This is a genomic window from Aquabacterium sp. G14 (assembly GCF_037482285.1).
In the GTDB taxonomy this organism is placed as follows: domain Bacteria; phylum Pseudomonadota; class Gammaproteobacteria; order Burkholderiales; family Burkholderiaceae_C; genus Aquabacterium.
Genome location: NZ_JBBEYB010000003.1, coordinates 113,273 through 306,062 on the forward strand (window position 1 = coordinate 113,273; position 192,790 = coordinate 306,062).

The following is a 192,790-nucleotide window of genomic DNA, read 5'->3' on the forward strand; positions in this document are numbered from 1 at the left end:
GGCCAATGGGGCACTGGGGGGAGGGCAGGCGCCTGTCAAGCCCGTGGGGAACCTGAACCTGGGGCCGGGGCAGCGCATCGTGACCGTGGAGGTGGGCGAGGGCGAGTCTCGTACCTGGCTGGTACTGGGTGTGACCTCTCAGCAGATCCATACCTTGCACACGATGGCCCCGTTGGCCCCACCTGCGGACGGTGGGGCCAGCCAGCCTACGGTGCCAGCTTTTGCGCAACTCCTGCGCGGCAAGATGGCCAAGCCTCAGGAGCCCCAATGATGCGGGTGCATGTTCAATACCGTTTGCCGCGCCTGGTATGGTCGGTCTGGCTGAAGGGCGCTCTGGCACTGATTTTGGCCGGCGCGGGGGCCGCGGCCTGGGCTCAGGCGGCTGCGGCACCCACGGGGGCCGGGTTGCCTTTGATGGTGGGGCAGGGCGGGGGCAACAGCTACTCCGTGCCGATTCAGACGCTGCTGTTCTTCACGGCACTGAGCTTTTTGCCGGCGCTGTTGCTGATGATGACCGGCTTCACCCGCATCGTGATCGTCTTGAGTCTGATGCGCCAGGCGTTGGGCACGGCCTCATCTCCGCCCAATCAGGTCATCATCGGACTGTCCCTGTTCTTGACGATGTTCGTGATGGGGCCGACGCTCGACAAGGTCTACAAGGAGGCATACGAGCCTTTTGCGGCCAATCAGATCTCCTTCAACGAGGCGCTGGAGCGTGGCCAGGGACCGATGCGGGCCTTCATGCTCAAGCAGACCCGTCAGTCGGATCTGGGCCTGTTCACGCGTCTGGCGAAGCTGGAAGGGCAGGTCACGCCCGAGACGGTGCCATTGCGTGTGCTGGTGCCAGCGTTTGTGACGAGCGAATTGAAGTCTGCTTTCCAGATTGGCTTCCTGATTTTCATTCCCTTCCTGGTGATCGACATGATCGTGGCCAGTGTGCTGATGAGCCTGGGGATGATGATGCTGTCGCCGGTGATGGTGGCCCTGCCGTTCAAGCTGATGCTGTTCGTGCTGGCCGACGGGTGGAATCTGCTGCTGGGCTCTCTGGCGGCGAGTTTCGTGCAGTAGCGGTCACGGAGTTTCACGATGGAATCGCAACAGGTATTGACGATTGCCCGCGACGGCTTGCTGACCCTTTTGATCGTGTGTGGACCGATCACTCTGGTGGTGCTGGCGGTGGGCCTGGTGGTGTCGATCTTTCAGGCCGCCACACAGATTCATGAAGCGACCTTGTCGTTCGTGCCCAAGCTGTTGGCCGCGTTTGCCACGCTGGGGTTGGCCGGTCCGTGGATGATGTCTACGTTGGTGGACTACATCCGCAGCGTGCTGGAATCGATCCCGACTGTGGTGGGCTGAGTGGTCAGTTTCACCGAAGCGCAGGTGCTGGCCTGGATCACGCCCTGGTTGTGGGCGTTTTTCCGGGTGGCAGGTATTTTCACGACGGCGCCCGTGTTGTCGCAGCGCTCGGTGCCACGGCGGGTGCGCCTGTCCCTGGCCATTTTGATCGTGATTTGCGCGCAGCCCAGCTTGCCCCCCATGCCGGACATTGCGATCAATTCACCGCAGGCGGTGATGGTGATCGTGCAGCAGGTGTTGATCGGGTTGACCATGGGGTTTGCTGCGCGGGTGGTGTTTGCCGCCATCGAGTTTGCCGGTGAGCTGATCGGTTTGCAGATGGGCTTGAGCTTTGCGAGCTTTTTTGACCCGATGATGGGCGGTCAGGTCAACGGGGTGAGCCGCTTTTTCGGCACCACGGCTTTGTGGTTGTTCGTTGTGATGAACGGGCATCTGTTGCTCACGGGAGCCGTTTTGCAGAGCTTTCATGCGTTTCCCGTCTCGCCTGAGCCTTTGGCTTTCCTTCAGCAGGTCAAGCCTCAGGTATGGGGCGCAGAGATTTTCAAGCTGGGCCTGTGGGTGGCGTTGCCGGTGGTCTCGATGTTGCTGCTGGTCAACATGGTTCTGGGACTGATTGCCCGGGTCGCACCACAGATGAACGTCTTTTCGATCGGTTTCCCGGTGACCTTGTCGGTCGGGTTCACAGGTTTGTGGTTGACCTTGCCGATGATGGAGGTTCCGTTGAGCATGGCGCTGGAGCGCATGATGGCCTACTTCATGTGAGCGACGCAGGGAAGGTGGGGCGCATGGAAGCGTCCTGCCGAAAGCAGGTGCGGTTCGTTCGTAGAATTGCGCCATGTCTTCGAAGCCTGCCGCCAAATCTTCCAGCCAGCCCAATGCCGAGTACGGCGAGGGCTCCATCCGCGTTCTCAAGGGCCTGGAGCCCGTCAAACAGCGTCCGGGCATGTACACCCGGACCGACAACCCCCTGCACATCATCCAGGAGGTGATCGACAACGCGGCCGACGAGGCGCTGGCGGGGTTTGGCAAGCGCATTGCCGTGACGCAGCACACCGATGGCTCGGTCAGCGTGGAAGACGATGGGCGGGGCATTCCCTTTGGCCTGCATCCCGAAGAGGGCGTCAGCGTGGTCGAGATCGTGTTCACGCGCCTGCACGCGGGGGGGAAGTTCGACAAGGGCTCCGGCGGGGCGTACAGCTTCTCGGGTGGCTTGCACGGCGTGGGCGTGAGCGTGACCAATGCGCTGTCCACCCGCTTGCAGGTGACGGTGTGCCGTGACAGGCAGGTGGCCACACTGGCTTTCAGTGGTGGCGACGTGATCGAGCCGGTGACGGTGCGACCGGCGGCGTCGGGCGACCGCAAGAACGGCACGACCGTGCGCGCCTGGCCCGATGCGAAGTATTTCGAGAGCGCCGAGTTGCCCAAGGGTGAGCTGGTGCACATGCTGCGCAGCAAGGCGGTGCTGATGCCTGGGGTGACCATCACCCTGACGAACGAGAAGACGGGCGAGGTACAGACTTGGCTGTACAAGGGCGGCCTGCGCGACTACCTGACCCAGACGTTGTCGACGGACCCCTTGATTCCGCTGTTCGAGGGCGAGCAGTACGCCAGTGGCAGTGAGACGGAGAACTTTGCAGAGGGCGAAGGTGCCGCCTGGTGCGTGGCCTTCACCGAAGAAGGCTCGCCGATGCGCGAGAGCTACGTCAACCTGATCCCGACGGTGGCGGGTGGCACGCACGAGTCCGGGTTGAAGGACGGGCTGTTCCAGGCGGTCAAGGGCTTCATCGAGATGCATTCGCTGATGCCCAAGGGCGTGAAGCTGATGCCCGATGACGTGTTTTCGCGCGCCAGCTTTGTGTTGAGCGCGAAGGTGTTGGACCCGCAGTTCCAGGGCCAGACCAAGGAGCGTTTGAACAGCCGTGATGCCTTGCGACTGGTGAGCACCTATGTGAAGCCAAGCCTGGAGTTGTGGCTGAACCAGCACGTGGAGTACGGCAAGAAACTGGCTGAACTGGTGATCAAGCAGGCGCAGGCGCGCCAGCGTGCGGGCCAAAAGGTCGAAAAGAAGAAGGGCTCGGGCGTGGCGGTGCTGCCGGGCAAGCTGACCGATTGTGAGAGCCGCGACATCAGCCTCAACGAGGTCTTCCTGGTGGAAGGGGACTCGGCCGGGGGCAGTGCCAAGATGGGGCGCGACAAGGAAACGCAGGCTGTGCTGCCGCTGCGCGGCAAGGTGCTCAATGCCTGGGAGGTGGAGCGCGACCTGCTGTTCAAGAACAACGAAATCCACGACATCTCGGTGGCGATCGGGGTGGATCCGCACGGGCCGAACGATGAGCCCGACCTGAGCGGGTTGCGCTACGGCAAGGTCTGCATCCTGTCAGATGCGGACGTGGACGGCTCGCACATCCAGGTGCTGTTGCTGACGCTGTTCTTCCGCCACTTCCCGAAGTTGATCGAAACGGGACACATTTACATTGCCCGCCCGCCCTTGTATCGGGTGGATGCGCCGGCGCGGGGCAAGAAGCCCGCGGCCAAGCTGTATGCGCTGGATGAGGGTGAGTTGACGGCCATATTGGACAAGCTGCGCAAGGAAGGTTGCCGCGAGGGCAGCTGGACCATCAGCCGCTTCAAGGGTCTGGGTGAGATGAACGCCGAGCAGCTGTGGGACACCACGCTGAACCCGGAAACCCGCCGCTTGCTGCCGGTGGCCTATGGCGAGCCGGGCTTTGAAGCCACGGAGGGCTCGTTCACCAAGCTGATGGGCAAGGGCGAAGCCGCCTCACGCCGTGAGTTGATGGAGTTGCACGGCAACGAGGTGGAAATCGACGTGTGACGTCGCCTTTGGGGTATCGCAGCCAAGCTGGTGCGACGCGCCCAAGTTGACTGCGACCGCCTGCGCCAGGTGGTTCGTGCGGGTGTCAAGCCGTGTCACGTGGGGGGCTGATCCGTCAACCAGGCTCGGGCGAGACGCTGAGCCCAGTCCGGTTGTGTCGCGTCGGTCTGCAATGTGTAGCCGGCTTCTTCGGGGCGCAGTGCGGTGTCGCGTTGCAGCTGTTTCGCCAGCACGCCCGCGTCGGCATCCGACGCGTCTTGGGCGGCCTGTTGCCGGGCTTGGAGGCGGTTCTCCAGTGTGGTGCGGGGTGCTTCGCAGTGCAGGATGGCGAAGGGGACGGACTGCTTGATCGCCACACGTAGGAAGCGCTCGCGCTCGCTCGAATCCAGAAAGGTCGCATCAACGATGATGGGCCAGCCGGCTTTCAGGCATAACTCCGCCAAGAAGAGCAGGTGTGCGTAGGTGGCCTGGGTGCGATCGCGGTTGTAGAGCGGGTTGGCGTCAAGGTCGCCCGAGCCTGAGGGGGTGGCACCAGCAGGCTGGGCTGCCGGCTGTGCGGCACCAAACAACCGCTTTCGCTCGATGTCCGAGCGCACACGGATGGCGCCAGCCTGTTCCAGCAGGCCTTGCGACACAAAGGTCTTGCCCGAGCCCGAGACGCCGTGGGTGATGAGCAGGCGTGGCGCCGTCGGGGCGATGAGGCGGTGAGCCAGCGCCAGATAGTCCGGGCCGGCCGGAACCTGTCCCTTGCCCGCCTTGATGCGGGCGACGAGGGCGCGCACCAAGGCCCGGTAGACGAGGTAATGGCGCAGCACGGGAAGGCCAGCATGGTCACCGCTCGCGTCCAGATAGGCATTGAGGAAGCGGAAGGCGAGGTCGGTGCGTTGGTACGCCATCAGGTCCATGACCAGGAAGGCGACGTCGCTGAGTGGGTCGCTCCAGCGCAGGCCGGGGTCGAACTCGATGCAGTCAAAGCCGGTGAGGGTGCCATCCAAGAGAACGACGTTGGCGAGGTGCAGGTCGCCATGGCCTTCGACGATGCGGCCCTGTGCTTGGCGCTGGGCCCACAGTGGGCGCAGCAGGGGGGCTTGGGTGTCGAACCAAGCCGCGAAGGGGGCGCTGAGGGCCTCACCACCGATGTCGGCCAGGTTGCGCAGCACGTCGCGGGTGGTTTGTTCGACCAACTGCGGGCTGCCGTAGGGGCTGGACGTTGGCGCGACCTCGGCGCTGCGGTGAAATCCAGCCAGATGCCGGGCGAAGTCGTCGAGCTGTGTGGGCTGAACCTGTCCTGAAGCCAGCAATTCCCCGAGCAGCGCGCCTTTGGGGAACTGGCGCATGTGCACGGCGTACTCGATGGCCGGTCCGGTGCCCCCCAGCACAGGCGAGTCAGGCGTCCCGGTGATGGGGGTGACGTCCAGGTAGAGCGATGGGGCCATGCGGCGGTTGAGGCGCAGCTCCTCTTCGCACAACTGGTGGCGGCGTGCCAGGGTGCTGGCGTCCAGAAACGGCAGGCGCAGGGGCTTTTTGAGTTTCCAGGCGTCCTGACCGTCGAGCAGCACCCAGGAGATGTGGGTTTCGATGAGGCGGGCCCCGCGTTGCCGACGCAAGTGCGCCACCAGGGTGGTGGCTGACGCGAGGCAGGTGGGGGAGGTGGTCATAACGTGTCTCGTCGCTCTCTGATGCTGTGGGCTTGCGCCTGAATGGCGTGGACCGTCTCGGTGTCCATCTTGTTCAGATTCTTGTACACCATGGCCAGACGTGGGTTGCCTTGCAGCCGGTCGGCGTGGCGCAGGTGAAAGTCCCAGTACAGGGCGTTGAACGGGCAGGCCTGAGGCCCCAGCCGCTCCTTGTGCTGGTAGTGGCACCCTTTGCAGTGGTCACCCATGCGCTGAATGTAGCTGGCGCTGGACACATAGGGTTTGGTCGCCAGCAGCCCGCCGTCGGCAAACTGGCTCATGCCCAGGGTGTTGGGCAGCTCCACCCACTCGAAAGCGTCGATGTAGACGCCCAGGTACCACTGGTGCACCGCCTGGGGGGACAAGCCGGCGAGCAGGGCGAAGTTGCCGATGACCATGAGGCGCTGGATGTGGTGTGCGTAGGCGTGCGTCAGGGACTGACCGATGGCGTGCGCCACGCAGGCCATGCGGGTGTCGCCCGTCCAGAACCATACCGGTAGCGGCAGGGTGTGACCCAGGGCGTTGTGGTCAACGTAGCCTGGCATGTGGGCCCAGTAGACGCCGCGCACGTACTCGCGCCAGCCCAGAATCTGGCGGATGAAGCCTTCGACGGCGGCCAGGGGGGCATACCCATCGGCCCAGGCTTGCTCGGCGCGCCCGACCACCTCCCGCGGGTTCAGCATCTTGGTGTTCAGCGCGAAGGACAGCAGCGAGTGGAAGACGCGCCAGCCGTGCTGGGTGAGCGCATCCTGGTAGTCGCCAAAGTGGGGCAGGGCGTGGGCGATGAAGGCGTCGAGGTGTTGCAGGGCTTCCTGGCGGTTCAGGGGCCAGGCGAGCTGATCCGCCTGAGGGTCGCCAAAGGAACGCACGCCCGCGTCGCAAAAGCTTTGCCAGAGCGCGCGGTGGTCGTGTGGGGTGCGCCAGTCTGCTGGCAAAGAGGGAGCGCCCTTCCAGGCTTTGCGGTTGTCAGGGTCGAAGTTCCACTGGCCGCCAGTGGGGCGCTTGGGATTGTCCGCGTCCAGCAGGACGTGATGCTGGAGGCGCATCTGGCGGTAGAAGTGCTCCATCAGCCACTGCTTGCGGCCAGCGAAGAGGGCGGCGGCTTCACCGCGCTCGGTGTAGAAGTGCTCGCTGCTGATGCTGTGGCTGGGGATGCCCAGCCGCTGGGGTGCCTCCTGGGACCACGTTTGCAGTTGCTCGTCCAGTCGCCATTCGTCTGGTTCCTGATATTCGACCCCGGTGGCGCCGTAATGTGCCACCAGCGCGTCCAGGTTGCCGGTGAGGGACTGACGGTTCGATGGATCGTCCAGGGCGATGTAGCGCACCCGATGGCCATCGGTCTTGAGCTGCCGGGCGAAGTCGCGCATGCCTGCGACGATGGCGAGGATCTTCTGGGCATGGTGCAGGACGTAGGCCATCTCGGGATGGATTTCCATCAGCACATAGACCACGTCGGGACGCACCTCGGCGAACCAGCTGTGGCAGGGGTTGAGTTGGTCGCCCAGGATCAGTCGCAGCGTGGTCATGCCAAAAAGTGTATCGGCCGGCTTGAAGCCGTCTTCAGATTCGCCTCAGCTGAGATTGATGCAATGCCGAGTCTTGGTCATTTTGCGTGGATCTGATGAAACAGGTGTATTCGCCCTCGAAGTGGGGCCGCTGGCACAGCTATGTGTCTCTGCTGGCGTTGTTTGTGGTGCTGGGGGCGGTGCTGAGGGCCCTGCTGTGGCTCAAAACAGGGGGGCAGGCACCCTGGACACCCGCGCTGGCGGCGCGAGTGTTTGGCGTGGGCCTGGTCTATGACCTGGTGGCCGGGGCCAGCTTGCTGATGCCTTTGATGCTGTTTCTGGCGGTGGTGCCGTCAAAGTGGCTGGCACGACGTGGTTTCCGCATCTGGCTGGCGCTGGGCATGGTCGTCTGGGTGGCGCTCATGCTGTTCATCGGCATCTCGGAGTGGATCTTCTGGGATGAGTTCGGCTCTCGCTTCAACTTCATCGCAGTGGACTATCTGCTTTACACCCATGAGGTGATTGGCAACATCCGCGAGTCCTACCCTGTGGGGGTGATCCTGTCGGCGCTGGCCTTGGTGGCCACGGCCCTGGTTTGGCAGGGGCGCCGGGCGCTGGTGCCACGGCCGGATCATGACGTGTCGCGCTGGGCCCGCTGGGGGCTGCCGGTGGCGGTGGTGGGGGCTGTGAGCATGGCCCATGCGGTGGTTGATGGCCACTGGAAGGAACAGTCGAGCAACCGTTATGTGAATGCCTTGAGCGGCGATGGCGTCTATGAGTTCTTCTCCGCCCTGCGTCACAACGAGTTGGACTACGAGCATTTCTACCAAAGTCTGCCCCCGCCGGAGGCCATGGCCCGTCTGCGCAAGCAGCTGCCCACGCCCCACGCGCGCCTGGCGTCCAACGACCCGATGGACCTGACCCGCATCGTGGACGACGGGCAGCCTGAAAAGCACCTGAACGTGGTGCTGATCTCGGTGGAGAGCCTGTCGGCGGACTATCTGGCGCATTTCGGCAATCAACGTGGGTTGACGCCTCGTCTGGACGCCTTGGCCGAACAGGGCCTCCTGTTCACCCGCCTGTACGCCACAGGCACGCGCACGGTGCGAGGGTTGGAGGCTTTGTCTCTGTCTCTGCCGCCCACACCGGGCCAGTCGATCGTGAAGCGGCCAGGCAATGCGGACCTGTTCTCGCTGGGCAGCGTGTTCGCGTCCAAGGGCTATGACACCCGCTATGTGTACGGCGGCTATGGTTACTTTGACAACATGAATGCGTTTTTCAGTGCCAACCACTACCAGGTGGTGGACCGCATGGCGATCCCGGCTGAGCGCATTCACCATGAAAACATCTGGGGCGTGGCCGATGAGGACCTGTTCACCCAGGCGCTGCAGGAGGCCGATGCCTCTCATGCACGGGGCAAGCCCTCGTTCATGCATGTGATGACCACGTCCAACCACCGGCCTTACACCTATCCGGAGGGGCGCATCGACATCCCGTCGCATCAGAGCCGCGAAGGCGGGGTGAAGTACACGGACTGGGCCATCGGCAATTTCCTGGACCGTGCCGCTCAAAAGCCCTGGTTCAAGGACACGGTGTTTGTCATCGTCGCCGACCACTGCGCATCCAGTGCAGGCAAGACCGACCTGCCGGTCGAGCGTTATCACATCCCGGCCCTCATCTATGCACCCGGGCACATCGCGCCGGCCAAAGTGGACCGCCTGGCCAGCCAGATCGACATCGCGCCGACCCTGCTGGGCCTGCTGCACTTCAAGTACGAGAGCCGCTTCCTGGGCTATGACCTGTTTGACCTGGAGCCGGGCCGTGAGCGTGCCTTCATCAGCACCTATCAGGACCTGGGCTACCTGACCGACCATGCGCTGGTGCGACTGGATTCGCGGGGCGGTGTGCAAACCACCCAGGTTGCCGATGGCGAGGACCGAGGCCGTGCTGCACCGATGACCTCGTCGCAGGTGGCAGATGCCATCAGTTGGTACCAGGGCGCCGCCTGGGCTTACCATCACGAAGGTCTGTCACTGAAGGGTTTGCGCTCTCCAAGCTATGCGGGTCTTGCTGGTCGAAGATGATGTGTTGTTGGGCGATGGCCTGCAGCAAGGCTTGATCCAGCAGGGCTATGCTGTGGACTGGCTGCAGCGGGGGGACGAAGCCGAGGCGGCTTTGCTCGCCCACCGCTATGACTGTGCGGTGCTGGACTGGCAACTGCCTGGTTTGACGGGTGTCGAGCTGCTGCAACGGCTGCGCGCACGGCGGGATACGACTCCGGTGCTCTTGCTGACCGCCCGTGATGCCCTGACCGATCGGATTGCCGGCCTCGATGTCGGTGCCGATGATTACCTGGTCAAGCCCGTGGCTCTGGACGAGCTGGGGGCCCGCATTCGGGCGCGTGTACGGCGGGCCCTGGGGCAAGCCAGCCCCGTGTTCACCTGTGGCGCGTTGGTGCTGGACCCGGCCCGACGGGTGGTGACCTTGCGCGGTGAGCCGGTGGACCTGTCGTCCCGGGAGTTCAACGTGCTGGCCAAACTGATCAGCCAGCCCGGGCGACCCTACTCTCAGGCACAGCTGATCGAGTCCTTGTATGCCTGGGACGATGACGTCTCCAGCAATGCGATCGAGGTCTACATCTACCAACTGCGACGCAAGCTCGGCTCAGACTGGATCAAGACCATGCGTGGCGTGGGCTACATGCTCAACCCGGTGGGAGAAGCCTGATGCGTTCCTTGCGTGATCGGCTCACGCGACTGTTGCTCGCTGTCTTGATCCCAATCTGGCTGGTCATGGCCTTCACCTCCTATGTGTCGGTGTTGCACGAAGTCGACGAGATCGACGCCCGGCAGCTCGATGAGGTGGCTCAACCCTACTTGCGCATGTCGGTGCCCGGCTTGCAGAAGGCGCTGGAATTGGCGGTCAGCCGCGACCAGGACGATGACGAACCTCCTTTGTCGGTACTGCGCTGGGGCAGTCAGGGGGACCTGTTGTATCGCAGTCCGATGGCGCCGGCCTTGTCGTTTGCCTCCCGCCCGAGTCACGACGACGAAGACGAGGGCGAGGTGGACAGCCTGCGCCCCGTTCAATTGCAAGACACCACCTGGCGGGTGCTGTGGCACCACGATCATGTTCATGGCGAGTGGACGGCGGTGCTGCGTGCCATGACCGAGCGCGACGAGCTGGCCCGCGGCATGGCACTGGGCTTGATCTTGCCGTCTCTGGTGACGGCGCTGGCGCTGGTGTTGGTGGTGAGTTGGGCGGTACGCCGTGGCTTGAGGCCCTTGAAGGAGGTGGGGCGGCAGGTCTCGCAGCGCCAGGACCAGGACCTGTCCCCCATCGAGACCGGCGAGGTGCCCCGCGAGGTGACCCCGCTGCTCAATGAAATCAATGCCTTGCTGGCCCGTCTGGACCGGGCCTTGTCCCTGGAGCGACAGTTCACGGCCGATGCCTCGCACGAGCTGCGCACGCCGCTGGCGGCGGCGATGGCGCAAATCGAGGTGGCCCAGGGTGCTGTGGACGACACCCAGCGAGACACCGCGCTGAAGCAGGCCCGTGCGGGACTGACGCGCGCCAACACGCTGACCGAGCAGTTGCTTGCGCTGGCGCGGCTGGATCACCACCTGGATGGCCGACTGGACCGCGCGACACGTGCGGCCTGGCCGGGCTGGCAGCGTGAGCTGGATGTGGCGGAGTTGGTCCGTCAGGAAATGGCCGATCTGGCTCTGATGTCCGTCAAGGCCAATGTGGCCTTGTCGCTGGATGCGCCAGAGCAGCCTTGCCGGGTGGGCGCTCAACCGCAATGGCTGAGTCTGGCCGTGCGCAACGTGCTGGGCAACGCACTGAAGTTCACGCCCCCTGGCGGGCAGGTTCGCGTCACGGTCAGCGAGACGGCCAACGAGGTCTGCGTGGTCGTCCAGGACACGGGCCCTGGCGTGCCGGACGAGATGCTGCCGCAATTGGGGCGGCGATTTGCCCGGGGCGATCACACCCGTTCGGGCTCAGGCTTGGGCCTGTCTATCGCATCGCGCGTGGCCGAGTTGCATGGGGGAACCTTGCGCTTTGCGTCGGCTCAGGGCCTGACGGTGACGCTGACCCTGCCGAAGTGAGCGGCGTACGGCTGTGGCGACAGCGGTCTGAGCAGTCCCACACCTGCGCCCATTTCTTGCGCCAAGCGAAGGGCCGCTGGCAGCAGGCACACACCTTGGTCGGCAGGTCGGCTTTTTTGCGCATGCGCATTCAGAACTCCAGCGTCAGTTGAGTGGTTTCGGCGGGCGCTGTGCTGCGTGATGCACCTCCCAGGTTGCCGCTGCGCCCTGCGGGGCGTTTGCGGGAACCGTGCCGCGCCACGATGGCGGCCTTGCCCGCTTTCACCTCCGGCTTTGCGCGCAGGCTGTGTAGCCGTGTCTTGGCCGTTCGCGTGGCCTGCTCCAGGTCTACCAGCGGGACAGGGATGTCCACGCCCACCTGCAGCCCGCAACGCGCCTGCACGTCAGCAGGCATGCGCCAGGGTTCGAACAGCCAGGTCTGGGGCACCTTGCGCATGTAAGGCAGCCAGCGCCGCACAAAGTGCCCGTGCGGGTCGTGGTCGTGGGCCTGTTTGATCGGGTTGTAGACCCGTGTGGTGTTGATGCCCGTGGTGCCCGATTGCATCTGCATCTGGCTCCAGTGGATGCCGGGCTCGTAGTCCAGAAACTGGCGCGCCAGCCACAAGCCCACCGGGCGCCAGTGCAGCCACAGCGGATAGGCCGCTACCGACACCAGCATGGCCCGCATGCGGAAGTTCAGCCAGCCGGTGTGGCGCAGCATGGTCACGCAGGCGTCCACCAGCGGCCAGCCGGTGCGGGCCTGCACCAGCGCCTGAAAGTGCGCCTCGTTCCAGTCGTGCTCGCGCAGGCCGTCGTAGCCGCGGTGCAGATTGCGCCACTCCAGCTCAGGCTCGGATTCCAGCTTCTGGACGAAGTGGCAATGCCAGTACAGGCGGCTCACGAAGGCTTGCAGTCCGGCCCGCTGGCGGCTGGCGCTGTCTGGCAAGGTGTGGATTTGATGGCGGGTGGTCTGCACGACTTCGCGCATGCTCAGGCAGCCGTAGGCCAGGTACGGCGACAGACGCGAGCAGGCGCTCGGGGCCGACAGCGGCGAGGAGATGCCGCCGCGGTACTGCCCACAGCGGTCGGTCAGGAAGTCTTGCAGCACGGCCAGCCCCTCATGGCGCCCCCCTGGCTGGCGTCGGGGGGGCATCTCATCGGACAAGCCCAGAGCCTGGGCGGTGGGTGGCGCTGGCTCGGTCCAGGGCAGAGGCATGTCCTGCAGGGTTGGCGCGGGCAGCAGGCCGGCGGCCATGTGGGCTTCCCAATGACCTTGCCAGGTGTTGCGGCTCTTCAGGCGCCTGACCACGCCAAACTGGGGCCACTCCTGCCACTGCACGTGGTGGGCGCGGCACCACTGTGCCACGGCCTTGTCGCGCTGGTAGCTAGGGTCGTTGCCGGTTTCCTCGTGGGCACAAACCCGTGCGAAGGGCGCCAGGGCATGCAGGCGCTCCAGCACGTCCACGACTTCACCGGTGACGACATTGAGCCGTGCACCCAGCAGGCGCAGCTCACGCGCCAGGTCTCGCAGGCTTTCCTCGATGAAGGCGTGGTGCTGCGCGGCGGCATCAGGCTGCGCCCACAGGCTGGGTTCGAACACATACAGGCACAGCACCGGCCCACGCTGCGCAGCCTCGCTCAAGGCCCGGTGATCCACCGCCCTGAGGTCTCGCTTGAACCACACCACGCTGTACGTCATGGCGCCGAGGATAGGCAAGGCCACGCGGTGCAGGTTGCACGGTACGGGCTTGAATCGATGCAAAGGCGTGACAAGCAGGGGCGCACCTGCGTCGGGCGGCGCAACAGCTGCGGCGAAGACGCCGGGGGGATGCGGCAAAATCAGGGGGATTGACCGGGCGGCACTGTGCGCCCATCCAGCCCCTACACTTGGTTCCACCTCGTGGAACCTGCCAAAGCGACGATGTCCCAGCAAACGATCGACTTCAACCCACCCCGTGACGACGATGGCAGCCCATCGCTGACCCTGGCCCATTACGCCGAGCGTGCCTACCTGGAATACGCGCTGAGCGTGGTCAAGGGCCGCGCCTTGCCCGATGTGTGCGACGGCCAAAAGCCCGTACAGCGTCGCATCCTGTACGCGATGGAGCGCATGGGACTGGGCTTCAGTGGGGCCAACGGGGCCAAGCCGGTCAAGAGCGCCCGGGTGGTGGGCGATGTGCTGGGCCGCTATCACCCGCACGGTGACACGGCCGCCTACGACGCCATGGTGCGCATGGCGCAAGACTTTGCGCTGCGCTACCCGCTGGTCGATGGCCAGGGCAACTTCGGCTCACGCGATGGCGACGGCGCCGCCGCGATGCGTTACACGGAAGCCCGTCTCACGCCGATTTCCCGCCTGCTGCTCGACGAAATCGACATGGGCACGGTGGACTTCGTGCCCAACTACGACGGCTCGACCGAAGAGCCGCGCCAGTTGCCCGCACGTCTGCCCTTCGTGCTGCTCAACGGTGCCAGCGGCATCGCCGTGGGCTTGGCCACCGAAATCCCCAGCCACAACCTGCGCGAGGTGGCCTCGGCCGCCGTGGCCCTGATCAAGAACGAGCATCTGCCCGACTCCGAGCTGTTCGACATCGTTCAAGGCCCTGACTTCCCCGGTGGTGGCCAGATCATCTCCAGTCCGCAAGACATCCAGGATGCCTACCGCAGTGGCCGGGGTAGCCTGAAGGTGCGCGCCCGCTGGAAGATCGAAGACCTGGCGCGTGGCCAGTGGCAGCTGGTGGTGACCGAACTGCCACACGGCACCAGCTCGCAAAAGGTGCTCGAAGAGATTGAAGAGCTGACCAACCCCAAGATCAAGTCCGGCAAGAAGGCGCTCACCGCCGAGCAGAACCTGCTCAAGGCCACAGTGCTGTCGGTGCTGGACGCCGTGCGCGACGAATCGAGCAAGGACGCCCCTGTGCGCCTGGTGTTCGAGCCCAAGACCCGCACCGTGGCGCAGCAGGAGCTGATCACCATCTTGCTGGCCCACACCAGCCTGGAAAGCTCGGCCCCGATCAACATGACCATGATCGGCGCAGACGGCAAGCCCACGCAAAAGAGCCTGCGTCAGATCCTGAGCGAGTGGATCGGCTTCCGCATGGACACCGTCACCCGTCGCACCCAGCACCGCCTGGGCAAGGTGATGGACCGCATCCACATCCTCGAAGGCCGTCAACTCGTCTTGCTGAACATCGACGAGGTGATCGCCATCATCCGCAACAGCGACGAGCCCAAGGCCGCGCTGATCGAGCGTTTCAAGCTCTCCGACCGGCAGGCCGAGGACATCCTGGAAATCCGTCTGCGTCAATTGGCGCGGCTGGAAGCCATCAAGATCGAGCAGGAGCTTTCTGAGTTGCGGGCCGAGCAGGCCAAGCTGGAGGATATTCTCAACAATCCCGGCGTGCTCAAGCGCACCGTGGTCAAGGAGATCGAGGCCGACGCCAAGCAGTACGGCGACGAGCGCCGCACCTTGATCCAGGCCGAGAAGCGCGCCGTGGCCGAGGTCAAGGTGCTCGATGAGCCGGTGACCGTGGTCATCAGTGAAAAGGGTTGGGTGCGTGCGCGCACGGGCCATGGCCACGACCCAGCCGGCTTCGCCTTCAAGGCAGGTGACGGCCTGTATGGCACCTTCGAGTGCCGCACGGTGGACCCGCTCATCGTCATCGGCAACAACGGGCGCGTGTACAGCGTGCCGGTGAGTGCCTTGCCGGGTGCGCGTGGCGATGGCCAGCCCATTACGACCATGATCGAGCTGGAGTCCGGTACCCAGCCGCTGCACTACCTGGCGGGCCAGGTGGACCAGACCGTGCTGCTGGCCAACAGTGGTGGTTTTGGTTTGCTGGCCAAGCTAGGTGACCTGGTGACGCGTCAGAAGGGTGGCAAGGGCTTCCAGACCTTGGACGAGGGCGACAAGGTGCTGCCGCCGGTACTGGTGCAGCCAGCGCACACCCAGGTGGCGTGTCTGAGCGAAGATGGCCGCATGCTGGTGTTCGGCTTGGACGAACTGAAGCTGCAGTCCAACGGTGGCCGGGGCCTGACATTGATGGACGTGGACGCCCAGAAGGCGCCGCTGATTTCAGTGGCGTCGTGCCACAACGGCGCGCGCGTGATCGGCACCACCCGTGGGGCCAAACCCAAGGAAGAGGATGTGCGCAACTCGGCCTATGTCGCGCACGTGGGCAAGCGTGCCCGCAAGGGCAAGGCCGTGGACGCCTTCCAGAAGGTGTTCAAGGTGCAGGCGCTGGCCTGACGGCGTTCACACCCGCACCACGGTGACCGAGCAATCGGCCTCGGCCACCACCTGCGCGCTCACGCTGCCCAGGTAACGCCGCAGCGCCGAGTTGCCGCGCGCACCCATCACGATGTGGTCGACCTGGTTTTTGGCGGCAAAGTCGACGATGGCGGCTGCCGTGTCAGGCGCCTCCAGCACATGGAAGGTCAGGCGCTGTTCGTCCAGCCCCAGTTGCTGCTGCAGCGGGCGGGCCCAGTGCTTGATGTGCACCAGCTGCTGCACATGCAGGCTATTGCCCTCGGCATCCGTGAGAGTGTCCATCGCGATGCGATTGGTCTTCATCACGCTGACGCAGGCCAGACGGGCGCGGGTTTCGGTCTGCATGATGCGGCGCACCGTGCCCAGCAGCTTCTTGTCAAGTTCGGGTGTGCTGTTCTTGACCCCGATGGCCACCATGATGATGGGGCAGCGCTCCACGTGCTGACTCGCGGTGGCGTCGGGCTTGGGCTCGGCACCCACGGCCTTGAACCAGCGCTTGAAGGTGTCCAGACGGCTCTGCGTGGCCATTTTCTGGGCACGTGCCGTGAGGGCAATCTGCTCGGGATGCTGAAGGTCCAGTGCCAACTGCGCCGCGCTTTGGTAGCGCTCGTTCGGGTCCACCTCCAGGCAGCGCAAGATCACCTCTTGCAGCCATGGCGGCGTATCGGCGCGGTGCACACGCGGCGGAATCGGGTCGGTGTACAGGCGCTTGCGCAGGCCCGCCACGGTGGTCGGCTGGCCAAAGGGGCGCTCGCCCGTGGTCAGGTGGTAGAGCATGACCCCCAGTGCGAACAGGTCGCTGCGGGGGTCGTTGCGGACGAACTGCACCTGCTCGGGGGAGATGTAGGGCCCGGTGCCCATGGGCAGCTCGAACTCTTCTTCCAGCAAGTCGGGCAGGTGGTCGTGGCGCGACAGGCCGAAGTCCACGAAGACGGCCTCGCCAGAAGGGCGGAACAGGATGTTGCTGGGCTTGACGTCCAGGTGCACCACATGCTGCTTGTGCAACGCGTGCAGGGCCAAAGCCACCTTCTGGCCGATGTCGGCCACGTCGTCGATGGGCAGCGGGGCCTCGTCCAGTCGCGGGCGCAGCGAGTGCCCCGGGATGTGCTCCATCACGATGTAGGGGCGGCGCGTAAAGTCACCCTTGGCCACAAAGCGCGGCACATGCGGGCCCTGCAGCATGGGCATCACCATCTGCTCGACTTCGAAGCCGACGATGGTGGCCGGATCTTCCCCGCCTTTGATGCGGGGGATCTTCATGATCAAGGGCAGGTCACTGGGGCCGTCCACCCGCTCCACGTCCCACAGCGTGGCCATGCCACCCTGGTGCAGGCGCTCTTTGAGACGGTAGTTGTCGACGAGCGCGCCAGGCTCCAGGCCGCCACCGTTGGCTTCATCGACCATGGATCAACCTTTGGGCGTAGCTGACGGGCAACCCGGCATCGACGATGCGCTGGGCGGCCGTGTCATGGTCGTAGGGCACGCGGAAAAACGTGAGGGTGGCGCTGCCGGTGTCGAAGGTGGCGTAGCACGCTGCGGGATTCCCGTCACGGGGTTGGCCCACGGACCCGGGGATCGCCAGCCAGCGCCGCGCGGGCGACAGGCTGATCGGCACCCCATCAACGGGGATGAACTCGCCAGACTTGCCCAGGTTGGACAGGTGATACAGGCACTGCTGGTGGACATGACCACAAAACACAAAAGGCTGCTGGCTCGCCATCAGGCTACGCGAAGCTTCGGAGCGCCCCTGCAGGTATTCCCAGTGAGCTGGGTTGTGGGCGTTGGCATGGGCCATCAGACAAGGGCCCACCTCGGCGGTCAGGGGCAGGGCGGTGAGCCACTCCCTCTGCATCTGGCTAAGCTGAGCGAAGGTCCACTCCAGCGATGGCGCCACGTGTGAAGACATCTTGCTGGTGGTTTCGGCGCTGAGCGCATCGTCGTGATTACCGCGCACGAGGACCGCGCCCTCGGCTTCGCGTGCCTGGGCAAATTCCACCACCCAGACCGGGTCGGCGCCGTAGTCGACGTAATCGCCGAGCATGACCAACTGGTCAAAACCTTGCTCTTGCGCGTGCTGCCAGACCGCCTCGACGGCCTGTCGGTTGGCGTGGAGATCGGACAGCAGGGCGATTTTCATGGGGAGCTCTCAGACAAGGCGCCCACAGTCTAGCGAGGTCTCGCCTTGTCGTCTGCCCGTATCTGCCCGGGGGCGTGTGCTTCAGGCTCAGAGTTTGAAGACCTGTACCGAGTCGGAAACGACCTTGGCCCGGTCGGCCAGAGAGCTGGAGGCCGCCGCGATCTGCTCCACCGCAGCGGCATTTTGCTGCGTGATGTTGTCGAGGTTGGTGATCGCGTTGTTGATCTGGGAAATGTCCTGCAACTGCGCGGTCACGCCCTGGCTGATGGTGTCCACCAGGTGAACCACCTCCGATACCGAGCTCAACGCCTCCTTCATGGTGCCTTGAACGGAGTCAGAGAGCTCGCTGCCTGCCTTGACCTTCTCGCTGGAGTCGGTGATCAGCTGTTTGACCTCACGTGCCGCGGTGGCCGTGCGTTGGGCCAGAGCCCGAACCTCGGACGCCACCACCGCAAAGCCACGGCCTTGCTCTCCAGCACGTGCGGCCTCTACCGCTGCGTTGAGCGCGAGGATGTTGGTCTGAAAGGCAATGGAGTCGATCACCTGGATGATGTCGTGGATGCGCTTGGACGAATCCTCGATCAGGTGCATGGTGCGGGTCAGATCATCGATCGCGAGGCCGCTGCGCTCCGTGATCTGTGTGGTCTGGCGAGCCAGTTCGGCGGCTTGTTCGGCTGTCGCGGCATTTTGACGCGCCATGCTGGTGATCTGCTCCATCGACGCGGCGGTTTCTTGCAGGTCGGCTGCCTGGGACTCCGTGCGTGTGGACAGGTCGTGATTGCCCGTGGCGATTTCCTGGGCGGCCACATTCATTTGCTCGACTTCGGTGCGTGCGTCTTGCACCGTGGTCGCCAGGTTGACTTTGAGCTGATTGAGTGCGCGCGCGAGGCGTCCCATGCCGCCACCGCGTCGGCTGGTGATGTGCACCGTCAAATCGGCTGCGGCCAGGGTGTTCGCTGCGCTCAACAATTCCCGCAGCGGCTGCGTGGCGACTTGGGCGAACAGGATCTTGGCCGCGACCAAACTGATCAGCCATGAGCCGGCCAGGGCGGCCCAGCCGCCCGTTCCCAGTGTGCCGCCGCCAGCGGACGATCCCACGGCCAGCGCGATGGTGACCAACACCATGACGCCGAGCGTGAGGCGGTCCGCCATGTCCAGCTGGAAGGCCCGTGCCAAGCGACCTCCCAGCGAGTTCTTCACGACCAATCCTTGGTGCAGCGTGTGGACCAGTCTGCCTGAGTTGGCCTCGGCTCGCATCAGCGCGTACAGCCGGGTGGCGGCTTCGACGTGCTCTCTGGAGGGCTGGGTTCGCACCGACATATAGCCCGTGGGCTGGCCATTTTCGAGCAGTGGCGTGACGTTGGCTTGCACCCAGTAGTAGCGGCCATCTGCACGGCGGTTCTTGACCAACGCTGACCAGGGTTGACCGCTTTTGATGGTGGCCCACATGTCGCGGTAGGCTTCCGCTGGCATGTCAGGGTGACGGATGATGTTGTGGGGCTGTCCCAGCAACTGCTCGCGCGAGTAGCCACTGACCGGGATGAAGGCAGGGTTGCAATAAACAATGTGCCCTTTGAGATCGGTGGTGGACACCAGCGATTCGCCATCGGGGAATGGATACTCTTCGTCCAGGACGGGCAGGTTCAAGCGCATGTCAGGCTCCGATACGCGGCTTCAAGCCCCATCATCGGGGAATGTTAAATTTCTGACATTGTCTCGTTTACCCGCATCTTCGCAAGGTGTGTCCATCATGTGGATATGATGAATTTGAAAAAATTGATCAAAAGTTTGGGGAATAATGTGCGTTGCTGCTGCGCACGTGTTCACTTCATCCAGCGCGGCGCGAATCGGGCATGATGTCCGGCAGTTGCAGAGCTTTCACATGCTGACTCCCGAACAAGAAGCGACGGTACGTGCCATCCGCAAGCTGGTGGACTTCTGGCAGATCACGGCCGACGAACTCGACATGGGGCCGCAAGCGCCACGAGCGCCTGCACCGCCGCCCCCTGCGCCGAAAGGCCCCAAGTACCGTCACCCCTTGACCCTGCAAACCTGGGATGGGGAGGGCATGCAGCCGCAATGGCTGAAGGAAGCCCTCACCCGAGAGGGCTACACCGTGGAAGAGCTGCGCGTCTCGCCTGACGCACTCGCATAGTAAAATCCGCGGCTGGTCTCTCCCAGTCGTCTAATGGATAAGACAGCCCCCTCCTAAGGGGCAAATCTTGGTTCGATTCCAGGCTGGGGGACCACTTCAGGCCGTGAGCATGCCTTTGGTTTCGATGAAGCCAATGACATCGCGCAGACCGGCTTGGGTTTTGAGGTTGGTCATCACGAACGGGCGCGTCGGGCGCATGCGCTTCGTGTCGGCTTCCATGATGTCCAGATTGGCCCCCACATAGGGCGCCAGATCCGTTTTATTGATGACGAACAGGTCGCTCTTGGTGATGCCGGGGCCGCCTTTGCGCGGGATTTTCTCGCCTGCCGCCACGTCGATCACGTAAATGGTCAGATCGCTCAGCTCGGGGCTGAAGGTCGCCGCCAGGTTGTCGCCGCCCGACTCGATGAAGACGATGTCGGCGTTCGGGTACTTGGCCAGCATGCGGTCCACGGCCTCCAGGTTGATGGAGGCGTCTTCACGGATGGCGGTGTGCGGGCAGCCGCCGGTTTCCACCCCCATGATGCGGTCCGGGTCGAGCGCACCCGCCACGGTCAGCAGGCGCTGGTCTTCCTTGGTGTAGATGTCGTTGGTGATGACGACCAGGTCGTACTGCTCGCGCATGGTCTTGCACAGCATTTCGAGCAGGGTGGTTTTGCCGGACCCCACGGGGCCGCCCACGCCCACGCGCAGCGGAGGCAGTTTCTTGGTGCGGCCAGGGATGTGATGGAAGTTGCTCATGATCGGAACAGGCGTGAGTATTGGTGTTCGTGCTGGGCACTGAGGATGGCCAGCATGGGGGTGAAGGCCTGGCGTTGGCTGTCAGGCAGAGCCAGGGCGTGCGCGATGGCATCGGGGATGGCATCGATGAGGATTTGCAGGATGCGCTGACCGGCGCTTTGGCCCAGGGGCACGGCCTTGATGGCGGCCTGCACCATGTTCTCGGCCCAGCCGAAGGCAAAGCTGAGCAGCGCTTCCTGTTGCGCGGCGGCCAGGGTGTCGCTAGTGGCCTGGGCGGGCAGGCATTGCGCCACAGCCAGGGCGAAGGCGATGGGCCAGTTGGGCGCGGGGGGGAGGGCGGCGCATTGGGCCAGTCGTGTGTCAGCGGGGTGAGCCACGGCGTCGCCCGAACGGTTGCGCAGCCACTCCACCAGGGAACGGCCCATTTGCTCGGTTTGCTGGCGCAGCTCGCTGGTTTCACGCGTGAGGGTGACCCAGGTGTTCAGCTCGGTGATGCGAGTCAGGTCCTGGCGCTGCCAGGCGCTTACGGCTCGGGCCACGACGTGGAGATCAGCGCGGGCCAGGCTGAGGCGCAGTTGATGCAGCAGCCAGTGGGCGGCCTCGCCCTCGGTGGTGACGCGGCCGGTGTCGATGGCCGACTCCAGCCCCTCGGAGTAGCTGAAGCCGCCGACCGGGAGGGCGGGCGATGCCAGCCACATCAATTGCAGGCGGGCGGCAGGGGGCAGCGGGGTGGGGCGGGTGAGAACGCGGGGCATGGGGCAGCGAGGGTTGACCTGATGAGATCAAGCAAGCCCCGTGCCGGTGTGCTTCGTTTTGGTGCGTCGGATGTTGGACGCACCGTGAGCTGGTGATGATCGCGGTGAGCGCTGTGGCCGCTCAGTGATCGTGACCGCAGCCTGGGCCGTGCACGTGCGGCACCGGGGCGGCCTTGATGGCGATGCCGACGGGCTTGCCGCGGGAGGTGGGCGTGGCGGGCGTGGCGGCCGCTGGGGTGCCGTGGTCATGACCGCAGCCTGGGCCGTGGACGTGGCCGGGCTCGCCATGTTCATGGGCGTGTCCGTGAGCGTGGTCATGCCCATGCTCGTGGCTGTGAGCATGGTCGTCATGCTCGTGACCATGACCATGACCGTGTCCCCCGGCGGCATAGGCGCCGCCCTCGGGCTCGAACGCAGCCTGGGTCTCGCGCACGGTCAGGTGCATGGCGCGCAGCATGTCGGCCAGCACATGGTCGGGCTCGATCTTGAGGTGGTCGGCTTGCAGCTCGATCTGAACGTGGCGGTTGCCCAGGTGGTAGGCCGCGCGCGTCAGGTCAAAGGGCGAACCATGCTCGCTGCACGGGGTGATGATAAGCACGTTCTGGGGCGCGGCTTCCACGCGGATCATGCTGCCGTCTTCGGCCACCAGCACATCGCCACCGCGCACCACGCTGCCGCGCGGCAGGAACACCCCGAGGGTGCGGCCCTGGCTGTCCACGGCATCGAAGCGGCTTTTCTGGCGCACGTCCCAGTCCAGTTGCACCGCAGCGGCGCGTTTGAGCAGGACAGGGGCCAGGCCTTGGCCCTGGGGGAGGAGCTTGTTGACGGTCAGCATCGGGGTTCGCTTTGCACTTCAGAGGCGTGAAGCACAAAGTGTAGCGACACCGACCTGCCCTCAGGGGTTGGAGGGGCTCAATTGAAAGAAGGACACCGAGGCCAGCAGGCGATCGGCCTGCGACTTCAGGCCTTCCGCCGCCTGGGTGCTCTGTGCCATCAGCACCATGTTGTGCTGGGTGGCCTCGTCCAGGCGGTGGACCGTCTCGCGCACCGAGCCAATGCCTTGGGCATGAACGACTTTGCTGCGTCGGTTGTTTGTCAATCCGATGTAGCTAATTTGGTGTCGATAAATTCATTTCGAGCGAGTGGAATTTGATTGAATCGATGGCGTAGGCCGCCGTCATCTCGCCTCTCCATTGACGCATAGCATAGGCTTTTGGGTGGCGGTCAAAAGAATTCGTTAATTAATTCACGATCACCTAAATTTGTTGTCGAGCCAAGGCTTGGGCGGTTATGTTGTTCTAAATGATGTTAAGGCCTGGTGCAAATGGATACATCTGCGCCTTGATTGACACAAAAGTGAAATCTTTTTGTAACACTCGGGTCACGGACGCGATGGATGATGAAGATCAAATTGTGCCGGCTATTCGATTTGCTTGTCGTAAGTCGAATGAAGGTAAAACACCGTTGTAGCCATGAATATCCGTCAACGCATCCTGTTGCTCATCACTGTCAGTTTTGTTTCCCTAATTTTCACGGGGGGCTATGCGGTATTTCAAAGTAAAAGCAGCAGCAAAGAAGTTAATTTTGTTACGGAAGGCGTGGTGCCCAGTTCACTCAAATCCGTCGAGTTGATGGGGCAACTCAAGGATGTGCAGATCGCCACGCTGGCGATGGTTGCGGCTCCTGATAAAGCCGCGATCGAGCAAGCCCACGAAGAAGTTAAAAAGAAAAAGGCTAATCTTCAGAATGCATTGCGGGAGCAGATGGAGTCTGCGGAAAACGATATTCAGCGTGGTCTGGTCAAGCAAGCAGAAGAGAGTTTGCTGAATTACTTCGGCTCCATCGACGATACCGCCAACTTCATGTTGCAGGGTCAAAAAGCGTTGGCCGAGGCAACAATGGCTGCAACGGTTGATCAATATCTTCGCGAGCAGATTGGGGTGATCGAGACAGTGCAGGTTGAGAAGCGTCGCAGCAAAGATGAGGCGATTGCTACGGTCAACAGCAACCTGGTAGCCACCACTGGAACCCTGTCGGTTGTCACCGTCATCGCCATCATCGGCTTGGGCGTGATGGGCATGTTGCTTTATCGCCAGGTGATTCACCCTATCGGTGACATGGAAGAGAAGATGACCGAGATCGCTTCCAGTCAGGATTTTACCCATCGCGTGCCAGTGACACGGATGGACGAAATTGGCCGTTCAGTGGTGGCGTTCAATGCCATGATCGAGAAAATCCAGGAAAGCAGTGAAGAGATTCGTCAGAAGACAGCGGACATTCACGCGATGCTGCATTACATCCCTCAAGGCATCATGACCTTGGAGAGGGGGGGCATCATTCACCCGGAATACTCCGACCACTTAAAGAGCGTTTTGGAGACTGAGGAAATTGCAGGTCTCGACGTCATGCATGTGGTTTTCAACGGCACTGGCATGGGCGTTGATGAGTTGAACCAAATGGAAACCGGGATCAGCGCCTGCATCGGCGAAGATGAAATGAATTTCGAGTTCAATTCGCATTTGCTGCCTCACGAAATCAGCAAGGCCATGCCTGATGGCCGCGTCAAAGTGTTGGACTTGAACTGGTCACCGATTACGGATGAAAACGGAACGATTCTGCGCCTTTTGTTGTGCTTGCGTGACGTGACCGAGCTGCGTGCATTGGCCCGCGCGGCCGATGCGCAGAAGAAAGAGCTGGCGATCATTGGTGAAATCTTGGCCGTGCGTCAGGAAAAATTCCAAGAATTTATCAGCAGCGCCCAAAACTTTGTTGCTGAAAATCGTAGCTTGCTGAGAGATGCCGCGGACAGCAGTACGCAAGACCGCCAAGAAGCGATCGGTGTGCTGTTCCGTAACATGCACACCATCAAGGGAAATGCGCGTACCTATGGCTTGCTGCACCTCACCAATATCGTGCATGAAGCCGAGGAAACGTACGACGCCGTCCGTCAAGGCACGTTGGAGTGGGACCAGCACAGACTCGTCGCTGAGCTGGACAGCACATCACGTGCCATTGATGAATATTCTCATATCAATGAAGTCAAGCTTGGACGCAAGGGCCCAGGCCGCCGAGGCAGTGTGGATGCATTCCTGATGGTTCCCAAAGACAAGGTGCAGTCGTTGATCCAGAACTTGGAGGAGGTCAAGCTTGACGATGCGCCCAGCATGGTCAATGCATTGCAGCAGACACGCGATGTCTTGAACCGGTTGGGAACCGAGCCGATCCACAGCATTTTGAGCGGCGTGATCGACTCGCTGCCATCGCTGGCGGCAGAGCTTGGTAAGCCCACGCCTCAAATTGCGATTGAAGACCACGGCGTTCTGGTGCGTACACAACTGTCAGACATGCTGCGTAACGTGTTCATGCACCTGTACCGAAATTCGCTTGACCATGGCCTGGAAAGCCCCCAAGAGCGACTGCAGGCGGGGAAATCCGAAGCAGGGGCAATCAAAGTCACCCTGCAGTTGGATGCCGAACATTTGGTCTTGCGCATGAAGGACGACGGCCGCGGCCTTGACCTACAGCGCATCCAAGCCAAGGCCGTTGAAAAGAACCTGATCCGTGAAGATGACGCGCCCGCCCCTCAAGAGATCGCCCAAATGATCTTTGCTTCCGGCTTTTCCACAGCCAATGCTGTGACCGAGGTTTCTGGGCGTGGCGTTGGCATGGATGCCGTCAAGGGATTTGTGGAGGCTGAAGGGGGGCACATCGAACTGGAATTGATGCCCACGGATTTGCAAACGACTTGTTGCCCGTTTGAAACCGTCATCACGCTGCCTGCGAAGTTCGCCGTCCAAGTCCACGCCTGACCGCTGGAGCAACGAATGTCGGAAATGCTCTTGCCTTTCATCGCGGGTGGAATGTTGGTCGGTGTCGTTTGCGGTTGGTTCAACCTGCGCCTGAAGCGGCAGTTGGCCAATGCCCTGGCTGCGTCGGTTGCAGAGACTCGAGGTGCTCAACTGCAATCCACCGTGCATGCCCTGGAGGCTGAGTTGGACAAACTCCGGGAAGCATTGATGCGGGCACAGAATGACTTGCATCTGGAGCGCGCGTCACTCGCGCAAATCCATCAAGATGCGGTCAAGGACATCCTGGGGCAGGCGCACGGCATGAAAAGTGATGCCCGCGCGCACAGCTCCCGGCTTGCTCAATCCATATCTGAGTTACTGGGTGTGAGCAAGACGTTTGAGCGTTGGCATGAAGACATGAACATGCTGCTCAAGCACAACCAGGGTATGCACGCCAAGAACGAAGATTTTGGACGCATCGTGCAACAGATGATCATCGTCACGCTGAACGCCTCCATCGAGGCCGCTCGTGCCGGTCAATTAGGTCGTGGCTTCGCCGTTGTGGCAGAAGAAATGCGCACCCTGGCGGGACGCGCTGAAGCGTTGTCGAAAGAGTACCGGCGCAGTTTGTATGAAAACGATCTGATCACGACCGCTACCTTTCAGGACATGCAAGCCGGCGGAAAGATGATCATCGGCGCGGTTACAGGGCTGGATTTGACAAACAGAAAGATCCTTGTCGCGTTGAATCAGCTGGGGGAGTCATGATCAGCGAGCGCGCAAAGGCCTCCTTGGACAGCATGGTGATGCAGGGGATACGCAGCGCCCTGGTGAGCCCCGCAGACGCCATCGTCAGCTTGGAAACAGTTGAGACACTTGAACCGATCACGGAACAAGAAGTTGTGATGCTTTCGGTGGTGTCTTACCATTTTCGCGTCGTGATGATGGTTTATTTCACGCGAGACGAGCGCACTCGTTTGCATTTCTCGAGGCTCACCAAGAACGATGGCTCGCCCCTTGATGATCAAGGGATTTACGACGCTTTGTATGAATCGGCCAATATGTGCTGTGGAACATTCAATCGTGAATTGGGGCGCGTTTTTGAACACGTTGGCATGTCCACCCCAAACATGATAGACAGTCGATGTGCAGAACATCTTGCTATTCTGGATTATGGCTATCTTAAGCATTACGCTTTGGTGTTGGATTCAGGAATTTCTTTTCGGCTGAGTCTGTGTGTCACCGAGTATCACGATCTTGACTTTGAACTGGAGTCCACCGCACAAGCGGAGAGTACCGGTGAGCTCGAATTCTTTTGAACGGACCTAAAGGGAAAACATGAGTGACGAGAAATCTCTGATCAGCAAGGTACTTGTCTTGGAGAACAACAAGGAATACAGAGAGAAGATCCGTGCATTCTGTGATGCACATCATCTTCAGGCCTTGAGGGTTCAGGAAGATAACCTGATGTCCGTTTTGCGCTCAAATGTTGACCTGGGCGCCATCATGATTTCTGAAGTGCTCGGAGAAAACCCACAAGCTGGCATCAATCTGGCGAAGCAGATACATTATCTTCGGCCGGAACTCCCCATCTTCCTGCGTCGTACGGTCGAAAATAGTGATCGCGTTCTATCCGATGCCGAGAAGGGGATCATTTCGGCCAGTTACACGATTGAGACCATCGATCGGCTGAAGGATGTCATTGAAACCAGCATTTTCAGCCTGGTTTACCCAAGCAAGTTGGTCCGCGGAATTGTGGAAATCACGCAGTCTTCTTTGCAAAGCCAGTTCAAAGGGCTGGACGTCACCATTGACACTCCCTACATCGTCCGGGATCGATTGATCTTCGGTGAGATTTTCACCTTGATCCCGGTTGAAAGTGAATGGTGCCGCGGTTACATGACGCTGCAGGCGGAAGAGGCTCCGCTTCTGACGCTGGTCAAACGTAATAAAACTCACATTACTCCGGTGGAGGGTGATGATTTTCGAAACCTCAACGGTATCTTGGGTGAAATTACAAATCTGATCTGGGGTGCGTTCAAGAATCGTTACACATCGTTCAAGCCGTTGAGCGCACACCTTTCACAGGTGCCCATTGTGATCAACCACATGCACCGCTACATTTCGTTCGGTTCTGTTAATCCACAACTGTGTTTTAAATGTGTTCTGACCGATGCCGCATCGCCAGAAGCGCCCCCGTTTGTCATTTACCAGCGATTCGTGTTCAATTTGAGCTGGTCACCCGAAGATTTCCACGAAAATGAACAGTCATTTGACAGCTTGGTGAACTCAGGCGAACTCGAACTCTTCTAAATATTTGAAAGGATTAAAGCATGGCACAGATTCTTGTCGTTGATGACTCGAGCACTGTTCGTAATGAAGTCGGAGACTTTCTGAAAAAAAACGGATTTGATGTGGCTTATGGTGTTGACGGTCGTGATGGACTGACAAAGTTGAAGGCTGATCCCACCATCAAGTTGATCGTTTGTGACGTCAACATGCCGAACATGGATGGCTTGACGATGGCAGAGAAAGTGCGTGCTGAGCTTGGTAATAGTGCTGTCAACATCGTCATGCTGACCACTGAAAACTCTCCCACCATGAAAGAGCGTGGCAAGGCTGCCGGGATCAAAGGTTGGATCGTGAAGCCCTTCAACGGTAACGCTGTTTTAGCATCCTTCAAGAAACTGGTCGGCGTATAAGTTTTGCCGCGTTTCAAGTTTGAGTACGCTGCGTCCGTTAAAAAAGCGACAACGAAATTCAGCCTGGGTGTGTGATGCCGTCCGCACCGACGAGCCACCATGGAGGTTTTGTACTTCCTGGGTGGCTTTCATATTTTTACCTGATTAAAAGCGTGCCTCTCCTTGTGAGCTGGTCGTTTTTTTCCTTGATGGGCTCGGCTCGCATGACATCGACGACGAGTCGGGCAACCAGCCCAAGCAGATCGAAGCGGTGGGTGATCCTGTGGGCAAAGCCGGCAAGGTAGTGCCTGCCGTATTTGCGGAACTTCAGGGTGTGGGAGCCTCCGGACCGCGTGGTCTTGAGGTTGCCGAGCACGGCGTTGACCCATTTGAAGCTTGGCATGCCATATGGCTTGAGTCCGCCCACCACCATGGGCAGGTGAGTGCGCACTGCATCGGTGACCGCCAGGAAGCAGACCCAACAAACGGTTGGCACGATGGTGCTTGGTACCAAGTTGGCCTTGGCCCACTTGCTTATCATGTTCGCCTAGCCGAGACCGATCTTCCGACCTCTACGTCCAGCACCGAGGTAGGCGCCGTCGGGTTGAACGGTGCCGTCGAGCTGATGGATGGCATCTTGTGAGGCCATTGCCCGATTGATCTGGTGAGCCTCGCTGAAGGAGGTTTCTAGTCGTGAATTGTCAGGCGCAAGCCATGAACGTTGGCTATTTTCAAAACAGGAAGTAGCGCTGCGCCAGTGGCAGGCTGACGGCAGGTTCGCAAGTCAGCAGCTTGCCGTCGGCGCGCACTTGGTAGGTCTGGGCGTCGATCTCCATCTTGGGCATGTAGCTGTTGTGCACCATGTCCGTTTTCTTGACGCTGCGGCAACCCTTGACGGCCACGATCTGCTTGGACAGCCCGTATTGCTGCGGCATGCCGTCGGCGATGGCGGCCTGGCTCATGAAGGTGAGCGAGGTGCGTGCGACCGCACCGCCAAACGCGCCGAACATCGGGCGGTAATGCACCGGCTGCGGTGTGGGGATGGATGCGTTCGGGTCGCCCATGGCCGCCGCAGCAATGAAGCCGCCCTTCATGATGATGCTGGGCTTGACGCCGAAGAATGCGGGGCGCCAGATCACCAGGTCGGCCCATTTGCCTTCTTCGATGCTGCCCACCTCGTGCGCCACACCGTGGGCCAGCGCCGGGTTGATGGTGTACTTGGCGACGTAGCGCTTGATGCGGGCGTTGTCGTGGCGGTCGGTGTCGCCGGGTAGCTTGCCGCGTTGCGCCTTCATCTTGTGGGCGGTCTGCCAGGTGCGCAAGATGACCTCGCCGACGCGGCCCATGGCCTGCGAGTCGGACGAGAACATGCTGATGGCGCCCAGGTCGTGCAGGATGTCTTCGGCGGCGATGGTTTCGCGGCGGATGCGGCTTTCGGCAAAGGCCAAGTCTTCGGCGATCGACGCGTCCAGGTGGTGACACACCATGAGCATGTCGAGGTGCTCGTCGATGGTGTTTATGGTGAAGGGGCGCGTCGGGTTGGTCGACGACGGCAGCACATTGAGCTCGCCCACTACCTTCATGATGTCGGGCGCGTGGCCGCCGCCCGCACCTTCGGTGTGGAAGCTGTGGATGGTGCGGCCCTTGAAGGCGGCCACGGTGTCTTCCACAAAGCCCGATTCGTTGAGCGTGTCGGAGTGAATCGCGACCTGGATGTCGGTTTCTTCAGCCACGCTCAGGCAGGTGTCGATGGCCGCCGGTGTGGTGCCCCAGTCTTCGTGCAGCTTCAAACCGATCACGCCAGCGTTGACCTGCTGCCGAATCGCTTCGGGTTGGCTGGCGTTGCCCTTGCCCAAAAAGCCCAGGTTCATCGGGAAGGCTTCGGCGGCCTTGAGCATCATCGCGATGTTGTCGGGGCCGGGCGTGCAGGTCGTGGCAAAGGTGCCGGTGGCTGGGCCGGTGCCGCCACCGATCATGGTGGTCACCCCGCTGCTCAAGGCTTCCTCGATCTGCTGCGGGCAGATGAAGTGGATGTGTGTGTCGATGCCGCCAGCCGTGACGATCATGCCCTCGGCCGCGACGATCTCGGTACCTGGGCCGATGACGATGTCCACGCCCGGTTGCACGTCAGGGTTGCCGGCCTTGCCGATCTTGACGATGCGGCCGGCCTTGATGCCGATGTCGGCCTTGACGATGCCCCAGTGGTCGAGGATGAGGGCGTTGGTCAGCACGCAGTCGGCGGCCTCCATGGCGCCAGGGCCGTTGCAGACCTGGCTTTGGCCCATGCCGTCGCGGATGGTCTTGCCACCCCCGAACTTCACTTCTTCGCCGTAGCCGCCTGCCCGCAGGGTGTAGTCCTGCTCGACTTCGAGGATCAGGTTGGTGTCGGCCAGGCGCAGGCGGTCACCCACGGTGGGGCCGAACATTTCCGCGTAGGCGCGGCGCTGGATGCTTGCCATCTTGGCGTGTCCTTCTTGAAATTCCGGTGATGCGGGAGGGGCAGGCTGGGCGTCAGAGCGGGCCCTGGGTCAGGCCACGGAAGCCATAGACCACGCGTGCACCGGCGTAGTCCACCAACTCGACCGTGCGTTGCTGGCCGGGCTCGAAGCGTACGGCGGTACCCGAGGCGATGTTCAGGCGCATGCCCTGAGCCGCAGCGCGGTCAAAGCGCAGCGCGCCGTTGGTTTCGGCGAAGTGGTAGTGCGAGCCGACCTGGATGGGGCGGTCGCCTGCGTTTTCCACCACCAGCGTCAGAGTGCGGCGGCCGGGGTTGATGGGCAGGTCGGGACCGTCGATCAGCAACTCGCCTGGCGTGACGCGGTCCGACATCATTTGCGGCCCTTGAACCAGATCACGCCGGCCACCAGGGCGGCCACGGCGATGAAGCCCAGCACGTCGGTGCTGTGCCAGTGGGAGATGCCGGGCAGGCCGTGGCCTTCGTGGGCGTGAGCAGCGCCCGTGCTCAGCAGGGCGGCCAGGGTGGTGATCAGGGTGTTGTGCTTCATGTTGGTGCCTGGAATGGGGTCATGCAATAGGTTGGTGCACGGTCACCAATTTGGTGCCGTCCGGAAAGGTGGCTTCGATCTGGATGTCGGGGATCATGTCGGCTACGCCGTCCATGACATCGTCGCGGCTCAACACGGTCTTGCCCTCGCTCATGAGGGCGGCGACGCTCTTGCCGTCGCGGGCGCCTTCCATGATGGCCGCCGAGATCAGGGCCACGGCTTCGGGGTAGTTCAGCTTGAGGCCGCGGGCCTTGCGCCGCTCGGCCAGCAGGGCGGCGGTGAAGATCAGCAGCTTGTCTTTTTCGCGTGGCGTCAGTTCCATGGTGTCGTGTCAGGGCCAAGGCTCAAGGCCAGTCAAAGGGGCCGCGTACCGGCGGCATCGAAATTGCGGTGTCAGGGTACGGATTGAACCCACATCATGCAAGACCCAGACCTGCCCCACACCATTGACCCCGCCAGCGAAGCTTTGCAGCGCGTGGTGAAGGTGCGTCGGGACTACAACAGCTGGGTGGCGTCCGAAACCCTGGAGGACTACGCGCTGCGCTTCACGCCGCGCTCGGCCCGGCGCTGGAGCGAGGCACGGGTGGCCAACACGGCCTTCGGGGTGGCATCCTTTCTGGTGCTGGAGGCGGTGGGGGCCACACTGTTGGTGGACCATGGCTTCATCAACGCGTTCTGGGCCATTTTGGCCACCGGCCTCATCATCTTGCTGGTGGGCTGGCCCATCAGCGTGTACGCCGCGCGACATGGGCTGGACATGGACTTGCTCACGCGCGGGGCCGGCTTTGGCTACATCGGCTCCACCATCACCTCGCTGATCTACGCGTCCTTCACCTTTATCTTCTTTGCGCTGGAGGCGGCCGTGATGGCCTACGCCCTGGAGCTGGCGTTCGACATTCCGCCGGCCTGGGGCTATCTGATTTGTGCGCTGGTGGTGGTGCCCTTGGTGACCCATGGGGTGACGATCATCAGCCGCTTGCAGCTGATCACCCAGCCGATCTGGCTGGTGATGCTGGTGCTGCCTTTCATCGTGGTGTTCCGCGAGCACCCGAACATCTTGCAGGATCTGGCTGCCTACCCTGGGGCGACGGGCGCGTATGGCGAGTTCAATGTGTTGGCCTTTGGTTCGGCGCTGACGGTGGGCATTGCCCTGATCACGCAGATGGGCGAACAGGCCGACTACCTGCGCTTCATGCCCGAAAAGCGCCCCGAGCGCGCCGGCCGCTGGTGGGCCGCGGTGTTTGTGGGCGGGCCGGGTTGGGTCATTTTGGGTGTGTTGAAGATGCTGGGCGGGGCGCTGCTGGCCTGGTTGGCGATGAGCTACGCGATTCCGGTGGCGCGCGCGGTGGACCCGAATCAGATGTACCTGGTGGCGTGGGAGAAGATCTTCTCCTCGCCCTCGTGGGCGATCGGGGCTGTGGCGGTGTTCGTGGTGATCTCGCAGATCAAGATCAACGTCACCAACGCCTATGCGGGTTCGCTGGCGTGGTCCAACTTCTTTGCGCGTCTCACGCACAGCCACCCCGGGCGGGTGGTGTGGGTGGTGTTCAACGCGCTCATCGCCCTGCTGCTGATGGAGCTGAACCTGTTTCAGGCGCTGGGCAAGGTGCTGGGCCTGTACTCCAACATCGCCATTGCCTGGATGATGGCCGTGGTGGCCGACCTGGTGGTGAACAAGCCGATGGGCTGGTCACCCAAGGGCATCGAGTTCAAGCGCGCCTATCTGTATGACATCAATCCGGTGGGCGTGGGGGCGATGGGCCTGGCCTCGCTGGTGTCGGTGATGGCCTATGTGGGATGGCTGGGGGGGCTGGCTCAGGCCTTCTCGGCCGTGCTGGCGATGGTCGTGGCCTTCACGACCTCGCCGCTCATCGCCTGGGCCACGCAGGGGCGCTATTACCTGGCGCGTCAGCCGGAGGCGGCGACGGCCCCTGAGGGGGCGGTTTCCTGCGCGACGGCCTCTGGTGCGCCAATGTGCCCGGCACCGCAAGCCGACACCGAGGCCGGCCAGCCTTTGAGCCGCGTCATCCGCCTCAAGGCCTTGCACCGATGCACCGTGTGCGAACGCGAATACGAGGCCGACGACGTGGCCCATTGTCCCGCCTACCAGGGCTTCATCTGTTCGCTGTGCTGCTCGCTGGACGCGCGCTGTCAGGACCTGTGCAAGCCGGCCTCGGCCCGATGGGCCGAGCAGTGGCGCAACATTGGTCGCGCCGTGGTGCCTGCCTTCGTCTGGCGCCGGGTGGACACCGAGCTGGGCCAGTTCCTCTTGATCATGCTGGTGCTCACCCCGTTGCTGGCCGGTGTCTTTGGCCTCGTCTACCAGCAACAGGTGCGCGACATGGTGGCGCTGGACCTGGGCTCACCCGCGGCCACCGCCGCCATGCTGGAGTCGGCCTTCGTCAAGGTGTTTGCCGCCCTGCTGCTGATCGTGGGCGTGGTCGGCTGGTGGCTCGTGCTCACACACAAGAGCCGGCAGGTGGCGCAGGAAGAATCGAACCGTCAGACTCATCTGCTGGTGCGCGAAATCGAACTGCACCGCATCACCGACGACAAGCTGCAGCAGGCCAAGCAGACGGCCGATCAGGCCAACCAGGCCAAGAGCCGCTACATCTCCACCATCAGCCACGAGCTGCGCACGCCGCTCAACGGCATCCTGGGCTACGCCCAGTTGCTCGACGAAGACCACCACCTGCCCGAGCATGTGAAGCACGCGGTGGGCGTCATCAAGCGGGGAGGGGATCACCTCCTGTCGCTCATCGAGGGCACGCTGGACATTGCCCGCATCGAAAGCGGCAAGCTCTCGCTCGACGTCAAGCCCGTGCGGCTGGACGAGTTGCTGCAGCAGATCACCGGCCTGATCGAGCACGAGGCCCGCGCCAAGCATCTGCGCTTCGTGGCCGACATTGAACGCAATCTGCCCGAGGCCGTGCGCGCCGACGAGCGCCGCGTGCGCCAGATCCTGCTCAATGTGCTGGGCAATGCCGTCAAGTTCACCACCGTGGGGCAGGTGACCTTCAAGGTGCGCTACGCCCGCGAAATCGCGCTGATCGAGATCACCGACACGGGCCCTGGCATCGCCCAAAGCGAGTTGGACAAGGTGTTTGAGCCCTTTGCGCGGGGTTCGTCGGCGGCCGGTAACGCGGCCAGTGGCACCGGCCTGGGCCTGACCATCAGCAAGATGCTGACCGACCTGATGGGCGGCGAAATGCAGGTCAGCAGCCAGGAGGGCGTGGGCACCACCTTCCGCATCCGCCTGTTCCTGCCCCAGGTGCGTGCCTCGGACGTGGCGCAGCGCGTGATGCAGGGACAGCGCACCGGCTATGCCGGCGAGCGCCGCCGCATCTGGGTGGTGGACAACGAAGAGGCCGACCGTGGCCTGCTGGTGCGCATCCTGAGCCCCTTGGGCTTTGAGGTAACGCCGCTGGCTTCCGGGCTGGATTGCCTGGCGCACCTGCGACAAACGCCGCCTTCACTGCAGCCCCACGCTTTGTTCATGGACTTGGCCATGCCCGGTCTGGACGGCTGGGGCACCTTGCGCGCCATCCGCACCGAAGGCCTCAGCACCGCGCCGGCCGCCATCGTGTCGGCCAACGCCTTTGACAAGGCCCTGGACAACGACGTTGGCATCACACCCGATGACTTCATCGTCAAGCCCGTGCGCGTGGCCGAGTTGCTGGACTGGCTGGGGAGGCAACTGCAACTGGACTGGATCATGGCCGAGCGCCCCGCCGAAGTCACCAGCTTGTCGCCGCCTGCCGATGCGGCCACCGCTTACCCATCAGAGGCCGCCTTGCGCCGGCTGGAGGATCAGATCCATGCCGGCTACGTGCGGGGCGTCCACAAGGCCCTGGACCAGATTGCTGCGGATGAGCCCCACTGTGAGCCCTTCGTGCAACGCATGCGCACCCTGGCGCGCCAGTTCCACCTGGATGCGATGGCCACGCTGATCGAAGAGGCGCTGGCCCAGGCTCAGCCGCCGAGCTCGTCTTCACCCACGTCAGACAGCCCGGCCCCAACGGCCGTGGCCGCTCTTTGAACCCGATGAACGATCACCCCATGTTCGACCGACTTGACCGCAGCCGCACCGACGTCGTGCTCATCGTGGACGATGTGCCGGACAACCTGTCCCTGTTGCACGATGCCCTCGACGACGGGGGCTATACCGTGCTGGTCGCCACTCACGGCGAGGCGGCCCTGCAGCGTGCCAGCCAGGCGGTCCCCGACATCATCTTGCTGGACGCCGTCATGCCTGGCATGGACGGCTTCGAGGTGGCGCGGCGCCTCAAGGCGCAGCCCGACACCAGCCATATCCCCATTGTCTTCATGACAGGCTTGGCCGAAACCGAGCACGTCGTGGCGGCGTTTCAGGTCGGCGGCGTGGATTACGTGGTCAAGCCCATCCGCCCGCGCGAGGTGCTGGCTCGCATCGAGACACACATGCAGGCGGCGCGGCAGTCGCGCCAGGCCCGCAATGCGCTCGACGCTTTCGGCCACGCCTCGCTCACCGTGCACTTGCGCGAAGGCAAGGTGCTGTGGCAAACCCCTTTGGCGCGCAAGCTGTTGCAGCGCTACTTTGACACCCCTGAGGCGGTGGCCCCGCCTGAGTTGCTGGACTGGTTGCGGCTGGCGGTGTCGCGCCAGCAGGATCAGACCGGGCAGGGCGATGCGCCTGCCCAAGCGCCCAGTTGGACGGTGAACCAGGGGCACAGCTGTTTGCGCTTCACCCTGCACCAACCCACGGGTGACGACGAATGGTTGCTGGTCATGCAGGAAAGCTCGGATCAGGCCGCCATGGAGGCCCTGAGTCAGACGTTCAAGCTCACCGCCCGTGAGGGTGAGGTGCTGTACTGGGTCGTCAAGGGCAAGACCAACCGCGACATTGGCGACATCCTGGGCAGCAGCCCGGCCACCGTCAAAAAGCAGCTGGAGAGCGTGTTCGCCAAGATGGGGGTTGAGACCCGCACAGCGGCGGCGGGACTGGCCTTGAGCCGGGTGGCGCAGCTCAAGGCGCGTTGATTGCTCGAAGATCCTTGAGCAAGGCCCGCTGCAGTCGGGTTGAGCAGGCCGCCAAGGTGGCTTGATGCACTGAGGGCAGGGCGGCCCAACGGGCATCGAACTCCTGGCAGCAGCGCACGAAGCTCTCGCGTTGCCCCGCCAGCACAATGTCATTGCCCCCCTCGTCCGACTCAAACGACAGCGTGGTGCCGTCGAACACCCGCCCCACGCGCTTCATGATGTCGCGTGTTTGTTCCGTGTCGGCCTGCACATTGGCCACCATCACCCCCTGGGGAGCCAAAGCGGCCTTCACGCGTCGGTAAAAGCCGGGTGAACACAGTGCATCCGGGATGCCCTCGCCGGTGAAGCCGTCGACGAGGATGACGTCGAATTGATGTGTGGGCTTGGCCAGAAATGCTGCCCCATCGGCACACACGATGCGTGAGCGCTCGTCATCCGGCGGGATGCAGAAGTCCTGCCGCAACTCAATGACGTTGGCGTTGATTTCCACCGTGGTCAGGTCGGTCTCAGGCAAGTGCTTGTGGATGTACTTGTGCAGCGCACCGCCGCCCAGTCCGATCATCAAAACCGACCGTGGCGCGGGGTTCAACACGAGAAAACCCATCATCGCGCGGGTGTAGTCCAGCACCAACTCATCGGGGTCTGACAGGCTCATGCAGCTCTGAATCAGGGACGACTCGAAACTCAGGGAAAGGGTCTGGCTGTTCTGGTGTAGCCGCGCTTGCTCGCTCATGGCGACAGTGTCGCATGGGGGCATTTGACGTCACAACAGAGCCCTCAAAAGCCGCCCATACGCCACTCGTACGCCACTCGTACGCCACATGGCGTATTCCTCGGTGCGACCTCGGTGGGCACACTGAATTCACTCTGATTCGTTCAACCCACCGTCTCCAAGGAGCGCTTCCCATGAACATCTCTCGTCGCAGTGCCACCGCCTCCCTGACCGCCGTCGCCCTGGGTGTGGCCGGCCTGGCTTTCAGCTCCATGGCCCAGGCCGCCGACACCATCAAGGTCGGCGTGCTGCACTCGCTGTCGGGCACCATGGCCATCTCCGAAACCGTGCTGAAGGACACCGTCCTGATGGCCATCGACGAGATCAACGCCAAGGGCGGCCTGCTGGGCAAGAAGCTCGAACCCGTGGTGGTGGACCCCGCTTCCAACTGGCCCCTGTTTGCTGAAAAGGCCAAGCAGCTGCTGACCCAAGACAAGGTCGCCGTGACCTTTGGCTGCTGGACCTCGGTGTCGCGCAAGTCGGTGCTGCCTGTTTACAAGGAAAACAACGGCCTGCTGTTCTACCCAGTGCAGTACGAGGGTGAAGAGCTGGAGAAGAACGTGTTCTACACCGGCGCTGCGCCCAACCAGCAGGCCATTCCCGCTGTGGAATACCTGATGAGCAAGGACGGCGGCTCGGCCAAGCGCTTCGTGCTGTTGGGCACCGACTACGTGTACCCCCGCACCACGAACAAGATCCTGCGCGCCTTCCTGAAGTCCAAGGGCGTCGCCGATGCCGACATCATGGAGGAGTACACCCCCTTCGGTCATGCCGACTACCAGACCATCATCGCCAAGATCAAGAAATTCTCGTCTGAAGGCAAGAAGACGGCCGTGGTCTCCACCATCAACGGTGACTCCAACGTGCCTTTCTACAAGGAACTGGGTAACCAAGGCCTGAAAGCCAAGGATGTGCCAGTGGTCGCCTTCTCGGTGGGTGAAGAAGAGCTGCGCGGCGTGGACACCAAGCCCCTGGTCGGCCACCTGGCTGCCTGGAACTACTTCATGTCGATCAAGAACCCGACCAATGCAGACTTCATCAAGAAGTGGTCGGCTTACGCCAAGGCCAAGAACATCGCTGGTCATAAAGACAAGCCCCTGACCAATGACCCGATGGAAGCCACCTACATCGGCATCAACATGTGGGCTCAGGCTGTGAAGAAGGCCGGCACCACCGATGTGAACAAGGTCATCAAGGCCATGGCTGGTCAGACCTTCCCGGCGCCGGGTGGCTTCATGTCCAAGATGGACGAGAAGAACCACCACCTGCACAAGCCCGTGTTCATCGGCGAAGTGAAGGCCGACGGCCAATTCAAGGTGGTCTGGAAGACCCCGAGCCCGGTCAAGGCTCAACCTTGGAGCCCCTACATCCCGGGCAACGACAAGAAGAAGGACGAGCCGGAAGCCAAGTAAGCACCGGCTTGATCCACGGGCGCCCGCCCTCGTCATGGCGGGCTGATTTTGGAGCAGAGCGGTTGGCCCCGTTCGGGTAGCCCGACGGGGCCATTTTTTCACCGCACACACACGAAAAGAGCAGGACATGCCTGTGAACACAAGATCCTGGCTGACAACCTTGGGCCTGGCGTTGAGCCTGAGCCTGGGCGCCTGGGCACCCGCCTCTCACGCCCTGACCCCGCAAGACGCTCACGCGCTGGCCGCGGGCGACAACGATGCGCGCATCGACACGCTCAAGAAGCTGGCCGCCACGAACGATCCGGCGCTGACGCCCTTCCTCAAAGCGATGCTGGACGACGCGGTCAAGGTGACCGCCGACCGCGCTTACATCATTCAGGACGATGGGCAGGCGGTGGATGCCGTCACCGGCCAGGCTGCGACCTTGCCCGATGACGCAGAGGACGTGGTCAACAACAACCGCATGAGCAGCGAGATCGAAGCCGTGCTGGCTGCTGCCAACCTGGCGTCCCCTGACCGCGACCTGCGCGCAGAAGCCATCGAGGCACTGGCCAATGCTGCCGACGAGTCTCGGCTGCCCCTCATCGACCAGGCCCTGGCCGCTGAAACCGACAAGGCGCTGCGCAAACAACTCCAGATGGCCCGTACCAGGGCCTTGCTGACCGCCAGCACCCCGGCACGTCGCATGGAAGCCGCCGAAGCCTTGGCTGCCGACGCCAGCCCCGAGTCCCGCGGCCTGCTCATGGAGCGGATCAACAGCGGCGAAGAAGCCGACCCTCAAGTGCAAGCGGCGCTACAGGCTGCGCTGAGCCAGGTCACCAGCAAGCTGGAGTGGGGGGAGCACGCCGGCGTGGTCTTCACCGGCATCAGCCTGGGCTCCATTCTCCTGCTGGCCGCGTTGGGCTTGGCCATCACCTACGGCCTGATGGGCGTGATCAACATGGCCCACGGCGAGCTGATGATGATCGGCGCCTACGCCACCTTCGTCGTCCAGAACCTGTTTCGCCAGTACCTGCCTGAGCTGTTCGACTGGTATCTCTTGCTGGCCGTACCCGCGTCCTTCCTGGCCGCCGCCCTGATGGGTGCCATCCTGGAGCGCAGCGTGTTCCGCTTCCTTTACGGCCGCCCGCTGGAGACCCTGCTGGCCTCCTGGGGCATCAGCCTGGTCTTGATGCAGTTGGTGCGCACCGTGTTCGGCGCCCAGAACGTGCAGGTCGAGAACCCCAACTGGATGTCCGGCGGCTTCGACGTGCTCAGCAACCTGACCTTGCCCTACAACCGGCTGGCCATCATCGTGTTCGCCGCGTTGGTGCTGGTGGGCATGACCCTGCTGATCGCCAAGACGCGCATGGGCCTGTTCGTGCGCAGCGTTACCCAGAACCGTCCGATGGCTTCGTGCATGGGGGTGAACACCGCACGGGTGGACACCCTGGCGTTCTCGCTGGGCGCCGGCATCGCGGGCCTGGCCGGTTGTGCGCTCTCGCAGATCGGCAACGTGGGGCCGGACCTGGGCCAGAGCTACATCGTTGACTCCTTCATGGTCGTGGTGCTGGGTGGGGTGGGGCAGATTGCCGGCACCGTGTACGCCGCGCTCGGCCTGGGCATGGTCAACAAGTTCCTCGAAGGCTGGACGGGTGCTGTGCTCGCCAAGATCCTGGTGCTGGTCATCGTGGTGATCTTCATCCAGAAGCGCCCCCAAGGCCTGTTCGCCATCAAGGGCAGAGAGGCATGACCCACCCCCTACACGCTTCGCGTGCCCCCTCAAGGGGGCGCTGCCGACGGCCCGGCGAAGCCGGTTCCGTGGCAGCCAGCTTGGCCCGAGTCCATGCGCGCGAAAGTTTGTTCACGACGTACGAACGATGACAACTATGACCAGTTCTGCTTTCTTCCAACCCAAAGGTGGGTTGATGCTGGGCACCAAGGGTTGGGCGGCCGTCATGGCGGCCGTGCTCGCGGTGTTGATCCTGGCACCCGTGCTCAACCTTCTGGTGCCAGTCGACTCGGCCTTCCACCTGTCCGACTACGCCTTGTCCCTCATCGGCAAGATCATGTGCTACGCCATCTGCGCGCTGGCCATGGACCTGATCTGGGGCTACACCGGCATCCTGTCACTGGGACACGGCCTGTTCTTCGCACTGGGTGGCTATGCCATGGGCATGTACCTGATGCGCCAGATCGGCCGTGACGGCAGCTACGGCGCCGACATCCCCGACTTCATGGTCTTCCTCGACTGGAAGGAAGTGCCCTGGCACTGGACCCTGAGCGAGTCCTTCATTGGTCAGATGGCCCTGGTGGTCCTGGTGCCTGGCCTCATCGCCTTCGTGTTCGGCTACTTTGCCTTCCGCTCGCGCATCAAGGGGGTGTACTTCTCCATCATCACCCAGGCGATGACCTATGCGGCCATGCTGCTCTTCTTCCGCAACGAAACGGGCTTTGGCGGCAACAACGGCTTCACCGACTTCAAGCGCATCCTGAACATCCCCATCGCCCAGCCGTCCACCCGCATGGTGCTGTTCGTGCTCACCGGTCTCACGCTCATCGGCTTCTTCCTGATGGCGCGCTGGTTGGTTCACACTAAGTTCGGCCGTGTGCTGCAGGCCATCCGTGATGCTGAAAACCGCGTCATGTTCTGCGGCTACAACCCGCTGGCCTACAAGCTCGGCATCTGGACGCTGTCGGCCGTGATGTGCGGCATCGCCGGTGCCCTGTACGTGCCCCAGGTCGGCATCATCAACCCCAGCGAAATGTCGGCCGCGGCTGGCATCGAGATGGCCATCTGGACGGCCGTGGGCGGTCGCGCCACCCTGATCGGCCCGATCATCGGTGCCTTCTTCGTCAACGGTGCCAAGAGCTGGTTCACCGTGGCCTTCCCCGAGTTCTGGCTGTATTTCCTCGGCGCCCTGTTCATCGCCGTGACCCTGTTCCTACCCGATGGCATCGTCGGTGGCGTCAAGAAGTTGCTCAACAAGAAGACCGAGGTGAAGGCATGACACCCGAACTCATGGAAGAAGGCGTTGAAAAGCTGGCCCGCGTGAAGTCCCAGGCGGGGCAGGGGGGGGAGTCGGGCGGACGAGAAGCCGCCTATGGTCGCGTCGTCCAGCCCGGCCAGCTCGACCTCGCCCACGGCTCCATCCTTTATCTGGACGACATCGAGGTCAGCTTCGACGGCTTCAAGGCCCTCAACAAGCTGTGTCTGGACATCTCGGTGGGCGAGATGCGCTGCATCATCGGCCCCAACGGCGCCGGCAAGACCACGATGATGGACGTGATCACCGGCAAGACCCGACCCGACAGCGGCACGGCTTTTTTTGGCTCCACCATCGACCTGCTGAGCTTGCGCGAAAGCGAAATCGCCCAGCGCGGCATCGGCCGCAAGTTCCAAAAGCCCACGGTGTTCGAATACCTCACCGTGTTCGAGAACCTGGAGCTGGCCCTCAAGGCCGACCGTCGCGCCCGCGCCTCGGTGTTCTTCAAGCTCAGCGGCGCCCAGCTCGACCGCATCGGCGCCATGCTGGAACTCATCCACCTCAAGGACCACGCCCAGCGAACCGCGGGTCTGCTGTCCCACGGCCAAAAGCAATGGCTGGAGATCGGCATGTTGCTGATGCAAGACCCCAAGCTGCTCTTGCTGGACGAACCCGTGGCCGGCATGACCGACGAAGAAACCGAGCGCACCGCCGAGCTCTTCCTGTCGCTGGAAGGGGCGCATTCGCTGGTGGTGGTCGAGCACGACATGAAGTTCATCCACGAACTCACCACCCAGGGCGCCAGCGCGGCCAAGAAGAAGGTCACCGTGCTGCACGAAGGCTCGGTGCTGGCCGAAGGCACGCTGGCCGAAGTGCAGGCCAACGACAAGGTCGTCGAAGTCTATCTGGGGCGCTGAACACGGCATTCGTGCAGCGACCCACGCGAAGGAACAGTCAGCATGTTGAAGGTAGAAAGCGTCAATCAGTACTACGGGGGCTCGCACATCCTGCGCGGCCTGGATTTCGAGGCCAAGCTCGGCGAGGTCACCGTGGTGCTCGGCCGCAATGGCGTGGGCAAGACCACGCTGCTCAAGAGCCTGATGGGCCTGGTGCCCATCAAGTCGGGCGACATCCTGCTCGATGGTCGCTCCATCAATGGCACCAAGCCTTATGAACGGGTGCGCCTGGGCGTGGGCTATGTGCCCCAAGGCCGGGAGATTTTCGGACGGCTTACCGTGGCCGAGAACCTGCAAATGGGCCTGGCCAGCAAGCCGGGCGGCACGCCGCTGCCCGAGCAGCTGTTCGAGCTCTTTCCGGTGCTCAAACAGATGCTGCACCGTCGGGGCGGCGACCTCTCCGGGGGGCAGCAACAGCAACTCGCCATTGCCCGCGCCCTGGCCGCTGGCCCCAAGCTGTTGATCCTCGACGAGCCCACCGAAGGCATCCAGCCCAGCATCATCAAGGACATCGGCCGCGCCATCCGCAAGCTGGCCGACGAGGGGCTCAACGGCCAGAAGATGGCCGTCGTGCTGGTCGAGCAGTTTTACGATTTCGCCGAGGAACTGGCCGACCAGTACCTCGTCATGGAGCGCGGCGAGATCATCCGGCAGGGACGTGGCGAGAACATGGCCACCGATGGCGTGCGCCAACTCATGTCGATTTGAGCGCAGACAAATCAGACCCCCGGCAAGGGCATGGGGCCAGAGGTTAGACTCTGGCCTCTTTTTCATTCGCCTCACTCAGAAAGGACACGCCATGGCTGTCGTCACCACCACCTCCGGTCTGCAATACGAAGACGTTACCGTCGGTAGCGGCGCTGAAGCCAAGGCCGGCAACTACGTGTCCGTGCACTACACCGGCTGGCTCTACCAGAACGGCGTCAAGGGTGCCAAGTTCGACTCCAGCAAGGACCGCAACGACCCCTTCGCCTTCCCGCTGGGCGCTGGCCACGTCATCCGCGGCTGGGACGAAGGCGTGCAAGGCATGAAGGTCGGTGGCACCCGCATCCTGGTGATCCCCGCCGAGCTGGGCTACGGTGCCCGCGGTGCTGGCGGCGTCATCCCCCCCAACGCCACCCTGATGTTTGAAGTCGAACTGCTGGGCGTCTGATCCACCATGTTTGCCCCCAGCCAGGAACAGGTTCGTCGTTTCTTCTGTGAGGCCTGGGCCAAGCACCTGGCTGGCCAGCCGCTCACCCCGTTGGAGGCGCAAGCCACCGACTGGATGATCGAGCACCCTGAATACCATCAGGATCTGTCTGACGTGGACGCGGCCATCGCCGCCGTCTACACCGTGGAGGAGGGGCGCACCAACCCCTTCCTGCACCTGTCCATGCACCTGTCCATCACCGAGCAGGTCAGCATCGACCAGCCGCGTGGCGTCAAAGCCGCCATCGAGCGGCTGGCACAGCGACTCAACTCCCTGCACGAAGCCCACCACGTCGCCATGGAAGCCCTGGGCGAAATGGTCTGGGAAGCGCAGCGCTCTGGCCGCCCGTTTGACGGCCAAGGCTACATCGACCGCCTGATGATGCGCGCCACCCGCTGAGTCGGGTTATTGCTAGGATCGACTTCTGGGGACACCGGAAAAGCGGGACTTTTCACACGGCCCGACCCTGTGGTCAGGGGGGGCGTTTCGCCCCCTTTTGACGCGAACTCGCCCTAAAGTGACACGTGTTGAACACTCTTTTCACGAGTCGCCCTATGTCGATCCTTGCTGTCTCTGCCGGTATCGTCACCGCCGTTCGGGGTGAAGCCTATGTCCGGTCTCCCCAGGGCGATCTGATTGCCGTGAAAGTGGGCGATAAGCTTCCCGATGGTCAGCCCATCCTGGGCCCCAACGGAGAGGTTCTGGAAGTGGCCGCGGCGCCCACGGCACGCGCCCAGACCGAGATCGATGACGCGATCGCCAACCTTGACACGCCTCAGGGCGAAGAGGAAGCCCCTGCTGCGGGCTTGACGGGAGGCGAGGGTGGCTCGCTCGGCTTGGGTCTGCGAGTGGACCGCGTCAGCGAAGCGGTCTCTCCCCAATCCTTCGGCTTCGGTACGCCCGACGCGCCGGCGCCTTCAGCGCCTCTGCCTGGCGCCTTCACCGACCAACGCTCGCTCACCAACCCTGAGCCCGAGACACCGCAGCCCCCCGAGCCGCCCGTCAGCCTGCCGTTCCTCACGGTGTTCGGGCAAGATGCCGTCGAAGGCCAAGCGGTCGAGTTCACCGTGGGCCTGACGCAGGCCCCTGTCGGCCCGGTCACCGTTCGGCTCGACCTGTTGCCAGGCACCGATGCGGCCGATGCCGCACAGCCGGGCATCGACACTGCCACGGCACTTGAATACTTCAACACCGCAACCCAGCAATGGACAGCTGTCAGTGGTGATTTGAGCTTTGCGCCTGGGCAGACCGCGATCCGTGTTCGAGTCGCCACTTTGGATGATCAGGATGTTGAAGGCGTGGAGTTCATCCAGCTGCGTGCCACGGTCACCAGCGGTGAAACGGTCAACAGCGTGAACTGGAGTGACACGGCCATCACCGACAACGACAAGCCTTTCCTGATCGTTTACGGCCAAGACACCACCGAGGGCGGTTACGCAGGTTTCACGGTCAACCTGACCCAGCCTTCGCCCCAGCCCGTGACGGTGCGCCTGGCTTTGATGGCCGGCTCCGACCCAATGGACGCGGCTGAGCCCGGTGTGGACACAACGGGCCCGCTTCAATACTTCAACACCAGCAGCCAGGCGTGGGAGACCGTGACCGGTGATCTGACGCTGGCCGCTGGGCAAACCCAGATCCAGGTCCGCGTGGCCACAGTGGATGATGCCGAGGTCGAAGGCCTGGAGTTTCTCCAGTTGCAAGCCACCGTCATCAGTGGTGAGACCGCCAATACCGAGTCGCGCAACGACACGGCCATCACCGACAACGACAAGCCTTTCCTGGTTGTTTATGGCCAGGACACCACTGAGGGTGAGCATGCCGGCTTCACGGTCAACCTGACCCAGCCCTCGTCCGAGCCCGTCACGGTGCGCCTGGCCTTGCTGGCCGGCTCCGATCCGGTCGACGCGGCCGAGCCTGGCGTGGACTCGACGGGTCCGCTCGAGTACTTCAACACCATCAGCCAAGCGTGGGAAACCGTGACCGGCGACCTGACGTTGGCACCGGGACAGACCCAGATCCAGGTGCGCGTGGCCACAGTGGACGATGCCGAGATTGAGGGTCTGGAGTTTCTCCAGTTGCAGGCCACCGTCATCAGCGGTGACACCGCCAATGCCGAGTCTCGCAACGACACCGCCATCACGGACAACGACAAGCCCTACATGGTTGTCTTCAGCGAGGATGCCATCGAGGGTCAACACGCTCACTACTCCGTCAATCTCACCTCGGTCACGGGCGAAGTGGTGTCGGTGTCCTTGGCATTGCAGGCGGGCGGCACCCCGTTGCTCGATGCGGCGCTGCCGGGTGTCGATTCGGCCAACCAATTGGAGTACTTTGACACGTCGGCCCAGCAATGGCTTGCCGTGACCGGCCCGTTGAGTTTTCAGCCGGGAGACACCCGCATCGATGTGCGCGTGCCCACCCTGGACGATGCCGAGGTCGAGCCGGTCGAGTTTCTACGCCTGCAGGCCACGGTCGTCGAGGGCAATGTGATCAATCCGGTCACCTGGAATGACGTCGCCATCACCGACAACGAGGGGCGGACCGTCGTCGGCACCTCGGACGCCGATGAGGTGTTGGGCCAGGCTGGCGCGGATGTTCTGCAAGGCCGGGCAGGTGACGATCTGCTTTACGGTGGCCAGGGCGATGACCGTCTGAGGGGCGACGAGGGCGGTGATGTGTTTGCCTGGCGTTTGAGCGATGTGGTGACAGGCCGTGCCACGGTCGATCGCATCGAGGATTTCGACCTCGCGCCCCATGGCAATGGTGGTGATGTGCTGGACTTGCGTGACCTTCTGCAGGGTGAGTACAGCGATGGCGGCGTGGGCAATCTGGGCCAGTATCTGCACTTTGATACGAGCGGCTCGGACACACGCATCCAGATCAGCGTGGCCGGTGACCTGACCGATGGGCAGGGCACGATCACCCAGGAAATCGTGCTGCAAGGGGTCAACCTGCGCACAGCCTTCGGTCTGGAAACAGGCGCAGGAGACGGTGCCATCATCGCGCGGATGCTGGCTGACCAGAAGCTCTGGGTGGATGCGGCCTGACCACGCCGAGCAGCCTTGAGTATGACAAAGCCCGCCATTTGGCGGGCTTTGTTCATGGGCGCCGGCGGTGGTGGTGGGCCTTGCCTCAGCGCAGACGAGGTTGCGGCACCGTTTTCAGGTCGCCTGGCAGGCTGGCGATGTGTTGGGCCAACAACTTCAACTCCTTGGCGTTGAAGGCTTGCACCTGCGCGGCCATGATCGGGCTGCTTCGTCCGATGTTGGGGTTGTTGGCTGTGTGGTACGCCTTCAGGGCCACGAACAGGTAATCCGCATGCTGGCCCCCCAGCTTTGGGTAGCTTGGATCGATGGGTTTGCTCAGGTTCTCGCCATGACAGGCCATGCAGTTGCCCTTGGTCAGCAAAGCTTGCACCTCGGAGCTGGCCGTGCCGCCTTTGGCTGGCGTGGGTGGCAGGTCCTGACCATGAGAAGCATAGTAAGCCGCCAGGTCAGCAATGTCCTGATCGCTCAGGGAGGTGGCCACGGCCTTCATCGTCGGGTGCTTGCGGTCACCTTTGCGATACCCCATCAAGGCGGCCGCCAGGTAGGCTTCTGATTGCCCCGAGATCTTGGGCACCTTGTGCACCTCGGGGAAACTGGACTGATAGCCAGGGATGCCATGGCATCCCACACACATGGCGACTTTGCTGCGTGCAGCATTCACATCGCCTGCCTTCACGTTCTGCGCGCAAGCGCCGAACGCCAGCAATGCCGCGGAGGTCAAGACGCCAAAAGAACGGAGCAGGTGAGGCAGTGTGTTCATGGTGGGCAGTGGAAAATGGCTGCTGAGTGAAACACGGTCGTTCAGCCCATTATTGGGGCTCAGCCTATACTCGAACACAGTAGCAACCCTGTTGAGTCAGCGCATGAAATTCCAAGGTACCGATCAATACGTCGCCACCGATGACTTGAAACTGGCCGTGAACGCCGCCCTCAAGTTGCAGCGGCCCTTGCTGGTCAAGGGCGAGCCAGGCACCGGCAAAACGATGTTGGCCGAGCAGGTTTCCGAAGCACTGGGTATGCCCTTGCTGCAATGGCACATCAAGTCCACCACCAAGGCCCAGCAAGGCCTGTACGAGTACGACGCCGTCAGCCGCCTGCGAGACAGCCAGTTGGGCGACGAGAAAGTGCGAGACATCCACAACTACATCGTCAAAGGCACCCTGTGGCAGGCCTTTGAGGCCGATCAGCAAGTTGCCTTGCTCATCGACGAAATCGACAAGGCCGACATCGAGTTCCCCAACGATCTTTTGCGTGAGCTCGATCGCATGGAGTTCTACTGCTACGAGACCCGTCAGCTGATCCAGGCCAAGCATCGCCCCCTGGTCATCATCACCTCGAACAACGAGAAGGACCTGCCCGACGCCTTCCTGCGTCGCTGCTTCTTCCACTACATCCGCTTCCCCGATGCGTCCACGATGAAGCAGATCGTCGAGGTGCACTTCCCCCACATCAAGCAAGACCTGCTGCAAGCGGCCATGCGTCATTTCTACGAGGTGCGCAACCTGCCGGGCCTCAAGAAGAAGCCCAGCACCTCGGAGCTGATCGACTGGCTCAAGCTGCTGGTGGCCGAGGACATCCCGCTGGAAGTGCTGCAAAACAAGGACGAAAAGGTCAGCGTGCCGCCGCTGGTGGGCGCCTTGCTCAAAAACGAGCAAGACCTCAGCCTGTTCGAGAAGCTGGTCCACATGGCCCGCCACAACCGCTGAACAAGCGGTCGCGCCTCAATGTGGCGCGGCTGCCTCGTTCGGCGTCGGGGCCGACACCACCATGTTGCGGCCCCCTTCCTTGGCTTGGTAAAGGGCCGCATCGGCCCGGCGCAACAGTGATTGCAGCGTCTCTTGCGGGTTGTCCGCGCACACCAGCCCCATGCTGATCGTGACCGGCACGTTCACGGTCCCCCAGGCAATCGGGCGCTCGCAGACACTCTCCCGAAGACGCTCGGCAGCCTGCAAGGCGCCTTCGTGTTCGGTGTGCGGCAGCAGCACGCAGAACTCCTCGCCGCCGTAGCGCGCCACGTGGTCCACCTCCCGTGCCTCGGCCTGCAGGCGGCGCGCAACTTCCATCAGAACCTGATCGCCTGCCGGGTGACCGAGTTGGTCGTTCACATGCTTGAAGTGGTCGATGTCGATCAGCAGGATGGAAAAAGGCTGGTTGAAACGCTCCAGACGTTGCGTTTCACGCGCCAGCATGGCTTCAATGGCGCGGCGGTTGAGCAAGCCCGTCAGGCCGTCATGCAGCGAGAGGTGCTCAAGTCGCCCCACCAGTCGCATGACCACGATGTATCCCAACACGAAGCTGGTGAGGATCGACAGCGTGACGCTCACGAAACTCAGCACGAACTGCCGTGTCTCGAGCGGGCTGTCCAGCCATGGCCACGGCCAGTTGGGGCCCAGCTGGCTCAGGCCTGTCACGATCGCACACAAGGCGATGACACAGAACATGAGGGACGCTGCCCAGGCCGTGCCTCGGTTGAACTCCCGCTTCAGTGGGTGGTAGACCTCGCGAACGCTCAGCAGCATGGCAACGGCCACCACACCGGCACTCACGGCCACCCCTGCAGCTTGCCAGCTGAGCGGCACGCACACCAGAATGTTGAATCCCATCAAGGCCATGCTCAGCGCCAGATGGCGTGCTTCGGTGCGAGGCAGTTTGAGGAACACCTGCAAACCTTGCCTCATCCAGATGGCAGCCAGCGCGGCGAGCGAGCAGGCTGTGAGGATGCGCAACTCTGCGGGGCCGCTGCCAGGGAGCAGGATCAGGCACAGGCCCACACCATTGCCCAGGCTGGCGATCAGCCAGTAGCGCGCAGCGCGGCTCGACAGTCCCATCCAGGTGCCGCCCATCCACCACATGCCCGTGGTGAGCGTGTGACTCAGCAGAACGAAGGCCAGCAGCAGGTGGCGAGTTTCCATGTCGGGTGCGGTTTCAGGGCTTCACAGAGGCCCCAGGCTTTCGTTTGGATGGATCCGGGGTGAAAATAGCGCAGAGACTTTCTGGAAAGCCCATGCTGATTGATTTCTTCTTCGCTCTGCGTCAAGCCAAGTTGCCGGTCACGATACCGGAGTACCTGAGCTTGCTGGAAGCGATCAAGGGCGAGGTGATTGGCCCCTCGGTGGATGAGTTTTACCACCTGGCGCGCATGACCCTGGTGAAGAACGAAGCCCATTTTGACAAATTTGATCGCACGTTTGCCACGTACTTTCAGGGGGCGACCCAGGCCATCGACCTGACGCGGGAGTTGCCGCTGGAGTGGCTGCGCAAAAAGTTCGAGCGCGAACTGAGCCCGGAAGACCGCGCCAAGATCGAGGCCATGGGCTGGGACAAGCTCATGGACCGTCTCAAGGAGCTGCTGGAGGAGCAGAAGGAGCGTCACGAGGGCGGCAACAAGTGGATCGGGACGGGCGGCACTTCGCCGTTCGGGGCCTATGGCTACAACCCCGAAGGCATCCGCATCGGACAGGACCGTTCGCGCCACCGCAGCGCGGTCAAGGTGTGGGACAAGCGCGAGTTCCGCGATTACGACGACACGATCGAGCTCGACACCCGCAACATCAAGGTGGCCCTGCGCCGTCTGCGCAAGTTCGCCCGCCAAGGGGCGGCTGAGGAACTGGATCTGGATCACACCATCCAGGCCACGGCGGCCAATGCCGGCATGCTGGACATCAAGATGGTGCCCGAGCGTCACAACACCGTGAAGGTGCTGCTGCTGATGGACGTGGGCGGCTCGATGGACGACCACATCCACCGGGTGGAGGAGCTGTTCTCGGCCGCCAAGTCCGAGTTCAAGCACCTGGAGTTCTATTACTTCCACAACTGTGTCTATGACTTCATGTGGAAGAACAACCACCGCCGTTTCACCGAGAAGATCCCGACCTGGGACATCATCCGCAAGTACAACAAGGACTACAAGCTCATCTTCGTGGGCGATGCCACGATGAGCCCCTATGAGATCCTGCAGCCCGGCGGCAGTGTGGAATACAACAACGAGGAACCGGGCGCCGAGTGGATCGGGCGGCTGACGAACGCCTTTCCCAACCATGTCTGGATCAACCCGGAGCCGCCTGGGGTGTGGAACTACCGCCAGAGCGTGTCGATCATGCATCAGTTGATGGGGGGGCGCATGTTCCCCATGAGCCTGCAGGGCCTGGAAAGTGCCATGCGTTTGCTGAGCAAATGAGGCTGGCCACGGTGCGTGTGCGCAATTGGTGGCCTGGTTTGGCGCTTGCCTGGGGCCTCTTGCCCGCCGGGGCCTGGGCTCAAACCGCCGCCCCGATGGTGTCGACCTCGCCCGAGGCTCCCGCCAGCCTCGGGGCAGAGGGAGACGAAGCTGTGCCATTGCGTACAGAGTCTGCGGTGCCTGAGACTCAAACGGGTGCCGCAGCAACCGCGCGTCGCCGCGCGTCTGCGCTGGTCTGGCAGTTGAAGGTCGATGCACCTGCGCCGCTGGACGAACTGCTCACCGAGTACCTGGAGTTGGCGCGCTTTCAACGCGAACGGGCCGACAACGACAAGTTACGCATCAGCCGTAATGAGTTGCGGCGTCTGGTCATCTCCGCACCGGATGAGGCGCGCGGCCTGCTGGAGGCCGAGGGCTATTTCGGTGCGCAGATCAGCACCCGTGTGGACGATGAGGTGGAGGGCAAGCCCGTGGTGGTCACCCTCAAGGTCGACCCTGGCCAGCGCACGCGCATCAGCAAGGTGCAGATGATTTATGAAGGCGCGTTCGATGTCGCGTTGAGCGACGGCGATGCCCGGGCGCAGGCCTTGGCCGACGGTCTGATGCGTGACTGGGGGCTGCCGGTGGGCGAGGTGTTTCGTCAGGGCCTGTGGTCATCGGCGAAGAATGCGGCCTTGGCCCAGTTGCGGGCCAAGGGTTATCCCACTGCCTCGTGGAGCGGGACCTCGGTGACGGTGGATGCGACCGAGCGCACCGCCAAGATTTTTCTGGTGGCCGACTCGGGGCCAGCCTTTGCGTTTGGGGACATCCGGGTGGAGGGCTTGACGCGCCAGCCCGCTTCGGCGGTGCTGGACCTGGCGCCGTTCAAAAAGGGTGACCCCTACGAAGAAAAGCTGGTGCTGGACTGGCAGGAGCGCATCCAGAAGCTCAACCTGTTCGAGAACATTTTTGTGGCCACCGATTTCGACCCCACGCAGGCCGATGCCACGCCGGTGGTCGTGCAGTTGCGCGAGTTGCCATTGCAGGCTGCCACGGTCGGGGTGGGTGTGAGCAGTGACACCGGGCCACGCGTGTCCGGCGAACACTTGCACCGGAATCTGTGGGGGCTGGGGTGGCAGGCCAAGACGGCGTTGCAGATTGGCAAGCGCGAGTCGCGTGGTCAGGTGGACCTGACGTCTCATCCGCTGCCGGGTCGCGTGAGGGGTTTGCTCTCGGGGCAGGCTTCGCGCTTGCTGGACAGCGATGATGCCCAGACGACGAGCCAGCGCGTGCGCGTGGGACGCTTGCAGGAGGGGGATGTGCGCGAGCGTACCCAGTACCTGGAGTATCAGCACGCACGCGTGTCCTCGGCGAACGATGTGGTGGTGTCGAATGCCTCGGCGTTGAGTGGCACGGCGCAGTGGATCTGGCGCCATGTCGATAACCAGTTGCTGCCGACGCAGGGGTATACCGGCCTTGCCGAGTTGACGTTGGGCCAGACCTACTCGGCACTGGACAGCACGGGCACATTCACACGCGCCTACGGCCGCATCACGGCCTATCGTCCTCTGCCACTGAATTGGCATCTGACCGCCCGGGCCGAGGCCGGACAGGTGTCGGCAGGCGAGGATGTCAGCGTGCCTGACACCTTGCTGTTCCGTGCGGGGGGCGACGATTCCGTGCGCGGTTATGCCTACAGGTCTCTGGGTGTGAAGCGCGAGGGGGTGACCATCGGTGGTCGGGCCATGGCGACCGCCAGTGTGGAGCTTGCGCACCCGATTTTGCAGAGCATGCCCAGTCTGTTGGGGGCGGTGTTCGTGGACGCGGGGGATGCTGCAGAGCGCATGGGGGATCTGCGGCCGAAGGTGGGCTATGGCGTCGGGGTGCGGTGGCGCAGTCCGGTGGGCATGTTGCGCCTGGATCTGGCGCGTGGCTCGGACACAGGCCAGTGGCGCATGCACTTCAGTGTGGGGGTCAGTCTGTGAGCGAACGCCTCCCCGACGACGCAGCGTCTGTGACCACCGGTGCGCAGGCTGTGATGTCCCCAGACGCATCGCCGGAGACGGGGGGCTCTCAGCGCGGTGCTGGGTGGCGTCGCTTGCGTTGGCTGGCGGGTGCATTCGCATGGCTGATGGGGGCGTTGTGCCTCGTCGCTGCTGCGGTGTGGGGGGGGCTCCATACCGAGTGGGCAACTCAGCGGCTGCTGGGCGCCTTGACGGGGGTGGGCGTGCGCGTCGCTGCAGCGCAAGGGGCATTGCTGGGTGATTTCCGGGCCGAACGGGTGGAGGTGGATCTGCCGCGCGGTGGTGCCTTGATTCTGGATGAGCCAGCTTGGCAGGGCCTGACCTTGCTGCCCGACATGGAGGTCGCGTGGTGGCTGGGCGTGCGTGCACAAGGCTTGCAAGCACGTCGTGTGCGATTGGATTGGGTGGCGGGGCCGAGCTCGCCCGAGCCTTTGGCTGCCCCGCGCGATCTGAGTCTGCCGGTTTCGGTGCACCTTGATCGCGTCCAGGTGGGTGAGTTTGTCAGCAATCTGGTGGGGGATCTGCCTTTCAAGGGGTTGGATGCGACCCTGGCTTTGCATGATGGTCTGCTGCCGACACGTCACAGTCTCCGATTGCGCCACCTGAGCTGGGGAGATTGGCAAGTGCAAGGCCAAGCCAGTGTGGCGGTGCGTGGTCGGATGAAGGTGGACGCAGCCTTGCAGGCCGTGGGGGCCGTTTCCGCTGACTTGCGCGCGCAAGCCAAGCTTCGAGTGAGCGGCGCGCTCACGGACATGGGGGTGACCGCACAGGCCCACTTGCAGCGTGGCAAGCAGCCCGCCCAGTCTCTGAGCGCTGATGCACAGGTGCAGGCGTTTGCGCCTTGGCCTGTGTCGCGCCTGAAAGCGCGCTTTGAGGGCCTCAATCTGGCCGATCTTCAGCCGAATTTGCCTCGCACCGCGTTGCACGGTGCCGTGGACATGGCACCTCAGCGCAAGGGACATGCCGATTTGCACGGTCGTGTGGACTTGCAAAACCGCTTGAGCGGTGCCTGGGATCAGGGGCGCTTGCCGGTGAGGTCCTGGCAAGGAACATGGCAGCTGGCAAGGGCCAAGGAGGCCCGGTCTGTGGATGCCGTACTGGCTTCGGTGCAACTCGACTGGCAGTTGGCATTGCCTCGTGTGCGAAGTGGTGACACCGCGCAGGTGACCCTGAAAGGTGGGTGGGGGCAGGGTCATCGTCTTCGTCTGAGCGTGGCGCAGCTGGAGCCCCAGGCCCTGCACGGACAGGCGCCGGCATTGCGTTTGCAGGGCGAGATCAGCGTATCGCCTGAGGCCAAGTCAGCCGGGCAGAAGACGGGCTGGCGTGACACGGCCGCCACCCTGTTGGCGCGCATTCAGGGTGAGTATGGTGCAGCCTATGCCCAACCCGAACGTGCGCGCACCATGGCGGCGGGGCAACGTCCGGTCGAGGCGAGCTTGGAGGCCCGTTATGCGCCTGGCGTGGTGAGTGTGTCGCGTCTGTTGCTGGCATCGGCTGGCGCAAGTGCAGAGTTGCGTGATGCACGGTGGCAGTGGCCGATCGCCCCCGATGCGACAACAACGCCACCACCGGCGGTGGCTTGGCGGACCAAGGGGCGGTTGGAGGTGCGGGATTTCGATCCACAGCTGTGGTTGCCTTGGCCCGCGGAGGTGAGTGGGCGTAACGCGCTGTCGGCACAAGCCAGCTTCGAGCTCGATGCGACTTGGCGAGGTCAATTGGATGCCCAGTTGGCACCCAGTTGGCTGGCGGGCGTCCCCCTCAGGGGGGCGGTGCAGTGGCAGTCGCCCAGTCAAAAACAGGTCATGGGCCTGAATGTGAACCTGGACGCGGCTGGCAACCTGGCGCAGTTCCGCGCGCAGCTACCGTGGCAGGCCGATGCGGCGGGCCGTCCTCAGCTCGGGGCCAGCGCGCAGTGGCAAGCGCAGGTCAATGCCAGTGCGCTGCAGGCCCTGCAACCTCTGGTGGCATTGGCAGGCGCGCGTCAGATCACGGGTGATGTGAGCTTGAGCGCGCAGGGGCAAGGTCTGTGGCCGAGGTTGAGCAGTGCAGGACAGGCGAGGGTGACGGGCTTGCGCTGGCTACCCAAGGATGGTGAGGGCGTTTCCGTGACTTCGGCGCAGGCGCAATGGGGCGTGGATGCGCGCAAGCCTGCATCGGCAGTGATAGCCCAGCTCGATGTGCAGCAAGTGCGCACAGCGAATTTGGAGCTGAGCCATGCCAGTGTCCGCGTGGGCGGGTCGGTGCAGGCCCACGAGGCGCGTGTGAACGCCAGCTTGACGCGGCAAACACCCAGGATCACCTCCCAGTCGGGTGGCGAGGTGGAGTCGGCCAAGGCGCCAGCCGAGCGATTGACCGCTGATCTGACCCTGCAAGGGGGCTTGCGCTGGAGCGATTCGGCTCACGATTGGCAGGGCCGCATTCAAGACTTGGTGGTGCGGGTGGGTGACGCACCAGGTCGCGAGGCCTTGCGTTTGCAACCGACGCCTGTGCGGTGGCAACAGCGCGACCGGAGCGAGAGCGTGACGCTGGGCGCCACCCAGTTGAATGTGATGGGGGCCGTGTTGCATTTGCGTGAGGCAGGCTGGAGCTGGGCTGACCGTCAGCGCGACCCGGTGGGCGTGGCCAAGTTGGATCTGAGTTTGGAGGCATTCAATCTGCCGGAGTTGCTCACACGCTGGCAGCCCAAAGCTGGGTGGGGCGGGGATCTGATTTTGGAAGGCGGGTTGAAGCTGACCCACCAACGCAGTGCGCCTTGGTCGGTGGATGCCACGGTGCAACGCAAGTCGGGCGACATCAGCCTGTTCGAGCCCACGATCGAGGGCAACAGTGCCCAGCGACTGGGGATCCGTGATGCGCGCGTGACCTTGCAGGCCCGTCAGGGTACTTGGACCTTGACCCAGGCCTTCGAAGGTCGCGCCTTGGGCAAGCTGACAGGGCGGCAGGTGGTGCAAGCTGCTGATCCCATGGTGGGGCCGCAAGGCACCGATGCCCTGCAAGGCGATCTGGATCTGAGCATCGGCAACCTGCGTCCTTGGGGGACCTGGATACCTGCGGGTTGGCGCATCAGTGGTCAGGTGCAGGCCAAGGCCGCCTTGGCAGGCACCTTGGGTGCGCCACGCTACAGCGGTCAGGTGCAGGGAGAAAACCTGGGCGCCGGGCAAGCGCTGATGGGTGTCAACCTCAGCGATGGCAAGCTGCGCATGTCCCTCATGGGGGACTTGATGGTGTTGGAGCACTTCGAGGCCCGAGGCGGCTCGGCCGGTGGCCTCCTCACGGCGCAGGGGCAGGCGACGTTCGGTGATGTGGTTCAGGCCCGTGTGAGCCTGACGGCCGATCGCTTCCCCTTGTTGCAGCGTGTGGACCGTCGCGTGGTGCTCAGCGGTGTGGTCAACGGGGCGCTGGGCACCGAGACCATGGAAGCAGACGGACGAGTGAGGGTCGACGAGGGGCTGATCGACATCAGCAAGTCATCGGCCCCTACTGTGGGCGATGACGTGATGGTGGTGAACCGTCCGGCACATGCTCGGCCGATGAGCGAGACCAATGGCAATGGGGCAACGGGGCCCCGTCAGCGTGAGCCTCAACGCAAATTAATGGCCAATCTGGATGTGGATCTGGGCAAGAGCCTGCGCATCAAGGGCATGGGTCTGGATGCCTTGTTGACAGGTGTGGTGAAGGTGACCACGCCGTCGAACCGCCCCACCCTGAATGGCACCATTCGCGTTGAAAACGGCACGTACGCGGCGTATGGCCAGAAACTGGTGGTGGAGCGGGGCACTGTGGCTTTCACGGGCCCGATCGAAAATCCGCGCCTGGACATTCTGGCCATGCGTGCTCAGTCTCCCACTGCGGCCAGCAGCGACGTGAAAGTGGGCGTGGCCATCACCGGGACCGCACAAGACCCTCGCATACGCTTGTATTCAGAGCCGGCCATGTCGGAGACCGAGAAGCTGTCGTGGCTGGTGCTGGGGCGTGCGCCGACAGGGTTGGGCGGTGCCGACATCGGCTTGTTACAGACGGCCGCGGTGGCCCTGTTGTCCGGGGAAGGGTCCTCGCCTTCCGACAACCTGATCGGGATGTTGGGGCTGGATGAGTTCTCTGTGCGGCAGACCGACGGCGCTGTGCGTGAAACCGTCGTGAACGTTGGCAAACAGGTGTCGCGATATTGGTATGTGGGTTACGAGCGCAACCTCAACGCTACAGGGGGCAACTGGCAATTGATCTACACCCTGGCGCGTCGCTTCACCTTGCGACTGCAGGCTGGGGTCGACAACGCGGCCGATCTGATCTGGTCTTGGCGCTGGGATTGAGCGCCCGGGCCGTGCCCGTCACACCAGCGTGTTGCCTCAGTGATCGGCGCTGTGGGTGATCTTCTTGTGAATCTGTCGGGTGCCCCACCAGACGCCCAGCAACACCAACGGGATCAGGGCGCCGGCCAGCATTTCCGGATTCAACGGCAGACCGGCAGCTTTGCCCGCCTTGCCCACGTACAGGATGAGGCTCACTACATAGTAGGCGATGGCTGCAATCGACAAGCCTTCCACCGTGGATTGCAGGCGCAGTTGCAGGTCCTGTCCCTTGGTGAGTTTTTCCAGCAGCATCTGGTTTTGCGTTTCGGTGGCGATGTCCACACGCGTGCGCAAGAGCGCGCTGGCGCGCTCCACCCGCTGCGACAGCGCGCTGAGACGCTGTGAGGTGGCCTGAACTGTGGCGATGGCCGGCGACAGCCGTCGCAGCATGAACTCGCCCACCGTTTGCGTGCCGGGGATCGGGGTCTCACGCAGTTGCTCAATGCGCTGTTCGACCAGGCTGTGATAGGCCATGGTGGCAGAGAAGCGATACATGTGTGTGGCAGTGGCCCGCTCAATGCGCGCGGCCAGACCAATCAGGGTGCCGAGCAACTCCTGGTCGGATGTGTCGGCGTTTTCCATGCGCGCCATGATCTCGGCCAACTGGGCTTCGGACTGGGTGAGCATCGGGCCCAGGTCCTTGGCCACAGGTAGACCACGTAGGGCCATGAGGCGATAGGTTTCCAGCTCCAGCAGCCGCTGGGAGATGCGCCCCACGCGCAACTCGGACGTGTCAGGTGGGGAGATGACCAGCAGGCGCTCGAAGCCACTGGGACGCAGGCGGAAGTCGGTCATCACGCAGGAGCGGCGGATGCCAAGCAGCGAAGCCATGGTTTCGCGCCCTTCGATCCAGGGCTCGCCCACACGCTTCATGCCGTCCAGATCGTCGACGTCACCATTGATCATGGCCATCATGATGGCCGCCACCGTGCGGCCCGGAATGGCCGCCAGCCACGCCGGGTCCATCACCAGGGCTCGGATCAGCTCGTCATCATTGCCGTGGACGAGGGCGTCCTCTGGCAGGGCTTGCACGATGGAGTAGCGCGTGAACTCCGTGTGTCGCTCCCATTTGAGCGTGTGATTGGCAAAACGCAGGCGTTGAAAGTTGCCGGAGAGATGGTCCAGCGTGAGGTCTTGCTGCCCAGGGAGTTGGCGCAGGTGTTGCCACTCCATCTCACGGGTGATGCCCTCGTTGAGCACGGCGACGTACACCACCAGGGCCGGCAGGCGGATGCGGGCCGGAGGTCGGGCGTGGACCTCGTTGTGCAGCACGCAGCGTTGGCTGTCGTCTTCGGGCAGGACACGCAAGGTGGTCATGGAGGATGGAGCGGAAGACGCAGCAGAAGGCATGGTGGACGGGTGGCAGCGAGGGCAACAGATTGGAATTGTCTGCGAATCCGCCAACGGGCCGAGGGGGCGGCCACCCTGTGATTGCAGGGCCACCACCCTACGGGGTGGTGCAGGCGTCCAGGCCTGCACCTGTTGGGGCGAGCTTGGTCAGTCCAGCGCCACCTGCAGCTTCAACCACCAGGTCCGACCGGGCTCGTTGATGCGGGTGGTGGTGTCGTAGCCGCTCACGTTGGCGCCTCCCCGGCTGATGGCCTCGGCGTAGGTCTTGTCGAACAGGTTGTCGACGCCGGCGCTGAGCTTGACGGCTTTGCTCCAGGCGTAGCCGCCGTGCAGCGAGGCCACGCCAAAGCCACCAGTGCGGCCCAGGTCCTGCCCAACGATGTTGCCCTCATTGACGGCGTAGCGGTGTTGCGAGGCCACCAGGCGCAGCAGGCTGCCAGCCGACCAGGCACCCCGCTGCCAGTTCAGGCCCAGGCGGGCTTCCAGCGGTGGGATCTGACCCAGGGCGCGGTCATCGGTGCGGTTGTGGCCGTTGACATAGGCCAGGCTTCCCAGCGCGGTCCACTGCGGTGTGAGCTTGTAGTGCGCGCCGATCTCGCCACCCCAGGTGCGCGCGTCAACGTTGCGTGCCACGGTGGTGCTCCGCATCCCCTTGACGACGTTCGACTGGATCAGGATGTAATCCTGAACCTGGCTGACGTAGGCCGAGACAAAGGTGTCCCAGGGGCCTTGCTGGTGGGTCACGCCCACGTCAATCTGGGTGGTTTTTTCCGGGTTGATGCGGTCGAAAGCACTGATGCTGCTCAGCGACTCCTTGCTGAACAATTCCCAGTAGTCGGGCGCGCGCTCGGTGTAGCCCAGGCCGACGTAGCTTTGGGTGTGTTCGCCCAGATCATGCTCATAGCGCACGAAGCCGCTGTGCAGGGTCTTGTCACGTGTCTGGTTGGCCGTGGGGTTGGCGCCCAGGTTCATCATGCCGCTGCTGAGGGTGGTGCGGCGGTCACGCGCTTCCCACTGGTCCTGGCGCAGGCCACCCACCACACGCTGTTCGTTGCTCAGCACGTGGGTGACTTCTCCGAACAGGCCCAGGTTGTGGAAGCGGGCGTCCTCTACCCGTGTTTGATTGGCGTAGGAGTTCACCAGATCCCCGCCCATGCCACTCTTGCGCAGGGTGTGGATGTTGGTTTGCTGGTCCACGCCCAGCACGATCTTGTGGACATCGTCAGGGCGCAGGGTCACGGCAATGCGCCCCCCCGTGGTCTCACGATCCGGATTGGACGACATGGGGTTGGGCATCATCATGGAGGGCACAAATGTCCTCAACGTGTAGTTGTCCATCACGTGGTCCACATAGTTGTAGTACAGCTGTGCTTCCACCGCGTTGAGCAGACCGGACATATGGGTCTTCTCGAACTTGATCCCCACATTGCTGCGGTCAAACTTGCTGCCGTCCATGCTGCGGTCGGCGTAGGCTGCTTTGGCCCGGCTTTCAATGGCCGACAGTTCAAGGCGGGTGTGCTCGTCCGGAGTCCATCCCACCGACGCGCTCAGGCTGCGGCGACGGTAAGCCGAGTTGACCCGGGTGCCGTCACCATCTTCGTAGTCGCCGGAGGCGGCTTCCGTGGCTTGCACTTGCACATAGCCCAAGGGCGTGCCAGCCTTGGCATCGACATAGGTGTCGTAGCGATTGAAGCTGGCGCCGGTGACGGCAGCTTTGAACTCGACGCCGGGTTGACGGAAGTAGGTGGGCTTGCGCTCGAACAGCACCGTGCCTGCCGAGGCGCCAGGGCCGTGCTCAACCGACTGTGGGCCCTTGATCAGGCTGACCTTGTCAAAGGTGTCGGGGAAAACGTAGGCTGTGGGGGGGTCCATGCGCATGCCACAGCCGCCCAGGATGTGCTCGCCGTCGATGAGGATGTTGAGCCGCGAGGCCGCCATGCCGCGGAACAAGGGGTCGCCATCGGTGCCGCCTTTGCGGATCACGCTCATGCCGGGAATGGTCTTGAGCAGGCTGGCGCCATCGTTGGCGGGCAGAGGCTGCTGCGGGTCACGCGGGTTGAACTGGGTCACCAGCGGGGTCTGCATGGTGGGGGCCGTGATCACCACAGGGGGCAGCACGGCCAACTGTGCGTCAGGCGCGGTGGTGTCGGGCGTGGATGAGCCGGGCAGATCGGCCTGAGCGAGTGCTTGGAGAGGGAATGCGGCAGCGAGGGACAGCGCCAGGACGGTCGGGCGGAATGAGGTCGACATGAAAGGTCTTTCTTCGCGTGCAAACGACGTCCACGCGAGCCAGCCTCAGGCCGACTCGCGCGGGTAACAAAGTCAAAAGCAAATCAAGCGAAGAAAGGTGGGGCGCGGGTGCGCGCGTGCCGCAAGTCGGGGGCACGGGGCAGGATGCCGGCTGAGCTGCTCGGCGGGGTGTCGTGCTGAGGGCGCAGAAGCGCGACAGCCAACGTGGGGGAGGGGGCCAGGGCGGGACCGCTGGCTGCCAGGCAGAAGGGGCAGTGCTGCGCGGCCGAACCCGTGCCGGTGGCAGGGTCCTGGGTGCCACGGGTGCCCCCGGTGGAGGAGCAGATGTCGAGCAGGCTGGGGGCTCCTGCCAGTCGCTGCACCATGTGCCAATTGCTGACACCCCCAGCCAGCAACTGCGCGCACAATGCCAGCAAGCCCAACCAGGCGGTCAGGCGCGTGCGGTGGCGCAGCGTGTGGATCAGGGGTGACATGCGTGCATTCTAGGCAGAGGTGGCTGGGCGCCGAACTGATGTGTGTCAAAAATCCGCCTGTGGTATCTTTGCTTGTATACCCTACACCGTATGAGGTCTGTGATGTCACCACCTTCAATCACTCTGTGCCGCCGAGCTTGGCTGGTATGTGCCATGTCCGTGTTGGCAGCCTGTTCGCAGGCCGCTGATCCGGCCGATGCGGTGAGCGTCGCTCAGGCACGCGATGCACATCAGAGCGGGGCGGCGGTGCTCATTGACATTCGCGAGCCACATGAGCACGCGCAGGGCGTGGCGGCGGGGGCGCGTTTGTTGCCGATGAGTCAACTGGCACAGCGCTTGACCGAGGTGCCGACCGATCCGTCCAAGCCCGTGTACCTGATCTGCGCCACGCAGAATCGCTCGCGTGCCTCCCTGCAGGCCCTGCGCGAGCGGGGTGGCTATGGTCATGTGCGCTTTGTGAGTGGTGGCATGACCGGCTGGGTGCGACAAGGTTTCCCGACGGTGTCGCCTGCGGGCAAGATGTGAGCGAGGTTCAGCGCATGTCCACAGGTGAGTTCTGGAATCAAAAGTTTGCGGATGCGGCCTACAAGTACGGTCAGCAGCCGAATGTGTTTCTCGCCGCGCAGGCTGGCTTGATCCCAGCGGGCGCGCAGGTGCTGGTGCCGGGCGATGGCGAAGGCCGTAATGGTGTTTGGCTGGCTCAGCAGGGACACCATGTCACCTCGGTCGATGCCTCGAGCGTGGGTTTGGACAAGACCCGGGCCCTGGCCGCCGAGCGCGGCGTGCAGGTGACCACCGTGCTGGCCGATCTGGCCGAGTGGGCGCCCCAGCCGGATTCGGTGGACGCGGTGGCGGTGGTGTACCTGCACCTGCCGTCCAGCTTGCGCACCAAGGTGATGGCCGACCTGGCCCGTGCCTTGAGACCCGGCGGTGTGCTGATCCTGGAGGCCTTTCACCCGAACCAGTTGGGCTTGACCAGCGGTGGGCCGAAGGATGTGGACATGCTCTACACCCTGCAAGGGCTGCGTTCGGATCTGGCAGACGCCGGTCTCAAGGGTGAGGAACTGGTGGCGTCGGAGGGGCCGGTCACGCTGGACGAAGGCCCGTTTCACCAGGGGCCGGCGCAAGTCACGCGCTGGGTGTGGCGGCGGCAGGCCTGAGCACGGGGGCGGTGATGCCCCCGCGAGGCTCACTTCAGTTGAGCGCCTGTGGCATCGAACACCTGAACGGTGATAGGGATGCCTTGACCCACGCTCTGGGTCACGGTGCAGAATGCTTCGAACTGGCTCAAGACGCGATCCAGATGTTCCAACTGGGCGGCCGGTACACCCAGGTGCAGTGCGGCGGTCATGTTCAGTACGCGCATGCGCCCATCGGCGTTGCGCCCCACTTCGGCGGTCACTTCGGTGCGAATGGGTTCGGGCGCCTGCTTGAACTTGCGCAAGGCAAACAACAGCGAGTCTGACAGGCAGTTGCCCACCGCGGCCGACAGCATCTGCACGGGCGAAGGGCCGGTGCCGCCGCCCAGTGGCGCGGGTTCGTCGCTGATGAGGGCGGGCATGTTGCCCTCGAACTCGATGCGGAACTGGTAGTCCTGCTGCTGGGTCAGGGTGACGTGGTGAACGCCTTGGGCCATGGTGGAACCTCGTTCAGGAAAGATTCAGAAAACGTTGACAGGCAGCTTCAGGTAGTGGCGGCCGTCGGACTCGGCTGGCGGCAAGTGTCCCGCGCGGATGTTGACCTGCACCGAGGACAGGATCAGGTTGGGCATGGCCAGGGTGGCATCACGAGCCTGGCGCATGGCCACGAATTCGGTCTCGGAGATGCCGTCGCGCACGTGGATGTTGCCTTGGCGCTGATCCGCCACGGTGCACATGGCTTGCGACTCGCGGGTGGCGGGCGGGTAGTCATGGCACATGAACAGTCGGGTCTGGGGCGGCAAGGCCAGGATGCGGCGCACCGACTGGTAGAGCTGGTGCGCGTCGCCGCCGGGAAAGTCGCAGCGCGCGGAGCCGACGTCGGGCATGAACATCGTGTCGCCTACGAAGACCGCATCGCCCACCACAAAGGCCATGTCGGCCGGTGTGTGGCCAGGCACATGCCAGGCGGTGGCGGTCAGATCGCCGATGGTGAAGGTATCGCCATCGGCGAACAGGTGGTCGAACTGTGAGCCGTCGGTCGCAAACTCTGGCTCCAGGTGGAACAAGGTTTTGAACACGCTTTGCACGCGCTGGATGGCGCAGCCAATGGCCACCTTGCCACCCACCTGTGCCTTGACGTACGGTGCGGCAGAGAGGTGATCGGCGTGCGCGTGCGTCTCCAGCACCCAGTCCACCGTCAGGTTCTGGGCGCGCACAAAGGCGATGACTTCATCAGCCCGGGTGTGCGCCGTGCGGCCGCTGCGGGCATCGAAGTCCAGCACCGGGTCCACGATGGCCGCGTGCCCGCCGGCACGGTCGTACACCACATGGGTGTAGGTGCTGGTGGCCGGGTCCAGAAAGGATCGAACTTGGGGGAGCAGGGCGGTCATGGCACAAGGTTCTTGCAAAGCGGATGCTTCACTTTATTGACAAACAATATATCTGTCAACATAATGAAAATCATGAAAGTGTCCACGCCTGAAACACCAGTGGCCCAGCCCGTGAGCTTGCCGCCACCCGATCTCGTCGCGCTGCAAGCGTCGGCAGAGAAGGCGTGCGCCTTGCTCAAAGTGATGGCGCACACCGACCGGCTGGTGCTCTTGTGCCGTCTGGCGCAGGGCGAGTTCTGCGTCAGTGCGCTCGAGGCCGATCTGGGCATCCGTCAGCCGACCTTGTCGCAGCAACTGGGCGTATTGCGACAGGAAGGCCTGGTGGACACGCGTCGCGAGGGCAAACACATCTACTACCGGCTGGTCAGCGCCGATGCGGCGGCTGTCATGCAGGTCTTGCACAGTCGGGTGTGTGGTGCGGCGATGCCCGGTGGCACGTGCTGATGTCTCGCGGTTGCTCTTGCTCGATTCTTTTGTTGACCTTCCAACCCAATTTGCGGAGAAAGCCATGACCTTGAGTGTTCAAACCAGCCAACTGTGTCCCGAGTTCACGGTGTGTGGTCAGATTTCGGTGGCCGATGTCGCCGTGTTTGCGCGTCAGGGTTACCGCAGCATCATCAACAACCGTCCGGACGGTGAGGGCGGCCCGAGCCAGCCCACCAGTGCCCAGATCGAAGCGGCGGCCAAGGCCGCTGGCATGTCGTATGTGCACTTTCCCGTGGCATCGATGATGATCACGCCAGAGCAAGTCAACCGCTATCAGGCTCTGTGCGCGGATTTGCCGCATCCCATCGTGGCTTTCTGTGCCGCAGGTGGTCGTGCCAACGCCTTGTTCCAGGCTGTCGGTTGCCGCGTCGGACGCCCTGCGTGAGCCTCTCTCATCCCAGCGCAGACCCCAAAGGCGCACCGCTGAACAGCGGGGCTCCTTGGTCCATGCCGCCCCCGTGGGTGCGTGGATGGCAGCGCGCGTGGTTGGGGCAGGACCTGACGGCCGGCTTGGTGGTGGCCGTGATGCTGGTGCCACAGAGCCTGGCCTACGCCATGCTGGCTGGCTTGCCGCCGCATGTGGGCCTGATGGCCAGCTTGCTGCCCTTGTTGGGTTATGCGGTGTTCGGCAGCAGCACGAGCATGTCGGTGGGACCGGCGGCCATCACGTCCTTGATGATGGTGCAGGCGCTCACGCCTCTGGCAGTGCCGGGTTCCGAGGTGTACGTGGCCTTGGCCGCCGCGTTGGGCCTGGGTTCCGGCCTGCTGATGTTGTTGATGGGGCGCTTGCGCATGGGCTTCCTGTCTCAGTTGCTGGGAAGACCGGTGGTGCAAGGCTTCACCGTCGCGTCGGCCTTGTTGATCATGGCTGGGCAGGTGGCGCCCATCCTAGGGTGGTCGTCCCTGGGTCAGACGGTGCCTGATCTGGTGGCGGGTGTGCGCCAGCACCTCGTGGACAGCAGTGGCGCCTGGCGCTGGGATGTGCAGACGGGCAGCGTGCTGATCGGCCTGGGTGCCATGGCCTTGCTGTGGTTGGGGCCGCGGGTGATGGCGCGCATGATGCGGATGGCTGGGATGCGGGATTCGGCCAGCCAGGTGGTGTCCCGACTGTGGCCGCTGGTGGTGTTGGTATTGGCCAGCTTCGCGGCGGCGTGGGTGAATCGGCATACCGAGTGGCACGTGGCCCAGGTGGGGGCGGTGAACGTTGAACTCGGTGGGGCGGTGCGGGCGCTGTCGTCCTTGAGCGAGGTGCCTGTCACGGGTTTGGCCAACCTGGTCATGCCCATCTTGTTGATCAGTTTGGTGAGCTTTGTCAGCAGCATGTCGGTGGCGCAAACGTTTGCGCTCAAGCACACCGAGCGCATCGACGCTGACCGCGAGTTGCTCGGCCTGGGCTTGGCCAATGTGGGCAGCGGTCTGGTGGGTGGCATGGCTGTGGCTGGCGGGCTGTCACGCTCGGTGGTGAACGAGGCCGCAGGGGCTCGCAGCCCTTTGGCGGGTGTGTTCACGGCGCTGTTGCTGGGCGCCTTGATGCTGATGTTCCTGCCCTGGCTGGCCTGGTTGCCCAAGGCGGCACTGGCCGCCGTCATCATCATGGCCGTGTCAGGCCTGGTGCAGTGGCAGGGCCTGCGCGACGCCTGGCGCTACGACCGGGTTGAGGCCTGGGCGTTTTTGAGCACGGCGGCCGGGGTGATGTTGTTGGGCTTCGAGTCGGGCATCTTGTTGGGCATTGCCTGGTCCCTGGGCGCCATGATCTGGCGCCACAGCCAGCCGCACATGGCCGAAGTGGGGCGCCTGCCAGGTACCGAGCATTTCCGCAACGTGCAGCGTTACGACGTGGAGCGCCTGCCGGGTGTGATGGTGGTGCGCGTGGACGAAAGCCTGGACTTCACCAACATCCAGCACGTGGAGATGGGGCTGAGCGACATGCTCAGCCGCCGTCCCCAGGTGCACAGTCTGGTGCTGCTGTTGTCGGCGGTGAACCGGATCGACCACTCGGCGCTCCAGTCGCTGATCGAATTTGATGACGCGCAGACGGCGCAAGGGCGATCGCTTTACCTTGCCGAGGTGAAGGGGCCGGTGATGGACCGTCTGCATCGTGTGTCGCTTGACAAGCGGTTTGCAGGGCGTATCTTCTTGAGTGCACAGCACGCTTGGGATGCACTGCAAACCAGACAGTGAGTTTTCAACCCAGGAGAATGAGCATGAAAGCAAACGTTGGTGGTATCGACCGTGTGGCCCGCATTGCGGCGGGTGTGGTGCTGATCGGCTTGGCCGCAACCGGCACGGTGGGTGTCTGGGGCTGGATCGGCGTGGTGCCCCTGGCCACAGGCTTGAGTGGCTGGTGCCCGGCCTACCTGCCCTTCGGTCTGTCGACCTGCAAGATGAAGAAGTGATGCAAGGCCTGCGGGCCTGGCAACACGCACACACGGGCCCATGTGGCCCGTTTTTCATGTCGTGCCCAGTCTTGCCCAGGTCAGCGAGCGGTACCTGGCTTGACCTGGGCCTGCAAGGCCTTGAGCTTGCGGTACAGAGAGCGCTCGCTGATGCCCAGGCTGGCGGCCAGTTCGGCCCGGCTGCCGCGGTGCGCCTGGGCTGCGTCCCACAGGGCGGCATCCGCGAGGGCCTGACGCTGGGACTTTGAGACGGCTTCCAGGGGCTGCGTTGCCCCAGGCAACTGAGGGTCCGTGGTCGTGGTGGTGGCAGCCCATGCATCGGCCGCCAGAGCGTGCTCGATGTGAGCCCGTTCGATCACCTCGCCATCGCAGAACAGCGCTGCCCGCTCCATCACATTGCGCAACTCGCGGATGTTGCCGCTGAAGGGGTGATCCATCAGCCGCTGCTGGCCCGAGGCGGAGATGCTCAGATGCCGTGAAGGCGCCACGCGTGCCAGCAAGGTCTCGGCCAAGAGGGGGATGTCTTCGCGTCGTTCGCGCAAGGGCGGCAGCCTGATCGGGAAGGTGCTCAGGCGGTGATAGAGGTCTTCACGGAACTGCTGCTGGGCGATCATTTCCCGCAAAGGGCGATGCGTGGCCGCGATCACCCGCACATCGGTGTGGCGCAGCTCACTGCTGCCCACGTGACGGAAGGTGCCGGTTTCGAGCAGGCGCAGCAGCTTGACCTGCATGCTCAGTGGGATGTCGCCCACCTCGTCCAGAAACAGGGTGCCGCCGTTGGCCGATTCGGCCAGGCCCACGCGGGCCGAGGTGGCGCCGGTGAACGCACCTTTCTCATGGCCGAAGAGTTCGCTCTCAAACAGCGTTTCGGTCAGGCTGGCACATTCCACCACCACAAACGGGGCGCTGGCCCGCGGGCTGGCGTCATGGATGGCCTGCGCCACCAGTTCCTTGCCGGTGCCAGACTCGCCCAGCAACAGCACGCTAGACGTGGTGGGGGCCACCCGCATCGCCATCTCCAGGGTGGCCCGGAAAGCAGGGGAGCGCCCCACCATGCCCTGTTGGCGTGTGTTCTGATGCCCCAGACTCAAGGGCTCCATCTTCTCGATGAAGTAAACCGCTTGTCCCTGCGGATTCTTCAGCGGCACCAGTTCGATGTTGACGTAGGCCTCCCCGCAGGGGGTGTGGTGCAGGTGGAGGATGCGCTCGCGTTGGCCGGAATGCAGGGCACGGGTGCGGGGGCAGCTCTCACCTGCCTGGTCACACGGCACATTGAAGTGATGTGAGACCTCGTAGCAGGTGCGCCCCTTGACGTCCTGGTTCTGGGCGTACTCGCGCATATAAGCCGTGTTGGCGGCCACGATCCGATAGTCCAGGTCGAACACGATGTGGGGTTCGGGCAGGCCATCCAGGTAGGACACCAGCGCTGGGAGATCGTCGGCCATGGGGAATTCCAGACAGTGAAATCACCGCCAATGTGGCAGTGTGGCGGCCATTTTGGCGGTTTTGGCAGTGATTTGTCGAGCACTTTGGCAGGCTGAGCGACCCGGTGTCGGGCTAAGTCCTTGATCCATCTTCAGTTTTTCGACGACGAGAAAGTGGCACGAAATCTGTATACGTGTCGGGGTATGACACCTTCTGATCGTCGCCTTTTGCGCCATCTCATCACAGCGGTGGTGATCAAGATCGTGGTGCTGACCGGGCTGTGGTGGATGTTCATCCGCGACGCGCGCGTTCCGGTGGACACCGACCGCATCGGACAGCACCTGGGCGGTGTCACCTCTTCTCAAGGAGCCTCCAAGTGATATCCGAACAACTGGTTGACCTGTCTCGGCTGCAGTTTGCCGCCACAGCGATGTACCACTTCCTGTTCGTGCCGTTGACCCTCGGCATGGTCTGGTTGCTGGTCATCATGGAAAGTGTGTACGTGATGACCGGCAAGGTCATCTGGAAGGACATGACCCGCTTCTGGGGCAAGCTCTTCGGCATCAATTTCGCCCTGGGCGTGACCACCGGCATCACGCTGGAGTTCCAGTTCGGTACCAACTGGGCGTACTACTCGCACTACGTGGGAGACATCTTTGGCGCTCCGCTGGCCATTGAAGGCTTGATGGCCTTCTTCCTGGAGTCCACCTTCATCGGCCTGTTCTTCTTCGGCTGGGACCGCCTGAGCAAGACGCAGCACTTGCTGGTGACCACGCTGATGGCCATCGGCACCAACCTGTCGGCCTTGTGGATTCTGATCGCCAATGGCTGGATGCAGAACCCCGTGGGGGCCGAGTTCAGCTATGAAACGATGCGGATGGAGATGGTCGATTTCTGGGCTGTGATCTTCAATCCCGATGCACAGGCCAAGTTCGTTCACACCGTTTCGGCGGGGTATGTGACCGGCGCCATGTTCGTGCTGTCCATCTCGTCGTGGTACCTGCTCAAGGGGCGTGACGTGGAGTTTGCCAAGCGGTCCTTCCGCGTCGCTTCGGCGTTTGGGCTGGCCTCGGTGCTGAGCGTGATCGTGTTGGGCGACGAGTCAGGCTACACCGTGGGTGAGGCACAACAGACCAAGATGGCCGCGCTCGAAGCCATGTGGGAAACCGAGCCGGCCCCCGCTGGCCTCAAGTTGATCGCCGGCATCAACGAAGCCGAGCAGAAGAACGACTGGGAGGTCGAGATTCCCTACGTCATGGGTCTGATTGGCACCCGCTCGCTGAACAAGGAGATTCCGGGCATCCACGAGATCAAGGCCAAGAACCGCGATCGGGTGATTCGGGGCATCGAGGCGGTCAAGGCGCTGGAAGCCCTTCGCAAGGACCGCAACGATGAGGGGGCCAAGCAGGTCTTCGAGCAATACAAGGCCGACCTGGGCTTCGGCCTGCTGCTCAAGAAGTACACGACCGACATGGGTGAGGTCAGCACCGAGATGATCGACAAGGCGGTGGACAGCACCGTGCCCCGTGTCACGCCCATGTTCTGGTCGTTCCGCGTGATGGTGGGCCTGGGCTTCGCCATGCTGGCCCTGTTCGCCTTGACCTTCTGGACCTCGTTGAAGGGCATCTTCACGCAGCGACCCTGGCTGCTGCGTACGGCGCTGTGGATGCTGCCCGCGCCGTGGATTGCCTGTGAGGTGGGCTGGTTCGTGGCCGAGTACGGGCGCCAACCCTGGACGATTTACGGCGTGCTGCCCACGCACCTGAGCGTGTCCACCCTGAGTGTGGAGAGCCTCTATGGCTCGCTGGCCGGCTTCATCGGTTTCTACACCGTGCTGCTCATCGTCGAGATGTACCTGATGGTCAAGTTCGCTCGCATGGGCCCGGGCAGCCTGGGCACAGGCCGTTACGACCGCGAAGCTGAACATCACACCGCTCACGCCTGAGCACATTCGGAGTCACACCATGTTGGATTACCCAACCCTCAAGATCATCTGGTGGCTGTTGGTGGGCGTGTTGCTCATCGGTTTTGCCATCATGGACGGCCATGACATGGGCGTCGGAACCCTGTTGCCCTTCGTCGGCCAGAACGACGTCGAGCGCCGTGTGGTCATCAACACCGTTGGCCCGCACTGGGATGGCAACCAGGTGTGGTTCATCACCGGTGGTGGCGCCATCTTTGCTGCCTGGCCCTTGGTGTATGCCACCGCCTTCAGCGGGTTCTACTGGGCCATGCTGGCGGTGCTGTGGGCCTTGTTTTTCCGCCCCGTGGGCTTCGATTACCGCAGCAAGATCCACAACGCCACCTGGCGGAGCGTGTGGGACTGGGGCCTGTTCATCGGTGGTTTCGTGCCCCCGGTGATCTTTGGCGTGGCCTTTGGAAACCTGCTGCAAGGCGTGCCTTTCGGCTTTGACGAGTACCTGATCTCCATCTACACGGGCAGCTTCTGGCAGCTGCTCAACCCCTTCGCCTTGCTCGCCGGGGTGGTCAGCAGTGCCATGATCACGATGCACGGCGGGACCTACCTGGCTCACCGCACCGAAGGCCGTGTTCAGGCCCGGGCCATCCAAGGCGCCACCTGGGCTGCCGTGCTCATGGTGTTGGGCTTTGTCGGGGCGGGCATTTGGCTGCAAGGCATTGACGGCTATCGCATCACCTCGGTGGTGGATCCGTCGGCCTTGCCCGACCCCATGAGCAAGACCGTGGTGCGTGAAGCCGGTGCCTGGATGGCGAACTATGCCGCGCAGCCGCTCCTGTGGCTCTTGCCTGCGCTGGCGGTCGTGGGCGCCCTGGCAGCGGTGGTGCTGCTGCGCTTGCGCCATACGCTGGCCGCCTTCGTGAGCTCGGCGCTGTCCATGGTGGGGGTGATCGGCACCGCGGGCGCCAGCATGTTTCCCTTCGTGATGCCCTCCAGCAGCATGCCCAACGCCAGCCTCACGGTGTGGGACAGCGTGTCCAGTCATCTGACCTTGGGGATCATGTTCTGGGCCACCGTCATCTTCATGCCGCTGATCGTGATGTACACGAGTTGGGCTTACCGCGTGATGCGCGGCAAGGTCACCGAGGCCTACATCCGCGAGAACGACCATGCCGCTTACTGATCGACAAGGAGCACATCATGAGTGATGCCATCAGCCCAGACCCGAGAGATCTGGACAGCCGCCGGAGTTGGCTCAAACTGACCACCGCCGCAGGGGGCGTGGCCGCGGTGGCCACGGCCATCCCTTTCGTGTCCACGCTGGCACCAAGTGAGCGCGCCAAGGCACAAGGCGCCGCCGTCGAGGTGGACATCGCTGACCTGGCCCCTGGTGCCATGAAAACTGTGGAGTGGCGCGGCAAGCCGGTGTGGGTGGTTCGCCGCACGCCGGAGATGCTGGCGCAACTTCAGGGGCACGATCAGAAGTTGGCCGATCCCGCTTCGGAGCAAGCTCAGCAACCCCCTTACGCGCAGAACGCCACGCGCTCGCTCAAACCCGAGGTGTTTCTGGCCGTGGGCATTTGCACCCACCTGGGCTGCTCACCCAGCACCGTCGCAGCGGGCAGCGGTCATCCCAGTGTGGAGGCAGACTGGCCGGGGGGCTACTTCTGCCCCTGCCACGGTAGCACCTTTGATGGGGCAGGGCGGGTCTACAAGAACAAGCCCGCCCCTACCAATCTGGAGATCCCGCCGCATCGGTATGTGTCGGCAACGCGCATCTTGATCGGCGAAGACGACGCCAAAGCTTGAGGAGACAGTCATGTGGTATTTCGCTTGGGTTCTGGGTGTGGGCTTTGCGGTGCTTCTGGCCATCCTCAACGCCATGTGGGGCGAGAACGAGGAAGCGCGCGCCAAGGGGGAGCGCTGACATGGACACGCCCGTCACCGATGTGCCGACCCGCCCCGGGTTTCATTGGCCTGCACTGTGGGTGGCGCTGCTCATCATGGGCGGGGGGGCGCTGTATCCGCCACTGATGTCCGACGCTGCAGGCCGCGCCGATCACAGCCTCGCCATGGCGCTGTTCTGGGCCATGAGCGCCGGCTTCATCCGCGGTGTGGGCTTTGTTCCGAGGTGGTGGCTGTGGCGCGGCTTGTTTTCCGGGTGGTCATGCGCGCTGGGCCTGACCGTTGCCGTTTGCCTCAAGGCCTTGCATTGAGCGGGTCCGTACGTGAGTGCGCTGGCCCCGTCTGATTATGCCTATTTGCCATAACTAATAGCTTACTGTGATCGATAGTGAAATCCTCTATGCCCGCGATGAGGATTCCCGATGATGAAACGGGTGGCAAAAATGCACATTCCGGCTACATTGAATCACGCACAGACGAGTGCCAGCCTCGCCGCCACAAGCGCGCTTCCGGCTGTCACCGCTTCGTTCAATGACCATCACAAAGGAGATCGACATGGACCAGCAAAACTCTGGCTCGACCGGCAAGTGCCCCGTCATGCATGGCGGCGCCACCTCGGCCAGCAGCACGAACATGAACTGGTGGCCCAAGGCCCTCAACCTCGACATCCTGCACCAGCACGACAGCAAGACCAATCCGCTGGGCCCGAATTTCAACTACCGCGAAGAGGTCAAGAAGCTTGATGTGGACGCCCTGAAAAAGGACCTCAAGGCCCTGATGACCGACAGCCAGGACTGGTGGCCGGCTGACTGGGGTCACTACGGCGGCCTGATGATCCGCATGGCTTGGCACTCGGCCGGTACCTACCGCATTGCCGACGGTCGTGGTGGCGGAGGCACGGGCAACCAGCGCTTTGCCCCACTGAACTCGTGGCCGGACAACGCCAACCTCGACAAGGCGCGTCGCCTGCTGTGGCCGATCAAGAAGAAGTACGGTAACAAGCTCAGCTGGGCCGACCTGATGATCCTGGCCGGCAACATGGCTTATGAGTCGATGGGCTTGAAGACCTTCGGCTTTGCTTTCGGCCGCGAAGACATCTGGCACCCGGAAAAGGACATCTACTGGGGCTCCGAGAAGCAGTGGCTCGCACCTAGCGGCAGCGAAGGCAGCCGTTACTCGGGCGAGCGCGATCTGGAGAACCCACTGGCCGCCGTGATGATGGGTTTGATCTACGTGAACCCGGAAGGTGTGGACGGCAAGCCCGACCCACTTAAGACCGCCAAGGACATGCGGGTGACCTTTGCGCGCATGGCCATGAACGACGAGGAAACCGTGGCCTTGACCGCTGGCGGTCACACCGTGGGCAAGGCACACGGCAACGGCAGCGCGGCCAACCTGGGCCCGGCGCCGGAGGGTGCCGAGTTGGAAGAGCAGGGCATGGGCTGGAACAACCACAAGACCCGTGGTGTGGGCCGTGACACCGTCACCAGCGGCATCGAGGGTGCCTGGACGACGAACCCCACGCAGTGGGACAACGGCTACTTCAAGTTGCTCCTAGGCTACGAATGGGAGTTGAAGAAGAGCCCGGCGGGTGCACACCAGTGGGAGCCCATCAACATTAAGGACGAGGACAAGCCCGTGGACGTGGAGGATCCGTCGATCCGCTACAACCCCATCATGACCGATGCGGACATGGCGCTGAAGATGGACCCCGAGTACCGCAAGATCTCGGAGCGCTTCGCCAAGGATCAGGCCTACTTCTCTGACGTGTTCGCTCGCGCCTGGTTCAAGCTGACTCACCGCGACATGGGGCCGAAGGCCCGCTACATTGGCCCGGACGTGCCGGCTGAAGACCTGATCTGGCAGGACCCCATTCCCGCTGGCAAGTCGGATTACGACGTTGCCGCCGTCAAGGCCAAGATCGCGGCGGCAGGTCTGTCGATCAGCGAGATGGTCAGCACGGCCTGGGACAGCGCTCGTACCTATCGGGGCTCTGACAAGCGCGGTGGCGCCAATGGTGCCCGCATCCGCCTCGCGCCGCAGAAGGACTGGGAAGGCAATGAGCCCGCACGTCTGGCCAAGGTGCTGGCTGTGTACGAAAAGATCGCTGCCGAGACCGGTGCCAGTGTTGCTGACGTGATCGTGCTGGCCGGCAACCTGGGTGTCGAGCGCGCAGCCAAGGCTGCCGGGGTAGAAGTGACCGTTCCTTTCGCACCGGGTCGCGGTGATGCCACGCAGGAGATGACCGACGTCGACTCCTTCGACGTGCTGGAGCCATTGGCCGATGGGTTCCGCAACTGGCTGAAGAAGGACTACGTGGTGTCGCCGGAAGAGTTGATGCTCGACCGCGCGCAACTGCTGCGCCTCACCGCCTGTGAGATGACGGTTCTGGTTGGGGGCATGCGTGTGATGGGTGCCAACCACGGTGGCAGCCAACACGGCGTCTTCACTAACCGTGTCGGGGCGCTGACGAACGATTTCTTCGTCAACCTGACCGACATGGCTTACACCTGGAAGCCCACGGGCCGCAACAGCTATGCCATCGTCGATCGCAAGTCGGGCGCCACCAAGTGGACGGCCACTCGCGCAGACTTGGTGTTCGGTTCGAACTCGGTGCTGCGAGCTTACGCAGAGGTGTACGCCCAGGACGACAACAAGGCCAAGTTCGTTCAAGACTTCGTGGCGGCCTGGACCAAGGTCATGAACGCGGACCGTTTCGATCTGGCTTGATCGCCTGAGTCCCGTGATGTGCGCCCCGGCAGGTTGATGGGCTTGCCGGGGCGTTTCTTTTGGGCCCGTCTCAGGTTTGCAAGGCTTACTTATCAGTGATGCTCCTTTCTGATACCTGTTGGGGTATGCTGGCCGTGTGCTTGTGGTGTGCTGGGGATCAAACATCTGACAGTGCCCGCCTCGCTGTGTCCGATCTTGTCGGTGCGCCATCCAGCACACTGATGCCGCTCTGATTTTTCCGACTGAGACGAACGTGTATTCCCTCTCACTCGGGCCGCTGGCACTGCCGGTGGCCCCTTTGCTTTTGATCGTGTCCGTGTGGCTGGGCGCCTGGCTGGCGGGCCGTTGGGCTCATCGGCGTTCAGGCTTGCCAGTCGGTGAGCGTCCGGGCGATGAGCTCGTTCATGCAGCCTGGTGGGGCTTGCTGTGGGCCCGTCTGGTGCATGTGGGGCTGAACGCCGACCTCTACCTGGCTCACCCACTGGCTGTGCTCGATGTTCGCGATGGTGGCTGGCATGGCTGGAGTGGATGGGCCGCCGGACTGATGTGGCTGCTGTGGAAGGCTTGGCGCCGGCCAGCCTGGCGTCACGCCATGGGGGTGGGGGTGATGGCGGGCAGCCTGGCGTGGGGCACTGCGAGCTGGGCCTTGAGCCCGGATGATGCGCAGCCCCCTTTGCCTGAGGTGCTGGTGCACCATCAGGCCGATGGCAGCGCCCAGCCCCTGCCCAGCCTGGGCCATGGACAGTTGCGGGTCATCAACCTTTGGGCCTCATGGTGCGGGCCCTGTCGACAGGAAATGCCCATCTTTGCGCGCCTGCAGCGCACCGAAGCCGATGTGCAGTTTCTGTTCGTCAACCAGGGGGAGTCCGCTCAAGACGTACAGGCCTACTTGCGCAGCACCCAACTGCCCCTGCGAGGTGTGTGGCTCGATTTGACCTCGGAATTGGGGCCTGCCGTGGGCGTGGCCGGTTTGCCGGCAACCTTGTTTGTCAACTCCGATGGCCGCATCGTCGAACTCCATTTCGGGGTGTTGAGTGAGCCAGCGCTCCGAGCCCGCCTGCGCGCACTGCGTGAGGCGTCCTGATGCCCGAATGATCTTCTTGCGTGATACCCGATATGTCTCCTTCAGCGAACGCTCCCTTGATCCACAACGAACTGCAAGTCTTGTCCGAACTGGTGACACTGGAGGGCCAACGCATCATCGAGTTGGGCTGCGGCAATGCCAGGCTGGCCCGCCAGCTGGTGCAGGCCTACCCCACCAGTCATGTCACGGGGCTGGAGGTGGACGAGCGCCAACATGCCAAGAACCTGGCGGCACCTCAAGAAGGACTGAGCTTCGTGGCCGCAGGCGCGCAATCGGTGCCTTTTGCGGATGCATCCTTCGACCTGGCGCTGATGCTGAAGTCCCTGCACCACGTGCCTCTGCACCTGCTGGATCAGGCCTTGAGCGAGGTGGCGCGCGTGCTGCGCCTGGGCGGGCACCTGTATGTCTCGGAGCCGGTGTACGACGGCCCGCTCAACGAGATCGTGCGCCTGTTCAATGACGAGGGGGAAGTGCGTGCCGCCGCGCAGTCCGCGGTGGACCGGGCGCTCGCTCACGGTACGTGGGAGCAGGTGGCTGAGCGACGCTTTGACATGCCCGTGCACTACGCGGACTTCAATGAGTTTGAACAGCGCATGATGCGACCCACCTTTGCCGACCACGCCTTGACCGATGAAGTGATTGCCCGGGTCGCTCGAGCCTTTGCGCCGCACTGTGGCCCCTCAGGTGCCGACTTCACGCGTCCGATGCATGTGCGCCTGCTGCGTCGCATCGAGCGCAGCGCGGCGTCGCGATGAACCTGTTCAAGGCCCTCGCACACCGCGTCTTGCTGCGGGGGCTGCGCGCACCACGTCTGACGCATTCGGTGATGCCCGAGGGGCTGGCATTGCCTGGGCAGCACATTCGCCCGGTCTGGATCGAAGGGGAGGGGGGCAGTCGCCTGTTCGCCTGGTACATCGCACCGCCTGGCCCACAGGAGGCGCTGGCGCCAGGGGCCGTGCTGATGCACGGCTGGGGGGCGCATGCGGGTCTGATGTTGCCCGCTGCACCGTGGTTGCATGAGGCCGGTCTGGCCCTGCTGGTCCTGGATGCCCGCGGCCATGGCTTGAGCAGTGCCGTGGACTTTCAGTCCTTGCCACGGTTTGCGCAGGACGTGGAGGCCGGCTTGGCCTGGCTACGTCAACAGCCGGAGGTGGACGCTTCGCGACTGGCCTTGATCGGTCATTCCGTGGGAGCGGGGGCCGTCTTGCTGTCCGCCACACGCCAGCCGACCGTGCGTGCGGTCATCAGCCTGAGCGCGTTTGCGCACCCGGCCGAAGTCATGCAGCGCTGGCTGGCCCAGATGCGCATTCCGTCTCGATGGCCTGGACGCTGGATCCTCTCCCACGTGCAGGAAGTGATCGGCGCCCGTTTTGATGAGATTGCACCGCTGCGCAGTGCCGGGGCTATCACTTGTCCCATCTTGTTTGTGCATGGTCAGGACGACGAGACCGTGCCCTTCACAGACGCCCTGCGGCTGGCCGATGCGTGCGGCGCCGGCGCCGATGCCTGTTTGGCGGTACCAGGTGGACACGACCTGACCCACGGACTGGGCCCGGATCACGTGCAACGCATGATGGCCTTCTTGCGTGCCTCACTGGCACTGGCGCCCCGGTGAAGACATCAACAAAGTCGCATCTGCGGTGTGCATCACTGATCTCATCGGACAAGAGCTGGGTGAGTTTTTGGTATGGTGTCACCATGGCACAAGCAACGTGGTGCCGCCCCTTTTTTCAGGAGCAAGAAGATGGCAAAGCAATCCAAGAAGCTGTCGATGGACATCGGCATCAGTGAAGCCGATCGCAAGAAAATCGCCGAAGGCCTGTCGGCCCTGCTGGCTGACAGCTACACCCTGTACCTGATGACCCACAACTTCCACTGGAACGTGACCGGTCCGCAGTTCAACAGCCTGCACACCATGTTCATGAACCAGTACACCGAACAGTGGAACGCCCTGGACATCATTGCCGAGCGCATTCGTTCGCTGGGCTTCCCCGCACCGGGCACCTACAAGGAGTTCGTCAAGCTGGCTTCCATCAAGGAAGTGGAAGGCGTGCCCAAGGCCAACGACATGATCCGCCACTTGGTGGCCGCTCAGGAAGCCACCGCCCGCACCGCCCGCAAGCTGTTCCCCGTGGTGGACGAGGCCAACGACCAGCCCACGGCCGACGTGCTGACCCAGCGCATTGACGTGCACGAGAAGACCGCGTGGATGCTGCGCAGCCTGCTGGAAGAGTGAACGCAGGCGGTTGACCGCTGCGCAAAGCAAAACCCCGGTGCCTGTGAAGGCCTCCGGGGTTTTTTGTTGCCCGGGCGCATGGCCCGTTGGCCTCAGGCGGGCGTGTTGCCCGACACCACGTCCCAGGCGCGCAGTGCCTCGGCGGAGTACATCAGGGACGGGCCACCACCCATGTACACCGCCACGGCCAGCATCTCTTCGAGTTCGGTGCGGGTGGCGCCCAGCTTGTGCAAAGCCTTCACGTGAAAGCCGATGCAGCCCGAGCAATGCTGGCTCACACCGATCGCCAAGGCGATCAGTTCCTTGTTCTTGGCGCTGATGGCGCCCTCGGCCATCGCAGCCTGGGCGAGTTGTCCGAAGCCGCGCATGGCCTCGGATTGGGACTTGCGGAACGGGGCCAGACAGCTGTTGATGTCTTGCATGAGGCCAGCGTGGTCGAACGTACTCACTTTGATACTCCGTGGGGATGAGAGAGGGAGGGGTCAGCCAGACGGTGACGCAGGTGAAAGCCATCCGAGTCGGGCTTGAGCCCTTCCTTGTCTCGGCGGGCCTGCACCTGCAGCGTGATCTGGCGCGCCGTGTCGAGCCCGAGCTCCTTCACGGCCTGGGCCATCAGGTCGCAGCGCAAAGCCAGCAGCCCCCGCAACTCTTCCCACTCTCGTTGAATGCGCCGTTCGCTGGCATTGACTGCGGCATGGTGGCCGGCAGACACCCGGAAGAAGGCGTGTTCACGGTTCAGGATGTGCTCGATGTCCGCCTCCGACCCCAGGTCGGCGCCCAGAACCTTGGCCAGCACGCCAATGCGCGCGTTGAGCTCGGTGAGTGAGGCTTCGACGCGGCGAACCTGATCGCCCACCACGGGGACGGTGTCAGCGGAGGGGCGAGAGGTCATGAGCAGCGAGCGGTGCAGCCGGTCAGCGGATCTTGCCCAGCAGGGTTTCGATCTCGCCGAACATGTCGGCCATGTCGGGTGCTGTTTCGGGCGATGTGCCCAGCTTTTCTTGCAGGTGCTGCTCCATGAAGCAGACGGTCATGCGCACGTAGGTGCTGTCCAGGGCCTTGCGCACGGCGGCCATCTGGGTGGCGATCGGGAGGCAGGGTTCACCTTCCTCGATCATGCGCTGGATGCCTCGCAACTGCCCTTCGGCGCGCTTGAGGCGGTTGAGGATGTCGGTGCGGCTCTTGTCGTTGTTCAGGGCTGCCATGGTGCAGTCGTCCGTTGCCGGAGTGGAAGTACGTTGGTCTTTCATTGTGCAACGCCTTTCTGAATGAGCCGCGGTCAGTGTCAGGGATGTGTCAGCAGCAGGCCGCGTCCTTGAAGCCCAACTTGCGCAGGATGATGGCCAGCGGGCAGAAGTTGGTGAAGCCGAACTGGAACAGGTTGGCACCGACGAAAGCAGTGAAGGCCAGGGCCCATTTCGAGACAAACAGCGGGCTGCCTTCCACGCCCAACGCGAGCGAGATCATGATGAACAGGCCGGCGATGATACGGATCATGCGTTCTACGGTCATGTGAAACTCCTTGAAACAGTGAAAGACGGTGTCAGGCTGCTTCCAGCTTGCGGCGGTAGGCCGCGTAGTACAGCACCGGGATGACCACCAGCGTGAGCAGGGTGGAGACCAGGATGCCGAAGACCAGGGACACGGCCAGGCCGTTGAAGATGGGGTCGTCGAGGATGAAGAAGGCGCCCACCATGGCGGCGATGCCGGTCAGCGCAATCGGCTGGGCCCGCACCGCGGCGGAAGACACCACGGCCTCCTTGAAGGCCATGCCCTGGGCGACCTGCAGTTCGATGAAGTCCACCAGCAAGATCGAGTTGCGCACGATGATGCCGGCCAGGGCTATCATCCCGATCATCGAGGTGGCGGTGAACTGGGCGCCCAGCAGGGCATGGCCCGGCATCACGCCGATGATGGTCAGCGGAATGGGCGCCATGATGATCAGCGGTGTGCGGTAGGACTTGAACTGCGCCACCACCAGCAGGTAGATCAGGATGAGGCCCACGCCATAGGCGGCGCCCATGTCACGGAAGGTCTCGTAGGTGATCTGCCATTCGCCGTCCCACTTCAGGCTGTAGCCGCGGAAGGGGTCGTTGGGCTGGCGGATCCAGTACTCGTCGATACCTCCGGTGTTGGGCAGGGCGGCTGCTGCCAGCTTGTCGCGGATGGCGAACAGGCCATACAGGGGCGAGTCGAGCTGGCCGGCCATGTCGCCAAACACATAGCTCACGGGCAGCAGGTCTTTGGTGAACAGGGGCTTGTCGATGTGGCCGCGCTCCACGCGCACCAACTCCGACAGGGGCACCAACTGGCCGTTGGCAGCACGCAGCGGCAGGCCCAATAGCGTGTCCAAGCCCACTTGCGACTCACGCGGCAGTTGGATGCGCACCGGGACCGGCAGCTTGGCCTGGCCGTCGTGCAGGAAGGCGGCATCGGCGCCCGACAAGGCCGATTGAACGGCTTGCGCCACCACGGCCACCGGGATGCCCAGCGACTCAGCACGTTGGCGCTGCACGCGCAGGAACACACGCTCGGCGTCTTCCTTCAGGCTGGTGTCCACGCCGATGATGTCGGGTGTGCCGGCAAAGGCGCCAGCCACACGATGGGCCAGTTGCTGGCGACCGGCTTCGTCGGGGCCGTAGATTTCGGCCACCAGGGGTGACATGACGGGCGGGCCGGGGGGCACTTCCACCACCTTGATGCGGCCGCCATGGCGGGTGGCGATCTTCTCCAGTTCGGGGCGCAGGCGCTGGGCAATGGGGTGGCTTTGCTCGTGGCGGTGAGCCTTGTCCACCAGGTTCACTTGCAAATCGCCTTGCTCGGCGTCGGCACGCAGGTAGTACTGTCGCACCAGGCCATTGAAGGTGATGGGCGAGGAGGTGCCGGCATAACCCTGCACGTTCTGCACTTCGGGTTGCTGTGCCAGGAAGGCGCTCATGTCCTGCAAGGCGGCTGCGGTGTCCTCGACGGGCGTGCCGGCGGGCATGTCCAGCACCACCTGAAACTCGCTCTTGTTGTCGAAGGGCAGCATTTTCAGCACCACGCCGATGCCTGAAGACGGAATGGTGGCCAAGCCCACCGAGACCGTCAGTGCGGCGACCACGCCCAGGCCCATGGCCCAGCGCTTGCCGCGGTGCACCAGCAGCGGCATCAGAACGCGGTGGAATACGGTTTGCAAACGGGCGGCCAGACCGGTAGGAGCCTGAGGGGTGTCCTCGCCGTGGGCTGCGTCGGTGCCGTGCCCGCCTGCGTGCGACTTCATCAGCTTGAGCGCCAGCCACGGCGTCACCGTGAAGGCGATGCCCAGGGACAGCGCCATGCCCAGGCTGGAGTTGATGGGGATGGGGCTCATGTACGGACCCATCAGGCCGCTCACGAAGGCCATGGGCAACAAGGCTGCGATCACGGTCAGCGTGGCAAGAATGGTCGGCCCCCCTACCTCGTCCACAGCCAAGGGGATGATCTCGCGCAGCGGCTTGCTCGGCGTGAGCTGCTGGTGGCGGTGGATGTTTTCCACCACCACGATGGCGTCGTCTACCAGGATGCCAATAGAGAAGATGAGCGCGAACAGCGAGACGCGGTTGAGCGTGAAACCCCAGGCCCACGACGCGAACAGCGTGGCGGTGAGGGTGAGGATCACTGCGGCGCCCACGATGACGGCCTCGCGCCGACCCAGGGCCAAACCCACCAGCAGGATCACCGATCCGGTTGCAAACGCCAACTTCTGGATCAGCTTGTTGGCCTTTTCCTCGGCGGTCACGCCATAGTCGCGCGTGACCGTCACCTCCACGTCGGCCGGCACCACGGTGTTGCGCAGGTTGTCCAGACGCTCGCGAGCAGCACGGGCCACGTCCACGGCGTTCTGGCCGGGCTTCTTCGTCACGATCAGGGTGACGGCTGGGTAGGCGCCACCGGGAGCCGGGGCCGAGGCGGCCTCAGGCGTGTCGGCGGGTGTCTGTCCAGGCGTGTACCAGACATGGCGGCTGGCTTGCTGTGAGCCAGCCTCGACCTGGGCCACTTCGTGCAGGTACACCGGCTTGCCCTGGTGCACGCCCACGACCAGTTGGCGCACGTCGTCGGCCGAGCGCAGGAACTCACCGGTTTCGATGGTCAGCAACTGGCTGCGGCCGTTGACCTGGGGGGCTAGCACGGCGCCCGAAGGCAGGCTCAGGTTGGCGGCGCTGAGCGACTGTTGCAGGCTGCCCAGGTCCACGCCACGCTCACGCAGTCGGCTCGGGTCCACGGTCACCATCACGGCCTGGCCGGGGCCGCCGATGGTCTGCACCTCGCGGGTGCCGGGTACGCGCTTGAGTTCAGCTTCCAGCGTGCGTGCCACGCGTTCAAGTTCCAGTCCCGACTGGTGGTCGCGGCTCCACAGTGTTACGCCCAGCACGGGCACATCGTCAATGCCCTTGGGTTTGACGATGGGGGGCAGCGCACCCAGGTTGCGGGGCAGCCAGTCCTGGTTGGCGTTGAGCACGTCGTACAGGCGCACCAGGGCCTCGGTGCGTGGTACGCCGACCTTGAACTGCACGGTCAGCACGGCCATGCCCGGACGAGAGACGGAATAGGTGTGCTCAATGTCGGCGATCTGGCTGAGCACCTGCTCGGCAGGCCGCGCGATCATGTTCTGCACGTAGGTGTTGGAGGCGCCGGGGAAGGGCACCATCACGTTCGCCATCGTGACGTTGATCTGAGGCTCTTCCTCGCGTGGCGTCACCAGCACGGCAAACAGCCCCAGCAGCATGGCCACAATGGCCAGCAGTGGGGTCATCGCGTTGCTCTGGAAGGTGCGCGCCAGCCGCCCGGCAATGCCCAGGGCGGGTGGGGTGGCGTCGGTGTGCTGGCTCATGGCTTGGCAGGGGTGGCGTTGGCCAGGCCAGCCTTCAGGGCGTCGGCGGCAATGACGTCACCGGGCCGTACGCCGCTGAGCAGCGTGACGGGGCCGGTCGAGCTGGCTGGGGTGCCGGTGCGCACGGCTTGCAGCATGAAGCGATCACCGCGCACCACATACACGGCGGTCAGCTCACCACGGCGCAGCACGGCCTGAGCCGGTACCGTCAGAGGCGCTGCAGCCGGAGCGGATGCGCCGGCCGTCGGGGCAGAGGAGGCTTTCAGATCGGCAAAGCGCACCCGCACGGTCTGGCCGGGCAGGGTGGAGACTTCAGGCAGGTCCAGCCGCCATTCCACGGTCTGCGACACCGGGTCGGCGCCAGGCAGGGAGATCACTTGGGTCGGCTTCAGCCAGGCAGCCTGACCGCCGGCAGAAGGCACTTCCACTTCCACACGTTGCGCGGTGCGCACGGCATCGGCCTGCGACGCAGGCACCTGGACCACGGCCCGCAGGGGGCGGGGCGCGTACAAGGTCAGCACGGGACGGCCGGGCGCGGCCAGGTCGCCTACTTCCACATGGGTGTTCAGCACGCGGCCGTCAAACGGGGCGGTCACGGTGGTGAAGCCTTGGGCCAAAGCGGCCTGCGAGCGGCCCGCACGCGCCGCCGCCACGCCGGCCTGGGCGGCTTGCCACTGTGCACGGGCGCTGTCCAGCGCTGCCTCGCTGATGAAGCCCTGGGCCCTCAACTGTTGGCTGCGTTCCCAGTGCATGCGGGCCTGGTTGAACTGGGCTTCAGCCTGGGCCACGTCAGCCTGGCTGCGCAACAAACCTGCGGAAGTGTCTCGGGCGTCAATGCGGGCCAGCACCTGGCCTGCCTTCACCGCGTCACCGGCCTTGACCAGCAAAGCCGTGACGTTGCCGGGCACCTGTGCGGCAACGGTACTTTGTCGTACGGCCTGGATCACACCTTCCCACTGACGCTCCTGGCCTTGTGCCTGGGCCTGCAGTTTCAAGGTCGTCACCACAGGGGCCGCTGGTGCAGCGGCCTGCGCAGGTGCCCATGCGGACAGGGTCAGCAGCAAGGTGGCGGTAAGGCCGCAGTGTCGTGCGAAGGGGAAGGCCATCGACGGCTCCTTGATTGAACTGCTCGCAAGTATATACATACCCGGCGGGGTATGCAAATCGTGCTCTATGAGAGCGGCTGGTAGGCCCGTGACGGCGTGCGCGCCGCCGCTGCCTGGGCGTCAACCCGGGATCAACACACTGGTGCCAGGGTTTGCGGGGTCGTAATACACCTTCACCCGTTTGCCAGCTGGAAACGGTGCAATCTCGGCCTCGGCTTCTTCTTGCGTGAAGTGATGATGTCCAAACGCCCTCAGGCGATGACCCGTCAGCGCGACACCATTGACTTCATAGCGGTATTGAACTTCGGTTTGCCAACGGTGGCTGGGGGTGCCGACATCTTCGCCAAAGTCATTCTGACTGTAGGCACGCGACACTGTCATCTCACCCATCACATACGGCCATTGCGGACTGTGTTGTCGGATCTGCCAGGCGCGCCAGGCCAGTGCGCCGAACAGCAACACGAAACCGATGACGATGTACCTGCCGATGTCGTCTGACATGCCCTGGTCGCGAAAATAGGGGATAGCCCATTGTGCGTCACGCGGGTGGGCCCTCACAAGTCGCATTCCCCACACCCAGACGGAAGTGGGTACGCCGTGTGCGGCTGGTTCGTTTTGGGCGAAGATGGGAGACTTCTCGCTTCCTCTTGCTGCCTGCGTGCCCATGTCTCAGTCCACCGTGCCTCCCAGCCCCTTTTACGCTCACCTGTCCCGCCTGCGTTTCATCAAGCGCTGGGGTCTGATGCGCAATGCGGTCGAGGAGGATGTGGCGCAGCACAGTTGGGAAGTGGCCGTGCTGGCCCATGCCCTGGCTGTCATCAGCCGCGATGTCCTGGGCAACGACGTCGACCCGAACGCCGTGGCCACGCGTGCCCTGTTCCACGACGCCACCGAGGCGATCACCGGTGACCTGCCCACACCGGTGAAGTATTCGCCGGCCATGCGCCACGCCACCCAGCACTTGGAGGGCGAGGTGTGCGCCGAAATGCTGCAACTGCTGCCCGCCGCGTTGCGGCCCGCCATCCGCAGCGCCATGGACCACCACGAGTGGCCAGATCACGAGGCGCGCCTCGTCAAGTCGGCTGACCGGCTCGCGGCCTGGCTCAAATGCCGCGCCGAACTGCGCTACGGCAACCAGGAGTTCGAGCAGGCCGCTCAGCAGGTGCGCGCCAAGATCGACGAGCACATGACGCCCGAGTTGCGCTACTTCCTCGACACCTTCGGCCCGGCTTTCGAGCTGACGCTCGACTCGTTGATGCAGGGGGAGTGAGCCCATGGCCCGCACACCCAACCCCACGCCCTTGCTGGATGCCAGCTTCGCCGACCCTGAAGCCATGGCCCAGGTGCTCGACGGCCACCCCGACTACCGCGTTCTGCGCCGCCTCAAGCCTCGGCGCGAGTTCGGGCACAAGCGCCAGGGCGAGATCGCCAAGGTGCTGATCCTCGATACCGAAACCACCGGCCTGGACAGCAGCCGCGACCGCATCATTGAACTGGCCCTGATCCTGGTGGACGTGGACAAGGCCACGGGCTTGCCCCTGCAGGTGCAGGAAGTCTTCGACGAGCTGGAAGACCCTGGTCGGCCCATCCCGGCCGAAGCCACGCGCGTCACCGGCATCACCGATGCCATGGTGGCCGGCAAGCGCCTGGACGAAGCACGCATCGCGGAACTGATGAAGGGCGTGGACCTGGTCATTGCCCACAATGCCCGCTTCGACCGGGGGTTTGTCGAGGCACGTTTTCCCGCCTTTGCACAACTGCCCTGGGCCTGCTCCGTGTCTGAAATTGACTGGCAGGCACAGGGCCGCGGCTCGGCCAAGCTGGAGTTCCTGGCGCACGAGTTGGGCTTCTTCTACGACGCCCACCGCGCCGAGATGGACTGCCACGCCCTGCTGGCCGTGCTGGCTGCCCCCTTGCCCAACACGGGTGAGACCGGTCTGGCACGCCTGCTGGCGGCAGCCCAGTCCACCAGCTACCGGGTGCAGGCCACGGGCTCGCCGTTTGCCAGCAAGGACGCCTTGCGCGCCCGAGGCTACCGCTGGGATGCCGAACGCAAAGTCTGGCACACGCTGGTGGGCAACCAGGCTGCGCTGGACGCCGAGTGCGAGTGGCTCAAGAAGGACGTGTATGGCGGTCGCTCGGCCCGCATCGACATCGAACGCCAGACTGCGCTGGAGCGTTTTTCCAGCCGCCCTGGTGAGGCCCTGCAGCGAGACCTCTGATGGTCGCCCACACCCTGGCTTACTGGTGGCAGCGCTGGTCACCCGGACAACCGACCTAGCGAGACGTGATCGCAGGCCTGTCGGTGGCCGGCTTGCTGCTGCCCGAAGCGGTGGCGTACGCTGGCATCGGCAACATGCCGCCCGAAGCCGGGGTGATGGCCCTCTTCGTGGGCCTGCTGTGCTACGGCCTGCTAGGGGGTAGCCGGTTTGCCATCGTCTCGGCCACCTCATCATCGGCTGCGGTGTTGTTCGCGGCCACCGGCAGCTTGGCCGGCGGCGATCCAGCGCTGCGCCTCGCGTTGGCATCCGGACTGGTGATGCTGACCGGTTTGCTTTTCCTGGTGGGCGCGGCCGCCCGGGTGGGGGCCGTGTCGGCCTTCATCGCCAAACCCGTGCTGCGTGGCTTCACCTTCGGTCTGGCTCTGGTGATCATCCTCAAGCAAGCGCCCAAGCTCGTGGGCCTGCACATGCATGCGCCCGACCTCCAGCACCTCTTGCCCGAGTTGTGGCGCCAATTGGCGCATTGGCACCTGCCCAGTCTGGCGGTGGGCGGTGGTGCTTTGGTCATCATGTTGGTTCTGGGGCATCTCAAGCAGCGTGTGCCGGTCGCCCTGGTTGTCATGGTGTTGGGCATCGCCTTGCAACGCTGGGGGCCGCTGGCAGACTGGGGCGTCATCCGCGTGGGGGACATCCAGGTGAATCTGGCTCTCTACCCGGTGCCTGAACTGGACCGGCTGCAGTGGCTGCGCCTGGGCGAGTTGGCCGTGGCCATGGTGCTCATCCTGTACGCCGAGTCATATGGCTCGATCCGTACTCTGGCCCTGCGCCACGGTGACCGCAACGAGCCCAACCGCGACCTCATGGCCCTGGGCGTTGCCAACCTCTTCAGCAGCCTCCTGCACGGCATGCCCGTGGGTGCAGGCTACTCAGCCAGCGTGGCCAATGAGGCTGCCGGGGCTCGCACGAAGTGGTCGGGCCTCTTTGCGGCGGGTGTGCTGCTCATCGTGGTGCTCACCCTGTTGCCTTACATCGAGGACCTGCCTGAGCCCGTGTTGGGCGCCATCGTGGTGTACGCGCTCAGCCACATGGTCAATCCCAACATCTTCAGCCCTTACTTCACCTGGCACCGCGACCGCCTCATTGCCCTGGCTGCCGTCGCCGCCGTGCTCTGGTTGGGCGTGCTCGACGGCCTGTTGCTGGCCATCGCGGTCAGCCTGTTCATGACCTTGCGCGGGCTGGCGCAGGCCCGGGTGGTGGAGTTGGGGCGCATGGACGACACCCATGACTTCATCGACCGGGCCATCTACCCTGCAGCGCGGCAGGAAGAGGGGTTGGTGATCCTGCGTCCCGAAGCGCCGCTGTTCTTCGGTAACGTCGAAAGCCTGTTGGGCCAGGTGCGACATGTGCTGCGACACCGTCCCGGCTGGCACACGCTCATTCTGAGCCTGGAGGAGTCACCCAACCTTGACGGCACCTGCGTCGAGGCCCTGCGCGATCTGTGCCACGACCTCGACCGGGCCGGGCAGCACGTGATGCTGGCCCGACTCAAGCGTCATGCCCATGAGGTGCTGCAGCGTGCTGCCTTGCCTGCCACCCAGTTGACGGTGTTGAGCATCGCCGACGCCGTCAGGCTGACCGCCGACCGTCGCGGGCTGGAGGCGCTGGAGCGTCGCGCACCTCTGGCGGATTGACCGCAGGCCGCTCCCGCCGCCAAGCACCGGGCATCATCCCCAAGCCTGTGTCGGTGGGGAGCGTGGCAAGATGGCGCCCCCTGACCGGGCCTTGTCGCCCGCGCCCGTCCTTTTGACGCTCTTGAGACCACGGAGTCCGCCTCGCCATGTTGTTGATCGTGAACCTCCTCGGCGGCGTCGGCCTGTTCCTCCTGGGCATGACCATGCTGACCGACGGGCTCAAGCTCGCAGCCGGTGGCGCCCTCGAGCGCATCCTGGCCGCCTGGACGCGTACGCGCCTCTACGGCATGCTTACCGGCATTCTGGTGACGGCCCTGGTGCAATCGTCCACCGCCATGACCGTGGCTGCCATCGGCTTTGTCAACGCGGGTCTGCTCAGCTTCACCTCGGCGCTGTGGGTGGTCTTTGGCTCCAACCTGGGCTCCTCGGTGACGGGCTGGCTGGTCGCCTTGATCGGCTTCAAGTTCCAGATCGATGCCTTCGCGCTGCCCTTCATCGGTGTGGGCATGGCACTCAAGCTCTCGGGCGAGGGCACGCGGCGCGGAGGCCTCGGGGGCACCTTGGCCGGCTTTGGCCTTCTGTTCTTGGGCATCGACCTGCTCAAGGACGGCTTCGGTGGCCTGAGTCCAGCCGATTTGCCCGAGATGAGCCGTGACCTCGGGGGCATGCTGATGGCGGTGCTCGTCGGCCTGCTGCTCACCATCATCTTGCAAGCCTCTTCAGCCACATTGACCATTGCCCTCACCGCGGTGGCCGGCGGCATGGTGACGCTGGAGGTGGCGGCCGCCATCGTGATCGGTGCCAACATCGGCACCACCCTCACTGGCATCGTCGCGGCCATCAATGCCACGCCCAATGCGCGGCGCCTGGCAGCAGCGCACGTGTTCTTCAACGTCGTCACGGCCATCGTCGCATTCGCGTTGCTGTCGCCGCTGCTCAAGCTCATCCACTACATCGGTGTGCACTTCGTGGGCGATGGCAACCCGGTCACGCAACTGGTCATCTTCCACACCGGCTTCAACGCCTTGGGGGTGCTGCTGATGTGGCCACTGTCAACGCCACTGGTGCGCTTCCTGCAGGGGCGTTTCCAGACCGTGGAGGAAGACGAGCTGCGCCCCCGCTATCTGGACATGAACGTGGCCACCGTACCCGCACTGGCCTTGCAGGCGCTGCGCCGCGAGCTGGCTCGCATGGGGCACCTGGCCCTGCAACTGGCCCACGAAGCCACCCAACTCAATCCCACCCATCTGCCGCGTACTGTGCCGCCCCCGCAGGCGGAAACCCGTCTGGCACGCAAGCTGGCCGTGGTCGAGCAGTTGCAAAAGCAGATTGGCAGCTTCGTCAGCCAGATGAGCCGTCAGCCGCTGCATCAGGACGTGGCCGACAAACTTCCGGAGTTGCTGCGCATTGCCACCCATTTCGACACCCTGTCGCGGGTGATGTATCACGTGGGCGTGGTGGGTGCACACGATGTGCGCTCGGTGGACCTGGGTGAAACCGGTGGCACAAGGCAAGACGCGGCGGGTGCGAGCGGGGAGCTCCCGTCGGATCTGCCCAGTGCCGTGGCACCGGTGTTCATTGCCGCGCAGGCTTTCTTCAAGGCCGCTGACCCGGAGAGCGAGGCCCGTTCCGCCGAAGGCAAATGGTTGGCCAGCGAGGCCCGCGATGCCTTCGAAGACACCTACCAAGCCACCAAGGCTCGCCTGCTACACGCAGGTGCCGGGGGCCACTTTCAGGTTACCGAGGTGTATGACTGGCTGGCACGCTTGAGCGATTTGCGGCGCGCCGTCGAACAGGGGCACAAGGCGTCCCAGCGCTTGTCTGCGATGTCCGATCTGGCACCCACCCCCACCAATGTCACCGAAATGCCGCCGTTTCGGGAAACCGTGCCGGCCGAGCCTCCGCGTCGTACATCCGATACGGTGGTCGACAGCGTGCTGTGACGTCCGATCGGAAGCAGCAGGCACTCGCCTGGGGATGCCAAGGTCCATCACCCCATGCATCCCTCACCCGCCATCAGGCCATGGGCCTCTCGGCTGCTTTGGACTTGAACCAACTGCGCACCAGCAGGAAGAAAACAGGCACGAAGAACAGGCCCAGCACGGTGGAGAACACCATGCCGCCCAGCACCGCGGTGCCAATGGCCTGACGACCTGCTGCGCCCGCCCCGGTGCCAATCGCCAGCGGAATCACACCGAAACCGAATGCCAGCGAGGTCATGATGATGGGGCGCAAGCGCAGCCGCACGGCCTCCAGCGTGGCATCAAACAGCGCGCGGCCTTCGTCCTGCAGCTTGGTCGCAAACTCCACGATCAGGATGGCGTTTTTCGAGGCCAGACCCACGGTGGTCAACAGTCCCACCTGGAAATACACATCGTTCGCGAACTCGCGCGCGCCGGTGAAGATCAGAGCTCCGATCACCCCCAGGGGCACGGACAGGATCACCGAGAACGGCACCGTCCAGCTCTCGTACAAGGCGGCGAGGCACAGGAACACGAACAGGATGGACAGTGCGTAGAGCAGGGGAGCCTGCTCACCCGACATGCGCTCCTGCAGCGAGGCGCCGGTCCACTCCAGGCCGATGCCCGGTGGCATTTCGGCCATCAAGGCTTCGATGGCCGCCATCGCATCGCCCGAGCTCACGCCAGCGGGTGTCTGCCCCGTGAATTCGAACGCCGGGCTGCCGTTGTAGCGGCGCACCTCGGGCGGACCACCCGTCCAGGTCGTCTCGGAGAAGGCCGAGAAGGGCACCATCTCGCCGTTTTTGTTGCGCACCGTCCAGTCGCCAATGTCTTGGGGCAGCATCCGGAACGGCGCATCCCCCTGCATGTACACGCGCTTCACACGCCCGTTGTGCAGGAAGTCGTTCAGGTAGGTGCCGCCCAGCGCGCTGCTCAACACCGCGTTCACGTCCGACGTGGCCAGGCCCAGCGCCGCCGCCTTGCGGTCGTCGATGATCACGCCCAACTGGGCGGTGTCATCGAGGTTGGTCGAGCGCACGTTGATGATCACGTCGTCGCGCTCACGCATCTTGGCCAGCAGCGTGTCCTTGGCTTTCACCAGCGCTTCGTGTCCCAGGCCATTGAGGTCTTTGAGCTGGAAGTTGAAGCCAGCCGTGCTGCCCAGGCCGCGCACCGCCGGAGGCAGGCTCACGATGATGCGGGCGTCGCGGATCTTGCTCAAATCCCGCGTGGCTTTGCGCGCCAGCTCCTCGGCATGCTGCGAGGGCAGGGGGCGTTCGCTCCAGTCCTTCAGGCGAATGAAACCGCGTGCCGAACTCTGGTCACCGCCCCGTCCGATCACCGCGTTGAAGCTGATCACATCGGGCTGCTTTGCCATGTAGGCATTGACCTCCTTGAGCACCTCACGCAGGCGTGCATCCGAGGCGCCCGGTGGCAGGTTTACCTGAACCTGCATCAGCCCCTGGTCTTCGTTGGGCAGGAAGGAAGTGGGCAGGCGCATGAAGAGCACCGCAGTCACCCCGCACAGCATCAGGTACACCAGGCCCACCCGCTTGGCGCGCTTGAGCAGCCCACCCACGCCGCGCTGGTAGCTCAGCGAGGTGCGGTCAAAGTGGTGGTTGAACCACAGGAAGAAGCGGTCGTTGAGGCCCAGCAGGCCCTTGCGCGGCATGCCACTGTGCGCGCTGTGCTGTCCCTGCGGCAGGGGCTTGAGCAAGGTGGCGCACAGCGCTGGCGTCAGGGTCAGGGCCACGAACACCGACAGGGCCATCGCCGCCACGATCGTCACCGAGAACTGCCGGTAGATCACACCCGTCGAGCCGCCAAAAAACGCCATCGGGATGAACACCGCCGACAGCGTCACCCCAATGCCGATCAGGGCCGGCGTGATCTCGCGCATTGACTTACGTGTGGCTTCCTTGGGCGAGGAGCCGTCCTCGCTCATCACCCGCTCCACGTTCTCCACCACCACGATGGCGTCGTCCACCAACAGGCCAATGGCCAGCACCATGGCAAACATCGTGAGCATGTTGATGGAGTAGCCTGCCACCGACAGCACCGCAAACGTCCCCAGCAGCACTACCGGCACGGCAATGGCCGGGATCAGCGTTGCACGGAAGTTCTGCAGGAACAGGTACATCACCAGGAAGACCAGCAGCATGGCCTCCAGCAAGGTCTTGATCACCTCGTGAATGGACGCCCGCACAAACGGTGAGGAGTCGCGGGTCACGAACGCCGTCAGGTCGGGCGGTAAAAAGGCTGCCAGCTCCCGGATCTTGGCGTGCACGGCATCGGCCACGGCCATGGCATTGGCGCCATCGGCCAGCACAATGCCCATGCCCGCGCCCGCCATGCCGTTGCGGGTCGAGGCCGCGCTGGGGTTGTCGCTGCCCAGTTCCACCCGGGCGACATCCTTGAGCAGCACCACCGAGCCATCGGGGGCCGACTTCAGCAGCACATTCTCGAACTGCTCGACCGTTTGCAACTTGCTGCGCGCCGTGATCGTGGCGTTGAGCTGCTGGCCCGGCACGGCAGGCAACTCACCGAGCTTGCCCGCAGACACCTGGGTGTTCTGTGCCTGGATCGCGTTGGCGATGTCCGAGGGCATCAGCGCAAACTTCTCCAGCTTGGCCGGGTCCATCCAGATGCGCATGGCGTAGTTCGTGCCGAACACCTGCACCTCGCCCACGCCGTCCACGCGCCCGATCACGTCCAGCAGGTTGTTGGTGACATAGTCGCCCACATCCACCGCGCTCACATCCGGGTCGGAAGAGGCGAAGTGGTACACGATCATGTAGTCGCTGCCGCCCTTGGTCACCGTCACGCCGCGGCTCTGCACAGCGGGTGGCAGGCGCGACATGGCCTGCTGCAGCTTGTTTTGCACCTGCATCTGAGCCAGGTCCACATTCGTGCCGGGCATGAAGGTGAGGGTGGTGCGCGACGCCCCCGAGGCATCGCTCGACGACGACATGTACAGGAGGTTGTCGATGCCCTTGAGTTGCTGCTCGATCACCTGAGACACCGAACTGTCCACCGTCTCAGCTGAGGCGCCGGTGTAGGTTGCACTGATGCTTACCTGCGGCGGGGCAATGTCCGGGTACTGCTCGATCGGCAGGGTGTTCAGGGCCATGCCTCCACCCAGCATGATCACGATGGCGATCACCCACGCAAAAATGGGCCGGTTGATGAAAAAGTGCGCCATGCTCCGCCCCTCAGCGCGCAGCAGACGCCGGTGTTGACGCGGCTCCCGACCCGACACTCACTGCTTTCGAGGCATCTACCGTCTTCACGGTGTCCCCCGGTTTGATGCGCTGAAAACCGTCCACCACCAGGGTGTCACCCGCCTTCAGGCCACCCGTCACCCGCCAGCGCTGTCCCACGGCCTCGGCCAGCTCCACCGGGCGGCGCTCCACCTTCTGGTCGGCGTTCACCACCAACACGCTCGCCTTGCCGCTCAACTCGCGCTTGAGCGCCTGCTGGGGCACCAGCAGGGCGTCGGGCACCAGGCCGGTCGCCAGGCGCGCCCGCACATACATACCAGGCAGCAGCACCTTGTCCGGGTTGGGCACCTGCGCCCGCAGCGTGATCGCCCCGGTGGAGGTGTTCACGTTCACCCCTTCGAACTTCAGCGTGGCCGCGTGCGGGTACACGCTGCCGTCCTCCAGCACGATGCGAACCTGCGCCGCCCCCGAGGGATGACGCTCGAAGTGGCCTGCGGCCAGATCACGCTGCAAACGCAGCACCTCGGTACTCGATTGCGTGATGTCCACGTGCATGGGGTCCAGTTGCGTGATCTGGGTCAGCGCCCCGGCTTGGTTGGCCGTCACCAGCGCGCCCAACGTGATCTGGGACAAGCCGACCCGTCCCCCAATCGGTGCCACGATGCGGGTGTAGTCCAGGTTGATCTGGGCCTGCGCCAGGGCCGCCTGTGCAGCCGCCAACTCGGCAGCGGTTTGGCGCATGGCCGCCTGACTCTCTTCGAACACCTGCTGGCTCACCGCTTGCTGCTTCACCAGGTCGGCATGGCGCTGGTGGTTCAACTCCGCCAGTCGAGCTGCCGCCTGGGCCTTGGCCACCGCCGCGTTGGCGCTCGCGACCGCCACTTCGTAGGTCTTCGCATCAATCTGATACAGCACCTGCCCGGCCTTCACCGTATCGCCCTCGTTGAACAGGCGCTGGCGGATGATGCCGCTCACCTGCGGTCGCACATCCGCAGCCTGCACCGCCACCGTCCGCCCAGGCAACTCCGTGCTCAGCGACTGTGACTCGGCCTTCAGCACCAGCACGCCCACGGTGGCTGGCTCCTTCTGCCCAGGCTTCGCCTCATTGGCCTTGTCGCCGCAGGCCGTCAAGGTCAGCGTCGTCAACAGGGCAAGCCACAGCGCAGGGCGCGGCGTGGCGGTCAAGGGGCGGCGAGGGCGCGTGAGGGCGCCAAAAGCAGGAAACGGCATTGTGATTCAAGTTCTGGAACGGTTCTGCGGATTCTGACCGAGTCATGTGAACGAACCGTAAAGCAAACGCATGAACCCATACAGTGACAGAGTGGGGACAGAGGCGACTATCATGCTCTCATGAGAACCCGTGCCGCCGTTGTCGCCTTGTCGTTTCTGGCCTGCCTGAGCTCTGCTCAAGCGGAAACCGTGGGCTGTGTGACCACGGCCTGGAAGTTCTGGGGCGCCAATCACAAGGTCTGTGTCGAAGCCTTCGAAGACCCTAAGGTGCCCGGCGTCACCTGCCACGTCAGCCAGGCCCGCACGGGCGGCGTCAAAGGCACGCTGGGTCTGGCCGAGGACCCCAGCCAGTTCTCGCTGGCTTGCCGCCAAACCGGCCCCATCACGCTGCCGGCCAAGCTGCCTGACGACGAAACCGTCTTCAGCGAAGACACCTCCATCCTGTTCAAAGAGACCCGCGTCGTGCGCATGTGGGATGCCAAGCACCGCACGCTGGTCTACCTCGGCATCAGCCGCAAGCTGATCGACGGCGCCCCGGCCAACAGCATCTCCACCGTGCCCGTGATGCCGTGGCGCTGAACCCTGCATCGATGAAACAAGATTCCGCCCCGCTGCTCGCCTGGCACTACACGCTCGGCATCCATTTGCTGCGCATCCTTGAAAACGGCTACATCCTGCCGCACGACCAGCCCGACACACCGGCCGTCGAATGTCCGCTCGCTTGGTTCTCTTTGAACCAGCGTTACGACCCTTCGGCGGCCAAGCGCCTGGAGGTCAACGGCGTGCGCCAGCCCCCGACACTGCCCGTCATGCACCAGTTCGGTAACGGCGTGTACCGCCTGGGCGTGCCGCCCCGCAGCCTCTTGAGCGGCGAAACCTTGCGCAAGCAGGCCCGCATCAGCAAGGGCCGCTGGCAGGCCCTGGCGCAACAAGCCCAGGCCTGCGGATCTGCCATCTCCGAGTGGTACGGCAGCATCGACCCCGTGCCGGCCTCCGACTGCACCATCGAGGTCTGGCAAGCGGACGGCACTTGGTCCCGCGTGGCCTCGCCGCAGCGCTGACCCGGAGAGCCCCCATGCGCACGCGCTGCTCACGCCTTTTGCTGACTCTGGCGCTGGTCGCTACCCTGGCGGCCTGTGGCCACACCCCCGCACCACTGTCCGCGGCGGGCACCCCTGCGCCTGTTCGCAACGTCATCTTCATGATGAGCGACGGCACGCCCAACGAAGCCTGGGCCCTCACGCGCTGGGTCAAGGGCAAGCGCCTGGCCTCTGACGACATCCTGACCGGTGCTGTGCAGACCTACGGGGCCGATTCCATCATCACCGATTCCGCTCCGGGCGGCACGGCCTTTGCCACCGGCCACAAAGGCACCGACAAAGGCATTGCCGTCTCCCCTTGGCGGGTGACCATCGCCGGCGTGAACGCCAACCCGGCCGAGGCCTATGCGCCTGTGCCCACCGTGCTCGAAGGGGCGCGTCTCACCGGGCGTGCCACCGGCCTCGTCGCTACCGCCAACATCCAGCACGCCTCACCGGCCGCCTTCAGCGCGCACAGCCACGACCGCGGTCGCTATGCCGACATCGGCGAGCAGCAGGTTTATCAGCACATTGACGTCGTTCTGGCGGGCGGCGAGCAGTACCTGCTGCCCATGGCCGATGGCCGCGGCGTGCGCCAGGACAACGAAGACCTCGTGCGCGTGCTGCAAGCAAAGGGCTACGACTACGTCCGCAACCGTGCACAGATGGCGGCAGCCACCGGCGCCAAGCTGTTCGGTATGTTCGCTGCCGATGACATGGTCTACGACCTCGATCGCGCCGAGTTCGCGCCCGATCAGCCCTCGTTGGCCGAGATGACCCGCAAGGCCATCGAGGTGCTCTCGCGCAGCGACAAGGGGCGGCGTCATGGCTTTTTCCTGTTTGTGGAAGGCTCCAAGGTCGACTGGGCCGCGCACGCCAATGACCCCTCAGGGGTGGTCAGCGATCTGGGCGCCTACGATGAGGCCGTGAAAGTGGCGCTGGACTTCGCGCGCGCCGATGGCCAGACCCTCGTCATCAGCACGTCTGACCACGGCAACGGCGGCCTGACCATCGGCCGTCGAGAGGCCACGAAGTACGCCACCACCGACGACGACAGCCTGGTCACACCGCTGCGGCGCGCCCAACTCACGGGGGAGGGCCTCGCGCGGCTCATGGCCCAGGACAAGTCCGAGGCGCACATCCGCAACGTGCTGGCACGCCACTGGGGCATTGAGGACCTGAGCGCGCAAGAAGTGCAGAGCATCCAGAACGCGCCGCCGCAATCTTGGCTGCAGTACGTGTTGGGCCCGATGATCTCGTCGCGTGCAGGGCTTGGTTGGACCACCAACGGCCACACCGGAGGCGACCCCTTTCTGTACAGCTACGGTCCTGGGCGCATCAGTGGGCTGTGGGAGAACACCGATCTGGCTCACCACATGGCCAACGCCATGGGCTTCGATCTGATGACGCTGCGCGACCGCCTGTTCGTCGAGGCCATGCCAGCCTTGACCGCCCTGGGCTTGCAGGCCGAGCTGGATCGCAGCCAGGCCGCCAATCCGGTTCTGCGGGTGCGCAACAACCTCGGCGGCGAGGTGCGCCTCCCCATCCACAAGAACGAGCTGGTGGTGCCTGATCGCACCCACGAACTCGAAGGCGTGGTGGTGCTGGCCGAGCCGACCGGCAAGGTCTACGTGCCCCGTCAGGCCATCACACTGATCCGCGCCAGCCTGCTGCCCTGAGCACGCATCCATGGGCCCATGGGGCCGTGGCCAAGCGTGGGTTAACCCTACACAAGACGCGGCCAGGTGTGCATACTGCACACATGCACCCGATTTCCTCCAAGCACGCTCTCTGGGGGCTGGCGATGTATGGCGCCATGACCCTGGCGCCCGCCTGGGCGCTCGAAGCCCCGCCGAAGTCCGCTGAGGCCTTGCGTGAGCTGGCCATCGCCTACGAGCACGGTGAGAGCGTGGCGCGCAACCCCGAGCAGGCACGCCAGCTGTACTGCGAGAGCGCCCGCCTGGGCGATGCCCAAGCCCAGTACAACCTGGGCTGGATGCATGCCAACGGTCGCGGCGGCCCGCGCGACGACGTGGCCGCGGCCTACTTCTTCCAGGCCGCCGCTGAGCAGGGCCTGCCGCAGGCACAACGCATGTTGACGGTGGTGGGTGGCCCGACCAAGGAGGTGCCTGAATGCCTGCGCTCCGCACCCGTCAATGACGATGGCGCTCAGGCAGGCGTTCCCGGCATCAACTACGAGGCCATCGCCCCCCGGCACATCCTCAAGCTGGTCCAGAAACTGGCGCCACGCTATCAGGTGGACACGCAACTGGCCCTGGCCATCATGGCGGCCGAGTCGAACTTCAACACGCAGGCCCTGTCTCCCAAGAATGCCCAGGGGCTCATGCAACTCATTCCCGAAACCAGCGAGCGTTTCAACGTCCGCAACCCCTTTGACCCTGCCCAGAACATCCGTGGCGGTCTCACCTATCTGCGCTGGCTGCTGGCCTACTTTCAAGGCGACGTGGCCTTGGTCGCTGCAGCCTACAACGCTGGGGAGGGCAAGGTCGAACGCTACAAAGGCATCCCCCCGTACCAGGAAACGCGCAGGTACGTGAAGCGCATCCTGCACGCCGTGGGCAGCACATTCCACCCCTTTGACCACAAGATCACGCGCCCCTCGGCGGTCATCGTGAGCCCTCCCAGCCGTTGAAGCGGCAAGCAGCCACGTCAGGATGGCGCGAGCTCTTTCGGAAGGAGGCCAGCTGCCTCATTTCGCAGCAAACACAGGGTCTACCCAGGGCGGGGTCGCCTTGCCCAAGGCTTGCCAACAAGCTTATCCACAGGAAGCGGGGATAAGTGCTCGCGTCAGCTTGCCCGAGGCCTGTGTGTCGCTCCGTCTTGTGCCGAAATGTGCGATCTTGAGGGCCATGCGCTCTGCGGCTCGCCAGAGAGCGCGCAAAGAAAAAGGCCCGCAAACATGTGCTTGCGGGCCTTGTTTTTGGCTCCCCGACCTGGGCTCGAACCAGGGACCTACGGATTAACAGTCCGGCGCTCTACCGACTGAGCTATCGGGGATCAAACGATGTCAGGCTTTGCATATCGGCGCGCAAAGCCGTCTTGAATTTTTGGCTCCCCGACCTGGGCTCGAACCAGGGACCTACGGATTAACAGTCCGGCGCTCTACCGACTGAGCTATCGGGGATCAGGTTGATGTCTGCGTTGCGTCAATCAACCGAGAACGAAACTATAGCATGTTTTGTCTCGCCACTTCAATCTGTTGTCGTTTCCCATCAACGGTCTGCCAATCAGAAATCGATCTGAGCCGATGCGCTGACGGTGCGCGCTTGCAAGGGGAGCAGATAAATGTGATCGAAACTGTTGGGGGCTTCACGCCACGCACGCTTGTCAAACAGATTCTGAACTGCCAGACGCCAAGTGATGGTCTGACCTTGCCAACCTTGCGTTGCGCGAAGGCTCAGATCCGTGCGAGTCCACGCAGGCGTGCGTGTGGTGTTGGCCACATCCACCCAACGACGACCTTCGTGCACGATGTCAGCTTGTGCGGTCAAAGCCAAAGGCCCCTTGAACGTGTAGGCGCCGGACAGTTTGATCAAGCGGTCCGGTACATTGGTTGGCGCCAGATTGGCCGCGTACATGCTGTCCTTGCGCTTGGCATCCAACAGCATGACGCTGCTTGCCCAAGCCCAGGGGCCTTGACGCCCCTGCCAGGACGCTTCCAAGCCCAGGTGCTGGGAGCGTCCGTCCATCACGTAAACATCTGTGGGGGTTGTCGCGCCTTCGGGCTTGCTGATGCGGAATGCCGCCAGGCTCCAGTTGTGCACGCCATGCTCACCCTGCGTTTGCCCCTTCACGCCAATCTCCGTCTGGCGGCTCTTGAACAAGGGCAGGGGGGCGCCGGCGTTTGCAGTCTTGCGCGGGGCGTACATCAACTCAATGCCCTCGCCCCAACTCACGTAGGCCTGTGTTTGCGGAGCGATGGTGTAGCCCAGTGCAGCCCATGGGGTGTTGGCGGTCTTGTGGAGCACAGGCGTCACAAAGCTGTAGTCGGCACGAATGGCTTGTCGGCGGATCTGACTGTGCCGCAGCCCCACCCAGGCACGCCAGTCACCCCACTGCATTGCGTCACGCAACGTCACTTCGGAACTGCGCTCATGCCGGTCGGTGTTGGGATACTGTAGCGAAGGGTCAGCAGGCAGATCAGGGAAGTTGCCGGTGATGTTGCCCGTCCCGACTGGCGGATAGTTGAACGATGCCATGTGCAGGTCACTGAAGTGAACACTGCGCAGGAAGGACACGCCGACATCGTGCTTCACTGGCCCGGTTTCGACCTTGCCTTCCAACTGCGCCAGCAAGGCGCGGGTGGTCCGGCTTTCATCATCTGAGCGGAAGTCATACACGTCGAAGGTGCCGTCGGCGCAGTAACGGTCGTACACGCCCTCCGCATCGCAACCTGAGGGAAAGGCCGCCCGGTCGTTCGATTTCAGATACTGAGCGCCATAGCTGATGGTGCTGCGCCAGCCTTGTCCCCAGTCACTTTTCAGCCGAACAGACCCCGTCGTGCCGCGGAACTGGCTTGCTTGCGTCCAGGGCTGGTTGTTGAGGTTGATGCCTGGATCGATGGCACTGGCCGAGGGCAACACGGAACCCAACATGCTGAAACCCGGGATGCTGGGCTGACTGGTGTAGCTGTGCTCCAACTCTGCTTCCAGGATCTGCCCAGGCTTGAGCACATGGTCGACGGCGATTGCAGCGAGACGCCGATGACCTTCGCTGGCGTCCACCGGACTGTTCAGGCGCTCAATGGCCGCATTCACGCGCACGCCCCATTGGCGTTGCTCGCCGAAGCGGTCACCTATGTCCACGGCGCCGAGGACGCTGCCAGAACTGTCCAGTGAGAATGTTGCGGTCCGGGTGCGTCCTTCGGGGCGCTTGACCAGCAGATTGACCATGCCCCCTGGTGAACTGACGCCAGCCTGGATGCCGCTGGTGCCCTTGAACACCTCCAGCCCCGACTTGTTGTCCAGACCGATTCGCGTTTCAGCGCTGATGGGCAGGCCTTCGCGTCGGTAGTTGTAAGCGTTGTCCAGTGTGAATCCACGCACGGTCAGCGTGTCGATGTAGCCCACAGTGTTGTAGCCATCGCTCACACTCGCATCCAGCTTGGTCAAGTCGGCCAGCCGCGTCACCTGCGCATCCTTCAGCATTTCTTCACTGAAGGTTTGGGCTTGCACGGGTTGCTGCCACGCTGGGCCGTCGCCCAGTCCGGCAATGCTGGCCTTGGCCTGGCGTTTGGCCGAAGCGCTCACGCCCACGGAGGGCAGGGTGGATGCCTCATCGTTGGCGCTTTGCGCCTGGGCACTCAGGCTGACGCACAGCCAGCAGGCCGCCGCGGCCAATGGTGTCAGGGCCAGACGGCGATGAGTGAAGGGGGAAGAAAAACGACGCATTCTGTACAGCTCCGCGGCAAAGACAGATGAGGCGTCTCGGTGGGGCTGCAGCGAGCGCAGACACACCTGTGCAGGCGTGTCTGGCTTCGGCTTGTGCTTCCCTACGCGAGGATGACCTCGTTCAGGTTCAAAGGGACTCTCTCAGCGTGTACCGATGTCCACATCGGCAACGCACCCCTAGCGAAGGTCGCATTCTATGCCCAGTCGGGCACTGTCCGGAAGTGCGGGCTCAATGTCCCTGCAGAACGCCCAGGCGTTGGTGCAACAGGGGGCTCGTCGTGGTGTACAGCAGGTGTTGCGGCGCCTCTGGGTTCAAGGCCGCGGCAGCCGCATGGGCGGCCAAGGTGGCTTCGTGGAAGCCACACAGTAGCAGGCGCTTTTTGCCGGGGTAGGTGTTGATGTCCCCCACGGCGTAAATGCCCGCCGTGCTGCTTTCAAAGGTCGCGGCGGATACGCTCACCTGCTTGCGATCCAGACTCATCCCCCACTGACTCACAGGCCCGAGCTTCGGGCTCATACCCTGGCGCACCAGCAGGTGATCGAACGTCAACTCTCGGGGGACACTGTCTGCGCCGAGCACGGTCACAGACCGGGCCCGGCCATCTTGCACGAGCGCATCGGTGGGCATGCCCACCACCAGCTTCAGCCGGCCCGATGTCAACAAGTGGCGGACCTGAGCATCCAACTCCGGCTCTGCTTGAAATTGGTCTCGTCGATGGAGCAGTGTCAATTCAGAGGGCTGCACGCTGTCAGGCAAGGCAGACAGGGATAGGGCCGCACCGAGCGCCTCATCTCCGCCCCCGGAAATCACCACATGCCGGCCGGCCAAAGCCCCAATCGTGGTGTCGTCCAAGTGGTAGTGGACGTTCTTCGCCCCTTCCAGCGCGGGCAGGTTGAGCGTGCGGGGGACGAACGCCCCAGCGCCCGCGGCCACGAACACCGAGCGAGCTCGCAACTGCAGCCCTTGGTCGGTGCGCACCACAAAGCACCCATCGCCTTCCACCTGCAACTCACTGACCAGATGCCCCAGGTGAACCTGTTCGCACTGGCCGGACGCCACATCCAGAGGCAAGAAAGGCCGCGCCTGTGTCAGGAGCAGCCGCGCCAATTCCCGGCCAGTGCACAGCGGCACGCCGGGAACGTCGTAAATGGGTTTGTCGGGGTACAGCGCCACGCACTGGCCACCGACTTCAGGCAGCACGTCGATGAGGTGGGACTTCAAGCCCAGCAGGCCCAACTGGAAGACCTGAAACAGGCCCACCGGTCCGGCCCCGATGACCACGGCATCGGTGTCCACCCTCGACGGCATGTTCACCGCTCCGCTCAGCGGATCAGATCGCCCAGCTTGCCCGTCTTGTCCTTCCACTCGTCGGCGTCGGGCAGGGGGTCTTTGCGTTTGGTGATGCTGGGCCAGGTCTTGGCCAGGTCGGCGTTGATCTGGATGAACTGCTGCTGGTTGCCCGGCACATCTTCCTCGGGGAGGATGGCGTTGGCAGGGCACTCGGGGATGCACACGGCGCAGTCAATGCACTCGTCGGGATCGATGACCAGGAAGTTGGGGCCTTCGCGGAAGCAGTCCACCGGGCACACGTCCACACAGTCCGTGTATTTGCATTTGATGCAGGCTTCGGTGACGACGTGGGTCATGTCAGGTCTCTTGTATCGGTTAAAGGTGAATATCGGATTTTACCGGGGCAAACACGCCCCACCTTGATCAGCCTTCGCCGCAAAGGGCGATATGGGTCAAGGGTTGTTCAGGAATTTCAGTGGCGCCAGCGCCAACGATCACCAAAGTGGGGCGTCCGGCGTGGATGGCGCTGGCCTCGTCCAGGGTGCCCACACGGTGCAGGGTGTGGCGCATATCGGGCCATCCCGCCCGCGACACGACGCTCACCAAGGTGTCGGCAGGCCAGCCGGCATCCAGCAAACCTTTGCCCAGAGGGCCCAGTTGACGCCCCGCCATGTAAAACACCTCGGTGTCGGCGCGTTGCCCTGGGCCCATGCCGCACTTCAGGTCACCCGTGCGGGTCATCGCGGTGGTGAAGCTGACGCTGCGGCCGGTGCCACGTCGGGTCAAAGGGCGCCGGGTGGCCGCGGCCGCTGCCAGCGCGGAGGTCACGCCCGGCACCACTTCGGTGCTGATCTGCGCGTCACGCAAGGCGCTCAACTCCTCTTCCAGGCGACCAAACAGGCTGGGGTCGCCCCCTTTGAGCCGCGCCACGATGGCATCGGCACCAAATTGGGCACCCACGGCGCGCGCATGTTCCACCAGCAGGTGGTTGATGCGGGTCTGGCCGTTGAAGTCGCTGCCTGGCTTGCCGGAAAAACCGCGCTTGCCGACGTCCACCCATTCGGCGTCGGGTGCCAGATCACGCAGTGTTGGGTCGGCCAGGGCGTCGAACAGCACCACCTTGGCCTGAGCCAACAAGCGGGCGCCACGCACGGTGATCAGGTCGGCTTCTCCAGGCCCGGCGCCGATGAAGACGACACGGGCGCAGGAGGACGAAGCAGGGGTCGAGCGAGTATCAGTCATGACGCCTTCTCCAGCAAGACCCGGGCCGCGCGATCAGGCAGCCTTGACCAGCAGCGCGCCGCTGGTGCGGTTGGTGGTTGGGTCCACCACGATCAGGGCACCGCCCACGCGGTTGTCCACGTAGGCTTCCACCGGCAGCGGTTGCTGCGTCTGGATTTGCACGGTGCCGATCTCGTTGACCGCCAACTCATGCGCATCCTGGTCGGCCAGGGTATGGATGTCCAGGCGGTTGTCGATCGCGGTGATGCGAGCTTGCACCCAGCGGTTGCCATGGCGCACCCAGTACTTGCGGCCGACCACGGCAGGTTCGGTGTCCAGCCAGGCCAGCGTAGCGCTGAACTCGGCGGTGGGCTTGATGCTGCCGGGGGTGTGGATCCAGTCGCCGCGCGAGATGTCGACCTGGCGGTCCAGCACGATGCCGGCCGACTGACCCGCTTCGCAGCGGTCCACGACCAGGGCCGAGTGGCGCACTTCGGCCACGATGGCGGTCTCGCCCGAGGGGAAGATCTGCACTTCGTCACCGGCCTGCACGGCACCGTGGGCGATGCGACCCCAGAATGCGCGGTACTGGTGACCTGTGCCTGAAGCCGTGGCTTCGCCTTCGCCCACGCTGTCGCGGGTCACATACTGCACGGGGTGGAGCAGAGCGCCGTCGTGGCGTTCGTCGCTCGGCGGCAGCTGTTCCAGCACCTGCAGCAGGGTGGGGCCCTGGTACCAGGGCCAGTTGGCGCTCGGGGTGGTCACGTTGTCGCCACGCAGGGCCGACACTGGGATCACACCCTTGTTGACGATGCCCGCTTGCTCGGCAAAGGCTTCCAGCGAGGCCTTCACGTTGTTGAACGCGGTTTCGGTGTCTTGCTCAATGGCGTCCAGCTTGTTGATGGCGAACACGATGTTCGGCACGCGCAGCAGGTTGGCCAGCAGGCTGTGGCGACGGGTTTGCGCCAGCAGCGGCACGGGCGACGCCTTCCAGTCGATCTTGGTGATGTCCACCAGCACCACGGCGGCGTCCGAGCCGGCGGCAGCCGTCACCATGTTGCGGGTGTACTGCTCGTGGCCAGGGGCGTCAGCAATGATGAACTTGCGGGTCTTGGTCGCAAAGTAGCGATAGGCCACGTCGATGGTGATGCCTTGCTCGCGCTCGGCTTCCAGGCCGTCGGTCAGCAGCGACAGGTCGATCGGGGCGCCGGCAGCGCGCTTTTCCAGCGCGTCGAGCTGGTCGGCCAGGATGGCGCGGCTGTCAAACAGCAGGCGGCCGATCAGGGTGCTCTTGCCATCGTCCACGCTGCCAGCGGTCAGGAAGCGCAGGGCCTTGTGCGCCAGTTCGGCGCTGGCTTCGTTGTGAATCACGGTGCTCATCAGAAATAACCTTCCTTCTTGCGGCGCTCCATCGAGGCCTCGGACGTGCGGTCGTCCATGCGGGTGGCGCCACGCTCGCTCACGGTCACGTGCAGGGTTTCAGCAACGATGTCTTCCGGGCTGGCAGCATCGCTCTCCACCGGGCAGGTGCAGGTCATGTCACCCACGGTGCGGAAGCGCACGTCCACCGTTTCGATGGTTTCGCCTTCCAGCGCTGGCGTCACATCGGTCAGCGGCACCAGCAGGCCCTTGCGGCGCATCACTTGGCGGGGGTGCTTGAAGTAGATGCCCGGCAGCGGGATGTTCTCGCGGGCGATGTAGAGCCACACGTCCAGCTCGGTCCAGTTCGAGATGGGGAAGGCGCGGAAGTGCTCGCCCGGCTTGATGCGGGTGTTGAACAGGTTCCACAGCTCAGGGCGCTGTTCCTTGGGCTGCCATTGGCCGAAGCTGTCGCGGTGCGAGAAAATGCGCTCTTTCGCGCGGGCCTTCTCTTCGTCACGGCGGGCGCCGCCAATCAGGCAGTCGAAGCGGTTGTCTTCGATGGCCTCCAGCAGCGTCACGGTCTGGTGGCCGTTGCGCGATTCCAGCGGGTGCGCCAGGCGCACGGTGCCACGCTTGATGGAGTCTTCCATGTGCGCCACGATCAGGCGCTCACCGATTTCAGCCACGCGCTGCTCGCGGAACTCGATCACTTCCGGGAAGTTGTGGCCGGTGTCCACGTGCAGCAGCGGGAAGGGCAGTTTGCCTTCGAGCTTGCCCGTTTCCGGGTTCTTCATCTTGAAGGCCTTCTCGGCCAGGTGCAGCACCACGCACGAGTCCTTGCCGCTGGAGAACAGCAGGCCCGGACGCTCGAAGCTGGCAGCCACTTCACGCAGGATGAAGATGGCCTCTTCTTCCAGCGCGTCCAGGTGGCGGTGGTCCACATCCGCCAACAGTTGGTTCACATTCACAGGGGCGTTCATTGTTTTCTCACTCTTGAATCATGTCGTGCGGGTCACTTCTGGTGGACGTGCAGGCCGCATTCTTTGGCCTTTTCGTCCTCCCACCACCAGCGGCCGGCACGGAAGTCCTCGCCCACAGCGATGGCGCGCGTGCAGGGCGCACAACCGATGCTGGGCATGAACTGGTCGTGCAGCGGGTTGTAAGGCACGTGGTTCACCGACACGTAGTGCCACACGTCACCCCAAGTCCACTCGATGAGCGGGTTGAACTTGGTGCGGCCCTTGTCGTCTTGTTCGCGCGCGGCCATGTCGCCACGGTTGTTCGACTGCTCACGGCGCAGGCCGGTGATCCAGGCACTTCGCTCGGACAGCATGCGACCCAGCGGCTCCAGCTTGCGGATGCCACAGCAGGCCTTGCGCAGGTCGATGCTTTCATACATCGCCTTCTCACCGTGCTTGCCCACGAACTCGATCACGGCCTCGTTCACAGGCTTGTACACCTCGACGTGGATGCCGGCGTCGGCATAGTGCGTCTCGATGGTGCCGATCAGCGCGGCCGTTTCGGCATGGAGCATGCCAGTTTCCAAGGTGCCAATCGCAATCGGCAACTGGTGGCGGGCGATCAGATCGGTCACGATCATGTCTTCCACGCCCAGGCTGGTCGCCTGCACGACCTTGCCAGGGTGCTCAATGGCAGCAGCCTTCAGCAACTCGATGGTGGCGTGCACCTTGGCCGCGTAGTCGGCGCTGGGATGGTTGTACAGCGTGATGGCCGAACCCGCCGGCGCCGGGCCACCGATCAAGGAAGAGGTTTCGCTCATGTTGCGCTCCCTGCTTACACCGAACGGGCGAACACGGGCTTGGTCACCTGCACGTCACCTTGGTAGTGGCCACGCGCTGTGAAGAACCCCAACGCGCGCTCGGCCGCCACACGATCCTGGTCCGCGCGCAGCACCACGGCATCAAAGCCGGTACGCTTGAGCAGTGGCATCATGTCTACCAGCACCTCGCCAGTGGCGCGGATCTCACCCTGAAAACGGTAACGCGAACGCAGGATATGGGCTTGCGTGTAAGCGCGGCCGTCCACCCATTTCGGGAAGTTCAACACCACGAGCGACAGCTTGGGCACGTCGGCTTCCAGCGTTTCGATATCGGTGTCGTTGGACACGATCACGCCCACAGGCTTGTGATCATGGGTGCCTGGTGCAGGCCATTGCTCGCGCACGGCGTGCCACTGGGCCAGCGTCAGCAGGCTGTAGCTCTTGATCGGCGGGTGCGACACCGGGCCATCTTCACCGCCCACGGTGTGCCACTGGTCATGGTGAATGTCGACGAATTTCATACTGTGTCCTTCTGCGAGGCTGAATCAGGCTGCTTTGGCGGTGGTGCGACGCACGGCATTGGCAGCGGTCTTGAATGGCTCAATGCCCACACGCTTGACCGTGTCGATGAACTTCTCGTTGGCCGAACGCTGCGCACGGTAGGTTTCGATCACCGCTTCAATCACGTCCGTGACCTCATCGGCCGAGAACGAAGGGCCAATCACCTTGCCAGCCACGCTGGTGGGGGCATGGTCGGAACCGTCCGAGCCACCCAGCGTCACCTGGTACCACTCCGAACCATCCTTGTCCACGCCCAGAATGCCGATGTGGCCGCTGTGGTGGTGGCCGCAGGAGTTGATGCAACCTGAGATGTGCAGGTCGATGTCACCAATGTCGTACAGCTCGTCCAGGTCCTGGTAGCGCGCGATCAAGTCGTTGGCGATGGGGATGGAGCGGGCGTTGGCCAGGGCACAGAAGTCGCCTCCGGGGCAGGCGATCATGTCGCTCAGCAGACCGATGTTGGGCGAAGCCAGTGTGGCGGCCTTGGCGGCTTGCCACAGGGCGTACAGGTCTTCTTCGCGCACGAAGGGCAGCAGGGCATTCTGGTCATGCGTCACGCGCAACTCACCGCAGCTGAAGCGGTCAGCCATGTCGGCGATCGCGTCCATCTGTGTGTCGGTCACGTCGCCAGGCGCCTGGCCGGGGCGCTTCACCGACAGCGTCACGTTCTTGTAGCCTTGCACCTTGTGGCCGCGCACATTGCGCTCCAGCCACTTGGCAAACTGCTTGCGCTCGGCGTCCGAGGCGTCGGCCGGCAGGCCGTTGCCAGCCGGCACATGGGCCTGCACTGCAGCCGGAAAGGCGAAGCTGGCGTTCACACGGTCAAACTCGGCCTGCGGGATCAGGTGAGCCGCACCGTCCACGTCGCGGGTGAGGATGTTCTGGAACTCTTCATTGACCTGGTCAAAGAACTTCTGGCCTTCGGCCTTCACCAAGATCTTGATGCGGGCCTTGTACATGTTGTCGCGGCGACCGTAGCGGTTGTACACACGCACAATCGCTTCTATGTAGACCAGAATCTGCTGCCAAGGCACGAAGGCGTTGATCTCGCTGGCCGTGATGGGTGTGCGGCCCATGCCACCGCCCACCAGCACGCGGAAACCCACTTCGCCAGCGTCGTTCTTCACCAGATGCAAGCCGATGTCGTGCCAGAACGTGGCTGCGCGGTCTTCCTTGGCACCGTTGACAGCGATCTTGAACTTGCGGGGCAAGAAAGCGAACTCGGGATGCAGGGTGGACCACTGACGCAGCACCTCGCAATACGGGCGCGCATCGATCAGATCATCCTCAGCCACGCCCACCATGGCGTCGGCCGTGATGTTGCGGATGCAGTTGCCCGAAGTCTGGATGCCGTGCATGTTGACGTCGGCCAGCAGGTCCATCACGTCGGCGCTTTGTGTCAACGGAATCCAGTTGAACTGCACGTTCTGGCGCGTGGTGAAGTGGGCGTAGCCGCGGTCGTGCTCGCGGGCGATGCGCGCGAGCTGGCGGATCTGCGCAGACGACAGTTCACCGTAGGGCACGGCCACGCGCAGCATCGGCGCATGGCGCTGGACGTACCAGCCGTTTTGCAGGCGCAGCGGACGGAACTCGTCATCGCCCAGCTTGCCGGCCAGATTGCGCTCAAGCTGGTCGCGGAACTGTGCAGCGCGCTGACGCACAAATTGCTTGTCGAATTCGGTGTACTGGTACATGGGGTCTGTCAAATAAAAAAGGGCCAAATCACCAAGGCTTGCGGCCTCAGTAAAGCGCCCGGTACAAATTGTAGGTACTGATCAGGGCAATCACGCTGCCCACGATCGCCAGCAGGGTCTTGGTGTGCAGACGCTTGGTCAGGTAGGCGGCAAAGGGTGCGGCAAACAGGCCGCCCACCACAAGGCCCGCTACCGTCGGCCAGGGGGTCTCGTCAATCAGCATGGCAAACACCGAAGCGCTGATGAAGGTGAGGAAAAACTCCGCCAGGTTCACCGACCCGATGGTCGTGCGTGGGTCTTGACCGGTTCCCACCAGCGTGGTTGTGACCACTGGGCCCCAGCCACCGCCGCCTACGGCATCCACGTAGCCACCCAGCAGGCCGAGTTTGGCGACATGCTTGGGGGCTTCCTTGCGAACCTGGATGGTGCGGAAGATTTTGCTGATGATGTACAGCCCCATCAAAAACAGGTAAACAGAGACAAACGGCTTGATCACGGCAGCATCGACCGACGAGACGGTCCACGCGCCCAGCGAGGCGCCCAGCATTCCGGGAATCAGCAGGCGCAAGAACAGGCTGCGGTTCACGTTGCCCAGCTTCACATGCGAAATGCCCGACACCCCAGTGGTGAACACTTCGGCAATGTGCACACTGGCGCTTGCCACTGCGGGCGTCGAACCCGTGGCCATCAGAAAGCTGCTGGAGGTGATCCCATACGCCATGCCCAAGGCGCCGTCCACGGTTTGCGCCAGCAAGCCCACCGCAACCGCTTTCCAGAACGCATCGCCGGTCAATGTCTCTGTGATCAACTCCCATCCAGTCAGTTGATGCGTGCCGTTGAACAAGCGTGTCGTCAAAAAGGCCACAACGCCAATCAGCATGAAGGTCACGGCCCATACCGCGATGCGCATGACCGGGTGTCTGGAGGGGTGAGTGATGTCATCTTCAACCGGAGGCAGACCCAACGCCTGGTGTTCGGCGTTGATGGGGTTGTCGCTCAGGTCAAGGTTGCGGATCTTCATGGGGTGAGGGTGGGGCAGACGGAGCCACAATCGGCAGGTTTGGATGCTATCCAGTGTTTATATATATGAGAAGAACTTTTTTGAATGTTGCTTATATCTTGAATGCATATAAGCGGCGCCTTGCCTTGACCTTTGGGGCTGGTGTGCTGCTGGGGCTCGCCGGTTGTGCGCAAATCTTGCCTGGCGCCCCTCCAGCGCCGTCTACTATGCCCGCGACCTCCGCGCCTGTGGCCGTGACGCCCAGGCCCGCCCCCAAACCGCCCAAGATTGGCTTGGCGCTGGGCGGCGGCGCTGCGCGGGGCTTTGCTCACATCGGTGTGTTGCAGGTGTTGGAAGAAAACGGCATCAAACCGGATGTCATCGTGGGCACCTCAGCTGGCAGTGTTGTGGCCGCACTCTATGCCTCGGGCAAGACGCCAACCCAGTTGGGTCAAATGGCGATGACGCTCGATGAGTCCACCATCACCGATTGGGTGTTTCCTGGACGATCGCTGCTGAAGGGGGAGGCTCTGGCTCGCTTTGTTCGAGACAGCACTGGCAACAAACCCATCGAGGCCATGCGCATGCCGCTCGGTATCGTCGCCACAGATCTCCAGTCTGGCCAACCCATTCTGTTCCGTCGTGGCGATGTCGGCATGGCCGTCCGTGCATCCAGCGCCGTCCCCGCCGTGTTCTCGCCAGTGAAGATCGGGGGGCGTGAGTACATCGATGGTGGCGCGGTCTCACCAGTACCGGTTCGTTACACGCGCCAACTGGGGGCAGACGTCATCATCGCGGTCGACATCTCAGCCATTCCGGAGGGGCAACCCACCAAGGGAGCCGTTGACATCCTGTTGCAGACCTTCAACATCATGGGGCATGCCATCAGTCAATGGGAGATGGCAGAGGCCGATGTTGTCATGCGTCCCAAGCTGCAAGGCGTGGGCAGTGCGGACTTTGGTGCGCGCCGCTTGTCCATCATGGCGGGGCGTGAGGCGGCCCTGACCATGTTGCCGCAATTGCGAGAGCGCATCCGCGCCAAAACGCAGTGACGGCAGATGGCAGGTCGTCAGCGCGGCGTGCCGAAGGGCTCTCCGCGAATTTGACTGCCGGCCTGAATGCCCCGCTTGGTGAACCAGTTCGTGTTCATCTCCAGCACGAAGCGCACCGGCCGAGTCGAGCAATGGCTGTCCAGGCTCTTGGGCTTCATTTCGGCCAAGTTGACCACGGTTCCGTCGTCCGCCAGAAATGCGATCTGCAGGGGGATCAAGGTGTTCTTCATCCAGAAGCACTGTTGGCCTGGGCGATCAAACACGAACAGCATGCCCTCATTGGTGCCCATGCTGGTGCGGTGCATCAGGCCGATCTGGTGCTGCTCGGGAGTCAAAGCCAGTTCTGCCTTGATGATGTGCATGCCGGCGCTCAAAGGCAGTGTCGGCAGGCGTTGGGGCTGCGTTTGCGCCAGGACAGTCTGGCTCCACAGTGCGGTGCACAGGCACACGCTCGCCATCGTCACAACGGTGCGGCGCAGCGACTTCAGCGGCGCGCGTTCCGTCATCCGGGGCATCGGCAAGTTCATCATCAGGGCTAACCCTTTGTTGATCTTTGTTTAGGTTTACAGTCACGGCTTGGCCACGCCGGGCGTCCGCCACCACCACTGTATCAGTGAGCTCATGAACAACGTCGCGACCGAAACAGGCGGTGTCACCGCCGCCGTGCTCACGCCTGCGCAGCAGGCGGGCCTCGACGACCCCGATCTCCTCCAGCAATGCATTGTGGAGATCCCGATGGGCAGCAGCCAGCGTCGCATTGGCTTGGGGTTGTCAGGCATGTACTGTGCCGCTTGCGCCATCACCATCGAGGATGCCTTGCGCAAGGTACCGGGCGTGTCGGAGGTTCAGGTTCAGTCGGCCGCGCAACGTGCGCGCATTCTGGTCGATCCGGCGCGGGTGAAGCTGTCGGAGCTGGTCACCGCAGTACAACAGGTTGGCTACCGGGCTTGGCCCGATGGGGCCGCACGCGCCGGGCATGAGCGACTGCGCGAGCGGCGCGTGCTCCTGTGGCGCCTCTCTGTGGCCGCGTTCTGCATGATGCAAGTCATGATGATCACGTGGCCTCAATATGTGGCTGGCCAGGACGTGATCCCGCCTGATCTATGGAACTTGATGAACTGGGCCTGTTGGGTGCTCAGTCTGCCCGTCATGCTGTTCTCTTGCGGGCCATTTTTCACTGGCGCTTGGCGCGCGGCGAAGCAGGGCAGGGTGTCGATGGACACCCCGGTCTCCCTGGGCATGTTGGGCGCCTTCGTGGTCAGCACCGGGGTCACGTTCGGCAACCGGGATGTGTTCGGTCAAGACGCCTATTTCGACTCGTTGACCATGTTTGTCACCTTCCTGCTGGCCGGGCGCTGGCTGGAGTCGCGAGCGCGTGAAAGGGTCACTCAGACCCTCGAGTCCATGTGCGTGCGCCTGCCTGAGGCGGTCGACCGCGCCGACAACCCGGATGACGATCTGAGCATGGTGTCCGTCACCTCCACGCCCTTGTCCTCTTTGCGACATGGCGACCGGGTGAGGGTGGCCGTGGGGCAAGCCTTCCCGGCAGATGGTCAGATCCTGCTGGGTGAGACCGAGGTCGACGAGTCACTCCTCACCGGCGAGTCGCGGGCCTTGCCCCGACGTGCCGGGCAAACCGTGGTGGCTGGCAGCATGAACATGGGTTCGCCCGTGTGGATGGCCATTGAACGCTTGGGCCCCGATACCCGCTATCAGCAGATCGTCTCGCTGGTGCATCAGGCCATGACCGAAAAGCCGGGCTGGATGAGATTTGCGGACCGCATGGCCGCGCCCTTCCTTTGGGGTGTGATCGTGCTGGCTGCCGGTGGCGCGCTGGTCTGGCAATGGATTGACCCATCCAAGTCCATCTGGGTGGCCGTGTCGGTGCTCGTGGTGACTTGCCCCTGCGCCTTGTCCCTGTCTGCGCCCTCCGCCTTGCTCGCCGCAGCGGGTGCCATGGCCCGCAAAGGGCTGCTGGTGCGGCGCCTCGATGCGCTGGAAGCTCTTTCCGCGATCGATGAGGTCTACTTCGACAAGACCGGCACCCTCACGGAAGGTGAGTTGTCCGTGGTGGCAATCGTCACCCCTGAAGGTCGTGTACCAACACCCCATGGTTTGCCTGTCGCGCAGGTCGATTGCTGGGGCGTGGCGGCAGCTTTGGCCTCCTATTCGCAGCACCCATTGTCCCGTTCGCTGGTCAAGGCTGCCCAAGATGCGGGCGGTTGGCCCGCCACGTCCTGGATCGATGTGCGAGAGCAGGCCGGGAAAGGCGTTCAGGCCACCGATGCGCAGGGTCGTGTCTGGCGTCTGGGGCAGTTGAACTGGGTGCTGGTCGATGTGGTCCCGCCGCCCGATGAGATGACAGGCTGGTGGACGCAGCACGATGACGCCCGTGTGTGGATGGCCGCCATCGGTGCCGACGGCAGATTGCACCCTGACACCGTGGCGGGCTTTGTCTTCGACGAGGTCTTCCGTGCGGAAGCCCGCCCGACGGTTCAGCGGCTGCGTGAACTGGGCTGTCATTCCTCGTTGTTGTCGGGTGATCAGAGCGCCCGCGTAAATGCCGCTGCGCGGCACCTGGGGCAGGGCGATGCAATGACTGTGGCTCAAGCCCAGGCCACACCCGAAGACAAGCTCAACGTGATTGCCCGCATGCAGGCCCAGGGTCACCGCGTGGCCGTGGTCGGCGACGGCATCAATGATGCGCCGGTGCTGGCCAAAGCCGACGTTTCCATCGCGCTGGACCAGGGGGCAGCCTTGGCGCAGTCACAAGCCGACCTCATCATCCTGGGAGGCCGTCTGCTGGGTCTGCCCGAGGCTGTTGTCATCAGCCGACAGGCCATGCGCATCGTTCGCCAGAACTTGGCGTGGTCAGCGCTCTACAACGCGTCTTGCATACCGCTCGCTTTGATGGGCTTCCTGCCGCCCTGGCTGGCTGGCCTTGGCATGGCCCTGAGTTCATTGGGCGTCGTGCTGAATGCACTTAGACTCGGCCCCGGCCGCCATTGAAGAAGCGGACATCGCGATCATGGAAATCCTCTACGTCCTCATTCCCGTCTCCGTTTTGCTGGTCCTGGCCATCCTGGCCGTGCTGGGCTGGTCTGTGCACAGCGGACAATTCGAGGACATCGAACAAGAGGGGCTACGCATCTTGCAAGATGAGCAAAAAGACAAGAGCAAGGTTGAGGTTCATCAAAAATAACCCTTGCTTTGGCCCCACAATTCACGCTGTAACAAAGGAGAAGAAGAGATGGCAACCACCCACTCTGCCACGTACAACGATACGGTTGTTCGGCAGTTCGCCATTGCGGCCGTCCTATGGGGCGTCGTCGGCATGGCTGTCGGCGTCCTGATCGCGTCCCAACTGGCATGGCCGGAACTCAATTTCGGCATCCCCTGGCTGTCCTACGGCCGGCTTCGACCACTGCATACCAATGCGGTGATTTTTGCGTTTGGCGGCTGCGCCCTGTTTGCCACGTCTTACCACGTGGTGCAACGTACTTGCCAAACTCGCCTGTTCGCAGGTCCTCTGGCTGCTTTCACCTTCTGGGGTTGGCAGCTGGTCATCCTGCTGGCCGCGATCTCGCTGCCTCTGGGCTTCACCACCGGCAAGGAATACGCCGAACTCGAATGGCCCATTGACATCCTGATCACGCTGGTGTGGGTCGCGTATGCCATCGTGTTCTTCGGAACCGTCGGTACCCGCAAGATCCGTCACATCTACGTGGCCAACTGGTTCTACGGCGCCTTCATCATCGCCGTGGCCCTGCTGCACATCGTCAACAGTGCAGAAATCCCGGTCTCCCTGACCAAGTCCTACTCGGCCTACGCCGGTGTCCAGGACGCCATGGTTCAGTGGTGGTACGGCCATAACGCCGTGGGCTTCTTCCTGACGGCGGGCTTCCTGGGCATGATGTACTACTACATCCCCAAGCAAGCCGGCATGCCCGTGTACTCGTATCGCCTGTCGATCGTGCACTTCTGGGCGTTGATCTTCACCTACATGTGGGCGGGTCCTCACCACCTGCACTACACGGCTCTGCCTGACTGGACCCAGTCCGTCGGCATGGTGTTCTCGCTGATCCTGTTGGCTCCCTCGTGGGGCGGCATGATCAACGGCATCATGACCCTGTCGGGTGCCTGGTACAAGCTGCGTGATGACGCCATCTTGAAGTTCCTGATCGTGGCGCTGTCGTTCTACGGCATGTCCACCTTCGAAGGTCCGATGATGTCGATCAAGACCGTGAACTCCCTGTCGCACTACACCGACTGGACCGTGGGTCACGTTCACTCCGGCGCTCTGGGCTGGGTGGGTCTGATCTCGATGGGCTCGCTGTACTACCTGATCCCGCGCATGTTCGGCCGTACCACGATGTACTCCGTCTCGGCCATCTCCGTGCACTTCTGGGCTGCGACCATCGGCATCGTGCTGTACATCGCCGCGATGTGGATTGCCGGCGTGATGCAAGGTCTGATGTGGCGTGCGGTCAACCCGGACGGCACCTTGGTCTACAGCTTCGTCGAAAGCGTCAAGGCAACCTATCCCTTCTACGTGATCCGCGTCGCGGGCGGCCTGCTCTACCTGGGCGGCATGATCCTGATGCTGTGGAACACCGTGATGACGGCCATGGCCGGTCGCGCTGTCAATGCGCCGATCGCTCAGCCCGCTCACGCCTGAGGAGAACAAGAACATGGCTGACAACAATCACAAGCCCAAGCTCTTCTCCCACGAGAAGATTGAAACCAGCAACTTCCTGATGATCGTGCTGACCTTGCTGGTCGTCTCGGTCGGTGCGCTGGTCGAAATCGTGCCGCTGTACTTCCAGCGCAGCACCACGCAGCCGGTCGATGGCCTCAAGCCTTACACCGCACTGCAGTTGGCTGGTCGTGACGTCTACATCCGCGAAGGTTGCTACAACTGCCACTCGCAGATGATCCGTCCCTTCCGCGCTGAAACGCTGCGCTACGGTCACTACTCCATGGCGGGTGAGTTCGTGTACGACCACCCCTTCCAGTGGGGCTCCAAGCGGACCGGTCCTGACCTGCACCGCGTCGGTGGCAAGTACTCCGACGAATGGCATGCGGTTCACCTGAACAACCCGCGTGACGTGGTGCCTGAGTCCAACATGCCGGCTTATCCCTGGTTGGCTCAAGCCAAGCTGGAAGACGGCCCGAAGGTGGCTCCCCGCATGGAAGCCCTGCGCAAGGTCGGCGTGCCTTACACGGACGCCGAGATCAAGGTCGCTGATGAAGAGGTCAAAGGCAAGACCGAACTCGAAGCCGTGATCGCTTACCTGCAGGTCCTGGGTACCGCAGTCAAGTAAGGAGCGACGCACATGGACATCATCGTTGCAAGAAGCATTTTCACCGTGGTGTGTCTGTGCGTTTTCGTGGGCATTGCTGTGTGGGCGTTCTCGCGCCGCAACAAGGCTCAGTTTGAAGAGGCAGGTCGCCTGCCTCTCGCAGAAGATTGATTGGAGGCTCAGACATGAGCGACTTCATTTCCAGTGGATGGTCCTGGTACGTCATCGGGATCGTTGTGTTCGGCTTGGTCTATTGCGCCTTCGTGCTCATTGGTGCTGCCAAACACAAGGTCGTCTATGACGCGCAAGGCAATGTTGACAAGACCACCGGTCACGTCTGGGACGAAGACCTGCGTGAACTGAACAACCCGCTGCCCCGCTGGTGGCTGTTCCTGTTCATCTTCACCCTGGTGTTCGCCGTGGGTTACCTGTGGCTGTATCCCGGCCTGGGTGACAAGAAGGGCTCTTTGAACTGGTCTTCCAAGGGCCAGCTCGAAGCCGAGATCGCCAAGGCCAAGGTCGAAGAAGAAAAGATCTACGCGGCCTTCCGTCCCGCTGCGGTGGAAGACCTGGCACGTGATCCCAAGGCTGTGGCCATCGGTGAGCGCCTGTTCCTGAACAACTGCGCGGCTTGCCACGGCTCGGACGCCAAGGGCTCCAAGGGCTTCCCCAACCTGACCGACAACGACTGGCTGCACGGTGGCTCGCCTGAGAAGATCAGCGAAACCCTGCACGGCGGTCGTCGCGGCATGATGCCTCCGATGGCAGCCGCCGTCGGTGGTCCAGAGGAAGTTCGCCAGGTGGCCAACTATGTCCTGAGCCTGTCCGGTGGTGGTCACAACTCCATCCTGGCTGAGCTGGGCAAGGACAAGTTCAAGGCTGCTTGCGCTGCCTGTCACGGTGCTGACGGGAAGGGCATGCAGGCTGTGGGCGCCCCCAACCTGACCGACAAGATCTGGCTGCACGGCTACGGCGAAGAGGCGATCATCCGCATGATCAACAACGGCAAGACCAACGTCATGCCGGCCCAGGCTGGTCGTCTGTCCGAAGACCAGATCAAGGTGTTGACCGCCTATGTCTGGGGTCTGTCGCGTCCGACACAGACAGCTCAGGCCAAGTAAGCCAAGTGCACTCTGGATGGGGATCGGGTCTCAAACTTGATGCTCATCAAGAGTCGCAGTAAATTCAAGCGGTGGTGGTTGGTGCGTGATACCGTAATGGGTATCTGGCTCAACCCCGCCGCTTTTTCATTTGCGCCATGACCGATCCACAAAAAACCACCGAAGCGCCACAACGCGTGATCCCCATCAAGGCCGAAGAGGCCGCGTCCGATGCCGCCAAGGCCGTACGTCGTGAGGAGATCGTTTCCCTCTACAAAAAGAGCGAGAAAGTCTACGCCCGCGAGGTGACCGGCTGGTTCACCAACTGGCGGTGGGTCATGGTCTGGTTGACCCAGCTGGTCTTCTACGTCACGCCCTGGCTGTACTGGAACGACCGTCAGGCCGTCCTGTTCGACCTGGGTTCACGCCGCTTTTATCTCTTCAACCTGGTCCTGTACCCGCAGGATCTGGTCTACCTGACGGCCCTGCTCGTCATCTCGGCCTACGGTCTGTTCCTGTTCACGACGGTCGCCGGGCGCTTGTGGTGCGGCTACGCCTGTCCACAGTCGGTCTACACCGAGATGTTCATGTGGATCGAGAACAAGATCGAGGGCAGTCGTGCCAAGCGCATGAAGATGGACAAGTCGCCCATGACGGCCGAAAAGTTTGCGCGCAAAGGCGCCAAACACGCCGCTTGGATTGCCGTCGCGCTGTGGACGGGCTACACCTTTGTGGGCTATTTTTCCCCGATTCGCGAACTGTGGCAATCGGTGATCTCGTTTGGTCTGGGCCCCTGGGAAACCTTCTGGATCCTGTTCTACGGTTTCGCCACCTATGGCAACGCCGGTTTCATGCGTGAGCAGGTGTGCAAGTACATGTGTCCGTACGCGCGCTTCCAGAGCGCGATGTTCGACCGCGACACGCTCATCATCAGCTACGACGAAAAGCGTGGCGAGCCCCGTGGTGCCCGTTCGCGCAAGGCCAACGCCCAGTCGATGGGCCAGGGTGACTGCATTGACTGCACCTTGTGTGTCCAGGTCTGCCCCACGGGCATCGACATCCGCAAGGGCCTGCAGTACGAGTGCATTGGTTGCGCGGCCTGCATTGACGCTTGCGATACCGTCATGGACAAGATGGGCACGCCCCGCGGTCTGATCCGTTACTCCACGCAGAATGCGATGGAAAAGGGTTGGGGTAGCAGTGAAATGTGGGGACGTGTCACGCGGCCTCGCGTGCTGATCTACACGGGCATTTTGTTGCTGGTGGTGGCGGCATTCGTGACCAGCCTCTACAGCCGTCCGCCGTTCCGCGTCGACATCGTGCGCGACCGAGGTGCGCTGGCCCGCGTGGTCGACGAGGGCTACATCGAGAACGTCTACCGCGTGCAGTTGATGAATGCCAGCGAGCGCGTGCAACGCTATCGCGTGGGCGTGGAGCAACTCAATCAAGCCAAGGTGCAAGGCGGTGAGAACGTCGTCTTGGGCCCAGCCGAGGCGCGCTGGGTGCCCATCGCCGTGCGGATTCCACCCGAGGTGGGTGCGCGCATGGGCTCGGGTGCCACCGGCGTCACCATCCTGGTGGAACAATTGCGCCAGGGCGACGCGCCTCAAGTGGATGTGCGTGAAAAGACCACCTTCATGGTCCCGCGCTGATCCCTCACATTTTTGGACTTGACATGACACAGCCTCTCTCTATGCAAAACCCGTCCACCCCGGTGGACAACCCGCCCTGGTACCGCCTGCCCATCGTCTGGATGGTGATTGGTGGGCCGGCCGTGGTCGTGGTGGCGGCGCTGATCACCGTCGGCATCGCAGTCAAGAACGTCGACCCCGTTCTGGACACTTCGGCCTCGCCGACGCAGAAGGAGGCGCCAGCCTCGAAGGCGCGCAATCACGCCAACGAAGACGCGACGCCTACGGCACCTGCCGAGAAGTGAGTGCGTGCGTGTCGCCTGCGCCCTAGGGTTTCTTCTGGTGAAGGATGGGGCCTATAGGCGCACCATGTGTCCTGTCTCCCCACTATCAGGAGCAGGGCATGACGAGCAACACGCTTCGCACCGCGCAGGTCCTCTGGCCGGCTTTCTTGATGGCCGGCGTGCTGGAAATGCTGGTTTTCAGTGTGCTGGATCCCTCCGCACTGAGCTTCGGTAACTGGCACCCTGACGCCACCACGGTCTATAGCCTGGCGTTTTTGGCCTTCTGGGCCTTGATCGCGGCGGCCGCCGCGACGTCACAATGGATGGCGGCGGCCACGCAGTTCGACGAATCATCCGCCGAACGTGTGCCGCGTCAACGTCGGCGACGCGCCTCCCACCGAACCGTCCAGCACGTTTGAGTCGAGCAGCAAAAAGCCCGCACGCAGCGGGCTTTTTCGATATCGAAGCGCTTTATCAGCCCTTCACGCTGTTCACCAGGGCCCGCAAGCCCGCCTCGTTGGTGATTCGGATGTCGCGCTGCTTCACCTCCAGCAGTCCTTCGTCCTGGAACTTCGAGAAGGTGCGACTCACCGTTTCGAGCTTCAAGCCCAGGTAGCTGCCGATTTCTTCACGCGTCATGCGCAAGACCAGCGCCGACGACGAGAACCCGCGGGCGTGCAGACGTTGCGTCAGGTTGAGCAGGAAGGCGGCGAGGCGCTCTTCAGCACGCATGCTGCCGAGCAGCAGCATCACACCATGGTCGCGCACAATTTCGCGGCTCATGATCTTGTGGAACTGATGCTGCAGGTCCGAAAACTCGCGCGACAGATCTTCCAGTTGCCCGTAGGGAATCACGCACACCTGGGAGTCTTCGAGGGCGATGGCATCGCAGGCGTGGCGGTCGGTGCTGATTCCATCCAGGCCCAGCAGTTCACCGGCCATCTGGAAACCGGTCACCTGATCGCGGCCATCTTCGGAAGACACACGTGTCTTGAAAAAGCCGGTACGCACGGCATACACCGAACGGAAGGCGTCGCCGGTGTGGAAGAGGGCGTCGCCGCGCTTGACGGTGCGACGTGTGGCCACCAGCGAATCCAGGTGGCTCAATTGAGGTTGGGTCAAGCCGACAGGCAGGCACAACTCACGCAGGTTGCAGCTGGAACAGGCGACCTTGAAGGCGTCCAGCTTGACGCCGCCACAAGAGGCCTGTGACTCCGCAGGTTCACCCTGACGGCCTTGGGGCTGATTCGTGGAAGTACCGGTGCCAGTGACGTCGGTGATCGGAAAAATACTGTTCAACATGCGTAACCTCAAAGCCTGCCCGATTGTTGCCGCAATGACGGCTGAGAAATTGAGTTAGATCAACCCTGATGGCCATGAGTTTGGCACAGTGGCTCACATGAGTGAACCTGTCATCATTTCCGTCGTGCCAAACACGCCCGTTGTGTCCCGCGACATGCTGTCGCGGCTGGACGTCAATGGGCCACGGTACACCTCCTACCCGACTGCCGATCGGTTTGTGGAGGCTTACGGGCCTGCTCATTACCGTCAGGCACTGCAGCAGCGCGCGGAAGGGGGTGGTGTCATTGGCGGTGCGGCAACACCTTTGTCAGTGTACGTGCACATTCCGTTTTGCGAATCGGTTTGTTATTACTGCGCCTGCAACAAGGTCATCACCAAGCATCACGAACGGGCAACCGAGTATCTGGAAGCCTTGCGCACCGAGATCCAGCTGGTCAGCTCCCAGTTGGGGGCACCGCAGCCCCTGTCGCAACTGCACTTCGGTGGCGGTACCCCGACCTTCCTGACGGACGAGGAGCTGGGCGGCCTGATGACCACGCTGCGCACCGCTTTCCGCTTTGTGGAAGGCGGCGAGTACGCCATCGAGATCGATCCCCGCACCATCGACGCCGCCCGCCTCAAGCGTCTGGCGGCCATGGGCTTCAACCGCCTGAGCTTCGGCGTGCAAGACTTCGATCCCGAGGTGCAGCAGGCCGTGCACCGTGTTCAGCCTTTCGAGCAGGTGGCCGCCCTCATGCAGGCCGCGCGTGATGAAGGGTTCCTGTCCATCAACATGGACCTGATCTACGGTCTGCCCAAGCAGACGCCGGAGAGCTTTCAGCGCACCTTGCAGCAGGTCAGTTCCTTGAAGCCCGACCGCATTGCGCTGTACGCCTACGCCCACCTGCCGCAGCGTTTCAAACCTCAGCGGCGCATCCACGCGGCCGACCTGCCCAGGGCCGAGGACAAGATCGGCATGCTGTCGACCGCCATCGAAGCCTTCGGCCAGGCTGGTTACGACTACATCGGCATGGACCACTTCGCGCTGCACCACGACAGCCTGGCTGTCGCCAAGCGTCAGGGCCGTCTGCACCGCAATTTCCAGGGCTACAGCACCCATCCGGACAGCGACCTGATCGCGCTGGGCGTGTCGGCCATCGGCAAGGTGGGGGCGCACTATTGCCAGAACGCCAAGACGCTCGAGGAGTACTACGACGCCTTGCGCGCCGGTGAGTTGCCCATCGTTCGCGGCCTGACCCTGTCTCGCGATGACCTTGTGCGCCGCGCCGTCATCATGGCCGTGATGTGCCAGGGGCGTGTCGACTATGAATCCATTGAACTCGCCTACCTGATCGATTTCAAGCAATACTTCGAGGCTGAACTGCGCCTGCTGGAGCCGCTCGTCGAGTCGGGGCTGGTGCAAATGGAGTCTGACGGTGTGCGTGTGACCCCCTTGGGGTGGTACTTTGTGCGGGCGGTGGCCATGGTGTTCGACCGCTACATCCAGGCCGACAAGACCTTGGAGCGCTTCTCGCGCATCATCTGAGTCTGCACACGTGCGCCGGGAGCTGACATGCTGACCGGATTGTTGTTGACCGCCTTTCTCATGGGGCTGGGTGGAGTTCCACATTGCGCCGCGATGTGCGGTGCACCTTGTGCTGCGGCGTTTCCTCGTGGCGTGCCGCTCTTGGCACTCGCTGGTCGCTGCGTGGCCTACATGCTGCTGGGTTCGGTGGCGGCCACAGCGGCGGGCTTGATCTCGCGTTGGGGGCAGCAGATCAGCATGTTGCAGCCCATCTGGGTGATGTTGCAACTGGCCGCTGTACTGTTGGGCATCTGGCTGCTGTGGACGGGGCACATGCCGCGTCAGGTCAATGCCTGGGGGCAGCAGGCGTATCACTCCCTGCGTCACAAGTTCGCCTCCCGCGCGGAGTCGTCTGCGCTGCGGCCTTTGCGTCCCCTTGTGCCTTTTGTCGCGGGTATGGCTTGGGCCGCCATGCCTTGCGGTCTGCTCTACGCTGCCTTGATGGTCGCGACTTTGGCCTCCGAGCCGTGGGGCGGAGCGCTGGTCATGCTCACCTTTGCCTTGCCCAGCGCTTTGGGCGTATGGGCGGCACCTGCTTTGTTCAAGTGGTTGGGGCGCTTGGTGTCGCGTCAGCCAACGGTGACCGGCCCCCGCGCGGCCGTCGTTCCCATTTTGTGGTTCAAATCTTCGCACTCCGGTGACGCCACTGCGCAGGCCGTTGAAACTGTGAGCTCGTCCGGGCCAAGCGCGGGTGCGCTCGTCGATCCACGCTGGGCCGTGCGCCTGGCAGGTTTGAGTCTGGCTCTGCTCGCAGGTTGGGCTGTCTCGCATCAACTGATGGCGCAATGGCAGGCCTGGTGTGCATGACACTGGTGTTATCGCGCGATGTGGTACGCCGGTCGCGCAGTAGAATGAAAACCGACCGTTGCCGACATCCATGGCACCGGATTCACGGATAACGCCAAACGCGGAGACCTACATCATGTATCAGCACATCAAAGTGCCCGAAGGTGGGCAGAAGATCACGGTGAACCCGGACTTCTCCCTGAATGTTCCTAACAACCCCATCATTCCCTACATTGAGGGCGACGGCACTGGTTTTGACATCACTCCGGTGATGATCAAGGTGGTGGATGCAGCGGTTGAGAAGGCTTACAACGGCAGCCGCAAGATCCACTGGATGGAAATTTACGCTGGTGAGAAATCCACCCGCGTCTACGGTCCCGATGTGTGGCTGCCTGAGGAAACGCTGCAGGTTCTGAAGGACTATGTCGTGTCCATCAAGGGGCCGCTGACCACCCCGGTTGGTGGCGGCATCCGTTCCTTGAACGTTGCCCTGCGTCAGGAACTCGACCTGTACGTCTGCCTGCGACCGGTTCGCTATTTCAAGGGCGTTCCCTCTCCGGTCAAGGAGCCCGAGAAGACTGACATGGTCATCTTCCGCGAGAACTCGGAAGACATCTACGCCGGCATTGAATTCGAAGCCCAGAGTGATAAGGCCAAGAAGCTGATCAAGTTCCTCCAGGACGAGTTTGGCGTCAAGAAGATCCGCTTCCCCGAAACCTCGGGTATCGGCATCAAGCCGGTGTCGAAAGAGGGCACCGAGCGGTTGGTTCGCAAGGCCCTGCAGTACGCCATCGACAACGACAAGCCCAGCGTGACCTTGGTTCACAAGGGCAACATCATGAAGTTCACCGAAGGTGGATTCCGTGACTGGGGCTACGCTTTGGCGCAAAAGGAGTTTGGTGCCGAGCTGATCGATGGCGGTCCATGGTGCAAGTTCAAGAATCCGAAGACGGGCAAGGACATCATCGTCAAGGACGCCATCGCCGACGCCTTCCTGCAACAGATTCTGTTGCGTCCTGCCGAGTACAGCGTCATCGCCACGCTGAACCTCAACGGTGACTACGTCTCTGACGCGCTGGCTGCACAAGTTGGCGGCATCGGCATTGCTCCCGGCGCCAACTTGTCCGACTCCGTCGCCATGTTCGAAGCGACTCACGGTACCGCGCCGAAGTACGCAGGCAAGGACTATGTGAACCCCGGTTCCGAAATTCTGTCGGCAGAGATGATGCTGCGTCACATGGGCTGGGTTGAGGCCGCCGACCTGATCATCTCGTCGATGGAGAAGTCCATCTTGAGCAAGCGTGTCACCTATGACTTCGCTCGTTTGCTGGATGGCGCGACCCAGGTGTCATGCTCGGGTTTTGGCGGGGTCATGATCGAGCACATGTGATCGTCTGATCGCCCTTGTCGGGCGCTCGCTTGATCTTCGAACCCTGACGCGTGAACGTGTCAGGGTTTTTTATTGCTTAACTCCAGACATCAAGGGGTGGGTCGGTTGCCAAGGCTTTGAGGAGATCGGACCTTGACACAAAGCCGATTACCCTGCCTTCGGCCTCTGTCACGGGAAGTCCTGGCAAACCGGTTTCCAGCAGCAGCGAGGCCACGCGCCTGAGGTCGGTGTCAATGTGTGCGCTGGGCACTGGTGACCACATGACCTCAATGACAGAGCTGGCGAGCATGGCTTGCCAGGCATCCGCATCGTCCACGGCAGGCGCCAGCCATTGCGGCGGCAGCAATTCCGCGCGCGTGACCAAACCTACGAGGGTGCCCGTCTCATTGACAACCGGGGCCTGTCCGACACGGTGGTTCTGCAAGATCTGCCATGCTTCGCGGACGTTGACATTCGATGGGACGACGTGTGATGGACGTTGCATCACATCACCTACTGTGGTCAAAGGCTGGCGTGTTTCCGGCCTGTAAGCTTGCAACACGCGGTGTACCGAGGGTTGGGTGTTCGCTTCGCCCTGTCCGACCATCTCGTCATCGAGGCCTGTGGCCACGGAGGTGGTGGAGCGCACCCTAGCCGCTGGTGTCAGTGCCTGTGTTTTGCGAAGCTGTTCCAGCGTGCCTGAAAAGACGTGGCCGTACGGGCTGTAGACATAAAACATCTGCGGACCTCGGAAGCGCAACGGTGGACGTGTGATGGAAAGGGTACCCGAATGTGCCCCTGAAAACAAAAAACCCGCCAACGGCGGGTTCTCCAACCAAGGTGCGCTCAATTGAGTCAATGAGGCAGGCTGTGCACGGAACTGGGGTGCTCGCGGAAGTGCAGGTCATCCAACCCCCCGGGTGTGGTGTCTGCGGCGTTCCCGTCAATCTGCTGGATGTTCTGCGCCAGCATCCCCTTGGGGCCAGCCACAAGCTCATAATGAACCCGCGAGCCTTGCTTCAGTGTGCGGAAGCCATCCATCTGGATGGCTGAAAAATGGGCAAACACGTCGCCCCCGCCTTGATCGGGTTCGATGAAGCCAAATCCTTTGGCGTCGTTGAACCACTTGACAATCCCTGTGGCCATGATGCAGCCCTCCTGTTAATTTGTGCACATTTTCTGGGGGTTGGCGCGGCGATGTCAAGCTTCGAAATGTGACGAAGAGGTGGGTGTATTCCCTTGGTGCGCACCCGGAGACCGACCTTGAATTCGTCAGGGTGAACCCAAGCTGAGTCAGCAGGAATTCGGTGCTCCCGTAGAATGGATTCATGACCATTTTCTTGAATCAGCGTGCCTCCGCGCAGCCTCCTGGTCCAGGTGGTGAAGGCGAGGGTGCGGCCGTTGTCGAGAAACAAGCCCAGCGCGTTGAGCCGCCAAAGCTCTACCAGGTCGTCATGCTCAATGACGATTTCACGCCAATGGAGTTCGTTGTTTACGTCTTGCAGGCCCATTTTCGCCACGACATCGAAACGGCTACCCAAATCATGCTAAAAATCCATCACGAGGGTCGTGGTGTGTGCGGGGTCTACACCAAAGACATCGCGGCCACAAAGGTCGAACTCGTTCTTGCCGCCGCCCGCGAAGCCGGGCATCCCTTGCAGTGCATTATGGAGACCGCATGATTGCGCAAGAGTTGGAAGTCAGTCTGCACATGGCCTTTGTCGAGGCCCGTCAGCAGCGCCATGAGTTCATCACGGTCGAGCACTTGCTCCTGGCCTTGATCGACAACCCTTCAGCTTCCGAGGTGTTGAAAGCTTGTGCCGCCAATACAGATGAGTTGCGTAAGAGTCTGGATCAGTTCGTCCGTGACAACACACCCACGGTTGGCGGGAACGACGAGGTCGATACGCAGCCAACCCTGGGTTTTCAACGGGTGATCCAGCGCGCCATCATGCACGTCCAGTCTTCTGGTAACGGCAAGAAAGAGGTGACCGGTGCCAACGTGCTCGTGGCGATCTTCGGTGAGAAGGATTCACACGCGGTGTATTACTTGCATCAGCAAGGTGTGACCCGTTTGGATGTGGTCAATTTCATCGCTCACGGCATTCGCAAGACTGATCCGCCTGAGTCGTCGCGTTCGGCCCCTGAGGGTGGTCCCGGGGCTGGTGAGGGAGATCGCGAGGAGGCTGAGAGCAAGGCGTCGCCTCTGGAGCAATACACCCAGAACTTGAACCAGCATGCCCGTGACGGCAAGATCGACCCGTTGATTGGGCGTGACGCCGAGGTTGAGCGCGTCATTCAAGTCTTGTGCCGTCGCCGCAAAAACAATCCTTTGCTCGTGGGTGAGGCCGGGGTAGGTAAGACCGCGATTGCCGAGGGATTGGCTTGGCGTATCACCCAGAAGGACGTCCCGGATGTTCTGGCGGATGCCGAGGTGTTTGCCCTCGACATGGGGGCCTTGTTGGCTGGCACCAAATACCGTGGTGACTTCGAGCAGCGCTTGAAGGCAGTGATCAAGCAGTTGAAGGAGCAACCTGGTGCGGTGCTCTTCATCGATGAAATTCATACGCTGATCGGCGCGGGTGCCGCTTCGGGCGGAACCCTCGATGCCAGTAACCTGCTTAAGCCTGCGCTCAGTTCTGGCCAACTCAAGTGCATCGGTGCGACGACGTTCACCGAGTACCGTGGCATCTTCGAGAAGGATGCAGCCTTGTCTCGACGGTTCCAGAAAGTGGAAGTGGCTGAGCCTTCCGTGGAGCAGACCATCGAGATCCTCAAGGGCCTGAAGTCACGCTTTGAGGAGCATCACAGCGTCAAGTACTCGCTGAACGCCCTGCAGGCGGCTGCGGAGTTGTCGGCCAAGTTCATCAATGATCGTCACCTGCCGGACAAGGCGATTGACGTCATCGACGAGGCGGGCGCGGCACAGCGTATTCTTCCCAAGAGCAAGCAGAAGAAGACCATCACTCGCACCGAGGTGGAGGAAATCGTGGCCAAGATCGCCCGTGTGCCTTCGACCAGTGTGTCCAGTGATGATCGTTCCAAGCTGAAGAACCTCGACCGAGATCTGAAAAGCGTGGTCTTCGGTCAGGATGCGGCCATTGATGCTTTGGCCTCCGCCATCAAGATGGCACGGTCAGGTCTGGGTAAGCCAGACAAGCCCATTGGCTCCTTCTTGTTCAGCGGTCCGACCGGTGTGGGCAAGACCGAGGTGGCCAAGCAACTGGCGTACATCCTCGGAATCGAGTTGATCCGCTTCGACATGTCGGAGTACATGGAGCGCCACGCTGTCAGTCGTTTGATTGGCGCGCCTCCTGGCTATGTGGGCTTTGATCAGGGGGGCTTGCTGACCGAAGCGGTCTCCAAGAAGCCCCATGCGGTGTTGCTGCTGGACGAGATCGAGAAGGCGCACCCCGACGTGTTCAACATCCTGCTGCAGGTGATGGACCATGGCACCCTGACAGACAACAACGGGCGCAAGGCGGATTTCCGTAACGTCCTCATCATCATGACGACCAATGCCGGGGCGGAAACCTTGCAGAAGTCGACCATTGGTTTCACGACTCAACGCGAGTCGGGTGACGAGATGGCCGACATCAAGCGGGCGTTCACGCCGGAGTTCCGCAACCGCTTGGATGCCATCGTGGGCTTCAAACCTTTGGACGAGGAAGTCATCCTGCGTGTCGTGGACAAGTTCCTGCTGCAGTTGGAAAGCCAGCTCGTTGAGAAGAAGGTGGAGGTGACCTTCACCGATGCCCTGCGCCGTCATCTGGCCAAGCGCGGTTTCGATCCGCTCATGGGCGCCCGTCCAATGCAACGTTTGATTCAGGACACCATCCGCCGAGCTCTGGCCGATGAGTTGCTGTTTGGCCGCTTGGTCGATGGCGGCCGCTTGACCGTGGACGTTGTGGAGAAGGCCGAAGGTGAGCCGGAAATCAAGCTGGACATTCACGCCTCAGGCAAGAAGAGCGACAAAGCCAAGCCCGAGCCAGCGACGGCGGCTTGAGAGCCGCATTGCAGAAATGAAAGGGCCAGCGACGCTGGCCCTTTTTGTTGCAGATGCGTGTGGGTGTGCAGCAGGTGCGATGCTTCAGCTCAGTGTCATGCGTTCGAAGCCATGGGCTTGCCAGCGCAGTACCTCGGCGCGAGCATGTTGACCATGGTCCAAGTCCCAATCGCTGAGCACGTGGCGTATGCCACCCTCCGGTCCAAAGGATTCGCTTTTCGGCCGATGCGTATGACCATGAATCAGGCAGTCGACCCCTGCGGCACGCATCCACTCAGTGGCGGCAGCTTCATCCACATCTGCCCACGCTGTTTGGGCTTGGGTCTGTTGATGAGCCTGACTGGCAGCACGCATCTGGCGCGCCTGAGCGAGTCGCGCCTGCAGCGGCGCAGCCAGGAAGGCAGCCTGCCAAGCAGGCTGACGCACCTGCGAACGAAAGCGCAGATAGTCGGTATCAGCCAAACACAATTCGTCACCGTGGATGAGCAACGCACGCTGACCCCATGCGGAGAGAACCGTAGGGTCGGGGAGGACGTGCGCGGCACAATCTGTCAGCATGTCACTGCCCAACAGAAAGTCGCGGTTACCAACCATGATGCCCAAGTAGCGCCGCTGGCCAAAGTCTCGCAGCATGCGCGCGCAGGCCTGCTCATACGGTTGATGGCGCATGTCATCGCCCACCCAGGCCTCGAACAGGTCACCCAGAATGAAGACCGCATCAGCTGATGTATCGCGCAGGTAATGCGCCAGAGCAGCCGTGGTAAGGGGCAGGTCTTCGTGAAGGTGCAGGTCGGAGATGAAATCAATGCACCGCCACGAGGGCGGTGCATTCAGGGTGTTCGACGGGGGGAAGGGGGGCTTCCCCATGTGATCAGACTTCGACGGCCTTGGTGATCACGACATCTTCGAGCGGCACGTCGTCGTGGAAGCCCTTGCGGCCAGTCCTGACCTTCTCGATGGCATCGATCACCTCCGTGCCTGCCACAACCTTGCCAAACACGGCATAACCCCAACCTTGGGCCGATTCCGACTTGAAGTTCAGGAAATCATTGTTGGTGCTGTTGATGAAGAACTGGGCGCTGGCCGAGTGCGGTGCGCTGGTGCGGGCCATCGCAATCGTGTACTTGTCGTTCTTCAGGCCATTGTTGGCCTCGTTTTGAATCTCGCCTTTGGTGGGCTTTTGTTTCATGCCGGGCTCGAAGCCGCCGCCCTGAACCATGAAGCCCTTGATAACGCGGTGAAAGATGGTGCCGTCATAGTGACCGGCCTTCACGTATTCAAGAAAATTGGCCACGGTGATGGGGGCCTTGGCGTCATCCAGTTCCAGGCGGATGGTGCCAGCGGTCGTTTGCAGTTCAACGGTCTTGGTCATGTTCACTTCTCGATGGAAACTTGTTTGATGATGATGGGGGTGACAGGCACATCGCCGTGCGGACCCTTGCGCGTTGTGTTGACGGTACGAATCTTGTCCACCACATCCATACCTTTGGTGACTTTGCCGAAAACGGCATAACCATCGCGCGAGCCAGGTCCTGTGGCGTTCAGGAAGAGATTGTCCTTCACATTGATGAAGAACTGCGCGGTTGCAGAGTCAGGCACGCTTGTCCGTGCCATGGCAATGGTTCCACGCAGATTGCTCAAACCGTTGTTGCTCTCAAGTGGGATAGGTGGATTCGTGGGCTTCTCTCGCAGGTCTTCTGTCATGCCCCCCCCCTGAATCATGAATCCATCAATGACGCGGTGAAAGATGGTGCCGCTGTAGTGCCCCGACTTGACGTAGTTGAGAAAGTTCGCCACGGTTCTGGGCGCCTTGGCAGCATCCAGCTGGATGACGATGTCGCCCTGTGTGGTGCTGAGTTTGACGGTCTGCGCCTGCGCGAGCAGGGCGCCAAGGCTCAGGGCGCTGGCCAGGATCACATTGCGAATCATCCGATCACTCCTTCGTAGAAGATTTTCCAGAGGCCACCCTCTTTGCCCCAGTATTGACGCTTGACGGAGCCGGTTCGTTGACCCTCCGCGACTTCGCCGAATGTCACGACCAGAATGTCGCTTTTGTCGCGCCATCCGAGGATGGCCAAGTCTTTCAGTTCAATGGCTTTGCCTCTTGACTGACTGACATCACGCTCCACGGCTTGGCGCCAGCGTGTGAAATCCTTGTTGCCAGCTGAAAACTGAGGCGAATAGAAGGACATCACACGACCGATGTCGCCACTGGCCCGTGCGACTCGCCAGCCCTCGATCATGTTTTGCAGGCTGCGCCGTTGCGGTTCAACTTTGGTGGGAGGGACCCATTGCAGTGAGCGAGCGATCACCACAGGCGTGGTGCGAGGCTGAACCTGGTCAAGGATGCTCTGCAGTTCCGGGTTGGCCAGGGCCACGCAACCATCGGTGCTCTCAGGGCTGCGGGCATAGCTGTCGCTCGGGACGCCATGCAGCCAGATGCCGCTGCCGGTTCGGCCGAGCCGACGGTCGTACTCGTTCGGATAATTGAGCGGCAAGGCGCCAGCCCCGTAGAAATCTGTCAGCTGACTTGGATTGAGCCGACTGGTGATGTAGTACACGCCCAGCGGCGTACGCTGGTCCCCTTCGAAACTCTTTTCCGGTCCCAGTTTGCCAATGGAGGCGTAGTGGTCTGCGACGAGCTTCAGGCCGTGGGGGCCATTTTCAAACAGGTAAAGCCTTGAGCGACTGGCATCGACGGCGATCGCATGACGGGTGGTCGGTGGCAGAGCGATGAACTGTGCGGGCAGCGCTCCTTCAGGGGGGCGCTCACGCAATGCCGTCAGGCGCCTATTGGCTTCCAGCCGCAATTGAGCGAGGCGCTCCTGTGCCCGTCCGGCAATCGAGGCTGGCGCATTGCCCATGGTAGGCAAGGCCTGTGTGCGAGCCATCAGCAGGTCACCATAGACCAGTTGAGCCAGCTGGAAGTTGGGCACGTCACGCACAAGCGCCTCGGCCTTGACAAGGGCCATATCGGTTTGCGCGTGGCCTACCAGCCGGTAAATCTCGAGCAGACGGGCTTCTGCGCTGGCCGACTGGCGGGGCAGCGCACGCGGTGCGACCGCCGGCGGGGGCGCTGGCTTCTTGGGAGCGTTGGCAACAGCTGGTGTGGGCTTCTTGCCCTTCGCCGGCTCCTTGTCGCGAGCCATTGCGCCGCTGTTCAGCCCCCAGGCCAGTGTCAGCAGCACAGCCGAAACAAGTGTTCGGCGAAACTCATACTTCATCACGAACCGGCGCTTTCCTTCGCAATCAGCCACTTGCCACCAGAGCGAATGAGCTCAAGACGCTTGGTGCTGTTGATGTTCAGGTTGTCGGCACGATAAGCCTGGCGGTAACGGACAGAGGCCTTGTCCCCCTTGATGTCAACGTCAATGTTAGATACCTCGACGCTGATTTTGCGCTTGCTGACGATGCGGTCACGACGCTCAGTCTCCCAGGCTTTGCGCGAGCCCTTGCCGCCGTTGAAATCGCGCGTGTAGGCCGCATAGTAGGCGTTCATGTCTTTGCGGCTCCATGCGGACGCCCAGCGCTCGACAGCAGTTGCCACGTCACGTTCGGCGGCGGTGTTGTCGGGTTTGGGTTCTGCTTTGGGCTCAGGCTTGGGCTCGACCTTGGCAACCACAGGTGCAGGGGCGGGCTTGACGGGGGTGACACTTGGCGTCGCTGGTGCGGGTGTCGGTGTCACTGCCGGCGCAGTGGGGGGGGCGACTGGGCGTGTCGTCGCTGGCGCAGCAGGGGGCACATTGCCCGCCGCAGCGGCCACGATGCTGTTGCGCTCCTTGGGGAACAGGTCCCGAACCATGGCCAGTTTGGGTGCAACGGCAGAACGTGTGTCGATTTGAAGTGCCTTCGAGTAGGCCTGGCTGGCCAGTTTGGCATACACATCCCCCAGGTTCTCATACGCGGTCGCGTAACTCGGGTTCGTGCGGATGGCCATTTCCAGGGCGTTGCGCGCCTTGTCGTACTGGCCTTGCTGCGCGTAAAGCACAGCGAGGTTGTTAAAGGGTTCAGGCAACTCGGGATAGTCTTCCGTCAGCTTCGTGAACGCGGTCACGGCTTCGGCAGAGCGGCCCGCCTGCGACAAACTGATGCCTCGCAAAAAACGCATCATGGGGTCGCGAGGCTTGCCGTTGAGGTACTGGTCGGCCTTTTGCAGTGCCTCGGTATTCTTTCCGGCGGCCAACAGTTTCTGAACCTCGGCGATGTCGTCTGCACGGGCGCTGAACGTGGTCATCGACAGGGCCGCGACGGTCAGACATTGGGCGGCGAGGGACGTCAGACGCAATCCGAATCGGGACGCAGCAGCTTGCATGAGAGACATGGGCAAATCAGTGTGTTGTCGTAGGGCGCACTGTGCGCGGGGGACCTGCGGCAAACCGGGCCTGAGTCGGCCTGGCCGAGCGCTCGCATCGGAAGCGCAAGAATAACAGCCCAACCGGACTGTCCCTGGAGGGTTCCCCCTGAACACAGGTCATCCCGCTATACTCGGGAGATTGTATCTGAGTGGTTCTGGCGCGAGATTCGACGTTTCTGATCGTCTCTTGCTCGCCCTTTGACGGGCCTGCCGCTGCCCCCGATTCCTTCTTTCTCATGAGTTTGCGTCTTTTTAACAGCCTGTCGCGTCAGATCGAGTCTTTTGTGCCCCTGACGCCCGGGCAGGTCCGCATGTACGTCTGCGGCATGACCATTTACGACTTCTGCCATGTCGGTCATGCGCGCATGATGATGTCCTTCGATGTGGTCCAGCGTTGGTTGAAGGTGTCGGGCTATCGGGTGACTTACGTTCGGAACATCACCGACATCGACGACAAGATCATTCGTCGTGCGGTCGAGCGAGGCATCACCATTCGGGAGTTGACCGACGAGATGACCCGCGCCATGCATGAAGACATCGCTGCGCTGGGTATCGAGCCTCCGACGCACGAGCCGCGTGCCACAGAGTACGTTGGGCAGATGCTCGACCTCATTGGCAAACTGGAGCACAAGGGTTTGGCCTATCGGGCACCCAACGGTGACGTGAACTACGCCGTGCGCAAGTTTGAAGGCTACGGAAAGCTCTCGGGTAAGTCGCTTGACCAGTTGCGCGCAGGTGAGCGTGTGGCGGTCGACGATGGCAAGTTGGATCCTCTGGATTTCGTCCTCTGGAAGGCGGCCAAGGCGGAAGAGCCTGCGGACGCCAAGTACGATTCGCCTTTCGGCGCAGGTCGTCCGGGCTGGCACATTGAGTGCTCTGCCATGAGTTGCGCGCTGCTGGGCGAGCATTTCGACATCCACGGCGGCGGACTCGATCTGCAGTTCCCGCATCATGAAAACGAGATCGCGCAGAGCGAAGGGGCCTCCGGTCAACCGTTTGTCAATTACTGGTTGCACAACGGCTTTCTCAACGTCGACAACGAGAAGATGTCCAAGTCTTTGGGCAATTTCTTCACCATTCGCGACGTGCTGAAGGACTACGACGGTGAAACCATCCGTTTCTTCATGTTGCGGGTGCATTATCGGAGCCCATTCAACTTCAGCGATGCGGGTCTGGACGATGCGCGGATCGGTTTGCGGCGCCTTTACACGGCACTGGACGCCGCAAGCTTGAGTGATGGGGCTGCGATCGATGTGAATTGGTCGCACCCGATGGCCGCACGTTTCAAGGCCGCCATGGACGAGGACTTCAATACGCCGATCGCGGTGTCCGTCTTGTTCGATCTGGCTGCAGAGGTGAACCGTTCCGGTTCTGCGGAGGCCGCGCATTTGTTGAAGGGCTTGGCTGGTTGCTTGGGCCTGCTTCAACAGGCGCCCAAGGCCTACCTGCAGGGCGGTGTATCGGGTGATGGCCTCGACGCTGCGGCAATTGAAGCCCTGATCGTGGCGCGAGCCGATGCCAAGAAGGCGCGTGATTTCGCGCTGGCTGACCGCATTCGTGCGGACCTGGCAGCGCAAGGCATCGAGTTGAAAGACGGCCCGCAGGGCACGACCTGGGTGAAGGCCTGATGGGTAGCCCTGCTCCGAAAGTGACCGATGTCGCGGCCGAGTCTGGCTCCGACGCGCTTGTCACGCCACCGTACTGGGACGATGCGTGCAAGCATCTGGCCAAGCGCGACCGCGTCATGCGCAAGCTGATTGCGGATCATGGTCATGCTCGCTTGTACAGCCGTGGTGACGCATTCACGACCCTGGCACGCTCGATCGTTGGCCAGCAGATCTCAGTGAAGGCAGCCCAGTCAGTCTGGAACCGTCTTTTGAGCCTGCTGGGGCAAGACGCCGAGGGTTTCCGCGGTCCGATTCCGGTGGCCGATGTCCTGCGTCAGGAGTCTGATCAGTTGCGTCAGGTTGGTTTGTCTGCCCGCAAGGTGGACTACTTGCGTGACCTTGCGCGCCACTTTGACGAGAATCGACTCCATGTGGCCGACTGGCACGGCATGGGCGATGAAGCCATCATTGATGAGTTGGTGGCCATCCGTGGGATCGGCCGCTGGACGGCCGAGATGTTTTTGATTTTCCATCTCATGCGGCCCAATGTGCTGCCCCTCGACGACGTGGGGCTGATCAAAGGGATCAGCATGAGCTATTTCAGTGGTGAGCCGGTGTCGCGCGCAGAAGCGCGCGACGTGGCCGAAGCCTGGGCCCCTTACCGTACCGTGGGGACCTGGTATCTGTGGCGCAGTCTTGACCCACTGCCCGTAGAGTATTGACGCCAACCGGCGTGAAGAAGGAAATTTGCCATGAGCAAACGACACTTTCTGGAGTTCGAGCAACCCATCGCCGAACTGGAATCCAAGATCGAAGAACTGCGCTATGTGCAGAGTGAATCGGCCGTGGACATCTCGGAAGAGATTGACCGACTGAGCAAGAAGAGTTTGCAGCTGACCAAGGACATCTACTCGACCTTGTCACCCTGGCAGGTCACGCAGATTTCTCGTCACCCTCAGCGTCCTTACACCATGGATTACGTGAACGAGTTGTTCACCGACTTCCAGGAGATGCATGGTGACCGCCATTTTGCAGATGACCTTTCCATCGTGGGCGGCTTGGCACGCTTCAATGGTCAGCCCTGCATGGTGCTGGGTCATCAGAAGGGCCGAGACACGAAGGAGCGCACTGCGCGGAACTTCGGTATGTCGCGTCCTGAGGGTTATCGCAAGGCGCTGCGTCTCATGCAGACTGCCGAGAAGTTTGGCTTGCCGGTGTTCACCTTTGTGGACACGCCCGGCGCCTATCCCGGCATCGGTGCAGAGGAGCGCAATCAGTCTGAAGCCATCGGACGCAACATCTTCGAGATGGCGCGCTTGGAGGTGCCCATCATCACGACCATCATCGGTGAAGGTGGCTCTGGGGGGGCGCTGGCCATCAGCGTGGCCGACCAGGTGCTCATGATGCAGTATTCGGTGTACTCGGTGATTTCGCCGGAAGGCTGTGCTTCCATCTTGTGGAAGACTTCGGACAAAGCCTCTGACGCTGCCGAAGCCTTGGGTATCACAGCCCATCGCCTGAAGGCGCTGGGCCTGATCGACAAGATCGTCAGCGAACCCGTGGGCGGAGCGCACCGTGACTACAAGCAGGCCTGCGCCAACCTCAAGCGAGCCCTGAATGACGCGATGCGCCATGTGGGTGACATGAAGGTCAAGGACTTGCTGCAGACGCGTTACGACCGCCTGCAAAGCTATGGCCGTTTCAACGACACCAAGGAATCCTGATCCTCGGGAGAGGCTGCCATGATTGCAGGCGGAGATTCCGCCTGTGTGGCGGTTGCGTTCAGTGGTGGGCGTGATTCCACTGCGTTGCTGCATGCGACTGCGATGGCTGCTCGGGAGTGGCCGGGTGTGCAGGTGGTTGCGCTGCATGTCCATCACGGCTTGAGTGTCCATGCGGACGACTGGTTGCGACACGCCCAGAGCATGTGCGAGGCATGGGCAAGGCAGGGGTTGCCGGTTCGGTTGTGTTGGCGGCGGGTCCTTTTGACGGTGAAGACGGGCGACAGTGTGGAGGCCGTCGCACGCTCGGCCCGATATCTCGCATTGCAGGAGATGGCCCAAGAAGTCTCTGCAGACATGCTGCTCTTGGCGCACCATAGGCAAGACCAGGCTGAGACTTTGTTGCTGCAGGCCTTGCGGGGTGGTGGCGTGGGGGGATTGGCGGGCATGCCGCGTGACACCTTGCGCGATGGTGTGCGCTGGGCGCGGCCTTGGCTTGACCATCCGCGTTCGGCGATCGAGGCTTATGTGACTGCGCATGGTCTGCCTTTCATAGAGGACGACAGCAACACCGATCCTCGGTATGCGCGCAATCGCCTGAGGTTGTCGGTGTGGCCAGCGCTGCTCTCCGCGTTTCCCGAGGCCGAGGCTTGCTTGGCGTCATCTGCGCGCCGTCTGTCAGACAGTTTGGCTGTGGCTGAGGCTTGGTGTGATCAGGTTCTGCCAGTCTTGTGTCCGCACGGCGTCCCTGCGCTCCGGTCAGGCTCTGATCACCAAGGCGAGGCCTCGCTGGATGCGCGTGCCTGGGCCTTGCAAGCGGCGCCTTTGCGGCGAGAAAGCTTGCGTCATTGGTATCGCTTGGTCACGGGGCAGATCATGTCCGCCAGCTGGGTGGAGCGTCTATCAGACGAGATTCCCGAACTGCTGCTGAAGGGGCGCGCCACCAGGTGGCCCGACATGGGACTCTCGCTTTACCGTGGTGAGCTGCGGTGGCGAAATGTGCCGCAGGTCGCCGGGGAAGGGGCGTCCGCCCAAGCGCCCGAGACGAGCCTGGCCATTGAGGGGCCTGGGAGCTGGCATGTCCCTGCTTGGCATGGCACGTTGCGGGTTCGTGAAGTCACGTCTGGTGGGATGCCGGTTTGGATGTTGCAGTCGCTGACCTTGCGTGCGCGGCAGGGGGGGGAGCAATTCCAGATGGGGCCGGGCCGACCTCCGCGCTCGTTGAAGAAGCAGTTCCAGGCCTTGGGCGTTTCATCTTGGTCTCGTGGCGGCCCCTTGGTGTGGGTGGTCAACCAATTGGCCTATGTGCCCGGACTGGGGATGGATGCGCGCGTTCAGGCGGCAACCGGGGTGGCTCAGTGTGCGCTGGAATGGTGTCCTGACGAGGGGCTGGGCTGAAACTGGCCACTTTATGAAGGCGATTCACCCATGACCGCGGGGTGCGGGTAAAATCGAGAGTTTGATCGCGTGTGCTGGGTGATATGCATGTGTGTTTGACACGCGATCTTTTCCAACAAGATCTGACATGGCACTGATTGTTCACAAATACGGCGGCACGTCGATGGGCTCCACGGAGCGCATTCGCAACGTGGCCAAGCGCGTGGCCAAGTGGGTTCGAGCCGGGCATCAAATCGTGGTCGTTCCGTCGGCCATGAGCGGCGAAACCAATCGCCTGCTGGGCTTGGCCAAGGAGCTGTCTGACAGCCCAAGTCCTCGCGAGCTCGACATGATCGCCTCGACTGGCGAGCAGGTTTCTGTGGGCCTGCTGGCCATTGCATTGCAGGCCGAGGGGCTGGATGCCGTGAGTTACGCGGGTTGGCAGGTGCCTGTCAAAACGGACTCTTCGTTCACCAAGGCCCGCATCGAGAGCATCGATGATGCGCGCGTGCGTGCGGACTTGAATGCTGGCCGCGTGGTCATCATCACTGGTTTCCAGGGCGTCGATCCGAATGGCAACATCACGACTTTGGGCCGTGGCGGTTCGGACACCTCTGCCGTGGCCATTGCCGCGGCGATGAAGGCAGACGAGTGCCTGATTTACACCGATGTGGACGGTGTGTACACAACCGATCCCCGTGTGGTGCCTGAAGCGCGTCGCCTGAAGAGCGTCAGCTTTGAGGAAATGCTGGAGATGGCATCGTTGGGTTCCAAGGTTCTGCAGATTCGCTCGGTGGAGTTCGCCGGCAAATATCGTGTGCCCTTGCGTGTGCTGTCCAGTTTCACCCCCTGGGACATCGATCTGGCCGAAGAGGCCAAGTCGGGCACGCTCATCAGTTTTGAGGAAGACGAGAAAATGGAACAAGCCGTTGTTTCCGGCATCGCATTCACCCGCGACGAAGCCAAGATCACTGTGGTCGGCGTGCCCGACACCCCCGGTATCGCCTACCAGATCCTGGGCAAGGTCGCTGACGCCAACATTGATGTGGATGTCATCATTCAAAACGTTTCGCACGATGGCAAGACGGACTTCTCGTTCACCGTGCCGCGCGGCGACCATACCCGTGCCATGGAGATCCTGAAGACTCAAGTGGTGCCCGCGCTGGGGGCTCGCGAGGTGGTGGGCGACGCGAAAATTGCCAAGGTGTCTATTGTTGGCATTGGCATGCGCAGCCACGTAGGCATCGCCAGCACGATGTTCAAGACGCTGTCGGATGAAGGCATCAACATCCAGATGATCACAACCAGCGAGATCAAGACCTCGGTGGTGATTGACGAGAAGTATCTGGAGCTGGCTGTGCGTGCGCTGCACAAGGCATTCGGCCTGGATGAGGCCAAGGCCTGATCTGTTGTTTTGAGCACAACAGGCAGAGGGCTTGAATTTCTGAGCTAGAATGCTTGCTGTTGCTGGAGACGTGACCGAGAGGCCGAAGGTGCTCCCCTGCTAAGGGAGTATGTGGGCAAAACCTGCATCAAGGGTTCGAATCCCTTCGTCTCCGCCAAGATGGAACCCCAAGTGATTCGTCACTTGGGGTTTTTTCTTTTGAGTCACGACATCACAGGACCAGCATGTTCAAGAATCTGACGGTGTATCGAATGGGCCCGGATTGGACTGCCACAGCAGCCGAGATCGAGGCCGAATTGGACAAGGCGCGTTTCGTCGAATGCGGTGCCACGCAGCAGAAGTCCATGGGGTGGGTAGAGCCGCGCGGAGAGGCTCATGCGCCGCTCGTTGAGGTGGTCGATGGGCAGATTTTGCTCAAGCTGATGACCGAGCAGCGTGTGGTGCCAGGTTCGGTGATCAAGAAGCGCACCGAAGAGATTGCGGCAAGGATCGAAGAGCAGACGGGGCGTAAGCCGGGCAAGAAGCAGGTCAAGGATCTGAAAGAGCAGGCGCTGCATGAGTTGCTGCCGATGGCTTTCACCAAGCAATCGACGACTCGCATCTGGATTGCACCCAAGGAACGCTTGTTGATGCTGGATGCGGGTAGCCAAGCCAAGGCCGATGAGGTGGTGACCTTGTTGGCGCAGAGCTTTCAAGGCTTGTCAATGAGCTTGATTCAGACGGCCATGTCGCCTGCTGCTGCGATGACGCATTGGCTGGGAACCGGCGAGCCTCCTTATCAGTTCACGATTGACCGTGAATGCGAGTTGAAGTCCACAGACGAAATGAAATCTGTGGTCCGCTACGCCCGGCACAACCTCGATACCGATGAGGTCAAGCAACACATCGTCAGCGGCAAGGTGCCTACGCGTGTGGCCATGACTTGGCGGGACAGGGTCTCGTTTATCCTGACCGAAGCCCTGCAACTGAAGAAGGTGACGTTCCTCGACGTTGTCTTTGAAGGGGCCGTGTCGGTGGATAAGGGGGAAACCTTTGACGCTGATGCCGCCATTGCCACTGGAGAGTTGATTCAGTTGTTGCCAGACTTGGTGGAGGCCTTGGGAGGGGAGCAGGTCATGGGTCAGAGTGCTCCAACCATGCCTGCACCTGTGTCACCAGCCACGGCCCCGCATCCGTCGGTAGATCATGCCCCGCCGTGGGATGTGTGATCAGTGGCAAATTCCAGACGCGGGCCAGGGTCAGTGAGCACGCGGGGTGAACCAGTTCATCCCCCAGGCCGTTGAGGAGCAGCATCGGCACTTTGGGGACTTGTTTCGGGGCGCGGTAGCGGATCGCTGCCCGCAATTGGCGCCATGCATTGCTTATGGTCACCGGATGTGACTGCCGTAGCTGTACCCAGTTGGCGACGATGGTTTGCGGGTCACGGGGGTGGCATGTGGTCATGGCCAAGATGGCTTCCTCCCACTCCTGTGCAGACGGGCGGCCAACCACGAGTCTCAGAATGCGGCCATATTGGCGCGGCCTCAAGCGTTGCCAGAACGGATTGAAGGGCCGCAGACTGGTGTTGATCAGAACAGCCTTGCGTAACTCGTGGGGGTAGCGATGAGCCCAATCCACCGTTACCATCGCGCCCAGTGACATGGCCAGCACGTGGTAAGGCGGATGATGCCCAGTGGTTTGCAGCGCCCATCGACAGTGCTCGACCATGTCGGCGACAGCGCTCGGACTGCGGGCCTCAAACAGCTTGCCATTGCCAGGCAGGTCAGGCGTGAGAAGCGTGCTGTTCGCGGGCAGTCCCTCGCGCAACAGCTCAGGGAAATCACCCCAGTGACCACTTTCTCGGGTCAGGCCGCGCAGCAGAATCCAGGTGTTCATGGTGCAGGTCTTTTGCCGCGTCTGGGTCGGGGGTGTTCTGGATACCAGCGTGCGAGGGCCTGTCGATGGTGCAGGTCTCGTTCATCACCGGTGGGCATCCAGCGCTCATGGCTGGAAGTGGCTCGGGCCATGAAGTCCAGCATGCCCAGGTGGCGGCGCAGCACCCGTGCCTGTCTGTGTGTGATCAATGGGTTGAAGATGCCGTGGCGGCTGAAGAGTTGGCGGGGATTTTTCTTCACCCACATCCATGAGCCCATCTCCAGCGTCAGCGGGACAAATACTTGGTTTGGATGCCGATGACGAGCCTGAAGGTACAGATGGTCCCACAGGTCGCCGTGGGTCAGGTACTGCAGGCTTTGGGGCTCGAACACATAGGGATGGTGTGCCTGGGTCTGGTCGAAGATGCGCCGCAAGGCATGCACTTCTGCGAGGTGCTGGATGGGTTCTCGGGTGTGTGCGAATGGGAACCAGATGCGATCTTCGGTTCCGAATCCGGAGTGGCAGTCGACAACCAGACTGAAAGGGCGCGGCAGTAGCTCGGTGGAGATCAGTTGGCACAGTGCTGTGCCTTCGGGCTCCATTGGTGCCCCAGCGGGGCCTCGGTACCATGGGAGGGCGGCGCTGAGGCGCTGGCCTCCGACCAGAAATGGCACAGACTCACGCGCCACCACCGGTGCGTTGCGCATCAGGTCAACACCGCGCGGGTTGGCGCGGGTCCCGAGCCAGAGGCCGCCAGGGTTGACCAGTGGCATGAAGACCAGCCGCAATCGGGTCAGTTCGTGGTGCAGCAAGCTGTCCCACTTCAGCCGCTGTACCAAGCTGGCGAGGTACGTGAGCACCACCTGTGTGCCGATGCGCTCCAGTCCATGTACCCCTCCGATGAATGCGACCGCGGGCAATTCTGGTGCGCTCGCTCCGAGAGTCACGGCCATCAGCTCATAACGACGCGCACCAACTTGCACGGAGCCCGCCGACTGGGGCGTGACATGGCTGCCCCCCATTTCGATCAGGCGATTCAACTCGTCCAGTTCGGGCAGTGTGTCGTGGCGCAAGCGAGGGGCGTCAAAGGTGGTGGCTCGGCAGATGCTGCGCGGATTCCATGTCAGGCGTGCGACACCTTGTCTTGGTCGACCCGTTCGTCGGTGAGAATGTGGGCATGACTGATACGCGTCCCTCTTTGATCATCTTCAGCCCCTCTGGCATCGTTCCAGCAGCGGCGCCCGTGCGCAAAGCCCTCAAGCGCCTGAATGCACTGGGGTTTGCATCGACCTTGGATGCCTCCGCCTTGAGCAAGCACCAGCGTTTTGCAGGTGACGATGCCACTCGCTTGGACAGCATTCACCGAGTGGCCGAGGCCGCTCCTCATGTTGCTTTGGCGGCCAGAGGTGGTTATGGCCTCACACGTTTGCTGGATCAGATCGAGTGGCCCCTGATTGCGCAAAGCGTGGAGCGTGGGACGGCCTGGGTGGGCTACAGCGATGTGACGGCGCTGCAGCTGGCTGCGATCGCGCACAAGGCGGCAGGTCCAGAGTCGGTGGGTGAGGGCGTGACCGCTGGATTCTGGGCGGGTCCCATGGCCAATGAGGACTTTGGTCACAAGGACAGCGTGGACGGGGGTGACGATGTGACCCAGGAGGTGTTCGTCGAGGCGATGACTGGTGAGCTTGAGGCGGTGGGCTTCCGTACCGAGGCCGGTTTTGATGGCCTGGAGGCGCGAGGGCGGCTTTGGGGGGGCAATCTGGCCGTGGTTCAGGCCCTGTTGGGTACGCCTCACTTTCCCAAGATCAAGGGAGGGGTCTTGTTCTTGGAAGACGTCAACGAGCACCCCTATCGCATTGAGCGGACCCTCTTGCAGTTGCACCAGGCGGGTGTTTTGGACCAGCAAAAGGCCGTCTTGTTAGGGACGTTCAATGGGTTCAAGAAATCGCCTTTGGACCGTGGCTACAACCTGAAGGCTGCGATCGCCTATTTACGCTCCCAAACGACCACGCCGATCTTGACTGGCCTACCTTTTGGTCACGTGCCGACCAAGCTCTGCCTGCCGTTGGGACGCAAGGTGAACCTCGTGGTGCAAGGACGCGACGTTTTGGTGATGTGGTGAAACCCTGGACGCTCGTGGTGAATGGGTCAGGACACAATCAAGACATGACACAAGGCAGGATGGGATCTCAGTGCAGAGCATCGTGGCAGCAAAAGCTGTTGGATGGGCGCGCGTGGGCGATGCTTGTGATGCTGCTCTGCGCGGCGCTGAGCTTGACTGCATGCGACAACAGCCCCTATCCGGCTGGCGCGACGGAGGCCAACACCCTTTACACAGCCTTCAACGAGCGATCCCCCCGTTACTTGGATCCCACCTCGTCGTACAGCAGCAACGAGACGCCTTACACATATCAGATCTATGAGCCGCTGTACGGCTACCACTACCTGAAGCGTCCCTACACCCTTGTGCCCAAGACGGCGGCGGCGGTCGTGCAGCCCCGCTACCTGGGGCGCGACGGCAAGCCGCTTCCGGACACGGCCTCAGCAGACCAGATCGTTGAAAGCGTGTATGACATCCCGATCAAGCGGGGCATACTTTTTGCCCCCCATCCAGCATTTGCCAGAAATGCACAAGGTGATTATCTGTATCACCGGTTGACGGCTGAGCAGGTCGGAGACAAGCGCAGTCCGTGGGCGTTTGGTCAGACAGGCACCCGCGAACTCACAGCCGATGATTTTGTCTATGCCATCAAGCGGCATGCGACCACCCGCACGGCTGCACCCGTGTTCGGCATCTTCTCGGAGTACGTGGTGGGCCTCGCGGACTACGGAAAGCTCATCCGGGCTGAAGATCAGAAATTGCGTGCCAGCGTACCGGCCACCAGCAAGGACAAGCCCTTTCTGGATTTTCGCAAATGGCCGTTGGCCGGTGCCCAGGCGCTGGATTCCCACACTTTGCGCATCCGCATTCACGGCAAGTATCCGCAGTGGAAGTATTGGATGGCCATGAGCTTTCTGGCACCGGTTCCCTGGGAGGCTGATGCCTTCTACGCCCAACCAGGTATGGCTGGCAATGGGCTTTCGCTCAATACCTGGCCAGTGGGAACCGGGCCCTACATGATGGCCGAGTTCGTGCAAGACCGCCGCCATGTCATGAAGCGGAACCCGAACTACCGGGGTGAGCCTTACCCCTGTGAGGGCACGGTGCAGGACCAGGCTGAGGGGCGGTTGAAAGACTGCGGCAAGAGGACGCCTTTCATCGACACCTTGGTGTTCAACATCGAGAAGGAAGCCGTGCCGCAGGATGCCAAGTTCCGTCAGGGTTACCTTGACATTCCCGAGTTCGATCAGATGAGCTACGGCAATGCCTACAAGATCCAGATGGAGGACTCGCCACGCTTCGAAAAGGAGTTCAAAGACAAGGGCATCGTGCTGTCTCGGACGGTAGATTTGTCCAGTCGTTACATGGGCTTCAACTGGCTGGATCCCGTGGTGGGCCGAGGTGACACGCCCGAGCAGCAGGCGCGCAATCGCAAACTGCGTCAGGCGCTGTCCATCGCCGTGGACTGGGACGAGTTCAATCGCATCTTTCCAAAAGCTGCGGGGGAGGTCGCCCAAGGGCCGTTGCCAGGGGGGGTATTTGGATCACGCCATGGCACCAGAGAGGGGCTCAACCCGGTGACCCACCGCTGGGTGAATGCGCAAGCCGTTCGTCGCCCGATCGAGGATGCCAAAAAGTTGCTGGCGGAGGCTGGGTACCCCGACGGGCGCGATGCCAAAACCGGCAAACCCTTGGTGCTCAACTACGATGTGGGTGCGGCCACGACGCCGGACAGCAAGGCCAACCTCGACTGGACAGCCAAGCAGTTCGCCAAGCTCGGCATCCAACTGGAAATACGCGCCACGGACTACAACCAGTTTCAGGACAAGGTTCGCCGGGGCAAGCACCAGATCTTCACATGGGGGTGGTTGGCCGACTACCCAGATGCCGAGAATTTCCTGTTTCTGCTTTACGGGCCTGGGGCCAAGTCGGTCCACGACGGTGAGAACGCCGCCAACTATCAGAATCCCGAGTATGACCGGCTCTACAGCACGCTGCGCTTCATGGACGATGGTCCAGCCAAGCAAGCTGTGATCGACAAGATGGTGCGCATCCTGCAAGAAGACGCACCTTGGTCTTGGGGTTACTTTCCTTATTCATCAGGGGCGTATCACCGCTGGGTGCACAACGGCAAACCCAGCATCATGGTGCGCGACCAGGCCCAGTATTACCGATTGGACACGGCTGACCGCAGTCGCAGCCTCAAGGCTTGGAACGCCCCGGTGTATTGGCCTGTGCTTGTCGTGCTGGGCCTGCTGGCCGTGATGGCTTGGGGCGCCATCCGCATCTTGCGTGCCCGTGACCAGCAAACCGCGCTGCCTCGTCCGGTTGGCTCACCAAAGAGAGGTCGGTGATGCTGGCTTACATCCTTCGTCGCTTGGGTTATGGCTTGGTCATCTTGATCGGGGTGAACCTGATCACCTTCTTGCTCTTCTTCACCGTGAACACGCCAGACGACATGGCGCGTTTGAACATCGGTGGCAAGCGGGTGACGCCCGACCAGATCGAGAAATGGAAGGTGGAGCGTGGCTACGACAAGCCCATGCTCTTCAACGAGCAGGCACAGGGCGCCGAGAAGCTGACGCAAACGGTGTTCTGGGAGCGTTCAGTGTCCTTGTTTGTCTTCGACTTTGGTCGGGCGGACAACGCCAGCGGTGGTGACATTGGCCATCAGATTGCCCAGCGCATGGGTGTGAGCCTCAGGTTGACCGTGCCAATTTTTGTCATGGGCTTGCTCGCCAGCGTGATTTTCTCGTTGTGGCTGGTCATGTTCCGAGGCACGCGCGTGGACTTCTGGGGGGGGGTCGCCTGCGTGGTCATGATGTCCATTTCCAGCTTGTTCTACATCATCGTCGGGCAGTACGTGTTCTCACGTGTGGCCAAGCTGGCACCGATCTCTGGCTATGCCGGAGGGCTGGATGCCGTGCGCTTCCTCATCCTGCCTATTTGTCTGATGCTGGTGGCTTCGCTGGCCGGGCAAGCGCGCTTCTTTCGCACCTTATTCCTGGAAGAAGCCGGCAAAGACTATGTGCGCACTGCCCGTGCGAAAGGCCTGACAGAGAGCACCGTGATGGGCCGCCATGTGCTGCGCAATGCAATGTTGCCGATCATCACCAGTTCGGGCAGCGCGTTGCCTGGTCTGTTCATGGGAGGGCTGCTCACCGAGAGCTTCTTTGGCATTCCTGGCTTGGGCTCCTACACGATCGACGCCATTGCCAGTCAGGACTTTGCCATCGTGCGTGCGATGGTTTTCCTGGGGTCGGTGCTCTACATCGTCTCCAACATCCTGATCGACGTGGCCTACACCGTGGCCGACCCGCGTGTGCGGATGCAGTGAGGACGCAGAAGCATGGACCTGCCATTCAAGTTGGTGATGTTGTGGACCGATGTGGTCCTATGGGTGATGTTGCTTGGCTTGGGGCTGTATGTCCGCCAGGTTCGGCGCGATGCGGCCTTGCGGGCGACATGGCGCCGCGTCTTTGTCACACCATCTGCCATGGCCTCCGCCGTGTTGTTGGGATTGATGCTGTTGATCACCTTGGTCGACAGTGTGCATTTCCGTCGAGCCCTGCCTGATGTGGCTGGCGGCGCACGGGCTTTTGACACGCGCACCGAGTCTGTTCTGGATCTGGGGCTTTCCAAGCTGATTGCCAGTCGAGAGAACAGCTACTCCCAGCCCCTGGCCACCCACGGCTTCAGCAAGCAAGCAGTTCCTCCGTCACCCGGAGCCAAGCCGATGCTGGACGAGCACGGTGTGCCTGTGCTGCCCGCGCGGGCCTACCCCCGTTTGAGCCACGGAGGGGCAGGGCTGGAGGATCCGGAGGGAGACTGGGCGGGCGACATCGCGGTGCGCTTGGTTTTTGGGGGGATGGCTGGTGTGGTGGTCAGCTTCCTACTGTGGACCCTGATGTGCCGGCGTGCTAAACCTTCGCAGGCGGCGGGCCAGCAGCCTGTGGCGTGGCGCGCGGCCTGGATCACCGCCTCCGTGTTGGCCTTGTTGATCGGGTGGGGCGTGGCGCTCAGTTGGGGGCAGGGCTATCACGTCTTTGGCACCGACCGGACCGGCAACGATGTGCTGTACATGACGATCAAGAGCATCCGCACGGCTTTTGTCATCGGGAGCTTGGCCACCATTGCCACCTTGCCTTTTGCCCTGGCATTCGGCATTGCCGCAGGCTACTTCAAGGGCTGGGTGGACGATGTCATTCAGTACGTCTACACCGTGCTGTCGTCTGTGCCTAATATTTTGCTGATTGCCGCATGCGTGCTGATGGTGCAGGTCTTTCTCGATAAGCATCCGGAGTTGTTCGAGACCGGTTTGGAGCGAGCAGACCTGAAAATCTTCCTGCTTTGCCTGATCCTGGGGCTGACGGGCTGGGCAGGCTTGTGCCGTTTGCTGCGGGCCGAAACGCTCAAGCTACGGGAGCTCGAGTACGTACAAGCTGCCACCGCTTTCGGCGTCAGTCATTGGCGCATCATGCTGCGACACATTCTGCCCAACGTCATGCACTTGGTGCTCATCACCACGGTGCTGGAGTTTTCGGGGCTCATCCTCTACGAGGCGGTGCTGTCCTATGTGGGGGTCGGGGTGGACCCCTCCATGAACAGCTTTGGCGGCATGATCAACCAGGCCCGTGTCGAAATGTCTCGAGACCCGATTGTCTGGTGGTCCTTCTTGGCCGCGTTTGTGTTCATGGTCGCCATCGTCTTGTCGGCCAATCTGTTTGCCGACGCCGTGCGTGATGCATTCGATCCACGCGCTCGCGTTTACCGACCTCGCGCCCGCGCGGTCGCTCAGCCCACCTGAGGTGCACATGCTGCTGACCGATGATCTCCACGTGACGCTGGATGCGGAAGCCGGTCTGGTGCGTGCCCTCGACGGCCTCAGCCTGACGCTGCAGCGTGGCGAAACCTTTGCCTTGGTGGGGGAATCGGGATGCGGCAAGAGCATGACCGCTCTGGCTTTGATGCGCCTCTTGCCTGACAACGGTCGCATCGATCAGGGCAGGGTCGATCTGGGTGCCGATGTCCCGGATGGCAAGCCCACGGAGTTGCTCTACCTGCCTGAGCGCGAGATGCGGCGCATCCGCGGGGGGCATGTTGGCATCATCTTTCAGGAGCCTGCGACCTGCCTCAACCCTGTCATGCGCGTGGGAGATCAGATCGTTGAGTCGATCGAGGCACACACCACCTTGCGTGGTTCGGCTGCGCGGCGCAAGGCCATCGAGTGGTTGCGCCGTGTCGGGATTCCAGAGCCTGAGCGCCGCATTGACAGCTACCCCTTCGAGATGAGTGGAGGGCAGAAGCAGCGCGTCATGATCGCGATGACCCTCGCTGCCGAACCGCGTTACCTGATCGCCGATGAACCGACCACGGCGCTGGACGTGACCGTCCAGAAACAGGTTCTGGATTTGCTCAAAACGCTCCAGCAGGAGCGAGATCTGGGCCTCCTCCTCATCACGCACGACCTCGGCGTGGTGGCGGACATGGCACACCGCGTTGCCCTGATGTATGCGGGCCAGATCATCGAAGAGGCGCCGGCGGCAGACTTTTTCGCACAACCGCGCCACCCCTACGCAAGGATGCTCTTGCAAGCTTTGCCCGACGCTCAGAGTCGCGGCAAGCCTCTGGTGTCGATCGGTGGCACGGTACCGCCGCTTTGGCAAACGTTCGAGGGATGCCGTTTTGCGCCCCGGTGCGACCGAGTGCAGGTGTCATGTCGGCAACAGCGTCCTCTGCTCGAGCGAGACACCGCCCAGGGTGAGGCCGCCGTACGCTGTTGGTTCCCGCTCACGCCGCCCTCGCAGGCCGAGCAGCCCGAGGTGGTCGTCCGCGTGCCCTCCAGCGGGAGCGACCTTGCTGTCACACCTCCAGTCCTCCTGGAAGTGCAGTCACTCAGTGTGGCATTTCGCAGCGGCGGCGGGCTGTTCCGCCGTCGTCATGAGGTTGCGGCCGTGCAAGATGTGTCCTTCACGCTACGTGCCGGTCAAACACTGGCATTGGTCGGTGAATCCGGTTGTGGCAAGACCACCACAGGCAGGGCCATCGTCCAGTTGTTGCGGGATCAGGCGCAGGCGCACGTCAGCGGGCAGGCATGGCTTCACCAAGGAGCCGAGCGCCTGGATTTGGTTGCAGCATCCTCAGCGGCGCTGAGGGAGGCGCGACAAGCCATCCAGATGGTGTTCCAGGACCCCTTCGCCTCGCTCAACCCTCGCATGCGGGTGTCGGAGATCCTGGAGGAAGGGCTGTGCTCCTTGCGTCCGGACTGGTCGGCCGCAAAGCGCTTGAACCGAGTGGTCGAGTTGGTGGAGCGGGTGGGACTGCGGGCCGATGCGCTGCAACGGTTTCCGCATGAGTTCTCCGGTGGGCAACGGCAGCGCTTGGCGATTGCTCGCGCACTCGCAGTGGAGCCGCAGGTACTCGTCTGTGACGAACCAACCTCGGCCCTCGACGTGTCAGTGCAGGCCCAGATTCTGAACTTGCTGCGTGAAGTTCAGGCTCAGATGGGATTGGGTATGCTTTTCATCACGCACAACATGGGTGTGGTGTCCTATCTGGCTGACCATGTTGCCGTGATGCAAGGTGGGTGCATCGTGGAGCAAGGCGAGGCTGAGCAGGTACTCAAAGAGCCTCGGCACAGCTATACGCGCACCTTGCTGGCAGCGGTGCCAGCACATCCGACTCCGCGTGGCTAAAAGGGGGGGGCTTCAAATGCCCATCTTGCCCAGCAAGTCCATGACATCGCGCAAGGTGTTGGCCAAGTAAGGGTGCTCGGCAGAGAAGCGGGCATCGATCTCCTGCGCTCGCTGTGCCAAGCTCTCTTCAGTTTCACTCTCAGACAGGGGGCTGCCTGAGCCCAGCACCTGTTGAATGTCCTGATCAAGTTGGCGCAAGGAGGAGCGCAAATCTTCGTCCACGGGCTGGCCGGATGCCAACTCCGACTGCAACTTCTTGAGCAGCGCTTCCAGTTCGGTTCGGTTCATGTGAACTCCTTGTCTCTGATGAGTTCATTCTGCGCTTGTCCCGCAACCGTGAAAAGACAAAGGGGGCCGTCGGCCCCCTTCGTCGAGATGCTGTGGTGTCTCTCAGACGGCATCCGCGCCGCCGCCCATTACCTTGCTGAAGCCGCCATCCACATAGGTGATCTCTGCCGTGACCCCCGCAGCCAGATCCGACAGCAGGAAAGCAGCGACGTTACCCACGTCATCAATCGTGACGTTGCGACGCAGTGGAGCGTTTTCCTCCACCACGCTCAGGATCTTGCTGAAACCCTTGATACCCGATGCCGCCAGAGTTTTGATCGGGCCCGCCGAAATGCCGTTGGCACGAATGCCTTTGGGGCCGAGGCTGCCGGCGGTGTAGCGCACGCTGGCCTCCAGTGAGGCTTTAGCCAGGCCCATGGTGTTGTATGCCGGCACAATGCGCTCCGCACCCAGATAAGACAGCGTCAGCAGAGATGCCCCCTCATTCAGGTAAGGCAAAGAGGCCTTGGCCATTGCCGGAAAGCTGTAGGCAGAGATGTCGTGTGCGACCCGGAAGCCCTCGCGTGTGAGGCCTTCCAGAAAATCCCCCGCAATGGCCTCGCGCGGCGCAAAACCGATGGCATGAACGAAGCCGTCAATCTTTGGCCACGTCTTGGACAGATCGGCAAACATCGCCTCAATCTGCTCATCACTGCCGACATCGCAGTCAAAGATCAACTCGGAGTCAAACTCCTTGGCGAACTCGGTGATCCGGTCCTTGAAACGCTCGCCCACGTAGCTGAAAGCCAGTTCGGCGCCTTCGCGCTTGCAGGCCTTGGCGATGCCATAGGCAATCGAGCGGTTGGACAGCAGGCCAGTGATCAACAGGCGCTTGCCAGCGAGAAATCCCATGGGGTCTCCATACAGAATGCTTAACGAGGGGCAGATTTTGGCATGGACGCGGGGCAAAACACGAAATTACCGTGCACGCCTTGCTGTGAAGCGTTCCTCAGGCTAAAATGCAGGATTGGTTGCTTTGCTGGTTGCTGACACTTGTTCGGTTGCGAGTAAAGTGGATCGTCTCGTGTTTGTCACGAATGGGCGGATCTTTCCAGCCCATTTTTTTTGCTCGACCGTTTTTCATTGGATGACCTGGCTCAAAGTTGTTGAAACCACCGTATCCGGCCTCGGCTACGAACTCGTGGACTGCGAACGCAGTTCCGGCGGGTTGCTGCGCGTGTACATCGATCGTTTTCCTGATCAGGCCTACGATCTGCCCGGTGACTTGGTGACGGTCGATGACTGTGAGAAAGTGACCCGGCAGTTGCAGTACGCGCTGGAAACGGTGGATGCCGACTACAGCCGTCTCGAAGTGTCTTCGCCCGGCGTGGACCGCCCATTGAAGACGCCCGCGCATTTTGCGCGCTTCGTGGGTGAGCAGGTTGCAATCAGTTTGAAGGTGCCGTTCCAAGGCGCCAAGAAGTACAGCGGTATCTTGTGCACGGCACAGGACGCCGACCCGGCACAGGTGGAGGCGGGGCAGGCTTGGGGCCTCGTGCTGCGCTCGCCTGATGCGGACAAGCCGCTCTCCAAGACGGCTGCCAAGAAGCTGGCCAAGGAGCAGGCAAAGGCAGGTCCAGATGCGGTGCTTGGGCCGGTTGATCAGGTATTAAGTTTCACGCTTGATGAAATTCGCGAGGCCCGCTTGGTGCCTGCTGTGAGTTTCAAAGGGCGTAGCCGTCGGGCGGCAACCCCGGCGGCCGGTGAAGTTGCCGTGGATGAGGCGCAAGAACTCGGAGGTCAGAAGAAATGAATCGTGAATTGCTGATGCTGGTGGACGCCATCTCTCGTGAGAAGAGCGTGGACCGTGAAGTGGTGTTTGGTGCGGTGGAGTCCGCGCTGGCCTCCGCGACCAAGAAGCTGTATCAAGGAGAGGTGGACATCCGTGTGGCCATCGATCGTGAAACAGGTGTCTATGAGACCTTCCGTCGTTGGCATGTGGTGCCCAACGAAGCCGGCCTGCAGTTGCCCGATGCCGAAATCCTGCTGTTCGAAGCGCAGGAGCAGATCCCCGATATCGAAATCGACGACTACATTGAAGAGTCGATCGAGTCTGTGCCCATCGGTCGCATTGGCGCTCAAGCAGCCAAGCAGGTCATTCTTCAGAAGATCCGCGATGCCGAGCGCGAGCAACTGCTCAACGATTTCTTGTCCCGTGGCGAGAAGATTTTCGTTGGCACCGTCAAGCGCCTGGACAAAGGCGACATCATTGTCGAGTCGGGTCGTGTGGAAGGGCGCCTCAAGCGCACCGAAATGATCCCGAAGGAGAACCTGCGTACCGGCGACCGTGTGCGTGCCTACATGCTCGGTGTGGATACCCTGGCTCGTGGCCCCCAGATCATGCTGTCGCGCAGCGCGCCTGAGTTCATGATCGAGTTGTTCCGTCAGGAAGTGCCTGAGATTGAGCAGGGCCTGCTCGAGATCAAGAGCTGCGCCCGTGACCCCGGTTCGCGCGCCAAGATCGCCGTCCTGTCGCACGACAAGCGAGTGGACCCGATTGGAACATGCGTCGGTGTGCGTGGTTCCCGCGTGACCGCCGTTACCAACGAGTTGGCAGGCGAGCGCGTGGACATTGTGCTGTGGTCGGAGGATCCGGCTCAGTTCGTGATTGGCGCGCTGGCTCCTGCCAACGTGCAATCCATTTTTGTTGATGAAGAGCCGCACGCCATGGACGTGGTTGTGGACGAGGAAAACCTCGCCATCGCCATCGGTCGTGGTGGGCAGAACGTCCGTCTGGCATCCGAGCTGACGGGCTGGCGCATCAACATCATGTCGGCGGAAGAGTCCGCCCAGAAGCAGGCGATTGAGTCTGACTCCATCCGCAAGCTCTTCGTCGACAAGCTCGACGTCGACGCGGAGGTGGCAGACATCCTGATTGCCGAAGGATTTACCAGCCTGGAAGAAGTGGCCTACGTGCCGCTGCAGGAAATGCTGGAGATCGAATCGTTTGACGAAGACACGGTCAATGAGCTGCGTACCCGCGCGAAGGATGCTTTGCTGACCATGGAAATCGCCAAGGAAGAAGAAGTCGAGACTTTGTCGGAAAATCTCAAGGGTCTGGAAGGCTTGACCCCTGAGTTGTTCGCAAAGCTGGCCGACGCAGGCATCCACACCCGTGACGACCTGGCCGATCTGGCCGTGGACGAACTCACCGAGATCACAGGTGTGGCAGACGATCAGGCGCGGGCCCTCATTCTCAAGGCGCGCGAGCACTGGTTCGCCTGACATCCCGTCCAACGCCAACCTCTCGACTCATTTAAGCAAGCTCATCGCAAGGATACAAACACATGGCCGTGACCACCGTCGCACAACTCGCCGCGGAGCTCAATCGCCCGGCTGCGACACTGTTGGATCAGCTCCAGTCTGCTGGCGTGCAAAAGGCAACGCCGGAAGACGTGCTCACGGAGGCCGATAAAGAGCGTCTGCTGGAACACCTGCGTACTGCCCACGGCTCTGCCGCTGGGGCAGACCGCAAGAAAATCACGCTGACCCGCAAATCGACCACCGAGATCAAGCAGGCTGACGCCTCAGGCAAAGCCCGCACCATTCAGGTCGAAGTCAAGAAGAAACGCGTCTTCGTCAAGCGTGATGACTCCGTCGATGACGCAGCTCAAGCCGCTCAGGAAGAGGCTGAACTGGCGCGTCGCGAAGAAGAGGCGCGCAACCAGGCAGAAGCTCTGCGCGTGCAGGAAGAGCAGCTTGCCGAAGCTCGTCGCCAGCGCGAAGAGCAGGAGCGCCGTGAGCGTGAGGAAGCCGAGGAGCGCGCTCGCGCCGCGGCAGAGCGTGCTGCACGCGAGCTGGCCGAGCAGGAAGCTGCTGCGGCCAACGCCAAAGCAGGGTCGAAGGCCGCTGCTGCAGCGATCGCCGCGAAGACGGCCGAGCAGGATGCTGCCGAGAAGGCCGCACAGGCGGCTCGTCGTGCGGCTGCACTGGAGGCCGGTCGTGCAGAGGCCGCTGCCCTGACTGCCGCCGCCCAACGTGGCAACCGCAACGCCAAGGCGGCTGAAGCCGCCAAGGCAGCCCCAGTGGTCGAGCAGGCCCCTGTGATCAAGGCTGAAGAGCCCGCACCAGTCAAACCTGTCGAGGCCAGCGCGCCTGCAGCCGCTGCGCCGGCGCCTGAAGCCGCGAAGCCGACTGCTGTGCGTGTGGTTAAGGCCGCCGACATCGAGGCCGAAGAGAAGAAGCGTGCGGATGATTTGGCTGCACGCCGCAAGGCCGCCGAAGCTGAGGCCGCGGCCATCCGCGCCATGATGAACGCGCCGAAGAAGGTGCTCGTGGCGAAGAAGGAAGAGCCCAAGCCTGTGGAAGCTGCCATCAAGGGCACCATCCACAAGCCGAAGGGAGCACCTGGCGCCGCAGCGCCAGGTGCAGCTACGACGGCAGCCAAGCCCGGAGACAAGAAGTCGGTCAAGTCCGAGAAGCTGTCCTCCAGCTGGGCCGACGAGAAGAAGCGTGGCGCGCCGGCCGGCAAGGGCCGCACCGATGCGGGTGCATCTCGCAACGGCTGGAAGGCACCGGGCGGCAAGGGCGGACGTCGTGGCAATGACCGTGGCGAAAGCCAGTCGACGTTTGTGGCGCCAACCGAGCCTCAAATCATCGAAGTCCATATTCCCGAAACCATCTCTGTGGCCGATCTCGCTCACAAGATGTCCGTCAAGGCCACCGAAGTCATCAAGCAGATGATGAAGTTGGGCCAGATGGTCACCATCAACCAGCAACTGGACCAGGAAACGGCCATGATTGTGGTTGAGGAGATGGGTCACCAGGCCTTCGCTGCCAAGCTGGATGATCCGGATGCGTTCCTGGAAGAGGAACACGCCGATCAGGCCGCCGAGGTGTTCCCCCGTGCGCCGGTGGTGACCGTCATGGGTCACGTCGACCACGGTAAGACCTCGCTGCTGGACTACATCCGTACGACGCGTGTGGCCTCGGGCGAAGCCGGCGGCATCACGCAGCACATCGGTGCCTACCACGTCGACACGCCTCGCGGCATGATCACCTTCCTTGACACCCCGGGTCACGAAGCCTTCACGGCCATGCGTGCTCGCGGTGCCAAGGCAACCGACCTGGTGATTCTGGTGGTGGCCGCCGATGACGGCGTCATGCCCCAGACCAAGGAAGCCATTCACCACGCCAAGGCGGCAGGTGTGCCCATCGTGGTGGCGATCAACAAGATCGACAAGCCCGGTGCAGCGCCCGACCGCGTGAAGCAGGAATTGGTTGGTGAGGAAGTCGTGCCGGAAGAGTACGGCGGTGATTCGCCGTTCGTGCACGTGTCGGCCAAGACCGGCCAAGGCATTGACGAGCTGTTGGAGCAGGTTCTCCTGCAGGCCGAAGTGCTGGAGTTGACCGCGGCAAAGGATTCGCAAGCCAAGGGTCTGGTCATCGAAGCGCGTCTGGACAAGGGCCGCGGCCCGGTCGCCACAGTGCTGGTGCAGTCCGGTACGCTCAAGCGCGGTGACGTGGTGTTGGCTGGCGCCAGCTACGGTCGTGTTCGTGCCATGTTGGACGAGAACGGCAAGGCTTGCGCTGAGGCCGGTCCGTCGATCCCGGTCGAGATCCAAGGCTTGGCAGATGTGCCATCCGCCGGTGACGAGTTCATGGTGTTGTCGGACGAGCGTCGTGCTCGTGAAATCGCCACCTTCCGTCAAGGCAAGTACCGCAACGTCAAGTTGGCCAAGCAACAAGCCGCCAAGCTCGAAAGCATTTTCGAGAACATGGGTCAGGGCGACGTGCAAACGCTGGCGCTCATCATCAAGGCCGACGTTCAAGGTTCGCAAGAAGCTTTGGCTGCGTCACTGCTCAAGCTGTCGACTCCAGAGGTGCGTGTGCAGATTGTGCACGCCGCGGTGGGCGGCATCAGCGAGTCGGATGTCAACTTGGCAATCGCTTCGAAGGCCGTCATCATCGGTTTCAACGTGCGTGCCGATGCGGGCGCCCGCAAGCTGGCGGACAACAACGGCGTCGACCTGCGCTACTACAACATCATTTACGACGCCGTGGACGATGTGAAGGCAGCGATGGGTGGCATGTTGGCACCGGAGCAGCGCGAAGAAGTCATCGGTTCGGCCGAGATCCGTCAGGTCTTCGTGGCCTCGAAGATCGGCACGATCGCTGGCTGTATGGTGACCGACGGCGTGGTGCGTCGCAGCGCCAAGCTGCGCCTGCTGCGCGACAACGTGGTCATCTACACCGGCGAGCTGGAAGGCCTCAAGCGCTTCAAGGACGATGTCAAGGAAGTTCGCGAGGGCTTCGAGTGTGGTCTGAACATCAAGGGCTACAACGACATCAAGGAAGGCGACGTCCTCGAGTTCTTCGAAATCAAGGAAGTGGCACGTACGCTGTAATCAGCGCTCGGTGCTTCGCCCATCAACCCCGCCTGAGCCCAGGCGGGGTTTGTGTTTCCGAGGCACACAGCGACATGACAGCAGGAATTCACCATGCGCCATAAGAAAGCTACCCCTAATCGCAGCCTCCGCGTCAACGACCAGATCCAGCGTGATGTGGCCGAGTTGATCCGCGATCTGAAAGATCCGCGCATCAGCAACATGATCACCATCACGAACGTGGAGGTGACGCCGGACTATGCCCATGCCAAGGTGTTCTTCTCCTTGTTGGTGGGAGACCCAGTGGCCTGTGAGGAAGGTTTGAACGAAGCAGCGGGTTTCATCCGCAACGGGCTGTTCAAGCGTCTTCAGATCCACACCGTCCCGACCTTGCACTTTCACTTCGACCGCACCACCGAGCGCGCGGCTGAGCTCAATGCCCTGATCAACCAGGCCGTGGCCAACAAGGCCAAGGACGATGAAGGTGAGGGCACGGCATCGTGAGCAAGCCGCCGCGTCAACCACGTCGCCAACTGCATGGCGTCATCCTGCTCGACAAGCCCCTGGGTCTGTCGAGCAATGATGCTTTGCAGAAGGTGCGACGCCTGTTGCGCGCCGAGAAGGCTGGCCATACCGGCACACTGGATCCATTGGCAACAGGCTTGTTGCCCTTGTGCTTTGGCGCTGCCACCAAGTTTTCTCAGGTATCGCTGGATGCAGACAAGCGTTACATCGCGACGCTCAAGCTGGGTGTGACGACCAACACGGGAGACGCTGAGGGCGAGGTGTTGCAAACCCGTCCGGTGACGCCGGAGCAGGTGAACGCGGAGCGAATTGCCCAAGCCTGTGCCCAGTGGACCGGCCCGATCGAACAGATTCCGCCGATGCACTCGGCGCTCAAGCACCAAGGCAAGGCACTGTACGAGTACGCGCGTGAAGGCATCGAGATCGATCGCCCGTCGCGGCAGGTGACCATTCACCACATTGACATCCTCAACTGGCAAGGTGATGTGCTGGAATTGGATGTGCAATGCAGCAAAGGGACGTATATTCGCACCCTGGCGCAAGACATTGGCGAGTCGCTCGGTTGCGGCGCTCACCTCATCGGATTGCGTCGCACGGGCAGTGGTGGTGTGACCTTGAACGGTGCGGTGACGCTGGACGCCTTGGCGTCCATGAGCGAAGCCGAACGCGACACTCATTTGTTGCCCGCTGATATCTTGTTGAGCGACTGGCCTGAGGTGCTCCTGAGTGAGTCCGAAGCCGCTCGTTTCCTCACCGGCTTGCGCCGGCGAACCCGTTTGGCCGATGCGCCCCAGGTGCGTGTGTATGGGCCCCATCCTGAGCCGGGCAGTCTCCCGGGCCGTCGTGTGTTGCTGGGCAGTGCCCACATCAAGGGCGGTGAATTGATCCCTACGCGCCTGCTGAGCCCGGCCGAGGTGGAAGGCATGCTGACCCAGTCAGCGCCAGCCGCGGCGGTGGCATCGGCCTCAGAAATCTGATTTAGAAACAAAGAGCTTTTATGAGCACTCAAATTCGCAACATCGCGATCATCGCCCACGTTGACCATGGCAAAACCACCATGGTCGACCAACTGCTGCGCCAGTCTGGCACCTTCGCCGAACACGAAAAGGTCGTGGACACTGTGATGGACAACCACGCCATCGAACGTGAGCGTGGCATCACCATCCTGGCCAAGAACTGTGCCGTGTCTTGGAAAGACACCCACATCAACATCCTCGACACCCCAGGTCACGCGGACTTCGGTGGTGAAGTGGAGCGTGCGCTGTCCATGGTTGACGGCGTGGTGTTACTGATCGACGCGCAAGAGGGCCCGATGCCTCAAACGCGTTTTGTGACCAAGAAGGCGCTGGCCCTGGGCCTGAAGCCCATCGTGGTGGTCAACAAGGTGGACAAGCCCGGTGCGAACCCCGACAAGGTGGTGAACGCGGCGTTTGACCTGTTTGACAAGCTGGGCGCGACCGACGAGCAGTTGGACTTCCCCGTGGTGTATGCCTCCGGCATCAATGGCTGGTCCTCGAAGGTCGAGGGTGAGCCCGGCGCCAAGTGGGGCGAAGACATGTCGGCCCTGTTCGACACCATTCTGGAGCACGTGCCGGCGGTCAAGGGTGATGCCACTGCACCCCTGCAGTTGCAAATCTCCGCGCTGGATTACTCCACCTTCGTGGGCCGTATCGGCGTCGGTCGCATCACCCAAGGTACCTTGAAGCCCGGTCAGCAAGTGGCTGTGATGGCGGGTCCTGATGGCAAGGCCTACACCGGCAAGATCAACCAGGTTCATACGTTCCAAGGCCTGGACCGTGTGCAAGCCACCGAAGCCGGTCCTTCCGAGATCGTGCTGATCAGCGGCATTGAAAACATTGGCATTGGCGAAACCGTGACCGACCCCGCCAATCCTCAGCCTCTGCCGATGCTGAAGATTGACGAGCCCACCCTGACCATGAACTTCTGCGTGAACACCTCGCCGCTGGCAGGTCGTGAAGGTAAGTTTGTGACCAGCCGCCAGATTTGGGACCGCCTGCAAAAGGAGCTGCGCTCCAACGTGGCCCTGCGCGTCAAGGAAACCGATGAAGACGGCGTCTTTGAAGTGTGCGGCCGCGGTGAATTGCACCTGACCATCTTGCTGGAAGAAATGCGCCGCGAAGGTTACGAGCTGGCCGTTTCGAAGCCGCGCGTGATGTTCAAAGAGATCGACGGCGTGAAGTGCGAGCCCATGGAGTTGGTGACCGCTGACGTGGAAGAAGAGCACCAAGGCGGTGTGATGCAAGCCCTGGGCTTGCGCAAGGGCGACATGATCAACATGGAGCTGGACGGCCATGGTCGTGTGCGCCTGGAATACCGCATCCCGGCTCGTGGCCTGATCGGTTTCAGCAACGAGTTCATGAACCTGACCCGTGGTTCGGGTCTGATCTCGTCGATCTTCGACGGCTACGAGCCGCACAAGGGCGAAATCGGCGGCCGCAAGAACGGCGTGCTGATCTCCATGGACGACGGTGAAATCTTCACCTACGCCCTGGGCAAGCTGGACGACCGTGGTCGCATGTTCGTCAAGCCGAACGACCCCGTGTACGAAGGCATGATCGTGGGTATCCACAGCCGTGAAAACGACCTCGTTGTCAACGCCACGCGCACGAAGCAGCTGACCAACTTCCGCGTGTCTGGCAAGGAAGACGCGGTCAAGATCACCCCGCCGATCGAACTGACGCTGGAATACGGTGTGGACTTCATCGATGACGACGAGCTGGTCGAGATCACTCCGAAGTCGATCCGTGTGCGCAAGCGCCACCTGAAGGAACATGATCGCAAGCGCGCTTCGCGCGAATCCTGATCTGTCCTGACGGATTGAGGTAAAAAGGCCGCGTGTGACAACGCGGCCTTTTTTATTTTCTTGCGGAGAGCGACGAGATGCAGAGTGTGATTCAGACCGAGATCGTGGGAGGGCTAGGTGTCATCACACTGAATCGTCCCAAAGCGCTGAATGCCCTCTCGCTGGAGATGATCCGCGAACTCACGGTGGTTTTGCGTGGATGGGCCACGCACCCCGCGGTCCATGCGGTTCTGCTGAGGGGGGCAGCGCGGCCCGCCGAGGGCGGCAAACATCCGGTGACGCACTTTTGCGCTGGCGGTGACATCCGCTTCATGCACGACGCCGCGCTGGCAGGGAATGCAGCGGTCGAGGACTTCTTCACCGAGGAATACACGCTCGACCATCTGATTCACAGCTATCCCAAGCCCACGATGGCCTGGATGGAGGGGGTGACCATGGGGGGCGGCATGGGCCTGGCGCAGGGGTGCGACTTGCGTGTGGCCACCGAGGCCCTGCGCATGGCGATGCCAGAGACCCGCATTGGTCTCTTCCCGGACGTAGGGGGAGGATACTTTCTGTCGCGTTGTGTCGGATCTGTGGGGGAGTTTCTGGGCTTGGTGGGGCCGCACCTGCATGTGACCGATGCCTTGACCCTGGGGCTGGCCGATGTGCACGCCCGGTCGGATGCGTTGGGCTCGATGTTGGACGAGTTGCGGGCACGTCCTGCGCATGGTGGCGAGGAGCTGATGGGGCGTTGTCGTGCTCATCTTGATTTGCATGGACTCACACAGTTGCCAGACGCGACAGTGACCGTGCATCTGGAGGCCATCAACCGACATTTCAGTCTGCACAGGCTGCAAGACATTTGGGCTTCATTGCAAACAGATGGCAGTGACTGGGCGGCGCAGATTCGCCATCAGATGGCAGGACACTCGCCCCTGATGATGGGCGTGACGCTGGAGCAAATTCGGCGGGGCCGCAGCATGCCGCTCGCAGAGGTGTTTCGCATGGAGCGCACGATGGTGAGGCACTGCTTCCAGTTACGTCCTGGTGCCGCAAGCGAGACGGTGGAGGGTGTGAGGGCCTTGGTGGTGGACAAGGACCACAAGCCCCTTTGGAAACCCAGTCGGATCGAGGACGTGACGCCGGAGATGGTGGAGGCCTTCTTTGAGGCAGTGTGGCCTCCGCATGCGCATCCCTTGCGGGATTTGCATGACCCACTGTGAAGTCCAAGGGGTTTTGGGGCTCTCAGGGGGCGATAGGGGCTCTCACAGCTGAGAAAATAACAGCTTGTGCAAAGGTCGGTTGGCAAGAGCCTGCGGGCTGACTGAGCATGTTGACCGCTGAACGAGTTCTTTTTTGTGACCTTGACCACTTCGCCTTCCCAAGACCTGAGCCCCTGGCGTGCCTGTGTGGCACCGATGCTCGACTGTTGCTATTAAGCAGCATTCATCGGGGTTCTGGGCTTGTCGTGTGCACTCTGTGTGCATTGCGTCGCCTCCTTGTTGACTTGAATGGGTGTCGTTTTGGGCAACGAGACCCAACCCCCACCGGGGGGCGAACCCTTGCGTCGCAAGGGTCGGGCACGCTCTCAGACTTCCACCAGTGGTGGCGGTGTCCATCCGCTGCTTTTGCGACTTGCCCGTAAAAGCCCGCCACAACGAAAGATTCGTAGTCAACGCGGCAGTGGGATGATCCAGATTTGGACCATGAGCACCGGGTACGTGGGCAGATCGCCCCAAAGTTGGGGCGGTGTACGCCATCGGCGGGGGGCAGTAATAAACACGTACCCAGGGGGGGCGAAAAACTGTCGATCTCGGCGGCTCCACGACCCCGTGTGGCTATCCCCGCTGGGAGTACCTTTCAGCTTGTCGCGACCCACTCGCCGCCGCGCATCAGCTCTTCAGCGATGGCCTCGACCTCACTCCATGCAGTCGAGAGAATGTGCAGCGCGACTTGCTGGGCGAAAGCGTGAGCCCCGCTCGCGTTGTTGCCGAACGCTGGCCTGAGCATGTCGTTCGCTCGTTGAAAGTCGCTTGCCTCAGCGTAGAGGATGGGCCCGGTCCACGTGGCGCCCGCGTCGATCATCTCAGCGATCACGCCGGCATGAAACACTGATGCCGCTGTGGCTGCGATCACGCCGGAATGATCCAAAGGTGGATCATCCAACTTGGCGAACGCTTCGCTCCCAGGGAAGAACGCCTCACCGTGCCAACCCTTTTCATTTGCCTCGATGGTGGCCCTGGGTGACTCCAGCCCAAAGGCCCGCATCAGCACCACATGGCCCGCTTCGTGGACGGCAATTCGCCGCAGTGGGGCTGGGTGCCTCGGCGGCCTCTGCCAGGCCGCTGACCTCCGAAGGCTGGCCGCTGAAGGGTAGGGTGGGGTGGTCTCAGCTTCGCTCACTGCGTCACCTGGACCTTGTTACCGATGAAGGTCAGCCGGTGCTGATTGGCCTCGATGCAGCGTGACATCACCGACACCATGGAGCAGATGCAGGGGAGGTCTCCGAGTTGCATGGCGTTGTGAAAGGCTGAAACGCGGGCAGTGTGCCCACCCCAGAGGAAATCGCGCCATGGCCCGTCCTCGACCTCAACGAGCAGGCCCGCATTTTCCAGTGCTGCCACTGAGTCGAGAAGGCAGAAGGCTGCGCCTGCGATGACCATGGCAGCGTCGTTTGCTTCGGCCACCGGAGCCAGTTCAATGAACGCGCCAAACACCTCCCGCTTTTCCTTGATGGCCCGGCTCATCTTGTTGAAGCCTCGGTGCAGTTCGTCAGCAATACCCATGTCAGACCCCCAGCAGCAGTTTCAAGCCGTCAGCATTCACGCGCACCTGGATGGCTTGCAGGATCTCCCACATGAAAGCCTCCAGATGCGGCTTGAGGCCGGCACCGTCGATCTTGATCAAACCGTCACCCTTGAGCAGTGCGTCGGTCTGGGCATTCATGGACTTGATTTGCGCCTCTGTCATCCGCTCCTGCAAGGCGAATTGCTTCTCGCGGTAAGCGTTTTCGCGCTCCATCTGATCCTCGATCTTGTCGATGGCGCTCCAACTCAGCTTGTCGTAATCGCCATAGCTCTTGAACAGCGTGCTCAGCACATTGCCAGTGCTGGTGATGCCGGTGTTCAGTGACTCAAAGGCAGCAACGGCTTTCTTGGTCTCTGCCTCTATGTTGGCCACCATCAGCGAGGTCTGCTGCTTGATCAGCTCCATGGACTTCTGGAAGTCCATCTTCGCCAGTTCCTCAGCCCATTTGCGCTGCGCTTCTTTGGCCTTCTCTGTCTCGGCTGCCACCTTGCCAACGGCTGACGCGGCGTTGCCGGTCTTCTGTCCGAACTCGTCAATGCCCACCTTCACCCGCACCAACTCTTCGCGGTAGCCGGTGATCTTTCCGGTAGCCGCGTCGAAGACGGGGACGATCTTCTTGATGTTCTCGTAAATTTCAGTCTGAGCGCCCCCAAGCCCGGCCATGCCTTTTGCGGCCTTCTCCGCAGCAATCGACTGAGCCAGCATGGCGTTGTTCGCAGCTTCAAACGGATTGGCAGCGCCCTTGGCTGCCTCGGCTGCCTTCTTTATCGCTTCGGCGTTCTTGCCGTTTGCGCCGCTCGCTGCATCGACCTTCTGACCAGCCGCGGCGACCGTGTTGCCGAACAACTCCGCCTCCTTGGAGCCGTTCACCAGGTCATAGATCCAACTCCCGAGCGTGGTCTTGCTGCCGGTGAGCTTGCTGACCAAGTTGTCAATCGGCTCGACCAGTACCGTGCCGACCGCATATCCGGCCGCGCCCGCCGCGCCGATCAGCCCGGCCTTACCGAGCATGGTGAGCAGTCCCGAGCTGCCAGCGAGCGCGTCCGCTGCCGTCTTGAGCGATCCGGCGAGACTGGTCAACTGGTTGGCGGCCAGCACAGCAATCAGGGCTTGCAGTGCAGGGAGCAGCATGTTCGCTTGCGTCGCGATCCCAGCAAGATTCCCGGCCAATTCACCCCACCCGCCGCTGCTTGAGGCGACCTCGGTACCCATGCTCACGAGCAGATCGAACAGGGGCTCAAATGCCTCGATCACGCCGGCCGTGAACTTGCTCAGACCCAGGAATGCAGCGCCAGCCAGCTCGATGCCCTTGGTCAGTCCATCAACTGTGCTCAAGTCGATGTCGTCAAACAGTCGGCTGAACGCTCCTGCCACGGCATCCACGCCTCTGGTGAAGCCGCTCAAGTCTGCATTTGCCAGCGCAGCGGGGAGGTTCTGCGCGACCTTTTCAACGATGGCTTGCACCGTCGCCATCTTCGATTCGACAAAATCGACCAGGGTAGAGAGTGATCCCTCCTGCACACTGGCGCCGAGCGCCTGAAAGACCTTGGCGATGGCCTCAGCGAGACCGCCGAACTCATCCAGCAGCGGCTGGCCAATGCTCACAGCCAGTGCATTGAAGGCAGACGCGATCTTCTGCCCGGACACGTCCAGGCTGCCAGTGATCTTCTTGAATGCCTCATCCGTGGCGCCGGCCACGTTGCCCATGGCCGCCAAGGTGTCGCGGAACTTCTCAGCCTGAGGGCCAGCCAGCGTCGCCGCTGCGGTGAAGCCGCCGATGTCACCGAACAGCACCTTCATCTGGTCGGCGCTGCCGCCCGTCTTGTCGGCAACCTGTTGCAGCAGGCCGGCCAGGCCGTTGGCCTTCAGCCCTGCCGCGTTGAACTCAATGCCAAGCTCTGCCGCCAGATCACGCGCCTGACCGGACGGGCTGATGATGTTGGAGATCGCGCCGCGCAGGTACTCGATGGACTCGGCCGGCTTGATACCCGAAGCCGTCAGCGTGGCAATGGCCGCGCCCACCTCTTCAAGCGACACGCCACTGATCTTGGCAATAGGGGCGACCTTGGCGAAGCTGGCCGCCAGGTCATTCATCCCGATGTCGCCCTCGTCGATGATCTTGAAGAACAGGTCCGAAACCTTGCCGGCCTCATCGATCGACATGCCGTAGCTGTTCAGCGTCGAGACAAGCACCTTAGTCGTGCCGTCCAGGTCTGAGCGTGTGGCCACGGCCAACTTCTCAGCCGTCGAGATCAGAGACAGCGATTCAGACCAATCCACCCCAGAGCCGATGGCGTTGCCCAGCGCGTTGGTGATGTTCTCCAGCGGCTGCGTGCTGGTGCTCGCGTAATCGAGGATCGCCTTCTTGAAGCCGTCGAGGTCTTCAGCCGACGCATCGATGATGGTGGAGATCTGGCGGAACGCCGAGTCGAAGTCAGCGGCAGACCTTACCGAGAACGCCACGACAGCGGCACCAGCGGCCAGCAATCCGGCCTCCAGCTTGAGTGCGCCCACCGTGAAATCCGAGATGGGCTGCGTGACGCTCTTGATGGACGAGCTGAACTTCTCGGCGTTGTTGAGCGCGGCCTGGGTCGCGGCGCCCGTCTTATCGACGCCTTGGAAAATCAGTTCGATTGTTTTTTGAGCGTCGGCCACGGTGTCTCCTGGTAATTGCGACGAAGGTGACTGACTCGCAGCGCCAAAGGAGGCAGACGCGTCCGTTGTCAGTCTGCTGCGCATCAGCCGCGGCGCAGCACGGTGCCGGTTAAGGCTTCTCTACTCTTGCTTGGGTGCGATTTCGGCGATCAAGCCACGCACCTCAGCCGTCAATGGATGCAGCCTTTCTGGCAGCTTGTCGGCGTGAGCCTCGACCCTCTGCACATGCGCCATTGCGGTCAGAACCTCGTGCAGTGCGGCGTGAATGGCCGCCAGGTCTTCACGGGAGAGTGAGCCTTTTGGTGCGCCTGCGAAATGCCTCTCCATTACCGCACCGATAACGTCACCGCTCTTGGCGACTGAATCGCTCAGCCCGTTGATGGTCCGTGCGTTCAGTTGAACCAGCTCGCACATCCGGCCAACCGTGGCGAAGACCTCAGCACTTACGCCAAGGCTGTTCACCAGGTCGACGGCGTTGCTCAGATGTTTGTGCGCCTGCCTCATCTCGTTCAGGGCATCGTGAACAATCGCAGCCTCGGCCAGTGACTCAAACGGCTCGTAACGCGCCGGAAAGTTGGTTTTGACGATGTTGAAGATGACCTCACCGGTTCTCGCGGCGTTCGCTGCCAGCTTCGCCAGGACCTTGGCATTTCGTTGCGCATTGTTTCGCTGCGCCCTTTGATCCGGCGCAGCCCCGAGGGCCTTGGCGATCTCGGGCGTTAGGTCTGAAACCAGATCATCGAGGTCCATCACAGACCCCCACGGATGATCCCGTCGCGCCGGACGACTGCGGCGCCAAGGTCTGCGATCACTCGGACGGCAGTGCCATCAAAGCCAAAGGGGCGCTTGGCGCCTTCCACCCGTACTGCTGAGTTGGTGCCTTGGAGCCGCGTTGTCACGATCGTGGGGTGCGCCTCGGGGTTGGAGGTGAGGTACCAGCGACCTTCGGGCAGGCCGGTCAATACCGTCACGCGGATGTTGACACCGGTGTCTTGAACCAGCCGCAGGGCTTGGAACTCCAGATCTGCCGCAACAATCAAATGCTCGGCCCGCAGACCTGCAGGATGGCCAGAAGGCGTCAGTTGCATGCGCAGGTAGGACATGCCAACGGCCAAGCTGGCATCGTTCAGCGCCGACGCAACCACGTTTTTGTAACCAGCATCAAACACCGGGTTTCCATCGTCCAGAACGGCCGGGTTCTCCAGAGCCTCAGCGACAAGCCGCGCCTCGACACGGGCAGCACTTGCGCCGATGTCAGAGAAGACTTGCTTGATCGCGCCGAATTGGTCGTTCATGATCGCCTGACGGCTGACACAGATGGCGCGCGCATAGGTGCTGAGCTTCAGCAGAACAGAGCCGGCAACCAGTCGGGCGTATCCATATGTGATTTCACCGCCTTCGCCTGCGAGCTCCAACTCAAGGTCAGTGCCAACACCAGGCCAGCCGGTTGGCCGGAAGTCGCGCAGCTCGATGGACTTGGCGAATCGCTTGTGCTCGGACGCCTCGGAGTAGCTGTGGAAGGCCACGCCGCTGATGCCGTCGGCAAGGATTCGGCTGAAGTCAGCCGTTGCCATGCCGCGCGCCATCACAGCACGGTCAATCTCCCACTCTTGCGGCACCCGCTGCTGATAGCCCAGGGCATAGGCCACGGAAGCCATACCAAGCTCAGAGGCAAGCGGGTGAGGGTGCTGAACGTTCACTCCGAGGTTCAGCTTGATCGCGTCACTTGCGGCGGCGACGATCTCGCCCGGGTTGAATTTCGGTGTGCTGGAGGTGATGAGCATGGCATCGATCCAAAGTTTCAATGCACACAGAATCTCGCTTTTGTTCTCTTGAAACCCGGCAATTACGAGAGAAGGGTGTAGAGGTACTTGTCACTGCTGGGCACCTTGCCTCCAGCCAGGCAAGCCTCATGAAGCAGTCTCTCGACCGGTGATAGCTCTTCCATGGCGCCGCGCCTGAGCCGTTGCAGCTTCCCGCCTGGTCGCTTGAAGTTCTCGATGGCCTTGGACAGGCGTACTGCCGTCACCCAGGTGGTGCAGCCGTCAGCGCCAAGAATTTCAGCGGCCGACCTCAGGCAGTCATCGCGCTTCCTGGTGCGCATGGCCTTGCTGATCTCGCCGGACTGAATGCACTCCCAGAGTGCGGCCTTCACTCGGTCGTCATCCTTCGCGGCCTCCAGCAGCAGGTCGAGTGCGTTGACGGGTTTGCCGTTGATGTAGTGGGGCATGGTTGGTCGCTCACATTGGGATGCACAACTGCCCGCCAGGCTCTTCGCGCCCCTCAACGGGCACCGCAGTTGGCTCAAGCAGGTCTTGGAGGTCTTTGACCACCTCGCGAAGGTTCTCCGTGATGGCTTCGCTCATGCAAAGCTCTGGGGCTACCTCGATGTCTTGGTCCTTCAGGGCATAGTCGAGCAGGTCGCGCAGCTTGTCGCTTCGGGCCTCGATGCCTTTCAGCCTCTCAAGCAACCGGCCAAGGACCTTGATGGTCTTGTCGGGCACCGTGAACCCGATCATGGAGGCCAGCACCTGAACCTGAGCCGGGTGAAGGTCGATTGCCATAGGCCCATCGATGTCCGTGTCATCCTCAAGCCGAATCAGACCACTTGGCATCAGTTCCATGGTCACGGCAGGAAATATCTGTTTGGTGCTCTTCATTGGTCACACTCACTCGCTGCATGCGTAGGAGATGGCTTCTCTAGAAAGGTGTCCACGTGTGGAACATTGAGACGGGCTGTTTTGGCTCCTACAAGTCCACCTGTGAAACAACATTGGCATGTAGCTGTTTCAGCAGTGGACTTGTGGAACGTCGCAATGTTCCAGAGGTGGACAAAGGGGCGCGTTTTTTGCAGGCACGCTCCCACCTGTCTGCGACGGCTTGTCGGGCTTCTTTTTGACCGTCTTTTGCACTAGCGGATTGCGCGTCAGGTAAGCCTTCGGTACGAAGCCATCCAGCGCACCCGGATCGAACTTTTTGGACACGTCCAGAGGAAACCAGGTCAGCGCCAGCAACTCGCATGTACTCGGAAACTGTCCGATCCTGGTCACATAGATGAAGCCCGCGTCGATCAGCTCCTGCTTGCAGCGCCAAAGGGTTGTCCGCGACCGCCAGCCCCTCTTGCTGACCACCGACCACGCAAGCGTCAAGTCGCCGTTGTTGTCGCCACGGAATTGACTAACCAACTCCAACAAGAGCTTGCAGGCGTGGGGGCTGAGGTCAGTGAAAGCCTTGGACTCAAAGACGCTGCGAAGGATGCCAACAAACGGCTCGTGGTACTTGGTGCCCCTGTGTCGATTGTTGCTAGCCATTGCGCCCCCTCGCCTGTCCTGGATCGCTATTCAGCGTGTACAGGGCGCAGCGAGGGTGCAGGTAGCCGTCCCGATCCACCACCGTGACAAGCGATGTGGTGATGCTGAAGCCGAACTTGTCGCGCAGCTCCTTGATGCGTGCCGGGGCCTGGTAAATGCCGAGCCGGCGCAGGTCATAGGAGGACTGAGGGCGCAGCTTCAACGCTTCAATGATGCGTTCGCGCTGGGCTTCCTTCGCGGTGCTCTTTAGGCTAGACTGGCTGAGCGTTCTGTTCTTTCCAAGGCCTCCAACCGCTCCAACGGTCGGGGCCTTTCGTTTTTTCAGGCTTGGGTTTTTCACAGCAGCGCCTCCTTGCCGAGGCTTTGCCGCTCTCTTGTGATGCTCTCCAGGTAGCGCGAGACAGCGCTTCGCGGATACAGGTAGCGATTGCCCAACAGGATGTAGGCAGGGCCAGTCCCGCGTTTACGCCACGACTCGACGGTTAACGCAGTGACCTTGGCCAAAAGCATCAGGTCGGTTTCTGTGATGCAGTCGAATCGCTCAGCGAGCGAGCGAAGGCGGTCCAGTTGGTTCTCGTTTGCAGCTTGGGGGGTATCCATCGTCCACTCCGATAAGGCGTAACGCCTTGGTTATCGATGTGGCAATGGTTTATTTTTCGCGTCACATGAAGTGACGGATAGCCAAACGAAAAATAGCCTGGCTATCCGTCATTTGTCATCTGCCCGGACCTCCTTGATCCACTCTGTCAATACAGTCTCAGATGGCGTGTCAAGTTCCGCCTCCATGATGATTCGCTTGGCAATCGCTCTGACACGCCTCTGCTGGGATGCCCCAAGGATGGCGTGAGCAAGCCTTACAGCAGACTTCTGCAGCGGCATGGCTTTGCTGTTTGGTGGCCTTGTGCCTTCCAAGCGGTTGATTGCCACGTCTACGCGAACCTTGGCGCCTGCGGCATGTTCTCTCGCGCCTTCGATCTCGTCCTCGATGTCTGAGTAGAGCTCAAGTCGGGAGTGTGCGAAATGCTCGCTGAGCCTGTTCAGCCTCTCGATGATTGGCCCGAGCTTCTCTGAAATGCTGCGGATTTCGTCCACCAAGCTGGCGTAGTCATAGAGCCCAGCATCACGCAGGCCAGCGGCCTCGATGTCCTCGTGAGTTGGGCGGACGAGGCCAAGCCTCACGTCGAGCACGGCCTTCTCGCGCAGATACTTGGCGCAGTCCCTGATCTCCCGGGTGAGCTCTTCCTCTGTCAGCTTCATGGCCTCGATCCAAGACGCTGTTTGCGGTCCTCTGCCAAGATGCAGTAGAAGAGTCGCCGGGAGATATTGAACTCCCGCATCACCTGCTCTCGATTGTTGCCGTTGAAAGCCTTGAGCACCGCCGCATTTCGCGCCTCGCGCGCTTCACGGTCAGCCATCTTCGGGACGTACCGGCCGCCTATTCGATGGCGCAGCTTCTCGGCCACCATCACCGCCAAGTCGCGCAGCTCCTGCTGGCTCAAGGGGCGCCCGAATATCGCTGGCTGCTCTCTGTGCGCCTCACGTAAAGCGCATTCGACATCAAGCCGTAACGAGTAGCTTTCTTCGTTTAGTTGATGCATTGCCCCTCCCTGGTGACGGTTCGTGCTTCAACCGTGCACGGTTCGTGCCTTGTTGTACGCCAGCCAGGTGAACTTCGAATTGATGTCGTCCAACTCTTCGGCCACATAGGCGAGGACCTCGCCAGCACTATCTTCGCGGTCCTCCCATGAATGGATGGCACGTACCTTGGTGCCGAGGAGCTCCTTTGCCTCGGGTTCGACGCTCAGCGCATCCTTTATGCCTTGCAGCACCCGCGTGCTCTCAGAGGCCCGGGCGGCCAGCTTCACAATCTCCTGCAGATAGAACATCTTGAGGGAGAGTCTGTCCACCTCGGCGTTGTGGTTGCTGGCGTCCAGAGTGTCTTTACAATTCAAAGTAGCCATGTCGCACCTCCTATGTGCTGTGTGGTCAGGGGGCGTTGGTGCTGTTACACCACCGGCCCCGATTGCCCTGCTTGGACCGGCGCAGGGCTTGCCGGTTTTGTGATCGCGTCGTGCACATCCTGGGGCTTGATGGCCGTGTACCGGCGCAACATGGACCAGGTTTTGTGCCCGGTCAGCAGTGCCACTTGAGGGATGCTGAGACCCATTCGAAAGAACTCAGCCGTGGCACGGTGGCGCAGGTCGTGAAAGTGCAGGTCTTCGATTCCGAGCGCGGTGCAGCCCCTGGTGAACGATGCCGAGATGCTGCGCTCCTCATACGGGAACAGTCGCCCCTCTGAACGCTCATCCAAGATGGGCGCCACGATTGCCCACGCCGCAGGCAGCAGCGGCACAGTCTGATGGTTCCCGATCTTGTGCTTGGGGTCTTTTCGGTCACGGATCACCACTGTTTTGGCGTCCTTGTCGATGTCCTCAATCTGGAGCCGGGTGATTTCTCCCTGCCGCATCCCGGTGGCCAGAGCAAACTTGCACAGCGTCTCCATGGGGATCTTCTGCCGCGCCATGCCTGCCCAAAGGGCATAGAGGCTGCTCAGTTCGTCGTCTGTCGGCTCCCGCTCACGTTCACTGCTTCGCGTGTTCAGCCCCCGGTGTGCCAAGCTGGCCCGTGCGTCCTGGGCGAGCCTTTCGGGTAGGTCAAGCTGCCGAGCATGTTTGCCCCACTTGAGCACGGCGGACAGAAAGGACAGGTCTGCCGAGATCGTCACGCCACCAGCGCCAGCTTCTTGGCGCCGGTCGATGAAATCACGCAGCACAATGCTGTTGAGGTTCACCAACTTGACCTTGCCGATTTCGCGCTTGAGCATGTTCAGCGTGGCCGTCTTTGTCTTGCCTGCCTCCTTGGTCGTCTCGACGTACTTATCAATCAGGTCGTCGAGCGTGGCATTCTTCGGGGGTGGGGCGTAGCCGCCCGCGGCGATGTGGTTGGCTTGGGCCTCGATGGCTGTAGCCCAGGCCGATGCCTCCCGCTTGGTCGCGAAGGTTGCGGCCTTGTAGATGCCGGCGCGCCTTACCTGTGCGCGCCACTTGCCGGACGGGAGCTGCGAAAATGTTGCCATGGTGTGCAATCGTGTGCAGTGCGAATGCATCCGATTGTCTACCAGACGCCCCCGCTGTGTGCGCTTCGTGTGCACTTATTTCTGCATAAGCTCCAAATACAAGGTTTCTCAGTTGGAAAAACCCGTTGAAATTCAATCACTTAGCCCGTGGCGTGCGTGCGTTGCACCGATGCTCGACTGGACTGACCGCCACTGCCGTTACTTTCATCGGCTGATCAGCCCACATGCACGGCTGTACACCGAGATGCTGACCACCGGAGCGCTGGTGCATGGCAACATGCTGCGCTTTCTGGAATACAACCAGGAAGAACATGCCGTGGCCTTGCAGTTGGGCGGCAGTGAGCCAGCCGACCTGGCGCACTGTGCGAAGCTGGCCCAACAGTTCGGTTACGACGAAGTGAATCTGAACTGTGGTTGCCCTAGCGAGCGGGTGCAGCGCGGGGCTTTTGGGGCCTGCCTGATGAACGAGGCTTCCCTGGTGGCGGACTGCGTCAAGGCGATGATCGATGCGGTGGGCGGCGACCCGAAGGTGCCCATCACGGTCAAGCACCGCATCGGCATCGACCAGATCGAGTCGTACGACTATGTGCGTGATTTCGTGGGCACGGTGGCCAACGCGGGCTGTGAGGTGTTCATCGTTCACGCGCGCAATGCCTGGCTCAAGGGGTTGAGCCCCAAGGAGAACCGCGAGATCCCACCGCTGCGTTACGAGTTCGTGCACCAGCTCAAGCGCGATTTCCCGCACCTGACGATCGTGCTCAATGGCGGACTGGCCGACAACGCCAGCTGTGTGGCGCAGTTGCAGCCGGGGGCGATGATCGACGGCGTCGCGTTGGACGGTGTGATGGTGGGCCGTGCCGCGTATCACAACCCTTGGTTGATGGCCGAGTGGGACGAGCTGCTGTTTGGCTTGCCGCCGCGCGAGCCGGCCCTGACCCGTGAGGCGGTCGAGGCGGCGATGGTGGCTTACACCGAGCGTGAGATGGTTCGCACCGCAGGGTGGGCGCATGGCGAGGTGCGCTGGCCGCAGGTGATCCGGCACATTCTGGGCCTGTACCACGGCTTGCCTGGCGCGCGCCGCTGGCGTCAGGTGTGGTCTGACCACAAGCTCAAGGATTTGTCACCGTCCGAAGTGATGGCGCTGGCCCATCAGCGTCCTTGAGTCGGCATGTGTCACGACGGCAAGGTGACACATGGACATGAAAAAAGGACACCGAGGTGTCCTTTCTGTGGGGCGTGAGACCGAAGGGGCTCAGACGCGCTTCTTGTACTCATGGGTACGGGTGTCGATTTCGATCTTGTCGCCGGAGTCGACGAACAGGGGCACAGCGATTTCGAAGCCGGTACCGACAATGCGAGCAGGCTTCATGACTTTGCCGGAAGTGTCGCCCTTGACGGCGGGTTCGGTTTCGATCTCGCGCACGACGCTGGTAGGCAGTTCAACCGAGATGGCCTTGCCGTCATAGAACACGACTTCGACTTCCATGCCGTCTTGCAGGTAGTTCACGGCGTCGCCCATGTTTTCGGCTTCGACTTCGAACTGGTTGTATTCGGCGTCCATGAAGGCGTACATCGGATCGGCGAAGTAGGAGTAGGTGCACTCCTTCTTGTCGAGGATGATCTGGTCCATCTTGTCGTCAGCCTTGAAGACCACTTCGGCGCCAGCGCCGTTCAGCAGGTTCTTCATCTTCATGCGCACGGTGGCTGCACCGCGGCCGCCACGGCTGTATTCAGTCTTCAGGACGACCATCGGGTCCTTGCCCTGCATGATCACGTTGCCAGCGCGGATTTCTTGTGCGAGTTTCATGTGGATTCCCGATTAGGGTCTGTGCAAATACGGAGACGCTCCCAGCCTCCCGATGGCTGCAAAGATGAATTTGCACAGGGAAACCTGCCAGAAGCAAAGCCAGCCATTTTACCCCGCCTCGCTGACAAATTGAACCAGTTGGGTGACGAGATCCGCTTGTTTCAGCAGGGTGTTGCGTGCCGTCAAGCTGTGCTGAGCCCATGGCGCGGTGTCAGATGACCAGTCGGGCAGGGTGGCAGGCAGGGGCGCGAGCCCGTTCCAGCATTTCCACAGGGCCGTCACCTGTTCGTGCACGTCTGTTGGCCAATCAGCCATCCAGCGGTTCATGAAGGCGTTGAGCTTGTCGGCATGCACGCCGTCGTCCTGCTCATAGATTTGCCAGACGTGGGGCTGGCCGGCCCACAGGGCGCGCACGGCCGAGTCTTCTCCGCGCACGAAGTTGAGATCGCACGACCACAGGAGGTGGTCGAACTCCGCTTGCGGCAAGGCGGGCAGCGGGTGCAGGCGCACACCAAAGGGTGGTTGGGGGGCGCTGCTGAGCCAGTCTTGCGCCAGTTGCGTGGCATGGCCGTGCGCCAGCAGCACGTGCGTGACGGGGGGCGGAGCCGAGGGTGTGTCTCTCGAGCTGAGATGGGCTGACGGGGTGGACAGTTGCGTGAGCAAGGCCGCCACCGGGGCGTTCGCATAGCAAAAGATGGACACGACCCGTTCGCCGGGCTTCCAGGCGATACCGCGGCGTAGCAGCCAGGTCTGCCGGGCTGCAGCGTCCCAAGCGGCGCGTCGGATCAGCAGGTCGAACTCGCGCAGCAGCCCACCCGTGGCGGGCGTGAAACCGGGGTAGAAAAAGCGCTTGCGCAAGCCTGCGCCGGGCCCGTGCCAGATGGGGGAGGGCAGTCCGTGGCTGCGCTCCACATAGTCTTCGGCGCTGAGGTATTCGAGGTTGACCCACTGCGGCGGCACGGGGCGCTGCATGCGGGCCACAAAGGCATCCGGCAGGTTGCAGCCGAAGGCTTCGATGACGACGTCGCCAGGGAGGATGGGATGCGGATCGTCCGCGATGTCGGCGGGCAGGCTTTCGGCATCGGCCCAATGGCAGACGGTGACGCCGGGCTGGCCGCCGCCAGTTTCCAGCCCCAGGCTGGCGTCATGCTGCCAACTCACCTGCGGCGCCATCCATGACAGTATGCTGGCGTCGTCCACCCACAGGCGGACCTGGTGGCCGCGGTGGCCCAGGTCAGAGGCCAGGCGCCAGCACACCCCCATGTCACCAAAGTTGTCGATGACGCGACAGAAAAGATCCCACTGCATGGCGCGGATTATGGCAACCCGCATGCCCAGAGGTCGTGGGCTCGGGGACAATCGCACCCCATGAGTGAGCCGTTTGACGTACAGAATGCATCGAAGGAGCGCCCGAACCAGGGGGCGGATGCGGAGCGAGAGCAGATCTGGGCACGCCTGCTGCAGGAAGTGAGCACATTGCCGGCCCTGCCAGGCGTGTACCGCTACTTCGATGCCAAGGGCGATGTGCTGTACGTGGGCAAGGCGCGCGACCTCAAGCGCCGGGTTTCGAGCTATTTCCACAAGAACCACGGCGGCACGCGCATCGGACACATGGTGTCGAAGATCGTGCGGATGGAGACCACGGTGGTGCGCAGCGAGGCCGAGGCGCTGCTGCTGGAAAACAACCTGATCAAGACGCTCAACCCGCGCTTCAACATCCTGTTCCGGGACGACAAGAGCTACCCCTACCTGAAGATTGCCTCGCACGCGTTTCCGCGCATGAGCTATTACCGTGGCGCGGTGGACCGCAAGCACCGCTACTTCGGACCCTTCCCGAACGCCTGGGCAGTGAAGGAAACCATCCAGCTGCTGCAGAAGGTGTTCCAGATCCGTACCTGTGAGGACTCGGTTTACAACCACCGCACGCGGCCTTGCCTGCTGTTCCAGATCAAGCGTTGCAGCGGGCCTTGCGTGGGCCTGGTCAGCGATGAGGACTACCGCAACAGCGTCGCGCAGGCCGAGCGCTTCTTGCTGGGGGAGCCCGAGGCGGTGATGGCCGACCTGCAGCGCCGCATGATGGATCACGCCGAACGCATGGAGTACGAGAAGGCGGCGGAGTTCCGCAACCAGATCCAGGCGCTGTCGACCGTGCTGCACCAGCAGTCGGTGGACACGGTGATGGACAAGGATGTGGACGTGCTGGCCGTGAAGGTTCAGGGCGGTCGCGCCTGTGTGAATCTGGCCATGGTGCGGGGCGGCAGGCACCTGGGCGACCGCGCGCACTTTCCGGTGCATGTGCAGGACCACGTGCTGGTGCCGGACGAGGCGGAGGAGCCTGGCGGCGGCGAGTCGCAAGGAGAGCTGTCGGTGCCCGCCGCAGATGCGGCCGATTTGCGTGACGCCGAGGCCCTGGTGCAGGCCACCGAGGTCCGGGTGCTGGAGGCGTTCCTGACGCAGCACTACCTGGGTGGAGCGGTGCCGTCCTTGCTGATCCTGAGTCACCCGGTCAACCCGGCTTTGATCGAGGCCTTGTCCGAGCAGGGCGGGCGCAAGATCACGGTGGTACACCAACCCCGCGAGCAGCGCCGGGCTTGGCTGGAAATGGCCATCAAGGGGGCAGAGCTGTCGCTGGCGCGCTTGCTCAGCGAGGAAGGCTCTCAGCAGGCACGCACCCGGGCTTTGGTGGAGGCACTCAACCTGGACTTGGACCTAGATGCCCGCGAAGCCGGTCTGGATGCCTCGGCCGAGACACCGGAAGAAGGCGATGCGGCAGCGCCCGCTACGCCGGCCAATGCGGTGCACGACCCCTTGGCGGGCTTGCGCATCGAGTGCTTCGACATCAGCCACACGGCGGGTGAGTCCACACAGGCGTCGTGTGTGGTGTACGAGGGGCACAAGATGCAACCCTCGCAATACCGCCGCTACAACATCTCGGGCATCACCCCGGGCGATGACTATGCGGCGATGAAGCAGACGCTGGAGCGTCGCTACAGCGCAGCGGGCACCAAGGCCGCTCGTGTGCCTGACCTGGTCCTCATCGACGGGGGCAAGGGGCAGGTGGCCATGGCCCGCGACGTGTTTCAGACCCTTGGTTTGCCCCTGTCCATCATCGTCGGGGTGGAAAAGGGGGAGGGCCGTAAGGTGGGGCTGGAGGAACTGGTGTTTGCCGATGGACGTCCCAAGTTGGCCTTGTCACCCAGTTCGGCCGCGCTGATGCTGGTCGCGCAGATTCGGGATGAGGCGCATCGCTTTGCCATTACCGGCATGCGCGCTCGGCGTGCCAGTGTGCGCACCGGAGGCAGTCGCCTGGAAGACATCGCCGGGGTGGGCCCAAAACGCCGTGCGAAACTGCTGCAGCGGTTTGGTGGCGTCAAGGGCGTCGCCGCAGCCAGCGTTGAAGAGCTGGCAAGTGTGGAGGGGATTTCGCATGACTTGGCTGAAGAGATCTACAAAGCGCTGCGCTGATGCCGGACGTGATGTTCGAATGCGGGCGTTGGCGCTTGGCGCATCGGCGGTGCTTGCCGGCTGTGGGGTGATGCCTTCGGGAGGTGAAAAAGGGCCCGGTGCACAGCAGCCTGAACAGAAGGGCACGGTCAAGGCTGATCAAACATCCCGGTCAGGTGTGCCGCGCACTGTCAAGCTCCCACCGCCTGATACACCTCGGAGTTGGGCGCATGCCCGTGAGCAGGCTGCGCGCCGCATGGTCGCAGCGAGCCCCGACGTGAGCTACACCACCAAGGCGCCACCTGTGTTGCTGGCCATTCCGGTGCTGACGATCGAGCTCAACGCAGATGGATCCGTGCGCGATATCGATGTGATGCGCTACCCGAGTCAGGCGCGCGACACCGTGCAGTTGGCCATTCAGGCCGTGAGGCGTGCCGCACCGTTCGGTAATGTGTCCAAGCTTCCTCGGCCATGGAAGTTCAACGAGACCTTTTTGTTCAACGATCAGCGTCAGTTCAAGCCCATGACGCTAGATCGCCGATAAGGTGTCGCGGTTCACGGCACAATGCTTCCATGTTTTGGACTCTGCCTACTTTGCTCACCTGGGCGCGGATCGTGGCGATCCCGCTCATCGTTGGCGTGTTTTACCTGCCCTGGCCCGAGGCGCAGGTCAATTTGACGGCTGCCATTTTGTTTGTGGTAGTGGCCGCCACAGATTGGTTGGACGGATGGCTGGCACGTCGCTTGAACCAGACGTCGGCTTTTGGCGCCTTTCTCGACCCGGTGGCTGACAAGTTTCTCGTGTGCGCGTCGATCCTGATCCTGCTGGATTTGGGCAGGGTGGGGGCCTTGGTCGCGTTCATCATCATTGGGCGGGAGATTGCGATCTCTGCGTTGCGCGAATGGATGGCCAAGATTGGCGCCTCTGGCAATGTGGCCGTGCACATGCTGGGCAAGTTGAAAACGGCGACCCAGATGGCGGCCATCGTGTTTTTGTTGCTGGACGCCGATGTGTTCGGGCTGTTTCACAGCCTGCAGGTGGGGACTTGGTTGATCTACATCGCTTGTGCGCTGACGATCTGGTCGATGATCTACTATCTACAAAAGTCCTTGCCCGATATCCGCGCCAAGTCGCGTTGAATTTTCGTTGTACTGTGGAGGGAAGCTTTCGTGAACAAGTCCGAGTTGATCGAGCACATTGCCCAGCAGGCAGACATCTCCAAGGCGGCAGCCGGCCGTGCGTTGGAGGCGGTGATTGGCGGCATCCAGGCCTCACTCAAGAAGGGCGACACGGTGTCCCTGTTGGGTTTTGGCACGTTTGCAGTGAGCACGCGCGCGGCCAGAACCGGACGCAACCCACGAACCGGGGCAGAGATCAAGATCAAAAAGGCCAAGGTGCCGAAGTTCCGCCCTGGCAAGGCTCTGAAGGATGCGCTCAATTAAGGTAAGATAGCCGGCTTGAGTGCGATCGGGTGCTTAGCTCAGTTGGTAGAGCGGCGCCCTTACAAGGCGTAGGTCGGGGGTTCGAGCCCCTCAGCACCCACCATACCGATACGCACTTCTGCAAGGCGAACCATGGTTCGCCTTTGTGTTATCTGGGCCACGTTTTTGATTGCGTGTCACCGATTCCCAAGCTACCGCAGGCCAGCCTACACCTGGTCATCAGCCATGTTTGATTTCGTTCGCAGAAACACCCGCATCCTCCAGCTGATTCTGGTTCTGTTGATCCTGCCATCTTTCGTGCTGGTGGGCATGGAAGGCTATTCTCAGTTCACCGACAACGCTGGCACTGTTGCAAAGGTGGGCAAGCAGAAGGTCTCCCAGCAGGAGTGGGACAACGCGCACCGCAACTTCGTGGAGCGCCAACGTTCCCAGCGGCCCGATCTCGACATGAGCCTGTTTGACCGCCCTGAGGTCAAGCAGCAGTCTTTGGACGCGCTGATTCGCGAGTATGTGCTTCTGATGGCTGCCAATGACCAGCATCTGGCAGTGCCTGCAGGTCGCATCATGCGCATCTTTGCGAACGATCCTCAGTTTGCTGCACTGCGCAACCCTGATGGCACCGTGAACAAGGCCCTGCTGGAAGCGCGTGGCATGACGCCTTTGCAGCTTGAAACCATGCTGCGCCAGGAGTTGACGGTGGCGCAGGTGCTGGGCGGTGTTCAGGCATCCAGTCATGGCTCACAGGCATCAACCCGTGCCGCAGTGGATGCCCTGTTCCAGGTGCGTGATGTGCAGTGGCAAAAGTTCGAGCCCAAGGCTTACATGGCCCAACTGGCGCCAACGGCAGAGCAACTGCAGGCCTTCTACAAGGATCCTGCCAACGCAGGCTGGCTGACGACGCCTGAGCAAGCCGACGTGCAGTACGTGGTCTTGGACCTCGACACACTGAAGGCACGTGTCTCGGTGTCGGAAGATGACCTGCGCCGCTCCTACAAGGAGAACATCCAGCGCTACTCGACCCCTGAAGAGCGGCGTGCGAGCCACATTCTGATCAAGGCAGAAGCCAGTGCGACTGCTGAGCAGAAAAAGGCCGCACGGGCCAAAGCGGAGCAACTGCTGGCGCAGCTGCAAAAGAACCCCGCTCAGTTTGCAGAGCTGGCGCGCAAGAATTCCGACGATCCTGGATCGGGGGCCAACGGTGGTGATCTGGACTTCTTTGGGCGTGGTGACATGGTCAAGCCGTTCGAAGATGCTGCGTATGGTTTGAAGCCTGGTCAACTCAGCGGCATCGTCGAGAGCGAGTTCGGCTTCCACATCATCCAGCTGACGGCGGTGCGCGGTGGCGAAACCAAGCCTTTTGAAACTGTGCGCGCGGAGATCGAAGACGATGCGCGCAAGCAACTCGCGCAGCGCCAGTATGCCGAGGCGGCCGAGAAGTTCACCAACATGGTTTACGAGCAGTCGGACAGCTTGCAGCCTGTGGCTGACGAGTTGAAGTTGACGGTGCAAGTTGCCAATGGTGTGTTGCGGCAGCCCATCGGGCAAGAGCAAGGTGTGATGGCAAATCGCCGCTTGCTCGACACCTTGTTTGATGCGACCAACCGTGCCAAGGGGCACAACACGGAGGCCGTCGAGGTTGGCACGAACAAGCTGGTCTCGGCGCGCATCGTGAAGTACCGTCCCGCTGCGCTGATGCCGTTCGAGCAAGCCCAGGCGCAGGTGCGTGAGCGTTGGATCAAGGCCCAGGCCTTGAAAGCAGCGCGTGCAGATGCGGAGCAGAAGATGGCGCTGGGCAAACAGTCGCCTGAGAAGGTTGCAATGCCCGCCGCGGTGCAAATGTCACGCCGAACAATGTTCGCCCAGCCTGCTGCTGTGTTGGATGCCGCACTGCGTGTGCCTGAAAAGCAACTGCCAGCCTGGACCGTTGTCAGCTTGGGTGACGAGGGTGTGGCCCTGCTGAAGGTGAACAAGGTGGTGCCGCTGGAGGTGAAGCCCGAGGAGCTCAAGGAGATGCAGGCTCAGTTCAGTGGCTACTGGGCACGCGCGGAGGCCGATGCCTACTACCGTGCGCTGAAGCGCGAGTACAAGGTCGAGTACCTGAACGAAGGCAAGAAGGTGGTTGAGAAAGCCACAACGGCGCAAAAATCTGCGTCGGCCTTGTAAAAAGGTGCGAAATCGCGCTATACTCTAATTCTGTTCTGCGGTGGCTATAGCTCAGTTGGTAGAGTCCCAGATTGTGATTCTGGTTGTCGTGGGTTCGAGTCCCATTAGCCACCCCACCTAACAAGTGAACGCCGACAAGTCTTGTGCTTGTCGGCGTTTTGCTTTGTGACGCACAAATGGTGTACGGGCGCGGCTCGCGCCTCAGGCTCAGGTGTTCGTCCCCAGCACTGCCGGTGCTGCGGTGTGGCGCATCGGAGACAATGTCCGCTGCCTGATGTCGCCTCGATTCCGGCTCACGCCATGAGCCAGGAATCGGAGATGATGAGCACGACTTGAACATGCATCCGCCCATGCAAACTGATATCCAGACAGGCCTGCTCGCTCTGCACGGAAACCGCTCCGAGGCGTTGGCGGAGGCTGTCTTGATGTGGCTGCGCCAGCGGCCTCTGGCGCCATTGGAGGAGGAGGTCATCCTCGTGCAAAGCGCCGGCATGGCCGAGTGGTTGAAGATGACCCTGGCGCGCGATGGTGGTGTGTGTGCAGCCATGCGCGTGGAGTTACCTGCCCGATTCATGTGGCGGACCTATCGGCAGGTATTGGGGCGGGAGCAGGTGCCCAGCCAGTGCGCCACCGACAAGGCGCCATTGACTTGGCGTTTGATGCAACTCTTGCCCCAGTGGATGAATGAGCCAGGTTTCGAGCCTGTGGCTGGTTTCTTGCAGGGGGATGAGCCCGACCGACTGTACCAATTGGCCAGCCGCTTGGCGGACCTGTTCGATCAGTATCAGGTGTACCGGGCTGACTGGCTGGAAGCTTGGGCGGAGGGGCGTGATGAGTTGGCCTGCCCGGGGCGTCCACCTCAGTTGGTTCCGGCGGAACAGCGTTGGCAGCCGATGTTGTGGCGTGCCTTGTTGAGCAGCTTGGGGCCCGTCGAGCTGGGGAGCATCCGCCCGAGGGTACACCAGCGGGTCTTGCATGCGCTGGAGAATGGGGCGGCGCTGGCCCGGCCGGTGGCGCGGCGTGTGGTGGTGTTCGGCATGACCAGCGTGCCACTGCCGACGTTGCAGCTGTTGACCACACTGAGTGAACACAGCCAGGTGTTGATGGCGATCCCCAATCCATGTCGCTTTCACTGGGCGGACATCATGGACGGCCGTGAGTTGCTGCGAGGGATTTCGCGCCGGCGTCATGCATTCCGTGGGGATGTCGATCTGTCGCAGTTGTCGCTCGATCAAATGCATGCTCATGCGCATCCGCTTTTGGCTGCTTGGGGCCGGCAAAGTCGTGACTTCGTTCGTCAGCTCGATGAATTCGATGATGTGCAGCAGGCACAGGCTCGCTTCACGGTGCCCCGCGTGGACCTGTTCGAGGAGGGCGATGCGCACGATGCGTCTCTGCTGGTGCAGGTGCAGCGGTGCATCCGTGATCTGGTGCCCTTGCAGGAACATCCCAAACGTGAGGTCCTGGGCACAGACCGGTCAATCGTGTTCCATGTGGCGCACAGCATCATGCGCGAGGTGGAGGTGCTGCACGATCAGCTTTTGCAGCTGTTTGCAGACACCGCAGGCACCGACTCGCCAGTACAGCCGCGCGATGTGGTGGTCATGGTGCCAGACGTTGACCAGGTTGCGCCGGCCATCCGGGCGGTTTTCGGTCAGTACGGCCGGCATGACGCGCGGTTCATCCCGTTTGACATTGCAGACTTGAGTGCCCGTGCCAGCAGTCCCCTGGTGACCGCGCTGGAGTGGCTGTTGCGCTTGCCGCATCAGCGCTGCCGGTTCAGCGAGTTGCGGGACCTATTGGATGTGCCGGCTGTGGCCGGGCGTTTTGGCATCAGTGCAGAGGCCATGCCGCGCCTGACGCAGTGGATGACGGGGGCTGGGATTCGCTGGGGCCTCGATGAGGCCCATCGGGACAAGCTGGGCCTGGCCAGCTGCGGTGAGCAGAATACAGGCTGGTTCGGGTTGCGTCGCATGCTGCTGGGCTATGCGGCCGGGCACGGCGAGTTTGATGGCATTGAAGCCTATGCTGAGGTTGGTGGCCTGGAGGCTGAGCTGGCCGGAGCCTTGGCCAGCTTGCTGGCCCGCCTGACCCATTGGTGCGAGGTGTTGAGCGAGCCTGCCACTCCCTTGGGATGGGCTGATCGCGGACGTGCCTTGTTATCGGAGATGGTTCAGGCGCAGGACGATCAGGATCGTTTGATCCTGACCGCTTTGGATGATGCTTTGCGTGCTTGGTTGGATGCGTGTGAGCTCGCCGGTTTTGACGAGCCCGTGGACTTGCATGTGGCTCGGGAGGCGTGGTTGTCGGCCTTGAATGAGCCGACGGTGAACAAGCGCTTCAAGGCCGGGGGCGTCACGTTCTGTACCTTGATGCCGATGCGGGCCATCCCCTTCGAGGTGGTATGCCTGTTGGGCATGAATGACGGTGACTATCCTCGCCGCGCGGTGCGAACAGACTTTGATTTGATGTTGCAACCCGGCACCAACCGGCCGGGAGACCGTTCACGCCGGGACGATGACAGGCAGTTGATGCTGGAGGCCTTGCTGTCAGCGCGTCGCCAGTTGTATGTGAGTTGGACGGGGCGCAGTGTCCGTGACAACACGGCGCAACCACCTTCGGTGCTGGTGTCGCAGTTGCGTGATTACCTGACGGCAGGCTGGGCAGGAGATGTGTTGGGGCCGCGCACCACCGAGCACCCTTTGCAGCCTTTCAGTCGCCGGTATTTTGAACAGGGCTCACGCTTGTTCACGCATGCGCGAGAGTGGCACGCGGCGCATCGTGAGATGCCCGAAGGCGTGATGGGTGAGGGTGCCTCTGCGTTGGCCCCGCCATTGCCACCGTATGAGCCCGATCCCCATGTGCCGCTGACCATGGCCCAACTCGCGCAGTTTTTGCGCAATCCCGCGCAGGTGTTTTTCCGTCAACGGCTGAACGTGGTGTTCCAGGACATGGACACGGAGCCGGAGGACGAGGAGTCTTTCGGTCTGAATGCATTGGAAGAACACCAGACGGTGGACACGTTGACAGACGAGGTGCTGGCCGACCTGGACGCATGGTTGGCCACACATGAGGGGCAGGCCGATGACAGCGAGGCACGTTCGGCTGCGCTGCATGAGCAGGTCAGGGCTCGCCTGGGTCGTTTGCGCCGCTCAGGACGCCTGCCTATGGGTGCGCTGGGTGTCTGGACGCAGCAAGCCCTGGAGCGCACCTTGTTGCCCATGCTGATCGCTTGGCAGCAGGAGGTGGCACGCTATCCTCATCCGGCAGCGAGACGTGCGGTGAGGATTGAGCAGGACGGTGTGGTGCTGCAAGACTGGTTGGACCACTTGCGTGTCTCCGATGAGGTTGATGCCTTGCCCACCTGGCTGGACTTGGCCCCCGGGAAGCTGGCCAAGAGCAAGCCGACCAAGAAGGAGCCTGCCAAGCCCAGGCTGGACAAGCTGCGACTGGCTTGGGTGCGAAGCGTCGTCGCGGCCTCTGAAGGGGTGTTGTTGCAGGGGGTAGTGGTCGGTAGCGATGCAACCGTGTGCTGCTCGCCCATGGAGCCGTTGGTTGCCCAAGACGACATGCGGACCTTGCTGAGGGTCTGGCGGGCGGGCTTGGACGCGCCGTTGCCGCTGCCCATGCGTACGGCCTTGGCGAAGGTTGCGGAGGAAGAGCCCGAGTCTGTGTACGAGGGAGGTTTCATGCGGGATGCCGAGGCCGATGACCCCTGCTGGTCTCGGTTGTATCCGGACTTTGATGCCTTGAACGCTGACGGCCGCTTCGAGTCGCTGGCAGACGAGGTGTGGGGGCGCATGCAGGCATGGGCTGCGAACCACGTGACGGTGGTGATGCACGAGCCTGTGATGGACGGGGCCATCAGCGACGATGCTCCCGCGGCACCGGGGAGTGTGGGGGGCGCCGCATGAGTCAACCGCTGAACGCTTTGACTTTTCCGCTCTGGGGCAGTCGCCTGATTGAAGCCAGTGCGGGCACGGGCAAGACGTGGACGATTGCGGCGCTGTACCTGCGTTTGGTTCTGGGGCACGGCGGCGAAGACAATGGCTTTCATCGGCCACTGTTGCCCGCAGACATCCTGGTGATGACCTTCACGCGGGCAGCGACCCGTGAGTTGTCGGACCGAATCCGGGCACGATTGGTGGAAGCGGCCGCTTGCTTTCGGGGTGAGTTGCCTTCCGACGAGATTGATCCGATGCTGAGGGATCTGCTGGCGGGATACCCGGATGAGCAAGCGCGCCGTCAGGCGGCATGGCGTTTGTCCATGGCCGCCGAGGGGATGGACGAGGCCTCGGTGCATACGATCGATGCATGGTGCCAGCGCATGCTGCGTGAGCATGCGTTTGACAGTGGCTGCCTCTTCGACGAAACGCTGGAGCCCGATGCCGATGCCTTGTTGACCGAGGCGGCACAGGACTATTGGCGCCAGCAGTGCTATGGCCTCAGTGGCGACGAGCTCTCAGTGGTTCTGGATGTTTGGAAGGATGTGCCGGCCTTGATCCGCGACGTGGGCCGGCTGCATGAGCAGCTGTTGCCAGCGGGAGCAGGGCGCGGCAGCTTGGCGGAGTGCTTGCGCGAGAGCCAGCGGCACCGCCGCGATCGGCTGAACACGCTCAAGGCTGGGTGGGCGCAGCGGGCGCAGGCCATGCGCGAGTGGCTGGATGCTCAGACTGAGCCCAAGGAGTGCGATTGGGATCGCAGAAAGCTGGCACCGGGCAACTATCAAGGGTGGCTGGGCAAACTGGCAGCCTGGGCCGCTGACGCGGAACTGGAGGAGCATGGACTCACGCCCGCAGCATGTCATCGTTTGAGTCCGGACGGCTTGCTGGAGGCTCGCAAGCCTTCTGCTGGCGGCGTCAACATGCCGGATCATTTTGAAGCCTTTGAGCAGTTGCTGCGTGATCTGTCTGATCTTCCCGAGGTGCGCACACCGGTCAGGTTGCACGCAGCGGCGAGGGTGGGACAGCGCCTGGCCTACTTGAAGAAGCAAGCCGGCACATTTGGTTTTGCAGACATGTTGCACCGGCTGGATGCAGCCTTGTCGGGCCCTCACGGCGAGACGCTGCGCCAGCGCGTGCTGGATCAGTATCCCGTGGCCATGCTCGACGAGTTCCAGGACACCTCGCCGTTGCAATACCGGATCTTTGATCAGATTTACCGCACGGCCGACCATGCGCGGCACAGTGCCTTGCTCTTGATTGGGGACCCCAAGCAGTCCATCTACGGTTTTCGTGGGGCGGACATTCACAGCTACATGGCAGCACGTCGTGCGACTGTCGGGCGCCATTACGTGTTGGACACGAACTACCGTTCGACCCAGGCCTTGGTGTCCGCAGTGAATGCTTGGTTTGAACAGGCCGAAGAGCGAGACGGACCAGGCGCCTTTCTGTTTGGCGAGCCAGGAGAGGCGGAGAGCGTGTTGCCCTTCGTGCCCGTGAAGGCCAAGGGGCGAAGCGAGGCGCTGGTGGGTGCTTCCGGACCTTTGCCTGCGATTCAGGTGGTGCATGCGCTGGATGGTGTGCGTTCAGCCAAGGACGCACTGCGGCCATTCGCGGCCTGTTGCGCCGAGCAGATCGTGGGCTGGTTGAACGACCCCGCAGTGGGGTTCATGCGAAAAGACCAGGGCTTCCAGCGCCTGCGCCCCGCCGACGTGGCGGTCTTGGTGCGCGATGGCAAGGAGGCGGAGGCCATTCGCCGGGAGTTGCGCCATCGCGATGTGGCGTCGGTGTACCTGTCAGACAAGGACTCGGTGTTCGCCAGCGAAGAGGCGCGCGACCTGTTGCACTGGTTGCGTGCTGTCGCATCGCCATTGGATGTTCGTCTGGCGCGTGCCGCGTTGGCCACCCGCATGGTGGACCTGAGCCTGGATGAGTTGGCGTATTTGGCGGCCAACGACGAAGCCTTTGACGATCGCAGCGAATCACTGCGCGAACTGCATGGGGTGTGGCAGAACCAGGGCGTGCTGACCATGCTGCGCCAGACCTTGCACCGCCTGGCGCTGCCGGCGCGGTGGCTGGCGGAGGCGGGGGGCGAGCGGCGTTTGACCAATTTCCTGCATCTGGCCGAGCTGCTTCAGAACGCCAGCACGCAACTGGATGGCGAGCAGGCTCTGGTGCGTTGGCTGGGCATGCAGATTGATGAGGGACGGAGCGGTAGCGAGGAGCAGATCGTCCGCCTGGAGAGCGACGCCGATCTGGTCAAGGTGGTGACCGTGCACAAGAGCAAGGGGCTGGAGTACCCGGTGGTGTGCCTGCCGTTTGCTGCTTCCCATCGAAAGGTGGACCCGGCCCGCACGCCGTTCGTTCACCTGTTGGACGAGGACGGGCAGCGTCGTTTGGTGCTCAACCTGTCAGACCCTGCGGTCAAGGAAGCGGCCGATCGAGATCGGTTGCGTGAGGACCTGCGTCTGTTCTATGTGGCCCTGACGCGAGCGCGACATACCGTGTGGATGGGCTTGCCGGCCGTGGGCGACGCGCGCAGTCAGCGCTGCAGCAACCACCTCAGTGCCTCAGGGTACTTGTTGGTGGGGGCCGAGCCATGCGAGCCCGAAGGCGTGCTGGAGCGACTGCAACGCTTGGCTGCGCGAGACGTGGACATGGCCTTGCTGGCATTGCCATCCCAAATTGAGCGCACCCGATTGACCCGTGATGAAGCCGTGACGGCGTTGATCGAGGCGCCGGTGTACGCGGCGCGTTTTGACAAACGCTGGACGATTGGCAGTTTCTCCGCGCTGGTGCGGTCTCTGGGCAGTGTGGTGACGTCACCGTTGAGGCCTGCCGATGACGAGTGGCCGGTGTCACAACAGGCACCAGATGATGGTGTGCCCGGTGAGCCGGGCGGCGTTCCTGTTTTGCCCATGGAGGGTGATGTGACGTTGGCGCACGAGCACGGAGCGCAGACCGTATCAACGCAGGCAGAAGCGTTCTCACAGCCGCCTGCCTGGCATCGGTTCACCAAAGGCGCCGTGGCGGGCAATTTCTTGCACGATCAGCTGGAATGGTTGGCGGCGGAAAGCTTTGCAGTGAGTCGCCCAGATGTGACCGAGCGGTTGCGTCGCCAGTGTGAGCGCGCGGGTCGGCTTGAGCAGGCTGGCGAGGTGACCCAGTGGCTGGAGGCAGTGGTGACCCTGCCATTGCCCGGTGTGGGCGCCAGCTTGCAAAGCTTGCAACACCTGCTGCCAGAAATGGAGTTCTGGTTGCCGGCCGGGCGTTTGCAGGCTCATACCATCGATGCGCTGTGTCGCCTGCACTTGCTCAGTGGTCGCGACCGGCCCACGCTGCCTGAGCGCGAGCTGCACGGCATGCTGATGGGCTTTGCCGACCTGGTGTTCGAGCACGAGGGACGCTACTGGGTGCTGGACTACAAGTCGAACCATCTGGGCGAGCAGGGGCGCGCGTACACCCATGAGCGTTTGGAAGAGGCCATGGCGGAGCATCGTTACGATGTCCAGGCGGCCATCTACCTCCTGGCCTTGCACCGCTTGCTACGTGTGCGGCTGGGCGATGCCTACGAGCCCACCGAGCATCTGGGCGGCGCGGTGTACCTGTTCCTGCGCGGCATTGATGGGCCGGAGCGTGGCGCCTATGTCATGCCACCTGTGTGGCCCTTGCTGGATGCCTTGGACAGCCTCCTGGCCGACGAGGAGCATGCGGCATGAACCCAATCTGCCAAACCCTGGACCAGTGGGCTGAGGCGGGCTGGCTGCGCCGCCTGGATGCCGCGCTGGCAGCCTTCCTCTCCGAGCGTGACCTCGATGCCAGCCCGCCCTTGTTGGTGGCCGCCGCGGTGCTGTCACAGATGGAGGGGCGTGGACACACCTGCTTGCCCTTGGCGCATGTGGTCGCGCCGCCACTGGCATTGCTGGCTGGACCGCCCGAGGCCCAGGCTGCTGTGCACGCCCTGTGGTCAACGTTGCCCACCACCTTGGTGGAGTGGGTGGCCGCCCTGCGTGCCAGCCGTGTGGTGAGAGATGCCCGCCTTGATGACGACAATGGGCAGCCGCTGGTGCTGGGGGGCAAGGAAGCCGCTCCCGTGCTGTACCTGCGGCGCTATTGGGATTACGAGTGCCGCGTGGCTCGGCAACTGCGCCAGCGGGTGTCGGATCGCGTGCCGGTGGATGAGGCGGTCACGCGCACCTGGTTGGATCAGTTGTTTCCCACAGCTGTGTGTCAAGAGGCCAAAGATGCGCACCGCGGGGACACCTTCGTAACCGATTGGCAAAAGCTTGCCTGTGCAGTGGCCTTGCGCGCACGTCTGTCGGTCATCACTGGTGGGCCCGGAACGGGCAAAACCTACACGGCTGCACGCCTGCTGGCCCTGTTGTTCGCCGTCGATGCCGATGCCCAAGGCTTGCGGGTGGCCCTGGCAGCCCCGACCGGCAAGGCTGCGGCCCGCCTGAAGCAATCGATTGACGCTTCGTTGGCGCAGTTGCAAGACGCTTTGGGGGATCGGATCAACCTGAGCGAGTTGACCCAGCGGGTCGGCGCGGCCCGTACCTTGCACGCCTTGTTGGGTGCCCGGCCGGACACGCGGCAGTTCCGTCACAACGCCAGCCATCCCTTGGATGTGGACGTGCTGATCGTGGACGAAGCGTCCATGATCCATTTGGAGATGATGGCGGCCTTGTTGGATGCCTTGCCACCGACTGCAAGGGTGATCTTTCTGGGTGACAAGGACCAACTGGCCTCGGTCGAAGCGGGTGCGGTGCTGGGTGACCTGTGCCGTGACGCGGAGCGGGGATGCTACGAACCGGAAACCCTGCGGTACGCGCGCGAGGTAGCCGGCCAGGATCTGGACCTGATTTACCAGGACCACAGTGGTGCTGCTCCGCTGCTGGCGCAACAAACCGTGATGCTGCGCGAGAGTCGGCGCTTTGGCGGCCCCATTGGCAAGCTGGCCCTGGCGGTGAACCAGGGAGACGTGCGTGCCAGCCTGAGCATCCTGTCGCAAGACAAGACGGGTGCGGTCGTCAGCTTGGCGGCGTCAGGGCCTGAGGTGGCTGTGCAACTGGCCCTGCAGGGACGAGCACACGCAGAAGGAGGCTATGCGGAATACCTGCAGGCGATGGCCACGCGCCCCGACTTTGGCGACGAGACCGCCCACACGGAGTGGGTGCGCCGCGTGCTGACGGCGTTCGATCGGTTTCGCCTGTTGTGCGCGGTGCGAGAAGGCGATTGGGGCGTCACGGGCTTGAACCGAGTAGTGCAGCAGGCCCTGGCCTGCGCCGGTTGGGTCAAGCCATCGGGCGAGTGGTTCGAAGGGCGACCAGTGATGGTGACCCGCAACGATCCGACGCTGGGAGTATTCAATGGCGACATCGGCATTGCGCTGCGGCCGGTCACCCGTGGCGCCCCCTTGCGCGCTTACTTCATGGATGGACCCGAGATTCGCTCGGTGGGCGTCAGCCGATTGGCCCATGTGGAGACGGCTTTCGCGATGACGGTGCACAAGAGCCAGGGCTCCGAATTCCGGCATACGGCCTTGGTGCTGCCGCCCTACGGTCTGGGGATGTTGCAGCGCGAACTCGTGTACACCGGCATCACGCGGGCCCGTGAGGCGTTCACATTGGTGGCGGCTGATCCGGGCGCCTTGACCAGTGCCATCCAGCATCCCACGCAGCGGGCCAGCGGGCTGTTGACCTTGCTGGCAGACGACTGAGGCGTCGCGCCCTCAGGTCAGCAGATAGTCCTTGGGTTCGGCCCTGGGTGGCAGGTCCCGGTCGCCCAGGATTTCCAATACGTGGCTCTCGATGTTGAGCGACAGGGCATCCAGCGCCAGGTCGTTGGGCATGGTGCCGAAGGGCTCTTCGATTTCGTCGCTCAGGGCCTCGATGGCGAAAAAGGTGTAAGCCACAAAGGCCACCATCAGCGGCGTCATGAAGCCGATCGAGTCCAGCAGGCCGAAGGGCAGCATCAGGCAGTACAGGTAGACCGTGCGGTGCAGGATCACCGAATAGGTGAAGGGCAGGGGCGTGTAGGCGATGCGCTCACAGCCGCCATAGGCATCGTTGAGGCCAGACAGCGAGTGATCGATTTGCGCCGCCAGGATGGGAGAGAGTTTGCCGTCATCATGCGCATGCTTCACCTGCGAGGACAGCCACATCATGATCTGCAAGATGGGTGTACGGCGATCTTCCAGTTGCTTCACCACCTCGGGGGGCAGCAGGCGGGCCATGTCGGCGCTCGGGTCGGTGCCACGCAACTGATGACGTGCCGCATGCACAAAGGCGGCAATGCCCAAGGCGAAGGGGCGTGGGTCGCCAGGCATGAAGCTGACGCATTGGCGCGCGGCATTGCGGCTGTCGGTCAGCAGCTTGCCCCAAAGCTTGCGGGCCTCCCAGTAACGGTCGTAACTGGCGCTGTTGCGAAAGCCTAGAAAGATGGCGAGCGCGACGCCAACCAACGAAAAAGGCACGGCGGTGAGCGTGACTTTCCAGTCCAGCAGTTCGCCATGGAAGATGACCACCGCGATCGACAGCGCGGTGGTGAAGCCCAACTGGGGGAGGATCTTTTTCAGGATCGACCCGCGCCAGACGAACAGCATGCGCAGCCAATTGGGACGGGGGCGAACAATCACGCGAGACCTCTGGCCACTGGGCCTATTTTCTCAAGGGCGATATTGTGTCACTCGTGGTGTGACCGTGGGGTGTCATCGCGCACCGTTCGCCCTCGTCGGCACAAAAAAACTGGCCCGCAGGCCAGTTCTCCGTTGAGCCGCGTAAAGCCGCTTCAGCCCGCTGCAGCCAGGGCTTGCGACAGGTCGGCCAGCAGGTCGTCGATGTGCTCAATGCCCACGCACAGGCGCACGGTTTCCTCGCTCACGCCGGTCTTCGCCAGCTCTTCGGGCGACAGTTGACGGTGGGTGGTCGAGGCCGGGTGCGTGGCCAGCGAGCGCACGTCGCCGATGTTGACCAGGCGAGTGAACAGCTTGAGGTTGTCCAGGAAGCGGGCACCACCTTCGCGGCCACCGGGCACGCCAAAGGTCAACAAGCCTGAAGCCTGGCCCGACAGGTACTTTTGCACCAACGCGTGGTCCGGATGGTCGGGCAGGCCGGCGTAGTTCACCCACTTCACCGCAGGGTGGGCCTTCAGGAACTCGGCCACCTTCAGGGCGTTGCTGCTGATGCGGTCCATGCGCAGCCCCAGGGTCTCGATGCCTTGCAGGATCAGGAAGGAGTTGAACGGCGAGATGGCGGCGCCGGTGTTGCGCAGCGGCACCACGCGGGCACGGCCAATGTAGGCGGCAGCGCCCAGGGCTTCGGTGTAGACCACGCCGTGGTAGGACGGGTCAGGCTCGTTCAGGCGCTTGAAGCGGGCCTTGTGCTCGGCCCAGGGGAACTTGCCCGAGTCGATGATGGCGCCGCCCAGGCTGTTGCCGTGGCCACCCAGGTACTTGGTCAGCGATTGCACCACGATGTCGGCACCGTGCTCGATGGGGCGGCACAGGTAGGGCGAGGGCACGGTGTTGTCCACGATCAGCGGAACGCCATGGCGGTGCGCGATCTCGGCGATGCGGGCGATATCGGTGACGTTGCCGGCCGGGTTGCCGAGCGACTCGACGAAGACCGCCTTGGTGCGCTCGTCAATCAGCGCCTCAAAACTGGCCGGGTCCTTGTGGTCGGCAAAACGGGTGGTGATGCCGAACTGGGGCAGGGTGTGGGCAAACAGGTTGTAGGTGCCGCCGTACAGCGCGGTGGACGACACGATGTTGTCGCCAGCTTCGGCAATGGTCTGGATGGCGTAGGTGATGGCCGACTGACCGGAGGCGACGGCCAGGGCGGCAATGCCGCCTTCCAGGGCCGCCACACGCGCTTCCAGCACGCTTTGCGTCGGGTTCATGATGCGGGTGTAAATGTTGCCCGGCACCTTCAGGTCGAACAGGTCAGCGCCGTGCTGGGCGCTGTCAAAGGCATAAGCCACCGTCTGGTAAATGGGCACGGCCACAGATTTGGTGGTCGGGTCGGGCGAGTAGCCGGCATGCACGGACAGGGTTTCAAACTTCCACTCGGGATTGCTCATTCAAATCTCCAGAATTGATCTTGTGGCGGTCTTCACGCTGAGGGGGCGTGTGAGACGAGGTGACACGATAGACGCGGAATCGATGCGCGGCAAGGAATCCCCACGCTCCGGCTTCATCGGAAAACGCATAAAGGGGCCAGACGCCATGTGCTGTCTCGGTAAAAACACTCGGGTCAGTTCATGTGGCCGGTTCTAAACTGACCCAAAACGCAACCTGATTAGAAACCTGCCTCAGCGAGGCTCACCCCATGAGCTTGTGACTCACTAATCTGTGGTCTTCTTACAGTGGGGTGAGCACCATGGCCTTCAACCAGATTCAGTTCCAGCACGGCATGTCGATTCCGGAATTCCTTCGTAGCTTTGGCACCGAGGCACAGTGCGCCGAAGCGATCAAGGCCGCGCGCTGGCCTGAGGGATTTCGCTGTCCGCGCTGCTCCAGCAGTGATCACTATGTGGTCGGCCACGGTGTCCGTAAGCTCTTCCAGTGCAATGGCTGTCGGCATCAGACCTCCCTGACCGCAGGCAGTCTCATGGCACACACCAAACTGCCCCTGACGACCTGGTTCTTGGCCATCTACCTCATCAGTCAGGCCAAAACCGGCCTGTCTGCCCTGGCGCTCAAGCGTCAGCTTGGCGTGAGCTATCCCACTGCCTGGCTGTTGCATCAGAAGATCAACCGGGCCATGGCCTCGCAAGACGCCACCCACCAACTCAGCGGCACGGTGCAACTCGATGACGCTTACCTCGGAGGCGAGCGCACAGGCGGCAAAGTCGGTCGGGGCTCCGAGAACAAGGTCCCCTTTGTCGCGGCTGTCTCGGTCAATGATCACGGGCATCCGATGTTCATCAAGCTCAATGTGGTCAGAGGGTTCACCTCTGAAGCGATCAGCAAGTGGGCCAAGTCCAATCTGGCACCGGGCACCAGCGTGCACAGCGATGGTTTGGCCTGCTTCAGTGCGGTGGCCGATGCCGGTTGCCTTCACCTCCCGATGGTGGTCGGCTCCCTCAAGCCGCGCGACCTGCCCAGCTTCAAGTGGGTCAACACCGTGCTGGGCAATCTCAAGACCACGTTGGCCGGAGCCTTCCATGCCCTGAACTACCGCAAGTACGCCGAGCACTACCTTGCTGGCTTCGCCTACAGGTTCAACCGCCGCTTCGATCTGCGTGGTCTGGTCGCAAGTCTCATCGTCGACGTCGTGAGAGCAAAGCCCATCAAGGAA

The 192,790-nt window shown here is 62.5% G+C and carries 172 protein-coding genes, 6 tRNA genes and 1 riboswitch (1 of these 179 only partly in view); of the genes, 101 read left to right on the forward strand and 77 right to left on the reverse strand.

Annotated features, from left to right (window positions below):
* The 5 genes from WIT60_RS04965 to WIT60_RS04985 form a co-directional block, all read left to right on the forward strand.
* A protein-coding gene (locus WIT60_RS04965; protein WP_339582844.1) for a FliO/MopB family protein crosses the window boundary here: on the forward strand, positions 1-271 show its 3' portion. The gene continues 89 nt to the left of window position 1, outside the view; only the last 271 of its 360 coding nucleotides appear in the window; its start codon lies off the left edge, out of view; it ends in the stop codon at positions 269-271.
* Positions 271-1,068: a flagellar type III secretion system pore protein FliP gene (gene fliP, locus WIT60_RS04970; RefSeq protein ID WP_339583002.1), complete on the forward strand. Its 798-nt coding sequence runs from the start codon at positions 271-273 to the stop codon at positions 1,066-1,068. The genes WIT60_RS04965 and fliP overlap by 1 nt, the downstream gene beginning before the upstream one ends.
* Before the next feature lie 18 nt (positions 1,069-1,086).
* The gene (fliQ, locus tag WIT60_RS04975; RefSeq protein WP_339582845.1) at positions 1,087-1,356 is read left to right on the forward strand and encodes a flagellar biosynthesis protein FliQ; all 270 of its coding nucleotides are present in this window, start codon (positions 1,087-1,089) and stop codon (positions 1,354-1,356) included.
* Entirely contained in the window at positions 1,357-2,118 is a 762-nt protein-coding gene (gene fliR, locus WIT60_RS04980) for a flagellar biosynthetic protein FliR (protein WP_339582846.1), read from the forward strand.
* Between the two features lie 73 nt (positions 2,119-2,191).
* Positions 2,192-4,189, forward strand: coding sequence for a DNA topoisomerase IV subunit B (locus WIT60_RS04985; RefSeq protein WP_339582847.1), 1,998 nt, complete (start codon positions 2,192-2,194; stop codon positions 4,187-4,189).
* 95 nt (positions 4,190-4,284) lie between these two features.
* Here WIT60_RS04985 and WIT60_RS04990 read toward each other — a convergent pair whose 3' ends face one another.
* Both WIT60_RS04990 and WIT60_RS04995 read right to left on the reverse strand, forming a co-directional pair.
* The gene (locus WIT60_RS04990) at positions 4,285-5,847 is read right to left on the reverse strand and encodes a bifunctional aminoglycoside phosphotransferase/ATP-binding protein (RefSeq protein ID WP_339582848.1); all 1,563 of its coding nucleotides are present in this window, start codon (positions 5,845-5,847) and stop codon (positions 4,285-4,287) included.
* Positions 5,844-7,391: a cryptochrome/photolyase family protein gene (locus WIT60_RS04995; protein ID WP_339582849.1), complete on the reverse strand. Its 1,548-nt coding sequence runs from the start codon at positions 7,389-7,391 to the stop codon at positions 5,844-5,846. The genes WIT60_RS04990 and WIT60_RS04995 overlap by 4 nt, the downstream gene beginning before the upstream one ends.
* A 95-nt stretch (positions 7,392-7,486) precedes the next feature.
* On the opposite strand from WIT60_RS04995, the gene WIT60_RS05000 reads away from it, so the two are divergent.
* From WIT60_RS05000 to WIT60_RS05010, 3 genes are read left to right on the forward strand one after another with little or no spacing between them, the layout of a single operon-like run.
* On the forward strand, positions 7,487-9,454 hold the full coding sequence (locus WIT60_RS05000) for an LTA synthase family protein (protein ID WP_339583003.1): 1,968 nt from the start codon (positions 7,487-7,489) through the stop codon (positions 9,452-9,454).
* On the forward strand, positions 9,429-10,097 hold the full coding sequence (locus WIT60_RS05005) for a response regulator (protein ID WP_300155066.1): 669 nt from the start codon (positions 9,429-9,431) through the stop codon (positions 10,095-10,097). The genes WIT60_RS05000 and WIT60_RS05005 overlap by 26 nt, the downstream gene beginning before the upstream one ends.
* A complete protein-coding gene (locus WIT60_RS05010; RefSeq protein WP_339582850.1) occupies positions 10,097-11,479 on the forward strand; it encodes an ATP-binding protein in 1,383 nt (460 codons plus the stop codon). Before WIT60_RS05005 ends, WIT60_RS05010 begins: the two co-directional genes overlap by 1 nt.
* Here WIT60_RS05010 and WIT60_RS05015 read toward each other — a convergent pair.
* Positions 11,388-11,609, reverse strand: coding sequence for a DUF2256 domain-containing protein (locus WIT60_RS05015; protein ID WP_339582851.1), 222 nt, complete (start codon positions 11,607-11,609; stop codon positions 11,388-11,390). The genes WIT60_RS05010 and WIT60_RS05015 overlap by 92 nt on opposite strands.
* Complete coding sequence (locus tag WIT60_RS05020; protein ID WP_339583004.1) at positions 11,610-13,157, reverse strand: FAD-binding domain-containing protein; 1,548 nt, start codon at positions 13,155-13,157, stop codon at positions 11,610-11,612.
* A gap of 222 nt (positions 13,158-13,379) precedes the next feature.
* Here WIT60_RS05020 and parC point away from each other — a divergent pair, with 222 nt between their 5' ends.
* On the forward strand, positions 13,380-15,707 hold the full coding sequence (gene parC, locus WIT60_RS05025) for a DNA topoisomerase IV subunit A (protein WP_339583005.1): 2,328 nt from the start codon (positions 13,380-13,382) through the stop codon (positions 15,705-15,707).
* A gap of 6 nt (positions 15,708-15,713) precedes the next feature.
* Here parC and WIT60_RS05030 read toward each other — a convergent pair whose 3' ends face one another.
* From WIT60_RS05030 to WIT60_RS05040, 3 genes are all read right to left on the reverse strand, one after another.
* Complete coding sequence (locus WIT60_RS05030) at positions 15,714-17,132, reverse strand: protein kinase domain-containing protein (RefSeq protein ID WP_339582852.1); 1,419 nt, start codon at positions 17,130-17,132, stop codon at positions 15,714-15,716.
* Positions 17,122-17,865 carry a metallophosphoesterase family protein gene (locus tag WIT60_RS05035; RefSeq protein ID WP_339582853.1) on the reverse strand — a complete coding sequence of 248 codons (744 nt, stop codon included), beginning with the start codon at positions 17,863-17,865 and terminating at the stop codon, positions 17,122-17,124. Before WIT60_RS05035 ends, WIT60_RS05030 begins: the two co-directional genes overlap by 11 nt.
* 87 nt (positions 17,866-17,952) lie before the next feature.
* Positions 17,953-19,518: a methyl-accepting chemotaxis protein gene (locus WIT60_RS05040; RefSeq protein WP_339582854.1), complete on the reverse strand. Its 1,566-nt coding sequence runs from the start codon at positions 19,516-19,518 to the stop codon at positions 17,953-17,955.
* A gap of 229 nt (positions 19,519-19,747) precedes the next feature.
* Here WIT60_RS05040 and WIT60_RS05045 point away from each other — a divergent pair, with 229 nt between their 5' ends.
* Both WIT60_RS05045 and WIT60_RS05050 read left to right on the forward strand, forming a co-directional pair.
* Positions 19,748-20,020, forward strand: coding sequence for an H-NS family nucleoid-associated regulatory protein (locus WIT60_RS05045; protein ID WP_339582855.1), 273 nt, complete (start codon positions 19,748-19,750; stop codon positions 20,018-20,020).
* Positions 20,021-20,039: 19 nt separating this feature from the next.
* A tRNA-Arg gene (locus WIT60_RS05050) sits at positions 20,040-20,114 on the forward strand.
* Between the two features lie 2 nt (positions 20,115-20,116).
* Here WIT60_RS05050 and ureG read toward each other — a convergent pair.
* The 4 genes from ureG to WIT60_RS05070 form a co-directional block, all read right to left on the reverse strand.
* Positions 20,117-20,761, reverse strand: a complete 645-nt coding sequence (gene ureG, locus WIT60_RS05055) for an urease accessory protein UreG (protein WP_339582856.1) — start codon at positions 20,759-20,761, stop codon at positions 20,117-20,119.
* Entirely contained in the window at positions 20,758-21,516 is a 759-nt protein-coding gene (locus tag WIT60_RS05060) for an urease accessory protein UreF (protein ID WP_339582857.1), read from the reverse strand. The genes ureG and WIT60_RS05060 overlap by 4 nt, the downstream gene beginning before the upstream one ends.
* A gap of 121 nt (positions 21,517-21,637) precedes the next feature.
* Positions 21,638-22,351 (reverse strand): urease accessory protein UreE, encoded by a 714-nt coding sequence (gene ureE / locus WIT60_RS05065; RefSeq protein ID WP_339582858.1) that lies wholly within the window; start codon positions 22,349-22,351, stop codon positions 21,638-21,640.
* 60 nt (positions 22,352-22,411) lie between these two features.
* Positions 22,412-22,615: a hypothetical protein gene (locus WIT60_RS05070; protein WP_339582859.1), complete on the reverse strand. Its 204-nt coding sequence runs from the start codon at positions 22,613-22,615 to the stop codon at positions 22,412-22,414.
* A gap of 373 nt (positions 22,616-22,988) precedes the next feature.
* Between WIT60_RS05070 and WIT60_RS05075 the strand changes: the two genes are divergently transcribed.
* From WIT60_RS05075 to WIT60_RS05095, 5 genes are read left to right on the forward strand one after another with little or no spacing between them, the layout of a single operon-like run.
* The gene (locus WIT60_RS05075) at positions 22,989-25,325 is read left to right on the forward strand and encodes an ATP-binding protein (protein WP_339582860.1); all 2,337 of its coding nucleotides are present in this window, start codon (positions 22,989-22,991) and stop codon (positions 25,323-25,325) included.
* 15 nt (positions 25,326-25,340) lie between these two features.
* On the forward strand, positions 25,341-26,072 hold the full coding sequence (locus WIT60_RS05080) for a methyl-accepting chemotaxis protein (protein WP_339582861.1): 732 nt from the start codon (positions 25,341-25,343) through the stop codon (positions 26,070-26,072).
* Positions 26,069-26,623 (forward strand): hypothetical protein, encoded by a 555-nt coding sequence (locus tag WIT60_RS05085; protein WP_339582862.1) that lies wholly within the window; start codon positions 26,069-26,071, stop codon positions 26,621-26,623. Before WIT60_RS05080 ends, WIT60_RS05085 begins: the two co-directional genes overlap by 4 nt.
* Positions 26,624-26,642: 19 nt before the next feature.
* Positions 26,643-27,617 (forward strand): chemotaxis protein CheX, encoded by a 975-nt coding sequence (locus tag WIT60_RS05090; protein ID WP_339582863.1) that lies wholly within the window; start codon positions 26,643-26,645, stop codon positions 27,615-27,617.
* Between the two features lie 20 nt (positions 27,618-27,637).
* Positions 27,638-28,006: a response regulator gene (locus tag WIT60_RS05095; protein WP_339582864.1), complete on the forward strand. Its 369-nt coding sequence runs from the start codon at positions 27,638-27,640 to the stop codon at positions 28,004-28,006.
* Positions 28,007-28,142: 136 nt separating this feature from the next.
* On the opposite strand, the gene WIT60_RS05100 is transcribed toward WIT60_RS05095, so the two are convergent.
* The 5 genes from WIT60_RS05100 to ureA all read right to left on the reverse strand — a co-directional run bounded on the left by WIT60_RS05100 (position 28,143) and on the right by ureA (position 31,312).
* Entirely contained in the window at positions 28,143-28,526 is a 384-nt protein-coding gene (locus WIT60_RS05100; protein WP_339582865.1) for a transposase, read from the reverse strand.
* Between the two features lie 190 nt (positions 28,527-28,716).
* Entirely contained in the window at positions 28,717-30,444 is a 1,728-nt protein-coding gene (gene ureC, locus WIT60_RS05105) for an urease subunit alpha (protein ID WP_339582866.1), read from the reverse strand.
* 52 nt (positions 30,445-30,496) lie between these two features.
* On the reverse strand, positions 30,497-30,817 hold the full coding sequence (locus WIT60_RS05110) for an urease subunit beta (protein ID WP_339582867.1): 321 nt from the start codon (positions 30,815-30,817) through the stop codon (positions 30,497-30,499).
* Positions 30,814-30,990 carry a hypothetical protein gene (locus WIT60_RS05115; RefSeq protein ID WP_339582868.1) on the reverse strand — a complete coding sequence of 59 codons (177 nt, stop codon included), beginning with the start codon at positions 30,988-30,990 and terminating at the stop codon, positions 30,814-30,816. Before WIT60_RS05115 ends, WIT60_RS05110 begins: the two co-directional genes overlap by 4 nt.
* A 19-nt stretch (positions 30,991-31,009) precedes the next feature.
* Positions 31,010-31,312, reverse strand: a complete 303-nt coding sequence (gene ureA, locus WIT60_RS05120) for an urease subunit gamma (protein WP_320362474.1) — start codon at positions 31,310-31,312, stop codon at positions 31,010-31,012.
* Between the two features lie 96 nt (positions 31,313-31,408).
* On the opposite strand from ureA, the gene WIT60_RS05125 reads away from it, so the two are divergent.
* Entirely contained in the window at positions 31,409-35,029 is a 3,621-nt protein-coding gene (locus WIT60_RS05125; protein ID WP_339582869.1) for a hybrid sensor histidine kinase/response regulator, read from the forward strand.
* 5 nt (positions 35,030-35,034) lie between these two features.
* Complete coding sequence (locus WIT60_RS05130; protein ID WP_339582870.1) at positions 35,035-36,009, forward strand: response regulator; 975 nt, start codon at positions 35,035-35,037, stop codon at positions 36,007-36,009.
* Here the strand turns inward: WIT60_RS05130 and WIT60_RS05135 are convergent.
* On the reverse strand, positions 35,996-36,742 hold the full coding sequence (locus WIT60_RS05135) for a fused MFS/spermidine synthase (protein WP_339582871.1): 747 nt from the start codon (positions 36,740-36,742) through the stop codon (positions 35,996-35,998). The genes WIT60_RS05130 and WIT60_RS05135 overlap by 14 nt on opposite strands.
* A 173-nt stretch (positions 36,743-36,915) precedes the next feature.
* Between WIT60_RS05135 and urtA the strand changes: the two genes are divergently transcribed.
* The 8 genes from urtA to WIT60_RS05175 all read left to right on the forward strand — a co-directional run bounded on the left by urtA (position 36,916) and on the right by WIT60_RS05175 (position 46,354).
* On the forward strand, positions 36,916-38,193 hold the full coding sequence (gene urtA, locus WIT60_RS05140) for an urea ABC transporter substrate-binding protein (RefSeq protein WP_339582872.1): 1,278 nt from the start codon (positions 36,916-36,918) through the stop codon (positions 38,191-38,193).
* A gap of 127 nt (positions 38,194-38,320) precedes the next feature.
* Positions 38,321-39,925, forward strand: coding sequence for an urea ABC transporter permease subunit UrtB (urtB, locus tag WIT60_RS05145; RefSeq protein ID WP_339582873.1), 1,605 nt, complete (start codon positions 38,321-38,323; stop codon positions 39,923-39,925).
* A gap of 127 nt (positions 39,926-40,052) precedes the next feature.
* Entirely contained in the window at positions 40,053-41,183 is a 1,131-nt protein-coding gene (gene urtC / locus WIT60_RS05150; protein ID WP_445207652.1) for an urea ABC transporter permease subunit UrtC, read from the forward strand.
* Complete coding sequence (urtD, locus tag WIT60_RS05155; RefSeq protein WP_339582875.1) at positions 41,180-42,076, forward strand: urea ABC transporter ATP-binding protein UrtD; 897 nt, start codon at positions 41,180-41,182, stop codon at positions 42,074-42,076. The genes urtC and urtD overlap by 4 nt, the downstream gene beginning before the upstream one ends.
* 42 nt (positions 42,077-42,118) lie before the next feature.
* Positions 42,119-42,823 (forward strand): urea ABC transporter ATP-binding subunit UrtE, encoded by a 705-nt coding sequence (gene urtE / locus WIT60_RS05160; protein ID WP_339582876.1) that lies wholly within the window; start codon positions 42,119-42,121, stop codon positions 42,821-42,823.
* A gap of 91 nt (positions 42,824-42,914) precedes the next feature.
* The gene (locus WIT60_RS05165) at positions 42,915-43,268 is read left to right on the forward strand and encodes an FKBP-type peptidyl-prolyl cis-trans isomerase (protein WP_320362466.1); all 354 of its coding nucleotides are present in this window, start codon (positions 42,915-42,917) and stop codon (positions 43,266-43,268) included.
* 6 nt (positions 43,269-43,274) lie between these two features.
* Complete coding sequence (locus WIT60_RS05170) at positions 43,275-43,706, forward strand: DUF1841 family protein (protein ID WP_339582877.1); 432 nt, start codon at positions 43,275-43,277, stop codon at positions 43,704-43,706.
* A 155-nt stretch (positions 43,707-43,861) separates the two neighbouring features.
* Entirely contained in the window at positions 43,862-46,354 is a 2,493-nt protein-coding gene (locus WIT60_RS05175; RefSeq protein ID WP_339582878.1) for a type I secretion C-terminal target domain-containing protein, read from the forward strand.
* A gap of 85 nt (positions 46,355-46,439) precedes the next feature.
* Here the strand turns inward: WIT60_RS05175 and WIT60_RS05180 are convergent, their stop codons facing one another.
* Positions 46,440-47,114: a c-type cytochrome gene (locus tag WIT60_RS05180; RefSeq protein WP_339582879.1), complete on the reverse strand. Its 675-nt coding sequence runs from the start codon at positions 47,112-47,114 to the stop codon at positions 46,440-46,442.
* 103 nt (positions 47,115-47,217) lie between these two features.
* Between WIT60_RS05180 and WIT60_RS05185 the strand changes: the two genes are divergently transcribed.
* Complete coding sequence (locus tag WIT60_RS05185; RefSeq protein WP_339582880.1) at positions 47,218-48,060, forward strand: AAA family ATPase; 843 nt, start codon at positions 47,218-47,220, stop codon at positions 48,058-48,060.
* Between the two features lie 15 nt (positions 48,061-48,075).
* Here the strand turns inward: WIT60_RS05185 and WIT60_RS05190 are convergent, their stop codons facing one another.
* Positions 48,076-49,266: a GGDEF domain-containing protein gene (locus tag WIT60_RS05190; protein ID WP_339582881.1), complete on the reverse strand. Its 1,191-nt coding sequence runs from the start codon at positions 49,264-49,266 to the stop codon at positions 48,076-48,078.
* Positions 49,267-49,358: 92 nt separating this feature from the next.
* Between WIT60_RS05190 and WIT60_RS05195 the strand changes: the two genes are divergently transcribed.
* The 3 genes from WIT60_RS05195 (at position 49,359) to WIT60_RS05205 (ending at position 56,844) form a co-directional block, all read left to right on the forward strand.
* The gene (locus WIT60_RS05195; protein ID WP_339582882.1) at positions 49,359-50,531 is read left to right on the forward strand and encodes a vWA domain-containing protein; all 1,173 of its coding nucleotides are present in this window, start codon (positions 49,359-49,361) and stop codon (positions 50,529-50,531) included.
* 176 nt (positions 50,532-50,707) lie between these two features.
* Positions 50,708-52,495: an autotransporter assembly complex protein TamA gene (locus WIT60_RS05200; protein ID WP_339582883.1), complete on the forward strand. Its 1,788-nt coding sequence runs from the start codon at positions 50,708-50,710 to the stop codon at positions 52,493-52,495.
* Positions 52,492-56,844 carry a translocation/assembly module TamB domain-containing protein gene (locus WIT60_RS05205; protein WP_339582884.1) on the forward strand — a complete coding sequence of 1,451 codons (4,353 nt, stop codon included), beginning with the start codon at positions 52,492-52,494 and terminating at the stop codon, positions 56,842-56,844. The genes WIT60_RS05200 and WIT60_RS05205 overlap by 4 nt, the downstream gene beginning before the upstream one ends.
* Before the next feature lie 36 nt (positions 56,845-56,880).
* Here the strand turns inward: WIT60_RS05205 and WIT60_RS05210 are convergent, their stop codons facing one another.
* From WIT60_RS05210 to WIT60_RS05220, 3 genes are all read right to left on the reverse strand, one after another.
* Positions 56,881-58,200: a DUF3422 family protein gene (locus WIT60_RS05210; RefSeq protein WP_339582885.1), complete on the reverse strand. Its 1,320-nt coding sequence runs from the start codon at positions 58,198-58,200 to the stop codon at positions 56,881-56,883.
* A gap of 180 nt (positions 58,201-58,380) precedes the next feature.
* Complete coding sequence (locus WIT60_RS05215; protein ID WP_339582886.1) at positions 58,381-60,483, reverse strand: TonB-dependent copper receptor; 2,103 nt, start codon at positions 60,481-60,483, stop codon at positions 58,381-58,383.
* Between the two features lie 83 nt (positions 60,484-60,566).
* The gene (locus WIT60_RS05220; protein WP_320362456.1) at positions 60,567-60,956 is read right to left on the reverse strand and encodes a DUF2946 family protein; all 390 of its coding nucleotides are present in this window, start codon (positions 60,954-60,956) and stop codon (positions 60,567-60,569) included.
* A 153-nt stretch (positions 60,957-61,109) separates the two neighbouring features.
* On the opposite strand from WIT60_RS05220, the gene WIT60_RS05225 reads away from it, so the two are divergent.
* Both WIT60_RS05225 and WIT60_RS05230 read left to right on the forward strand, forming a co-directional pair.
* Positions 61,110-61,481, forward strand: a complete 372-nt coding sequence (locus WIT60_RS05225; RefSeq protein WP_339582887.1) for a rhodanese-like domain-containing protein — start codon at positions 61,110-61,112, stop codon at positions 61,479-61,481.
* A 14-nt stretch (positions 61,482-61,495) separates the two neighbouring features.
* Positions 61,496-62,116: a class I SAM-dependent methyltransferase gene (locus WIT60_RS05230; RefSeq protein ID WP_339582888.1), complete on the forward strand. Its 621-nt coding sequence runs from the start codon at positions 61,496-61,498 to the stop codon at positions 62,114-62,116.
* Positions 62,117-62,145: 29 nt separating this feature from the next.
* Here WIT60_RS05230 and WIT60_RS05235 read toward each other — a convergent pair whose 3' ends face one another.
* Together WIT60_RS05235 and WIT60_RS05240 are read right to left on the reverse strand one after the other, a co-directional pair.
* Positions 62,146-62,592 (reverse strand): OsmC family protein, encoded by a 447-nt coding sequence (locus tag WIT60_RS05235; protein ID WP_339582889.1) that lies wholly within the window; start codon positions 62,590-62,592, stop codon positions 62,146-62,148.
* A 24-nt stretch (positions 62,593-62,616) separates the two neighbouring features.
* Entirely contained in the window at positions 62,617-63,486 is an 870-nt protein-coding gene (locus WIT60_RS05240; RefSeq protein WP_445207653.1) for an MBL fold metallo-hydrolase, read from the reverse strand.
* 72 nt (positions 63,487-63,558) lie between these two features.
* On the opposite strand from WIT60_RS05240, the gene WIT60_RS05245 reads away from it, so the two are divergent.
* The 4 genes from WIT60_RS05245 to WIT60_RS05260 all read left to right on the forward strand — a co-directional run bounded on the left by WIT60_RS05245 (position 63,559) and on the right by WIT60_RS05260 (position 66,368).
* The gene (locus WIT60_RS05245; protein ID WP_339582890.1) at positions 63,559-63,930 is read left to right on the forward strand and encodes a metalloregulator ArsR/SmtB family transcription factor; all 372 of its coding nucleotides are present in this window, start codon (positions 63,559-63,561) and stop codon (positions 63,928-63,930) included.
* Between the two features lie 64 nt (positions 63,931-63,994).
* Positions 63,995-64,357, forward strand: a complete 363-nt coding sequence (locus tag WIT60_RS05250) for a protein tyrosine phosphatase family protein (protein WP_339582891.1) — start codon at positions 63,995-63,997, stop codon at positions 64,355-64,357.
* Complete coding sequence (locus tag WIT60_RS05255; RefSeq protein ID WP_339582892.1) at positions 64,354-66,153, forward strand: SulP family inorganic anion transporter; 1,800 nt, start codon at positions 64,354-64,356, stop codon at positions 66,151-66,153. The genes WIT60_RS05250 and WIT60_RS05255 overlap by 4 nt, the downstream gene beginning before the upstream one ends.
* Before the next feature lie 23 nt (positions 66,154-66,176).
* Positions 66,177-66,368: a YgaP family membrane protein gene (locus tag WIT60_RS05260; RefSeq protein WP_339582893.1), complete on the forward strand. Its 192-nt coding sequence runs from the start codon at positions 66,177-66,179 to the stop codon at positions 66,366-66,368.
* An 80-nt stretch (positions 66,369-66,448) separates the two neighbouring features.
* On the opposite strand, the gene WIT60_RS05265 is transcribed toward WIT60_RS05260, so the two are convergent.
* Complete coding sequence (locus WIT60_RS05265; protein ID WP_339582894.1) at positions 66,449-67,813, reverse strand: sigma-54 interaction domain-containing protein; 1,365 nt, start codon at positions 67,811-67,813, stop codon at positions 66,449-66,451.
* Between the two features lie 183 nt (positions 67,814-67,996).
* Between WIT60_RS05265 and cydP the strand changes: the two genes are divergently transcribed.
* The 11 genes from cydP to WIT60_RS05320 all read left to right on the forward strand — a co-directional run bounded on the left by cydP (position 67,997) and on the right by WIT60_RS05320 (position 77,666).
* Positions 67,997-68,173, forward strand: a complete 177-nt coding sequence (cydP, locus tag WIT60_RS05270) for a cytochrome oxidase putative small subunit CydP (RefSeq protein WP_339582895.1) — start codon at positions 67,997-67,999, stop codon at positions 68,171-68,173.
* Positions 68,170-69,738: a cytochrome ubiquinol oxidase subunit I gene (locus tag WIT60_RS05275; RefSeq protein WP_339582896.1), complete on the forward strand. Its 1,569-nt coding sequence runs from the start codon at positions 68,170-68,172 to the stop codon at positions 69,736-69,738. Before cydP ends, WIT60_RS05275 begins: the two co-directional genes overlap by 4 nt.
* A 19-nt stretch (positions 69,739-69,757) precedes the next feature.
* A complete protein-coding gene (cydB, locus tag WIT60_RS05280; protein ID WP_339582897.1) occupies positions 69,758-70,894 on the forward strand; it encodes a cytochrome d ubiquinol oxidase subunit II in 1,137 nt (378 codons plus the stop codon).
* Positions 70,895-70,911: 17 nt separating this feature from the next.
* A complete protein-coding gene (gene petA, locus WIT60_RS05285) occupies positions 70,912-71,520 on the forward strand; it encodes a ubiquinol-cytochrome c reductase iron-sulfur subunit (RefSeq protein ID WP_339582898.1) in 609 nt (202 codons plus the stop codon).
* Positions 71,521-71,530: 10 nt separating this feature from the next.
* The gene (gene cydX, locus WIT60_RS05290; protein WP_339582899.1) at positions 71,531-71,638 is read left to right on the forward strand and encodes a cytochrome bd-I oxidase subunit CydX; all 108 of its coding nucleotides are present in this window, start codon (positions 71,531-71,533) and stop codon (positions 71,636-71,638) included.
* Between the two features lies 1 nt (position 71,639).
* Positions 71,640-71,927 carry a cyd operon YbgE family protein gene (locus tag WIT60_RS05295; RefSeq protein ID WP_339582900.1) on the forward strand — a complete coding sequence of 96 codons (288 nt, stop codon included), beginning with the start codon at positions 71,640-71,642 and terminating at the stop codon, positions 71,925-71,927.
* A 244-nt stretch (positions 71,928-72,171) separates the two neighbouring features.
* Positions 72,172-74,346 (forward strand): catalase/peroxidase HPI, encoded by a 2,175-nt coding sequence (gene katG / locus WIT60_RS05300; protein WP_339582901.1) that lies wholly within the window; start codon positions 72,172-72,174, stop codon positions 74,344-74,346.
* A gap of 253 nt (positions 74,347-74,599) precedes the next feature.
* The gene (locus WIT60_RS05305) at positions 74,600-75,430 is read left to right on the forward strand and encodes a redoxin family protein (RefSeq protein WP_339582902.1); all 831 of its coding nucleotides are present in this window, start codon (positions 74,600-74,602) and stop codon (positions 75,428-75,430) included.
* A gap of 32 nt (positions 75,431-75,462) precedes the next feature.
* Entirely contained in the window at positions 75,463-76,185 is a 723-nt protein-coding gene (locus WIT60_RS05310) for a class I SAM-dependent methyltransferase (protein ID WP_339582903.1), read from the forward strand.
* On the forward strand, positions 76,182-77,045 hold the full coding sequence (locus WIT60_RS05315) for an alpha/beta hydrolase (RefSeq protein WP_339582904.1): 864 nt from the start codon (positions 76,182-76,184) through the stop codon (positions 77,043-77,045). Before WIT60_RS05310 ends, WIT60_RS05315 begins: the two co-directional genes overlap by 4 nt.
* Before the next feature lie 129 nt (positions 77,046-77,174).
* Positions 77,175-77,666, forward strand: coding sequence for a Dps family protein (locus WIT60_RS05320; RefSeq protein WP_339582905.1), 492 nt, complete (start codon positions 77,175-77,177; stop codon positions 77,664-77,666).
* A 92-nt stretch (positions 77,667-77,758) separates the two neighbouring features.
* Here the strand turns inward: WIT60_RS05320 and WIT60_RS05325 are convergent, their stop codons facing one another.
* The 7 genes from WIT60_RS05325 to WIT60_RS05355 form a co-directional block, all read right to left on the reverse strand.
* Positions 77,759-78,115 carry a carboxymuconolactone decarboxylase family protein gene (locus WIT60_RS05325; RefSeq protein WP_339582906.1) on the reverse strand — a complete coding sequence of 119 codons (357 nt, stop codon included), beginning with the start codon at positions 78,113-78,115 and terminating at the stop codon, positions 77,759-77,761.
* Positions 78,112-78,558: a hypothetical protein gene (locus tag WIT60_RS05330; protein ID WP_339582907.1), complete on the reverse strand. Its 447-nt coding sequence runs from the start codon at positions 78,556-78,558 to the stop codon at positions 78,112-78,114. The genes WIT60_RS05325 and WIT60_RS05330 overlap by 4 nt, the downstream gene beginning before the upstream one ends.
* Positions 78,559-78,580: 22 nt before the next feature.
* Positions 78,581-78,871: a metal-sensing transcriptional repressor gene (locus WIT60_RS05335; RefSeq protein ID WP_339582908.1), complete on the reverse strand. Its 291-nt coding sequence runs from the start codon at positions 78,869-78,871 to the stop codon at positions 78,581-78,583.
* Positions 78,872-78,962: 91 nt separating this feature from the next.
* A complete protein-coding gene (locus tag WIT60_RS05340; RefSeq protein WP_290728909.1) occupies positions 78,963-79,178 on the reverse strand; it encodes a YgaP family membrane protein in 216 nt (71 codons plus the stop codon).
* Between the two features lie 31 nt (positions 79,179-79,209).
* Positions 79,210-82,518, reverse strand: coding sequence for an efflux RND transporter permease subunit (locus tag WIT60_RS05345; protein ID WP_339582909.1), 3,309 nt, complete (start codon positions 82,516-82,518; stop codon positions 79,210-79,212).
* Complete coding sequence (locus tag WIT60_RS05350; RefSeq protein ID WP_339582910.1) at positions 82,515-83,624, reverse strand: efflux RND transporter periplasmic adaptor subunit; 1,110 nt, start codon at positions 83,622-83,624, stop codon at positions 82,515-82,517. Before WIT60_RS05350 ends, WIT60_RS05345 begins: the two co-directional genes overlap by 4 nt.
* Positions 83,625-83,744: 120 nt before the next feature.
* Positions 83,745-84,125 (reverse strand): DUF3592 domain-containing protein, encoded by a 381-nt coding sequence (locus WIT60_RS05355; protein ID WP_339582911.1) that lies wholly within the window; start codon positions 84,123-84,125, stop codon positions 83,745-83,747.
* A 163-nt stretch (positions 84,126-84,288) separates the two neighbouring features.
* Here WIT60_RS05355 and yfbR point away from each other — a divergent pair, with 163 nt between their 5' ends.
* The 4 genes from yfbR to WIT60_RS05375 all read left to right on the forward strand — a co-directional run bounded on the left by yfbR (position 84,289) and on the right by WIT60_RS05375 (position 89,480).
* The gene (gene yfbR, locus WIT60_RS05360; RefSeq protein ID WP_339582912.1) at positions 84,289-84,894 is read left to right on the forward strand and encodes a 5'-deoxynucleotidase; all 606 of its coding nucleotides are present in this window, start codon (positions 84,289-84,291) and stop codon (positions 84,892-84,894) included.
* A 4-nt stretch (positions 84,895-84,898) separates the two neighbouring features.
* Positions 84,899-85,846 (forward strand): 3'-5' exonuclease, encoded by a 948-nt coding sequence (locus WIT60_RS05365; protein WP_339582913.1) that lies wholly within the window; start codon positions 84,899-84,901, stop codon positions 85,844-85,846.
* A 65-nt stretch (positions 85,847-85,911) separates the two neighbouring features.
* Positions 85,912-87,537 (forward strand): SulP family inorganic anion transporter, encoded by a 1,626-nt coding sequence (locus tag WIT60_RS05370; protein WP_339582914.1) that lies wholly within the window; start codon positions 85,912-85,914, stop codon positions 87,535-87,537.
* 146 nt (positions 87,538-87,683) lie between these two features.
* Complete coding sequence (locus WIT60_RS05375; RefSeq protein WP_339582915.1) at positions 87,684-89,480, forward strand: Na/Pi cotransporter family protein; 1,797 nt, start codon at positions 87,684-87,686, stop codon at positions 89,478-89,480.
* A gap of 73 nt (positions 89,481-89,553) precedes the next feature.
* On the opposite strand, the gene WIT60_RS05380 is transcribed toward WIT60_RS05375, so the two are convergent.
* Together WIT60_RS05380 and WIT60_RS05385 are read right to left on the reverse strand one after the other, a co-directional pair.
* A complete protein-coding gene (locus tag WIT60_RS05380) occupies positions 89,554-92,700 on the reverse strand; it encodes an efflux RND transporter permease subunit (protein ID WP_339582916.1) in 3,147 nt (1,048 codons plus the stop codon).
* Positions 92,701-92,710: 10 nt separating this feature from the next.
* Positions 92,711-93,949, reverse strand: coding sequence for an efflux RND transporter periplasmic adaptor subunit (locus WIT60_RS05385; RefSeq protein ID WP_339582917.1), 1,239 nt, complete (start codon positions 93,947-93,949; stop codon positions 92,711-92,713).
* Between the two features lie 120 nt (positions 93,950-94,069).
* Between WIT60_RS05385 and WIT60_RS05390 the strand changes: the two genes are divergently transcribed.
* The 4 genes from WIT60_RS05390 (at position 94,070) to WIT60_RS05405 (ending at position 97,681) form a co-directional block, all read left to right on the forward strand.
* Positions 94,070-94,528: a CreA family protein gene (locus WIT60_RS05390; RefSeq protein ID WP_339582918.1), complete on the forward strand. Its 459-nt coding sequence runs from the start codon at positions 94,070-94,072 to the stop codon at positions 94,526-94,528.
* Between the two features lie 11 nt (positions 94,529-94,539).
* The gene (locus WIT60_RS05395; RefSeq protein WP_339582919.1) at positions 94,540-95,010 is read left to right on the forward strand and encodes a hypothetical protein; all 471 of its coding nucleotides are present in this window, start codon (positions 94,540-94,542) and stop codon (positions 95,008-95,010) included.
* 14 nt (positions 95,011-95,024) lie between these two features.
* Positions 95,025-96,707 carry an alkaline phosphatase gene (locus WIT60_RS05400; protein ID WP_339582920.1) on the forward strand — a complete coding sequence of 561 codons (1,683 nt, stop codon included), beginning with the start codon at positions 95,025-95,027 and terminating at the stop codon, positions 96,705-96,707.
* An 83-nt stretch (positions 96,708-96,790) separates the two neighbouring features.
* On the forward strand, positions 96,791-97,681 hold the full coding sequence (locus WIT60_RS05405) for a transglycosylase SLT domain-containing protein (protein ID WP_339582921.1): 891 nt from the start codon (positions 96,791-96,793) through the stop codon (positions 97,679-97,681).
* A 289-nt stretch (positions 97,682-97,970) separates the two neighbouring features.
* Here WIT60_RS05405 and WIT60_RS05410 read toward each other — a convergent pair.
* The 12 genes from WIT60_RS05410 to WIT60_RS05465 form a co-directional block, all read right to left on the reverse strand.
* Positions 97,971-98,046 (reverse strand) — tRNA-Asn (locus WIT60_RS05410).
* Positions 98,047-98,097: 51 nt separating this feature from the next.
* Positions 98,098-98,173 (reverse strand) — tRNA-Asn (locus WIT60_RS05415).
* Positions 98,174-98,276: 103 nt separating this feature from the next.
* The gene (locus WIT60_RS05420) at positions 98,277-100,439 is read right to left on the reverse strand and encodes a TonB-dependent siderophore receptor (RefSeq protein ID WP_339582922.1); all 2,163 of its coding nucleotides are present in this window, start codon (positions 100,437-100,439) and stop codon (positions 98,277-98,279) included.
* Positions 100,440-100,520: 81 nt separating this feature from the next.
* Positions 100,521-100,628: riboswitch (TPP riboswitch) on the reverse strand.
* Positions 100,629-100,668: 40 nt separating this feature from the next.
* Positions 100,669-101,748: an NAD(P)/FAD-dependent oxidoreductase gene (locus tag WIT60_RS05425; protein ID WP_339582923.1), complete on the reverse strand. Its 1,080-nt coding sequence runs from the start codon at positions 101,746-101,748 to the stop codon at positions 100,669-100,671.
* A 14-nt stretch (positions 101,749-101,762) separates the two neighbouring features.
* Positions 101,763-102,086 carry a ferredoxin FdxA gene (gene fdxA, locus WIT60_RS05430; RefSeq protein WP_339582924.1) on the reverse strand — a complete coding sequence of 108 codons (324 nt, stop codon included), beginning with the start codon at positions 102,084-102,086 and terminating at the stop codon, positions 101,763-101,765.
* 67 nt (positions 102,087-102,153) lie between these two features.
* Positions 102,154-102,972 carry a uroporphyrinogen-III C-methyltransferase gene (gene cobA, locus WIT60_RS05435; RefSeq protein WP_339582925.1) on the reverse strand — a complete coding sequence of 273 codons (819 nt, stop codon included), beginning with the start codon at positions 102,970-102,972 and terminating at the stop codon, positions 102,154-102,156.
* 33 nt (positions 102,973-103,005) lie between these two features.
* Positions 103,006-104,331, reverse strand: a complete 1,326-nt coding sequence (locus WIT60_RS05440; protein WP_339582926.1) for a sulfate adenylyltransferase subunit 1 — start codon at positions 104,329-104,331, stop codon at positions 103,006-103,008.
* Positions 104,331-105,293: a sulfate adenylyltransferase subunit CysD gene (gene cysD / locus WIT60_RS05445; RefSeq protein WP_339582927.1), complete on the reverse strand. Its 963-nt coding sequence runs from the start codon at positions 105,291-105,293 to the stop codon at positions 104,331-104,333. Before cysD ends, WIT60_RS05440 begins: the two co-directional genes overlap by 1 nt.
* A 32-nt stretch (positions 105,294-105,325) precedes the next feature.
* Complete coding sequence (locus WIT60_RS05450) at positions 105,326-106,093, reverse strand: phosphoadenylyl-sulfate reductase (RefSeq protein WP_339582928.1); 768 nt, start codon at positions 106,091-106,093, stop codon at positions 105,326-105,328.
* A 14-nt stretch (positions 106,094-106,107) separates the two neighbouring features.
* Positions 106,108-106,614 carry a DUF934 domain-containing protein gene (locus WIT60_RS05455; protein WP_339582929.1) on the reverse strand — a complete coding sequence of 169 codons (507 nt, stop codon included), beginning with the start codon at positions 106,612-106,614 and terminating at the stop codon, positions 106,108-106,110.
* 24 nt (positions 106,615-106,638) lie between these two features.
* Positions 106,639-108,348, reverse strand: coding sequence for a nitrite/sulfite reductase (locus WIT60_RS05460; protein WP_339582930.1), 1,710 nt, complete (start codon positions 108,346-108,348; stop codon positions 106,639-106,641).
* 46 nt (positions 108,349-108,394) lie between these two features.
* Positions 108,395-109,369: a sulfite exporter TauE/SafE family protein gene (locus WIT60_RS05465; RefSeq protein WP_339582931.1), complete on the reverse strand. Its 975-nt coding sequence runs from the start codon at positions 109,367-109,369 to the stop codon at positions 108,395-108,397.
* Positions 109,370-109,575: 206 nt separating this feature from the next.
* Between WIT60_RS05465 and WIT60_RS05470 the strand changes: the two genes are divergently transcribed.
* Positions 109,576-110,400 (forward strand): patatin-like phospholipase family protein, encoded by an 825-nt coding sequence (locus WIT60_RS05470; protein ID WP_339582932.1) that lies wholly within the window; start codon positions 109,576-109,578, stop codon positions 110,398-110,400.
* 17 nt (positions 110,401-110,417) lie between these two features.
* Here the strand turns inward: WIT60_RS05470 and WIT60_RS05475 are convergent, their stop codons facing one another.
* Complete coding sequence (locus WIT60_RS05475; protein WP_445207654.1) at positions 110,418-110,906, reverse strand: DUF192 domain-containing protein; 489 nt, start codon at positions 110,904-110,906, stop codon at positions 110,418-110,420.
* Between the two features lie 115 nt (positions 110,907-111,021).
* On the opposite strand from WIT60_RS05475, the gene WIT60_RS05480 reads away from it, so the two are divergent.
* The 9 genes from WIT60_RS05480 to WIT60_RS05520 all read left to right on the forward strand — a co-directional run bounded on the left by WIT60_RS05480 (position 111,022) and on the right by WIT60_RS05520 (position 119,137).
* Entirely contained in the window at positions 111,022-113,409 is a 2,388-nt protein-coding gene (locus WIT60_RS05480; protein ID WP_339582933.1) for a heavy metal translocating P-type ATPase, read from the forward strand.
* Between the two features lie 19 nt (positions 113,410-113,428).
* Complete coding sequence (ccoS, locus tag WIT60_RS05485) at positions 113,429-113,602, forward strand: cbb3-type cytochrome oxidase assembly protein CcoS (RefSeq protein ID WP_339582934.1); 174 nt, start codon at positions 113,429-113,431, stop codon at positions 113,600-113,602.
* Between the two features lie 48 nt (positions 113,603-113,650).
* Positions 113,651-115,078 (forward strand): cytochrome-c oxidase, cbb3-type subunit I, encoded by a 1,428-nt coding sequence (gene ccoN, locus WIT60_RS05490; protein WP_339582935.1) that lies wholly within the window; start codon positions 113,651-113,653, stop codon positions 115,076-115,078.
* Positions 115,079-115,091: 13 nt separating this feature from the next.
* On the forward strand, positions 115,092-115,724 hold the full coding sequence (ccoO, locus tag WIT60_RS05495) for a cytochrome-c oxidase, cbb3-type subunit II (RefSeq protein WP_339582936.1): 633 nt from the start codon (positions 115,092-115,094) through the stop codon (positions 115,722-115,724).
* 12 nt (positions 115,725-115,736) lie between these two features.
* Complete coding sequence (locus WIT60_RS05500) at positions 115,737-115,874, forward strand: cbb3-type cytochrome oxidase subunit 3 (RefSeq protein ID WP_320362394.1); 138 nt, start codon at positions 115,737-115,739, stop codon at positions 115,872-115,874.
* Between the two features lie 14 nt (positions 115,875-115,888).
* The gene (ccoP, locus tag WIT60_RS05505; protein ID WP_339582937.1) at positions 115,889-116,824 is read left to right on the forward strand and encodes a cytochrome-c oxidase, cbb3-type subunit III; all 936 of its coding nucleotides are present in this window, start codon (positions 115,889-115,891) and stop codon (positions 116,822-116,824) included.
* Between the two features lie 137 nt (positions 116,825-116,961).
* The gene (gene ccoG, locus WIT60_RS05510) at positions 116,962-118,455 is read left to right on the forward strand and encodes a cytochrome c oxidase accessory protein CcoG (protein WP_339582938.1); all 1,494 of its coding nucleotides are present in this window, start codon (positions 116,962-116,964) and stop codon (positions 118,453-118,455) included.
* 23 nt (positions 118,456-118,478) lie between these two features.
* A complete protein-coding gene (locus WIT60_RS05515; protein WP_339582939.1) occupies positions 118,479-118,739 on the forward strand; it encodes a nitrogen fixation protein FixH in 261 nt (86 codons plus the stop codon).
* Between the two features lie 98 nt (positions 118,740-118,837).
* Positions 118,838-119,137 (forward strand): hypothetical protein, encoded by a 300-nt coding sequence (locus tag WIT60_RS05520; RefSeq protein WP_339582940.1) that lies wholly within the window; start codon positions 118,838-118,840, stop codon positions 119,135-119,137.
* Positions 119,138-119,192: 55 nt separating this feature from the next.
* Here WIT60_RS05520 and fnr read toward each other — a convergent pair whose 3' ends face one another.
* Entirely contained in the window at positions 119,193-120,020 is an 828-nt protein-coding gene (fnr, locus tag WIT60_RS05525) for a fumarate/nitrate reduction transcriptional regulator Fnr (protein ID WP_339582941.1), read from the reverse strand.
* 97 nt (positions 120,021-120,117) lie between these two features.
* Here fnr and hemN point away from each other — a divergent pair, with 97 nt between their 5' ends.
* From hemN to icd, 3 genes are all read left to right on the forward strand, one after another.
* Positions 120,118-121,545, forward strand: a complete 1,428-nt coding sequence (gene hemN, locus WIT60_RS05530; RefSeq protein ID WP_339582942.1) for an oxygen-independent coproporphyrinogen III oxidase — start codon at positions 120,118-120,120, stop codon at positions 121,543-121,545.
* Positions 121,546-121,572: 27 nt separating this feature from the next.
* Entirely contained in the window at positions 121,573-122,391 is an 819-nt protein-coding gene (locus tag WIT60_RS05535; protein ID WP_339582943.1) for a sulfite exporter TauE/SafE family protein, read from the forward strand.
* Positions 122,392-122,506: 115 nt separating this feature from the next.
* The gene (gene icd, locus WIT60_RS05540) at positions 122,507-123,760 is read left to right on the forward strand and encodes an NADP-dependent isocitrate dehydrogenase (RefSeq protein ID WP_339582944.1); all 1,254 of its coding nucleotides are present in this window, start codon (positions 122,507-122,509) and stop codon (positions 123,758-123,760) included.
* A 76-nt stretch (positions 123,761-123,836) separates the two neighbouring features.
* Here icd and WIT60_RS05545 read toward each other — a convergent pair whose 3' ends face one another.
* Positions 123,837-124,244 (reverse strand): CBS domain-containing protein, encoded by a 408-nt coding sequence (locus WIT60_RS05545; protein ID WP_339582945.1) that lies wholly within the window; start codon positions 124,242-124,244, stop codon positions 123,837-123,839.
* A 350-nt stretch (positions 124,245-124,594) separates the two neighbouring features.
* Positions 124,595-124,885 (reverse strand): cold-shock protein, encoded by a 291-nt coding sequence (locus WIT60_RS05550; protein ID WP_339582946.1) that lies wholly within the window; start codon positions 124,883-124,885, stop codon positions 124,595-124,597.
* Between the two features lie 182 nt (positions 124,886-125,067).
* On the opposite strand from WIT60_RS05550, the gene clpS reads away from it, so the two are divergent.
* Both clpS and clpA read left to right on the forward strand, forming a co-directional pair.
* Complete coding sequence (clpS, locus tag WIT60_RS05555) at positions 125,068-125,421, forward strand: ATP-dependent Clp protease adapter ClpS (protein ID WP_339582947.1); 354 nt, start codon at positions 125,068-125,070, stop codon at positions 125,419-125,421.
* Positions 125,418-127,745 (forward strand): ATP-dependent Clp protease ATP-binding subunit ClpA, encoded by a 2,328-nt coding sequence (clpA, locus tag WIT60_RS05560; protein WP_339582948.1) that lies wholly within the window; start codon positions 125,418-125,420, stop codon positions 127,743-127,745. The genes clpS and clpA overlap by 4 nt, the downstream gene beginning before the upstream one ends.
* A gap of 84 nt (positions 127,746-127,829) precedes the next feature.
* On the opposite strand, the gene WIT60_RS05565 is transcribed toward clpA, so the two are convergent.
* The 5 genes from WIT60_RS05565 to WIT60_RS05585 are packed head-to-tail and all read right to left on the reverse strand — an operon-like array spanning position 127,830 to position 132,066.
* On the reverse strand, positions 127,830-128,612 hold the full coding sequence (locus WIT60_RS05565; protein WP_339582949.1) for a UDP-2,3-diacylglucosamine diphosphatase: 783 nt from the start codon (positions 128,610-128,612) through the stop codon (positions 127,830-127,832).
* A gap of 4 nt (positions 128,613-128,616) precedes the next feature.
* The gene (locus WIT60_RS05570; RefSeq protein ID WP_339582950.1) at positions 128,617-129,117 is read right to left on the reverse strand and encodes a peptidylprolyl isomerase; all 501 of its coding nucleotides are present in this window, start codon (positions 129,115-129,117) and stop codon (positions 128,617-128,619) included.
* 2 nt (positions 129,118-129,119) lie between these two features.
* Positions 129,120-129,674 (reverse strand): peptidylprolyl isomerase, encoded by a 555-nt coding sequence (locus tag WIT60_RS05575; protein WP_339582951.1) that lies wholly within the window; start codon positions 129,672-129,674, stop codon positions 129,120-129,122.
* A complete protein-coding gene (locus tag WIT60_RS05580; protein ID WP_339582952.1) occupies positions 129,671-130,969 on the reverse strand; it encodes a L,D-transpeptidase family protein in 1,299 nt (432 codons plus the stop codon). The genes WIT60_RS05575 and WIT60_RS05580 overlap by 4 nt, the downstream gene beginning before the upstream one ends.
* A complete protein-coding gene (locus tag WIT60_RS05585; RefSeq protein ID WP_339582953.1) occupies positions 130,969-132,066 on the reverse strand; it encodes a L,D-transpeptidase Cds6 family protein in 1,098 nt (365 codons plus the stop codon). Before WIT60_RS05585 ends, WIT60_RS05580 begins: the two co-directional genes overlap by 1 nt.
* A gap of 269 nt (positions 132,067-132,335) precedes the next feature.
* Here WIT60_RS05585 and cysS point away from each other — a divergent pair, with 269 nt between their 5' ends.
* From cysS to WIT60_RS05620, 7 genes are all read left to right on the forward strand, one after another.
* Positions 132,336-133,727, forward strand: coding sequence for a cysteine--tRNA ligase (gene cysS / locus WIT60_RS05590; protein WP_339582954.1), 1,392 nt, complete (start codon positions 132,336-132,338; stop codon positions 133,725-133,727).
* Complete coding sequence (locus WIT60_RS05595) at positions 133,727-134,428, forward strand: DNA-3-methyladenine glycosylase family protein (RefSeq protein ID WP_339582955.1); 702 nt, start codon at positions 133,727-133,729, stop codon at positions 134,426-134,428. Before cysS ends, WIT60_RS05595 begins: the two co-directional genes overlap by 1 nt.
* A 30-nt stretch (positions 134,429-134,458) precedes the next feature.
* Positions 134,459-135,430, forward strand: coding sequence for an acetyl-CoA carboxylase carboxyltransferase subunit alpha (locus WIT60_RS05600; protein WP_339582956.1), 972 nt, complete (start codon positions 134,459-134,461; stop codon positions 135,428-135,430).
* Between the two features lie 18 nt (positions 135,431-135,448).
* Positions 135,449-136,825, forward strand: coding sequence for a tRNA lysidine(34) synthetase TilS (gene tilS, locus WIT60_RS05605; RefSeq protein WP_445207655.1), 1,377 nt, complete (start codon positions 135,449-135,451; stop codon positions 136,823-136,825).
* Positions 136,826-136,952: 127 nt separating this feature from the next.
* Positions 136,953-138,209 carry an aspartate kinase gene (locus tag WIT60_RS05610; RefSeq protein ID WP_339582957.1) on the forward strand — a complete coding sequence of 419 codons (1,257 nt, stop codon included), beginning with the start codon at positions 136,953-136,955 and terminating at the stop codon, positions 138,207-138,209.
* Positions 138,210-138,273: 64 nt separating this feature from the next.
* Positions 138,274-138,366 (forward strand) — tRNA-Ser (locus WIT60_RS05615).
* Between the two features lie 67 nt (positions 138,367-138,433).
* Positions 138,434-139,417 carry a recombination-associated protein RdgC gene (locus WIT60_RS05620; protein ID WP_339582958.1) on the forward strand — a complete coding sequence of 328 codons (984 nt, stop codon included), beginning with the start codon at positions 138,434-138,436 and terminating at the stop codon, positions 139,415-139,417.
* Here WIT60_RS05620 and WIT60_RS05625 read toward each other — a convergent pair.
* Both WIT60_RS05625 and WIT60_RS05630 read right to left on the reverse strand, forming a co-directional pair.
* On the reverse strand, positions 139,323-140,084 hold the full coding sequence (locus tag WIT60_RS05625) for an alpha/beta fold hydrolase (RefSeq protein WP_339582959.1): 762 nt from the start codon (positions 140,082-140,084) through the stop codon (positions 139,323-139,325). The genes WIT60_RS05620 and WIT60_RS05625 overlap by 95 nt on opposite strands.
* Positions 140,081-141,136 (reverse strand): M14 family zinc carboxypeptidase, encoded by a 1,056-nt coding sequence (locus tag WIT60_RS05630; protein ID WP_445207656.1) that lies wholly within the window; start codon positions 141,134-141,136, stop codon positions 140,081-140,083. Before WIT60_RS05630 ends, WIT60_RS05625 begins: the two co-directional genes overlap by 4 nt.
* 104 nt (positions 141,137-141,240) lie before the next feature.
* Here WIT60_RS05630 and WIT60_RS05635 point away from each other — a divergent pair, with 104 nt between their 5' ends.
* The 5 genes from WIT60_RS05635 (at position 141,241) to WIT60_RS05655 (ending at position 148,859) form a co-directional block, all read left to right on the forward strand.
* Positions 141,241-142,185, forward strand: coding sequence for an LD-carboxypeptidase (locus tag WIT60_RS05635; RefSeq protein WP_339582960.1), 945 nt, complete (start codon positions 141,241-141,243; stop codon positions 142,183-142,185).
* Between the two features lie 119 nt (positions 142,186-142,304).
* Entirely contained in the window at positions 142,305-144,518 is a 2,214-nt protein-coding gene (locus WIT60_RS05640; RefSeq protein WP_445207657.1) for an ABC transporter substrate-binding protein, read from the forward strand.
* Positions 144,518-145,501 (forward strand): ABC transporter permease, encoded by a 984-nt coding sequence (locus tag WIT60_RS05645; RefSeq protein WP_339582962.1) that lies wholly within the window; start codon positions 144,518-144,520, stop codon positions 145,499-145,501. The genes WIT60_RS05640 and WIT60_RS05645 overlap by 1 nt, the downstream gene beginning before the upstream one ends.
* A gap of 12 nt (positions 145,502-145,513) precedes the next feature.
* Positions 145,514-146,971 (forward strand): ABC transporter permease, encoded by a 1,458-nt coding sequence (locus WIT60_RS05650; RefSeq protein WP_339582963.1) that lies wholly within the window; start codon positions 145,514-145,516, stop codon positions 146,969-146,971.
* Between the two features lie 7 nt (positions 146,972-146,978).
* Entirely contained in the window at positions 146,979-148,859 is a 1,881-nt protein-coding gene (locus WIT60_RS05655; RefSeq protein WP_339582964.1) for an ABC transporter ATP-binding protein, read from the forward strand.
* Positions 148,860-148,871: 12 nt separating this feature from the next.
* Here WIT60_RS05655 and WIT60_RS05660 read toward each other — a convergent pair whose 3' ends face one another.
* The gene (locus WIT60_RS05660) at positions 148,872-149,147 is read right to left on the reverse strand and encodes a DUF4404 family protein (RefSeq protein WP_339582965.1); all 276 of its coding nucleotides are present in this window, start codon (positions 149,145-149,147) and stop codon (positions 148,872-148,874) included.
* 102 nt (positions 149,148-149,249) lie between these two features.
* Positions 149,250-150,038 carry an enoyl-ACP reductase FabI gene (gene fabI, locus WIT60_RS05665; RefSeq protein WP_339582966.1) on the reverse strand — a complete coding sequence of 263 codons (789 nt, stop codon included), beginning with the start codon at positions 150,036-150,038 and terminating at the stop codon, positions 149,250-149,252.
* A 172-nt stretch (positions 150,039-150,210) separates the two neighbouring features.
* Here fabI and WIT60_RS05670 point away from each other — a divergent pair, with 172 nt between their 5' ends.
* From WIT60_RS05670 to WIT60_RS05700, 7 genes are all read left to right on the forward strand, one after another.
* Positions 150,211-150,939, forward strand: a complete 729-nt coding sequence (locus tag WIT60_RS05670; protein ID WP_510166980.1) for an LSm family protein — start codon at positions 150,211-150,213, stop codon at positions 150,937-150,939.
* Positions 150,936-152,411: a transcription termination factor NusA gene (gene nusA, locus WIT60_RS05675; RefSeq protein ID WP_339582967.1), complete on the forward strand. Its 1,476-nt coding sequence runs from the start codon at positions 150,936-150,938 to the stop codon at positions 152,409-152,411. The genes WIT60_RS05670 and nusA overlap by 4 nt, the downstream gene beginning before the upstream one ends.
* A gap of 62 nt (positions 152,412-152,473) precedes the next feature.
* Positions 152,474-155,533 (forward strand): translation initiation factor IF-2, encoded by a 3,060-nt coding sequence (gene infB, locus WIT60_RS05680; RefSeq protein ID WP_339582968.1) that lies wholly within the window; start codon positions 152,474-152,476, stop codon positions 155,531-155,533.
* 93 nt (positions 155,534-155,626) lie between these two features.
* The gene (rbfA, locus tag WIT60_RS05685) at positions 155,627-156,016 is read left to right on the forward strand and encodes a 30S ribosome-binding factor RbfA (protein ID WP_339582969.1); all 390 of its coding nucleotides are present in this window, start codon (positions 155,627-155,629) and stop codon (positions 156,014-156,016) included.
* Entirely contained in the window at positions 156,010-157,014 is a 1,005-nt protein-coding gene (gene truB / locus WIT60_RS05690) for a tRNA pseudouridine(55) synthase TruB (protein ID WP_445207660.1), read from the forward strand. The genes rbfA and truB overlap by 7 nt, the downstream gene beginning before the upstream one ends.
* A 20-nt stretch (positions 157,015-157,034) precedes the next feature.
* Positions 157,035-158,861 carry a translational GTPase TypA gene (gene typA / locus WIT60_RS05695; RefSeq protein WP_339582971.1) on the forward strand — a complete coding sequence of 609 codons (1,827 nt, stop codon included), beginning with the start codon at positions 157,035-157,037 and terminating at the stop codon, positions 158,859-158,861.
* 77 nt (positions 158,862-158,938) lie between these two features.
* Complete coding sequence (locus WIT60_RS05700; protein WP_339582972.1) at positions 158,939-160,066, forward strand: enoyl-CoA hydratase/isomerase family protein; 1,128 nt, start codon at positions 158,939-158,941, stop codon at positions 160,064-160,066.
* Between the two features lie 637 nt (positions 160,067-160,703).
* Here WIT60_RS05700 and WIT60_RS05705 read toward each other — a convergent pair.
* From WIT60_RS05705 to WIT60_RS05770, 14 genes are all read right to left on the reverse strand, one after another.
* On the reverse strand, positions 160,704-161,120 hold the full coding sequence (locus tag WIT60_RS05705; protein ID WP_339582973.1) for a hypothetical protein: 417 nt from the start codon (positions 161,118-161,120) through the stop codon (positions 160,704-160,706).
* Between the two features lie 122 nt (positions 161,121-161,242).
* Complete coding sequence (locus WIT60_RS05710; RefSeq protein WP_339582974.1) at positions 161,243-161,629, reverse strand: hypothetical protein; 387 nt, start codon at positions 161,627-161,629, stop codon at positions 161,243-161,245.
* 1 nt (position 161,630) lies between these two features.
* Entirely contained in the window at positions 161,631-164,306 is a 2,676-nt protein-coding gene (locus WIT60_RS05715) for a phage tail tape measure protein (protein WP_339582975.1), read from the reverse strand.
* Between the two features lie 120 nt (positions 164,307-164,426).
* Positions 164,427-165,056: a hypothetical protein gene (locus WIT60_RS05720; RefSeq protein ID WP_339582976.1), complete on the reverse strand. Its 630-nt coding sequence runs from the start codon at positions 165,054-165,056 to the stop codon at positions 164,427-164,429.
* Complete coding sequence (locus WIT60_RS05725; RefSeq protein ID WP_339582977.1) at positions 165,056-166,090, reverse strand: phage major capsid protein; 1,035 nt, start codon at positions 166,088-166,090, stop codon at positions 165,056-165,058. Before WIT60_RS05725 ends, WIT60_RS05720 begins: the two co-directional genes overlap by 1 nt.
* Positions 166,091-166,152: 62 nt before the next feature.
* Positions 166,153-166,536, reverse strand: coding sequence for a hypothetical protein (locus WIT60_RS05730; protein ID WP_339582978.1), 384 nt, complete (start codon positions 166,534-166,536; stop codon positions 166,153-166,155).
* Between the two features lie 10 nt (positions 166,537-166,546).
* Positions 166,547-166,966, reverse strand: coding sequence for a hypothetical protein (locus WIT60_RS05735; protein ID WP_339582979.1), 420 nt, complete (start codon positions 166,964-166,966; stop codon positions 166,547-166,549).
* A 129-nt stretch (positions 166,967-167,095) separates the two neighbouring features.
* A complete protein-coding gene (locus WIT60_RS05740; protein ID WP_339582980.1) occupies positions 167,096-167,617 on the reverse strand; it encodes a hypothetical protein in 522 nt (173 codons plus the stop codon).
* Positions 167,610-167,957: a helix-turn-helix domain-containing protein gene (locus tag WIT60_RS05745; protein WP_339582981.1), complete on the reverse strand. Its 348-nt coding sequence runs from the start codon at positions 167,955-167,957 to the stop codon at positions 167,610-167,612. The genes WIT60_RS05740 and WIT60_RS05745 overlap by 8 nt, the downstream gene beginning before the upstream one ends.
* On the reverse strand, positions 167,954-168,217 hold the full coding sequence (locus WIT60_RS05750) for a helix-turn-helix domain-containing protein (RefSeq protein WP_339582982.1): 264 nt from the start codon (positions 168,215-168,217) through the stop codon (positions 167,954-167,956). The genes WIT60_RS05745 and WIT60_RS05750 overlap by 4 nt, the downstream gene beginning before the upstream one ends.
* Positions 168,218-168,325: 108 nt before the next feature.
* Positions 168,326-168,874, reverse strand: coding sequence for a hypothetical protein (locus WIT60_RS05755; RefSeq protein ID WP_339582983.1), 549 nt, complete (start codon positions 168,872-168,874; stop codon positions 168,326-168,328).
* Entirely contained in the window at positions 168,871-169,215 is a 345-nt protein-coding gene (locus WIT60_RS05760; protein WP_339582984.1) for a Mor transcription activator family protein, read from the reverse strand. The genes WIT60_RS05755 and WIT60_RS05760 overlap by 4 nt, the downstream gene beginning before the upstream one ends.
* A gap of 27 nt (positions 169,216-169,242) precedes the next feature.
* The gene (locus WIT60_RS05765) at positions 169,243-169,578 is read right to left on the reverse strand and encodes a hypothetical protein (protein WP_339582985.1); all 336 of its coding nucleotides are present in this window, start codon (positions 169,576-169,578) and stop codon (positions 169,243-169,245) included.
* Positions 169,579-169,622: 44 nt separating this feature from the next.
* On the reverse strand, positions 169,623-170,693 hold the full coding sequence (locus tag WIT60_RS05770) for a site-specific integrase (RefSeq protein ID WP_339583011.1): 1,071 nt from the start codon (positions 170,691-170,693) through the stop codon (positions 169,623-169,625).
* A gap of 130 nt (positions 170,694-170,823) precedes the next feature.
* On the opposite strand from WIT60_RS05770, the gene dusA reads away from it, so the two are divergent.
* Entirely contained in the window at positions 170,824-171,855 is a 1,032-nt protein-coding gene (gene dusA / locus WIT60_RS05775) for a tRNA dihydrouridine(20/20a) synthase DusA (RefSeq protein WP_339583012.1), read from the forward strand.
* Positions 171,856-171,945: 90 nt separating this feature from the next.
* Here dusA and efp read toward each other — a convergent pair whose 3' ends face one another.
* Both efp and earP read right to left on the reverse strand, forming a co-directional pair.
* The gene (gene efp / locus WIT60_RS05780; protein WP_339582986.1) at positions 171,946-172,500 is read right to left on the reverse strand and encodes an elongation factor P; all 555 of its coding nucleotides are present in this window, start codon (positions 172,498-172,500) and stop codon (positions 171,946-171,948) included.
* 108 nt (positions 172,501-172,608) lie between these two features.
* Complete coding sequence (gene earP / locus WIT60_RS05785) at positions 172,609-173,808, reverse strand: elongation factor P maturation arginine rhamnosyltransferase EarP (protein ID WP_339582987.1); 1,200 nt, start codon at positions 173,806-173,808, stop codon at positions 172,609-172,611.
* 60 nt (positions 173,809-173,868) lie between these two features.
* On the opposite strand from earP, the gene uvrC reads away from it, so the two are divergent.
* From uvrC to recD, 10 genes are all read left to right on the forward strand, one after another.
* On the forward strand, positions 173,869-175,965 hold the full coding sequence (uvrC, locus tag WIT60_RS05790) for an excinuclease ABC subunit UvrC (protein ID WP_339582988.1): 2,097 nt from the start codon (positions 173,869-173,871) through the stop codon (positions 175,963-175,965).
* Positions 175,966-176,200: 235 nt separating this feature from the next.
* Positions 176,201-176,488: a hypothetical protein gene (locus WIT60_RS05795; RefSeq protein WP_339582989.1), complete on the forward strand. Its 288-nt coding sequence runs from the start codon at positions 176,201-176,203 to the stop codon at positions 176,486-176,488.
* Between the two features lie 29 nt (positions 176,489-176,517).
* On the forward strand, positions 176,518-177,084 hold the full coding sequence (gene pgsA / locus WIT60_RS05800; RefSeq protein WP_339582990.1) for a CDP-diacylglycerol--glycerol-3-phosphate 3-phosphatidyltransferase: 567 nt from the start codon (positions 176,518-176,520) through the stop codon (positions 177,082-177,084).
* Between the two features lie 30 nt (positions 177,085-177,114).
* Positions 177,115-177,387 (forward strand): HU family DNA-binding protein, encoded by a 273-nt coding sequence (locus WIT60_RS05805; RefSeq protein WP_320362348.1) that lies wholly within the window; start codon positions 177,115-177,117, stop codon positions 177,385-177,387.
* Positions 177,388-177,414: 27 nt separating this feature from the next.
* A tRNA-Val gene (locus WIT60_RS05810) sits at positions 177,415-177,490 on the forward strand.
* Between the two features lie 122 nt (positions 177,491-177,612).
* Positions 177,613-179,550 (forward strand): SurA N-terminal domain-containing protein, encoded by a 1,938-nt coding sequence (locus tag WIT60_RS05815; RefSeq protein WP_339582991.1) that lies wholly within the window; start codon positions 177,613-177,615, stop codon positions 179,548-179,550.
* Positions 179,551-179,590: 40 nt separating this feature from the next.
* Positions 179,591-179,666: transfer RNA gene (locus WIT60_RS05820), tRNA-His, on the forward strand.
* Between the two features lie 234 nt (positions 179,667-179,900).
* Positions 179,901-183,464, forward strand: coding sequence for an exodeoxyribonuclease V subunit gamma (recC, locus tag WIT60_RS05825; protein WP_339582992.1), 3,564 nt, complete (start codon positions 179,901-179,903; stop codon positions 183,462-183,464).
* Positions 183,461-187,210, forward strand: coding sequence for an exodeoxyribonuclease V subunit beta (gene recB / locus WIT60_RS05830; protein ID WP_339582993.1), 3,750 nt, complete (start codon positions 183,461-183,463; stop codon positions 187,208-187,210). The genes recC and recB overlap by 4 nt, the downstream gene beginning before the upstream one ends.
* Entirely contained in the window at positions 187,207-189,210 is a 2,004-nt protein-coding gene (gene recD / locus WIT60_RS05835; protein WP_339582994.1) for an exodeoxyribonuclease V subunit alpha, read from the forward strand. Before recB ends, recD begins: the two co-directional genes overlap by 4 nt.
* Positions 189,211-189,222: 12 nt before the next feature.
* Here the strand turns inward: recD and WIT60_RS05840 are convergent, their stop codons facing one another.
* Positions 189,223-190,128: a bestrophin family protein gene (locus WIT60_RS05840; RefSeq protein WP_339582995.1), complete on the reverse strand. Its 906-nt coding sequence runs from the start codon at positions 190,126-190,128 to the stop codon at positions 189,223-189,225.
* Positions 190,129-190,280: 152 nt separating this feature from the next.
* Complete coding sequence (locus WIT60_RS05845; RefSeq protein WP_339582996.1) at positions 190,281-191,570, reverse strand: O-acetylhomoserine aminocarboxypropyltransferase/cysteine synthase family protein; 1,290 nt, start codon at positions 191,568-191,570, stop codon at positions 190,281-190,283.
* A 299-nt stretch (positions 191,571-191,869) separates the two neighbouring features.
* Between WIT60_RS05845 and WIT60_RS05850 the strand changes: the two genes are divergently transcribed.
* Positions 191,870-192,790, forward strand: a 921-nt coding sequence (locus WIT60_RS05850) for an IS1595 family transposase (protein WP_339581920.1), incomplete at its 3' end; no start/stop codon positions are given.

Coding starts and splice junctions, on each gene's coding strand:
- WIT60_RS05005 (WP_300155066.1), top strand. CDS start 9,429: ATGCGGGTCTTGCTGGTCGAAGATGATGTGTTGTTGGGCGATGGCCTG.
- WIT60_RS05550 (WP_339582946.1), bottom strand. CDS start 124,885: ATGGCCACAGGGATTGTCAAGTGGTTCAACGACGCCAAAGGATTTGGC.
- WIT60_RS05535 (WP_339582943.1), top strand. CDS start 121,573: ATGCTGACCGGATTGTTGTTGACCGCCTTTCTCATGGGGCTGGGTGGA.
- WIT60_RS05585 (WP_339582953.1), bottom strand. CDS start 132,066: ATGTCTCTCATGCAAGCTGCTGCGTCCCGATTCGGATTGCGTCTGACG.
- WIT60_RS05845 (WP_339582996.1), bottom strand. CDS start 191,570: ATGAGCAATCCCGAGTGGAAGTTTGAAACCCTGTCCGTGCATGCCGGC.
- cydX (WP_339582899.1), top strand. CDS start 71,531: ATGTGGTATTTCGCTTGGGTTCTGGGTGTGGGCTTTGCGGTGCTTCTG.
- ureG (WP_339582856.1), bottom strand. CDS start 20,761: ATGAGCAACTTCCATCACATCCCTGGCCGCACCAAGAAACTGCCTCCG.
- WIT60_RS05320 (WP_339582905.1), top strand. CDS start 77,175: ATGGCAAAGCAATCCAAGAAGCTGTCGATGGACATCGGCATCAGTGAA.
- WIT60_RS05520 (WP_339582940.1), top strand. CDS start 118,838: ATGACGAGCAACACGCTTCGCACCGCGCAGGTCCTCTGGCCGGCTTTC.
- parC (WP_339583005.1), top strand. CDS start 13,380: ATGTCCCAGCAAACGATCGACTTCAACCCACCCCGTGACGACGATGGC.
- fliP (WP_339583002.1), top strand. CDS start 271: ATGCGGGTGCATGTTCAATACCGTTTGCCGCGCCTGGTATGGTCGGTC.
- WIT60_RS05645 (WP_339582962.1), top strand. CDS start 144,518: ATGCTGGCTTACATCCTTCGTCGCTTGGGTTATGGCTTGGTCATCTTG.
- WIT60_RS04985 (WP_339582847.1), top strand. CDS start 2,192: ATGTCTTCGAAGCCTGCCGCCAAATCTTCCAGCCAGCCCAATGCCGAG.
- WIT60_RS05450 (WP_339582928.1), bottom strand. CDS start 106,093: ATGAGCGAAACCTCTTCCTTGATCGGTGGCCCGGCGCCGGCGGGTTCG.
- WIT60_RS05135 (WP_339582871.1), bottom strand. CDS start 36,742: ATGAGCGAGCAAGCGCGGCTACACCAGAACAGCCAGACCCTTTCCCTG.
- petA (WP_339582898.1), top strand. CDS start 70,912: ATGAGTGATGCCATCAGCCCAGACCCGAGAGATCTGGACAGCCGCCGG.
- WIT60_RS05765 (WP_339582985.1), bottom strand. CDS start 169,578: ATGGCTACTTTGAATTGTAAAGACACTCTGGACGCCAGCAACCACAAC.
- WIT60_RS05580 (WP_339582952.1), bottom strand. CDS start 130,969: ATGAAGTATGAGTTTCGCCGAACACTTGTTTCGGCTGTGCTGCTGACA.
- WIT60_RS05315 (WP_339582904.1), top strand. CDS start 76,182: ATGAACCTGTTCAAGGCCCTCGCACACCGCGTCTTGCTGCGGGGGCTG.
- katG (WP_339582901.1), top strand. CDS start 72,172: ATGGACCAGCAAAACTCTGGCTCGACCGGCAAGTGCCCCGTCATGCAT.
- WIT60_RS05345 (WP_339582909.1), bottom strand. CDS start 82,518: ATGAGCCAGCACACCGACGCCACCCCACCCGCCCTGGGCATTGCCGGG.
- WIT60_RS05750 (WP_339582982.1), bottom strand. CDS start 168,217: ATGGATACCCCCCAAGCTGCAAACGAGAACCAACTGGACCGCCTTCGC.
- WIT60_RS05635 (WP_339582960.1), top strand. CDS start 141,241: ATGACTGATACGCGTCCCTCTTTGATCATCTTCAGCCCCTCTGGCATC.
- ureE (WP_339582858.1), bottom strand. CDS start 22,351: ATGCTGACCGTCAACAAGCTCCTCCCCCAGGGCCAAGGCCTGGCCCCT.
- clpA (WP_339582948.1), top strand. CDS start 125,418: ATGATTGCGCAAGAGTTGGAAGTCAGTCTGCACATGGCCTTTGTCGAG.
- urtC (WP_445207652.1), top strand. CDS start 40,053: ATGACAACTATGACCAGTTCTGCTTTCTTCCAACCCAAAGGTGGGTTG.
- WIT60_RS05165 (WP_320362466.1), top strand. CDS start 42,915: ATGGCTGTCGTCACCACCACCTCCGGTCTGCAATACGAAGACGTTACC.
- WIT60_RS05710 (WP_339582974.1), bottom strand. CDS start 161,629: ATGGGTATTGCTGACGAACTGCACCGAGGCTTCAACAAGATGAGCCGG.
- fliQ (WP_339582845.1), top strand. CDS start 1,087: ATGGAATCGCAACAGGTATTGACGATTGCCCGCGACGGCTTGCTGACC.
- WIT60_RS05295 (WP_339582900.1), top strand. CDS start 71,640: ATGGACACGCCCGTCACCGATGTGCCGACCCGCCCCGGGTTTCATTGG.
- cysS (WP_339582954.1), top strand. CDS start 132,336: ATGAGTTTGCGTCTTTTTAACAGCCTGTCGCGTCAGATCGAGTCTTTT.
- cydB (WP_339582897.1), top strand. CDS start 69,758: ATGTTGGATTACCCAACCCTCAAGATCATCTGGTGGCTGTTGGTGGGC.
- WIT60_RS05335 (WP_339582908.1), bottom strand. CDS start 78,871: ATGGCAGCCCTGAACAACGACAAGAGCCGCACCGACATCCTCAACCGC.
- WIT60_RS05795 (WP_339582989.1), top strand. CDS start 176,201: ATGGTCGCAGCGAGCCCCGACGTGAGCTACACCACCAAGGCGCCACCT.
- WIT60_RS05090 (WP_339582863.1), top strand. CDS start 26,643: ATGAGTGACGAGAAATCTCTGATCAGCAAGGTACTTGTCTTGGAGAAC.
- WIT60_RS05365 (WP_339582913.1), top strand. CDS start 84,899: ATGGCCCGCACACCCAACCCCACGCCCTTGCTGGATGCCAGCTTCGCC.
- ccoG (WP_339582938.1), top strand. CDS start 116,962: ATGACCGATCCACAAAAAACCACCGAAGCGCCACAACGCGTGATCCCC.
- WIT60_RS05735 (WP_339582979.1), bottom strand. CDS start 166,966: ATGAAGAGCACCAAACAGATATTTCCTGCCGTGACCATGGAACTGATG.
- WIT60_RS05730 (WP_339582978.1), bottom strand. CDS start 166,536: ATGCCCCACTACATCAACGGCAAACCCGTCAACGCACTCGACCTGCTG.
- urtE (WP_339582876.1), top strand. CDS start 42,119: ATGTTGAAGGTAGAAAGCGTCAATCAGTACTACGGGGGCTCGCACATC.
- WIT60_RS05400 (WP_339582920.1), top strand. CDS start 95,025: ATGCGCACGCGCTGCTCACGCCTTTTGCTGACTCTGGCGCTGGTCGCT.
- earP (WP_339582987.1), bottom strand. CDS start 173,808: ATGCAGTGGGATCTTTTCTGTCGCGTCATCGACAACTTTGGTGACATG.
- WIT60_RS05030 (WP_339582852.1), bottom strand. CDS start 17,132: ATGGTCGATGAAGCCAACGGTGGCGGCCTGGAGCCTGGCGCGCTCGTC.
- WIT60_RS05230 (WP_339582888.1), top strand. CDS start 61,496: ATGTCCACAGGTGAGTTCTGGAATCAAAAGTTTGCGGATGCGGCCTAC.
- WIT60_RS05480 (WP_339582933.1), top strand. CDS start 111,022: ATGAACAACGTCGCGACCGAAACAGGCGGTGTCACCGCCGCCGTGCTC.
- clpS (WP_339582947.1), top strand. CDS start 125,068: ATGACCATTTTCTTGAATCAGCGTGCCTCCGCGCAGCCTCCTGGTCCA.
- urtA (WP_339582872.1), top strand. CDS start 36,916: ATGAACATCTCTCGTCGCAGTGCCACCGCCTCCCTGACCGCCGTCGCC.
- fabI (WP_339582966.1), bottom strand. CDS start 150,038: ATGGGATTTCTCGCTGGCAAGCGCCTGTTGATCACTGGCCTGCTGTCC.
- WIT60_RS05740 (WP_339582980.1), bottom strand. CDS start 167,617: ATGGCTAGCAACAATCGACACAGGGGCACCAAGTACCACGAGCCGTTT.
- WIT60_RS05015 (WP_339582851.1), bottom strand. CDS start 11,609: ATGCGCATGCGCAAAAAAGCCGACCTGCCGACCAAGGTGTGTGCCTGC.
- WIT60_RS05245 (WP_339582890.1), top strand. CDS start 63,559: ATGAAAGTGTCCACGCCTGAAACACCAGTGGCCCAGCCCGTGAGCTTG.
- ccoN (WP_339582935.1), top strand. CDS start 113,651: ATGGCAACCACCCACTCTGCCACGTACAACGATACGGTTGTTCGGCAG.
- WIT60_RS05545 (WP_339582945.1), bottom strand. CDS start 124,244: ATGCAACGTCCATCACACGTCGTCCCATCGAATGTCAACGTCCGCGAA.
- WIT60_RS05225 (WP_339582887.1), top strand. CDS start 61,110: ATGTCCGTGTTGGCAGCCTGTTCGCAGGCCGCTGATCCGGCCGATGCG.
- WIT60_RS05405 (WP_339582921.1), top strand. CDS start 96,791: ATGCACCCGATTTCCTCCAAGCACGCTCTCTGGGGGCTGGCGATGTAT.
- efp (WP_339582986.1), bottom strand. CDS start 172,500: ATGAAACTCGCACAAGAAATCCGCGCTGGCAACGTGATCATGCAGGGC.
- tilS (WP_445207655.1), top strand. CDS start 135,449: ATGATTGCAGGCGGAGATTCCGCCTGTGTGGCGGTTGCGTTCAGTGGT.
- WIT60_RS05460 (WP_339582930.1), bottom strand. CDS start 108,348: ATGTACCAGTACACCGAATTCGACAAGCAATTTGTGCGTCAGCGCGCT.
- WIT60_RS05175 (WP_339582878.1), top strand. CDS start 43,862: ATGTCGATCCTTGCTGTCTCTGCCGGTATCGTCACCGCCGTTCGGGGT.
- WIT60_RS05215 (WP_339582886.1), bottom strand. CDS start 60,483: ATGTCGACCTCATTCCGCCCGACCGTCCTGGCGCTGTCCCTCGCTGCC.
- hemN (WP_339582942.1), top strand. CDS start 120,118: ATGAGTGAACCTGTCATCATTTCCGTCGTGCCAAACACGCCCGTTGTG.
- WIT60_RS05330 (WP_339582907.1), bottom strand. CDS start 78,558: ATGACCTCTCGCCCCTCCGCTGACACCGTCCCCGTGGTGGGCGATCAG.
- WIT60_RS05725 (WP_339582977.1), bottom strand. CDS start 166,090: ATGCTCATCACCTCCAGCACACCGAAATTCAACCCGGGCGAGATCGTC.
- WIT60_RS05720 (WP_339582976.1), bottom strand. CDS start 165,056: ATGGACCTCGATGATCTGGTTTCAGACCTAACGCCCGAGATCGCCAAG.
- WIT60_RS05420 (WP_339582922.1), bottom strand. CDS start 100,439: ATGCGTCGTTTTTCTTCCCCCTTCACTCATCGCCGTCTGGCCCTGACA.
- icd (WP_339582944.1), top strand. CDS start 122,507: ATGTATCAGCACATCAAAGTGCCCGAAGGTGGGCAGAAGATCACGGTG.
- uvrC (WP_339582988.1), top strand. CDS start 173,869: ATGAGTGAGCCGTTTGACGTACAGAATGCATCGAAGGAGCGCCCGAAC.
- WIT60_RS05085 (WP_339582862.1), top strand. CDS start 26,069: ATGATCAGCGAGCGCGCAAAGGCCTCCTTGGACAGCATGGTGATGCAG.
- WIT60_RS05240 (WP_445207653.1), bottom strand. CDS start 63,486: ATGACCGCCCTGCTCCCCCAAGTTCGATCCTTTCTGGACCCGGCCACC.
- recC (WP_339582992.1), top strand. CDS start 179,901: ATGCAAACTGATATCCAGACAGGCCTGCTCGCTCTGCACGGAAACCGC.
- WIT60_RS05350 (WP_339582910.1), bottom strand. CDS start 83,624: ATGGCCTTCCCCTTCGCACGACACTGCGGCCTTACCGCCACCTTGCTG.
- WIT60_RS05310 (WP_339582903.1), top strand. CDS start 75,463: ATGTCTCCTTCAGCGAACGCTCCCTTGATCCACAACGAACTGCAAGTC.
- WIT60_RS05440 (WP_339582926.1), bottom strand. CDS start 104,331: ATGAGCACCGTGATTCACAACGAAGCCAGCGCCGAACTGGCGCACAAG.
- WIT60_RS05130 (WP_339582870.1), top strand. CDS start 35,035: ATGAACGATCACCCCATGTTCGACCGACTTGACCGCAGCCGCACCGAC.
- WIT60_RS05465 (WP_339582931.1), bottom strand. CDS start 109,369: ATGAAGATCCGCAACCTTGACCTGAGCGACAACCCCATCAACGCCGAA.
- WIT60_RS05640 (WP_445207657.1), top strand. CDS start 142,305: ATGCTTGTGATGCTGCTCTGCGCGGCGCTGAGCTTGACTGCATGCGAC.
- WIT60_RS05500 (WP_320362394.1), top strand. CDS start 115,737: ATGGACATCATCGTTGCAAGAAGCATTTTCACCGTGGTGTGTCTGTGC.
- WIT60_RS05260 (WP_339582893.1), top strand. CDS start 66,177: ATGAAAGCAAACGTTGGTGGTATCGACCGTGTGGCCCGCATTGCGGCG.
- WIT60_RS05195 (WP_339582882.1), top strand. CDS start 49,359: ATGCTGATTGATTTCTTCTTCGCTCTGCGTCAAGCCAAGTTGCCGGTC.
- WIT60_RS05340 (WP_290728909.1), bottom strand. CDS start 79,178: ATGACCGTAGAACGCATGATCCGTATCATCGCCGGCCTGTTCATCATG.
- WIT60_RS05010 (WP_339582850.1), top strand. CDS start 10,097: ATGCGTTCCTTGCGTGATCGGCTCACGCGACTGTTGCTCGCTGTCTTG.
- infB (WP_339582968.1), top strand. CDS start 152,474: ATGGCCGTGACCACCGTCGCACAACTCGCCGCGGAGCTCAATCGCCCG.
- urtD (WP_339582875.1), top strand. CDS start 41,180: ATGACACCCGAACTCATGGAAGAAGGCGTTGAAAAGCTGGCCCGCGTG.
- WIT60_RS05190 (WP_339582881.1), bottom strand. CDS start 49,266: ATGGAAACTCGCCACCTGCTGCTGGCCTTCGTTCTGCTGAGTCACACG.
- WIT60_RS05815 (WP_339582991.1), top strand. CDS start 177,613: ATGTTTGATTTCGTTCGCAGAAACACCCGCATCCTCCAGCTGATTCTG.
- WIT60_RS05000 (WP_339583003.1), top strand. CDS start 7,487: ATGAAACAGGTGTATTCGCCCTCGAAGTGGGGCCGCTGGCACAGCTAT.
- pgsA (WP_339582990.1), top strand. CDS start 176,518: ATGTTTTGGACTCTGCCTACTTTGCTCACCTGGGCGCGGATCGTGGCG.
- WIT60_RS05385 (WP_339582917.1), bottom strand. CDS start 93,949: ATGCCGTTTCCTGCTTTTGGCGCCCTCACGCGCCCTCGCCGCCCCTTG.
- WIT60_RS05235 (WP_339582889.1), bottom strand. CDS start 62,592: ATGGCCCAAGGCGTTCACCACGTCACCCTGACCCAGCAGCAGGACTAC.
- WIT60_RS05265 (WP_339582894.1), bottom strand. CDS start 67,813: ATGGCCGACGATCTCCCAGCGCTGGTGTCCTACCTGGATGGCCTGCCC.
- WIT60_RS05125 (WP_339582869.1), top strand. CDS start 31,409: ATGCAAGACCCAGACCTGCCCCACACCATTGACCCCGCCAGCGAAGCT.
- WIT60_RS05655 (WP_339582964.1), top strand. CDS start 146,979: ATGCTGCTGACCGATGATCTCCACGTGACGCTGGATGCGGAAGCCGGT.
- typA (WP_339582971.1), top strand. CDS start 157,035: ATGAGCACTCAAATTCGCAACATCGCGATCATCGCCCACGTTGACCAT.
- WIT60_RS05475 (WP_445207654.1), bottom strand. CDS start 110,906: ATGACGGAACGCGCGCCGCTGAAGTCGCTGCGCCGCACCGTTGTGACG.
- WIT60_RS05045 (WP_339582855.1), top strand. CDS start 19,748: ATGCTGACTCCCGAACAAGAAGCGACGGTACGTGCCATCCGCAAGCTG.
- WIT60_RS05515 (WP_339582939.1), top strand. CDS start 118,479: ATGACACAGCCTCTCTCTATGCAAAACCCGTCCACCCCGGTGGACAAC.
- WIT60_RS05210 (WP_339582885.1), bottom strand. CDS start 58,200: ATGACCACCTTGCGTGTCCTGCCCGAAGACGACAGCCAACGCTGCGTG.
- WIT60_RS05610 (WP_339582957.1), top strand. CDS start 136,953: ATGGCACTGATTGTTCACAAATACGGCGGCACGTCGATGGGCTCCACG.
- ccoS (WP_339582934.1), top strand. CDS start 113,429: ATGGAAATCCTCTACGTCCTCATTCCCGTCTCCGTTTTGCTGGTCCTG.
- WIT60_RS05355 (WP_339582911.1), bottom strand. CDS start 84,125: ATGTCAGACGACATCGGCAGGTACATCGTCATCGGTTTCGTGTTGCTG.
- rbfA (WP_339582969.1), top strand. CDS start 155,627: ATGCGCCATAAGAAAGCTACCCCTAATCGCAGCCTCCGCGTCAACGAC.
- WIT60_RS05020 (WP_339583004.1), bottom strand. CDS start 13,157: ATGACGTACAGCGTGGTGTGGTTCAAGCGAGACCTCAGGGCGGTGGAT.
- WIT60_RS05770 (WP_339583011.1), bottom strand. CDS start 170,693: ATGGCAACATTTTCGCAGCTCCCGTCCGGCAAGTGGCGCGCACAGGTA.
- fdxA (WP_339582924.1), bottom strand. CDS start 102,086: ATGACCCACGTCGTCACCGAAGCCTGCATCAAATGCAAATACACGGAC.
- WIT60_RS05755 (WP_339582983.1), bottom strand. CDS start 168,874: ATGAAGCTGACAGAGGAAGAGCTCACCCGGGAGATCAGGGACTGCGCC.
- ureA (WP_320362474.1), bottom strand. CDS start 31,312: ATGGAACTGACGCCACGCGAAAAAGACAAGCTGCTGATCTTCACCGCC.
- WIT60_RS05395 (WP_339582919.1), top strand. CDS start 94,540: ATGAAACAAGATTCCGCCCCGCTGCTCGCCTGGCACTACACGCTCGGC.
- urtB (WP_339582873.1), top strand. CDS start 38,321: ATGCCTGTGAACACAAGATCCTGGCTGACAACCTTGGGCCTGGCGTTG.
- WIT60_RS05035 (WP_339582853.1), bottom strand. CDS start 17,865: ATGAAAATCGCCCTGCTGTCCGATCTCCACGCCAACCGACAGGCCGTC.
- WIT60_RS05700 (WP_339582972.1), top strand. CDS start 158,939: ATGCAGAGTGTGATTCAGACCGAGATCGTGGGAGGGCTAGGTGTCATC.
- WIT60_RS05100 (WP_339582865.1), bottom strand. CDS start 28,526: ATGATAAGCAAGTGGGCCAAGGCCAACTTGGTACCAAGCACCATCGTG.
- WIT60_RS05565 (WP_339582949.1), bottom strand. CDS start 128,612: ATGGGGAAGCCCCCCTTCCCCCCGTCGAACACCCTGAATGCACCGCCC.
- fnr (WP_339582941.1), bottom strand. CDS start 120,020: ATGTTGAACAGTATTTTTCCGATCACCGACGTCACTGGCACCGGTACT.
- WIT60_RS05625 (WP_339582959.1), bottom strand. CDS start 140,084: ATGAACACCTGGATTCTGCTGCGCGGCCTGACCCGAGAAAGTGGTCAC.
- WIT60_RS05380 (WP_339582916.1), bottom strand. CDS start 92,700: ATGGCGCACTTTTTCATCAACCGGCCCATTTTTGCGTGGGTGATCGCC.
- WIT60_RS04990 (WP_339582848.1), bottom strand. CDS start 5,847: ATGACCACCTCCCCCACCTGCCTCGCGTCAGCCACCACCCTGGTGGCG.
- yfbR (WP_339582912.1), top strand. CDS start 84,289: ATGTCTCAGTCCACCGTGCCTCCCAGCCCCTTTTACGCTCACCTGTCC.
- WIT60_RS05595 (WP_339582955.1), top strand. CDS start 133,727: ATGGGTAGCCCTGCTCCGAAAGTGACCGATGTCGCGGCCGAGTCTGGC.
- WIT60_RS05110 (WP_339582867.1), bottom strand. CDS start 30,817: ATGATGTCGGACCGCGTCACGCCAGGCGAGTTGCTGATCGACGGTCCC.
- WIT60_RS05470 (WP_339582932.1), top strand. CDS start 109,576: ATGCCCGCGACCTCCGCGCCTGTGGCCGTGACGCCCAGGCCCGCCCCC.
- WIT60_RS05180 (WP_339582879.1), bottom strand. CDS start 47,114: ATGAACACACTGCCTCACCTGCTCCGTTCTTTTGGCGTCTTGACCTCC.
- ccoP (WP_339582937.1), top strand. CDS start 115,889: ATGAGCGACTTCATTTCCAGTGGATGGTCCTGGTACGTCATCGGGATC.
- WIT60_RS04995 (WP_339582849.1), bottom strand. CDS start 7,391: ATGACCACGCTGCGACTGATCCTGGGCGACCAACTCAACCCCTGCCAC.
- WIT60_RS05170 (WP_339582877.1), top strand. CDS start 43,275: ATGTTTGCCCCCAGCCAGGAACAGGTTCGTCGTTTCTTCTGTGAGGCC.
- WIT60_RS05115 (WP_339582868.1), bottom strand. CDS start 30,990: ATGAAGCACAACACCCTGATCACCACCCTGGCCGCCCTGCTGAGCACG.
- WIT60_RS05650 (WP_339582963.1), top strand. CDS start 145,514: ATGGACCTGCCATTCAAGTTGGTGATGTTGTGGACCGATGTGGTCCTA.
- WIT60_RS05080 (WP_339582861.1), top strand. CDS start 25,341: ATGTCGGAAATGCTCTTGCCTTTCATCGCGGGTGGAATGTTGGTCGGT.
- WIT60_RS05600 (WP_339582956.1), top strand. CDS start 134,459: ATGAGCAAACGACACTTTCTGGAGTTCGAGCAACCCATCGCCGAACTG.
- WIT60_RS05570 (WP_339582950.1), bottom strand. CDS start 129,117: ATGACCAAGACCGTTGAACTGCAAACGACCGCTGGCACCATCCGCCTG.
- recB (WP_339582993.1), top strand. CDS start 183,461: ATGAGTCAACCGCTGAACGCTTTGACTTTTCCGCTCTGGGGCAGTCGC.
- WIT60_RS05760 (WP_339582984.1), bottom strand. CDS start 169,215: ATGCATCAACTAAACGAAGAAAGCTACTCGTTACGGCTTGATGTCGAA.
- ureC (WP_339582866.1), bottom strand. CDS start 30,444: ATGGCAAGCATCCAGCGCCGCGCCTACGCGGAAATGTTCGGCCCCACC.
- cydP (WP_339582895.1), top strand. CDS start 67,997: ATGACACCTTCTGATCGTCGCCTTTTGCGCCATCTCATCACAGCGGTG.
- WIT60_RS05185 (WP_339582880.1), top strand. CDS start 47,218: ATGAAATTCCAAGGTACCGATCAATACGTCGCCACCGATGACTTGAAA.
- WIT60_RS05425 (WP_339582923.1), bottom strand. CDS start 101,748: ATGCCGTCGAGGGTGGACACCGATGCCGTGGTCATCGGGGCCGGACCG.
- WIT60_RS05095 (WP_339582864.1), top strand. CDS start 27,638: ATGGCACAGATTCTTGTCGTTGATGACTCGAGCACTGTTCGTAATGAA.
- WIT60_RS05390 (WP_339582918.1), top strand. CDS start 94,070: ATGAGAACCCGTGCCGCCGTTGTCGCCTTGTCGTTTCTGGCCTGCCTG.
- WIT60_RS05455 (WP_339582929.1), bottom strand. CDS start 106,614: ATGAAATTCGTCGACATTCACCATGACCAGTGGCACACCGTGGGCGGT.
- cysD (WP_339582927.1), bottom strand. CDS start 105,293: ATGAACGCCCCTGTGAATGTGAACCAACTGTTGGCGGATGTGGACCAC.
- cobA (WP_339582925.1), bottom strand. CDS start 102,972: ATGACTGATACTCGCTCGACCCCTGCTTCGTCCTCCTGCGCCCGTGTC.
- WIT60_RS05250 (WP_339582891.1), top strand. CDS start 63,995: ATGACCTTGAGTGTTCAAACCAGCCAACTGTGTCCCGAGTTCACGGTG.
- WIT60_RS05575 (WP_339582951.1), bottom strand. CDS start 129,674: ATGATTCGCAATGTGATCCTGGCCAGCGCCCTGAGCCTTGGCGCCCTG.
- WIT60_RS05660 (WP_339582965.1), bottom strand. CDS start 149,147: ATGAACCGAACCGAACTGGAAGCGCTGCTCAAGAAGTTGCAGTCGGAG.
- nusA (WP_339582967.1), top strand. CDS start 150,936: ATGAATCGTGAATTGCTGATGCTGGTGGACGCCATCTCTCGTGAGAAG.
- recD (WP_339582994.1), top strand. CDS start 187,207: ATGAACCCAATCTGCCAAACCCTGGACCAGTGGGCTGAGGCGGGCTGG.
- WIT60_RS05375 (WP_339582915.1), top strand. CDS start 87,684: ATGTTGTTGATCGTGAACCTCCTCGGCGGCGTCGGCCTGTTCCTCCTG.
- WIT60_RS05220 (WP_320362456.1), bottom strand. CDS start 60,956: ATGTCACCCCTGATCCACACGCTGCGCCACCGCACGCGCCTGACCGCC.
- WIT60_RS05075 (WP_339582860.1), top strand. CDS start 22,989: ATGAATATCCGTCAACGCATCCTGTTGCTCATCACTGTCAGTTTTGTT.
- WIT60_RS05060 (WP_339582857.1), bottom strand. CDS start 21,516: ATGCCCCGCGTTCTCACCCGCCCCACCCCGCTGCCCCCTGCCGCCCGC.
- WIT60_RS05040 (WP_339582854.1), bottom strand. CDS start 19,518: ATGCGCTTGAACCTGCCCGTCCTGGACGAAGAGTATCCATTCCCCGAT.
- WIT60_RS05620 (WP_339582958.1), top strand. CDS start 138,434: ATGTTCAAGAATCTGACGGTGTATCGAATGGGCCCGGATTGGACTGCC.
- ccoO (WP_339582936.1), top strand. CDS start 115,092: ATGGCTGACAACAATCACAAGCCCAAGCTCTTCTCCCACGAGAAGATT.